The sequence below is a fragment of the Burkholderia thailandensis E264 genome (assembly GCF_000012365.1).
GTDB classification, from domain to species: domain Bacteria; phylum Pseudomonadota; class Gammaproteobacteria; order Burkholderiales; family Burkholderiaceae; genus Burkholderia; species Burkholderia thailandensis.
The window spans coordinates 1,775,238-2,005,923 of record NC_007650.1; the positions used below are offsets into that span (position 1 = coordinate 1,775,238).

The window sequence follows — 230,686 nt, forward strand, 5'->3', positions numbered from 1 at the left end:
CGGCCGCGCCCCCGCGCGGCGCTCGGCGGCGGGCCGCGCGCTCACCCAGCGAAACGTGAGGTTGATCCGCTCGCCCTGCACCGCAGGCTCCTTCGGCACACGGTGTCGCCACTCGCATTGCGTGCGCCCGCGCATCACGAGCAGGCTGCCCTTCGTCAGACGATACGCGTGTGCGACGCCCGTCTCGTTGTGCCGCAGATCGAACACGCGTGTCGCGCCGAGGCTCAGCGACGCGATCACCGGCTCGGGACCGAGCTCCGGCTCGTCGTCCGCGTGCCAGCCCATGCTGTCGAAGCCGTTGCGATAGCGGTTCAGCAACACGCTGTTGAAGCGCGCGCGGCTCGTCGCCTCGGCCATCCGCTTCAGCTCGAGCACGGCGGGCGTCCATGGCGCCGGCTCGTTGCGGATGCCCGAATACACGTAAACCGCATCCGGCTCGCCCTGCCACGCGGTCAGGCGCGGTAGCGGCAGCAAGCCGCGCGGCGTGCGCATCGTGTCCTGCCGCCAAGCAACCTCGTCGACGAGGCGCGCATGGAACCGGTCGGCATCGGCGGGCGCGAGCCAGTCCGGATGCCAGTCGACATCGGGTTTCGGCAGATCGTCGAACAAATCGAACATCGTCGGTCAAAATCTCCGCATCCGGCTATCATCGCGAAATGGCGCGAACCGCAACCCGCGATCCGCGCCCCCTGTTCAAATTCTAGCCGCGCGAACGCCGCACCGTTTGCGCGCTCATCCGGACCCCGACATGACTCTTTCCGATTCCGCTCTCGATCAGATTTTTCGCACCGCGCGCACGCACAACGCATGGCAGCCGAAGCCCGTCGACGACGCGCTGCTCCACCAACTGATCGATCTCGTCAAGTGCGGCCCGACGTCGGCGAACTCGAGCCCCGCGCGCTTCGTATTCGTGAAGTCGCCGCAGGCGAAGGCCAAGCTCAAGCCCGCGCTGTCCGAAGGCAATCTCGCGAAGACGATGGCCGCGCCCGTCACCGTGATCGTCGGGATGGACATGGCGTTCCACGACCATCTGCCGAAGCTCTTCCCGCATGCGGACGCGCGCAGCTGGTTCGCCGGCAACGACGCGCTGATCGAGGCGACCGCGTTCCGCAATTCGTCGCTGCAAGGTGCGTACCTGATCATCGCCGCGCGCGCGCTCGGCCTCGATGCCGGCCCGATGTCCGGCTTCGACCAGGCGGCCGTCGACGCCGCGTTCTTCGCCGGCACGTCGATCAAGTCGAACTTCCTCGTGAATCTCGGCTACGGCGACGCCGCCGGCCTGTTCCCGCGCAGCCCCCGCTTCTCGTTCGACGAAATCGCGCGCATCGAATAAGCGCGCAACGGCGGCGCGTTCGCGCGCCGCCGCTCTCTCGGCTCCCCCCGTTTCCGCCCATGCGACGCGTTTCATCGTTTCTGCTGCGCCTGACGATCATCGGCGTGCTGCTGCACGTGTATGTCGGCTTGCGCCTGCTGCCCGACCTCGCGCCCCCCGCCGCCCGCTACGCGGGCGCGCTGTGGCTCGTCGCGTCGTGCTTCCTGATTCCGCTCGGCATGCTGTCGCGCGTGTTCGAGCGGCAGCCGCTCGGCGATCGCGTCGCGTGGGCCGGGCTCCTCGCGATGGGCTTCTTCTCGTCGCTGCTCGTGCTGACGCTCGCACGCGACGTGCTGCTCGCCGCGCTCGCGGCCATCAACGCGCTCGCGCCCGGCGCGGTGCCGTTCTCGCACTGGCGCGCGCAGACATCGGCCGGCGTGCCGCTCGCCGCGCTCGCGGTGAGCGTCGTCGGTTTCGTCAATGCGCGACGCCGCGCACGCGTCGTCGACGTCGCCGTGCCGATCGACGACCTGCCCGCCGCGCTCGACGGCTTCACGATCGTGCAGATCAGCGACATCCACGTCGGCCCGACGATCAAGCGCGGCTACGTCGAGGCGATCGTCGACGCGGTCAACCGGCTGAAGCCGGATCTCGTCGCGGTGACGGGCGACGTCGTCGACGGCACGGTCGCGCAGCTCGCGGGCCACGCGGCGCCGCTCGGCCGGCTGCGCGCACGCCACGGCGCGTTCGTCGTGACGGGCAACCACGAGTACTACTCGGGCGCCGACGAATGGATCGCCGAGTTCCGCAGGATCGGCCTCGCGGTGCTGCTCAACGAGCACCGGACGATCGACCACGGCGACGGCCAGCTCGTGATCGCGGGCGTCACCGACTACTCGGCGGGCCACTTCGACCCCGCGCATCAAAGCGACCCGAGCGCGGCGCTCGCGGGCGCGCCCGTCGACGTGCGCATCCGCGTGCTGCTCGCGCACCAGCCGCGCAGCGCGAGCGCCGCGGCCGACGCGGGTTTCACGCTGCAACTGTCCGGGCACACGCACGGCGGCCAGTTTTTCCCGTGGAACTTCTTCGTGCGACTGCAGCAGCCGTTCACCGCGGGGCTCGCGCGGCTCAACGGCCTATGGGTCTATACGAGCCGCGGCACCGGTTACTGGGGACCGCCGAAGCGGCTGGGCGCGCCGTCGGAGATCACGCGCGTGCGGCTCGTGCGCGACGACGGGAACCGAGCGGGCGCGGGCGCGGGCGCGTCCGCCACGCTGAACGCTGAACGCTGAACGCGCAGCCGTCGAAGAAGCGCGCGATGCAGCCGCGCTCGTCTTCGCAAGCGCTGTAGATGCGTCCCGGGAAACGCTGACGATCGTCACACCCGCACTATCGGCCCGCTCGCCTTCACGCGCCCCCAAGACCCGGCGCGAACGAACCGCCGCCGCACATGCGCCCAAACCTCGGCACCCGCGCCTTCACCGCCGCCGCGGGTTGACTCGCGTAACCGGTCCCGCCTAGAATGCCCGCCATCCATTCTTTCAGGAACCGTCGTGGACAGTAGCAGCACAACGTCCGCACGCCGCTTCGCCTGAACGCCTGCCGGCCGATTGCCGCCACACGCGTTCGTCGGAACGCGTGCGATTTCCCGTTTCACACAATCGCATCGATTCGCGCGCTAAAGTGTCGCGCGAATCTGTAATGCACGCGCGCCCGCACGGCTCGCCCGCTCCGCCGCGTTCGCCGCGGGGCGCATTCGGCATGGCAGGACACCAATGACTTTCGAATTCGCACTTCGCCTCTTCACCGCGTTCGCCTGCGGGGTCGCGATCGGCCTCGAACGGCAGATCCGTCAGCGCACGGCCGGCTTGCGCACGATCACGCTCGTCGCGAGCGGCGCGTGTCTGTTCGTCACGCTTGGCGTCCTGACGGGCAACGGAATCCCCGGCGTCACGCAGATCGCCGCGTACGTCGTCTCCGGCGTCGGCTTTCTCGGCGGCGGCGTCATCATGCGCGACAAAGGCTCAATCCAGGGCATCAACACCGCCGCGACCCTCTGGTGCTCGGCCGCGGTCGGCGTGCTGTCGGGCGCCGGCCACTACCTGCCCGCGCTCGCGGGCACGGGCGTCGTGCTGCTCACGAACACGCTGCTGCGCGGCGTGAGCCAGGCGATCAACTCGACGCCCGTGTCGAACGCCGATCTCGTGCGCGAATATCAGATCACGGTGATCTGCCTCGCATCGGACGAAGTGCACATCCGGACGCTGCTGTCGAACTCGATGTATGCGAAGCCGCTGTCGTTCCAGAGCCTGACGAGCGAGGACGTGCCGCGCGAAGCCGATGCGCCCGAGCGCATCAAGGTCACGGCGACGCTGAAGCTGCACCCGAAGGATCAGCCGAAACTCGAGCAGATCGCGAGCCGGATGAGCATGGAGAAAAGCATCTCGAGCGTGAGCTGGACTGCGAAGGAAGCCGAGCCGCTGATGGAGTGACGCGCCGCGAGCCGCGCGGCGCCGTCGCTCACGGCGTATCGATGAGCCCCATCGCGATCGCCTTCACGACGGCCTGCACCTTGTTCGTCGCGCCGAGCTTGTCGAGGATGTTGTTGACGTGGAAGTTCACCGTGCGCTCGGAAATGCTGAGGATCTGGCCGATCTCGCACGCGGTCTTGCCCTCGCCCGTCCAGCACAGCACTTCCCGCTCGCGGTGCGTGAGCGCCACGCCCGATTCGGGCGCGAGCTTCGGCACGAGGAAGCGGCTCATCAACGAGTGCGACATGTTCGCGAGCCAGTTCGCCTGAAGCGTCAGATGGTTGATCTCGGCGGACGTCAGGCGGTCCGTGTGCCGCGCGATCGTCAGGAGGCCGAACACACCGCGCGATGCCCAGCTCGACTGCGCGACGCCGACTGCGAGCCCGTGATCGCGCGCGTCGCTCCACAGCGTCGTCGCATCGTTCGCGCTCGCCTCCGGCCAGACGATCATGTTCGAGCTGAGCGCGCCGTCGCGCACGGTCGGATCGACCTCCAGGTAGTTCATTTCCTGATAGCGCTCCATCCAGCCGTTCGGATAGGTGTCGAAGATCGCGACGACCGGCTTCGAGATCGGCAGCGGCACACGTATGCCATAGCAGCAATATTCGAAGCCGAGCCGCTTCGTATACGCTGCGATCTGTTGGAAGAGCTGCTGCTCGTTCTCCGCGGCGCTAAATTGAAGATAGGCGTCTTGCCAGCGCAGTTCCATTCGTTCTCCAGCAGCTTCACGCTGTCATACTTGCTAGGTTTCAGCACGCGCGCGGACTGATACATTCCGCGGCATGAATTCACCACTGCTCCACCGCTTTCGCGGCCCATCCACCGACGGCTACGTGCGCCTCCCGGTGCACGCGTTCGCCGAACTGCAGCTCGTTCACGTATCGTCCGGAATCGATTCCGGACTGCTCGGCGAGCTGCGCGCGAGCGACATCGACGCCCGCGTCGCCGGCTACACCGAATGGGAGCGGCCGTCGAGCACCGGCGCGGCGCACCTGACGGTGGGCTGGGACTGGTACATCGACGGCGCCACGGGCGCGTTCGTCATTGCATGGGGCGACGTGCGCAGCAACCTGATGGGCATCGACGGCAACGGGCTCGACATCGGCATGGACCCGACGTCGGCCGCGCTGTCGCGCCGGCTCGCCCAGTTGAACTGGCCGTCGGCCGTCGCTACCGCGATGCTTCGTCGCGGCGATTTTTCGCATGCGGGCCCCACCCTGCAGTGATGCGCGTCAGCGCAATCGGTGCACATTGTCCAATTTTCCTCGAACGTTGCGGATTGACAAGCAAATTATCGAATCTTTGCAGTCCGACGCCGACGAAATCCATTCCCGCTCCCCCTGGCCGCCTCGCTTTCCGACCCTGTAAGGGTTAACAGTTACCTGTCCTCGGAGCGCGCGATGTAATGCGCCCATTCCAAAGCACACGCACGAGGACGACACCATGCGAACTTTCGTTCATGGCGACGGGCGCCTGCCGAGCGACTTGGCGGCTGATCTGGGCCTTTATCGGCACCGCATTTTCGTCGAGCAGCTCGGCTGGAAACTGCCGTCGGCAAGCGAAGGCTTCGAACGGGATCAATACGATCGCGACGATACCGTCTACGTGTTCGCCCGCGACGACGGCGGTGAAATCTGCGGCTGCGCCCGGTTGTTGCCGACGACTCGCCCGTATCTATTGAAAGAACTGTTCCCGGCGCTGGTCGCACACGACATGCCGTTGCCGCAATCCGCAGCCGTCTGGGAACTGTCGCGCTTCGCCGCGAACGCCGAGGATCCGGCCGGAACCGGCAATCCGGCGTGGGCGGTACGGCCGATGCTCGCCGCCGTGGTCGAGTGCGCCGCGCGGCTCGGCGCGAGGCAACTGATTGGCGTGACGTTTCTGAGCATGGAGCGCCTGTTCCGCCGGATCGGCGTGCACGCGCACCGGGCCGGGCCCGCGCAGCAGATCGACGGACGCATGGTCGTCGCATGCTGGATCGACCTCGATGCCCAAACGCTCGCCGCGCTCGATCTCGATCCGCTGCTGTGCGCACCGCCCGCCGAAGCCGCCTGAGCGCGTCCGATCGACGGTCCTCGGAACCGTGCCGTTCGTCATTCAAGGAGACCTCTACACCGTGGACCACTCATCGGTATTTCGCGCGATGCTCCCTACGTTCGATGCCGGCGAAACCCGCATCGCCGTCGCGTTCCCATCATTCGCCAATCGCCTGCCGCTCGTGCGGCTCGGCCGGCAGGGGCTCGTATTTCGCGCGCGCGGCGCGATGCCGCCCGTCTGCGGGCTGCCGCGCTCCGCAACCCTGTATCTCGACGACAAGCCGCTCTGCACGCTGCGGCTCGTGATTCGCGAAGTCGAGCGCTGCGACGACGGCGCGCACGATCTGACAATGCAGCCGTCCGCGGCGAACGGCGACGCGCTGCTCTGGCACGCGCTGCGCACGCGATGCCGGCACGCGCACGCGCCGCTCGCGCAGCGCGCGCCGGGCGAGCGCGCGACAACGGCGACGCAGGCCGCGCCCCGCCGGCACGACTCCGCGAAGCGCGCCGAATCGGGCGCGCCGCATGCGGTCGGAACCGGCACCTGCGTGCGCATGACGCGCAGCGCGGCGTTCCGCCTCGCGGATCGCGGCGACGCGCTCTTTTTCGCCGATTGGCTCGAATACCACTTCGACGAGTTGCGCGCGCTCGCGCAAGGCCTGTCGCCGCGGCTGCATCTGAACGAGCTCGAGCGGAACCTGATGGGTGACGAAGTCGACGTTCGCTTCGTCTACGACATCGACGGCCACGCGGACCGCCGGATGCTCACCGATTGCGCGCGCCAGGCATGCGACTGGATTGCGGCGGAAGTGCGCCGCCGCTTCGATCTGCCGATCGCCGAGCAGCGCTTCGGCGCGCGCAAGCCGCGCCGCGCGACGCGCGCTATTCGTTTTCGTCGAAGTAATAGTGGCCGAACTTGAGCTGCTTCGTGCGGATATAGCGCTCGTTTTCCTCGCGCACCGGCACGGCGAGCGCGACGCGCTCGCAGACCGGGATGCCGTGCCGCGCAAGCGTGTCGAACTTCTTCGGATTGTTGCTCATCAGGCGCACGGACGTGACTTTCAGGATACGCAGGATCGCGGCGGCGGAATCGTATTCGCGCGCGTCGTCGGGCAGCCCGAGATCGAGGTTCGCCTCGACGGTGTCGCGCCCCTGCTCCTGCAGCGCATACGCGCGGATCTTGTTGCTCAGGCCGATCCCCCGCCCTTCATGCCCGCGCAGATACAGCAATACGCCGCGCCCCTCGGCCGCAATGTAGCGCAGCGCGAGATCGAGTTGCTCGCCGCAATCGCATCGATACGAGCCGAACACGTCACCCGTCAGACATTCGGAATGAAGCCGCGTCAGCACCGACGGCTGCTCGGCGACGTCCCCCATCACGAGCGCCAGGTGCTCAGCATCGCCGCCCGCGACGCGAAACGCATACGACGTGAAGGTGCCGTAGCGGGTAGGAAGCGTCGCGGTGGCGACGAGCGTCACACACTCGGACGCAGCGCCGTCGTCCGGTTGCGGCGATTCTGGATGCGAAGACTTCATGGAATGCATCAAACGAAAGAATTAAGGAATGTTCTGGATGGCGAGTGCACGGAGTTTACCGCTAATCTGCGAACTGGACGCGCCCGCCCGCAGACGCCGATCTATACTGGATTTTCCACCCGACGCAGCGGCCGCGCGCCGCTTTCCGTGAATCGCCCAGCCAAGGGAGACAGCGTATGAGCCTCACCGTCGCACAGATTCTCAAGTCGAAGCCCGATTCGGGGCGCACGATTCACATGGTCGAAAAGTCCGATTCCGTCTACAACGCGATCAAGCTGATGGCCGAAAAGAGCATCGGCGCACTGCTCGTGATGGACGGCGCGAACATTGCCGGCATCGTGACGGAACGCGATTACGCGCGCAAGGTGGTGCTCCTCGACCGTTCGTCGAAAGCGACGCGCGTCGAGGAAATCATGACGTCGAAGGTGCGTTACGTCGAACCAACGCAAACGAGCGACGAGTGCATGGCGCTGATGACGGAGCACCGGATGCGTCACTTGCCCGTCCTCGACGACGGTAAGCTCATCGGTCTCGTATCGATCGGCGACCTCGTGAAGAGCGTGATCGCCGATCAACAGTTCACGATCGATCAGTTGGAACATTACATCCACGGAATACCGGCCGCCGCCCACTCGTAGCAGGCGTGCGCCGCGACACGCGCATCAAAAAATGCCCAAACGCAGCGCGTCTGGGCAAAGCCGCCGGAATGCGGCGACGGAGGTTCGGCTCCCGCTCCACGAGCCCAGCGCATCGCGTGCGGGCTTGCGGTTTATAGAATCGACCTCTTCACGTTGGCTGGCGGACACCCGGCAACGCCGGGCGCCCATTCCGACTGACGGCCCGATTCGGTCAGTTGCCGAAGTAGACCGAATGGCCGAACGCCGGCGAAGTCGGCGACTTACTCGCGCGGCCGCCGGATTCCGACGCGCCGGCCGGCTGGACACCGTAGCCGCTCGTATCCGCGTGCGTGAGCGTCTGTTGCGCAGGCTGTATCCGTTGCGACGCCGCCTGTACGTTTGCCGGATACTGGGTCTCGCCCGATTCGGGCTTGTAGCCGTTCTGTTCAAGCCGCATAAGCTCGGACTTCACCTGTTCGCGGGTCAGCGGCGGCTGCTGGTCGGCCTGCGCGAACGACGCGAGCGGTGCGGCGAGGATTGAAGCGGCAACGGCTGCGTAGACGAACGATTTCATGATTGACCTCCGGAATGTTGTATTTGCGTCGCTCCAGGCATCCTGGCCGGAAGCGATTGATTCCAGTCTAGTCACCGGAACAGCAAGGGGAAACCCCTACTTTAGACATACAGCGTTGCGCCAATGATAAAAATGGCGGACTGTATTTCGACCGAAAGCCGGTTAATTTCGACCGAAAGCCGGTTAAAAGCGCCATAGCAGCAACAATGGAAAATCGATTCGCAGAACCGTCTGCCGGCTGTCTAAATGGTCGTTTTGTTGTATATTTGTAAAGTTTGCCCCGTCTTTTGCCTTTCGTTTCATCGCCTCGTTATGCGCACGCCGACCTTCCACGCCTTTCTTGCGCACCGCATGTGCGGTTCGCGTGCGGCCGTGGTCGCGGCGGCGACGCGCCCCCTCCTTCGAAGCCCGCTTGCAGCGCCGCTCGCCGCGGCCCGGCGCTTGATCTGACAGCAGCCTCCATCCTGGAGCCGAGTCAGTCAGGCTCCGGGCGATCCCGCAGGTTGGCCACGCCACCCAAGCCGATCATTTGGAGACTGTCATGAAGAACAGGATTTACCAACTTACCGAACTCGACGTCGCGCGCCTTGAAAAGCATGCGGAACGCAATCCGCACTATCAGGAAATGCTCGATACGCTGCTCGAGCGCGCCGATATCGTCGAACCCGACAAGATTCAGGCAAACGTCGTCACGATGAACTCGCAGATCAAGCTGCTCGACGAGACTGCCGGCCAGGACATGACCTGGACCATCGTCTACCCGGACGCGGCCAATTTCGAGCACGGCTGGTTAAACGTGTTTTCGCCGGTCGGCATGGCGCTTCTCGGAGCGCGCCGCGGCGAACGGGTGAAAGTCACGCTGCCGGGCGGCACGGACGCGACGCTGAAGATCGTCGAGATTGTCTATCAGCCGGAAGCGAGCGGAGATTACACGCACTGAATCCGAACGACGGATCGGCTGATGCGGCACGGCTGCCCACCGAATGACCATCGGCGCGCGGCCTAAACGGCCGACTAGGGCGTGTTCACACTACATTAGTTTGAGGTTATGCTTCGGAGATGGAAATCTCCGAAGCCCAATTCAAGCAGATCGAACATTGCCTGCCGCGACAGCGTGGCAATGTGAGCCTGTCGAACCTGCAAGTGCTCAACGCGATCCTTTATGTGGCCGAGCACGGATGTAAATGGCGCGGCCTGCCACCACGTTTCGGCCGCTGGCACACGATCTACACGCGCATGAACCGTTGGTCTCGCAACGGTGTACTGGACCGAGTGTTCACGGAGTTGCAGCGCGCGCAGATCATTCGCGTTCGGATTGAAGCGGTATCGCTGGATAGCACGATCGTGAAGGTTCATCCTGACGGCACCGGTGCGTTAAAAAAAATGGACCTCAAGCCATCGGCAAGTCTCGCGGAGGATGGACAACCAAGATTCATATGGTTGCCGCGGATGCTCGAACAGCCATAACGTTCGCACTGTCGCCCGGTCAAGCCGGCGATGCGCCGCAGGGACGTGCACTGCTCGAACGCCTGGGGCCGCCGAATCGGCCGCTGCACCTGCTGATGGACAAGGCGTACGAAGGTAACGAAACCCGACAACTCGCGCTCGATCTCGGCTTCATCCCGGTCGTCCCTCCGTTGAGTACGCGCGTCGAGCCTTGGGAATACGACCGGGAAATGTACAAGCGTCGTAACGAAGTCGAGCGGCTGTTCCGTCGATTGAAGGGTTTTCGTCGCATCTTCTCGCGCTTCGACAAACTCGACTTGATGTTCATTGCCTTTATCAACTTCGCCCTGATTATCGAAGCCCTTCGATAGTGTGAACACGCCCTAGCCGATATCGGCCCTCGCCGCTGGCCGCCCCAAAGAAGCGAGGATGCGAACGCAGGCCTCGCTTTTTTGTTTTCGCGAAACGCGCGTCGTTGGCGCGAGCGCATAAAAAAAGGCGCCCGAAGGCGCCTTTTCGAGACTGGACAAGCCAGCCGTCACGCTTAGAAGCGGTGACGCAGACCAACCGTCGCTGCGGTTTGGTTGATCGACGTGCTGAACGGCGTGCTGAGGTCGCCGTTGTAGATCGACGCATTCGCGTTCTTCGACGAACGCTGGTACACAGCTTGCGCGTACACGTCGGTGCGCTTCGACAGCGCGTAGTCGGCTTGGACGCCAACTTGGTTCCAGTGCGCGCTTTCGCCGTTCGCCTTCGCGTTCGTGTACGTGTAAGCAACGCCCAGACCCAGTGCCGGCGTCAGGTTGTACTTCACGTTCGCTTCGTAGTTGTCGGCACGGATGGTCGGCGCGCCGTTTGCCAGGTTGTCGAGACGCGATTGCGTCCAGAGCAGGCCGCCTTGCAGCGGGCCGTAAGCGTAGCTTGCGCCAGCGCCGTACACGCGCGAACGGCCTTGGATGCTTGCTGCGTTCGTGCCGCCGATGTTGAAGCCGGTCAGCGGATCCGTTGCGCCCGTGGTGTTCGCGCCTGCGTTGTTAGCTTGCGAGTACGCGGCACCGACCTTCAGGCCTTGGAACTGGTACGAAGCGCCCGCGCTGTACGCACGGTTGTTCGCGAATTGCGAGTTGTTCGAGAACGAGTACGTGCCGCCGAATTGCAGGCCGGCGTAGTTCGCGCTCGTGAACTTGACCGTGTTGTTCACCGCGACGTCGCCGTTCGTGTTCAGGCGGTCGTTGTTGAGCGGGTGCGCGAAGTACGTGCCACCCCAGGTGCCCGTTGCCGACAGCGGCGACAGGTAGTCTTGGGTCGCGTCGTACTGACGGCCCAGCGTGACGGTGCCGTAGTTGCTCGACAGGCCGACGAACGCTTGACGGTTGAACATGCCGCCACCGTTGTTGAAGCGGCCGTTACCGATGTTGAAGCCGCTTTCCAACGTGAAGATCGCCTTCAGGCCGCCGCCCAGGTCTTCCGAACCGCGCAAACCGAAACGGCTTTGGTCGACGCCGGCGCCGACCGACCACAGCGACTTACCCGAGCCCGACGGCGTCGCGACGTTGCTTTGGTACGTGATGCCCGCGTCGAGCACGCCGTACAGCGTGACGCTGCTTTGCGCGTGTGCGACGGTAGCGAACGATGCAGCAACTGCTGCAACAATCAGAGTCTTGTTCATGCGTGGAGCTCCCTTTTAAAAAAGGTAGGCCTTGCGACCTCGTTTCGATAAACGGTCTGCAACCGCCCGGAAGCGCCATATCGGCTTGCGATACTACCTGCATGGCCGCGCCCGGATGGTTGCCCGTTCTGGGAACCGTGAGTTTAGGGGTGTACCCTAGGGCCGCCATTCACGAATAAAGAAATAAGCTTTTCCAGAACTAGAAATAATAGAAATGCAGCCCTCTTATAAGTATTTGTTTTGACAGACGTTTTTGACCTCTTGACACACCCTTTTTGGCGGAGTCGCCACGAGCATTCTTCTGTGTCAGCGTATTGACGGTTGCGTATAAACAACAAGCAGCTTCGCGTAAGCGCGACGAAATCGGTATTTTTTACCTATTCACTCAAGGTCAGCGTCATACCAGCGAAAGGCTATCGGCGGACAGCCTTTATAGATTTCTACCATCTCCGCAGTCCGCCCGGCTTCCGGGCACAGTAACAGCCGTTACAGGATTCGTAACGATCGCCGGCACGCAACGCGTTAGCGTCGAGCCTGACGAGTCTTGTCGGCTCGCCCTTCCCGCGCGCCCCTTTGGAGCAATCATGAATCGACGCCATTTTCTTCGCTCACTGTCGCTTGCCGGCGCCTCGCTTGCCGGCGGCCTGGGCTTCGGTCACGACGCGGCCGCTCAGCAGCCGCCCGGCCCACCCCAATCACCGCCCGGCTATCGATCGCCCGACTACCGCCCGCCGATGCAGCCTCGGCCCGCCCGACCACCGTATCCCGGCCGCCCTGACCGCCCGCCTCCGCCGCTTCGGCGCGAGCGCCGCCCCGCACCGCCGCGTCCGCGCGGCTACGTCTGGACGGACGGCTACTGGGGCTGGCGCGGCGGCCGTTACGTCTGGATCTCCGGACGCTGGGTCGCGCAACGCCACGGCCACCGCTGGGTGCCCGGCTATTGGCAGCAGCGGGGAGGCATGTGGATCTACGTCGACGGGCGCTGGAATTGAGCGTGTTGCACAGCCGGCTCTGCTGCCCGAAGCGCGTCGGGACCTGAAGCGGCCGCGTGCCGTCGCCGGCAAACAGAGGGGGGTTGCCTTCGGCGCGACGGATTGTCGAGCAAGTGCGCCCCCGCACGTTTGCTGGCGGAGAGGAAGCCGGGGCGAGGCGGCCCGTCGCCCTCCCTTCGCGGAAGACGCTATCGCATCGATTGCCCGATTCAATCACCCCTAGTCAACAGAGTGTTGCTGCTTATATCGTCATTGATCGATTTAAGCTTCGGACATCAACGATTCGCGGTTGCACCGTGTCGCCCATGACCTTCGACGCCGACGCCATTCACAAAGCGCTTGCCAGCCCCGTCCGCCGCGCGATCCTCGCGTGGCTCAAGGAACCCGACAAGCACTTCCCCGCATCGCACGCGGGGCCGTTTCCGCAAGGCGTCTGCGCGGGCCAGATCGACGCGCTGTGCGGGTTGTCGCAATCGACCGTGTCCGCGCATCTCGCGACGCTCGAGCGCGCCGGGCTCGTCACGTCGACCCGCGTCGGCCAATGGGCATTCTTCAAGCGTAACGACGCGGTGATCCAAGCGTTTCTCGATTCATTGCAGCGCGGCCTTTGATTTCGCCCACTCGCCGCAAGGGCTTAGCCACTCTCGAAGAGGTCCACTCATGCCTTCTCTGTTCGATCCGCTGACCATCGGCGACCTGTCGCTTCCGAACCGCATCATCATGGCCCCGCTGACCCGCGCCCGCGCCGGCGCCACACGCACGCCCAACGCGCTGATGGCGAGGTACTACGCAGAGCGCGCGTCCGCCGGGCTCATCATCAGCGAGGCGACGTCGGTCACGCCGCAAGGCGTCGGCTATGCGGGCACGCCGGGCATCTGGTCGCAGGAGCAGGTCGACGGCTGGCGGCTCGTGACGGACGCCGTCCATGCAGTCGGCGGCCGCATCTTCCTGCAACTCTGGCACGTCGGCCGCGTATCGGACCCGGTGTTCCTCGACGGCGCGCTGCCGGTCGCGCCGAGCGCGATCGCACCCGGCGGCCACGTGAGCCTCGTACGTCCGCAACGGCCCTACGTGACGCCGCGCGCGCTCGATCTCGACGAGATTCCGGGCGTCGTCGCCGCGTTTCGCCGCGGCGCAGAAAACGCGCGCGCAGCCGGCTTCGACGGCGTCGAGGTGCACGGCGCAAACGGCTATCTGCTCGATCAGTTCCTGCAGGACAGTTCGAACCGCCGCGACGACGCGTACGGCGGCTCGATCGAGAATCGCGCGCGGCTCTTGCTCGAGGTGGTCGACGAGGCGATCGACGTGTGGGGCGCGGCGCGCGTCGGCGTGCATCTCGCGCCGCGCGGCGATGCGCACACGATGGGCGATTCGGCCCCCGCCGCGACGTTCGGCTACGTCGCACGCGAACTCGGCCGCCGCCGCATCGCGTTCCTGTTCGCGCGCGAATCGTTCGGCGATGATTCCATCGGCCCACAGTTGAAGGCAGCGTTCGGCGGACCGTTCATCGCGAACGAGAATTTCACGCTCGACAGCGCGCAGGCGGCGCTCGAGGCGGGACGGGCTGACGCGATCGCGTGGGGCAAGCTCTTTATCGCGAATCCGGACCTGCCGCGCCGCTTCGAGCTGAACGCGCCGCTCAACGAACCGAATTCCGCGACTTTCTACGCCGAAGGCGAAGCGGGATATACGGACTATCCGGCGCTGGAAAGCGCAGCGTGAAGGTTCGCGGGGCCGGGACGCTGCGGTTGAGGGCGACCTTGGTCCACGTCGCGCCTGCTTCGGCGTTCGGGCTCGCGCGCGTCCTGCCGTCCGCCCGGCAAGCAACGTCGGACCGTACCGCTATTCGCCGACCCCACGCATCATGAACACGCGCTGCGATTCGTCGAGCCCGTGCGCGACGTGTACCGCGCGTATCGCCGCCAGAGCGGGATCGAGCGTACCGTCGTCGAGATCGACGAAGCCGAGGCGGCGATAGTATGGCGCGTTCCACGGCACGTGCCGGAACGTCGACAGCACGACCTGCCGCGCACCCGCTGCGCGAGCGCGTGCCGCGACAGCCTCGATCAGCGCGGAGCCGATCCGCCGCCCTGCATGCCCGGGCGCGACGTCGACCTCCTCGATATACAGACGCGACGCATCGAGTATCCGGTATATCGCAAAGCCGACGATGCGCTCGCCGTCGGCATCGACCGCCACGAGCGCGCGATCGTCGTCGATGCGCTCGTGCAGATCGGCGAGATCGGTCGGCGGGCTCGATGCGATGTGCGGCATGCCGATGCCGTCGAAGCGGTGCGCGGCGGCGGCTTCGACGGCAGCCATGAGTGGCGCTTCGTCGGCGCGCGCGGCGCGGATGCGGATTGGGGATGGTCGCGTGGCGGAGTCTTGTGCGGTCACTGTCGAATGGCAATCTGCCGATCGGATGCGAGTGGCCGCTACTATACTCAATTCTTCACATCGATCGCCTCGCGCACCGCACGGGGAGATTCGGCATGTCGCGGTCCGGCCTCGCCATTTTTGCCGTCGCCCTGCCGATCGCGGCCGAATCGCCCGGCCCGAGCATCGCCGCGCCGGTCGCGCGCGTACCGACGAACGGATTCCGCGACGTACTGCCGTTCCTCGCGGCGATGTGGCTCGGCGAAGTAGTCTGGCTTACGTGTGCGGCAGCCGGGCTCGCGGTGATTGCGCACACGTTCGCGGTCGACTTTCTCGCGCTGAAGTTCGCCCGTATCGCCGATCTGCTGTTTCTCGCGTGGAAGATGTGGTCATGCCTGCCGATGCGCCATCCTGCGAGCTCCCGAGCGAGCAGTCGCCGATGCGCATGTTTCTCGCCGGCCTCGCGGTAACGCTCTGCAACCCGCGCGATACTGAAGTACAAATTGGACCGGCTGATCTGCCGCGCCAGGAATGCCTGTAGATTGAAAGGTCTACAGGCACCTCCGGTTCTCCGGCCCGAAACCAACCACTGGCTCCAGCGCCGATCGACAGCTTGAATACGCGGATCGTCGGGCCGCCGGACACGAAGCGCCATTCGACGCATCCCTTTCATTGCGGGGTGAAGGCCCTCTCTCTGCATTTCACCAAAATCACGTCAGGCAAGGCGCTCTTGGAACGCTCGTTCGCGCCGTCGAGGACATGCGCCTACCTCCGGGTTCCAAGCTGACCTTTTCGACGCTTGAGCGAGCATGGATCGAATCGCCGGCTTTCCTCGTTGGCCCAGATCCTTCCATCGCCATCCGAGAGATCGGTCATGCGAATGGCGGCTTCGAGCGACGTCGAGCGGCAACCATTGACCGAAAAGGCGATCGTCGCGTGAACGCTTCGGAGCCACCGGATGAAGGCGAGGTTTGAGCCATATCCACCGCTGGACCGCGTCGCCCCCACATCATTCCGTGCTCCATTTCGATCTCGTTCCACAGAGCGCGCGAAAGATTCGATGTTGGTGCCCATAAAGGCGGAGATGCGCCGCGTTCACGCGACGGCCATATCACGTACTCCAATGGAATAGTTCTCTGCCAGATACCGCGTCTGGTCGCAGTAAATCCCGCGCTGCTCGTAGAGCGCGCACGGCCACGACGTAAAAGCCGCCACCGAATCATGCACGTACTCGGCCAACAGTTGATCGACCACCGCGGTCGGCGCGCCTGGCGCATCCCATGCCGACAGGATCATTTGCTCGTAGGGCGTCAAAGAGCGCGGCATCGGCGGATAGCTCTGGGGGCCGACGCGGCGTTCAACCGGATGACGCAGGAATTCGATGTGCCGTATGAGTCGCTTCTGCTCGCGTAAAAGCTGCTTTGCTTGCTCTTCCAGGTCTTTCGGCACGTCGTAGACCCACTCGTCCGACTGGCAGGCTGGATGATCCAAGTCCGTTCCCGCTGGCACCGCCTTACAAAAGGAATCGCTGAATTTCGCGTACCTGTTCCCCAGCACGCGAGCATCCGCATTGTTATGAGCCAAGACGCCACGCCACCAAAAATTAAGGTGACGATGCGGCTGGATCAGCGCTTCGAGCGTGTCGCCGGATGCGGACGGCAGGGCAGCCAGGTAGTCGTTGTACAGTTCGCCGACTCTCGCATTGCTCGCGAGTTCAAAATCATCTTGGAGACGCGGGTCCATCTGATCAAGAGGCGTCAAAGGAACCCCGGCGCGCAACGCGTCGGCAAACATATGGCGCAGTGGACGTGTCAGGAATTTCGTGTGCTGAGGCCGGTTAAAGGTCTCAGTTGATGGCGGAGGTGAATCGCTCGCCGAACAGAATGGCGAACTGATTAACTGCTTGCCGCCAAGTGATAGGCGGCATCTTCCAATCCTTTTCGATGTTGCGCAAGGCCAGATACAGCAGTTTGCTGGCGGCTTCGTCGCTCGGGAAGTGGCCGCGGTTCTTGACGATCTTGCGCAACTGCATGTGCATGCTCTCGATAGCGTTTGTCGTATATACGATTCGACGCACCTCCGGCGGATAGGCAAAGAAGGGAATCACCTGTTCCCATTGGCGCTGCCACATGGCCGCGACGGTAGGGAATTTGCGGCCCCACTCGCTCTGCGCAAAGGCGTCGAGCGCCGCTGCCGCCGCCTCGGCCGTGGCGGCCTGGTAGATCGGCTTGATCGCGGCAGCCAGCGGCTTGCGATCCTTCCAGCTCGCCAGATTCAGCGAATTGCGGATCAGATGCACGATGCAGGTCTGGATTTGGGCGGCCGGATAGACCGCCTCGATCGCTTCGGGGAAGCCGCGCAACCCATCGACCACCGCGATCAGGATGTCGTGCAAGCCGCGGTTCTTCAGCTCGTTGAAGACCTTCAGCCAGAACTTGGCGCCTTCGGTTTGCTCGATCCACAAACCCAGTACTTCCTTGCGGCCGTCGGCGCGGATGCCCAGCGCCAGATAGACCGCCTTGTTCTTGACCGTGCCTTCGTCGCGGATCTTCAGCCGCAGCGCGTCGAAGTACACAATCGGATACATGGCCTCGAGCGGGCGCTGCTGCCACTGTTCGACGTCGGCCAGCACCTCGTCGGTGACCGTCGAAATCAGGTCGGGCGACACCTGCAACCCGTACAGTTCCAGCAGATGGCCCTGAATCTCGCGAACGCTCATGCCGCGCGCATACATGCTGATCACGTGGTCGTCGAAGCCTGGCAGCCGGCGTTGGTACTTGCCAACCAACTGCGGCTCAAACGTCGCCTGTCGATCGCGCAGAATATCCAGCTTCAGTTCGCCGTTGGGCGTCAGGACCGTCTTGGGGCTGGTGCCGTTGCGGTGGTTACCGGCCCTGCCTTGCTCGGTCTCGGCTGCCAGATGGTGGCTCAACTCGGCCGCGAGCATGCGCTCGGCCAGTTGCTTCTTGAGCTGGCCGGCCAGCCCCGATTCGCCCAGGATCGACTCGGCATCCTTGCCCTGAACCTGGGCAAGCAACTGATCGATCAGCTCATCGGGAAACAGCTTTGGTGCCTTCGGATTCTTGCTCTTCTTGCTCACTGTTGCATCGGTCATAGGACGTTAGTTCCGTTATCGTCTCATGACCTCAGCACACTAAAAATCTGACAGGCTCGGCGCAGTGGAATCAACGACAGATCTTGGTGCCGCCCCTGCTCATCTGGCCCATATCCGCCTCCGACATCGGAATGCACGCCGGGGTACACGACCTCCTCGCAATTATCGGGATAAGTCTTGTCGACGCGCACCGAATCGAGCGGAAACGCCTGCCGCACCTCGTGCGCGGCAACATAATGCACACAACGCTCGATCTCTGCCGGAACCGCCAACTCCGACGCCCAGTCAAGATGCAAGGCCGGACCACCCACCGAAGCGACCGTATCGAACAGCCCCATGAAGTTGATCCGCAACGGCACGCGCATGCCGTTCGGGGCGGTCCAATACAGCTTACCCCCGTCCTTCACGCATTTTTGTTCGACAAACCGGCGGGCAAATGCTCGCGCTTGCGTTGCGCCCCGAGAAAATCCGAAAATCGCCACGGTGATTTCGCGCATGTGCTTCCATGAGCCCGGTCCCCAGTCCACATCAAGGATTCGTGAAAATTCAGCCACGGCAAACTTGATGCGCAGATCTCCCCCGACACCCAGCCCAAGCCCAAGCGTCCCCCCTTCGTCATCTTTCAACTGGTCGGTGTAGCCGACGACCTTGGGAAATTGAAATGGCGTGCCAACGCCTGGCAAATATCGCCGATAGCATCCGGATTGCCTCGAGTCTATTGCGGCAAGAAACAGCTTTGCCACATTCGAGTGTTTACGGAGCGGCAAATCCCGATCCATGTTGTTGTTCGTACCATCGAAGAAGAACGAGAGACTTGGATAGAGTCGGCATGCAATCCTATCCCCCTTGTCAGGCGGACATTCTCGAAGGGCGCGTTTAAGGCCCCCATCGATCGCCACTTGTTTAAGCTCCTCGTTGCTAATTGGCTTTCCGCTTTGTCGGACCGTCATGGCTGATCTCGTGTCTCCGATGGAATCATTTGTCCCAGCATTTACTCGAACCGGGCGCGAACGCCAGTTCGACGGTTTCGAGATTTCGAAAGATCACACACAGGTATGCATCGGTCTTGTATGGATCTGGGTCTTGGCGTGGACCGCCCGGCGGGAAATGCACTTGGACACTGTGCTTTTCATCCAGCAACGTGACTGCTTTAGTTTTCGGGTCCCGCTCATACCCCCACTCCCATGTCACCGTCACGGGCTTGGTCCAGTCCTTTATTCGGGAAAGACAACATGCGGCGCTCCCTCCACCACCTTGACGACCCACATTTCCCGCCCAACTTTTGTCGACGTAGATGTTCACGGCATACCGATCCGTGTGATTGACCGGCGTAATCGACAGCGCCTGTCCTTCACCCGCTAAAGGATCGTCGGTCAGAACGTTGGAACCTGCACAGGCGGTCAGCGCGACGACAGCAAAGCCCGCCGCGAAAGCCATACGCCGGAATGTGGAAAAGGTCATCTTGTGCTTCCTTGCGGGTAAATGCCCTGATGATGCTTGCAACCGATCGTTCGCAGCCGCCAGCAACGGCTTCAACAACGCAGCACCTTGAGACGTTGCGTCAAACGCTTCTCCATGCCGTGCAGCCAGTGCGCAGTATTCCATCCATGCTCCCGTTCCCTCGATGCCATGTTGTCGAGCGCGATCGATCTGGCGACAAATAAACTCATATCGTTCACGCTCCGGCATGTCGGCAAGTAAACTCGGTGCACGTTCTGCAAAATGTTGCAGCAAGCCGTCCGGCACGCTCGCCTCGGTCAATGCATCCACCTGCCCCTGATCGAGCTTGAGCGGCGGCTTGAGCATCGCAGCGGAGGCCGGCATCCGATCCTGACGCCAGTCGATCTGACGCAGCGCGCCTTTGCGGTCCCAATACGCCCACCTCAGGATCGGCGCGAGAAACGCCTGACGCTGTTCACCGGACAGCACCGGCCCTTTCACGAACAGCGTCTCGTCTTCCGCCGAACCAACGAGCGTCGCGAGAATCGCCGGATCCCAATACGCGAGCACGATCGGCTCGCCATCCGGCAAGCACACGCGCAGAAACGACTTCAGATGCTCCGCGAGCGCCGCAAGCGGCAACGGCGATGCCAGAATCGTCGCGCACGGCGATGCCGGTCCATGTCGCTCCAGCCACCCACGCGCCGACTCAAAGTGACTCGGCGGAATGTAGATCAGGTGTGGCGATACCGCCTGCACGTCCGCCCCACCGTCCAGCATGCATGCAACATGGTCGCGACGAACCGACAACGCCCCCGGCAAGCTGCCGTTGTGCAACGGCGCCGCGAGTACGTATACATGCGCGCCCAACGCTTCGGCTTCGGCGAACCTGGCTTGGATGCCGATGTCTTGGCTATTCCGCTCGGTCATCACGCCCCCATCGCCACGAACGCGCCGCGCCCGGCCGCCTGCTTCATCATGCACGGCACGCACACCGCATCCGGCTGCGTCGGCATCGGATACGGCATGCTGGCCGGGCCCGAGAAGTTGTGCAGGCTCCCCTTGATGTCGATCTTGCCCGGCGCATGGATCTGAATGTCGCCGCCCTTCAGCCGGATATACGCCTGCCCCGACGTGATCAGTATCTCCTTGTCCGCCGCGATCTCGATGCGCTCCGTCGCCGACACGAGCCGCACCGTCTTCTGGCCGATCAGGTCGAGCGTCTCGCGATGCGACTCGATCTGAACCGCGTCCTTCGAGAACAGCTTGATCCCGCTCTGCGCGAACACGCTGACCTTCTCGCCCGCGCTCGCCACGAACGACTTCCCCGTCGCGACGAACGCGCTTTGACCCGCCACGACGTTCACGTGCCGATCCGCCGACGCGTGCAGCGACTGAAACGTCGTCAGCCCCATGCCGCCCGCGCTGCCGAGCAGCATCGCCGGCACCTTGAAGCCGTTCGCGCTGCCCGTCCCGCCGCCCGACGTGCGCCCCCCGCTCGCGCCCGGCTCGACCGGCTGCCGCGTCGCGTCGGTCAGTTCCGTCAGCGCGTCGTGCCCCGCCTTCAGACTCTCCGCCCGATGCTGCTCGCTCAGCGACGACTGCCGCGCGAGCACGTCCGCCGCGGCCTTCAGTTGATCGCGCGCCGCGTCCACGTCCAGTTGCTCGGCGTCGTGGCGAGTCGCGTGCGTGCCGATGTACAGGCCGCGATTGGCGCGAACCGCGCCGTATTGGTCCGCATGCAGCGTGAAGCCCGAGCCGAGATAGCGGCCGCGCGTGTTGCCCTGCTGTACGATCCCGTAGCCGAGCGTCAGATGGCTGTAGTCGCCCCGCGTCTTGCTCAGCACACGGGCGCGCACCTGCCCGGTCGCGTCGTCGAGCTGCATCTCGCTGTAACCGCCGCCGCCACCGTATTCGCGCGACTGGAAGCCCGACAGCAGCCCGTCCGAATGCCACATCGGCGGCGTCGCCCCGCCCGGCGCGCGCGATACGATGTACGGGCGGTCGCAGTCGCCGCCGACGAAATCCACATAGACGGTCTCGCCGCGTCGCGGCACGTGCACGCCGCCGTACTGCGGCCCGGTATCCGATTGCGCGACCAGCAGCGGCGGCGACGTCTCGAACGCGTCGGGCGGACTCTGCCGATCCCAATGGAAGCGCGCGCGCACGCGATTCAGCGGGTCCGTCCAGACATCCTCGCCGTTCGGCGTGACGATCGTCGCCATCTCGACCGACATCGCCGGCTTGCGATGCTCGAACGGGCTACGGTATTCGATATCGGTGCGCTGCGCCTCCACCTCGATGACGTACAGGCCCGTCGCGCCGTCCTGCGGATGCGGCGCGACCGCGAACGCCGAACCGAAGCCCGAACGCGCCCGCTCGATGTCCGCTTGCAGGCTGTACGGGAAATGCCGGCTCGAACGGGCGATCGACACGTTGTTCTCGATCGTCCAGCGGGCCGCCATGGCGACGAATTCCCGCGCCTTCGGATCGGATTCCGCATGCGCCGGATGATCGTTCAGCACGAAGCGGCCGCCCGCGTCGATCCAGCGCGAGCCGCCCACTCCCGCGTATCGCCTCGAGCGCGACTCGTATTCCTCCGCTCGAATGCGTGCCCACGCCGCGCCCCGGTCCGAGTCCGGATACCGGTACGCGCCCGCGCTGTAGTCTTCGAGCGGCGGATACGGAATCGCCTTCTGTTCCTGCGTGCGCCAGTTCGTCTGCTCGACGTAGCGCGTCGTTTGCACGGACTGCCGAACCTCGAACGGCGTCGACGGCCGCTTGTAGTCGCCGGAACGCGAGGCAACGTGCACGCTGTTCAACTGGCGCAGCGTTGCCCATTGCGTGAATCCGCCGATCTCGTCGCCGGCATTGCCTCGATAGAAGTCGATCGGCTTGGCTGCCGGCAGCGCCTCGACGCGATCGACGATCCTGAGCGTCGTCTTCTGCTCGCGTTCGTCGTGAATCCAATAGCCGTAGAGCCCTTCGTCTTCCATGATCCGGTTGACGAAGTGCCAGTCGGTTTCGCTCTGCCGGCAATACGAACGCTTCGCGAGCGCCCCGCTCAATTCGAACCGGAATGCGCCCTGAAGCGGCGGATAGCGATTGAACACCTCGGACAGGATTTCCTGCGCATCGCGGTCGAGCCAGAAATGCTCGTCGCGGCGATGCCGGAGAAAATGCAGCGCGGACGAAAAGCCGATTTGCCACGACGTCAGGCCGCCGTCGGCGCACGGTATGCACGTAGCCGTGGATCGGCCGGTAGTCGGCATTCAGGTCGAGCACGCCGCGCGGCGGCTGCATCCACAGCGTCACCGGCTGGGCGATCAGCGCGTCGGGATTCAGGTCGTCGCGCGTGGTCGCGGCGTCGATCGTCCATGTGTAATCGCGGCCGAGCTGGGCGCAGCCGAGCGCACGTAACGGAATCAGCGTGTTCGCGCCGAGCGGCGTGTCGAGCTTCAGCAGCCGCTCGCGCTGCAACAGCCCACGATGCATCGCCTCGAAGATCGGCGCAAACGCCGTCCCCTGCGGCTCGCGTGGCCCCAATGTCATTGTTCCAATCCTTTTTTTCTCTCAGGTTCGCCGGATTGGGGCATGTCGCGCCCCTTGTTCTCGGGCAATCTCGCGCGGTATCGGAACCGGCGAACCGCCTTCTTCTTTGCCGAATAAGGATGCCAAATCCGCTGAGCAATTCCTCAAATCGGCATGGCTTCCGGCCCGCCATGCCGGCGGTCATTCAATCGACATTGATTTCTGAAGGTAGTAGAAGCGTGCGGCACGGCTGGATATCGGCAAGGGTTTGCGAGACCGCGTGCTTCCGCCATCCAAATGCCTGTCTGCTTCTCAGCGCCCACCTGAACCGGCGCACGAACTCTTCGAGGTAATGCTGAACGACGCGACACAGGTTCACCAACGCCGGCTGGCACTAGGCACTCGCTCGATATGCGCATTTGCTCAATACGCAATCGCTCGCGACGACAATACGCCGAAATTACCGGCACTCGCCCTTCCGCGCGGTTCGCGCCGCAACGCCGTGAGGACGCGCTTTCCCGCCGAACAAACGATTCCGTGCCAGCGGCACGTCAGAAATCCACTTTCACCCCCGCCATCATCGCGAGTTGCCGGCCCGAATGGCTGTTCGCCAAGACGGGAATCTGCGCGTAGTTCACGGGATCGCCGTTCGCATCGCCGCCGAGCCCACGCCCCGACGCGATCTGTCCGATCGCGACCGCATACAGCGCCGTGCGTTTCGACAAACTATAGTTCGCACCGACGTTGAATTGATGAAAGCGCGTCGTCCCTCGGCTGTCGGCCTTCGCGTTGTTGAAGATGTATGCGATGCCGCCGCGCAGCATCGGTGTGAACGCGTATGTCGCATTCAGTTCGGCAATGTCGAACGCGATCGATGCACGCTGCGGATGCGCGGCGGTCACGAAGTACGCGCTGTCGTCGAGGCGAGTGTGCGTATAGGCGAGCGCAATGGTCGCGTCGCCGAGCGCAATCGAGCCGCCGACGCCGAATGCCTGCATCGACGCCGCATCCTGCAATTGGCAGTACATCGCGCCCGCGTTGCTGCACGCGAAATCGCCGATGTATCCGCTCGCGCCGCCGAGCGCGGCGTCGAGCGGCTGCCGCAAATTCAGATAGCCGATGCCGAACGAAATCGGCGCGCGGTTGTAGGCAGCGGCGACCGAATAGCCGCGGCGCGCGGAGAAATCTCCTGCCTGGCCGCCGAAGCTGAATGTGCCGCCGAACGTCAGTCCGTCGAAATCGGCGCTCGTGAACTTGATCTCGTTGTTGAAGTTGAACGCCGCATTCAGATTGTCGACATCGCCAAAATGCGCGCCGTACGGTGTCGCCCAGCTGTTGCTCGATGCGTACGCGCCGAGCGTATCGGTGTACGAATCGTATTGGCGTCCGACGCCGAGCGTGCCGTATGCGTCGTGCCGCAAGCCGACCCACGCCTGGCGGCTGAACGCCGCACCGCCCTGCAACGCCTGACCGCTCGCCGACAGGAATTGCTGCTCGAGCGTGAACACCGCCTTCAAGCCGCCGCCAAGCGCCTCCACGCCCTGCAACCCCCATCGCGAAGGCACCAGGTTTCCGCCGCCCATCTGCCACGCATGAGCGCCGCTCACGCTGCCGTCCGCGCGCGTGAACTGCTGATTCGTCGAATAGATGATGCCCGTGTCCACCGTGCCGTACAGCGTGACGCTGCTTTGCGCGCGAGCCGGCGCAACGGCGGCGACCGCGACGCCGGCCGCGATCCAGGTTCTGATTTTCATGCTCCACCCACTCCCTTCGTTGATCGGGATTGCAAACCAATCGACCGAATCGGCTCGATCGGCGGCAGTGGAGGAACTCTATCCAGCGAAAATTCGGGCCCTGTATCCCGAATCGGCAAATGCATCGGCGCGGCGTGCGACGCACTCCGGATCGCGAACGCGCCCATTGCCCCGCGCGCGCGACGCGCGACGCGAGGGCGTCACATCAGGAATGCGCGATGCCGAAACTCAGGACAGACGACGCGTCTGCGACGGCAACTCGCCGAACAGGCCGCGGTACTCGCGCGCGAAATAGCCGAGATGCGTGAAGCCCCAGCGCGCCGCGGCCTCGCCGACGCACAGCGCATCGGCGGACGTCGTGCGCAGCAGACGGCGCACGGCGTTCAGACGGATCGTGCGCAAGTACGTGACGGGCGTCACGTCGGCGACGCGCTGAAAGCTCGTCTGCAGCGTGCGCCGGCTGCAGCGCAGCGCACGGCATAGCTCGAGCACCGTCACGGGCTCCTCGGGACGCGCCCGAAGATAGCGCTCGCAGCGGCCGACGATATCGCTGTACGTCGCATGCGTGATGTCGCGCCGCTCCTCGCCGATCCCGCCCGCGAGCGCATCGAGGAACACGCCGAGCATCGCGTCGCGAAACATCTTGCGGGTCGCGTCGTATTCGAGCCACGTCGGATTGCGCTGCGCATCGTCGATATACGACGACAGGCGCGCGCCGAGCGCCGCGCCCTGATCGTCCCTCAACCGGGTCACGTGCCGCGGCGCACGGTTTTCGCGCGCGCCGAATTCGGCTTCGCACAGCTCGTCGATCATGTCCGGCGCGGCGCTGATGCCGACGAGCCGCATCCCTTCCGGCGTGTGGAACTCGAAGTCCTCGCCGGGGCGCAACGCGAGCAGCGCGTAGCCGTCGACATGTTGCCGCTGGAACGTCCCCGACAGCGGCACGAGCACGGGCACCGCAAGCGACGTGCGCCCCTCCGGCGACACGCCCGTCTGCGCGACGCGGCGGTTCGTCGTTTCGCGGAAGAAGTGGAAATCGTCGTACAAAACCTGCGTGACCGTGCCCTTGAAGCGGCCGGGCGTCATCTGCCGGTAGACCTGACGCCAGCCGGCGATGGCGAGCCCGTGATCGTGGACGTCTTCGAGCGAACGCGACTGGAACAACATGGATGCCTCCAGAGAATTCCGATGCAGCGTGACGGCGGGCCCCGCAGCGACGCGGCGCGGCCACCGGCCGCCAGCCGCCCGTCCGGCGTCAATCTCCCGGCAGGCGCGCAAGCGCGGCTTCGAAACCGGCGAACGCCGCATGCAGCGCATCGCGCTGCGTGTCGGCAAGACGCACGTAACGCCGGAACGACGGCATCCTGCCGACCACTTCGCTGCCGCCGAACGGCACGATGCGCAGCGTCCAGCGCCGGCCGCGCGCGGCGATCTCACAGTATGTCAGATCGAGTGCCGCCAGCGGCGCGTTGAGCGAGGGCACGGCGAGCAGCGCCCGAACGAGCGAGCCGAATCGCGCGTCCGCGTCGCGCGCGATCGTTGCGGCGGCCGGCCCGCGACGCACCCACCCGCTCGCGGCAATCGATGCCGAGCCGTGCGTGTCGGGGCCCGCGAGCGTCCTCTCCAGTTGCACGCTGACCGTATGCAGCAGAAATTGCCGATCGACACGCTCGGTCGCACGCAACGCGATGCCGTCGTCGAGCGCCATTCGCGCGGCGTCGCCGCCGCCGGCCGCGGCAAGCGCCGCGCCCAGATCCGCGGCGACGCGCGCGAGCGTCGCGCCGCGCCGATAGCCGGGTACGTCCCCCGGTGCAAACCGGCGCAGTCGGCCGGCCAGCAACGCCACGCGGCCGACGCCCGTCGATCGCCCGCTCACCGCACGTGCTCGTTGCGCAGCACCTCTTCGGCGGGCACCGGCCGAAACGGATGCTTGCGCTGCACGACGACTGTCCAGAACAGCGCATAGAGCGCGGTGAGACCGAGCATCGCGCCGAATGGCACGTAGATGTCGCGGCGATTCATTCCCGGCGGCGCGATGTACCAGATCGCGAGCACGATGCCGGCGCTGGACACGATCTGCGGCAGCGGAAACCAAGGCGACCGGTACGGCCGCGGCAGATCCGGGCGGCGGATCCGGAGCATCACGACCGACAGCGTGACGAGCAGATATGCGGTGCCCCACGCGCAGGTCGCGGCGAGCACGAGGTGCATGATGCTGTCGAGATCGCCGTGGATGATCCACGCATGCGCGATCGGCACGATGGCCGCGGCGACGATGCCGACGACCGGCGTGCGAAAGCGCGGATGCAGGTATGCGAAGCACTTCGGCAGCGCGCCATCGACAGCCATGCCGTACAGGATGCGCGGCAGCCCGGCCATCAGCGTGTTGATCGTCGCGGCACCGGCGAACAGGAACGCGACGCCGAACCACACGCGCCCGAACGGGCCGAGCACCCGCAGCGCGAACGCGGGAATCGCGCCGGGCGTGTCGAGCAGATGCGTGAGGCCGTCCGCCGTTACCGCGACGTTCGGCACCTGCCGCTTGATCGCCGCGCCGTAGACGAACATGCAGACCGCGACGCCCGCGAGCCCGAGCGCCATCGCACGCGGAATCGTCTTGCCGGGCGTCTTCATTTCCGGCGCGAGCGGCGTGACGAACTCGCAGCCGACGAACATGAACATCGCCATCCCGACGAGCGACAGCACCGCCGGCACCGACGCGCCGACCTCCGAGCGCCCGAACCAGCCGTCGAGCTGCACGGCGGGCGCGGCTGCGAGCCCGAGCGCGCCGAAGATCATCAGTGACAGCCACATGCCGATCGTCAACACGATCTCGAGCTTGCTGAACACCTTGATGCCGATGATGTTGGTGATCGCGAACGTCGCGACGAGACCGACGCCGACGAGCCACGCACTGTTGTGCCGCTCGAACGCCGCGTTCAGCGATTCGAAGTTCACGAGCGCCATGATGCCGCTCAGGATCGTCTCCGCCGTGCCGGCGAACACGTGGACGAGGAAATACGCGGAGATCGTACCGGTGATCGCCCAGAATCGGCCGAGCCCGCACGACAGGTAGTCGTAGACGGAGCCCGCCGTCGGCAGCATCGCCGCCGCCTCGGAAAACGTCGTCGCCTGCGCCTGCATCATCACGAACGCGATGACCATCGCAACCGCGAACGCCCAGCCGCCCATCCCGAAGCCGGACGTCGCGGTCAGGATCACCGGGCTCGCCATGATGAGGCCGACGGCGCTCGCGAGCGCCGTCGGAAAGCCCACCGCGCCGGCCGCCAGCGAGGGCTGCCCGTTCGCGTCGCCGGACGGCGTCGCGGCCCGCGCATTCGAATAATCCGATAAATCCGACATCCTCGTCTCCTTTGCGATGCGTCAATGTCGAGAAAATACGGAGGCCAAAATTCCCGCGTGTAGCGCAAATTGGCAAAACGGCCGGGGCCGCGCGCGCCGCCCCGGCCGTCAGCCGTTTTTCGGTCATCCGTCAGCCGTTTTTCAGCCGCGCGTCATCGGCCGCCCGAGAACGGCGTCGCGCGAAAGCCGGCTTCGAGGCCCGCGACGATCCGGTCGATCTGCTCGCGTTGAATCACGAGCGGCGGCGACAGAATGATCTTCGTGCCGACCGGGCGCACCAGCACGCCGTTTTCGCGCGCGACTTCGGCGACCGCGTTCGCGTAGCCCGACATCGGATCGATCGGCGCGCGCGTCGCCTTGTCCGCGACGAGGTCGAGCGCGACCATCAGCCCCTTGCCGCGCACTTCGCCGACCGCGTCGAAGCGCTCGACGAACGGCTGCAGCGCTTCGATCAGATGCGCGCCCTGCTTCGCCGCGTTCGCGGGCAGGTTCTCGCGCAGCACGATGTCGAGACTCGCGAGCGCCGCCGCGCATGCGACCGGATGCCCCGAGTACGTGTAGCCGTGCATGATCGCGCCGCCGAAGTCCGCGTTCGACGCGAACGCGTCCTCGATCCGCGCGTTCACCGCGGTCGCGCCGAGCGGCACGTAGCCGGACGAGATGCCCTTCGCGAGGCACATGATGTCGGGCTTCACGCCCCAGCCGCGGCTGCCGAACAGGCTGCCGCTGCGCCCGAAGCCCGTGACGACCTCGTCGGCAATCAGCAGCACGCCGTAGCGGTCGCAGACCTCGCGCACGAGCGGCCAGTAGTTCGCGGGCGGCACGATCACGCCGCCCGCGCCCTGAACCGGCTCGGCGATGAACGCGGCGACCGTGTCCGGGCTCTGGAACAGGATCTCGCGCTCGAGCAGTTCCGCGCAGATGCGGCCGAGCGCCTCGGGGTCCTGCGTGAACGGATTGCGATAGAGCCACGGCGTCTCGACATGGAAGCAGCCGGGCAAGTTCGGCTCGTAGTTGCGCCTGAAGACCGTGTTGCCGTTTACCGACGCGCCGCCGAAATGCGTTCCGTGGTAGCCCTGCTTCAGCGAGATGAACTTCGTGCGGTCGGCCTGCCCGCGCACTTTCCAGTACTGGCGCGCGATCTTGAGCGCGGTCTCGACCGAATCCGAGCCGCCCGAGCTGTACAGCACGCGGCGCATGCCTTCGGGCTCCATCATGTCGATCAGCTTCGTCGACAGTTCCTCGGCGCGCGGATGCGTGATGCCGTCAAATAGCTGGAAGTACTCGAGTTCGTCGAGCTGGCGCACGATCGCTTCCTTGACCTCGGCGCGGTTGTGGCCGACGTTGACGTTCCACAAGCCCGCGACGCCGTCGACGAGTTGGCGTCCGCGCTCGTCGTACACATGGCAGCCGTCGCCGCGCACGATGCGGATCGGTTCGCGGCGCTTCATGTCGTTCGGGTGCAGCATCGGGTGCCAGAAACGGGAATCGTTGTAGCTCATTGCATTGCTCCGGGGAAAAATCGAACAGCCCGCGCGTTCAGTGCGCGATGCAGACGGATTTGGTTTCGGTGAAGCCTTCGATCGCGTATTGGCCGAACTCGCGGCCGATGCCCGATTGCTTGTAGCCGCCGAACGGCATCGACGGGTCGAGCGGAATGTGGCAGTTGACCCAGACGGTGCCCGCCTCGATCTGCGGCACGAGATCCATCACCGCCTTCAGGTCGTTGCTCCACAGGCTCGCGGCGAGCCCGTACGGCGACGCGTTCGCGAGCCGCACCGCCTCGGCCGGATCGTCGAACGGCAGCACGACGACGACCGGCCCGAACACTTCGTCGCGCACGATCGCGCTGTCGTGCGCCGCATCGGCGATCACGGCCGGGCGCACGAAGTAGCCGGGCAGATCGTCCGCGCGCGTGCCGCCCGTGAGGAACGTCAGGCCCTCGCGGCGCGCTACTTCGATGTGCTGCACGACCTTGTCGCGATGATGCGCGGACACGAGCGGGTTGATCTGCGCGGCCGGATCGAGCCCCGGGCCGAGCCGCATGGCCGCGGCGACGTCGGCCAGCCCTTGCGCGAGCCGGCGGAACTTGCTGCGGTGCACGTAGATGCGCGACGCGGCCGCGCACACCTGCCCCTGATTGAAGAAAGCGCCCGCCGCGACGCCGCCGAGCGCCGCATCGACGTCGACATCGTCGAGCATCACGATCGGATTCTTGCCGCCGAGCTCGAGCGAGAAGCGCGTCATGTTCTGCACGGCGGCCGCGCCGACGAGCTTGCCCGTCGCGGTCGAGCCGGTGAACGAGATCTTGCGGACCGACGGATGGCCCGCGAGCGCCGCGCCGCATTCCCGCCCGCCCGTCACGACGTTGAACACCCCGGCCGGCACGCCCGCTTCGAGCGCGAGCTCGGCGAGCCTGAGCGCGGTGAGCGGCGTCTCGGGCGACGGCTTCAGCACGACCGTGCAGCCCGCCGCGAGCGCCGGCACGAGCTTCCACACAGCGATCATCAGCGGGAAGTTCCACGGCACGATCGCGGCGACGACGCCGACCGGTTCCTTGCGCGTGTACGCGGTGTAGCGGGCGCCGGGCGGAAACGGAATCGATACGTCGAGCGTCTGCCCGGTGATCTTCGTCGCCCAGCCCGCCATGTAGCGGACGTATTCGATCGTCGCGCCCACTTCCACGCCGCGCGACACGAGAATCGACTTGCCCTGGTTCAGCGTTTCGAGCTGCGCGAGCTCCTCCGCATGCGCTTCGAGCACGTCGGCGAGCTTCAGCAGGACCCGCTCGCGATCGGCGGGCCGCAGCCCGCTCCAGACGCGCGCGTCGAATGCGCGCTTCGCGCTCGCGACGGCGGCGTCGACGTCGTGCGCATCGGCGTCGGGCACGCGCGAAAGACGCTCGCCCGTGGCGGGGTCGTACACGTCGAGCCGGCGCGGCGAATGCGCGGCGCGCATCGCGCCGTCGATGAAGATGCCGAATTCGCGCTTGGTGAAAGCGCGCACCGTGTCGGCCACGGCGACGAGGTCGGTCTGTGTCATGTGCGTCTCGTGTTGGGGTTCGATCGGCCGGCCCGCGCCGGACATGGCGGCGCGGATCGGTCGGACCAATGTAACGACGCGGCTTCTCGGCGGGTTAGCGCAAATTGGCAGGTTGGGCGGGGCCGCGGGGACGCGGCCGGGTTGCGCGGGGCTGTACGGCGCGTCGCTTCTCGCGGATCGCGCGCTCGTCCGTCTTCGCGCCCGTCGCGTCCGCTTCACCCGGCGTCCGAGCCATGTCGCACGCGGCCGCGCCGCCGAACCGCAGCCAACGACCGGCCGCCCGTCACAGAAACAGCGCGCCAACGAGTTCGGTGCGGTTCGACACCCCCAGCTTGCGAAACATGCGCAGCAGATGCGTCTTGACGGTCGGCTGGCCGAGCGCGAGATCGCGCGCGATTGCCTTGTTCGATCGCCCGTCGCGCACGAGCCGCGCGATCTGTTCCTCGCGATGCGTGAGCCGCACATCGCACGCGATCCGGCGAATCCCGCGCACCGCGCGCAACGGCGGCAGCAGCGCGACCTCGACGACCGGCTGGACCGCGTGCAACGCCGCGATCTCGGCCGCCGAGTAGCGGCCGCCGCCGGCCAGACGCAACAGCGAGAACGCCGCGACCGGCGCGCCGCCGTCGCGCAGCAGCACCTCGACGACGTCGGCGACGCCATGCCGCCGCAGGAAGCCCGTCCAGTACGACGACGCATCGCGCCGCTCGTCGGGCAACTGCGACGCGAGCGTGACCACCGCGCCCGGCTGCGACGCGCAGCGCGCCGGGTGCAGCGGATCGAGCGGCCGGTAGCGGCTCACATACGCGCGATGCATCGCGGCCGTCATCCCGAACAGCTCGAAATCGACGGGCTCGCCGCTCGCGTCGATCCGGTAGAAGACCGTCGCCGTCGGTCGCGCGAGCGCCTGCAGCGAACCCACGCACGCTCGCAACGCATGCGCGTATGACGAAGCGGAATCGGATCTGGCGGGGTCGTGCGTCATGGCGGCGGACATATCGATCGCGAGCGGGCGGCCTCGGCAGCGTAGCCGCGCCGACGACCGCGCGATGAGCCCGAATCGGCAAATCGTGCGGGCGGCCATCGGGCATTCTTTCTGCCGAGCGGCCGATGCCGCGACGAACGCGCGGCCCGTACACGCGCTCCGCATCCGCGTGCCGGCGCCGATCGACGGCTTCGGCGCCGCGCCCGCCCGACAGGCCGGCACGAGGAATACGGGCGGATGCCGTGCGGCCTTTGCGCGGCATCCGCCCCCGAGCCGCCCCGGGCGGCTCGCCCGACGCGCCGGCGGCCATGCCGAGCGCGCTATCCGGTCGCCGCCGTCGTCTCCGGCAGCGTCGCGCCGCCGTCGACGACGATCGTTTGCCCTGTGATGTAGCCCGCGGCGTCGGACGCGAGGAACAGCATCGCGGCCGCGATCTCCTCGGGCTCGCCCAGGCGGCCGAGCGGCACGCCGCGCGCGATCCGCTCACCGTGCGCCGCATCGCCGAGATTGCCGGCGGCCGGCGTGCGGATCATCCCCGGCTCGACGCCGTTGACGGTCACGTTCCGCCGCGCAAGCTCGAGCGCCGCCGCGCGAATGAAGCCGTTCACGCCGGCTTTCGACGCCGCGTAGTGCGCGAGCCCCGGGTACGCGACGCGCGGCCCCGTCACCGACGACGTCGCGAGCACGCGCCCCCGCCCCGCGCGCTCGAACGCCGGCAATGCCGCCTGCGTGAGCCAGAACAACGCGGACAGATTGACGGCGAGCGTGCGCTCGAGCACGTCGGGCGCGATCGCATCGAACGGCGTCAGCGGAAAATATGCGGCGTTGTGAACGACGATGTCGAGCCGCCCGCTGTCCGCCTCGGCCTGTTCGACGAGCGCGAACAGTTCATCCCGCCGCGCGGCGTCGACACGGTACCCACGCACCGTCTGCCCGTCAGCGGTCCCGCGCGCGGCAAGCCGCGCGGCGAGCGCGGCGGCCGCGTCGCCCTGCAAGTCCGCGATCGCGACGCTCGCGCCGGCGGCGGCGAACGCACCGGCGATCGCCGCGCCGATGCCCTGCGCGCCGCCCGTCACGAGCGCCGCGCGGCCGCGAAAATCGGCGACGAGCCGGCCGCACGGCGTCGCGCGCTTCGAATCGGCGCCGTTCATCGCGCGAGCGGATGCGCGGTTTCGTTCAGTACCTGCGCATGGGCGCCGACCGGAAAATTCGACAGCGCGCCAAAGTCGCCTTCGCGATACCCGAAGATCTTGCCGTCCGTCTTGCACTGGTCGAGATCGATCAGCACGACGCCGAGCGTCGGCACGACCTTCTCGCGCCAGACGAACAGGTACAACGCGTCGGCAAGCTTGAAGTAATGGCAGCGGTCGACATCCGCGAGCCCGCGCTCGACGCCGGCCAGGCAATGCCACGCGTAGAAATCGTCATTCAGATAAATGTGCTCGTAGCATTCGGTCGGGCTGTAGCGGTACATCGTCCGCTTGCCGACGAGTTCCCGCGTCGGCGCATGCAGCGGGCCGGGCGCGGCCGCGCCCACGATCGCGCCGTGGCGGAACGTCGTGTCGACGCCCGTCAACGGCAACCCGCGCGCGACGCGCGAAAACGAATCGATGCGCACGTCGCGCTCGGCCGGCAGCACGCCTTCGACCGACGTCCAGACGCTCCGCGCCAAATCGAGCACGAGGCTGACCGATGTCGCGCGCCGGAGCGGATCGACGTAGTCGACGAAGTAAATGCCGTCGCGCAGTTGCGTCGCCCGGTACGCCGCCTCCCGGTCCGCGTCGCCCGGGTCGCCCGCGTGCCCCGCATCGCGCGACGCTTGGCGCGCGTGCCAGCGCAGCGTCGATCGATCGGCGAACGTGTATTCGCGCGTCGCGCCGTCCGTCGCGGCGAGCACGATCGTGCGTCCCGCGAGGTCGTCGACGGGCGCGAGTATGTGACTGTCGGGCGCGAAGCCTTCGGCCAGCGCGCCGACTTGAATGAAGACCGGGTCTGCTCCCATGCTTTCCTCCGATTGGGCGACGCGCGAACGTGCGCAATCGCGAAACAGGCGTTCATGGTGCCCGTGTGCGGGAGCGCGCGGTATCGACCGAATGGTTGAATGGCGCCGGCAAGATCGGGCGCGAACGTCCGCGCCGCGGGTGCCGCGTGGACGCAACGCGGAAAGAGGAGAGGACAAACGAAGCGCGTCAAGCGTCGAGCACGAGGCTTGCCCATCTGCGCCCGCGCCCGAGCTGTCGCGATTGCACATCACAGCCGCTGCGCGACGAAGAAAGGAACGCAACCGGCCGCTTGCGACGCTGCCGCATTCCGCGCGGCGATATTGCGCTGCGCGATCCGCCGCCCGAACGCAACCGGCACGGCGCCGAACCGCGCGCCGCCGCGACCGCGTCGAGCGCCGCGACAATCCGCACCGCGCACAAACGCACGCGTGCGGCGGACCTGCGGCGGGCCAGCCCGCTTACGGCGCGCTCGCGTCGTCGAGCTGCCGCATGTCGTCCGCGTCGAGGTGCAGCAGGATCGACGCGCCGAGCGCGTTCAACTGTTCGATCGACGTCGCGCTCGCGATCGGTGCGGTGACGCTCGGCCGCGCGATCTGCCATGCAAGCGCGACCGACGTTTGCGTCGAACCGTGCTTCGCCGCGACCGCATCGAGCGCCGCGAGAATCCGCAAGCCGCGCGGGTTCAGGTATTGCTCGACGCGCCCGCCGCGCGCGCTCTTCTTCAGGTCCGCCTCGGACCGGTACTTGCCCGACAGGAAGCCGCTCGCGAGCGCGTAATAGGTGACGACGCCGAGCTTCAGCTCGGTCGCCACCGGCTCGAGCTCGCGTTCGTACGCTTCGCGGTCGTACAGGTTGTATTCGGGCTGGATCACCTGATACGCGGGCAGGCCGGTGCGCCGGCTCAGTTCGGCCGCCTCGCGCAGCCGCGCGCCGCTGTAGTTCGACGCACCGATGATCCGCACCTTGCCCTGCTCGATCAGCGTCTGATACGCGCCGAGCGTTTCCTCGAGCGGCGCGGAATCGGCCAGGTCGCGGTGCGAGAAATAGAGATCGATGTAGTCGGTCTGCAAGCGCCGCAGCGAATCGTCGGCGGCCTTCAGGATGTTCTCGCGCGACAGGCCGGCCCGCGTCGCGAGCAACCCGACCTTCGTCGCGATCACGACCTGGTCGCGCTTGCCCGAGCGCTTGAGCCACTTGCCGATGATCGTCTCCGATTCGCCGCCCTGGTTGCCGGGCGCCCACGCCGAATAGACGTCGGCCGTGTCGATGAAATTGATGCCGGCGTCGGTGAGCGCGTCGAGCAGCGAAAACGAAGTGTTCTCGTCGGCGGTCCAGCCGAACACGTTGCCGCCGAACACGAGCGGCGAAACTTGAATCGTCGAGGTGCCGAGTGAGCGTAGTGCCATCTTTTCTCTCCGTTCGATGATGAGCGTCCGGCAAGCGCGCGGAGCGCGGATTCGCGTCATCCATGCTAACGCGCGGCCGGCGCGGGTCAAACGGATTAAACCCGATTTCGAAAGACCATGCGCCGACAAGCGATCGGCAAGCCGCCGGCGGCCGGCCGGCGGCGGGCCGCCGCGGCGAGCGCCACCGTGCGCCGCCGTGCAACGCGGACGGCGGGCGGACCCGCCGCCCGCGTTCGGCAGTGACTCGTCAGTCGCCAGACAACCAACCGGACAGGCAAACGATCGGCCGACTACCCGGGCTGACTACCCGAGCTGACTTCGCGGGCTGACTTCGCGGGCTGACTTCGCGGGCCGACTGCCCGCCCCCCACCGGCCGCCTCCGGCGTCAATCCTCCTGCAGCACGCGCTCGACCGCCGCGACGGCCGCATGCGCGCCGCCGTACAGGCTCGCGCCGTGCAGCACGTAGCCGCGCTCGCCGACCGTCACCAGCAGTTGCGGCACGCCCGACGCGCCGAGCCGCCGCATCGCACGCTGCGTGTGGGCGATGCGCTCGGCCGCCGCGCTCGCGAGCGCGGCGTCGCCGTCGATCCGGCGCGCGAGCGCGTCGGCGTCGATCATCGCCATGCCCGCCTTCGCCGCGACATCCGCCGCGACGCGGGCAAGCACGTCCGCACGCGCGGTATCGAGGCCGTCGACATAGCGCGCGAGCTGGATCGCCTCGAGCAGCGGCCGCTCCAGGCGCGCATCGACGTCATGCAGCGCGGTCAGCACGCGAGTCGCGGGCCCGGAATCGAAATGCACGCCGCCGCGCCGCAGCACCTGCTCGCGATACGCTTGCGTGAAGCGCTGGCCCGTCATCTGCTCGATGCGCTGATCGTTACGCCATGCGTACTCGCCCCATTCGGACGTCAGCTCGCGCGCGCCTTCGCCGGCGAAAAGCCCCGACGGCATCAGCTCGAGCACGCCCGGATGCGCGGCGTCGAGCCCGGCCAGCGCGGGCGCGCTCGCATAGCACCAGCCGCACAGCGGATCGAAGAAATATTGAAGCCGGAAGGGGTTCATCGCGGTCATGCGTTCGCTCAAGAAAATGAAAGTGAAGCGAGTCTATTTGATATCCAATCGATCAAATACAATGCACCGGTCGACAATTTGTTGCATGGATTGAGCGAATATGGATCGAATCACCGCGATGCAGGTGTTCGTGGAGACGGCCGAGCGCGGCAGCGTGTCGGCCGCCGCGCAGCATCTGGACATGTCGCGCGCGATGGCGTCGCGCTACGTTGCATTCATCGAGCAATGGACGGGGGCGCGGCTGTTGCACCGGACCACGCGGCGCCTGACGCTGACCGCGGCGGGCGCGCAGATGCTGCCGCTCTGCCGCGACATGCTCGGGCTCGCCGATCACGTCGCGACCGTAGTCGCGAAGCCGGACGACGCGCCGCGCGGCGCGCTGAGAATCACCGCGAGCGCGATCTTCGCGCAGACGCACGTGACCGACGCGGTGCTCGACTACCTGGCCCGCTACCCGGCCGTGTCGGTCGATTTGCTCGTCACCGACCGCACCGCCGATCTCGTCGACGAACGAATCGACCTGGCCATCCGGATCACGAACGAGGTCGACCCAAGCCTGATCGCGCGGCGGCTCGGCACGTGCCGCTCGGTGCTGTGCGCATCGCCCGGCTATCTGGCCGAGCACGGCGCGCCGCGGCAGCCGCACGATCTCGCGCGGCACAACTGCCTGACGTATGCCTATTTCGGGCAGAGCCTGTGGCACCTGACGCGCGACGGCGAGCCGGCGACGGTGCCCGTGCAGGGCAATCTGAGCGCGAACGACGCACTCGTGCTGCTGCGTGCGGCGATCGCGGGCGGCGGCATCGCGCTGCTGCCGACCTTCGCGGCGGCCGAGCCGATCCGCGCGGGCACGCTCGCGCGCGTGCTGCCCGACTGCGCGGCGCCCGATCTCGGCATCTATGCGGTCTACGCATCGCGCAAGCAGATGCCGCTCGCGATGCGCGCGATGATCGATTTCCTGGCCGAGCGTTTCGGCGACACCCCCGCATGGGACGCGTAGCCGCGCTGCACTCGCATCGACAGCGTTCCGCCGCGAAGCAACGGCACGGCGGCGCGGCGACGCGAAACGACGCGGGACGACGCGGGACGAATCATCGCGAACCGGCGAGCGCCCACGCATGGTTCGGCCGCGTTCGCGCGACGCGAGGATATCGATGAGACGACGACGCCCGCGTACATCGAAACGAAAAACGGCGCAAAAAACGGCGGCCACGCGCGTGGCCGCCGTCGAGACGAGGCGCCGAGGCTCGCGTCGCGCCCCCCGCCCCCCGCTTCGGCGCGCGCCGGGCAAGGCCCGGCGCGCCCGTTCGCGTCACTTGTTGTTCGCGAGCGCGCCCGAGCTGTTCGCGCCGCCGAACAGCTGTGTCAGATAGTTGGTGTTCTGCTGCATCCGCGCCATCAGCGCGTCGAGCGCGGTGAACTGCGCCTTGTACTGCGCGCTCAGTTGCGCGGCGTAGGTCTCGAGCCGCGCCTGCCGCTGCGCGACGCTCTTCATGTCGCGGTCGATCGCATTCGAGCGGACGTCGAACGAGCCGTCCTTGCGCAGATGCACGTCAAGCGCCTTCGTGACCTGCGTGCCGATGCCGTTGGTCTTGTTGAACAGCGCCTCCACCGCCTGCGGATTGCTCTGCAGCGCTTCGTTCAGCTTGGCCTTGTCGACGATCAGCGAGCCTTCCGGCTGCTTGTCGCCGGCGCGCGCGAACGTGATGCCGAGCGCCGCGAGCGACGCGCGCTTGTTGTCGCCGTGCGGCACGCCGCCGCCGACGATGTGCGCGAGCGAATTGCGAATGCCGTTGAGCATCGAATCGCCGATCATCGGCCCGCCCTGCTGCCCCGGCTTCGCCGTCTTGTCGAACGACGTGAGCTGCGCCATCGTGCCGATCATCGAGTTGTACAGGTCGACGAAGTTGGTCACCGCGCGCGCCTGGCCGTCGATGTCGCGGGCGATCGACAGCGTCTGCGGCGCGCCGATCGCCTCCTCGGTCACGTTGATCGTCACGCCGGCGATCACGCCCTTGACCGCGTTGTCCGCGCTGCGCGCGGTGATCACGCCGCCCACCGTGACGATCGCGTCCTGCGCGAAGTCGCTCTGCTTCCAGGCGTCGCCCGCCGACGTGATCGCCGACTTGCCGCCCTTGTCGTCGGCCGTCGACTTGACCGCGAGCCCCGACAGGCCCGCGTCGTCCTTCACGTTCGAAACGCTCACGTTGATCACGTTCGCGCTGCCCGGCGCGGTCGAGCGCAGCACGAGGTGCGCGCCGTCGGTGCCCGTCACGACCGTCGCGGTCACGCCGGGGTTGTTCTTCGCCGAGTTGATCGCGGCCGCGATGCCGGCCGGAGTGTTGTTCGTCGCGTCGATGTCGATCGACGTCGAGCGCTCGCCGATCTTGAGCGTCAGCGTGCCGGAACCGAGCTTCTGCTTCGGATCGAAGCCGGCCGACACGAGCGTCTGCGAGCGCGCGACCTGCTTGACCTCGACCTGATAGCTGCCGGCGACCGTGCCCGCGTCCACCGTCGTAGTGAGCCCCTTGCCGCTCGCCTTCGACGTGAACTTCTGCGCGAGCGTGCCGTCGGACAGCGGCTCGACGCCTGTCTTCAGGTTGCTGAGCGCGAGCTTGAGCGCACCGAGCGCCGAGATCTGCGTGTTGTTCCACGCCGCCTGGTTCTTGATCTCCGCGGCCTGGCCAGCCGTCTTCGCGTTGACGAGCACTGACACGAGCCCGCTCACGTCCATCGCCGGCTTGCCGGTGGCGCCGTTGATCAGCGACTGCGCGGCATCCTGTATTTGCGACCAGACGTCGCTTTGCGAATTGGCCGCGAGAAGCGCATTGGTCCCCGTTTGGGTGATCGCCATCGAATTACCCCCGTTCGTGTGGTTGGTTTATTTCATGGTCATTCGTAATATGAAAGCAAGCATATCGCAATTATTGGAATCGGTTTGTGAAGATTGTTGTCAACGGTGATTCGGACGCAACGAATGCCGGCGCGGCGACGCGTCCGGGCGCGGATCGGGCGGCGCGCAGAGAACGATGACGCGCGGATCGGCGGCGGCGGGCGGGTGCGGAACGGCCGCGACGAACCGGGGACTGGCCGCCAACAACGGGCTACGGCTGCGGGCGTTCAGGGCTCGGCGCTCGGCAGCCAACCGTTCGACGTGACAAGCGCCGCGAACGCGGCGCCCCGTTACTATCTTCCCGCCCCGATAATTGGGGCTTTGGCCAGCCAGGCTCGGCATGATTCTCGCCCCCAGTCGCAGTCATGATCCGGGGGGTGTTGTCACCGGGCCTGGTGGGTGGCTGGTGATCGCTGATAGGGGTTTGGCCGGGATATCCCGACGCCGTCCGTAACGTGGATGCCGAGACTTGCCACCGTTGTTGCAGGCCAATCCGTTCACTCTGCACAAACTGCGATGCAAGACACACAACAACGTGATGCCGTCGATGTCTTCGTCGGCGTCGATGTCGGTAAAGGCCAGCATCACGCCGTCGCACTCGATCGGAACGGCAAGCGTCTGTACAACAAGGCGCTACCCAACGACGAGGCCAAGCTGCGCGCCCTCATCGCCGAACTCAAGACTCACGGTCGACTCCTGTTCGTCGTCGACCAACCTTCCACCATCGGCGCGCTGCCGGTGGCCGTAGCCCGTGCTGAAGGCGTACTCGTCGCCTATCTGCCGGGACTGGCCATGCGCCGCATCGCCGATCTGCATGCAGGTGAAGCCAAGACCGATGCCCGCGATGCCGCGATCATTGCCGAAGCCGCCCGCTCGATGCCACATACGCTGCGCTCACTTCGATTGGCTGACGAGCAACTCGCCGAGCTCACCATGCTGTGCGGCTTCGACGATGATCTCGCCGCCCAGGTCACTCAAACCAGCAACCGCATTCGCGGCCTGCTTACTCAAATCCATCCGGCGCTCGAGCGCGTTCTCGGACCCCGCCTCGACCATCCGGCAGTGCTCGATCTGCTTGAGCGCTACCCGTCGCCCGCCGCGCTTGCCTCAACCAGCGAGAAGACGCTTGCTAACCGCCTGACCAAGCTCGCGCCCCGCATGGGCAAAAGCTTGGCGGCCGAGATCGTTCAGGCTCTGAGCGAACAAGCCGTGATCGTGCCCGGCACGCAAGCTGCCACCATCGTCATGCCTCGTTTGGCCCAGCAGCTTGCGGCCTTGCGTAAGCAGCGCGACGAGGTCGCGGCCGAAGTTGAGCAACTGGTGCTTGCTCACCCTCTTTGGCCGGTCCTGACCAGCATGCCGGGAGTCGGCGTCAGGACCGCCGCCAGACTCCTGACCGAAGTCGCCCATAAGGCCTTCGCTTCGGCTGCACACTTGGCGGCCTACGCTGGCCTTGCCCCGGTCACCCGGCGCTCAGGCTCGTCTATCCGAGGCGAACATCCATCCAGACGCGGCAACAAGGTGCTAAAGCGCGCCTTGTTCCTATCCGCCTTCGCTGCCTTACGAGACCCAGTCTCACGGGCCTATTACTCCCGCAAGATCCAGCAAGGCAAGCGCCACAACCAAGCCCTCATCGCACTGGCACGGCGACGCTGCGACGTCCTGTTCGCCATGCTGCGTGACGGCACCATTTACCAACCCAAGTCAGCCCCTACCGCTTGACGAAACACATAGGGGCACCCCTCCGCCGCCTACGCGTCGCGAGCGCTCGCGAGCACGGCGTGCAGCAGCACGTTCGCGCCCGCCTCCGCCCATTCCGCCGTGATCGCTTCCGCCTCGTTGTGGCTCAGCCCGCCCACGCACGGCACGAAGATCATCCCGGTCGGCGCGATCCGCGCGAGGTGGCAGGCGTCGTGCCCCGCGCCCGACACGATGTCCGCGTGCGGCAGGCCGAGCGCGGCCGCCGCGTCGCGCACGGCCGCCACGCATGCGGGCGCGAACGGCACCGGCGCGTAATCGGCGATCGGCTCGAGCTGCGCGTCGAGGCCCGACGATTCGGCGATTCGCGCGAGCGCCTCGCGCAGCGCCGTGTCCATGTCGGCGAGCGCCGAGGCATCCGGATGCCGGCATTCGATCGTGAACAAACATGCGCCCGGCACCGTGTTGCGCGAGTTCGGCCGCGCGTCGATCCTCCCGACCGTCGCGCGCCCGTGCGGCGCATGGCGCCGGCCGAGCGCGTCGACGAAATCGATCATTCTCGCCGCGCCGACGAGCGCATCGCGCCGCAGCGCCATCGGCGTCGTGCCCGCGTGCGCGTCGACGCCCGTGAGCGTCGCCTCGTACCAGCGCTGCCCCTGCCCCGCCGTCACGACGCCGATCGCATGGCCGCCGCGCTCGAGAATCGCGCCTTGCTCGATGTGTAGCTCGTACGCCGCATGCACCGGAGCGCCGCCGACGGGCGCATCGCCCGCGTAGCCGATTTGCGCGAGCGCATCGCCGAGCGTCACGCCGGACGCATCCGCGCGCGACAGCGCGTAGTCGAGCGAATAGACGCCCGCGAACACGCCGGACGCCATCATCGGCGGCGCGAAGCGGGAGCCCTCCTCGTTGGTCCAGACGACGACGTCGATCGGCCGCGCGGTCTCGACGCCCGCGTCGTTCAGCGCGCGCACGACCTCGAGACCGCCGAGCACGCCATAAATGCCGTCGTAGCGGCCGCCCGTCGGCTGCGTGTCGGCGTGCGAGCCCGTCAGCACGGGCGCCGCATGCGGATCGCGGCCCGCGCGACGCGCGAAGATGTTGCCGATCGCGTCGACGCGGACCACGCAGCCCGCGTCGCGCGCCCAGTCGACGAACCGATCGCGGGCGCGCCGGTCATCGTCCGTCAGCGCGAGCCGGCACACGCCGCCTTTCGGCGTCGCGCCGATTTCCGCCATCCGCTCGAGCGACGCCCACAGGCGCGCGCCGTCCACGCGCAGCCCGTCATCGCGCCGCATCGCTCGCCTCCGGGTTCCCGTGTGCGCCGGCGGGCGGCGATGCGGCGGCGTCACGATCGCGCGCGGCCGTGGATGACGGACGCGCGCCCGGCGCCTCGCCGGCCGCCCCGGATTCCGGCAACGATTGCCGTGAAGACTCCGCGCGCGCCCCCGGCGACGATGCCGGCCGCCCGGCCGACTCGCCCGCCTGCGTTTCGCGCGCACCCCCGGCAGCCTCGCCCTGCGCCGCGGTTGCGTCCGGCGCGCGCCCGGCGTCCTCCGCGCCGCTCGCGCGTTCGTCCGCGCCGCGCCGCGCCGGCTCCGCCAGCCGGTAGCGAAAATCGCAGTGCGTGCCGCCCTGCATCAGCGTGCGCGTGCGCGTGAGCTCGATGCGCGGGTCGTAGCCCTCGATGAACACGCTGTCGCGCGCGCAGCTCAGCAGGTGCCCGATCTCGGCCAGGCCCATCTCGCGATACATCTGCGCATACGCGCAACGGCGCACGTCGTAGTCGTAATGCGTGTCGTCCGCGCGGCGCACCTCGATGTCGAGCGCATCGTCCTTCTCCCACAGCACCTGCAGCGCGACGAACGACGCGATGCTCGTGCCGCCCGGTTCCTTCGCGGCGAACGTGCGCCCCGCGTCGAGCGCCGCGCCGCGCACCGCCTCCGCGATCACCGCCTGCGCGCGCTCGACGCCGAACTCGCGCTTCATGATCTCGTAGATCGGCTTGATGATCTCCGCTTCGATGCGCCGCCGCGCAAGGATGCCGAGCGGCTCGCCGTCCGCCGCGCCGCCCGCGGCCGGGTGGATCGGAATGATCGTCATCGGTGTGTCTCCTGGATTGTTGTCAGTTCGATGCGTTCGCGATTTTCATCGAGCCAGCCAAGCCCGATACGTTCGACTCGACGCCCGCGGCGGCGACGCCGTTCGCGCCGGCGCCGCCGAGCACGTCGACCGCCGCCCATTTGCCGCCGCCCGCACGGTAAATCGTGAACGCCGGGTTCCGCAGATTGCCCTCGGCGTCGAACGCGATCGCGCCCGTCACGCCTTGCCGCTTCAGCGCATGCAGCACCGCCGGCAGACGCGCCGCGTCGGTCGAGTCCGCGCGCTCGGCGGCCGCGATCAGCGTCGCCGCCTCGTCGTACGCGAACGGCGCATGCAGCTCGATCGGCGCGCGGTAGCGCGCGCGATAGCGGGCGTCGAACGCCGCGCCGCCCGGCATCCGCGCGAGCGGCAACCCCGGCTCGAGCGCGGTCACGCCGTCGCCGCCGGGCCCCGCGAGCGACAGGAACGTCTGCGTGACGAAGCCGCCCGCGCCGACGAGCGTCGCGTTCAGCGTCAGTTGGCGCATCCGCCGCGCGAGCGGCGCCGCCTGCGCGTCGAGGCCGCCGAAAAACACGACGTCCGCGCGCTTCGCCTTGATTGCCGTGAGCACCGCGCTGAAATCGGCCGTCTTGTCGTTCACGTACTGGCGATCGACGATCGCGCCGCCGTTCGCGTCGACGCCCTTCACGAACTGGTCCGCGAGCCCCGCGCCGAACGCGGTGCGGTCGTCGATCACGGCGATCCGTTTCGCGCCCAGCGTCTTCACGACATACGCGCCCGCATGCGCGCCGCTCGCGTCGTCATGACCGACGATCCGGAACGCGGTCGGATAGCCTTGCCGCGTGTACTGGCGCCCCGTCAACGCCGGCGCGATCTGCGCGATGCCGGCGTCGCGATAGATCCTCGACGCCGGCACGCTGCAGCCCGTGTTCCAGTGCCCGACGACGCCGATCACGCGCCGCTCGACGAGCCGCTGCGCGACCGTCACCGCGGCGCGTGGGTCGGATTGATCGTCGACGGCGACGAGCCGGTAGACGACCGGCTTGCCGCCGAGCGTCGGGCGGCGGCTGTTCGCGTCGTCGAGCGCGAGTTGCGCGCCGTTCTGCAGATCCTTGCCGATTCGCGCTAACGGGCCGGTCAGCGGCGCGGCGAGGCCGATCAGCACCGTCTGCGGCGCGGACCGGCCGGTTTCGCCGGACTCGGCGCCGCGAGCCGGCGTCGGCGCCTGCGCGGCGGATGCGAAAAACACGGCGGCGACCGAGAGCGCGACGCCGGGCAAGAACGTGGAGGGAAACTTCATCTGCGTGACGGACCTGGAGATCGAAGAGGAGCGCGAGCTCGCGCAAAACATGAAAAATATTAAATATTCGTGGCCAATCGCCGCAAATATTCAATTGTCCGATGCTTATGCCGGTGCGGCGGTCCCGCATTAATTCATTGTATTCAAGCCAATTTTTTTCCTTTCCGCAATGAAAGTCGTTTCGATAAAATTCGATACATGAAAAATATCGAACGATTGGCGAATGACCCTCCATTGCGCGCCGTGCGCGTGTTCGAGGCGTTCGCGCGTGTCGGCTCGGTCGCGGCCGCGGCGACCGAGCTCGACATCACGCCGTCCGCGGTCAGTCACCAGTTGCAGTTGCTTGAATCTTTCGTGCAGACGCCGCTCACGCTGCGCGACGGACGCACGCTCAAGCTCACCGACGAAGGGCGCGACTACTACCGATCGATCAGCACGGCGTTCTCGGTGCTGCGCAGCGCGACCGGCTCCGTTCGCGATCGCTCGTCGCTGCGGCAGATCACGATCAGCCTGATTCCGCTGTTCGGAATCGGCTGGTTCATCCCGCGCTTGCACGCATTCCTCGCGGAGAACCAGGACGTCGACGTGACGGTGCTGTACGCGCATCACCGCAACTATCTGAGCGATGCGGCGGACCTGTCGATCCGCTTCGGCGTCGGCGACTGGCGCGGCTACCGGTGCGAGCGGCTGCTGTCGGGCGCGGTCGTGCCCGTGTGCAGCCCCGCATTCGCGCGCCGCCACGGCCCGTTCAGGCGGCCGGCCGACCTCGCGGCCGCGCCGCTCGTGCACGACGAGGATCGCAATACGTGGGTCGACTGGTTCCAGCGAGCGGGCGTGAAACACGTCACGCGGGCGGTCGGCCCCTTGTTCGAGGACGGCCAGTTGACGCTCGCCGCGGCGCGCGCCGGGCTCGGCGCGGCGCTTTTGCGCGCGCCGCTGATCGAGCGGGAACTGATGAACGGCGAGCTCGTGACGCTGGCCGATAACGCGCTCGACGACGGCCGCGACTACTACCTGTGCACGCGTGCGGATGCGGACCTGCCGGACGGCGCGCAGCGGCTCGCCGACTGGTTGAGGCAGTCGATGGGAAAGCGCGGCGCGGGGTGACGCGCCCGGCAGTTCGAACGATGCCGCGCACGCGCCGCGACACATGCGACACATGCGACGCGCGCCCCGATCCGCACCAGCGCCCGCGCGCGGGCGCGCCGCTTGCCCCGCGCCCGCGATCGGCGCGAGCGCCGCGTCAGCTCAGCCGCCACCACCGGGGCAACAGCCGGCGCACCTCGCCGCGCCGGAAACGGTCGTCGATCAGATGCAGCACGCCCTCGTCGTGCTCGGTGCGAATCACCCGCCCCGCTGCCTGCACGACCTTGCGCAAACCCGGAAACAGGTAGATGTAGTCGTAGCCGCGGCCGAAGCGCGCCTCCATCGCGCGCCGCATCTCCTCGTTGACGTCGTTGACCTGCGGCAGTCCGAGCGTCGCGACGAATGCGCCGATCAGCCGGTCGCCGGCGAGATCGACCCCCTCCGAGAACGCGCCGCCCAGCACCGCGAAGCCTATGCCCCGCCCGTTCGGCTCGAAGCGCGCGAGAAACCCGTCGCGCGCGGCCTCGTCCATGCCCGGCGCCTGCGCCCAGACGGGCAGCGCCGGATGGCGCTCGCGCAGCCGGGCGACAACCTGCTGCAGATACTCGAAGCTGCTCAGGAATCCGAGATAGTTGCCCGGCCGCGCCGCGTACTGCGCGGCGATCAGCTCGACGATCGGATCGAGCGAGCGCGCTCGGTCACGCCAGCGCGTCGATACGTGCGACGCGACCTTCACTGTCAGTTGCTCCGCGCGAAACGGCCCTTCGACGTCGAGCGTGCCGGCGTCGTCCGGCAACCCGAGCGTGTCGCGGTAGAAATCGAACGGGCTGAGCGTGCCCGAGAACATCACGGTCGCGCGCGCGGCGCCATGGCGCGGCGCGAGGAAGTCGGCGGGAATCACGTTGCGCACGCAGAGGATCGACGCGCCGGCGCGGCGCGGCGCGCTCGCGCGCACGCGCGTCGCATCGAAGATCGAATGCGCGCCGAACTGCTCGGCGAGCGCGACGAAGTGAATCGCGTCGAAACAGAAGCGCTGCACCGCAGCGTCGAGCGCGAGCGGCGCTTGGGCTGCGAGCTCCGAGAAGCGCCCGATCAGGTTCTGCGCGGCCGACAGCACGCGCGGCGGCACATCCGGATGGACGACGTATGCGGCTGCCTGTTCGCGATTGAGCGCGTTCCATTCGCGATTCAGGCGCTCGAGCGCCTTCGCGAGCGGCGCGGGGGCGAGCTTGCGCACGCCGGCGAGCTCGCGCTGGTCGAGCGCCGCGCTGTACATCCCGCGCGCGCGGTCGAGCAGGTTGTGCGCCTCGTCGACGAGCACGCCGACGCGCCACTGGTTCTGCTGCGCGAGCGCGTGCAGCAGCGCGCTGCCGTCGTAGTAGTAGTTGTAGTCGCCGACGACGACGTCGCACCAGCGCGCGAGCTCCTGCGCGAGATAGTACGGGCAGACGCCGTGCGCGAGCGCGGCCGCGCGCACGGTCGCGCGATCGAGCCGGCCATGCTCGAGCGCGGCGGCGCGCGCGGCCGCGAGCCGATCGTAGAAGCCGCGCGCGAGCGGACACGATTCGCCGTGGCATGCGGCGTCCGGATGCTCGCACGCCTTGTCGCGCGCGACGAGCTCGAGCACGCGTAGCGGCAGCGCGCCGCCCGCGGCCGTGCGCAGCGTGTCGGCCGCGTCGAGCGCGAGCGCGCGGCCGGGCGTCTTCGCGGTCAGGAAGAAGATCCGGTCCAGATGCGCGTCTGCGCATGCCTTCAGCAACGGGAACAGCGTGCCGAGCGTCTTGCCGATGCCCGTCGGCGCCTGCGCGAGCAGCGCACGGCCGTCGCGCGCGGCGCGATAGGCCGCAACCGCGAGCTCGCGCTGGCCGCTGCGAAAGCGCGCGTGCGGAAACGCGAGCGCGCGCAGCGCCGTATCGCGCGCGACGCGATGCGCGCCTTCGCGCGCCGCCCAGTCGACGAAGCGCTCGCACTGCTCCGCGAAGCATGCCTTCAGCGTCGCGGCCGTGTGCGTTTCGGTCAGCACCGTCTCGCGCAGCGTCCCGACATCGAAATAGACGAGCGCGACGCTCAGTTGCGCGAGCCCGCGCGATTCGCACAGCAGATGCCCGTACACGCGCGCCTGCGCCCAATGCAGCGCGCGCTGATTGGCGGGCATCCTGTCGAGATCGCCGCGATGCGTCTTGATTTCCTCGACGCGGTTCAGCGCCGGATCGTAGCCGTCCGCGCGGCCGCGCACCGTGAGGCCGCGGTGCTCGCCCGAAAGCGCGACCTCCTTTTCGTAGCCGGCGCCGCGCCGCGACGCGACCGTCGCGTGCCCGGCGATGCCTTCGAGCGCGCTCGGCGCCGGCGTGAAGCGCAGATCGAGATCGCCCTCGCGCGCGGTGAATTCGCACATCGCGCGCACGGCGACGACATAGCTCACGCGAGCGCCCCCTCGTCTTGCGACGACGCTTGCGCGTCGCCGCTCCAGCGCACGTCGATCACGCGCACCGGCATTCGATGCCGCACGCAGTAGTCGAGCCAGCGAATCTGGTTGTCCTGCAAGCGATCGCCCGGCCCCTTCACCTCGATCAGCTCGTAGCGGCGTTCGGCGGGCCAGAAACGCACCAGATCGGGCAGCCCCGAGCGGTTGCCGCGCACGTCGTCGAGCAGCCGCTCGAACCACAGCCGCAAATGCTCGGCGGGCAGGCACGCGAGCGCGTGCTCGAGCAGCGTTTCGTCGAGCGCGCCCCAGAATACGAACGGCGACTGCACGCCCCTCTTCCGCGCATAGTGGCGGCGAATCGTGTCGCGGTATTGCGTGCCGTCGAGTTGCGCCAGGCAGGCGTCGAACTGCGCGGCGCGGCGCGCGCGAAAATCGGGCGCGTGCAGATCGGCCGGCCCGCGCTGGAACGGATGAAAGAACGCGCCCGGCACCGCGGCGAACACGGGCTCCCAGCACAACAGCCCGAACAGCGAGTTGATCAGCGCGTTCTCGACATAGAAGACGGGCGCGTCCGCGCGGCTCAGGTGATCGCGCGCGACGTATTCGACCGGATACGGCACGCCCGGATGCGCGAGCTCGAGGCTGTCGCGCGGAATCTCGCGCGCACGCGCCGCGCGCCCGGCCGGCAAGCCGACACGCCGCCGCAGCCTCGGCAGCATCCGCGCGATCTGCTGCGCCTCCGCCTCGTTTTCAGGCGCGCGCGCCGCTTCGTCGGCGAGCGCGAGCGCCGTGTCGAAACGTTCGCAGCGCTCGAGCACGCGCACGCGCCGCTGCCGGCTGCCGGGCCACGCGCTCGATGCATACGCGGCGAGCGCGCCGTCCCAGTCCGCGCGGCGCTCGCACGCCTGACCGATCGAGAACGTGAGCTTCGCGCGGCGCATCGCGAGCCACGCATTCCCGCAGTCGACCGCAGCCGCCGCTTCGACGAGCGGCGCGAGCGGTGCGTCAGCGGGCCAGACCTCGAGCAGCTCGCGGCATGCGTGCAGCCGCAGATACGCGTCGACGTCGTCGCGCCGCTGGAACGCGCGCGACGACGGCGCGAACGCGACCGTCTCGTACTGCAGCAGCCCGAGATCGGCGAGCACGAACTCCGACCAGTCCTGATGCAGGTTGCCGAAAAACATCAGCCGCAGCCGGCTGCAAAGCGCGTCGACCGCGGCCGTCACGCGCAGCACGCGATCGTCGATCGACGGCAGCCATTGCGCCCACGGCCGCTCGCCGTCGTGGCGCGCGCGCAGCGCGTCGAGCCAGTCGGCCTTGCGGACCGCGCCGCTCGCGGGCGCGTCGGGGAACGCGTCACGCAGCTCCGGCTTCGTCGCGAGCGCGAACAGCGCGTCGAGCGAAAGCGGCGGCTCCGGATCGATCCAGCCTAGCGCGACGAGCGGCGCCGCGGCCGCGAGCGGACAGCCGATCTCGTCGTAGGCGAGCTTGCTCGCGCGAAACATCGGCCCCTTGCGCATCAGCATCCGCACGAGCAGCGCGCGCGATGCGCGCGGCAGCGCGCCGAACGCGCCGACGAACGCATGCTCGCCGGCATCGAGCACATCGTCGTAGCGCTCGGCGAGCCACGCGAGCGCGCGCTCGAAGTTCGACAGGTAATAGAACGCGGGGGAAGACGACGGATCGGGCGGCACGGGCTTCGGCGGTCAGGATCGGGTGGCGCCGCCCCGATTACGGGGACGGACAACCATGGCCGGACAGATGATCCACAGATGATAGCGCACGGCCGCCCCCCGGCGCGCGCATGCGAGCGCGTGCGCCGCCCGGCCTCGCGACGCACGCCGCCGGCGCGAGCGCGAGGCGGCGCCCGCGAGGCAATGCCCGATGCGCTGCGCCGTTCAGAACCGCGTGCTGCACCCGATCGAATTGTCCGAGCCGCTCGCGCACGTGACGCCCGGCACCGGCTTCTCGATCGCGATGTCCGGCCGGACCGGCACGCCGGACGACACCGTCCGGCTCGGCCATCGGCCGCGCCCGTCGAGCCGCGCATCGCGCAATCGCTGCACGGCGCGGTCTTCCTCCGCCAGCCGTTGACGACGCTCGGCCGCATCGAGTTCGTCCGCGAAGCCCGCCGCGCCGCCCCGCTTCGCTTCGAACGAAGGCGGCGCGCCCTTCGCACCGTCGAACACCGACGCCACGGGCGACCCGTAGCTACGCGCATCGGCGGCCGATCGAGCGATCTCGTTCGCGGCGAACGCGTGCGGCGACGCGTCGGCCGCGTCGAGCCGGCGCGCCCCGCTCGCCCAACCGGCCGCCGCCTGCACGACGATCAGCGAGGCAACGGACCATTTGAACGCATGCGAAAACTTCTTCATACACTGACAACCACATCGGCAACGAAGGGCGCCACTATATCAGCGGCCGTGCCGAATGCCGCGATTGCCCCCGCTCCCGCCGCGCGAATGCAAAAACATCGGAAGCCGAAACGTCTTTCCGGCCCCGCGCATCGCCGGCATGCGAATGCGAGCGCCCGCATCGATCGCCGCGCAGTCCGTTTGCAATAACGATTGAGCGCGCGCCGTCGATGTGATTCCATGCGAATGCGAGCGCCGCGAGGCGTTCATCCGGCGCTCGTCCGCGCCCGGCAATCACGACATCCACTTCACTTCCGAGGACACAACAGATGGAGACGATCGCCGTCATCGGCAGCAACATGGTCGACCTCGTGACCTACGTCGCGCGAATGCCCGCCGACGGAGAAACGCTCGAGGCGCCGAACTTCGAGCTCGGCTGCGGCGGCAAGGGCGCGAACCAGGCGGTTGCCGCGTCGAAGCTGGGGGCGCGCGTCGCGATGGTGTCGAAGGTCGGCGACGATCTGTTCGCCGAGAACACGCTGCGCAACCTCGAGCGCTTCGGCATCGACATCGAGCACGTGCGCCGCGTGCCTGGCGTATCGAGCGGCGTCGCGCCGATCTTCGTGAGCCCCGATTCGCGCAACCGGATTCTGATCGTCAAGGGTGCGAACCGGCACCTGAAGCCGGCCGACATCGACGCGGCCGCCGCGAAGATCGCAGCGAGCCGCCTCGTCGTGCTGCAGCTCGAGATCGACATCGATACGGTCTACTACGCGATCGACTTCGCCGCCGCGCGCGGCATCCCGGTGCTGCTCAATCCCGCGCCGGGCGCGGCGGATCTCGACTTCTCGCGGCTGGCGAAGCTCGAGTTCCTCGTGCCGAACGAAACCGAGCTCGCGCTCGTGTCAGGGATGCCGACCGACACGCCCGACGCGATCGAACACGCGGCGCGCTCGCTCGTCGAGCGCGGAGTGAAGCACGTGATCGTCACGCTCGGCGACAAGGGGTCGCTCCTCGTGTCGCGCGCGGGTGTCGTGCGCGTGCCGCCCGTTGCCGTCGACGCGCGCGACACGACGGGCGCGGGCGACGCATACATCGGCTGCTTCGCGCGCCATTACGTCGCGACGCTCGACATACCCGCCGCGATGCGCCTCGCGTCCGCGTATGCCGCGCATTCGGTGACGGGCTTCGGCACGCAGAAGTCGTACGCGGACGCGGCGACGTTCGAGCGCTTCCTGCAGACGCCCCGTTCCGGCGCGTGACGCGCGGCGATTCGTGCGCCGTTCGTCAGCCGACGAGCGTCTTGCGATAGAGCGCGAGCATCGCGGCCGCGTCCACGCCGACGCACACGTCGCGCGGCGGCCGTCCGTCCCAGTCCGGAGCCGGCACGGTCATCGTCGCCGGCTTCTGGATCGTTTCGCCGGCCGCGATGCCGCTCGTCAGCACCCGCACCGGGCCCGTGCGCGTCTCGTACAACTGCGGCGCGACCACGTACGCGACCGCCGACGAATCGTGCACGTAGATCCCCGCGAGCCCCGCGCTCGCGCAATGAAACGCCTCGTAGTGGCGCGACACGTCCCACACGAAGCGGCCCGCATCGCCCGCGTCGTCGCGCAACGCGGCCAGATACTCCGTCGTCATGATCGTGGCCTGCGTGACGTCGAGCCCGACGATCGCGAGCGGCCACGCTGCCGACATCACAATGTCCGCCGCGTCGGGATCGCCGGCGATGTTCGCCTCGGCGGCGGGCGACACGTTGCCGAGCACGCCCGCCGTGCCGAACGCGCCGCCCATGATGACGACCTGCTTGACGAGCGTCGCGACTTCCGGGTCCTCAGCGAGCACGTGCGCGAGATTCGTCAACGGCCCGACCGCGAGCAGCGTGACTTCATGCGGGTGCGCGCGCACCGTGTCGATGATGAAGCGATGCGCGGGCCGCGCGTCGAGGTTCGGCGCATGCGCGACGTCGACGGACAGGGCGAGGCCCGTGTTGCCGAGCCCGTCGTCGCCGTGAATGCCGCCGAGCGGCTCGGGCGCCGGCCGCCGCAGCGGCGCCGCCGCGCCGCGCGCGACGGGCACGCCGGGCGCGAAGCGGCCCGCGAGATAGAGCGCGTTGCGCGTCGTCGTATCGATCGACGCGTTGCCGAACACGCTCGTCACGCCGATCAGTTCGATGTCCGGATGAAGCACCTGGAACACGAGCGCCATCGAATCGTCGACGCCCGGGTCCGTGTCGTAGATGATCTTGTGCAGACTCATGGATATCTCGTGGTGAGCGCGGCATGCGGCGGCCGCGCGATGGTGGGAAGCGTCGAATGATACCCGTGCTGCCGCCTCGCCGCGCGTTGCTTTTTTGAGTCGCGCTGCGCGCGAGCTGCGATCGCTGCGCGCGCTCGGAGATGCGAATGCACGTGGCGATCGGCACATGCGGACACGGTCAACGGCGAAAGAACGGCGAAGGGTCCGCGCCCCGCTCAGGCACGGCCCCATGCTGCAACGCGCAGGCGCCGATGGCGACCGCCCATCGCCACGCGCCGGCGTCGCCGCGAATTTATCCGCAGATCGAGATGCGCGGCGGCGCTAGGCAAGCGGCTGCGCGGCCGCCTGCAACGAACGGCGCGGCGCGACGCGCGGATTCGCCCGATTCGTGCGAATTCGCGAAGCGCGGCGCAATGTCGCGCGCCGCACCTCGCATGGCATGCTGCCGTGCCGCAACGCGATGCGTTGCGCGGCAACGTCGCTCCCGCACGGATGCGCGACATACGACGCCACGGCCGCGCGCCGACACGCGCGAGCGCTCGGCTTCGCGTACGCTCCGGGGACCGGCCGCCGCCGCCCGCCAATCGACAGGTTCGGTCTTCCGCCCCATTCATTACATCGAACACTGAATCAGTTGACAAAGATCAAATCCCGGCGTAGCGTTCGTTGCATAACGATCGTTATCAAAAAGAACCGCCGCGCTCCGTGAACGGGACGTGGACGGCTCTACCGCCCGTGTCCGTCCGCGATGCGCCGCATCGACGCGGACGCGCCGTCGATTCGTATTGATATGGAGAGACCCGATGCCTGCCATCGTCCGTCGTGACGTTCGCTTCGCCCTGCCGCCCGATCGCATCGGCGATTGGCATGTGAACGGCGTGGCCAACACGCACTACTTCAACGCGCTGTCGCTGATGTTCCCCGCGGGCGAGCGCTTCTTCATCGATTCGGTCCGTCACTATCGGGACCGCATTCAGGACCCCGAATTGCTCAAGCAGGTTCAGGGCTTCATCGGGCAGGAGGCAATGCACAGCCGCGAGCACGTCGAGTTCAACGACGTCGCCGAGGCTGCGGGCTATCCCGCGCATCGGCTCGACCGCGGCTTCTGGAAATTCACGGGCCTGATGCAGAAGATCTTGCCGCCGCCGCTGCGCCTCGCGCAAACGATCGCATTCGAGCACTACACGGCAATCATGACCGACATGCTGCTCGGCAACTTCGAGCATTTCCACGACTCGGCCGACGCATACGCGAACATGTGGCTGTGGCACTCGATGGAGGAAACGGAGCACAAGGCGGTGGCGTTCGACGTGTGGAACGCGGTGATGAAGCCCGGGCTCGCGCGCTATCTGATGCGCGCCGGCTCGATGCTGCTGACGAGCGTCGTGTTCTGGGGCACGAATTTCTATTTCCACATGGCGTTCATGAACGCGCATCGGCGGATGCACGGCAAGGTCACCGGAAAATGGGCGTTCGCGCGGTTCTTCGTGAAAGGCCTCATCCATCTGGCGCCGAGCACGCTCGCGTACTTCAAGCCGGGCTTTCATCCGTGGCATCACGACAACCGCAGGCACTTCGCGCAGCTCGACCGTCTGCTCGCGAACATCGATGCCAGCAACGCGCGATATGCGGCACAAGCGGCGCCGCGCCGCGTGCCGCTGCATCCGACCACCATCCAGGCGAGCTGAGCGCCGCGCGATCGCCTGCGCCGCATACGCATGCCGCGCGGGCGATCGCCGCATCTTTCGCAGTCGCGAGCGCGTCGGCCACGTGTCGGAACGCTCGCCCCGAACAATCTCTCACAAACTGTGCATTCCATGCGTTCGACTTCGCCTCAGCGGCACGACCGGCCGCAAACCTCCCCTTGGCTGTCACTGATCACCCGCCTGCTCGGCGTGAGCTTCGTGCTGTTCTTCAGCACGTTGATCGTCACGATCCTGCTCGGCATCGATCATCAGATCGCGGGGAACCCCATCGGCCTGCTGGCGCTTCGTCTCGTGCGCTGGGGCGGCGTGCACGGCGGCGGCGAGCACTACGAACTGATGATCTCGGCCGTCTATGTCGTCTGGGGCGTCTTTCTGTGGGAAGCGGCCAACGAACCGTTCGAGCACAAGCTGTTTCTCGACTTCACCGTCGCCGCGAACGCCGCCCACTTCGGACTGATGTTCGTGCAGGGCCTGGTGATGCCGGGCGAACGCATCCACCTGGTCGGCGACGTCGCGCTCGGCTGGTTCGTGCTCGTGCTATTCGCCGCGACATGGATTCCCGCGCGAAGCAAGGCGGCGAAGCAGCATGCGGAGGGTGTCGGCCGTTGATTCGGCCGTCGATCGCGGTCGTATGCACGTGGTCGCGCAACTTGCGCGAGCGAAGGCGCGGCATGCCGCCCGCGCCCTTCCATCGCATCGCCCGCGCGGCGGGCGCGCCGGCGGCGGCGACGCGCGCGGCGTGCGATCGCAGCCAGCGCGCTAATCGATCAGGAACCGCTCGCGGTCCTGCCCGGCGATCCATGCGGGTGCGCGGCCGCGCCCCGTCCATGTCGCCCCCGTGTCCGGATCGCGATAGCGCGGCCTCGGCAGCGCGTCGACCTTCTTCGGCCGGCCGAGACGAGGCGGGAACAGGTCTTTTTGCGTGAGACCGTACTCGACGATCTTCTTGCGCAGCTCGACGATCACGTCGGGCAACTCGACCGCGCGCGCAGTCTTCGCCTGCTGCTTCAAATCATCCAATTGGGCAAGCAATTCCTTGTATGTTGCCATTACCATTTCCCCGTATGATTCCACTGCCTCTTTTCGACCGACAATCGAAAACCATGTTGTTATGCTGATTAGTGCCGAAGTCAGTTTTCGGCTATCATAGCCCAATTAGGCCAAGGTGGACTATTTGGATTCAGCAGGGAGCATTCGCCCATGCTCCCTTCTATTCATCACCCTCGTTATGTCGTGCTGCGCACGCATTTGCGCGCGCTGAGAAGAGCGGCCGGCCTCACTCAGACGCAATTGGCCGAGCGCCTGAGCATCGACCAGTCCTACCTCTCCAAGATCGAGCGCGGAGAACGCTATGTCGATATTCTCCTTTATCTCGATTGGTGTCGTCATTGCGGCGTCGAGCCAAACCACGCCGTATCGGAATTAATCGACGCAGGCGTTTGAATGACGCATGCGGCCCGGTCTCGCCATTTGAAACGATTTGAATCCCGCGCGGCGTCCGCCGCTTCGTTTGCCCGAGCGTTCGTTCGGCCGCAGCTCATCCGCGGCTCGCCTATTGCTCGATGCATCTCATGTTGCGCAGCGCGATTTCCGCCGTGCGCCGTGCGACACGCCCGCACACGTATCCTATCGGGCGGCGTATCCGCCGGACGTTTTTCCGTCGCCGGCTTCGCCGCGCGCCCATTCGTTGCGTGCACACGGCATGTCGCATTGCGTGTGGTGCCGCAAGGGACGATCGCACGGATGCCCGCACGTACGGCACCTGCGCCGCACGGCCATGCCACACGCGCCGCTGCCGCACGAAAAGCGCGCCTGCCGAAAGCGCCGGCCGACGAATCGGCCGCCGCCCGGCCCCGCGCGTGCGCGGCCTTCGATGCGCGGGCACGCACCGCTTCGACAACGAACCCGCCCGGCCCGATCGAGGACGGCAGGCGCGCTGTCGCGCGCGTGTTGCCCCGCCCTCACGGCCGGGCGCGACGCGCCGCTCAGCCGTCCGTCGGCGCGCCCAGCGGCGCGCGCCGGCCCGCCTGGCTCAGGTGGTAGTACACGGTCAGCGCGGCAATCCAAAGCGGCCCGATCACGAGCGCGACGCGCGTGTCGGGCGAAAACGCCATCAGCACGACGACGAACGCGAGGAACGCGAGCGCGACGAACGACGACATCGGATAGAGCGGCACGCGCAGCGGCAGCCGCGCGAGACGCTCGGCCGATACGCGGCGCCGAAAGCGCAGTTGCGCGATGAGGATCACGCACCACGTCCAGATCGCGCCGAACGTCGATACCGACGTGAGCCACACGAATACCTTCTGCGGCGCATAGTAATTCAGCGCCACGCCGACGAACAGCAGCGCCACCGAGATCAGCACGCCGTGCACCGGCACGCCGCGCCGGTTCACCGACGCGAGCCGCTCGGGCGCCTGCCCTTGCTCGGCGAGATTGAACAGCATCCGCGCGGTGCTGAAGATGCCGCTATTGCACGACGACAGCGCGGCCGTCAGCACGACGAAGTTGATGATGCCGGCGGCGGCCGGGATACCGAGCCGCGAGAACGTCATCACGAACGGGCTGCCCTGCGTGCCGATCTGGCTCCACGGGTAGATCGACATGATCACGAACAGCGCGCCGACGTAGAAGATCACGACGCGCCAGAACACCGAATTCACCGCTTTCGCGAGCGATTTTTCCGGATTGCGCGCCTCGCCCGCCGTCAGCCCGAGCATTTCGACGCCGAGATACGCGAACATCACGATCGGCAACGCATCGACGACGCCCGCGAGTCCGTTCGGCAGAAACCCGCCGTGCGCCCACAGGTTCGACACGCCGGTCGGCACGCCGCCGTTGCCGACGCCCGCGACGATCATCAGCGCGCCGCCCGCGATCATCAGCACGATGGTCACGATCTTGATCAACGCGAACCAGAATTCGAATTCGCCGTACAGCTTGACCGCGATGAAATTCACCGCGCCCATCACGATCAGCGCGGCGAACGTCCAGATCCAGTTCGGCACGTCGGGAAACCACATGTGCATGTAGACGCCGACCGCGGTGATTTCGGCCATGCACGTGACGATCCACATGAACCAGTAGGTCCAGCCCGTCAGATAGCCGGCGAGCGGCCCGATGTAGTCGCGCGCGTAGCGGCTGAACGCGCCCGCGACCGGATTGTCGATCGCCATCTCGCCGAGCGCGCGCATGATCAGGAAGATCGCGATGCCGCCGAGCATGTAGGTGAGCAGGATCGCCGGGCCGGCCGCGCGAATCGCGGTGGCGGAGCCGAGAAAGAGGCCGACGCCGATCGTCGCGCCGAGCGCCATCAGATTGATGTGCCGCTCCTCCAGACCGCGGTGCAGCCGTTCGTCTCGTGAAGTCACAGATGTCTCCTGGCGGCGCGCGGGCGCGGGCCGCTGTATGTCGTATCGAAGGAAAACCGTTGCGCGCGCAACCGGCCGCCGCACGCTCGCCGCCGGGCTCGCCTCTCGCCCGCCGCGGCGAAGCGCACGCGCACCGTCGACGGCTCACGAGCCCGGACACGCACGCGGCGCATCGCGCGCATGCTCTGCGAGCGCACGGGACCATCTGCTCGGAAACCGGCGACGATCGAACCGGCGTCGAACCGTGCATCGCGGCGCCCGAATCGGCGCTCGCGCACCCGGCCGCCATGCAGCGGCAATTATATGAAGAATAGGGTGCGCGCCGCCAGTCGTTTGTGTGACGCGCGTGGGCATCGTCGAGCGAATCGCTGATCGTCAGCAACAGCACCTCGCCGCTACGCAGCCTCGGGAAGTGGAACCACCTGTGCGCGGGATTCGCGAGGATTGCCGAATAGGTGTCGCCGCCCCTGCCGCGACGGACGAGATCGCTCGCCGCCCGATCGTCTGGGCGCGATCGGGCGCGCGTCGCACGGCGCGAGCGGCGGACTTTTGACGGCGTCGAGCGGATGCCGGACGTTGACGATCGAGAAGCGGTTGCGCAAGCGCCCGGCGGCCTCGCTCTCGCGCAAAGGGCCGCGCACGCGGCGCGGCGCGCGTTCGCCGGTCACCCAAGGCGTGACGGGCGGCGGCCCGAACGGTTACGGCATCGTGCGCGCGACGCGCTTCGCCAGATGAGCGGCCTCTGCCTCGCGCTCGCCGCCATCCCGTAGCGGCCGCCGCTCCTCGCCGGGCGTGCCCATTGCGACTACTCCTCGTCAGAACGCTTCGTCGCATGGGCGCAGATCGAGCTCCTGTGTCCATGCACTGCGGTGCTGCACATGCAGTTGCCAGTAGCTGTCGGCGATCGCGTCGGGCGACAGCAGCCCGGCGGCGCCCGCCTGCGCGGCGCGCTCGGGCGCCGCGCCACGCAGCCGCTCGCCGTCGATGCCGCCGTCGATCACCGCGTGCGCGACGTGAATGCCGCGCGGGCCGAACTCGCGCGCGAGCGTCTGCGCGAGCGAGCGCAGGCCCGCCTTCGCCGATGCGAACGCGGCGAACGGCGGGCGGCCGCGCAGCGACGCGGTCGCGCCCGTGAACAGCAGGCTGCGGGGCGTTTCGTCGCCCGGCGCGCCATCGCCCGCGTCGAGCAGTTGCTCGAGCGCCGCCTTCGCGAACAGGAAGCCGCCGATCACGTTCGTGCGCCACGCGCTCTCGAACTGCGCGACGCTCAGCTCGAGCGTCGGCGCGCGAACCGCGTTGCCCGCGTTGAACACCGCGGCGCGCAGCGTGCCGAGCGTGCGCACCTCGATCGCGAGGCGCTCGACGTCGGCTTCGCTCGCGATGTCGCCGCTCGCGACGTATGCGACGCCGCCCTGCGCGCGAATCTCGTCGGCGGCCGCGGCGACGCGCTCGTGCGTGCGCCCGGTCAGCACGACGCCGTAGCCGGCGCGCGCGAAGCGCCGGCCGACGGCCGCGCCGAGCCCGGCGCTCGCGCCGACGCCCGCGATCCAAGCGAGCGGAATGGAACTGGATGAAACCGTATCGACCGTCATGTCGGCGAACCCTATATCGTCTGTCGCGCGTGCCAACCGAGGAAAACGAGATATGTTCATCGGGACGACTGCGAACGCGCTCGTTGATGGAGCGTCGAGCATAGTGCCTTCTTAAAACCCTGTCGGTCGCGCAGTCTTGCCGGTGTTTTTCAGGCGCTTTGCAGTGTCTTGCCGGCGATTGCCGACGCAAGCGAATGTGCCTGCGGCGACTTCCGTCCGACTTGCGCGCGACGGATGCGGCGGGCGGCGGGCGCTCAGGCCGCGAAGTCCTCCGAGAACGTCAGCGCGACGCGCGATCGCGCTGCCGATCATCCGCATCGACATTGCCGCGCGCCCGCCTTTATGCCGAGCGCGGCGCCCGGCGTCGAACGAATCCGCACATCGCGAGCGCGACGGCGGCGAGTGCCGCGCCGGTGAAGAACGTCGTCGGCGCGCCATGGTGCTCCCATAGCCAGCCGGCGAGCGCGCTCGCCGCGAGCATCGCGATTCCGCCCATGAGATTGAACACGCCGAACGCGGTGCCGCGCAGTTCCGTCGGCGCGGTTTCCGCGACGAGCGCGGCCAGCATCCCCTGCGTGAAGCCCATGTGCAGCCCCCACACGGCGACGCCCGCGAACAGCGCCGCCGGCGACGCGCTCGCGCCCAGCAGCAGATCGGCCGCGATCAGCAGCAACATGCCGGCCGCGAGCGGCGCGCGCGCGCCGAACGTGTCGGACACGATGCCAACCGGATACGCGGACGCCGCATACGCGACGCTCATCACGACCATCACGGCCGGAATCCACGCGACGTCGAGCCCCGCCTGCTGCGCGCGCAGCACGAGAAACGCCTCGCTAAAGCGCGCGAGCGTGAACGCGGTGCCGATCAGCACGACGAACCAGTAGCGTCCGGAAAACGCGCGCAGCGCGCGCCAGTGCAGCGGCGAGCGGAACGCCCGCGCGGCGGCGGGCGCGGATGCGGGCTCGTCGACGCCGAACAGGATCAGCGCGACCGCGATGAACGCCGGCACGACCGCGAACCACAGCACCGCGCGGATGTGATCGGCGAACGCGAGCATCAGCGCGATCGCGAGCAGCGGCCCCGCGAACGCGCCGACGGTATCCATCGACTGGCGCAGCCCGAAACACGCGCCCCGGATCTCGGGCGGCGCGACATCCGCGACGAGCGCATCGCGCGGCGCACCGCGGATACCCTTGCCGACCCGGTCGAGCAGCCGCGCGGCGGCGACCATCGCCGGCCCGGCCGCGAGCGGAAAAAGCGGCTTCGTCAGCGCGGCGAGCCCGTAGCCGAGCAGCAGCAGCGCCTTGCGCCGGCCGAGCCAGTCGCTCAACGCGCCGGAGAATATCTTGACGATCATCGCGGTCGCCTCGGCCGCGCCTTCGAGCACGCCGAGCGCCGCGACGCTCATGCCCATCGTCGTCACGAGATAGATCGGCAGCAGCGCATGGATCAGCTCGGACGATACGTCCATGCACAGGCTGACGAAGCCGAGCGCCCACACGGTGCGCGGAATCGGCGGACGACGGGAAGAAGCGGAACGCGCGGGCATGGGCAGGCTCTCGAGCGATGATCGAAACGGGAACGGACGACATGCGTGCGATACGCGAAGCCAATGCGCCGAAGCGGCGCGCCGAAGCGATGCGGCGGCCGCATCGCCCGGCGGCGCGGCCGGATCGATCCGCCATGCCGCGCCGCCCGACGCGCGGCTAGTCGGTCAAACCGGCTCGCATCGGATAGCCGCCGGCGTCTAGCTCGGCGGGCTCGGCGGGCTCGGCGAGCGGCGGCGCGACGTAGCGCGCGGCGTCGAAGTCAGCGGGCAGCGGCTCGACCGGATAACCCTGCTTCTCCCACGCGTCGAGGCCGCCCTTCAGCGCGAGCGCGTGGCGGATGCGCTTGCGATGAAGCTGGCTCACGATGCGCTTCGCGGTGGCTTCGTTCGGGCACACGCAATAGACGACGATCGGGCGCGTCGTCAGATCGGGATGCAGCGGATCCGGCGAATCGAGATCGAGCGGATACGCGCCCGCGATCCGGTACGCCTCCTTCTCGCGCACCGCGCGCGGCCGCGCGTCGAACACGACGGGCGGCGCGGCCGACTTCAGCATCGCGTCGAGCTGCTGCGGGCTGATGCGGATCTTCGCGAGCCAGCGGCGAAAGCGCATGCGCATCGCCCAGCGGTAGAGCAAGAACGTGACGAAGATCGCGGCGAACGCGTCGAACAGCGTGCCGCCGCTCGCGCTCACCCACTGCATCAGCCGCACGATCTCGTCGTGCAGCGCCGCGCCGCCGAACAGCCACACGCTCGCCCACAGCGACGCGCCCGCAACGTCCCAGAACAGGAACACCCACACGGCGACGGCCGTCGTGCCGAGCAGCGGCGCCGACACGAGCCCCAGGCCCGGCAGGAACTTCGCGAGCACGAGAAGCGGCGCGCCGTGCTTCTCGAACACCTTGCGCGCGACGCGCAGCGTCGTGTCGAGCGACAGCGAGAAGCGCACGAGCGCGTTGAGGAGCCTCCGGCCGCGCGCACGGCCGGCGAAGAACCACATCGAATCGGCCAGCACCGTCGCGGCGACGGCCGCGACGAGCATGCTCGCATAGGACGCCTGCCCCATCGCCGCCATCGTGCCGCCGACGATCAGCATCGGCACGGCGGGCACGGGCATGCCGAGCTGCGTGACGAGCACGCTGGCAAACACGGCCCACGGACCGAGCGACGCGGGAACAGCCTGGGGAAAATGCCACACGAAACGCACCTCGAACGCGACGAATGCCGAGCCGGGTGGCGCAGGCGCCCGCGGACAGCCGCGGCGCCCGCCGCGGCGCGTGCGCGGTATGGATCGGCATCCCGCATTCTAAACGCGTTTCGTGACGGACTCGCGCGAGCGCCCGCATCCGCGGGGCTTCCGGAAACCGGGCGGATCGAGGAGGCCGGCTCGTCGGCCGATCGGCCAGTCGATCGGCCGTTCAATCGCGGCCGGTTGACGGTCTGCTAACGGCCGGCTGACGGGGGGCGACCCGCGCAGCAGGCGACGCGCGGCGCGCTTGCTGCCCGAGCGTGCCTATTCGGAGATGTCGGACACTTCGACGATGACCTTCAGCGCACGCGTGTTCGCCGCATGGCCGAACGTCTCGTACGCCTGCTCGATGTCGGCGAGCGGAAAACGGTGCGTGATCAGCCGCCTCGGATCGAGCCGCCCCGCGCCGACGGTCTTCAGCAGCATCGGCGTGCTCGACGTATCGACGAGCCGGGTCGTGATCGTGATGTTGCGGTCCCACAGCGTCTCGAGATGCAGGTCCGCCTTCACGCCGTGCACGCCGACGTTCGCGATCACGCCGCCCGGCGCGATGATCTGCTGGCACAGCTCGAACGACGCGGGAATGCCGACCGCTTCGATCGCGCAGTCCACGCCGCCGCCCGTGAGCGCCTTCACCTCGGCCACCGCGTCGACCTGGCCGTTGTCGATGCACGCTGTCGCGCCGAAGCGCTGCGCGACGGCGAGCCGGTTCGGATCCGGATCGATCATCACGATCTGCGCGGGCGAGTAGAACTGCGCCGTCAAGAGCGCCGCGAGCCCGATCGGCCCCGCGCCGACGATCGCGACCGTGCCGCCCGGCTGCACGCGGCCGTTGAGCACGCCGCACTCGAAGCCCGTCGGCAGGATGTCGGACAGCATCACGAGCGCCTCCTCGTCGGCGCCGGGCGCAATCCGGTACAGACTCGTCTGCGCGTGCGGGATTCGCACGTATTCGGCCTGCGTGCCGTCGATCCGGTTGCCGAGAATCCAGCCGCCCGTCGTGCAGTGCGAATACATCCCGCGCCGGCAGTATTCGCATTGCCCGCACGACGAGATGCACGAGATCAGCACGCGGTCGCCCTCCTTCAGCGTGCTCACCGCGGCGCCCGCGCGATGCACGACGCCGACGCCCTCGTGGCCGATGATGCGCCCGGGCTCGCAGCTCGGCACGTCGCCTTTCAGGATATGCAGGTCGGTGCCGCAGATCGTCGTGCGCGTGACGCGCACGATCACGTCCGTCGGCGCGGCCAGCTCGGGCATCGGGCGCTCGTCCAGCGACTTGCGGCCAGGCCCGTGATACACCAGCGCTTTCATGTCGTGTTCTCCGCTCGCGGGGCGCGCAGTGCCCCTCGCACCTCACTCTAGGCGCGCCGCGCGCGCGCCGGTTGACGCGCATCAAGCGCCGCGGCTCGCGCGGATGCGACTCCCGCGCGCAGCAGGCGCGCCCGGCCGGGCGGCCCGACGGGCTTTGATCTGAGTCAAGCGCGCCGCCCGCGCGCTTCATAGACTGGGCACATACGCCCAAAACGACGGCGCGCGATGCGCCGGAACCTAGGAGAACGAGCGATGAGCTACAAGAGCATCCTGGTCCACCTCGACACGAGCGATCGCGCGCGCGCGCGGCTCGAAACCGCGCTGACGCTCGCGCGCCAGTTCGGCGCGTACCTGAGCGCGATCTTCGCGATCTACACGCCCGAGCCGACGTCGTTCTATGTGATGGCGGGCACCGCCGACTACTTCGCCGACCAGGAGAAGCGGCGCGGCGAGAAGCGCGCGGCGCTCGAGCGCCTGTTCCATGCGGAACTCAAGCGCGCGAACGTCGACGGCCAGTGGATCGTCGCCGACGCGCGCGCGAACGAAGCGGTGCCGCATTACGCACGCTACGCGGACCTCGTGATCGCGGGCCAGACCGATCCGGACGACCCGGAAACCTACGTCGACGACAGCTTCCCCGACACGCTCGTGCTATCGGCAGGCCGCCCGGTGCTGCTGTTGCCGTACGCGGGCATGCCGTCGGCGATCGGCACGCGCGTGCTCGTCGCGTGGGACGGCAGCCGCGAGGCGACGCGCGCCGTCCACGACGCGGCGCCGTTCCTCGCGCTCGCGACGAAGACGACGATCGTCACCGTCAACGGCGCCGCGCAGGAGCCGCCCGGCGCGCGGATTCCGGGCGCCGACATCGCGCTCACGCTCGCGCGGCATCACGCGAACATCGACGTGCGCGACCTCGAACGCTCGCGCGACGCGTCGATCGGCGACGTGCTGCTGTCTCACGCATACGAATCGGGCACCGACCTGCTCGTGATGGGCGCGTACGGCCATGCGCGCTGGCGGGAACTGATCCTCGGCGGCGTGACGCGCACGATCTTCGCGTCGATGACGGTGCCGGTCCTGATGTCGCACTGAGCGGCACGACGGCGCGCGCGTCCGATGCCGCCCGAAGAGGCGCGCGGACGGCGAGCCGAATCGCGCGAGCACGCGCCCGGGAAGAGCCGGGGCGCGCTCGGCGAAGGTCGGCCCGGCCGTGCGATGGACGGCGGGCAACGGCCGAACGAAACGGGTGTTGGGAGACAGACATGTATTCGATCATTCTTGTCGCGCTCGACGGCAGCGAAACTGCGTCGCATGCGCTCGACGCGGCGCTGCAACTCGCCGTCGATACGGGCGCGCGGCTCGTGCCCGTCTATGTCGTCGACATGCCGGTGTTCGCGTTCGACACGCCGGGCTACGACCCGTCGATCCTCATCGACGCGTTTCGCGAGGAAGGCCGGCGCGTGCTCGACGACGCGCAAGCCCGGATGACGCGGCGCGGCGTGGCCGGCGCGCCGCGGCTCGTCGAGGTCGAGCCGCCGGGCGAGGACATCGCCGAGCGCCTCGAGCGCGCGGCGCGCGAGATCGGCGCGAGTCTGATCGTGATGGGCACGCACGGCCGGCGCGGCGTTCGCCGGCTGATGCTCGGCAGCGTCGCCGAACGGCTGCTGCGGCACGCCCGCTGCCCGGTGCTGATGATTCCGGCACGCAGCGCGCCGGCCGCCGACGCGAACGCCACTCATCCGACGGAGACTGCGTGATGAAATTCAAGACTTTGCTCGTCCATGTCGACGACAGCCGCCAGAGCGATGCTCGCACCGAGTTCGCGCTCGATCTCGCGCGGCGCTGGGACGCACACGTGATCGGCCTGTACGTCGTATGCCAGGACCTGATGCGACCGCTCTTTCGCCGCGACGAGAGCCTGCGCCTCGCGGCCAACGAGGCGCAGCACGCCGAGAGGTGCAACGCCGCGCAGGCGCGCTTCACCGCCGCCGGCGGGCGCGCGGGCGTCAACTTCGAGTGGCGCGCGCCCGCCGGGCCGCCCATCGACGTCGCGACGCTGCACGCGCGCCATGCGGACCTCGTCGTGCTCGGCCAGCCCGATCCGGACGACGCCGCCGCGTACATCGAGCCGCATTTCGTCGACGACGTCGTGATGAGCGGCGGCGTGCCGGCGATCGTGCTGCCGTTCACGGGCGCGATGCGCACGTTCGGCGAAAACGTGCTCATCGCGTGGGACGGCAGCCGCGAGGCGGCGCGCGCGGTTACGGACGCGCTGCCGCTGCTCAAGCGCGCGCGCTTCGTGACCGTCGAAAGCGTGCTGCGCCGCCGCACGACGGGCGCCGATCTCGCGCCCGCGGGCATCGACATCGCCGCGTATCTCGGCCGGCACGGCATCCAGGCATCGTTCTCGACGTCGGCGCACGTGCCGGGCGTCGAGACGGGCGCCGCGCTTTTGAACCGCGCGGCCGACCTGCACACGGACCTGCTCGTGCTGGGCGCCTACGGCCATACCCGCGCGCGCGAACGCGTGCTGGGCGGCGTGACCCGGACGATGCTCGAAGCGATGACGGTGCCGGTGCTGCTGTCGCATTGAGCGGCGCCGCGGCGCCCGGAACCGGTGCCGGCATATTCGCTCCCCGAGCCTCGGGCCCGGCGCATTCGCACCCGTGCCGGCTCGGACCGCGTGTGCCCAACGCGAGTGCCCAACGCAAAAGGCGCTCGGAAACGAGCGCCTTTTCTTGGTTCCCGCGCGGTGAACCGTGCGCGCCGATTGCGCAACGGTCGCCCCGCCGGCCGGCCGGCGGCGATCGCGGCCGCGGCCTCGCGACGTCAGGGCTTGGCCGCCTCGCGTTCCCTGCACGTCGCCGATTACGATTGCCGCGCCGCTTGCTGCAATGCGGCATGCGCTCCCCCGTGCGCGTTACGCCGCATACCGAGTCAGGCCGCGGATTCGTCGTGGCGGCGCAACAGCACGGGCCGATCCGCGATCCGCAGCAGCGATTCCGCAACGCTGCCGAGCAATAGCCGGCGTATGCCGTGGCGCCCGCGGGTGCCCATCACGATCAGGTCGGCATCGCACTCGGCGGCCGTGCGCATCAGCACCGCCGCGACGTCCTCGCCATACGAATCGATCGCGCGCACCGAGCCCTCGATGCGATGCTCCGCGAGCCGCGCCTTTGCGTCGGCGAGCACGCGGGTCGCGATGTCGGTCGCCGTGCCGTCGTCGTCCTGCGGCTCGATGTACGCGGCGTCGACGTCGACGAGCTGCGGCTTGTGCTCGACGACGCACACGGCCGTCACCGTCGCGCCGAACGTCTCGGCGATCTTGATCGCTTCGTCGAGCGCGACGCTCGCGCTGCGGCTGCCGTCAAGCGCCGCGAAGACTCTCTTGTACATGGTCGACACCTCCGGAAAACACCGTTCGATCGCGTGCGAGCACGCCCTGCCGAGAGTCTCGCGCGACGCGCACGGCCCGCCGTTGACGAGGATCAAGCGTGCGCTCGGGCAGCGCGCCGCGGATGCGGCGCCGCCGCATGCGCCGCACGTCCCGCTTTCGATCCCATTAGCCAAAAACAGCCAAATCGAGCACAATTTCATCTCAATATTGATGATAAGAGGCTGCAGCCCGCTTGCGGGGCGTCCGTGCGTTCGGGGCGCCGCGCGGCCGCCCGCCTCGACCGGGGAGCAAAACCTTGACGAGCGCTCTGACGACGGTTCGCAACGAACGCGTGCACACCACGCCATGCGCCGGCGCGCCCGCGCGGGCGTGCACCGCCGCGGCCATGCCCGCCGGCACGCACGGCGCCGGTTCGCCCGGACGCGCGCCGGCCGCATCCGTCCGTCCGCACGGCTCGCGGCCGCGCAACGGCCCGGCGCGGTCCGCGACGCGCGACGCCCGCCGGTCGGCTCCCCCGATGCAATCGACTCGACAGGAAGATTCCCCCTCATGATCAAGGTTCTGATTGCCGACGACCACGCGCTCGTGCGCGACGGCCTACGCCATATCCTGCAGAATGCGGCCGGCTACGAAGTCGCCGGCGAAGCCTTCGACAGCGCGACGACGATCGCGCTCGTGCGCTCGACGCCCGCGCAAGTGCTCGTGCTCGACCTGTCGATGCCGGGCCGCAACGGCGTCGAGCTGATCAAGCAGATCAAGGAAGAGAAGCCCTCGCTGCGGATTCTGGTGCTGACGATGCACGCGGAGCAGCAGTACGCGGTGCGCGCGTTCCGCGCGGGCGCGTCCGGCTATCTGACGAAGGAAAGCGCGAGCTCGGAGCTCGTCGGCGCGGTGACGAAGGTCGCCTCGGGCGGCGTCTACGTCAGCCTCGCGATGGCCGAGCGCTTCGCGCAGAGCCTGAACGAGCCGGCGGAGACGCTGCCGCACCACCGGCTGTCGGATCGCGAGTTCGACGTGTTCCGCCGCATCGCGTCCGGCCAGACGCTCACGCAGATCGCCGACGAGCTGTGCGTCAGCGCGAAGACGGTCAGCACGTACAAGACGCGGATTCTCGAGAAGATGCAGATGCCGCACGAAGCGGCGCTCGTGCGCTACGCGTTGCGGCACAAGCTGATCGACGATCCGGACGAGGATTGACGCCCGCGACTTCCCGCTCGTGCTTCGATGCGCGATGCGGCCGGCGGGCCGCGCGGCGCTGCCGCGTTACAAGTTGAATGCTTTCGACATCTTCAGCTCGATCCAGGTCATGCCGGCGCGCAGCCCCTCGATCATCGCGTCGCGCTCGGCCGGATACGTGCCGCCATGCCGGAACGCATGCCTGAACGCGCCGCCCGGCGTGCCGTGCATCACCTTGATGTCGCACACGTAACCGCCCTGCACAGGCGACGTCGTGACCTCGACCGTCCAGTCGCCATCCTTGATGTTGCCTGACAACGTCATGTCGCTCTCCTGCCGGATCGGCCAACGCGGCGCCCTGCGACGCCGCCCGCCGCGCGGGCGCTACTCGTAAAGAAATCGAAAGAACCCGCTATGCAGCAGGACGGGCTTGCCGCCGATCTCGTCGAGCATCCGGCGCGCGGCATGCTCGATCTTGCCGCGATGCAGGTCGAACGCCGTGAGCAGATCGTCCTCCTTCAGCGAAGCCGCGCCGAAATGATCCTCGAGCGCCTCGGCCGTGATCGCGCATTGCACGTACTCGCCGTCGACGAGCGCCGGAAACGCGACGACGAGATCGCGCGCGCAATACTCGGGCGGCGGATCCTGGGGAAACGAAATCTTCATGACAGGCATGACAATCTCCTGTAGCCACTGCCGGCCCGCGCAGCGGGCCCATCGGTGCTTCAGCATAGAGCCGGACCGGGCCGCGCGCTTGACCCACGTCAACCGGCCGCGCGCGGCACGCGATTGATCTGCGTCAACGCGCCGGCAGGCGACCGGGCGATGATCGTTTCGTCGCGCGGCCCGGCACGCGCCCGTGCCGGCCATCGCGCGCATCGAACGATGGGCGAACCATGACACTGAAAGCGAATCTCGAAGGTGCGCGCGACACCTATCGCCTCTGCTTCGTACGCAATCCGTGGGCCTACTTCACGTGCCTGCCGCTCGACCGCCAGTGCGGCGACCGCTGGAGCGAGGCGCCTTACGAACTGTACGCCGGCCCGCCCTACGGCGACAGCCCGGACCAGATCCTGCGCGTCGCGTTCGACGGTCCGCTGCTGCCTCCCGAGGCCGGACGCGGGGGGCTCACGTGCAGCGTCGTCGACATCAACGAAGGTCTCGCACCGTGGCTTCGGACCGAAAGCTACTTCGGCGGCGAGCCGCTCGCGGTTGCCGCGGGCGCGACGCTCGGCACGTTCGTCGAGACGATCGAGAAAGCAGGCGGCATGGTGTTCATTCCGCTCACATGGGGCGCATTGCCGGACGCCGACAAGCGCGCGCATGCGGCCGCGATGGCGGCGGCGAGCTGAACGAGACGGGGGCGCATTCGGGACGTTCGGCACATCCGGCGCGGCCGGAATGCGCCGGGCAACGTCGCCGACGGAGCGTCAGCCCGCCATCGTGAGCCCGGACGACCGCGAATGGGCATGGCCATCGCGCCGCTTTTGCGGCGAAGCGTCGTGCGCGCACGCAACGCGGATGCCCGATCGGCCGCCCCGTCCGCGAGCGCGCTTGCCGACCGACGCGGCTCGCGCGCGGCGACGTCGTCAGCGCTCGTCCTTCGCCGTCGGATTGAGCAGCACGACGAACGCGGCGACGCCGACCGACAGCGCGATCACGCCATAGAGAAACTCGGCGTTGCTGTCGAACAGCAGGCCGCGAACGGCCTCCATCATCCCCGCGAGCGAAATGAACACGGCGATGGTCGCGAGAACGACCCGATATTTGCGCACCATGACGGTCTCCTGGCCTTCGTGTGTGCGGCCGCCATCCGATGTCGACGCCGCGCGCCGGCGTCGTCACGCGCGATCGACGCTCGTGCTTCCCGTCCAGCCTTTCGGTATGATCGCCCGTCGCGCGAGCGCGGCCTTGACCTGAGTCAAGCGCCGTCCGCCCGCGCGAACGCGCGGGCAAACGTACCGGCGCCACATGGAAGTGCGCTTGCGCACGCGCAAAAAGCCGAAAGCGCCGCTGTACAATGCTCGGGCATCATCGCCGCGCCGCGCCCGCGCAACGGGCACGGCCGACGCAATCGCAGGCGCCGCGCGCGTTGCGTCGAACGGCAACCGTAGCCTCGTGGGAGATTCATGGATTCGGACATCATGCATATCGGCGGACGCATCCGCCGCCTGCGCCGAGAGCTGAAAAAAACGCTGCTCGAGGTCGCCACCGAGGCACACCTGTCGGTCGGATTCCTGTCGCAAGTCGAGCGCAACCTGACCGGCATTTCGATTTCTTCGCTCGTCAACGTCGCCAAAGCGCTGCGCGCGCCGCTCAGCGCGCTCATCGACCAGCCCCGCCAGGATCAGCCGGATTCGCACGAGGGCAGCCGCGAGTCGTACTCGATTCGTCCGACGCAGCAGCGCTACGAGCGCCTGTCGACGACCTTCCCGGGCAGCCAGCTCAACGCGGTCAAGGTGTCGATGATGGAGGGCTATTCGTCCGAATGGGTCGCGCATGCCGGCGACGAATTCGTGTTCGTGCTGTCGGGGCAGGTTCGCTACACGGTCGGCAAGCAGGACTATCCGCTCGGCCCAGGCGATTCGCTGCACTTTAATGCGCACGAGCGGCATCGCGTCGTGAACGTGGGCAGCGAGCCCGTCGAGCTGATCGCGGTCGGCACGCTGCCGCTCTTCGGCGACGGGCAGCCCGCGTTTCCGTCGCTGCCGGGCGAGCAGAAGCCGCCGCGCACGCGCGCCGCGCGCAACCAGGCCGAGCTTCCCCCGGCGGAGCCGCCTTCGGCGCAAACGGCCGGGCGGCGCAAGAAAGCGCCCGTCGCGCGCGCGGCCGCGACGAACGACGCCGCGCGCCGAGCCGCGAAAAAACCCCCACGCTGAATGCCGCGCTAGCGATGCCGGCGCGTCGGCCTCCATCGCGTGCCCCGCATGCGGACGCCGGCCTGGCGATGACGCGACCGCGTCGTGCGACGCACGCGCCCCGCCACCGCGCATCCATTCAATCGGCGCACCCTCCAATCAAAAATAAATAAATAGATTGAATTTTCAATCATTCGAAACAAACAAATTCCCCATCGAAACGCCCTCCCAATTTATTTCCAATCATATTTATTTGCATATTTTTTGCATCTTTAATACGATTTCGGGCGCGGCCGGCGAGCGCCCCCTGACCATGCATGCCTTTCGCAACGCACGAGCGCGTGGCCGCCGCAGCATGCCGCCTCTCGCTCCCCAACGAGCATGACGCTCATCACGAATCGAATCGACAAAAGAGTCGCCAAAATTCGCGAAGCCCGATGATTTGGCGGCTCAAAATCCATGAATAAATCGACAGAAAAATCGAAGCGGCCATCCAACCCAATTCATAGACCAGCGTTGCAATTCGCCTGACCGGACCCATCCGGCGTCGGGACATGCCGTCGACGGCGATCACCGGAATAAAACGAACCCACTATGAAAAACAACCAAGTCGATGTACTGATCAACGGCAGCGGCATTGCGGGCGTCGCGCTCGCGCACCTGCTCGGCACGCGGGGCCACGGCGTCACGGTGGTCGAGCGCGCGGCGTGCCACCGCGCGCAGAACGGCGCCGATCTGCTGAAGCCTTCCGGCATCGGCGTCGTGCGCAAGATGGGGCTGCTCGACGATGTGATCGCTGCGGGCGGGCTCAGGCGCGACGCGATGAAGCTGTTCCACGACAAGGAGCTGATCGCCTCGCTCGACTACCGGACGTCGAGCGCGCTCGGCTTCTTCATCCTGATTCCGTGCGAGCAATTGCGCCGCTTGCTGCTCGCGAAGCTCGACGTCATGCCCAATGTGCGCTTGCGCTTCGAGACATCGATCGAGCGGATCGAACAGGACGCCGACGGCACGGTGACGTCCGTCGTGCTGAGCGACGGCGAGACCGTCGCGCCGAAAGCGCTCGTCGGCGCTGATGGCGCGCGCTCGATGATCCGCAGCGACGTGCTGCGCGTGCCTGCCGAGCGCGTGCCGTATGCAACGCCGATGGCGTTCGGCACGATCGCGCTCACCGACAGCGTGCGCGAGTGCAACAGGCTGTACGTCGATTCGAACCAGGGGCTCGCCTATTTCTATCCGATCGGCGACGAAGCAACGCGTCTCGTCGTCAGCTTTCCCGCCGACGACATGCAGGACTATCTCGCCGACGCGACGCGCGCGAAGCTGGTCGCGCGTCTGAGCGAATTCGTCGGCGACGAGAGCGCCGACGCGATGGCGGCGATCGGCGCGGGCACGGAATTTCCGTTGATTCCGCTTGGGCGAATGAATCTCGATCGCTATCACAAGCGCAACGTCGTGGTGCTCGGCGACGCCGCGCACAGCATCCACCCGATCACGGGCCAGGGCATGAACCTCGCGATCGAGGATGCGGGAGAACTCGGCGAGTGCCTCGACCAGCACCTGAGCGGCCGGATCGCGCTCGCCGACGCGCTGGACCGATTCGAGCGCATCCGGCATCCCGTCAACGAAGCCGTGATCTCGTACGGTCACGCGCTCGCGACGACGTATCACGATCGCGCCGCGCTCGTCGCCAACTTCCGGTCGCAGTTGCAGACGAGCGGGCGCGACGCCGCGTTGCTCGGCACCGCCGCCGAGGCGTGATCGCAATCGCTCCGTCAATCCGCGCGACTCGAAACGCGCGGCATTTCGCGACGCTGGCGGACGAAGCGGGAATCGGTTCCCGCCCCGCCACGCGTTTCGGATTCGGATCGACGCGCAGCCGGAAGGCAGCAGCAGCAACAACAGCAGCGATGAAGCTGAAACGAGTTGTATCGACGGCCCGCGCGGGCACGCACGGCGGAAACGGGGCGCGGCCCCGCGCCCGGCGCGCCACACGATCGCGGATCGCCGCATGCGCGCGCAGCGCGCCGCGCATGCCGTTCGCTCCTCGTTCCGCACACACATCGCAACATCCGATACGCGGCCGTTAACCCTCTCTTAAGCCGGATTTGCCAAGCTATAAAGACCGGCTGCGAGCACGTTCGCCCGCAGCGGAATCGACGGAGGTACGCATCATGAAGACCGCTCTGAAAATGGCCGCGCTTGCGCTGGCGCTCACCGTTCCGGCCCTGTCGTTCGCGCAGTCGTCAACCAACGGGCCGATGACGCGCGCGCAAGTACGCAACGAATTGATCCAGTACGAAAAGGCAGGCTACCAGCCTTCGAAGAACCAGTATCCGGCCGACGTCCAGGCGGCCGAGGCCCGTATCGCGCGGGCCAACGGCGGCGCCGACATGTCCGGCTACGGCGGCGCGGCCGGCGGCGCGACGCAGTCGGGCTATCGCGTATCGCCGACGTCGGGCGGCTGGGACACGCCGTATCGTCACCACTGACCGGCCGGCGCGCTGATCGCCGGCGCGCGCCGAAATCGTCGCACGTCGCGCGCACACGCGCCCGGCAACGCACGCGCTTGCGCGCACCGCCCGTCGGCGCGGCCGCCGGGTGTGGCCATATCGCCTCACGGCCGCGACCGCGGCAAGCGCCGCGGCCGGCCGACGATTGCGCAACACCAGCCCACGCCTTTCGCGTCGCGACCGTCCCGAGCGCGCGGCCGGCCGCGTCCGCTCAGCGCTGCGTCGGCAGCGGCGGCTCGCCCGCCGTCGTCGCGTTGCGCGCCCAGTCGACGAACTCGTTGTCGTAGCGGTTGCCGATGTACGCGACGTAGTTCGCGTAGCCGTCGTAATCGCCCGCCCGGAAGCGCGACACGATCGTGTCGACGTCCGCGCGGTGGCGCTCGAACATGAAGCGCGTCGCCATGTAGCCCCACCGGTATGCGCGCGCGACGTAGTCGCTCGACGAATACAGCGTGCCGAGCACGTCCGCGAACCGGTACGCGCCCGTGCGCGCCGCGTCGATCGACTCCTGGTTGCCGTTCTTTCTCGACAGATATTCGGCGACGCCTTCGATCCACCAGACGGTGGGCTTCGCGGTGCTCGCCGCGAAGTCGCCCGCCATGTCGTAGCGGCCGTCCAGATAGTGCGTGAACTCGTGCTCGAGGTTCCAGACCTTGAACTCGGGCCGCAGCCACGACGCCTCATGGGCAATGAAGCGCGCCTGGTTGCCGGGCGCGGACGGATCGCCTTCGAGGTACATGCCGCCGTTGTCGGTGCTGATGCCGTAGATCACCGAAGCGTATTTGCGATAGTTCGCGTAGTCGTCGAAGATGACGAGTTCGATCGTGTCGTTGCGATCGCCCGCGACCGGCTTGCGCCCGGTCTTCATCATCCGGTGGAAGTAATCGTCCTGCTGCGCGACCGCCGCGCAGACCGACTGCAACTGCGGCGCCGTCATGTCCTGCGCGAGAATGCGCACGCTCGCGTTGCATGCGTGACGATGCGTGAGCACCGCATCGGTCAGCCGCTTCTTGTAGTCGCACGTGCCGTAGTCCGCGCAGTTGCCCGCGTCGCCGTAGTCGACCGCTTCCGCCGCCGCGAGCCACAGATCGTTGTCCGCCCCCGTCAGGCTCGTCGATGCCAGGATGTCCTGGATCATCTTCTTCACGCGCGGCTTCTGCGTCGGATAACGGAGAAAGCGAAACGTCTCGCGTGCGGCGTCGGCAAGCTGATACGCGGCGCTCGTATTCGACAGGCTCGCTCGGTTCGCGGTGACGAAGCGGTTGAGCGTCTCCGGCAGCGTCGCGTCGCTGTCGAGCATCTGCCGCGCGCCGCTGCGCTGATGCGCGTAGAAGAACACCGTGAGCAAGCCGGTGAAGCCGCCCGCCGCGCTGCGCTGCAACAGCGGCGCCGCCGCCTGCGGATTCGTCGCGCTCGCCGTGTAGGACGCGATGCGGTTCTTCAGCGTCGGCAGATAGTACGCCTCGTCCTTCATGTTCGTGATGAGCTTCATCAGCTCGTTCGCCGTGCTCGGCGCGCGGTCGTTCTCGCGATAGAGCGCCTCGCCTTCGAGGCTTTGCTTGATATACGGACGCAGCCACACGGCGAGATCCGGAATCGGATCGGCAATGCCCGATACATCATATTGGTAATAAGCGGAACGCAGATAAATCAGCAAATTGACCAGAATCAAATTGCTCGCATCATAGCGATAGACTTCCTGCACAAAACGGCTCGCGACGGCATGCACGTTTTCGGCATTGAAAATCTGCTGAGCCAGCGTTTTATCGACTGAGAACAAGCCGTAATGGCATTCGTAATCGGGAAGATTCGCGATGTAATCGGCGAGTGCCGCGCCGCGATACCGCGTCATCGCCGACATGTCGCGGCAATCGGCGCCCGGCGCGCTGCGCTTGCTGCGCTTGGCCTGCTGCTTGAGCTGCGAAGGCTTGGTCAACGCCGCCCGGTCCTGCTCGCTGAGCGGCAGGTTGTACTCGGCCTGCTCGGGTGAAACCGGCAGATTCTGCGGCATGCGCGGCATGCGCGCCTGCTTTTGTTGCGCCGGCTGCACCGGCTGCGTATTGGCCGATACCGTGCCAATCAGCCCCGTGAATACCGACAAAGCCACGACGGCCGACCAGCGCCGGGGCTTGCGAGACACATCCGTTATTGGCATTTTATTTACCCTCGGTTATTTTGGAGCGCCGAAGATATAACGCCGTCCATTAGCAAGTCAATTCAATTAAATGAAATCAATCCAATTGACATTAATTGAATTATCGCTACATTAAAATCGATTATTTCAATAATTTGAGATGAATCGTTCGGCCGCGCGGCCGACGTGCCTTTCGGCCCAAAGCGCCTCGAGTACAACCAGAAGGTTGAGATCGAAACGCGTCAGATCCAGTGGCTTCATAGGCTCTTCATTCATGACTCGACGCACGGCGCGTTCGCACCGCCCTTTCCAGGCCGCTACCCTGCGCGATAAAGACAACGGGGCGCGTCAGGGATGCGGGCAGGCTCACCATGAGCGGACACGAGCGCTGCGCGACGTCTCGTGGCAGTGCCCGGCGCGATCGACGCCACGACAGCGCGAGCGCCTCGCGATTCGCAACTTCGCGACACGCCGGGTCCAAAACGACGGGAGACGAGCAGCCCGAAGCGCCAGCACGCCAATGCGGCTGGAGCAAGCTCCGGTTCCAGGCCAGGCGTTCTTTCCCTGATGCCTCAAGGCTGCCGCTCGCGAGCGGTTGCTTGCGGCCGGCAGCCCTCGATCCCGATCGGATTCTTCCGCCCCGAAGCCGCCCTTCGTGCCTGCGTATCCGAACGTCCGGCGCTCGACCGTGGCGGTCGGTCGTGGCGGTCAGTCGTGGCGGTCAGTCGTGGCGGTCGGCCGCAGACGTGTCGGAATGCCGACCAATCCCTGCCGTCGAGTATCGAGTCGGCCGTAAGCAAAGGCTCCAGCTATTCCAGCTATTGGCCGGCATCGAATCCAGCTCGGAAATGTCAAATATCGTCTGAAATATTTGGTAAGATTCGCGCGCCTTGCCTGTTAGAACGAACAACAAACCTTTCCGCGAGACTCCATGAAGAATCCAGCCACGACCGCAAGCCGCCTCCTGCGCGCCGGACGGCGCACGCTGTCCGCTGCCGCGCTGATGTCGCTTGCCACGCTCGCCTGCGCGGCCGGCGACGAGCCGGGCTCGAAAGACCATCCGCTGCTCACCCGCTTCGCGGGCGCGACCATCAACGGATATTCGCAGACCGCTTTCGACGAAGCGTTCTTGCCGAATCAGCCGGTCGACGACGAGAAGACCGCCAAAGGCCTGAATCTGGAAGGCAAGGTGACGCGGATCTCGTACACGATCGGCGGCAACAAGTCGACGCTCGAAGTCGAGCGCAATTATCTCGATGCGCTGCAAAAGGGCGGGTTCCAGATTCTGTTCCGCTGCACGCAGGAGCAATGCGGGAAAAGCGGCGGCAACCAGTTTCAGAGTCTCGTGATCAACTCGAACCGAGTCCGGCAGTCGGGCGTCGGCCAGGCGCAATTCGGCGACAAGCACCGCACGATTCTCGCGAAGCTGCCACGCGCGTCCGGCGACGCGTACGTGTTCCTGCACATCATGGACGATTCGGCGTCTAACAAGCGAACGCTCGTCTACGAGGAAGTCGTCGAAGTCAAGCCGATGCAGACCGGGCAGGTGAAGGTGGTCGATTCGAGCGCGATGCAGAAGGGGCTTGCCTCGACCGGCAAGGTCGCGCTCTATGGCCTCTACTTCGATACCGACAAGGCGCAGGTCAAGCCGGAGTCGAAGGCCCAGCTCGACGAGATGGCCAAGCTGCTGACGGCGAACCCGAACCTGAAGGTGTACATCGTCGGCCATACCGACAATCAGGGGCAGTTCGCGCACAATGTCGACCTGTCGCAAAAGCGCGCGGACGCGGTCGCGCAAACGCTCGCGACGACGTACCGGATCGCGCCGGGGCGCCTCGTCGCGAAGGGTGTCGCGTCGCTGTCGCCGGTCGCATCGAACGGCGACGAAGCGGGCCGTGCGCAGAACCGCCGCGTCGAGCTCGTGCAGCAGTAGCGCCGCGCCTCCCTGTCCAACCCGACGCGTGCGCGTTCTCCGCCTCCGATGCCTCCCGACCTCATGAAACTGCTGATCGCCGCAGGGCTTGCCGGCCTCGCCGTCTCGTCGTTCGCGCAGACCGTTTCTCCCGGCATGTGGCACGACGAAACCGCCTACACGCTGAACAGCAAGCCGCTGCCGCAGGGCGGCTCCGCGCCCGACCAATGCCTGAGCGGCGCAGACGCGAAGAACCTTCGCAAGACGATGGAAGCGCGGATGCGGCGCGACAACGTCAACTGTACGATCACGAATTGGGATTACGCGGGCACGACGCTGAAGGTCGCGCTATCGTGCGCGAACGAGCAGGGGCGCGGCAACGGAACCGTGACGGGCGCCGTCACGCCGACGAGCTACGACCTGAAGGGGCAACTGCACGGACAGCACGCGCAGGCCGGCCCGTACACGCTCGCCTGGACATGGCGCGGCAAGCGGGTCGGCGACTGCCGGTAAAGGATCGAAGCGGGCCGGGCTGCTGGAGCGGCGTCCCGGCGACGTTCCGGGGCAACGGCACGATTTGCTCCTGCCGTGCGCGCGGCCGTTCGGTGAGGACGGGACTCGATCGGCCGCGGATGACGGCTTCTGCCGAACCTCGGACGTATCGCGCCGATGTTCCGCCGCCTCGCCTGGCCGCACCGAGCCGTCCCTAAGAGGCGTGGCGACCAGCTTGTCTTGCCATGCATTCGGAGAAGACGCCCCTGATTTCGCTTTTCCGCGCGCTACCGGGGCTGCTTCTCAACCGGCCGGGACATTCGCGTGCCCGGCAGCTCCCGACCGGTTGCCGTCCAACGCCGCCGACCGTATCCGCTCCCCTCTCGTCCGGTCATTCGGCGTCGGGGCGGATGACCGACCATTCCCGGAATGCGCGAGACAACGAATTCAATGCGACGTTGCCGGAATAGCCGCGTATCCGCCCTTCTGTCGTTTGGACGCTCGGCATCCAGCAGCCCGGCCGCCGATCCGGCCTCAGGCCAGCCGAACGACCGTGTCGTGCATGGAACCTTCCGCCCAGATGTCCTGATACTTATCGAGCAACGCCGCGTAGTCGCGGTCCCCCATCAGTTTTTCGTTGACTTGCTCCATCCTGTCGAGGCTGTCCGAATCGAAGTGCCAGTGAATATTCGAGCATCCGAATTGTTCGGCACCAAAGGACATATTGAGCGCGTAACTTTTGTTGAGGTGGGTGGTGACCTCCGATGCGAAAGCCAAGGCCGACGGCAGCGCCGCCGCGTTCTTCACCGTAGCGGTGCGGATGAATCTGTACATGATTGCTCTCCTATCGAACTCCATGGAACTGGTGCGGTTCGTCCGCGGCAGAGCGTCATTCAGGTTTCGCGGACCCCGCCACGTCGATGCTAGGAGGCTGCTTTGCCGTTGCTTTGCGATGGCTCAAGGATTGCATTCGAGGTTGTCGCGGCGGTTTTGCCGGAATCCAATCGCCCGGCCTCCCGCACAGTCCCGGCCTTTCGGACAGGGTCTTCGGCACGCATCGCTCGCCGGGGTCGGAGCCGCCCGCAAACTCAGGCGACCAAAGTAACTTCGCGTCTGACTGGTGGCAACGCTGACACCCAATGCCTTCCGTGGCCATTCGCCGATGATGCATCCGACATTGCGCCGATACGCGGCCGTCTACGCCCGCTCGGCCCGGTCAGGTCCTGACTGACCGCGGCAACGCTGGAATCGATTGCAAGACTCGCGGCGCCGCGAGCGCAGTTGCATGCGTATCATGCATGGATGCGCACGCCGACACGCCGCGCGCGCCACGCACGGCCGAAATCGCCCGAGGCCCGTCCGACGTGTCGCGCCGTGCATCGCCGCACGCGCGCGACGATGGAGGCGATGCGCGAATTCCGCCGTCAAAGGCATGGTGCGCGGCGTCTCAACCGAAGTCGACGATCAGCGCGTGATATTCGCGCCCGCCGGACGTGAAACGGCGAGCGGGTCGATATCCGAGCTTCGCGACTGCATTGACGGAGCGCTCATTATCGACGGCAATGAAACTGATCGCATTTCCGAATTGCGTTTTCGCCGATGCGATCGCGAGTTCGATCATTTTTTCGAGAATGCCTTTTCCGCGCGCCACCTGGCTCAGGCACATCGGCCCGAACAGGCACATGGTTTCCGATATGTTTTTCGCCGCATATTCATCACTCTTTTCGAACGATTCGACCAGTGCGTCGATGATCGCGTTGCCGCGCCAAGAAGCGAGACGGGAAATGCAGAAAAAGCCGGCGAATTCAGCCTGCTCGTATGCAACGACGATGCCGGCGTCGGCCGCAAACGCGTCGATCCGCTCCTCGGGAATTTCGGCGGACAAAAAGCCGTTCTTGCGTTCGGCTTCCGTGAGATTGCCGATCTGATTCGCTTTTTGCAGGGAAATAATATTCGGATAATCGTCGGCACGCGCCATTCTGACCACGGTCGATTCAATCATGTCGTCCATTTTTTTAAAGAAAGACCGCGATTCTATAGACGATTTCATTCCGAAAGCTAGAATGTTCATACAAATTCAATGATTGCGGGTGCGTAATTTCGTCGATTGCCTTCCGTAGAAAAAAGCCCCCCAAACACCGGGCCTTTGATCTGATTGTCGTTTGTCGAAACCGCCTATGCGATACGCATCCGGCATGCGACCGCACTTGCGCGCGCGTGTAAAAGTGATTTTCAACCGGCGCGATAGGCATCGGCCGGCGATTCGAGGGAGGCACGCGCGTAGGCGCGTGCGAGCGCTTCTTGCCCGTTTGCGACACACACCGAACACGCCCAGGCCGATCCGCGCCCGGCATGCGCCGCGCCTCGCCCTTTCCACGCCTTTTCCATTGCCCCGGCTCGGTTAGAATTCCGTGCAATCAAACCGAAAGCTTCCCTCCGAGGGCAATCGAGCGATGAAGCACGACGACAAGCGGAACACGTCGAACAAACCGAATCCGTCGCTTCTGCGGCTGCTCTCGCGCGCCGGTGCCGTCGCGGCGCTGGGTGCGGCCGCCGCGCTGTCGCCGCCGGCCGACGCGGCGCGCACGACGAGCGTGTCGCCGCAAGGCACCGTCACCGAAGTGCGACAGACCGTCGTCAAGTTCGACGAGGCGATGGTCGCGTTCGGCTCGGCATCCGCGCCGGACCCCGCGCGCGTCGCGTGCGCCGATCCCGCCGCCGCGCGCGGCCACGGCCGCTGGCTCAACGACAAGACCTGGGCCTACGATTTCGAGAACGACTTGCCGCCCGGCGTGCGCTGCACGGTCGCGCTCAACGATACGCTGCGCTCGGTCGCCGGCAACGCGGTGACGGGCCCGCGCCGCTTCGCATTCCAGACGGGCGGCCCGTTCCCGGTGTCGGTGCGGCCGGGCGCGCGCGAGATCGAGGAGCGGCAGGTGTTCGTCGTCAAGCTGAACGGTCCGGCCGACGAGCGCTCGGCGCTCGCGAACATCTGGTGCGAGGCGGCCGGCATCGGCAACCGCATCCCGGTCGCGGCCGCGGACGCGCCGACGCGCACCGCGCTCCTCGATCACTTCCACTGGAAAAAAGACGCCGCGCGCGTGCTGACGCTCGCGTGCGCGCAGGCGCTGCCCGCGAGCGCGAAGATGCAGCTCGTATACGGCCGCGGCGTCGCGAGCCCGAGCGGCATCGCGAACGATACCGAGCGGCGCTACGACTTCACGGTCCGCGCGCCGTTCGCCGCGAGCTTCTCATGCGAGCGCGAGAACGCGAAGGCGCCATGCACGCCGCTCAGGCCGCTCACGCTGTCGTTCAACGCGCCGCTCGCGCGCAAGGACGCCGAGAAGATCAGACTGCGCGGCCCGGACGGCGCGCTCGAGCCGTTCTTCAAGCCCGACGACCGCTCCGAAGAAGTCACGCGCATCCAGTTCGCCGCGCCGCTGCCCGCGCAGGCCGCGCTGACGATCGAGCTGCCGCCGGCGCTGCGCGACGTGACGGGCCGCACGCTGTCGAACGCCGATCTGTTCCCGCTCGCGACGCGCACCGCGCCGATGCCGCCGCTCGCGAAGTTCTCGTCGGGCACGTTCGGCATCGTCGAGCGCTTCGCCGAGCCGGATTCGCCTGCGCTCGTGCCCGTCACGCTGCGCAACGTCGAGGCGGACCTTCACATCGCGGGGCTGAACGCGGGCGGCGCGCAGTTCTCGAACCTGAAGGTCGAGAACGACAACGAGATCCGCCGCTGGATGCGGCTCATCGAGCGTTTCGACGGCCGCGCGATGACCGTCGAATCGATCGACAAGCTGCGCCCCGGCCTCCTCGCGCGCGGCCAGCATCCCGTCTACGTGCCGCTCGCCGCAGGCGAGCGCGCGCCGAAGCCGCAGCACCGGCAGATCGACATCCGCTCGCTGTCGCTGCTCGCGGGCGAGCCCGGCGTGCAGACCCTCGCGCTGCCGAAAGCCGACCCGAAGGCGCTGCGCCCGTTCGAGGTCGTCGGCGTGCCGATCGACAAGCCGGGCTTTCACGTGCTCGAGCTCGCGTCGCCCGCGCTCGGCCGCTCGCTGCTCGCGAAGCCCGCGAAGATGTACGTGCGCACCGCGGTCCTCGTCACGAATCTCGGGGTGCATCTGAAGCAGGGCCGCGAAAACAGCGTCGTCTGGGTGACGACGCTCGATACGGGCAAGCCCGTGCCGAACGCGCGGGTGCGCGTGTCCGACTGCAACGGCGACGAGATCGCGGCCGGCAGGACGAACGCGCAAGGGCTTCTCACGATCGACGCGCCCTTCGAGCCGAAGCGCGAATGCGATTATTCGAAGGGCGACGGCGACTATTTCGTGTCGGCCCGCGTCGACGATCCGAAGACGGGCCCCGACATGGCGTTCGTGCGCTCGAGCTGGAACCGCGGCATCGAATCGTGGCGCTTCGACGTGCCCACCGACATGAGCGGCACGCCGACCGTGCGCGCGCATACCGTATTCGATCGCACGCTCGTTCGCGCGGGCGAGACAGTATCGATGAAGCACTTCGTGCGCGAGGAAACGCTGCGCGGCCTCGCGTTCCCGCCGCACTATCCGTCGCGCGTGACGATCCGTCATCTCGGCAGCGGCCAGACGTATCGCGTGCCGCTCTCGTGGGCCGCCGATCACACCGCCGACACGCGCTTCGCGCTGCCCGCCGCGGCGAAGCTCGGCGAATACGGCGTCGAACTCGAGGACGGCCCCGAGGACGCGCCGAGCGCGAGCTACTACGGCGGCAGCTTCCGCGTCGAGGCGTTCCGGCTGCCCGTCTTCAAAGGCTCGATCGGCGTGCGCGACGCGAAGACGAGCCCGCTCGTCGGCGCGAAGGACGCGCCGCTCGCGGCGCAGATCGATTATGTGTCGGGCGGCGGCGCGTCGAACCTGCCCGTGCAGGTGTCGGCGCTCGTGAAGGGCGCCGAGCCGCCGTTCGCCGGGCGCTACCCCGACTTCGGCTTCGCGCCGTACCGCCCGGAAACCGATGACGCGACGGCCGACGACGACGATGCGCAGGACGGCGAGAACGCATCGCGCGGCAACGATCCCGACGCGACGAAGCTCGTCGCCGACAAGATCGCGCTGACGCTCGATCGCACCGGCTCGGGCGCGCTGACGCTCAAGGGCCTGCCCGCCGTCGACGCGCCGAAGCGCGTCGCGCTCGAAGCGACGTTCGCCGATCCGAACGGCGAAGTGCAGACGATCCGCGGCGACGCGATGCTGTGGCCGGCCGCGGTCGTCGCCGGCATCAAGGCGGGCCGCTGGGTGTCGGTCGGCCAGCGCGTGCCGGTGCAGGCGCTCGTCGTCGATCTGCAGGGCAAGCCGCGCGCGTCGGCGGCCGTCGAGATCAGGGGCGTCGCGCGCGTGACGACGTCGTCGCGCAAGCGGATGGTCGGCGGCTTCTATGCGTACGACAACCGCGGCGACACGCGCGAGCTCGGCGTGCTGTGCTCGGGCAAGACCGACGCGCAAGGCCGGCTGTCGTGCGACGCGACGCTTGCGCAGGCCGGCAACGTGCAACTGATCGCAGTCGCGAAGGATGGCGACGGCCGCGCGTCAAACGCATCGACGTCGGTATGGGTCACGCGCGAGGACGAACTCTGGTTCGGCGGCGAGAACACCGACCGGATCGACGTGATCCCCGAAAAGACTGCGTACGAGCCGGGCGAGACCGCCCGCTTCCAGGTGCGCATGCCGTTCCGCTACGCGAGCGCGCTCGTCGCCGTTGAGCGCGGCGGCGTGATGGAGACGCACGTCGTCGAGCTGAACGGCAGGAATCCGACCGTCGAGCTGAAGGTCCGCGACACGTGGGGGCCGAACGTCTATGTATCGGTGCTCGCGCTGCGCGGGCGGCTGCGCGAGGTGCCCTGGTACTCGTTCTTCACGTGGGGCTGGAAGGCGCCGCTCGAATGGGCGCGCGCGTTCTGGCGCGAAGGCCGCCGCTACGAGGCGCCGACCGCGCTCGTCGACCTGTCGAAGCCCGCGTTCCGCTATGGCCTCGGCGAAATCAAGGTCGGCACGGGCGCGCACCGGCTCGGCGTCGCGGTGACGACCGACGCGGCCCGCTATCCGGTGCGCGGCACCGCGCACGTGCGCGTGAAGGTCACGCTGCCGGACGGCAGGCCCGCGCCGGCCGGCACGCAGATCGCGCTCGCCGCGGTCGACGAGGCGCTCCTCGAGCTGATGCCGAACCGCAGCTGGGACCTGCTCGACGCAATGCTGCAGCGGCGCGCGTACGGTGTCGAGACGGCCACCGCGCAAATGGAGATCGTCGGCCGCCGCCACTTCGGGCGCAAGGCGGTGCCCGCGGGCGGCGGCGGCGGGACGGCGCCGACCCGCGAGCTGTTCGACACGCTGCTGCTGTGGAACCCGCGCGTCGCGCTCGACGCGAACGGCGGCGCGAGCGTCGACGTGCCGCTCAACGACGCGCTCACGCGCTTTCGGATCGTCGCGATCGCGGCGACGGGCGCGGACCGCTTCGGCACCGGCAGCGCGACGATCCGCAGCACGCAGGACCTGCAGCTGATCTCGGGCCTGCCGCCGCTCCTGCGCGAAGGCGACGCATTCCGCGCGCAGGTGACGGTGCGCAACACGACCGAGCGCAAGATGGATGTCGTCGTGACGCCGCGCGTGCCGGGCGTCGACGTCGCGCCGCAACAGGTGTCGCTCGCGCCCGATTCCGCGCGCGAAATCGCGTGGACGGTCACGGTGCCCGAAGCGTCGATGGGCGGCGGCGCGGCGGCGGGCGCGCTGAACTGGCGCATCGAGGCGGCCGAACAAGGCGGCAAGCGCGCGGCCGACGCGCTCGCCGTCGCGCAGAAGGTCGTGCCGGCGCTGCCCGTGACGGTCCAGCAGGCAACGCTCGCGCAAGTCGACGGCACGCTGACCGTGCCCGTCGCGCCGCCCGCCGGCGCGACGCTCGACGCGCACGGCGCGCCGCGCGGCGGCGTCGCGGTATCGCTGCAATCCCAGCTCGCCGACGGGCTGCCCGGCGTGCGCCGCTGGTTCGAGCGCTATCCGTACCGCTGCCTCGAGCAGCAGGCGTCCCGCGCGATCGGCCTGCGCGATCCGGCGCAATGGCAGGCGCTCGCCGCGCGGATGCCGGTCTATCTCGATCGCGACGGGCTCGCGAGCTACTTCCCGCCGTCGTCCGACGATGCGCACGGCGGCAACCCGTCGCTGTCCGCGTACCTGCTCGTGCTCGCCGACGAGGCAAGCCGCGCCGACGCGCGCTTCGCGCTGCCCGAGGACGTGCGCACGCAGCTCGAATCCGGGCTCGCGCGCTTCGTCGAAGGGCGCATCGAGCGCGATACGTGGGCGCCGCGCCAGGATCGCGACCTGCGCAAGCTCGCGGCGATCGAGGCGCTGTCGCGCTACGGCGCCGCGCAAGGCCGGATGCTCGGCTCGATCGAGATCGCGCCGAACCAGTGGCCGACGTCGGCCGTGCTCGACTATCACGCGATCCTCACGCGCGTGCAGGACATCGCGCAGCGCGACGAGAAGCGCGCGCAGGCCGAGCAGATCCTGCGCGCGCGGCTGACCTACCAGGGCACGCAGCTCGTGTTCTCCAGCGCGCGCGACGACGACCTGTGGTGGCTGATGACGAGCAACGAGACGAACGCGGCGCGCCTCGCGCTCGAGTTCGCCGGCGATGCGGGCTGGAAGGACGAGATGCCGCGCGTCGCGGCCGGCCTGCTCGCGCTGCAGAGGAACGGGGCGTGGCGGACGACGACCGCGAACGCGCTCGGCCTGCTCGCCGTCGAGCGCTTCTCGCGCGCGTACGAGCGCGCGCCTGTTGCCGGGGCGACGAAGATCGCGCTCGGCGGCGAGGCGCTTTCGATCGCGTGGACGCAGCCGGCGGGTACGACGGGCACGATGAGCACGACGGGCACCGCGGGCGCAGCGGGGACGGCCGGCGCGTCGGCTGCGGCGACCGCGAAGCCGGCCGGCGCGAAATCGAGCGCGCCGTCGCCGTCGAGCGGCACGCCTTCGCCGAGCGCCGCGACGCGGGCCGCCGCCGCGCATGGCGTGACGCTGCCGTGGCCGCGCGGCGCACGCGCGCCGGGCACGTTGTCGATCGTGCACGAAGGCAGTGGGCGGCCGTGGGCGACGATCGAAAGCCTCGCCGCGGTGCCGCTGCGCGCGCCGTTCGCGGCCGGCTACCGGATCTCGAAAACGGTCACGCCGGTGTCGCCCGCGGTCAGCGGCGCGCTCACGCGCGGCGACGTGCTGCGCGTGCGCCTCGACATCGACGCGCACAGCGACATGACGTGGGTGGTCGTCAACGATCCGATCCCGGCCGGCGCGACGATCCTCGGCTCCGGCCTCGGCCGCGATTCCGAGGCCGCGACGCAGGGCGAGAAGTCGCCCGACGGCGCGTGGCCCGCGTTCGTCGAGCGCGACTTCGACGGCTATCGCGCGTACTACGACTATCTGCCGAAGGGCAAGCTCACGGTCGAGTACACGGTGCGCGTGAACAGCGTCGGCACGTTCGGGCTGCCGCCGACGCGCGTCGAGGCGCTCTACGCGCCGTCCGTGTACGGGCTGTGGCCGAACCCGCCGATGACGGTCAGGCCGGCCGTCGCGGGCAAGCCGTGAGCAGGCGATGAGCGGGTTCGCGTCGACGCTCGCGCGGCGGGTCGCGCAAGCGGCCGTGCCGCAGTGGGTTTGGCCGTTCGCCGGACCGGCCGGGTGGCCGTTCGGTTCGGCGTTCACGGCGCTCGCGCTCGGCCCCCTGCTCTTTGCGCCGCCCGTTCGGCCGCGCGCCCGGCAGAATCCGCGCCCGTGCGCCGCGCCGCGGCGCGCGGCGCTCCCGCGCGCGCGAACGGCCGCGCGCCGCGCGCTCGCCGCCGCGATGCTCGCCGCGCCGCTCGCCGCGCACGCGCTGCCGGCCTATGACGACGTGCGCCGCGACTGGCGCAGCTCCGACTGGGTGCTGCTCGCGCGCGACGGCACGCCGCTTCAGCGCACGCGCGTCGATCTCGCCGAGCGGCGCGGCGACTGGGTCGCGCTCGCCGACGTGTCACCCGCGTTTCGCGAGGCGATCGTCGTATCGGAGGACAAGCGCTTCTACGCGCACAGCGGCGTCGACTGGCGCGGCATCGCGGGCGCCGCGTGGGGCAATCTGTGGAACGAGCGCACGCGCGGCGCGTCGACGGTGACGATGCAACTGGCCGGCCTGCTGAGCGACACGCCGCGCCGCTCGGGCCAGCGCTCGCTGCCGCAGAAGGCCGTGCAGGCGATGGACGCGCTGCGGCTCGAGCGCGGCTGGCGCAAGGACCAGATCCTCGAGGCGTATCTGAATCTCGTGCCGTTTCGCGGCGAGACGGTCGGGCTCGACGCGATGTCGCACGCGCTGTTCGGCAAGGCCCCGTCGGGGCTCGACGTGCGCGAATCGGCCGTCGCCGCCGCGCTCGTGCGCGCGCCGAACGCGTCCGCCGCGAAGGTCGCCGAGCGCGCGTGCCGAATCCTGCGCGACATGCGCGCGGCGCAGCCGTGCGAAGCGCTCGACGGCTACGTGCGCTTCGTCACGTCCGCCCCGCCGAATGCCATGCGCGACGACGGCGAAGCGCTCGCGCCGCACTTCGCGCGGCGCGTCGCGGCCGAGGCGAAGCCCGGCGCGGGCGCGCGCGTGCGCTCGACGCTCGACGCGCCGCTGCAGCGCTTCGCGCGCGACACGCTCACGCGCGCACTCGCCGAGCTGAACGCGCCCGCCCATCGGCGCAACGTGCAGGACGGCGCGCTCGTCGTGATCGACAACGCGACGGGCGAGATCCGCGCCTGGGTGGGCTCGTCGGGCGCGCTGTCGGCCGCGCGCGACGTCGACGCGGTGCTCGCGCCGCGCCAGGCCGGCTCGACGCTCAAGCCGTTTCTGTACGCGCAGGCGATCGACGAGCGGCGGCTGACCGCCGCGTCGCTGCTCGACGACGCGCCGATCAACCTCGCCACGGGCGGCGGCCTGTACATTCCGCAAAACTACGACAGGCACTTCAAGGGCTGGGTCAGCGTGCGCACCGCGCTCGGCGGATCGCTGAACGTGCCCGCCGTGCGCACGCTCGTGCTCGTGAGCCCGCACCGCTTCGCGCGCACGCTGACGGCGCTCGGGCTGCCGCTCGCCGAAGAAGGCGACTACTACGGCTTCAGCCTCGCGCTCGGCAGCGCCGACGTCACGCTGCTGTCGCTCGCGAACGCGTATCGCGCGCTCGCGAACGGCGGCGTCGCGCGCGCGACGCGCGACATGCCGGGCGACAGCGGAAACGATGCGTTCGCGCCGCCGCGCGTCCCTTCGGGCGTTTCGAAATCGAAGATCGCCACGCCCGCGGCTTCCGCGCGAGCGGTTTCCACGGCGGCCGCTTCGAAGTCGGCGGGCTCCAGACAGACGGCGCGGCCCGCGCGCGCCGCGGCCGGCACGCGCGTATTCAGCGAAGCCGCGGCCTACATCGTCACCGACATCCTCGCCGACAACAACGCGCGCGTACGCACGTTCGGCTTCGACAGCCCGCTCGCGACGCGCTTCTTCTCCGCGGTCAAGACGGGCACCAGCAAGGACATGCGCGACAACTGGGCGCTCGGCTACACGTCGCGCTACACGGTCGGCGTGTGGGTCGGCAACGCGGACGGCTCGCCGATGTGGGACGTGTCCGGCGTCACGGGCGCGGCGCCCGTGTGGGCCGCGATCGTCGGCTACCTGCACCGCGATCTCGCGAGCCGCGCGCCGCGCCCGCCCGCGGGCGTCGAGCAGCGCCGCGTCGCGTTCGAGCGCGGCGTCGAGCCCGCGCGCCCCGAGTGGTTCGTCGCCGGCACCGCGCTCGACACGGTGCGGCTCGCCGCGCCCGCGACAGCCGGCACCGGCGGGCCGCTTGCGATCGGCGCGCCCACCGACGGCACGATCTTCGCGATCGATCCGGACATTCCGCCGAAGCATCAGCGGATCCGGTTCGAGCGCGCGCCGGGCCATGCGGAGCGCAGCTCGTGGCGGCTCGACGGCAAGGTGATCGGACACGGCGACAGGCTCGCGTGGATGCCGTGGCCGGGAACGCACCGGCTCGAACTCGTCGACGCGCGCGGCAACGTCGCGGACACGGTCGGCTTCGAGGTGCGCGGCGCGTTCGCGAGGACGGCGGCGAATTCGGGGCGGTGACGCGAACTGGGCGCCAGCGGCGCTTTGCTCGCACCGCGAGCGGCGCGCGTCATCGAGCCCGCGCGGCGCTTCGCGCCGACTCGTGCCGCGACCGCGAACGCGCTCCATCCGGGCGACGCCGATTGACGCCGATTGCGGGCATGCGCGAGGCCGCCAGTTGTCGCGCCGGCAACAGCGCGGCGGCCGCGAACACGCCCGGCATTCGCCGCCGACGCGCCGACGCTGCGCGTCGCGCATCCGGCAGTCGCGGTCATGCGCGTGCCGGCCGAAGCGGCCCCCGTTCACAGCGCATCGAGAAACTGCTCGAGCGCCGCCTTCATCTTGTGGATCGCCGCGTCCGGCAGCAGCATCACGAGCTTCGCGACAAAGCCGCCGTGCTCGAGCGTGAAATGCACTTCGAGCAACAGCGCGACATCCCAGCGGCCGAGACGCTCGTCGCCGAGCGCCGTCGCGAGCGAGCCGGGCGGCACGAACGTCGGGCGCAGGAACGTGAGCCGCCGGTCGAGCTGCTCGAACACGCTGTGCACGCACGCGCCGACGAGCAGGCTCGCGATGTCGGAGAGCACCTCGTCCTCGATGTCGTCCGTCGCGTCGTCGTAGCCCATCAGCTCCTTCAGCTCGCGCCGCCCGTCGCCGCCGAACAGCACGAGCGCCTCGCCGCAGATGTCGGACTGGAACGACTGCCGCACCGGCCGCGGCATGTCCGCGCGCCGCTCGCAGCGCTGCAGTTCGTCGAGCAGTTCACGCGCGCTGACAAGCTTGATGTCGGGCACCGAAAGCGTGACGAACGCGCCGAGCAGCTTCGCGAGCGCGGCGCCCGCGCGGCCCATGCCGATGTTCGAGATCTCCTGAAGAGCGTCGCGATGCTCTTCGGTCAGCGCGATGTCATTCATAGAGGCCATACCCCTTGAGGATCGGCACGATCCGCTCCGTGCTCACCGGCTTCGCGACGAAGCCGATCGCGCCGAACGCCATCACGCGCTCGACGGCGCCCGCCTGGATGTCGGCCGACACGACGATCACGAACGCGTCGAGTCCGTCCTCGCGGATGCGCTCGAGCACCTGAAAGCCGTCCATCACCGGCATCGTCAGGTCGAGAAAGATCACGGCCCCCTTGCCCGCGCGATAGTGCGACAACGCCTCCTCGCCGTTCGACGCCTGCGTGATCTCCACGTCCCAGTCGGGCGGCAGCGACTTGATCAACAGCTTGCGGGCCAACGTCGAATCGTCGACCACCAGCACGGGCAATGCCATGATGTCCTCCTCAGCGAGCGATGCCGGATGCGGCCGGCGTCGAATGGGAACCCGGTGCCGCGTCGGGCCGCTGCGCGCCAGCCTGCTCGACAGGCAGCGTCACGCGAAACGTCGTGCCCGCGCCGGGCGCGCTCGACACCGCGATCTCGCCGCCATGCGCGCTGACGATGCCGTAGGCGACCGACAGCCCGAGCCCCGTGCCCTTGCCGACCGGCTTCGTCGTGAAGAACGGATCGAAGATCCGCTTGAGGTTCTCGGGCGCGATCCCGCAACCCGCATCGACGACCTCGAACCAGATCCGCGCGGCTTCGTCCGCGTCCACGCCCGTACGGATCGTGATCGTGCCGCGCGGCGCGTCGCCGTGGCCGCCATGGCCGCCGTCCGCGCGCATGCTCGCATACGACTGCGCGGCGTTCACGACGAGGTTCAGCACGACCTGATTGACCTGCGACGGAATGCAGCGAACCATCGGCAGCGGCGCGTACTCGCGCACGAGATCGGCCGCGTATTTCACCTCGTTGCGCACGATGTTCAGCGTCGATTCGATGCAGTGATGGATGTCGACCCATTCCCACTGATGCACGCTGTCGACTCGGGAAAAATCGCGCAGATCGACGACGATCTTGCGCACGCGCGCGAGCCCTTCCTTCGATTCGTCGACGAGCGCCGGCGCGTCCTCGCACAGATAGTCGAGATCCGCCTCCCGCGCGAGCTCGGCGAGCGACGGCGCGAGCTGCGGCTGCCGCTCGGCGACGAGCCGCCCGACCGCGTGCGCATGCGCGATCAGCGCGGCGAGATAACCGCCGAGCGTGTTCACGTTCGACAGCACGAACCCGACCGGATTGTTGATCTCGTGCGCGATGCCGGCGGCGAGCTGGCCGATCGCGGCGAGCTTCTCCGACTGTAGCAGTTGCTGATGCGCGTGCGCGAGCTCGCGGTTCAGGTCCGACAGCTCCGCGTGGCGCGCGGTCAGCTCGGCGAGCGCTTCGGTCAGCCGCTTCTCGCGGTTTTGCAGCGCTTCGTGCGCGATGCAGACGTCGGTCGCGTCGACGATCGTCACGCCCACCGCGACAACGCCGCCGCGCCCGTCGTCGAGCGGCACGAAGCTGCAGTTCTGCCGCATCGCGTCGATCGTGCCGGTGATCGGCCGCGAATGGTCGAAGCGGAACAAATAGGGCCGATGCTCCCATGACGTGTACATCGCGACGCCGAGCACGAACACGCTCTCGAGCTTCTTGCGCAGCCAGCGCGCCGGCAGCTCGGGAAAGAGCCCGAACAGGTCCTGGCCGATCGCGTCGTCGCGCGAGCGGCCCGTGTGGTACTGCATGAAGCCGTTCCACGCGAGGATGCGCATGTCGCGACCGACCGAGAACACGCCGCAGTTGAGCTGCTCGACGATCGCTTCGGACATCTGCATACCGGTGGATTCAGACATGGCGCGGCTTCGGTTCGTGCGGAATCGGTCGAGAAACGGCCGGCGCCGCGCGCATCGCGCGAAACGGAGAACCGCTTCCAACAATCCGGATTACGGCCGAGGCGCGCGGCGGCCCCATCCGTGGAATCCCTGCCCGAATCGGCGGCGCGGCGCGCCGTGCCCCGGCGGGCGGGCCCGCCGTACGACGCCGCAACGCCCGCGGCCGCCTCGCCCATCCATCGGCGCACGGAAGACGCGACGCGTCACCGCCTCGACCAGCGCCGATCGCGCGTGACGTTCGGCGCGTCGGCGCGCCGAACGTCACTGAACCCGTTTCAGAAACGCGACATTGGGCTGCGCGCCGGGGATCTGGCCGCCCGGATAATAGCCGCACTTCGACGGATCGGACGAATATCCGACCGGCTGCCAGTTCGACGGCCACGAAAAACTCCAGCATGCGGAAATGGACGACCCCAACGGCATGTCGCGGAAATAGGTCATTTCCTGCCAATTGGGGCCCGGCAGCCCGCCCGGCGGAATGCAATCCGGGTTGTTGCGCTGATTCGTGATGATCCAGCCGGAAGCGATCTGGGTTGGAAAGCCGGCGATGACTTTCGTCCGGTAGTTATAGAAACAGGCCGACACCGTCGGCGCGCCGTTCTGCCCGATTCCCGGCGTGAGCCCCACCGCCGCGGGATCGGGAATGCCGGGCAGCGACTGCGCGCGCACGGCTCCCGACTGGACGCACAACGCGGCGGCGGCCGCGAAGAAAAGGCGGAGCATGCTGCGACTGCGTTTCATGTTTATCTCCTTTGATGGCTTGTTCGAATCAAGCGACTTCGCGCTTTTTATGTTCACACCAGCGCGCCGGTCATTTTAATGACGCACTCTTTCCAAACCATCCAATTTTTTCAATTAAAAAATTATTTTGATAATAGTTTCACCATTCCATCCGGCTTCGATCGCACCGCCCGGCCAATCGATATTAGGCGGCGAAATCTCCCATCCCCGATCGCCGTATGCGCCCTGCACGGCGGAATTTCGCCAACCGGAATACCCGCTCGGCAATCGCCCCAGCAGCTTCGAAATGTGCATGATGCCTTCCATCGCCGCACTTTTGCACACGCCCGCCGCGGTCCGATATCCCCTCATTCGAAAACATCATCGCCTCGATTTCAGCGGAAACCGAAACCGCGCATGAATCCATAAAAATATGGCAGCATGACGACACGCGTCCTCCGCGACAGAATGCACGCTTTCGTTGACCATCGACAATCAATAATCGAACGCTAATTTTCGTCGACATATCGAAAAACACATTCGATCGATAAAGCGATCATGTTCAAATCGTTCAACAAAGACGTCGTTGATGTGTTTGCCCGAAACAAACACAAGATGGCGAAAAACGGGGCCGGTCGCCAGGTGCAGGCGCTGCTCGACGAGATCGGCGCGGCGGCATTCAGGTTGCTGCCCCATCCGCTCCTGTTTCCCGCCGACGACTTCGAGAGGCTCGCCCGGCTCGCGCGCGACCTGCTGTCCGCCCAGAACAAGATCGTGCGCCATCTGTGCCGGCACGAGTCGCGGGCCGACATGCTCGCGCGGTTCTCGCTGAACGACGCGCTCGCGCGCTATGTCGACTGGGACGAACTGGAGGCGGGCCGCCGCCGGGTCGCCCGCGTCGACATCCTGCCCTTGCCGGACGGCTATGCGGTTTGCGAGCTGAATTTCTCGGCGGCGGTCGGTGGCGCCGAGTTGTACGACTGCTATCGCCGCTTCATGCAAACGTCGCGCTGGCCGGCGTGCGGGCGCGGCGGCTCGCCGTACGCGAATCTGCGCACGCTCTACGAAGACACGCTCCGATCGATGGAAATCGATCGAATCGTGCTGCTCGACTGGAGCTCGCACGCCGCCCGCGGCTATGCGTCGCCCGAGCTCGCCCGCCGATATCTCGCGGGCATCGCGAACGGCGTGCCCGTCGACGTTCACACCGAATTGACTTATCCGTCGAAGTGGCTGGGCGTCGGCAAAGGGAAAGGCATCCTGATTCACCGGAATTTCGTCTATGACGACATGACGGTGAACATCGATCTGTTCGACGCCATTCACCGCAGCGGCGCCCAGTTTTCGAACGGACTGGAAGCCGAGCTGCTGATGAACAAGGCGTGGCTCGCGCTGCTGTGCGACGAGCGTTTTCATCCGCTCCTCGACGAAGGCGAGATCGCCGCGATCAGGAACCATGTTCCGCATACGTTCCGTCTCGACGAAAGCACGCTCGCCGATGCGTTGGCCCGCAAGGACGATTGGGTATTCAAGCTGAACGTGTCCTACGGCGGCGTCGACGTGCTGATCGGCAAAGATCATTCGACCGGCGCGCTCGCCGAACGGCTGCGCCGGCAAGGCCTGACCAACTGGATTTGCCAGGCGTTCCGCGAAGTGGCGACGATGCGCCATCCGTTCGACGAAACCTTCGTCGCGGCCGAACACAAGCCCGTGCTGGGAATGTATCTGCATCGCGACGACGCGAGCGGCATGGTACTGCGCGCGAATCGCTTTTCGAGCGTGGTGAATGCGGGCAGCGGGGCCGGGGTTCACTGGGCGGCCGTCGTCACCGAAGCGGAGAAAGCGGCCGTGCTCGCCGCGATCGACGGCTGACGCAGCGGCGCGCGCGCCGGCTCCGCGCATGCGCCGCTCGAACGCGCGATGCGTTCGAGCATTGCGCGGCGGCGCGCTTCATAGGATATCGAAGCGATTTTTGCATATCGGATCTCGGACGAAAGCAATCGGGAGAAGCGCATGGAAACGATCGAACGGCATTTCCGCTGCAACGAGGGAAGCGCGGCGGACTACGCCGCGCAATTGAGGGAAGTGGGCACCGTGATGCTTCCCGCCTATGTGGCTTTCGACGCGCACGAACTGGCGCACATCGACGCGCTGCAGGCCCGGCTGCCCGAAGAGCCCGTGACCGCCGGCGACGCCGGCGACACGCACGACATCTATGTCCGCCGCATCATGGTGGACCGTGCGGGCGAACGGCCGCAGCTCGTCAACCGGCCGCACTCCGAGCCGATACTGGCGCTGCTGACCGACGCCCGGCGAACCCGATTTTTCGGCGACATGTTCGGCGCGAACGCCGAGTATTTCATTCGACGATGCCAGATCAACCGGATGCTGAAGGATTCGTTCATCGGCCTGCACCTCGACGCCGCGAGCAATCCGGACTACGAATTCTCCGTCGTCATCCAGTTGGGCCGCGAATTCGACGGCGGCGAATTCGTCGTCCATCCGGAAGGCCGGTTGCCGAACGTGTTCGCGCCGACGTACGGCACGGTCATCGTCACGAGCTGCATGCATCGGCACGAAGTCAGGTCGGTGCGCGCGAACGAACGCACGTCGCTCGTCTACTTCTACGCGCGGCACAACGGCGTCAACCGGCGCGCGAATTGAGCGCCCGAGCGGCGAGCCGGCAACGATCGTGAGGGATCGACCGGCTCGCCGCTCGGCGGTCGGCTACCTGCGCGCGAGCCGGCCGGTAACGACGGCCGCCGGCCGATCGCTCGGGCTCCGCGGGCCGGCGGCCGGCCGCTCGAAGACCCGCATCGGCTCGCCCTCGTATTCGGCGACGGCGGCTTCCCGATAGCCGAACTCCGCGGCCAGCTGGATCGAGCAACGATTGTCCGGGCCGATCAGGCAAGCGGTGCGCCGCGCCGCCAGATGCGCGTGTGCCCAATCGAGCACCGCTTGCAACGCCTCGCGCGCGATGCCCTGCCCCCACGCGGCCGGGGCGAGCGCGCCGCCCGTCACGACCGGATCGATGCGCCCCGCTCCTCGAGCAGCTCGCGCAGGACGCTGCGATGGCAGCGGGCTTCGTTCTCGCAATAGCAGCCGATCGCGAAGTTCGACGTCGTCGACAACACGGCGAGCACGTCGAGCACCTTGCTCGCGTCGCCGTGTTTCATCTCCGCGCGAAACTTGCGCGCGAACGCCTTCCATTCGGCGTCGGATTCCGCCGCCTGCGCTTCGGCGACGAGCTCGGGGCTCGGCGAAAGCGTCGGCAGCCAGACATCGTAATAGTCGCGCGACGCGAACTCGTCTTTCGGCACGCCTCGCGGCGGACGGCGCACGGTGCCGATCCGCACGCCCTCGTCGTCGGCACGCGGCGTGCCGAGCCGCACGATGCTGATGCTCATGCTGGACTCCTGTTCAGAGCGGCCGGCGCGCGGCGCGCCAACCGCCCGACGCGCACGATGCACGCCTCAGACGCCGCTCGCGATCACAGCGCCGATCGCTTCCGCGACGATCCCGACGTTCGCCTCGTTCAGGCCGGCCACGCACATGCGGCCCGAGCGCAGCACATAAACGCCGTGCTGCTCGCGCAGGCACTCGACCTGCGCCTCGGTGAGCCCCGTGTACGTGAACATCCCGCGCTGCTTCACGTAGCGCGACAGCGCCTCGCCCTGCACGTGCGCGCGCAGGCCATCGTGGATCGCGCCGCGCATCTTCGCGATGCGCCGGCACATCGCCGCGAGCTCTTCTTCCCATTGCGCGCGCAGCGCGGGCGTCGTCAGCACTTGCGCGACGATCTTCGCGCCGTACGTCGGCGGGTTGCTGTAGTTCGAGCGCACCGCGCCCGCGAGCTGGCCGAGCACGCGCGCGGCGGCCGCCGCGTCCTCGCAGATCACCGACAGCGCGCCGACGCGCTCGCCGTACAGCGAGAAATTCTTCGAGAACGAGTTCGCGACGAACGCCGGCATCCCGCGGCGCGCCAGCTCGCGGATCGCGAACGCGTCGGCCGCGAGCCCCGCGCCGAAGCCCTGATACGCCATGTCGACGAACGGCAGCAACTCGCGCGCCTGCAGCACGTCGATCAGCTTGAGCCACTGCGCGTCGTCGAGATCGACGCCCGTCGGGTTGTGGCAGCACGCATGCAGCAGCACGACGCTCCTTTTCGGCAGCGCGTCGATCGCGGCCAGCATCGCGTCGAACTTCAGGCCGCCCGTCGCCTCGTCGTAGTACGGGTACGTGTTGACCGTGAAGCCCGCGCGCTCGAAGATGAACCGGTGGTTCTCCCAGCTCGGATCGCTGATCCACACCTGCGCGTGCGGGAAATAGCGCTTGATGAAATCCGCGCCGACCTTCAGCGCGCCCGAACCGCCGAGCGTCTGAACCGTCGCGATGCGTCCGGCCGCGCGCGCGTCGCTGTTCTCGCCGAACACGACCGCCTGCACCGCGTCGCGATACGCCGCGAGCCCCGTCATCGGCAAATACGGCTTCGGGCCGGATTCGCGCTGCACGACGGCCTCGGCCTCGCGCACGGCGCCCATCACCGGAATCCTGCCGTCGTCGTCGAAATAGATGCCGATGCTCAGGTTGACCTTGCGTGTGCGCGGGTCCTGCTGGAAGTTCTCGTTCAGCGTGAGAATCGGATCGCCGGGGTATGCATCGATATGTTCAAACATGGCGGTTTCTACAGGTGGAGATAAATCGGGATCAACGGGCCGACACGCCTTCGCCGAGCGCATAGCCGGCGCCGCGCTGGCGGAAACGGTAGCCGAGCGCGAGCACGACGAGCCACACGGGGATCAGGTAGACGGACAGCCGCAGATCCGGCGTGCGGAACATGACGACGAGGATGGCCGCCATGAAGACGAGACAGAGATAGTTCGTCAGCGGGTAGCCGAGACTCTTGAAGCGCGTCGTCTCGCCCGACGCGCGTTTCGCCTGACGAAACCGCAGATGAATCACGCTGATCATTGCCCAGTTGATGATGATCGCCGATACGACGAGCCCCATCAACAGCTCGAACGCCTTGCCCGGCATGAAATAATTGATCACGACGCACAGCGCGGTCGCGAACGCCGACACGCCGAGCGCGGCGATCGGAATGCCGCGCCGGCTCACGCGCGCGAGCGCCCGCGGCGCGTTGCCCTGCTGCGCGAGGCCGTACAGCATCCGGCTGTTGCAGTACACGCAGCTGTTGTAGACGGACAGCGCGGCCGTCAGCACGACGACGTTCAGCACGTTCGCGGCGACGTCGCTCGACAGCGCATGGAAGATCAGCACGAACGGACTGCCGCCCGTCACGACCTTCTGCCACGGATACAGCGACAGCAGCACGCCAAGCGCGCCGATGTAGAAAATCAGAATCCGGTAGATCACCTGGTTCGTCGCGCGCGGGATGCTGTGTGACGGGTCGTCCGCCTCCGCGGCCGTGATGCCGACGAGCTCGAGGCCGCCGAACGAGAACATGATGACCGCCATCGCCATCGCGAGGCCGCCGATGCCGTTCGGGAAGAAGCCGCCGTGCCGCCACAGGTTCGCGACGCCGGCATCGGGGCCCGCGTGCCCCGACAGCAGCAGGTAGCCGCCGAAGCCGATCATCCCGACGATCGCGGCGACCTTGATGATCGAGAACCAGAACTCGGTCTCGCCGTACGACTTGACGCTCGCGAGATTGACCGCGTTGATCGCGACGAAGAACACGAGCGCGGAGATCCAGGTCGGCACGCCCGGCCACCAGTACTGTACGTAGATGCCGACCGCGGACAGCTCGGCCATGCTGACGAGCACGTACAGCACCCAGTAGTTCCAGCCTGACAGAAAGCCCGTGAAGTGCCCGCAGTATTTGTTCGCGAAATAGCTGAACGAGCCGGCGACGGGCTCGTCGACGACCATCTCCCCCAACTGCCGCATGATGAAGAACGCGACGACGCCGGCGATCGCATAGCCGAGCAGCACCGACGGCCCCGCCATCTGAATCGTCTGGGCAATGCCGAGGAAAAGCCCGGTGCCGATCGCGCCGCCGAGCGCGATCAGCTGGATGTGGCGATTCTTCAGCCCCCGCTTGAGGCTGTCGTTGTCCTGATCTGAAACCATGTCTTCTCCGTCTCATCCGCCCTTTTTGGAGGCGGCGCGCCTTCGGGTCGCCCCGGGCGCCGTGTACTTGTTTCCGGCCGCCGGCGCGGGTGTCGCGGCGAGCGGCCGGGCTGGGGATGCCGAGTTCCTGCGCGGCGTGCGGCGTCCTCGCGTCGAGCGGAAAGCACAGCCGCCCCGCGCCTGCCCGCGCGCTCCGATTTTTTTATTGATCTCGCGCAAAAAATCGGGGCTCAGTTTATCGCCGGCAGGATGAAATGGGGTTTCGTAAGCCCTTCATGCAAACCCTACATTATGAGATAAAATTGCATGCAGGAGACAGCCGAGGAAACAAAAATGCAAGAACCGCTTCTTGATCGCATCGATCGCCATCTGCTCGAGATCCTGCAGGAAAACGGCCGCATCTCCAATCTGGAGCTGGCCAAGGCCGTCGGGCTGTCGCCCGCGCAGACGCTGCGGCGCCACCGGCGCCTGGAGGAGATCGGCGCCATCAAGCGCTACGAAACCCGGCTCGACGCCGACACGCTCGGTTTCGGCGTCACCGCGTTCGTCCAGGTGACGATGGAGCGCGGGCACATCCGCGATCTGTCGACGTTCCAGAAGCTCGTCTCCGAGCTCGCGCAAATCCAGGAGTGTTTTTCGGTCACGGGCGACATCGACTACGTGCTGAAGGTCGTCGCCGCGGATCTGAAGGGCCTGTCGACTTTCCTGCTCGATACATTGATGCGCATTCCCGGCGTGAGCGGCGTGCATTCGAGCGTGTGCCTCGACGAGATCAAGTGCACGAGCGCGATGCCGCTGTAGCGCCGGCAAACGGCGGTCCGGGGCGGCCCGCCCGCGCGCGGCGGCCCAGCCGGCGCGCGACGAACGTCGCCAAGCGATCGCCGCCGCGCGCAACCGGCCGATCGGGAAGCTGGCCGATCGGGAAGCCGACAATACTCGCCGCGACTTACGCGCGCGGGACCGTTCGCGTTGCGCGACACGACTTCGGCGGCCGCAATGCGCGCCGCGCCCGCTCGACGATACTTGCCGCACCGTATCGGTCGCGCCGCGACGACGGTCAATCGAGGGCACATCATGGGCGGGACGATTTCAAAAAGCAGCGAAGCGGCGTCGAGCGCATCGATACTGGCCACTCAATCGAACTCCAGCACGGCCGCGACGCCGAAGGCGTCGTCGCAACCGACGCAGCGCAGGAACTCGACCGGGGCGCTCGAAGGGCTGATGCCGTTTGCGCAAAAAGGCAGCATCGGCGAGCTGCAGAATTTCGCGGCCCACGCGTTCTCCGTCACGACCGGCGCGTCGCCGGCGCTCGTCGACGCAGCTCACCACAATCCCGCGATGCAGGAATTGCGCGAGCAGCCGATCACGAGCGATAACGTCACCAAGCTATGCCAGATGGAAACCGAAGCCGCGAGAAAGGGCGACCCGTCCATTTGGCAAAACAGGCTGGCAGCGAGCACGCTCGCGGACGTGGGGCGCCATGCCATCGCGCAGACGGCGGCGCTCAACGCATCGCTCGGCCGCAACGGCCCGCTGAAAACGCAGGAGGAAGGCGGCTGGAACGTGCACGAGCACGTCATCGGCGTGCACGGCAGCTAAACCCACGGCGACGTCGCCCGGCACCGGAACGAACCGGCGCCGCGGCCCGCCGCCGCGCGTCACGCGACGTAGCCCGCCACGCTGACGAACTGGCACAGGCTGCCCGCCAGCACGAACAGGTGCCAGATGCCATGCCCGTGGCGGATGCGCTCGTCGTTGATGAAGAAGTAGATGCCGGCGCTGTAGATGACGCCGCCCGCCACGAGCCACGCCGTCCCCGCCGCGGGCAGCGCGTGGACGAGCGGGCGGATCGCGACGAGCGCGAGCCAGCCCATCAACACGTACAGCACCATCGACACGCTGCGCGTGCGCCGCCCGAGCGTGAGCTCCTGCACGATGCCGAACGCGGCGAGCCCCCAGCTCACGCCGAACAGCGACCACCCCCACGGCCCGCGCAGCGTGACGAGCGTGAACGGCGTGTAGCTGCCCGCGATCAGCAGGTAGATCGCCGAGTGATCGCATTTCTGCAGAACGGCTTTCAGCCGCGGGCCACGCACGCTGTGGTAAAGCGTCGAGATCGCGTAAAGCACGCACAGCATCGCGCCGTACACGCTGAAGCTCACCACCTTGTAAGCGTCGCCGTCGAGCGCGCCCATCGTCACGAGCGTGGCGAGGCCCGCCACCGACAGCACCGCGCCGACGAGATGGGAAATGCTGTTGAAACGCTCACCGACATGCACGACGCGACTCTCCCGCACGGTTTCATCAAGACAAATTATGCAGATGATACCGGTCCCGGGAAGAAAGCGGCGGCGGCTTTTCTGCGCCGGACGGGCGCCGGATCAAGCCGACGCGGCTCGAAGCCGGCGGCGCGCGCCGAGAGCGCGCCGCGCCACACGGCTTCGTCTCGGCGGCGCAACCTTCGCGGCCGGTCGCGCCGAACGAAAAACGGGCGGACGCCGCCCGGCGCCCGCCCGCTTGTCACGATCGGCCAGCCGGCGGCGAACGCCGCCGCGGCTTACATCGTCACCTGATCGAGGAAGGTCTTCTTGCCGCCCTTGTAGTCGTACAGCGAAATCACGCCGTGTTGCAGGTCGCCCTTCGAATCGAAGACCGTCGTGCCGATCACGCCCGTGTAGTGCGTCTTCGGCATCACCGCGAGAATCTTCGCCGGGTCCGTCGAGTTCGCGCGCTTCATCGCGTCGACGATGATGTACACCGCGTCGTACGTGAACGGCGCGTCGAAGCGGATCGGCTGATTGAAGCGCTTCTCGTACTTCGCCTGGAACGCCGCGCCGCCCGGCATCTTCTCGAGCGCCGCGCCCGCCTGCGAGCACACGACGTTGTCGGCCGCATTGCCGGCAAGCGCGGGCAACTGCTCGGTGCACACGCCGTCGCCCGAGAGGATCTTCGCGCGCAGGCCGAGCTGCTTCGCCTGCTTCGCGAACGGGCCGCCGGTGGCGTCCATCCCGCCGTACATGATCGCGTCCGGGTTCGTACCCTTGATCTTCGTCAGGATCGCGCGGAAATCGACCGCCTTGTCGTTCGTCGCGTCGTGCGACAGCACCTTCAGGCCGAGCGCCTTCGCCTTCTTCTCGAACTCGTTCGCGAGGCCCTGGCCGTAGGCCGTCGAATCGTCGACGACGGCGACCGTCTTGATCCCCTTTTGCTTCGCGTAGTTCGCGAGCGCCGGGCCCTGCTGCGCGTCGGTCGCGACGACGCGGTAGGTCGTCTTGAAGCCTTGCTGCGTGTAGGCCGGATTCGTCGCCGACGGCGAGATCTGCAGGATGCCCGCGTCGTTGTAGATCTTCGACGCGGGAATCGACGTGCCCGAGTTCAGGTGCCCGATGACCGCGACGACCTTGCCGTCGACGAGCTTCTGCGCGACCTGCGTCGCGGTGCGCGGGTCGGCCGCGTCGTCCTGCGCGTCGAGCTGGAGCGTGACCTTCTGGCCGCCGATCGTGAGTCCCTTCGCGTTGATTTCCTCGACCGCGAGGCGCGCGCCGTTCTCGTTGTCCTTGCCGAGGTGGGCGATGCCGCCCGTCAAGGGTTCGGCGCTGCCGATCTTCACGACCTGATCGGCCAGCGCATGCGTCGAGGCCGCGGCCATCACCATCGCGGCCGCGCTGATCGGCAACAATCTGTTGATTTTCATTTTCACTGCAGTCTCCTTGTTGGACGGGCGAAGATCATATGATCGGATGATACCCGTTCAAAATTCGTTGCAGCGAGCCGCGCGAGGCGGGCGCGGGCGGGCTCGCCGGCGGCGGCGCCCGGTCCGCGCGGGCGGGCTCAGGCCTTGACGTTCATCGTGATCCGCGCGGTGAACACGGTCTGGCCTTGCGCATCGGTAATCTCGACCGGCACGATCTTCTCGCCTTCGCTGCGCCAGTCGACGGCCGAGCCGTCGGCCACCGCCGTCACGTCGGTCTTCGCCTTCGCCAGATACTCGACCGTCATGCCGCTCGGAATCCAGCGCATGCCGTCCGGAATCGATACCTGCGTCAACAGCCCCGCGACCAGCTCGGCCGCGTTGCACAGCGCGATCGCGTGAACCGTGCCGATGTGATTGGTGATTTCGCGCCGAAAGCCGACTTTCGCCTCCGCGCGGCCCGGCTGCAGCCCGACGACCTCCGGCTCGATCGTGCCGAAGTACGGCGCCATCTGGCAAACCATCTTGCTGAATTGCGCGGACCCGGCCGCGTTGAACATATCGAGAACCTGACTCATGTCGTCTCCTGACTGGGCTGAAACAGAACAATATTCTGTTGCAGAAGATTATTCTGTTTGATCGGCGTCCGTCAAGGTACTATTGCGCGACCCTTGTTATTTCGTTCGCCATCCAGCTTGCCTACCCTCGACATCCTGACGCGGCAGTTTCCCGGCCATCGCGCGAGCCTGAAGCGCACGATCCTCGCGACCGCGCTCGCGTGCTTCAACGAGCACGGACTCGAACCGACGACGATCGACATGATCCGCGAGCGCTGCGACACCAGCGTCGGCAACATCTATCACCATTTCGGCAACAAGGACGGCCTGATCGCCGCGCTGTTCCTGTGCGCGCTCGAGGATCAGTCGCAACTGCTCGCCGACTACCTCGAACGGGCGACGACCGCGCGCGAAGGCGTCGCGGCGCTCGTTCACAGTTATGTCGACTGGGTCAGCGCGCAGCCCGAGTTCGCGCGGTTCCAGTTCATGGCGCGCACCGCGGTCGCGTCGGGGCCGCGCGCCGACGAGCTCGCGCAACGGAACCGCGCGCGCAACCGCCGCGTGCTCGCCTGGTTCGCGCATGCACCGCAACGCGACGAGATGGCGCAGTGGCCGGCGGAACTGCTGCCGTCGTTGATCGTCGGTCAATCGGAGAACTACTGCCGCGCGTGGCTGAGCGGCCGGGTCAAGGCGCCGCCCGCCAAGTATCGGGACGCGCTCGCGACGGCGGCGTGGCGGTCGGTTTCGAAAGCGTGAGGCGCGCCGCCGCGCGTCACTGCTTCGACAGATCGAAGATCCGCGCCATCGGCGTCCATTTGACGCCGGCGGGCGTCCACGGCGTCGGCCGCTGAAACGTGCTCATCAGCGCCTCCCATTCGACGATCTTCGCGTCGGCGCGCGCGTCGGCATCGAAACGCGCCGCGTCGAAGCGGGTGTCGTCGGTTTCCATCACCATTGTCATCCGCGTGCCGAGCCGGTAGATCTCCATCGCCACGACGCCGTGCGCGCGAAGATGCGCGGCGACCTCCGGCCAGATCCGCTCGTGATGCGCTTCGTAGCGCGCGATCGCATCCGGGTCGTCCTTCAGGTCCAAGGCCAGGCAGTAACGCATCGCGCGCTCCGTCGTCGATCGATCGTTCGTGAAGCCGCGTCAGGTCAGCGCGCGGTCGAGATGCGTATAGCCGCCGTCGACGAACAGCCACTGCCCCGTCGTGTGCGACGCGCGCTCGGACAGCAGGAACACCGTCGTCCACGCGATCTCGTCGGCGCTCGTCATCCGCTTGCCGAGCGGGATCTTGCGCGTGATCGACTGCAGCTTCGCGTCCGGATCGTCGAACTGCGCGAGCCAGTTCGCGTAGAGCGGCGTCATCACCTCGGCGGGAATCACCGCGTTCACGCGCACGCCGTCGTCCGCGAGCGACGCCGCCCATTCCCGCGTCAGCGAAAGCTGCGCGCCCTTCGACGCGCAATAGCCGCTCGTGCCGCCCTGCCCGGTGATCGCCGTCTTCGACGACACGTTGACGATCGCGCCGCGGCTCGCCTTCAGGTACGGCAGGCAATAGTGCGCGATCACGTAGTAGTGGATCAGGTTGTTTTCGAGCGACGCGACGAATGCGTCGCGGCCCGCGTCGAGTCCGACGCCGTCGTTTATGCCCGCGTTGTTGACGAGGCCGTCGATCCGGCCGAACGCCGCGGCCGTTTCCTCGACGGCCTCGCGGCAGCGCGCGTCGTCGACGAGTTCCACGCGCACGAAACGCGCGCGCGGTTGCAACGCGAGGATGCGCTCGGCGAACGCGTCGTCGAGCGGGTTGCGGCCGAACACGACCGGAATCGCGCCTTCCTCGGCCAGCGCGAGCGTGATCGCGCCGCCGATGCCCGAGCCTCCGCCCGTCACGATCACGACCTTGTCTTTCAGGTTCAGGTTCACTTGTGTGCTCCGATGTGTCGACGGGCGTCGCGTCCGAACGCGTCGGCGCGCCGCGCCCGCGCATCGCTTGCGACGGCAGGCGAAAGCGACGCCGGCATCGCGCGTGCCCGGCGCGCGATGCCGGCTCAATAGCCAGCTTAATCGCCCGATCGCCTTGCCGCCCCGTTGCCCACGCCGGGCCGCGCGCCTTCTCGCATCAACCCTGCACGACCCGCTGCCGCTGCTCGCCGAGCCCTTCGATGCCGACCGTCATCACCTGCCCCGCGCGCAGATAGACGGGCGGCTTCTGACCGAGCCCGACGCCGGGCGGCGTGCCCGTCGAGATTACGTCGCCCGGCTGCAGGCTCATGAAGCGGCTCAGGTAGCTGACGAGGAACGGCACGCGGAAGATCATCGTCGCGGTCGAGCCATTCTGATAGCGATGGCCGTCGACGTCGAGCCACAGTCTCAGCCGGTGCGGGTCCGGCACTTCGTCGGCCGTCACGAGCCAGGGCCCGAGCGGGCCGAACGTGTCGCATCCCTTGCCCTTGTCCCACGTGCCGCCGCGCTCGAGCTGGTACGCGCGCTCCGACACGTCGTTGACCACGCAATAGCCGGCCACGTGCGCGAGCGCGTCCGCCGGCTCGATGTAGCGCCCGCCCGTGCCGATCACGACGCCGAGCTCGACTTCCCAGTCGGTCTTCGCCGAGCCGCGCGGGATCTCGACGTCGTCGTCCGGGCCGCAGATCGCGCTTGTCCATTTGCCGAAGACGACGGGCTCGCTCGGCACGTCCATGCCGGATTCGGCCGCGTGATCCGAATAGTTGAGGCCGATGCAGATGAACTTGCCGACGCCGCCGACGCATGCGCCGAGCCGCGGCGCGCCTTCGACGAGCGGCAGGCTCGCCGGATCGATCGCCCGCAGCCGCGCGAGCGCGTCCGGGCCGAGCGCGCTGCCCGCGACGTCGTCGATGACGCCGGACAGATCGCGAATGCGCCCCTGCGCGTCGAGCAGGCCGGGTTTTTCGTGGGACTTCGCCCCGTATCGCAACAGTTTCATGAATGCGCCCAGTAAGTGAGTGGCAATGGATGGCGGACGCGGCCGCCTCGCGGCGGGCTTCAGTTCGACCAGCCGCCGTCGATCAGATGGATCGCGCCCGTCGTGAACGACGATTCGTCGGACGCGAGATATGCGACGAGCGCCGCGATTTCCTGCGGCTTGCCGATGCGCCCCATCGGCTGGCGCGCGACGAACGCCGCGCGCACCGCGTCGACCGATTCGCCGCGCGCGCGCGCCTGCTCGACGATGCGCGCATCGAGCGACGGCGATTCGACGGTGCCCGGGCAGATCGCATTGCAGCGAATCCCGTGCGTGACGAAATCGGCGGCGACCGACTTCGTCAGGCCGATCACGGCCGCCTTCGTCGCACCGTAGACGAACCGGTCCGGCACGCCCTTCACGCTCGACGCGGCGGACGCCATGTTGATGATCGAGCCGCGCTCGCGCGCGAGCATCGCGGGCAGGAACGCGCGGATCGTCCGGTACATCGACTTCACGTTCAGATCGAAGCCGAAGTCCCATTCGTCCTCGGTCGCGTCGAGCACCGAGCCCGCGTGGACGAAGCCCGCGCAGTTGAACAGCGCGTCGACGGGGCCGATCGCGTCGGCGAGCGCGCCGATCGCCGCGCCGTCGCGCACGTCGAGCACGCGCGCGTCGAACGGGCCGTCGCGCAACGCGTCGATGCGCAGATCCGTCGCGATCACGCGCGCGCCTTCGCGCGCGAGCCGCTCGGCCGCCGCGCGGCCGATGCCCTGCGCGGCGGCCGTGACGAGCGCCGTCTTGCCTGCCAGTCTGTCTCCCATGTTCAGCTCCCGGTGTAATGATTTCCGATGGATGAAACGTGTCGTCGGCGCGCCGTCTCGCCGGCCGCTCGCGTTCGCCGTTCACGGCCCGCGTGGCGCCGATTGCGAACGGCGCGCCGAAGCGCATCGCGTGTGCTCCGGATACGCGCGCCTTTCGCTCATGGCCGATAGAACGCGGCGGCGTTCGCGCCGAACACCGCATCGCACGCGCTTTCGCCGAAACGCGCGGCGGTCAGCGCGCGCGCGCATGCGTGCCAGCCCGCGTAGTCGCCGTTCAGGTTCAGCACCGGCCAGTCGCTGCCCCAGATCATCCGCGCCGCGCCGAACGCGTCGAACAGATGGCCGACATACGGCGCGATGGTTTCGGGACGCCAGCCATGCGCGGCCTCGGTCACGAGCCCGGACAGCTTGCAATGCACGTTCGGCAGCGCGGCGAGCGCCGCGATCCCGTCGGCCCACGGTTGCCATGCGGCGCGGCCTGCGCGGATCGGCGGCTTCGCGCCGTGATCGACGACGATGCGCAGCCGCGGGAAGCGGCGCGCGAACGTCGCGAGCGGCGCCAGATGCCGCGGCGTCACGAGCGCGTCGAACGCGAGGTCGAGCTCGACGAGCGCGTCGATCGCGGGCGCGAGCGCCGCGCTCGCGATCCATGCCGCGTCGGGCAAGTCCTGCAGCATCGGGCGCACCCCCTTGAGCGCCGGATCGCGCGCGAGCGCCGCGAGCGTGTCGCGCGCATCGGGCGCATCGAGCGGCACCCAGCCGACCACGCCCGCGATCGACGGATCGCGCCGCGCGAGGTCGAGCAGATAACGGGTCTCGTCGACGGTCGGCGCCGCCTGCACGGCGATCGTGCGGGCGACGCCCGCCGCCGCGCGCAGCGGCGCGAGATCGGCGGGACCGAACGGGCGATACAGCGGCGCGAGCGCGGGCGTGAGCCAGCCGTAGTCGCCGCGCGCGGGGTTCCAGTAATGCTGATGGGCGTCGATGATGTCGGTCACGTGCCGCTCCACCCGGCCGACGGCGTCGCCGCCGCGTCCGACGCCGCACCGATCGCGCCGCCGATCGCCTCGGCATCGGATCGCCGAGGCGCGGCCTCGCGCGCGCGCAGCGCGCAGCGCATGCCGCCTATGCCGCACATGCCGCGCGCATCGCGACGGCCGCGCGATCGCCAGCCCGCGCCGGCGCGGCACGCACGCATCGCCCATCGTCCGGCGACAACGCACCGCCTCACCGCCGCCGCCATCCGCCGCGCCGCCCCGCTCATGCCGGCCGCCGCGCGCGCAGCGGCCCCGCGACGGGCAGGCACGCGGGCCCGAGCGGCTCGAACGCCTTGTACGTCAGGATGAACTCCTGATGGCCGAGCGCCTCCGATTTCGACGTCGCGCCACTCGCAACCGCCAGCGTCTTCGCGAAAATCTCGCGCCCGACTTCGTCGAGCGTCGCGCGGCCTTCGAGGATGCGGCCTGCGTCGATGTCCATGTCGCCTTCGAGCTTGCGGTACGTCGCCGGGTTCGCGCACACCTTGACGACGGGCGCGAGCGCGGAGCCCACCACCGACCCCCGTCCCGTCGTGAACAGGATCACGTGCGCGCCGCATGCGATCAGCTCGGCGATCTCCGCGTTGTCGCTGATGTTCGGGAATCCGAAGCGCGGCTCGCCGTCCGGCACGACGTCGAGCAGATAGAGGCCCGGCGTCGGCGGCACGTCGCCCGGCTTCACGATGCCGACGATCGGCGACGCGCCGCTCTTCGCGTACGCGCCGAGCGATTTCTCCTCCTGCGTCGTGAGTCCGCCGTCCGCGTTGCCGACCGCGAAGCTGCCGTGCCCGAGGATCGAGTAATAGCGCTGCGCCTTCTGCACGCACGCGACGATCTCGCGGCCAAGCTCGGGCCGCGCGGCGCGGCTCTGCATGTGATATTCGCAGCCGACGAGCTCGCCCGTCTCCTCGAACAGGCACGCCGCGCCCTGCTCGACGAGCAGATCGAACGCGCGGCCGACGGCCGGATTCGCGGTGATGCCGCTCGTGCCGTCCGAGCCGCCGCAGATCGTGCCGACGATCAGCTCGTCGATGCCCATCGGCGCCTTGCGCTGCTTCGCGAGCGTCGCGCGAGCGCCGCGCACCCAGTCGACGCCCGCGCCGATCGTGCTCAACGTGCCGCCCGCGTCCTGGATCGTCAGCACGCCGGCCGGGCGGCCGCTCGCGCGCACCGCGCCGACGAGGTAGTGCTTGTTCATGCTCTCGCAGCCGAGCGACACGAACAGCACCGCGCCGACGTTCGGATGCGTCGCGAGCCGCTCGATCATCTTTTCCGCGTAGCCGTTCGGATAGCAGCCCGGAAAGCCGATCAGATGCACGCTCGGCTCGTCGGCCCCGGGCGCGGCGTCCCGGCCGAAGCGCAGCGGTGCGCGGAATTGCGCGACGATCTCGCGCGCGACGTGATGCGCGCACTCGACGAGATATGCGACCGCGACGACGTTGCGGATGCCCTTGCGCCCGTCGCCGCGCGGGTAGCCGGCGAGCACCGCGCGGCGCACGCCGTCGGGCGGCATGTGCCCGCCTTCGGCGGGAATCGCCGTGGAACCCGGCGTCGAAACTGTCATTGACATGAATGGTTCACCTGAATAAACGGTTGCGGCCGCGTCAACGCTCGACGAACGCGCGGCCCGAGTCGTGCGTGTACGTCGGCAGGTAATCGCTCACGAGGTTGTGCGTGTGCAGATGCTCGCCGCGCGCGACGTCGCGGATCACGTGGCCGATCGGCGCGCCGTAGCGCAGCACCTTGTCGCTCGCCGCGAGCGGCGCGCGCGCGATCTTGTGGCCGAGCTCGATCGTCTGCGCGAGCACGACGCACTCGCCGTCGATCGTCACGCGCTGCCCGGCGCACAGGCGCGTCGCCGCGATCAGGCAGTTGTCGCCGGGCGACAGCAGCAACAGCCGCGCATCGGTGGCGGGCGCACTCATGCCTGCCCCTCGCCGCCCGCGACGCGCGCGATCATCAGCGCGCCCAGGATGATCGCGCCGTAGATCGCCTGAATCCAGAACGACGGCACCTGCGCGAGCGTGAGCAGGTTCTGGACGACGCCGAGCAACAGCACGCCCGTCAGCGCGCCGAGCATCGTGCCCTTGCCGCCGTCGAGCGAGATCCCGCCAATCACCGCGGCCGCGAACACCGTGAAGATCATCCCGTTGCCCTGGTTCGCGTTGATCGCGCCGACGTAGCCCGTGACGACGAGGCCGCCGATCGACGCGAGCGTGCTGCCGAGCACGAACACGCCCCACGTGATCCGCTCGACGCGGATGCCCGCCGCGCGCGCGGCCTCGCCGTTGCCGCCGATCGCGTATAGCGCGCGGCCGAGCCGGTGGTAGCGCAGCATGAACGCCGCGCAGCCGAACACGGCCGCCGCGAGCCACACCGACAGCGGCAAGCCGAACACGATCGTCGTCGCGAGCGCGAAGAACGACGGCGGCATGTCGAACAGCGTGCCGCCCTTCGTCGCGCCGACGAGCATCCCGCGCAGCACGATCAGCATCGCGAGCGTGACGATGAACGCGTTCAGGCGCATGCGCACGACGAGAAAGCCGTTGACGAAGCCGATCAGCGCGCCGACCGCGACGATCGCGGCGAGCCCCGCCGCGGCGGGCCACTGCAGGCCGAAGCCCGCGGACGAGGCCGGCATCACGAGCATCGCGCCGACAGCGGGCGCGATGCCGACCGTCGATTCGAGCGACAGGTCGAACTTGCCCGTCAGCACGATCAGCGATTCGGCGAGCACGACGAGCGCGAGCGCCGCCGACGCGCCGAGCACGCTGATCAGGTTCGCCTTCGTGAGAAAGCTCGGGCTCACGAACGCGCCGATCGCCATCAGCAGCACGAGCGCGGGCAGCAGCGCGAGATCGCGCAGCCGCGCGATCTCGAACGGCTGGCGCGCGACGTCGCGCGCCGGCCCCGGCGGCAGCGCGGGACTCGTCAGACTAGACTTCATGAGCGTCGACTCCTTCGATGGATGCAATCAATTCGTTGTCCTGCCAGCCGGCCGGAAATTCGGCGACGATGCGCCCGCGAAACATCACGAGCACGCGGTCGCAGGTGCGCAGATCGTCGAGCTCGCCCGACGCGACGAGCACCGCCTTGCCGTCGTCGCGCACGCGCTCGACGACGGCGAGCAGCGCCTCCTTCGATTTCACGTCGACGCCCGCGGTCGGATCGATCAGCACGAGCACGCGCGGATCGTTCGCGAGCGCGCGCGCCATCACGACCTTCTGCTGATTGCCGCCCGACAGCCCCGATACCGGCTGCCGCGGCCCTTGCGCGACGATCCCCAGCGCGTCGATCATCCGCGCGCCGAACGCGTGCTTCTTCGCGGGCGGCGCGAGCCCGAAGCGCCCGAGCGCGCCCGCGATCGTCATCGACGCGTTCTCCGCCACCGATTCGCCGAGCACGAGCCCTTCGCGATGGCGGTCCTTCGGCACGCAGCCGACGCCGCGCGCGAGCGCGGCGCTCACGTCGCCGGGCGGCAGCGCGTCGCCGTCGATGCGAATCGCGCCCGCGCGCGGCGCGCGCAATCCGGCCACGGCCTCGGCGACGCTCGTGCGGCCGCTGCTCGTCGCGCCGGCGAGCCCCACGACCTCGCCGCGCCGCACGCTAAACGACACGCGCGCGTAATCGCCTCCCGCGAGGCCGTCCACTTCGAGCGCGCGCGGCGCATCGGCCGGCAGCGGCGGGCGGCGCGCCGCGTCGGCCACGGCGAGCCCGCCACGCTCGCCCGTCATCGCCTCGATCAGCGCGTCGCGCGGCAGCGCCGCCACGGGCGCGCTGACGATGCGCCGCGCATCGCGCAGCACCGTCACCGCCTGGCAGATGTCATACACCTCCTGCAGGTGATGCGAGATGAACAGGAACGTCACGCCGTCGCGCTGCAGCTCGCGAATTCGCGCGAACAACCGCTTGATCTCGTCGCCGTCGAGCTGCGCGGTCGGCTCGTCGAGGATGATGAAGCGCGCGCCGTACGACAGCGCCCGCGCGATCTCGACGAGCTGGCGCGCCTCGACGGTCAGGTCGCCCGCGCGCGTGCGCTCGCCGACGTCGATCCGCCAGTGATCGAGCAGCGCGCGCGCATCGCGCCGCAGCGCACGCCAGTCGATCGCACCGCGCCTCGTCGGCTGCCGGTTGATGAACAGGTTCTCCGCGACGGTGAGCTCGCGGATGATCGTCGAGTGCTGATAGACGCACGCGACGCGCGCGCGCCAGCCGTCGCGATCGGCGAGCGGCGGCGCATCCTCGCCGCCGAAGCGCACGACGCCCGCGTCCGGCTTGCGCAGCCCGGTGAGGATCGATACGAGCGTCGACTTGCCCGCGCCGTTGCGGCCGACGAGCGCGTGCGACTCGCCCGGCCGCACGCACAGGTCGACCTCCGCGAGCGCGACATGCGGGCCGAAGCGCTTCGTGACGGCGCGCGCCTCGACGACGGGCGCGCCGGCATCCGCGCCGACGGCGGCGATGATCGCGTTCATTTGATCGTGTTGCCCCACAGGCTCTTGTCGTCGACGTTCGCCTTCGTCACGAGCGGCGCCGGCAGTTGGTCCTCGAGAATGCCGGGCGCGCGCTGCACGATCACGCTGCCGTGATCGGTCGGCCCCGGCTTGAACGTCTGGCCGGCGAGCGCCGCCTTGATGTAGAAGAGCCCGTAGCGCGCGTACAGGTCGGCGGGCTGCGACACGGTCGCGTCGATATCGCCGCGGCGGATCGCTTCGTATTCCTGCGGGATGCCGTCGTTGCTCACGATCACCACGTGCTTCGCGCCGCCTGCCGGATACAGCATCTGCTTGCGGCGCAGCGTCTGCAGCGTCGGCGACAGATAGACGCCGCCCGCCTGCATGTAGATGCCCTTCACGTCCGGGTTCGCGGTCAGCAGGCTGTCGAGCGCGGTGGCCGCGACGTCGCCCTTCCACGCGGCCGGGATCTCGAGCACCTGCAGGTGCGGATAACCCTTCATGCACGCGCGGAACGCCTCGGAGCGATCGCGCCCGTTCACCGACGCGAGATCGCCCATGATCTGCACGACCTTGCCCTTTTGCACGTGCTCGCCGAGGTACTTGCACGCCTTCTCGCCGTACGCGCGATTATCGGCGCGCACGACCATCGCGACCTTGCCCTGCGTCGGCGCGACGTCGACGGCGACGACGGGCACGTTGCGCGCGGCCGCCGCGTCGAGCGCGCGGCCGATCGCCGCCGAATCGAGCGGCCCGACGACGATGCCCTTCGCGCCGAGATTCAACAGGTTGTTCATGTCCGTGATCTGCTGCGCGGGATCGCCATTCGAATTGACGGGCGCGAGCGCATCGATCTGCATGTCCTTCGCGTAATGCAGCAGATAGTTGTTGTACGACTGCCAGAACGGCGAAGTCAGCAAGGGCAGGTCGAGCCCGACCTTGCCCGTGTCCGCGCCCGCCGGCGCGGCGGCAAGCGCCCACGCCAGCGCGGCGCACCCGGCGAGTGCTCGCCCGCGATTGATCCACGTCATGCCTGCCTCCTGTTTCCTCTGATGTTTTTCGGCCCGCTACGCGGACCGTTGCCATATGTTTATTGGCGAAATTATTATTTATATACGGACTTTTTGAAGTCAAGGAGACCGTGGCGCAGAATGACTGCGTACTTTCCCTATCCTTGTTTCCATCCGACGCACCCGATCGACAACATGAACGCCAGGAAACCCCGACCGGCCGGCCCCGCCGACGAACCGCAGGATCTCGACGACGCGGATCGCTATCGCGCGCCGGCGCTCGACAAGGGGCTCGACATCCTCGAGCTGCTGTCCGAACGCAAGGACGGCTTGACGCGCACGGAAATCACGAAAGAGCTCGGCCGCAACGCGAGCGAGATCTACCGGATGCTGGAGCGGCTCGTCGCGCGCCAGTACGTGATCCGCTCGCCGGGCGGCGATCGTTATTCGCTGAGCCTGAAGCTGTATGCGCTCGCGCACCGGCACCCGCCGATGCACCGGCTGATCGCCGAGGCGCTGCCGCCGATGCAGCGCTTCGCGGACGCGGCCGAGCAGTCGTGCCACCTGTCCGTCTACGATCGGGGCAACCTGCTCGTGATCGCGCAGGTCGACGGGCCCGGCATCTGGGGGATGTCGGTGAAACTCGGCTCGCGCGTCGGGCTCGTCGACACCGCGTCGGGCCACGCGATGCTCGCGTTCCAGTCCGCCGAGCAACGCGCGCACATGCTCGCCGAGCATACGAAGGTGAAAGGCGAGCAGCCGCTCGCCGCGCGCAATCTCGACGCGCGCCTCGACGCGATCCGCGCGGCCGGGCACGTGCAGCAGGACAGCCGCCAGATGTTCGGCGTCACCGACGTCACGCATCCGATTCTCGGCCCGGCGGGCCACGCGATCGCCGTACTCACGTGCCCGTACATTCGCCGGATCGACGCATACGTCGCGCCGCCGCTCGACGCGGTCGTCGCGCTGCTGCACGACACGGCGGCGGGCTTGTCGATGGTCGGCGAGGCGGCCGTGTGACGATCGCGCCGGCGCGAGGCGAATCGCGAATCACGCGGCGCGTCTCGCGAACCAAGCGAGACGCGCGCAACGCGCGGCTTCGCCGGCCGCGCGTTGCGGCGAAGCCGCGCGTTCGGCCGGTCAAACCGCCGGCGGATCGCCGAGCCACCGCCGCGCGCCCGGGCCGCCGCGCGACGCGCGGTCGTCGGGATTCGTCAGCTTGCAGCGCTTGAGCGACAGGCATCCGCAGCCGATGCATTCGTCGAGATCGACGTAGAGCCGCTGCAATTCCTCGATCTTGTCCGCGACGCGCTTCTTCCACTCCCGCGACAGGCGCTGCCAGTCCCGGTTCGTCGGCAGCGTGTCGGCCGGCAGGCTCGCGAGTTGCACCGCGATCTCGTCGAGCGAATAGCCGATCCGCTGCGCGAACACGATGAACGCGATGCGGCGCAGCACCGAGCGCGGGTAGTAGCGATGGCTCGAGCCGCGCCGGTGCGACGCGATCAGCCCGCGCGACTCGTAGAACCGCAGCGCGGACGCGGCCACGCCGCTGCGCGCCGACACTTCGCCGATCGACAGCAGCGGGTCATTTTCACCACTTTTGCAACGCATTGCTTCGCCTCCGGAATCTCTACTTGAAGTTAACTTCAATTTGCAAGCTGTGCGGCCAAGTCTAATGCATGGCGAGGCAACATGCGCTTTCTCGCTCTACGCCGGGGGCCGTCCCGGCTCGCGGGCGGCGCGCTGCCGCTCGCGCTCGCCGGCTGCGGCTGCGGCAAAGGCAAAGGCAAAGGCAAAGGCGGCGATGCGGCGTCGGCCGCCCCGAAGGTCGGCGTGACGACGGTCGCGGCGCGCACGGTGCGCCTGGCCGACGTATTCAACGGCCGCCGTCGAAGCGGTCGATGCGGTCGAGCTGAAGCCGCGCGTGAGCGGCTACCTGCAGCGCGCCGCGTACGAGGAAGGCGATGCGCTCGCGCAAGGCGCGGTGCTGCTCGTCATCGATCCGCGCCCATACCGGATCGCGCTCGACAAGGCAAACGCGCAATTGCGGCGCGCCCGCGCGGCGGCGGGCCTCGCGCAGGCGCGGCTCGCGCGCGGGCGCGCGCGGACCTGCGCGCGGCCAAGGCCGCCGTCGCCGGAGCGTGCCGGCGCGTTGCGTCGACAAGCGGAAATCGGCGCGGCGGCCGGCCTCGCGAATCATCGGCGACCGCGCACGACGGCCGTTCGGCGCACGTCCCGCCGCCGGCTGCGAGACAGTTCACAAAAATTCATTTAGCCGTTAAAATTGCGCCCCTTGCCCAGGTGGCGAAATTGGTAGACGCACTATCTTGAGGGGGTAGCGCCGAAAGGCATGCGGGTTCAAATCCCGCCCTGGGCACCAAATACAGTTCCACGGAGTTCCTGGAACGTCCTGAAACCCGCGACAGCTCAAGGCTTCGCGGGTTTTTTGCTTTCATTGACCTGCCCGGACGACTGCCCGGGCGAGCGACGCCGCCCCCTGCACGCGGGCGGCATCGCCGCCATGTGCTCTGGGAAGGGTTGGTCCGGCGCAACCGCGCGCTTGGGACACCAACGCGTGGCGCGAACGTGAGCCGGCACGGGTTGGTCCCGGGCGTTCACGGCGCCGCTCGCGCTCGGGCCTGCTCGACGAGCAGATCGCGGAATATGCGTGCGCTCGGGCTGAGTGTTGCGCCCTTGTGCCAAATGATCGTGAGATCACGTTCGACGGTCATGTCCGTGACTCGCAACGGAACGAGGGCCCCCGCTTCCAGCTCCGCTTCAATCGTGAAGCGCGATACCCAAGCGATCGCATTGCCGCGCAGCAGCAGGCGGTTCATCGCTTCCGCACTACCAACCGACAGGCGCGGCGCAAACTCGAGCCCGTGCTCGGCGAACGCGGTCTCGACGGCGTTACGTGTTCCCGAGCCGGGTTCGCGGGACAGCACGTCGCAATCCGCAATATCCTGAACGCCTACCCTGTGCTTGCGCGCGAGCGGATGCGAAGACGCCGCGACGGCAAGCAGCGTATCCCGGCCGAACACCATCGAGTCGAACGCCGTGGTGTCATAGGCGCCCTCGACGAAGCCAAGCTGGCGTTCGTAAGTTAGCAGCGCGGCTTCGACAAGCTCCGTGTTCATTTCCGCGACGTCGATCGTCACGCCCGGATATCGATCGCAGAACACGTCAAGAACCGGCGGCAACAGGTAACTGCCGATCGTCCGGCTGGCGGCGAGTTTGAGGTTGCCCCGCACGAGCCCGGAAAATTCGTCGAGCGCGGCTTCGGCTTCGTCCGTCAGCGCGAATATGCGTTTCGCATAGCCGGCAAGCAGCCGGCCAGCCTCCGTCGGGCTCATGCCGCGCGGCCGCCGGTCGAACAACACGACCCCAAGCCGCTCCTCCAAATCGCGGATCTCGCGCGTCAGCGCGGGCTGACTGACGTGCAGGCGCGCCGACGCGCCAGTGACGCTACCGGCTTCGACCACGGCCAGAAAGGCAGAGAGATGCGTAAAGTTCATCGCGGCCCATCAATATAAAAAACATATGGATCACATAATCTTTATGTATTTTTAATATGTCAAGCCGAATTTTATTCTTGTCGACATCGGCAATCGATGGAGATCAAGATGGCCAGCTACGTTCCCGATACAGTCGCTTCACCCAGGCAGCCATTGGCTGACAAGGTCCGGCAGTTCACACCGAATTGGTTCGCGATGTCGATGGGCAACGGCATCGTTTCACTTGTCCTGGTTGCGTTGCCCGTTCGCTTCGCCGGCCAGCAGTCGATCGCCGCGACGCTCTGGAGCATCAACATCGTGCTCTACACGGTGTGTGTCGCGATGCTCCTGTTGCGTGTGTCGCGCCACCCGGAGACGATCCGGCCGATGCTGCATCATCCGTTGCAGTCGATGTTTCTCGGTGCGATTCCGATGGGGCTCGTGCCCATCATCAACGGTTGCGTGCTGTTCGCGGCGCCGCACGTCGGGCCGCTCGCGTATCAGGTCGCCTTCTATCTCTGGTGCTTCGATTCGCTGCTGGCGATCGCGATTGCAATCGGCGTGCCGTACCTGATGTTCGCCGAGCAGAACCATGCGTTCGAGCGCGTGAGCGCGGTGCTCCTGTTGCCGCTCGTCGCGCCGGAAGTGGCGGCGTCGAGCGCCGCCGTGATCGCGCCGTATCTGCCGATGCAGACCGCGCGCGCCGTCATCGGCATCGGCTATGCGCTTTGGGCGATTTCGCTGTCGCTTGCGTTTGCCGTCCTGACCATCGTCTTCTTCCGTCTTGTCATCCACAAGTTGCCGCATCGCGATCTCGCTCCGTCGAGCTGGCTGACGCTCGGGCCGATCGGAACCGGCGCGCTCGGGATTCTCGGCCTCGGTCGGGTTGCCGCGGATGCATTCCGGGACACCGCATTCGCGCAGCTTGGCGCAATGGCCAGCGAGCTGGGGTTGGCCTGCGCACTGCTGCTCTGGAGCGCGGGTGTCTGGTGGCTTGTGATTGCCGCGCTGTTCACGATGCGCTACCGCAAGGACGGAATGCAATTCAACCTTGGCTGGTGGGGCTTTACGTTTCCGCTTGGCGTCTATACCGCCGCGACGCTGGCGATTCATCGCGTGACCGGAATCGCCGCGTTCGGGGTCGCCGGAACGTTGCTCGCCGCGATGCTCGCCTGCTTCTGGGGCGTCGTGCTAACCAATACGTTGCGGCTGGTTTTGCAAGGTCGGTTGTTCCACGCGCCATGCCTCGAGACACGCGCCGCGGCCACCGCGTGATACGCCCGCATGCGACGGAACGGGCGGCTGCCGAACCGCCATGCGATGAATTCTTCCAGGAAAACGAGAGGTCGATATGAACACTGAAGCAAAGCGCATTGCCGTGTCGGGCGCGGCCGGACAGATTGCCTACTCTCTGCTGTTTCGAATCGCGCAGGGCGACCTGCTTGGAGAGGATCAGCCCGTGATCCTGCAACTGCTGGACCTGCCGCAAGCCTACGGCGCCGTCCAGGGTGTCGTGATGGAGCTTCAGGATTGCGCGTTTCCGTTGCTCAAGGAAATCCAGGTGGCCACCGATCCGCACGCGGCATTTCTCAACGCCGATTACGCCTTCCTGGTCGGCTCGAAGCCGCGCACGAAAGGAATGGAGCGGCGCGATCTGCTGGCGGAAAATGCCGCGATCTTCCGCACCCAGGGGCGCGCGCTCAACGAGGCCGCGAGCAGGGACGTAAAGGTGCTGGTCGTCGGCAATCCCGCGAACACCAACGCATCGATCCTGCGCCGATTCGCGCCCGATCTGCCGGACGACGCCATCTCGGCCATGATCCGCCTCGATCACAACCGCGCCGTGTCGATGCTGGCGCAGCGATGCAATGTCGATGTCGACTCGATCGCCGACATGGTCGTATGGGGAAATCACTCGCCCACGATGTTTCCCGACTATCGTCACGCGCGCATCGGGCGGCGTCTCGTGAAAGACCTGATCAACGATGAGAACTGGTACCGCGAGAGCTTCATCCCGAAGGTGGCGCAGCGCGGCACGGCGATCATCGAGGCGCGAGGCGCATCGTCGGCGGCTTCCGCCGCAAACGCCGCCATCGACCAGATGCGCGACTGGATTTTCGGAAGCGACGGGCGCTGGGTCTCGATGAGCGTGCCTTCGGACGGATCGTACGGCATTGCGCCGGGACTGATGTTCGGCGTTCCGGTGATTTGCGACGGTGGCCGATACGAGCGCGTGAAGGACATCGGAATCGATGCGTTCGCCAGACAGCGAATCGACCTGTCCGTTCGCGAGCTGCAGGAGGAGGCGGACGTGGTCAATCGCCTGTTTGCCGATCGCTGAGCCGGCACGCCTGCGCGACCAGCGTTTCGAAATCCTTCGGAAATGCGTGCGGGGCCGGTTCGCCCGGCGTCCGGCGGACGATCGGACAACGAACGAATCGTGAATCTGCCGCGGCTCCTCCCTTCTCGTGTTCAAGCGGCCGCATCCAATGGGTCGCGCGAAGCAACGTTGCGGTTTTCAGATTCAATCGCGACGCCCTTATCGGCAGTCATGCCTTAACAATAAAAAGGAGCACACATGTTGAACCGACATCATGAAGCGAATGCAGGCGCGTTCCGTGCGCGGCAAGCCCGGCATCGCATCGCCTTCGGGCTGGGCGCGGCCCTGGCCGCCGCGACGTTCGCCGCATCCGCGCACGCAACCCTCCCCCTGCCCGCTTTCAACACGGCCGTTTTCGCGAAAGCGTCGGCGGACATCCCGATCGTCGTGCCGATCTGCTGCCGGGGACGAGCGCGATAAGCGTGCCCATGAACGTGCGCGACGGGCCTTGCCGGCGGCGAGAACCGGCGCGCGCGATTCGTCTCAATGCAAGGGGGGATAACACATGAATTTCACTCTGGGCGTCCTGCTCAGTCTCTCGTTCGTCATCACGGTGCTCGGACTGTTCGTGTTCATCTGGGCTCAGTCGAACGGCCTCCTGAAGATGGGGCAGTCCGCCGCCGAGGTGATCTTCGCCCAAGGCGAAATCGGCCATGCGGAGACGTTTGCCGGCGTATCGGGACACGAGCGCGTTGGCGGGGCGGCATCCGCCGACGCAGCCGAGCTTCAGGATCGATTGCGCGCCGACCGATCGAGTAGCGCGGCGGCGCTCGCGTTCATCGCTTCGTCGGTTGGCTGGCTTTTGCTCGGCTCGGTGTTCGGCATGCTCGCATCGCTGAACTTCCAGGTGCCGGACTGGCTTTCGACGTCGCCGCTGATCACGTTTGGCCGCACGCGTGTCGTGCATCTGAACATCGTGACGTACGGTTGGGCGTCGATGGCCGGAATCGGCGTCGCGCTATGGCTGTTCCCTCGCCTGCTCAAAACCCGATTGGCGGGGGCGCGCTTCGCGATTGCGGGGGCCGTGCTCTGGAACCTCGGCGTCGCGGCGGGTTGCGCGGCGATTCTGTTCGGCTGGAGCGACGGCATGGAATGGCTCGAAATTCCGTGGCAGATCGGCATGCTGCTCGCGATCGCCGGCGCGCTGGCCGCTGTTCCGCTGCTGCTCACACTTCGCCGGCGAACGGTGGACCATCTCTATGTTTCCGTCTGGTACCTGGCCGCGGCGTTGCTCTGGTTCCCGATTCTCTACGCCGTCGCAAAAGTGCCGCACATGCACTTCGGCGTCGAATCGGCGATCGTCAACTGGTGGTTCGCGCACAACGTCCTCGGCCTCTGGCTGACGCCGCTCGGTCTCGGCGCCGCGTATTACCTGATCGCGAAGATCGTCGGCCGGCCGATTCATTCCTACAACCTGTCCCTCATCGGCTTCTGGGCGCTGGCGATGTTCTACAGCCAGGCAGGCATTCACCATCTGATCGGCGGGCCGGTTCCGGAATGGATCGTGACGGTGTCGGTCGTGCAGAGCGTGATGATGGTGGTGCCCGTCATCGCGGTGGCGATCAACCACATGATGACGCTCCGCGGACATGGCGCCGCGCTGAAGCAATCGTATCCGCTGCGCTTCATCGCGCTGGGGTCGGCGCTGTACACGCTCGTGTCGATGCAAGGTTCGCTCGAGGCGATCCGCTCGTTCAATCGCGTCGTTCACTTCACGCAATACACGATCGGCCACGCTCATCTGGGCGTCTATGGCTTCTATTCGCTGATCATGTTCGGCGCGATCTATTTTCTGATGCCGCGCGTCGCGGACCGGGAATGGCCGTTCCCGAAGCTGATCGCGTGGCACTTCTGGCTGGTCGTGGCGGGAATCGGCATCTACTTCGTGTCGCTGACCATCGGCGGCGTGCTTCAGGGGCTCGCGATGCTCGATCCGAAGCAACCGTTCATGGCATCGGTGACGGTAACGCTGCCGTACCTGGCTGCCCGCACGGTCGGCGGCGCGCTGATGACGCTCGGCCATTTCGTATTCGCCTTCCACTTCTGCAAGCTGCTTGCCATGCGTGCGGACCGGCAACCCGTATCGCCGGTCGCAGCCGATGCATGGCATTAGACGGGACACCACATGAAACGAATCACGACGGTAATGATCGGATCGCTGATCATGATCGCGATCTCGATGATCGTGCTGATCGCGATGCCCTATCGGGAACTCCAGAACGAAAAGGCGCCGCAAGCGCTTAGCCCTTACACGTTCGCGCAGCTGCGGGGGCGCGCGACCTACGTGTCGATGGGCTGCGCAGCCTGCCATTCGCAGCAGCCGCGCCCGGCTTCCGTGGGGCCGGACGCGCTCCGCGGGTGGGGGCGCGCTTCCGTGCCGAGCGATTACGCGTACGACTACCCGCATTTGCTCGGTACGTCGCGCACGGGGCCGGACCTGTTCAATATCGGCGCGCGGCAGCCGAGCGCCGATTGGCAGCTCGCGCATCTCTATCAACCGCGCGCCGTCGTGCCGGGGAGCGTGATGCCGGCCTTTCCGTATCTGTTCAAGGTTGTAGACGCGCCGTCGGATGGTGACAAGGTCGTGAAACTGCCGCCGTCGTTTGCGCCGAAGCGCGGCGCGGTGATCGCGACACAGGAAGCGCTCGACCTCGTCGACTATCTGATCGCACTCAATCACACGTATCCGGTCGAGAAACCGGCTCGGGAGAATGCACCGAAATGAGCACGCGCGATGTCGAAAACGAGGCCGCGCGGCGCGAAAACGCCGAGCCGACCGAAAACATGCGGCCGTTGCCCTGGCTCTTCGTCGGGATGATCGCCTGTCTGACCGTGTGGGGCGGCGTGACGCTGTTCCACGGCGCGAGCGTCGAGCCCGATCAGGCGACGAAGGCCGGCACGGGTCCCGTCGTGATCGACGGCGGCGTTTTGTATACGGCGCATTGTGCCGCTTGTCACCAGGCCGACGGAACCGGAGTCGCAGGCGCCTTCCCGCCGCTTGCCGGTTCGGAATGGGTAACGGGTGAGCCGGACACGATCGCACGCATCCTGCTGCTGGGCATCGACGGTCCGATCGAAGTGAAAGGCGCTCCGTACAGCGGGACGATGCCGGCGTTCGGCAACACGCTGTCCGATGCGGAACTGGCGGCGGTCGCGAATTACATTCGCACGAGCTTCGGCAATGCCGCGGCGAAGCCGGCAGACGAGCGGACACTGAAGGAGGCGCGGCAACGCCTGGATGGCCGGACCCAGCCGTGGGCCGGCGGCGCCGAGCTTCGGGGCAGCAAATGAATGCCGCCGACCTGCGCACGGACAGCGCGGCAGCGGAGCGCGACGGCAGCGCCGTGGTGGACGTGCGGGGGATGTGGTGCCCGAGTTGCGCAAACGCGGTGGAGCGCGTGCTCGCCAGGCAAGCGGGCGTGCTCGACGCAAGCGTGAGCTTTGCGGCCGAGGCCGCGCACGTCCAGTGGGATACGGCCGTGACGACGCTGCCGACCTTGCTCGAAGCGGTTGCACGCCTTGGGTACACGGCGACGCTGGAGGGATCGCAACGTGATCGCCGCGCCCATCTGGCGCGCGAAGCCGCGCTCATCCGGATGCGGCTGATCGTCGCCGTGGTGTTCGGCATGTGGGCGATGCCGGCGCAATGGACGGTGTACATGGACCTGCACGACGCGATACCCGCTTCCATCCGGCTCGGCCTCGCATGGTTCGCGGGCGTCACGACGTTGCCGATCCTGCTGTTCAGCGGATGGCCGTTTCTTCGCGCCGCATGGCGCACGTCGCGCGCGGGCGTGCCCGGGATGGACGCGCTGGTCGCGTGCGGCGCGACGGTGGCCTTCGTGCTCTCGGTATGGCGGCTGCTGCACGGCGATTCGGAGGTCTTTTTCGATTCGACGGCGATGATCGTGACCCTGCTGCTCGCCGGCCGCTTGATCGAGCACACGATGCGCGGCCGTGCGGCGGACGCGATGCAGGCGTTGCTCGCGCTGCCCGCGCAGTCCGTTCTGCTCGAAGAGGCGCACGGCGGCCAGCGCGAGGTGCTGGCCAAGCGCGTGACTGCCGGACAGCGTTTCCGGCTTCGCCCCGGTGAACGGGCGGCCCTGGACGGGGAGATCGAAAGCGGGATCTCGACACTCGATCGAGCGCTGCTGACCGGGGAATCGACGCCGGTGGCCGTACGTCGCGGAGATACCGTCGAAGCCGGCGTGCTCAACGGAACGGGCAGCCTGGTCGTGCGCGTGACGTCGGAAGTGGGCGCGCGGCGAGCCGATGCGATCGCGCGCACGTTACGCCGGATGCTCGCCAGAAAGACGGCGGCGGATGCGCTGGCGGAACGGTTCACGCGCCGCTTCGTGCCGGCGATCTTTCTGATCGCCGCGGCGACTGGCGCTTACGGCGTACTGACCGGCGCGGGCTGGAGCGCGGCGCTCGAACACGCGATCGCCGTGCTTGTCATCACCTGCCCTTGCGCTCTCGGGCTCGCGACGCCGCTCGCGCTGATGGCTGGCGCCGGCCGGGCGGCGCGCGCCGGCATTCTGTTTCAGGACGTCGAGGCGATCGAACGCGCCACCGGCATCGGCATCGTGTTTTTCGACAAGACCGGCACGCTCACGCGCGGCGAGCCGACCGTCGTCGGCGTGCATCCCGCCCCCGGCGTCGGCGAAGCGGAATTGCTCGCGGCTGCCGTGATGGCCGAGCGGGGCAGCGAGCACCCGTTGGCGCGCGCCATTCGTGCCTGTGGGCAGGCCTGTCCGATCTCGAACGAGCCCGGCGAGTGCGAGGCCGTGCCGGGAATGGGCGTCGTCTGGCGCGGCGAAGACGGCGCGCGGATCGTGGTCGGCTCGGCGGCGCTGCTCGGACGCGAGGGCATCGTCCTCGACGAATCCGCGCACTGCGACGAGACGACGGCCTACGTCGCGCGGAACGGGCGCCTGCTCGGCCACGTGCGCGTGGCGGATGCGGTGCGTCCGGAGTCCGAGGCGGCGGTGGCGGAGTTGCAGGCGCGCGGCATCGAGGTGTGGATGTTGACGGGTGATCGTCCCGAGCCCGCCTACTCGGTCGCCGAGGCGGTCGGCATCCCACGCGAGCACGTGACGGCGGGTGTGGGCCCCGAGGAGAAAGCGGCGATTGTGCTCGATGCGCGGCATCGGCATCGCGTCGTCGCATTCGTCGGGGATGGCTTGAACGACGGCCCGGCACTGGCCGCGGCGGATTACGGAATCGCTGTGCAGAGCGCGTGTGCGTCTTCCGCGGCGGCCTCCGCGGTCGTGCTGACGCGCGGCGACATCCGGCAGGTCGCCGATGCGATCGCGTTTGGCGCGCGCATCTCGCGCGTGATGCGGCAGAACCTCGGCTGGGCGGCAGCCTACAACCTCATCGCCCTGCCGGTGGCGATTGGCGGCCTGGCGTCGCCCGCGCTTGCCGCAGCGGCGATGGTCTGCAGTTCGATCTCGGTCACGCTCAATGCTTGCCGCCTCTCATTGCTGCCGTCGCCCGGCAGCCGCAGCCGCGCATCGAGCGCGGCACTGGCCGCATCGGCATCATTCTCCATTCTGGATTCCAAAAAATGAGCAAGGTTTTATCGAATGTATCGTTGAGCCGTCGCCGCGAGTTTCTCGAGCGGACGTTCGGGCTGGGACTTGCCGGTCTCGCGGGCGCCAACGCGTGGGGCGCCGTTGAACGTACGATCGCGCTGCCGTTCGGCAACGGGCGCCGCCCGCTCGCCGACCATTTTCCGCAAAAGGGCCCGCTGATTCTGCAGCGCACGCGCCCTCCGCTGCTGGAAACGCCGTTCGACGTGTTCGACCGGCATGTCTTCACGCCGAATGACCAGTTCTACGTGCGCTGGCATCTGGCAAACATCCCGTCGCACGTCGATCCGGCAACGTTTCGACTGGCAGTGCGCGGGCACGTTTGCCGGCCGGTCTCGCTGACGCTCGACGATCTCGTGAACGACTTCGCGCCCGTTGAAATCGCCGCAGTCAACCAGTGCTCGGGCAACTCGCGCGGCTTCTACACGCCGCGCGTGCCCGGCGCGCAATGGGGCCACGGCGCGATGGGCAATGCGCGCTGGACCGGCGTCCGGCTCAAGGACGTGCTCGAGCGCGTCGGTGTCCGGGCCGGTGCGGTGCAGGTGCGGATGAATGGCCTGGAAACGCCCGCGGCGCCACAGACGCCCGATTTCAAGAAGTCTCTCGAGATCGACCATGCGCTCGACGGCGAAGTGGTCATTGCGTACCTGATGAACGGCGAGCCCTTGCCGCTCCTGAACGGCTTCCCGATTCGGATGATCGTGCCGGGCTGGTACGCCACCTATTGGGTCAAAATGCTATGCGACCTCGAAGTGCTTGATCGTCCGGACGACAACTACTGGACCAAGAACGCCTACCTCATTCCCGACACGCCCGGCGCGAACGTCAAGCCGGGGCAGACCGGCATGAAAATGGTGCCGATCAACAAGATGGTGCCGCGCTCGTTCATCACGAGCGTGCGTGACGGCGGCATCTTGAAGCGCAACGTGCAAACGGAGATACGCGGTTTCGCGTTCGGGGGGGATTGCGGTCTTGCGCGCGTGCAACTGTCGGGGGACAGCGGCCGCACGTGGCTCGATGCGCAGCTCGACAAGGATTACGGCCGATACAGCTTTCGGCGCTGGGCGCTTCGCTTCACGCCGACGAACGCGGGGCCGCTCGTCTTGATGGTTCGGGCGGTCAATACGTCCGGGCTCGCCCAGCCGATGCAATCCAACTGGAACGGATCGGGTTTCATGCGTAACGGCGTCGAATCCGTCACACTGCGGGTCGTTTGACAGGGAGGAAGACCAGCATGAATCGTCAAGCGCTCCGTCTCTTTCTGATGTGGGGTATTCCGGTCGTCTTGGGCGTCGCGGCGGTGGCGGCCATGATGCCGTCCGACGGCCTCGACTCGCACCGCAATGCCAGCGTTGGCCGCCCAGTCAAGCTCCCCGTCGTCGATGCGAAGCTTCCGGTCAGTGCCGAGCGGTTTCCTCCCGGCCCCGGATCGGACATCGCCAATGCGCAATGCCTGATCTGCCATTCGACCGGCATGGTGACGCGCCAGCCGCCGTTGACCGAGCAAGAATGGGCGACCATCAGCAACAAGATGCGCGTGGCCTACGGCGCGCCGTTGCCCGAGAAGGATGTCGACGCGCTCGCCAGGTACTTGTACAGCATCAACGGGAAAAAGAGCGACCGGGCCGCGGCTGCCCCTTCGGTCGTCGACATGCAGGGCAGTTGAGGCGCCGTCGTCCGGCGATGGCTCGTTCGCAAGGCGGGATGCGATCCGTGAATCGATCCCGCGTATCGCCCTGCTCGCCCTCGCGACGGCCGTCGCTTCCGCGTGCCTTGCCGTCGATCGCGCCGCATGTGTTTGCCGGCGCGCGCCGCCGGGCGACCGTCGCGCGGAGACGCGCGAGATCGGGTATCGTGACGAACGCGCCGCCGCCGAGCCGTCGCCGCGAATGCGCCAGGCCCGCGCGGGCCGCCGCCATGCCGCCGGCCGCGCGAAAAGCCGGCACGCGGCCCCGGCGAGCAGTTCCGGCAGGACAGCCGCGCCGACATCCGAAAGCCATTCGAACGCCTCCGGAGGCCCCGATGAAAAACACCGATTCGCCCGAAAACCAGGCGGCCTCCGAGTTGATCGACCAGCGGATCGCCGAACTCGGCGATTGGCGCGGCGACACGCTGAGCCGGATGCGCCGGCTGATCCACGAAGCGGCCCCGGATGTCGTCGAGGAATGGAAGTGGAGAGGCACGCCCGTCTGGTCGCGCGACGGCATCGTCTGCACCGGCGAGTCGTACAAGTCGGTCGTCAAGCTGACTTTTGCGAAGGGCGCATCGGTCGACGATCCGGCCGGTCTCTTCAATTCGAGCCTCGACGGCAACGTCAGGCGCGCGATCGACATCCGCGAAGGCGAAACGCTCGACGCCGGCGCGTTCAAGGCGCTCGTGCGCGCCGCGATCGCGGTCAATCAGTCGAGCGGCAAGGCCAAGACAAGGGCGAAGCGCGCGAAGCCGGACGCGCCATGACGCAACGCGCGACACGCGCGGCAAACGCACCCGCGCGCGTGCCCCGCTTCGCGCGCCCGCGATCTCACCGCAACGCGCCCGCCAGCTTGCGGAACACCTTGTGGACGAAAAGCGCCGGCCCGGCGATGTGCGGCCGCAGGATCGCGTGCTTGCGCACGTACTTCGGCACGTGCCACTCGGCGCGGCTGCCGGCGTAGAACAGCGCGGCGTCGCCCGCGCGCAGCGTGCGCGGCGCGTCGCCGTCCGACGAGACGATCACTTCGCCCTCGATCACGTGGATGGTTTCGTCGCAGTCGAAGTGCCAGTTGAAGCGCCCCGCGGTGCAATCCCACACCCACATGGACGTCGTCGAATCGGGGCTGCACGACCACTGGCCGCTGCGCGCGACGGGCGCTCCCTCGATGATCCATTCCGGATCGATCGGGGAAGGTTGCAATACGACGTCGTCCAGCCGTACGGCCTCGAAAACGGAACGCGACATGGATCAGCCTCTGCTGCGGTTCAATCCGGAAATGACGGGGAAAACACGGCCATCGGAAACGACGGAACCTCCGCCGGAGCCGGCGAGCGTCCCGAACGAGCCAGAGCAATCATTTTGTAAGATTTGCGTCGGACGACACAAGCATGCCATCGGCGATTTGTAATAAATCGCACTTTCGCGCAAGCCGCGCGCCCATGATCGAATCGCCGTGGCTGCTGCGGCTGCTGCGGCTGCGGCGGCGGCCGTTGCGGCGGGCCGCCCGCGCACGCCCCTCGGCCGTGCCGCGCATGCCTGCCGCGCCGGAGGGACGAACACCGCGCCGCCGTCCGGCCCGCGCTTCACGCCGGCGTTCGCGCAGCCCGCTTCACGCGTTGCGCGCGAGCGCGAACCGCGATGTCGCGAGCCCCGCATGGCGCGTATCGGCGACGAACACGCCGCCCGCGCCCGGACTGCGCGCGAGCGCGCCGTCGTCTAGACCGACGCGCGCGCTCGTCACATACAGCCGCCCGCCGTCGTCGAGCGCCACGCAGCTCGGCTGCGGCGTCGGCACCGCGATGCGCTCGGTCTCGACGCCTTGCGCGTCATAGCGCACGATCCGCGCACCGCCCCACTGCGCGTTCCACACGCCGCCGTCGGCATCGACGGCCGAGCCGTCGGGCTCGCCGCAATCGTCGGCGAGCCGCACGAACGACCGGATGCGATCGACGTCGCCGCCCGGCCGGTAGTCGCACACCTGGATTTCCCGCGTCGGCGAATCGCAGAAGTACATCGCCGAGCCGTCCGGAGAAAACGTGATGCCGTTCGCGATCGCCGCGAGCGGCAGCGCAAGCCGCTGCAGGCTCAAATCCGGGTTCAGCCGGTAATAGCCGCCCACCGCGCGCGGCGAGCCGCCGCCCTCGTCCTTCATCCCGAACACGAACGCGCCCGCGCGGTCGCAGCGGCCGTCGTTCAGCCGTGTCGGCAGATCGGGCTCGACGTCGACGATCGGCGTGAACGCGCGCCGGCGCGCGTCGAAGAACGCAAGGCGCGACGCGAGGCCGACGAGCAGCACGTCCGGATCGTCGGTGAGCGCGAAGCATCCGATGCGCTCGGGCATCTCCCAACTGTCCGTCGCCGCGCCGCCTTGCGCGCCGGCCGCGCGCCATCGCCACAGGCGCGCGCCTTCGATGTCGACCCAATACAGCGCGCGCGTCGCGTCGCACCACGTCGCGCCCTCGCCCAGCGCGTTGCGGCAGTCGACCCGCAGCGTCGCGGCGGATGCCGCACCGGTTCGCGCCGGCCGATTCGATGATTCCATGCTGTCTCCCGATTTCGCGTGGATGCCGCGCGGCCGGAGGGCCGCGGGCGTCGCGCACGCGCGAAGCGCCGGCCGTCGCGCCCGCTCGCGCGGCTGCTGGTTCGGCGGCCTTGCCCGGCCGCTCGCGCGGCCATCCGGCCCCGCGAGCGCGATGCGGGGCCGCCCGCCGTCAGCCCCGCATCGCGCGCCGCCGATTGCGACGATACTGGTCGAACAGCACCGCGAGCAACAGAATGCCGCCGCGTATCAGATATTGGTAAAACGTCGGCACGTTGAGAAGGCTCATCGCGTCCTGCACCGAGCCCATGATCAGCACGCCGACGAGCACGCCCGAAATCGTCGCGACGCCGCCCGTGAGCGACACGCCGCCCAGCACGCACGCGGAAATCACGCCGAGCTCGAGGCCGACCGACGTCTTCGGGTCGCCGAGGCTCATCCGCGACGCGAGCATCACGCCGGCGAAGCCCGTCACGAGCCCCTGCAGCACGAACACGGTGATCTTGATCCGCGTGACGGGCAGGCCGGCGAGCAGCGCCGCCTCGCCGTTGCCGCCGACGGCGAGCACGTTCTTGCCGAACACCGTCTTGCGCAGCAGGAAGCCGAACGCGACGAAGCCGACGATGTTGCTCCAGATCGGATACGAGATGCCGAGGAACGATCCCGAGCCGAGCGCGAAGAAGCGCTCCTCGGAGATCATCACCGCGTCGCCGTTCGACGTGATGAACGCGAGCCCGCGCACGACCTCCATCATCGCGAGCGTGACGATCAGCGAGTTGATCCGCCAGCGCGCGATCAGCACGCCGTTGACGAGGCCGACCGCGCCGCCCGCGAGCACGCCCGCCGCGACGCCGAGCGCGATGCTGTGCGTCGCCGTGATGAGCGTCGATGCGACGACGCCCGAGAACGCGACGATCGACGCGACCGACAGGTCGACCTCGCCCAGCGCGAGCACGAACATCATCGTCACCGCGATCGAGCCGATCAGCGTGACCGACAGCAACAGGCCCTGGATGTTGCGGGCCGTCAGGAAGTCCGGCACGGCGATCGCGAGCGCCGCGAACAGCACGACGAACGCGACGACGATGCCGGAGCGGTTGAGGAGATCCCGCGCGGCCGCGCGCGGCGGCGCGACGCTAGCCCGGGTATCGGGAGAAGAAGAAGTGCCTTGGGGTTGCATGGCTTGACTCATGTCGTTCGCGTTTTCCGGTGTGCGCTGCCGCGCCGTTAGCGAGGCAGCGCGAGCTTGATCAATGCGTCGGGGCTCGCCTGCGCCTTCGCCACGCAGCCGGCGATCCGCCCTTGCTTCATCACGACGATGCGGTCCGACACGCCGATCACCTCGGCCAGATCGCTCGACACGATGAGCACCGTGCGGCCCGCGTCGGCGAGCTCGTAGAACAGGTTGTAGATTTCCGCGCGCGCGCCGACGTCGATGCCGCGCGTGGGCTCATCCATCAGGAACACGTCGATGCGCTCGGCGAGCCAGCGCGCGAGGATCACCTTCTGCTGGTTGCCGCCCGACAGCGCGCCGATCGGCGTATCGGCGTCGCGCGTCTTGATCGCGAGCCGCGCGATGTAGCGCGCGGCGAGCTCGCGCTCGCGCCGCGCGTCGAGCAGCAAGCGCGCGGGGCTGAAGTGGCGCCGCGCGCTCAGGTTCAGGTTGTCCGCCACCGACGCGATCGCGACGATCCCCTCCTGCTTGCGGTCCTCCGGGCACAGCGCGATGCCGGCGCGCACCGCGTCTCGCGGGCTCGCGAACGACACGCGCCGGCCGTTCAGCTCGACGTGGCCCGCGCTCGGGCGCGCGGCGCCGTACAGCAGCTTCATCAGCTCCGAGCGCCCGGCGCCGACGAGCCCGAAGAAGCCGACGATCTCGCCGCGCCGCGCGCTGAACGACACCGGCTCGGCGAGCCCCGGCCCGCGCAGACCCTTCGCCTCGATCGCCACGTCGCCCGGCTCGCGCGGCCGATAGCCGTACACGTCGGCGATCGGGCGGCCGACCATGCAGCCGATCAGCCGGTCGCGATCGAGATCGGCGACCGATTCGAACGTCTCGATGCGGCGGCCGTCGCGAAACACCGTCACGCGGTCGCAGAGCGCGTCGACTTCCTCCATCCGGTGCGTGACGTAGATGATCGCGCGGCCGTCCGCGCGCAGCGCGTGAATGATCCGGAACAGGCGCTCGGTCTCGCGCGCGGACAGCGAGCTCGTCGGCTCGTCGAACGCGATCACGCGCGCGTCGCGCATCAGCGCCTTGCCGATCTCGATCATCTGCCGCTGCCCGATCGACAGCAGCTTCACCGGCGTGTTCGGATCGATCCGCTCGCCGAGCCGCTCGAGCTCGGCCGTCGCGCGCGCGACGAGCGCGCGCTCGTCGAGCACGCCGGCGCGGTTCGGCAGTTGCCCGAGCATCAGGTTCTCGGCGACCGTCAGCTCGGGCACGAGATGCAGTTCCTGATAGATGATCGCGATGCCCGCCTCGAGCGCCGCGCGCGTCGAGCCGAAGCGCTGCGCGAGCCCGTTCAGCCGCAGCGTGCCCGCCTGCGGCTGGTTCACGCCCGAGAGCACCTTCAGGAGCGTCGACTTGCCCGCGCCGTTCTCGCCCATCAGCCCGTGCACCTCGCCCGCGCGCACCGACAGCGACACCGCGTCGAGCGCGCGCACGCCGGGAAACGTCACGGTGATGCCGTCGAGCTCGAGGCACGCGGCGCGCGGCGCGCCGTCCGGCGCGTCGAGGGGCCCCGCGCCCGCCGGCGAGCCGGCGGCCTGCGCGCCGCGCGCGCGTATCGTCGTATCAGTCATCGGTTCCTCGTCGACGTGCCGCTCAGATGCCCAGCTCGGCGCGCACCGCCTGCCAGTTCTCGCGCGTCATCAGCTTGCCGCTCGTCTGCGTATCGGCGGGCGGCGCCTTGCCGCTGCGAATCCAGTCGACGAGGTTCTGCGCGCTCTGCTTGCCGTGGTTCGTCGAGCTGACCGCGATCGTGCCGAAGAAGCCCGTCGGCTCCTTCTTCTGGAATTCGGCGAACGCCTCGCCCGCGCCGTTGATGCCCACGCCGATCACGTCCGCCGCCGGAATGTGCAACTGCTCGGTCGCGCGCACCGCGCCCAGCACCGTTTCCTCGTTCAGCGCGAAGATCACCCACTTCTTCACGTTCGGATGCCGCGCGAGCACGGGCGCCGCCGCGCTGAAGCCGCCTTCGTCGTCGGTCGTCTTCTGCGGCGCGTCGAAGATGTTCTCCTTCTTGAAGCCGCTCGCGAGCAGCGCCTGCGTCGCGCCGTCGGTGCGCAGCTTCGCGGTCGGCAGCTCGTAGTTCGTCACGCGCAGCGCGCCGACCTCCTCCGGCTTCCAGCCGCGCTTTTTCATCTCGTCGGCGATCGCCTGGCCAACCTGGTTGCCGATCTTCGTCGCCGACATGCCGAGGTGCGGCACGTTCGCGAGCGGCTTGCCCGACGAATCGACGAGCTGGTCGTCGACGGTCACGAACTTCATGTCGTAGCGTTTCGCGCGCGCGGCGATCGCCGGCCCGAGACGCACGTCCGGCGCGCAGATCACGAAGCCCTGCGCGCCCTGCGAGCCGAGGTTGTCGATCGCCGCGAGCACCTTCTCGCCGTCCGGCGTGCCGATGTTGACGACCGAGAAGCCTTCCTTCTGGCCGAGCGCCGTCGCGGCCTTCTGCTCGTTGATGAACCACGCCTGCTCGGGCATCTTCACGAGGAAACCGATCTTCAGCGGCGTGTCCGCGCGGGTCGCGGCGGGCATCGCGAGCGGCGCGATCACGAGCGCCGCGAACGCGGCGCGCAGGGTCAGTCGGCGAATCGTGCGGGTCATGGTGCGTCTCCTTGTCATGTTGCGTCTCCTTGATATGGGTCGTCTCCGACCGTCGTGCTCGTTGCCGGGCGCGTGCCGGCTTGCTGCCGATTCATCCCGGCTTGTCGCGGCTCGTTGCCGTGTTGCCGTGTTGCCGTGTTGCCGTGTTGTTACGTTGTTGCGTCGCCGCGTGCTCTCGTGCTTGCCGCGTGCCGCCATCCATCGCGTGCGCGAATCCGGCGCATGCGCCGCGCGCCCGCCGGCCGCCCGCGCCCGGCGGCGCCTCAGCGCTGAAACGGGTCGGCCGCGATGCGCCGGCCGATCATGAACGCATCGGCGACGAGTCGCAGCGGCCGATCGTCGACGTCGCTCGCGCCCTCGCCGATCAGCGCACGAAAGCGCGCGTACAGCGACGGATATTCGCGCTCGGGCGGCAGCGCGACGGGCTCGCCCGCGATCGACAGCCGCGCGCCGCCCGCGCCGATCGAGAGCACGCCGCCGTCGGTGTCGACCGCGATGTCCCATTGCTCGACCGGGCCGTGCCGCCAGTCGAACTCCGCGCGCACCGGCACGCCCGCCGTGTCGACGCAGTCGAGCTCGGCCGCGATCGGCGTATGCGCGTTGGCGGGCACGACGAGCGTCGCCGCGCGTAGCACGAGTTCGCGCGGCAAGATCCGCGTGACGATCGACAGCGCGTTGATGCCCGGATCGAACACGCCGAGCCCGCCTGGCTCCCAGATCCACTGCTGCCCCGGATGCCAGCGCCGCACGTCCTCCTTCCAGCGCGCCTGCACCGCGCGGATCGTGCGCGTCGCGAGCCATGCGCGCGCGGGCTCGACCGCGCTCGCGTGCCGCGAATGCCAGGCGGCGAACAGCGTGCGGCCGCGCTCGCGCGCGAGCGCGCGCAGCGCCGCGATTTCGCCGGCCGTCGCGCCCGGCGGCTTTTCGAGCATCACGTGCTTGCCGGCGCCGAGCGCGGCGCGCGCCTGCGCGTAGCGCACCTGCGGCGGCGCGGCGAGCGACACCGCGTCGAGCGCGGGCTCGGCGGCGAGCAGCGCGTCGATGTCCGGATAGTTGCGCACGCCGCGCACTTGCGCGTGGCGGCTCGCGCACGCGAGCAGGTCGAAGCCCGGCTCGGCCGCGATCGCGGGCAGGTGCTGATCGCGCGCGATCTTGCCGATGCCAACCAGGCCGAGCGTGTAGACGGAATTCATCGCGTAGTTCCTCCTTGCCGTGTTCGCCGTTCGTCAGCGCGCCCAGCGCAGCACGAGCGGATCGAGCCGGCGCGCGATCGCGATCAGCTCGGCGCGCGAGTCCGGATGGATCGGCGGCAGCGGATGCCGCGGCCGCTCGCACGCGATCACGCCGCCCTCGCGCATCAGCGCCTTCGCGGCGAGCAACCCGGTCTGCCGGTTTTCGTGATTGATGAGCGGCAGCCAGCGCTGATACAGCGCGAACGCGTCGTCGGCGCGCCCTTCGCGGTGCGCTTCGACGATCGGCCGGATGCCGTCCGGATACGCGCCGCCCGTCATCGCGCCCGTCGCGCCCGCATTCAGGTCCGCGAGCAGCGTGATCGCCTCCTCGCCGTCCCACGGCCCCTCGATCGCGTCGCCGCCGAGCCGGATCAGCTCGCGCAGCTTGTTCGCCGCACCCGGCGTCTCGATCTTGAAGTACGACACCTGCTCGATCTCGCGCGCCATTCGCGCGAGAAACGGCGCGGACAGCACGGTGCCGCTCGCGGGCGCGTCCTGGATCATGATCGGGATGTCGAGCGCGTCCGACAGGCGCGCGTAGAACGCGTGGATCTGCGTGTCGGGCACGCGAAACGTCGCGCCGTGATACGGCGGCATCGCCATCACCATCGCCGCGCCCAGTTCCTGTGCGCGGCGGCTGCGCGCCGCGCAGACCTGCGTGCTGTAGTGCGTCGTCGTCACGATCACCGGCACGCGGCCCGCGACGTGCTCGAGAATCGTGCGCGTGAGCACGTCGCGCTCGTCGTCGGCGAGCGCGAACTGCTCCGAGAAATTCGCGAGGATGCAAAGGCCCTCCGAGCCCGCATCGATCATGAAGTCGACCGCGCGCTTCTGGCTCGGCAGATCCAGCTCGCCCGCCTCGGCAAACGTCGTCGGCACGACGGGGAAGACGCCGCGGTAGCGCGGCGAACGGCTCGTATTCATCGTTCGTTTCCTGCGTCAGTGAAAGCGTTCATCGGTCGGCGCGCGCGACCGCGCAGATCCGCGCGAGAAACGGCTCCGGCTTGCGTGCGAGCAGGCGCACGATGCGGCGCTCGTCGGCGCGCTCGTCAGTGCGTCCTTCATTGCGCCGTTTATTGCGCCCTTCATTGCGCCGTTCGTCACGTTCGCGCACCCGCGCTCGCCTGGCGCGGCGCGGCGGCTTCCCGCCGGCCGCCGACCCGGCGCGGCACCCCGAGCGGATTGCCGTCGCGCAGCGCGTCGGGCAGCAGCGCGCCGTCGACGTTCTGGTAGCAGACGGGCCGCTGGAAGCGCTCGATCGCGGCGGTGCCGACCGACGTGCCGCGGCCGTCCGACGTCGCCGGAAACGGCCCGCCGTGGACGATCGCGTCGCACACTTCGACGCCCGTCGGAAAGCCGTTCGCGAGAATGCGTCCCGCGCGGCGCTCGACGATCGGCAACAGCGTGCGCGCGAGGTCGTGATCGTCGGCGCTCAGGTGCAGCGTCACGGTCAACTGCCCTTCGAGCCGCCGCATCGCCTCGCGCATCTCGTCGGCGCTCGCGCACTCGACGAGCACGCTCGACGGGCCGAACACTTCGTCGGCGAGCGTCGCGTCGGTCATCAGCGCGCGCGCGCTCACGCGCAGCAGCGCCGCCTGCGCGCGCCCGTCGCCCGCCGCGCCGCGCGCGACGACATCCACGGCCGGATGGCCCGCGAGCCGCGCGACGCCCGCCTCGTACGCGCGCAGGATGCCCGCGCTCAGCATCACACCCGCCGGCACGTCGCGCAGCGCGCGCGCGGCGGCGGCGGCGAACGCGTCGAAGCCCGCGCCCGCGATGCCGAGCGCGAGGCCCGGGTTCGTGCAGAACTGTCCGCAGCCAAGCGTGACCGACGCGACGAACTCGCGCGCGAGCGGCTCCGCGCGCGCCGCGAGCGCGCCCGGCAGCATCAGGTTCGGATTCACGCTGCTCATCTCCGCGTACACCGGGATCGGCACGGGCCGCGCCGCCGCGAGCGCGGCGAGCGCGAGGCCGCCCGCGCGCGAGCCGGTGAAGCCGACCGCGCGGATCGCCGGATGCGCGACGAGCGCACGGCCGACCTCGTGCCCCGCGTCGGCGACGAGCGCGAACACGCCGGCCGGCAGCGACGCCGCGCGCACGGCCGCCTGCACCGCGCGCCCGACGAGCTCGGACGTGCCGGGATGCGCGGGATGCGCCTTCACGACGACCGGGCAGCCGGCCGCGAGCGCCGCGGCCGTATCGCCGCCCGCGACCGAGAACGCGAGCGGAAAATTGCTCGCGCCGAACACCGCGACCGGCCCGACGCCGATGCGCAGGAAACGCAGATCGCTGCGCGGCGGCTGCCGCTCGGGCAGCGCGGGCTCGATGCGCACGTCGAGCGCGTCGCCGCCGCGCACGAGCGCCGCGAACATCCGCAACTGGTTCGCGGTGCGCGCGCGCTCGCCTTCGAGCCGCGCGCGCGGCAAGCCGGTCTCGGCCATCGCGCGCACGATCAGCGCATCGCCGAGCGCTTCGATCCGTGCGGCGATGTCGTCGAGAAAATCCGCGCGGCGCGCGGCGGCGAGCGCGCGATACGCATCGAACGCCGCGTCGGCGAGCGCGCACGCCGCCTCGACGTCCGCCGGCAGCGCGCCATGAAAAACCGGCTCTGCGATCGCGGCGCCCGTCGCCGCGTCGATCGCGTGAAACGCCGCGCCCCGGCCGCGCCGCGCGCCGCCGTCGATCAGGAGTTCGCCCGTGGGCCCGTTCATCGCCGCGCCTCCCGTCAGTGCGAATGCCGCGGCACCGCGGCGCCGCGCCGGCCGACCAGGAAGTCGAGGTCGCAGCCCTCGTCCGCCTGCAGCACGTGGTCGACGTAAAGACGCGCGTAGCCGCCGCCCGCCGCATGCTCGGCGACGCCCGGCGCGCTCGCCGGATCGTGATCCGACAGCCGGCGCGCGAGCTCGTCGTCGCTCACGTCGAGCGTGAGCGTGCCCGCCTCGCCATCGAGCTCGATCCAGTCGCCGTTGCGCACCGCCGCGAGCGGGCCGCCCGCCGCCGCTTCCGGCGCGACGTGCAGCACGACCGTGCCGTACGCGGTGCCGCTCATCCGCGCATCCGAGATCCGCACCATGTCCTTCACGCCCTGCCGCAACAGTTTCGGCGGCAGCCCCATGTTGCCGACCTCGGCCATGCCCGGATAGCCGCGCGGGCCGCAGTTCTTCAGCACGAGCACCGAGTTCGCGTCGACGTCGAGCGCCTCGTCGTCGATCGTCGCCTTGTAGTGCTCGAAGTTCTCGAACACGACCGCGCGGCCGCGGTGCTTCAGCAATTCCGGGCTCGCCGCGGACGGTTTCAGCACCGCGCCGCGCGGCGCGAGATTGCCGCGCAAGATCCGGATGCCGCCGTCGGCGATCAGCGGCCGATCGAGCGGACGGATCACCTCGTCGTCGTGGCTCGGCGCGTCGCGCACGTTGTCCCACAGCGATTGGCCGTTGACGGTCAGCGCGCCCGGATGCGGCAGCAGGTTCGCCTCGCCGAGCCGGCGCAGCACGGCGGGCAGCCCGCCCGCGTAATAGAACTCCTCCATCAGGAACCGGCCGGACGGCATCAGATCGACGATCGTCGGCGTGCCGCGGCCGAGGCGCAGCCAGTCCTCGAGCTCGAGCGGCACGCCGAGCCGCCCGGCGATCGCCTTCAGATGGATCACCGCGTTCGTCGAGCCGCCGATCGCCGCGTTCACGCGGATCGCGTTCTCGAACGCCGCGCGCGTGAGGATCTTCGACAGCACGAGCCCTTCGTGCGCCATCCCGACGATGCGCATGCCCGACATGTGCGCGAGCACGTAGCGGCGCGCGTCGACGGCCGGAATCGCCGCGTTGTGCGGCAGCGCGACGCCGAGCGCTTCGGCCAGGCACGCCATCGTCGACGCCGTGCCCATCGTGTTGCAGGTGCCCGCCGAGCGCGACATGCCGGCCTCCGCCGACAGGAAGCGGTGCAGGTCGATCTCGCCCGCCTTCAGCGCTTCGTGCAGTTGCCAGACGGCGGTGCCGGAGCCGATGTTCTTGCCGTCGAGCTTGCCGTTCAACATCGGGCCGCCGGACACGACGATCGCCGGCACGTCGCAGCTCGCCGCGCCCATCAGCAGCGCGGGGGTCGTCTTGTCGCAGCCGGCGAGCAGCACGACCGCGTCGATCGGGTTGCCGCGAATCGCCTCCTCGACGTCCATCGACGCGAGATTGCGCGTGAGCATCGCGGACGGCCGCAGGTTCGATTCGCCGTTCGAGAACACCGGGAACTCGACCGGAAAGCCGCCCGCCTCGTAGACGCCGCGCTTCACGTGCTCGGCGAGCTTGCGAAAGTGCGCGTTGCACGGCGTGAGCTCCGACCAGGTGTTGCAGATGCCGACGATCGGCCGGCCGTCGAATTCGTGATCGGGAATGCCCTGATTCTTCATCCAGCTCCGGTACATGAAGCCGTTCTTGTCATGGGTGCCGAACCATTGGGCCGAGCGCAGCTTGGGTTTCGATGCCGACATCGTCGCGTCCTGTGTGGCGGAATATGCGGCCCAGTCTAGGGAGAATTTTGATAACCTACCAATGATGTTTTGGTGCTTTCAGATATCTTTTTGAATATTGATATAAAAATGCCGACAACACGCGATACGCATCCTCGGACGATCCGAAGCCGCCTGAAGACGCGGCAATTGCTGCTGATCGTCGCGCTCGCCGACGAGGGCAACATCCATCGCGCGGCGGCCGCGCTGAACATGACGCAGCCCGCCGCATCGAAGCTGCTGCGCGAGCTGGAGGACACGATCGGCGCGATGCTGTTCGAGCGGATGCCGCGCGGCATGCGCCCGACGCTGTATGGCGACGCCCTCATCCGCCACGCGCGCGCGGCGCTCGGCAGCCTCGATCAGGCGCAGGACGAGCTGGCCGCGCTGAAGGCCGGGCGCCTCGGGCAAGTCGCGATCGGCGCGATCACGTCGCCTGGCCTGCGGCTGCTGCCGCCCGCCGTCGCGGCGGTGAAGGCGACGCACGCGAACGTGCGGATCTCGGTCGAGATCGACACGAGCAACGTGCTGCTCGAACGCCTCGCGCAGGACAAGCTCGACGTCGTCGTGGGCCGGCTGTCGGCCGAGCACGACAAGCTGCGACTGCGCTACGAGCCGCTCACGGGCGAGCCGGTGGCGGCCGTCGTGCGGGCCGGGCATCCGCTCCTCGAGCGCGCGCCGCTCGCGCTGGCCGACGTGCAGCGCGCCGCGTGGGTCGTGCCGCCCGCGGGCAGCGTGCTGCGCCATCGCTTCGAGCTGATGTTCCAGCGCGCGAGCCTCACGCCGCCCGCGAACGTCGTCGAGACCGCCGCGCTGCTGTTCGTCACGCGCGTGCTCGAGCGCAGCGACATGGTCGCGGTGCTCGCCGAGGACGTCGCGCGCTACTACGCGACGCACGGCATCGTCGCGATGCTGCCGCTCGAGATGGATTGCCGGATGGACGATTTCGGGATCATCACGCGCACGGACAAGGTGCATGCGCCCGCGGCAAGCGTGACGATCGAAGCGATTCGCGATGCCGCGCGGGAGATCTACGGGACGGCCCAATAGCTGCGCTCAGATTCGCTGCACCGCGGCCGCCCTCGCGCACGCGATCCGCTCGAACAACTCGCGGCCGCGCGGCGTCAGGAGCGCGCCGGGGACGATCGGCCGCCCGCCGGCCATCGCCGTCGCGAGCCCCATCTCGACGAGCGAAACGAATTCCGGATCGGCGATGTCGACATCGTCAGGCGAACGAGCGATGCACAACAACGTCGAGAGTTCATGCGGCGTGAGCATGGTCGTGTCTCCGTCACCGAGCGCCCCGCGAGCCTGCGCCGGCCGCGTCGCTCGCGCTTGGTTCGTGTTCGAAACGGCGCGCCCTCGCACTGTGCAGGCCAGGATCGCGAAAGAAAATCGGCAATTACGAGATAAGCGCATGGCCGCAATCCGCGGCCCTGTAGGAATTTGCCGATTCCACTGCGGATTCCATCGCCGCTTTTCGCCGGCGCCGCGCGGCGATTCGCCGGTCGCGCCCCCGTTTGCGCGGCGCACGCGCCGCGCAAAGCGTTTTCGCCGTGTCGGGCCGCCGGCCGGCATCGGCCGCCCGCCATGCGGACCGATCGGCACGGTTTCGCCTCGTGCGGCACGCATGCCGCCTACGGTATGAATGATTCGCCGGGCTGCGCCGCGCAACGTCATGCGCGCTTTCACCAATACGATTGCGTGCGCAACTATCAGGATCACGTAAGCATCGCAGCATAAGATTGAAACGTGACGCTCGGCTCGAGCGCCGCACGTCCGCTGCTCGGCGGACGACGAAACCGACGATGTGAACGACAACCCGCGCGGATGCGTCAGCGCCGCATCCGCCGAACACCGCCGGCGCCGCGCAGCTCGCAAGAAGCCGCGGCCTCGACGCTTTTCAAGCCGTGGCGACCTGTCGCAACGCGCGTGCCGGACTCGGGAAAACCCGATCGCAGCCCGGCGCGGCGCAACGGTCCGGGGAACGAGCGTCCGGAGTTCGGCCGGGCCGCCGCATGCGTTCGCGCGCCGCCGCGACGCGGCGCGCCCGCCGCGCTCCGGTACGCGATGGCCATAAGCAGGTAAGCGCTACGAGGCATCGCCGATGATCAGGCTGTTGATGGTGGACCGTCACGCGGTGCTGCGTGACGGCTTGCGACACATACTCGAGAAATCCGGCGAGTTCGAAATCGACGGCGAGGCGGGCGACGCCGCCGCCGCGTTCGAGCTCGTCAAGCATGGCCGCGCCGAGATCGCGCTCATCGATCAAACCACGCTCGGCCGCGAGTGCGCGGAGCTGATCCATCGCATCCGCGGAACGGCACCGTCGACACGCATCCTCGTGATGGCCGCGCGCGCGAGCCAGCGGCACGCGGCCGCGGCGTTCCAGGCCGGCGCGTCCGGATACCTGACGAAGCAAAGCGGCTGCGATGAACTGATCGCCGCGCTGCGCAAGATCGCGGCGGGCGGCGTGTACGTCAGCATGCATGTGGCCGAACAGCTCGCGGAAAACCTGCATTCGCCGTCGGACGCGGACGCGCCGCCGCACGAGCGGCTGTCGAAACGCGAATTCGAGGTGTTCCGTCATCTCGCGGCGGGCGACACGCCCGCCGAAATCGCGCAAGCGCTCGGGATCAGCGCGAAGACCGTCCGGATCTACAAGGCGCACGTGCTCGACAAGCTGGAATTGCCGAACGAAACGGCGCTCGTGCGGTACGCGGTCGCGCATCGGATCGGCGATCCGCTGTGATCGGCGCGGCGCCGGAAATCGGCGCCGCGCGTCTCGGCTTCGGTTGCGTCGCGCCGATTTGCCGGTTTATCGATTCGCCGGTTTATCGATTCGCCGGCCGGCGGCGAAGGGGCGCCGCATCATGCCGCACCGCGTATCCGGTAACATGGCGCGCTCGCGCCCGGCATTCCGGCGCACGCGAGCCGTCGCGAAATCCCGTTATCCCGACGACCGCGCAGACCGGTGATGCAGCGGGATCGCCGCGAGCGGCCCGCCTCCTCGCCGATGACGATCCGCGCCCCGACATCGGCAACCCCGCACGCTCGCCGCCAGGCGCGCGGAGCGGGCGCGACGCCGGGCCGGGCGGCGCACCTTCGACGTCGGCTGCGCGCTCGGCGAGCGCGACGGCGCCCGGCGGGCGCGCACGCGTGTTGCCCCGCGATGCCGACGCCGCGCGAGCGGCACCGCCTTCCGATTCCGATCCGGAGCCTTCGACATGGACTTCACCCGACGCAATCTGCTCGGCGCCGCGCTCGCCGGCGCGCTCGACACGATCACGCCGGCCGCGCATGCTCAGTCCTCCGCGCGCGGCATGCCGCAGCCGGACGACGCGCCGCACGCCGTTCCCGATGCAACGATTCCGCTGTGGCCAGGCCCCGCGCCCGATCCGATCGCGACGGGCGCGGGCGACGGCGAGCGAGCCGGCAAGCACAGCAGCGTGTCGCGCGTCGCGCGGCCGCGGCTCAACGTCTACCGGCCCGCGCTTGGCAACGGCGGCGCGGCGCTCGTGATCGCGGGCGGCGGCTATGAACACGTCGAGCTCGGCAACGAGAGCTCGCCGATGTGCGCCTGGCTGAAGTCGCTCGGCGTGACCGCGTTCGAGCTCGTGTACCGGCTGCCCGAGCAAGGCTGGTCGCGGCTCGCGCCGCTGCAGGACGGCCAGCGCGCGATGCGCGTGATCCGCGCGCGCGCGAAGCGCGACGGCATCGATCCCGCCCGGATCGCGATCGTCGGCTTTTCCGCGGGCGGACATCTCGCCGGGATGACGGCCGTCGAGCCCGACGCGCGGCGCTACGCGAGCGTCGACGATGCCGATCGCGAATCCGCGCGCCCCGATCTCGCCGCGCTGCTCTATCCGGTGCTCACGCTGATGCCGCCGTTCGATCGCACGCACACGCGGCTGCATGTCGTGGGCGCGCATCCGGCGCAGGCGGACAGCGAAGCGCTGTCGGCAAACCTGCACGTGAGCGCGCGCACGCCGCCGACGTTTCTCGCGCACGCGTTCGACGATCCGATCGCGCCGATCGACAACAGTCTGCTGATGGCGAGCGCGCTGCGCGCGGCGCAGGTGAGCGTCGAGCTGCACGCGTTCCAGGCGGGCGGCCACGGCTGGGGCATGGGCAAGCCCGGCAGCGCCGTGCGCGCGTGGCCCGCGCTTTTCGAGCAGTGGGCGCGGCTGAACCGGCTGCTGCCGTGACGCGAGCGGCGAGCGGCGAACGCTCATCGAACGCGAGGCCTCGCGCCGTGTCGAACGCCGCGCATCGCGCATCGCGCATCGCGCATCGCGCATCGCGCATCGCGCATCGCGCATCGCGCATCGCGCATCGCGCATCGCGCATCGCGCATCGCGCATCCACATCGCCGCCCGCCGCGCGCGTCGCGACGCAACACCACGCGAAACGGCCGGACGCAACGCGTCTTTCGCGTCACCGCCGGCCGGGCGCGCGACGCGCGCCCTACGATCGCCTTTCCGCCCGTAAAGTCGACGATACCTGCCTGTAACCCCGCCGAAGGCGCAGCGCCTCCATAACTTCATACCGAACTGGTCCAATGCTGCCGTTTCGTTTCCGGCGCACGGCGCGTCCCCGACGCCCGCTCTTGCCGTGCGGCCGGCTCCCGGCGCGCGATCCCTCGCGGATCGCCGTCAATCGAGCGATCTTTCATTGGAGTCCTGTCTGATGTTTCGTCGAGCCTTGATCGCCACCGCGTGCGCCGGATCGGCCATCGCCCTCTATGCATGCGGCGGCACCGACAGCAACACGCCCGTCACGTCACAAAACGCGTTGCAGACCGCGACGCCGATCAAGCACCTCGTCGTGATCTACGGCGAGAACGTGTCGTTCGACCACTACTTCGGCACCTATCCGAACGCGACGAACCCGCCGGGCGAGCCGGCGTTCAGCGCCGCATCGGGTACGCCCTCGGTCAACGGCCTGTCGGGCCTGCTGCTCACCACGAACCCGAACGCGACGAATCCGGCGAACGGCACGGGCGCGACCAATCCGTTCCGCCTCGACCGCACGCAGGCCGCGACGGCCGACCAGAACCACGCGTACACCGCCGAAGAGCAGGCGTACGACAACGGCCTCGCGGACCTCTTCCCGAAATACACGGGCAACGGATCGAGCGGCGGCGCCGGCGCATTCGGCACGACGGGCCAGGTGATGGGCTACTTCGACGGCAACACGGTGACCGCGCTGTGGAACTACGCGCAGCGCTTCGCGATGAGCGACAACGCGTATACGTCCACCTACGGCCCGTCGACGCCGGGCGCGCTCAACGTGATCGCCGGCCAGACCGACGGGATGCAGATCGTGAAGACGTCGAAGGCCGTGTCGACGCTCGCGAAGACGTCGTACTACATCAACGACGGCCAGGGCGGCCTCACGATGATCAACGACGTCGACCCCGGCTACGACGTGTGCTCGAGCACGACCGACCAGGCGATGATGTCGGGCAAGAACATCGGCGATCTGCTGAACGCGCGCAACGTCACGTGGGGCGGCTTCATGGGTGGCTTCAACCTGCAGACGACGAACGCGAACGGCACGACGGGCTGCAAGCGCAGCACGATCGCGACCGCGGTGAACGCGGCGACGTCCGACTACATCCCGCACCACAACTGGTTCCAGTACTACGCGTCGACGGCGAACCCGCAGCACACGCGCCCGAGCTCGATCGCGGCGATCGGCTCGAGCGTCGAGACGGACGGCAAGACCCCCGAGCCCGCGAACCACCAGTACGACTCGGACGATTTCTTCGCGGCCGTGAAGGCGGGCAACTTCCCGTCGGTCAGCTTCCTGAAGGCGCCCGCCGCGCAGGACGCGCACGCCGGCTACTCGGACCCGCTCGACGAGCAGCAGTTCGTGACGAAGGTCGTCAACTTCCTGCAGCAGCAGCCCGACTGGGCGAACACCGCGGTGATCATCACGTATGACGACTCGGACGGCTGGTACGACCACGCCTACACCGCGCCGACGCGCGCGTCGTTCGATGCGGTCGATCAACTGAACGGCAACGGCGTGTGCGGCTCCGGCACGGCGACGACCGGCGTCGGCGGCGCGCCCGTCAACGGCCGCTGCGGCCCGGGCACGCGGATTCCGTTCGTCGTCGTGTCGCCGTGGGCGAAGCAGAACTACGTGAGCCACACGCTGATCGACCAGGCGTCGGTCGTGCGCTTCATCGAGGACAACTGGCTCGGCGGCCAGCGGATCGGCGGCGGCTCGTTCGATGCGACCGCGGGCGACATGCGCGATCTGTTCGACTTCTCGGGCACGGTGAACAAGGCGCCGCTGTATCTCGATCCGGCGCTCGGCACGAAGCTCGCGACGGCGCCCTCGATCTGACGTCCTAGATCCGACGGCCGCGTCACGCACACGCGTCGCGCGGCGCCGCCGCGCGACACGCGATGCGCATCCGGCCGGCGTGCACCACGCCGGCCGTCGCTCCGGCGCGGCGCGCGCCGGATTTTTCTTTTGCACGATCACGACCGAACGCTCCAGCATGGCCGAACCGCTTGCCGCGCAATCCGCACCGCCCTCACGATCCGACGATTCCGTCCGGCCTCCCCGCTCGGCCCGAGTCGACGCATCCGCGTCGACGGCGCCTCCCGCCGCGCCCCCTGATTCGCCTCATTCGCCCCGCCGCCGCGCGCGCGCGGCGCGCCACGTGCTGAAGACCGCCGCATTCGGCGCGCTCGGCTTCGCCGCATTCGCGCTCGCGTTTCCCGAGCACGCGCCGAATGCGCTCGGCGCGATCGTCGAGGATCTGACGGGCGCGAATCCGCATCCGGTCGCGCTGCGCCGCCCGGCCGCCGAGCCGTTGAGCGCGGTCGCGCAGCTCGGCCGGGCGCTGTTCTTCGATCCGTCGCTGTCCGCGTCGGGCCGACAGTCATGCGCGTCGTGCCACAGCCCCGACCGGGCATACGGCCCGCCGAACGATCTCGACGTGCAGTTGGGCGGTGCCGCGCTGACGCGGCCCGGCTACCGGCCGCCGCCGTCGCTGATGTATCTGTACCGCCAGCCGAACTTCAGCATCGGCCCCGACTCGTCGGAGAACGACGATGCGGCGAGCGTCGCGCAGCAGGCGGCGTCGGCCGCGGGCGTCGTGCGCGCGCGGAAGACCGCCGGCGCGGCCGCCGCACCGCAGCTCGTGCCGCAAGGCGGAATGTTCTGGGACGGCCGCGCGGACACGCTGCAGCAGCAGGCGTTCGGCCCGCTGATGAATCCGGTCGAGATGGCGAACGCGAGCACGGCCGACGTCGCGCGCAAGCTCGAGAACGCGCGGTACGCGCCGCAGTTCCGGCAGTTGTTCGGCCCGCGCATCTTCGACGACGCGCGTCTTGCGGTGTCCGAAGCGATGTTCGCGATCGCGCGCTACCAGGTCGAGGACCCGTCGTTCCATCCGTATTCGAGCAAGTACGACCGCTGGCTCGAAGGCGACGCGCGGCTCACGCGGGCCGAGCTGCGCGGCATGCGGCTCTTCAACGATCCGGCGAAGGCGAATTGCGCGGGCTGCCATCTGTCGAAGCCGAGCCCGGACGGCCTGCCGCCGATGTTCACCGATTTCCAGTACGAAGCGCTCGGCGTGCCCCGCAACCGCGCGCTCGCGCAGAACCGCAATCCGGCGTTCCACGATCTCGGCATTTGCGGGCCGTTGCGCGACGACCTGAAAACGCAGACGCAATACTGCGGGATGTTCGCGACGCCGTCGCTGCGCAACGTCGCGACGCGTCACGTGTTCTTCCACAACGGCGTCTATCACTCGCTCGATCAGGTGCTCGCGTTCTACAACCTGCGCAGCGTCGATCCGGGCAAGATCTACCCGCGCGACGCGAGCGGCCGGGTGCGGCAGTACGACGACATCCCGAGCGCGTATCGCGCGAACGTCGACGTCGCCGACGCGCCGTTCGACCGCAAGCCGGGCGACGCGCCGGCGATGACCGCGCAGGACATGCGCGACATCGTCGCGTTCCTGAACACGCTGACCGACGAGAAGCGCTGAGCGTCGCGCGATGCGCGGCGGGCGTGATCGCGGACGAAGAATCTCGGATGCCCTCCCCGCCGGCACTCCCGGCCCCGACCGGCCGCCGCGAACGCGCGGCGCTCGCGCGCCTGCACGCCCGCCGCCTCGCCCGCGTTGTCACGAACGCTCCGCCGGTGGCGGCCGACGTCCGCAAGCTGCCACCTCTCCGAGGTGCGCGCACTGGAATGCGATTCCTATAACGCTCGTACGGCCGTCCGCCGTTGACGAGTCCGTGCATCGGCCCTCATCAACAATACGATGGAGAATTCGACATGACTCAAAAATTCGTCGGTACGCACGTCGTCGGTCCGCGCGAGAAACTGCCGTCCGGCAAGCCCTGGATCAATACGCCGCTGACCGTCAAGGTCCCGTTCCCGGCAGCGTTCAGCGCCATTCCCGTTGTCGTCGCGAGCGCGTTGCAGGACCCGAAACATACGTCCTCGTACCCGGACACGTTCGCCGTCACCGTGATCGGCGTCACCAAGACCGATTTCACGGTCAACATCTGCCGCACCGACTACGTGCGCGACAATTACACGACGAGCGGGTGGGGGCAGAATCTGCATCTGTCGTACATCGCCGAGACGCCCGCGTGACGCAGCGCCGGGCGTTGCATTCGCGTCGCGCGATGCGCGCCCGACATGCGTGCGGAAAACGGCGATGCCCGCCGAATCGCGGTTGCGACGGGCATCGCCGCCGATCGGCCTGTTCAGCCGGTCACGCCTTTGTCTCCTTCCCCCGCGCGCTGCGCTCGTTCCGCCCGCGACGCGCCCCTCCCCGCGCCTTCCTTGCCTCCTGCGCGCTCGAGCCCGAATGTCGCATCGAAGAACGCGGCGAGCGGTGGAAGCTGGGGCCCGGACCGCTCGCCGCCGTCATGCGTCAGCGCGCGGCCGGGTAGTCGATGCGCTCGGGCACGCGGCGCATGATCACGTCGCCGCCCCGAATCGACAGCAGCGCCTTCGCCTGCCGGCGCAACGCCTCGTAATCGTCGGATGCGTCGAGCACGACGAGATTCGCGGGGCGCCCCGGCTCGATTCCGTAGCGCTCGCCGAGATGCATCGCGCGCGCGCTATGGTCGGTGACGAAATCAAGAGCGCGTGCGAGATCCTGATAGCCCATCATGTGGCAAATGTGCAGCCCCGCGTCGAGCACGCGCAGGATGTTGCCGTTGCCGAGCGGATACCACGGGTCCCGAATCGAATCCTGGCCGAAGCACACGTTCATCCCGGCTCGATCGAGCTCGGCGACGCGCGTGAGCCCGCGGCGCTTCGGAAACGTGTCGAAGCGGCCTTGCAGATGGATGCTCTCGGTCGGACACGAGATGAAGTTGATCTCCGAGCGCTTCAGCAAGCGGAACAGCTTCGAGCAGTACGCATTGTCGTACGAGCCCATCGCGGTCGTGTGGCTCGCCGTCACGCGCGCGCCGACGCCGCGCACGCGCGCTTGCTCGGCGAGCACCTCGAGAAAACGCGAGTTCGGATCGTCGGTTTCGTCGCAATGCACGTCGACGAGGCAGCCGCTGCGATCGGCGAGATCCATCAGGAACTCGATCGAGCTCACGCCCTGCTCGCGCGTGTTCTCGAAGTGCGGAATGCCGCCGACGACGTCCGCGCCCATCGCGATCGCGCGCGCCATCAGCGCGCGGCCGCCGTCGAACGATTCGATCCCTTCCTGCGGAAACGCGACGATCTGCAGATCGATCAGCCCGCGCGCCTCGTCCTTCACTTCGAGCATCGCTTGCAGCGCCGCGAGCGAAGGATCGGTCACGTCGACGTGGGTGCGCACGTGCTGAATGCCGTGATCGCGCAGCATCCCGATCGCCGCATGCGCGCGCGCCTTCGTGTCCTCGTGCGTGATCGTCGCCTTGCGCTGCGCCCAGCGCTCGATTCCCTCGAACAGCGTGCCGCTCATGTTCCACTCGGGCTCGCCCGCCGTCAGCACCGCATCCAGGTGGATGTGCGGCTCGACGAGCGGCGGAATCACGAGCTTGCCGCCGACATCGATTTCATCCGCGCGCGGCGCGCCTTGCGCATCGATGCGCGCCGGCTGCGGCGTGACGCTCGCGATCGTCGCGCCGTCGAGCGCGATGCTGAAAAGGCCGCTGCGCTTGCGCAGCGTCGCGTTGATGAGCTTCATCAGAACTCCTGTCGTTGCGTATCCGACATCCGCCACGCGAGCAGCGCGACGGACGCGTTCAACCGAAAATACGGATCGGCGAGCGATTGCCCCGACTGCGTCTCGATCCTGCGCAGCCGGTGGTTAAGCGTATTGCGATGGATCGACAACTGCTCGGCCGCCTTGATCGCGTTGCCGTTTTCCTGAAGCAGCGCTTCGAGCGTTTCGATCAGCATCGTCGGATGCTTGCGGTTGCTGTCGAGCAGATTGCCGAGCGTTTCCTTCACGAAGCCGTCGATCAGCGTCGGATCGGGGATCGCCGCGAGCAGCTTCAGCACGCCGAGCTCGCTGTAATCGCACAGCCCCTGCCCCGCGCGCATGCCCTCGGCGACGCCGAGCGCCTGCCGCGCCTCGGCGAGGCCGCGGCAGTAATGGCGCGCGGCGCCGACCGTCGACGAGATCCCGACGAACAGCGTGAGCGCGCCGATCTGCGGGTTCAATGCGTCGCGCAGCGCGCCGAGCGCGAGCTTTTGCTTCCTGAAGCGCGGATCGTCGCACGGCAGCAGCAGCACGAACAGCTCGCCCTGCTCGACCACCGGCAGCGCGCCGTCCTCATCGCGCAGCCAGTCGTCCAGGCCGCGCTGAACCGTCCGTCGCGCATCCTGCAGCAGCGCCTCCGCCGTGGCCGGATCGCGGCCGTCGAAGAGCGCGGGCACGCCTGCGAGCCGCAGCGCGACGACGCGGCGCGGCCGATCGAGCGCGAGCTGCAGGTTGCGCGCGCGATGAGCCGCGATGTCGATGCTCGGATAATCGCCCGTCAGCAACTGGTTCACGATGTCGCGCTGCGAGCGCAGCGTGTTCTCGTGGCGCACGAGCGCGGTGCCGATCAGTTGCGTGACGATCACCATCTTCAGCAGATACGGCTGCTCGATCAGCGGGATGTCGAGCTGCTCGGCGAGCGCCGCGACCGAATCGGGAATGCGGCGAATGAACGCCTCGCCCGTCAGGATCACCATCCCGGCGATGCCGCTTCTCGCGCCCTCGCGAATCAACTGCAGCAGGTTCGCCTCGTCGCGCGGGTGATTGATCCCGGTGACGAACACGAGCTCGCCGCCCATCACCCAATCGGCGATGCCCTCGTTCTCCGCGACGTAGTACCAGCGCACCGGCCGTTGCACGCCGCGCTCGCCCGCGCGCAGTTCGAGCTCTTCGAGACCGGGCAGTTGCAGGATCTCGCTGATGGTCAGACTCATCGCTTCACTCTCCCTGGACCGACGGCGCGCGCACCGCGCGGCCCGCGATCTGCACGAACACGATGTAGCAGAGCGACGACGCGGCGATGCCGACGAGCGGCGCGATCCACGGCGACGCGTACGCGAGCGCCGCGCCGATCGCGTACGCGGCGAGCCCGGCGACATTGAAGCGCGGCAGCCGGGCCGTCGCGATCGCCGGATAGCGGCCGCGGTGGCGATACCAGAAGTCGGCCAGAATCACGCCGCCGACGGGCGGAATGATCGAGCCGAGCAGGATCAGGAACGGAATCAGCAGCTCGTACATGCCGCCGATCGCGAGCACGATGCCGACCGCCGCGCCGACGAGCGTCAGCGTGCGGCGGCGCTCGCTGCGCAGCAGATGGCAGGCGGCCGCGGACACGTTGTAGATCGTCGGCCCCTGGATCGTCCACAGGTTCAGGCACAGCATCACGACGGCCGCGATCGACAGCCCCTGCAGCATCATCACCTCGACGATGTCGGGCTGCTGATAGACGATCGCGCAATAGGCGCCCGCGACGATCATCAACCCGTTGCCGACGAAAAAGCCGATCATGCTCGCGATGACGGCCGCGCGGCCGCTCTTCGCGAGCCGCGTCCAGTTCGTCGCCTGCGTCGCGCCGCTCGCGAACGTGCCGAACACCATCGTGACCGCGGCGGCGAAGCTCATCGGCCGCGTCGGCACGATCTTCGCGAGGCCCGCCCAGCCGCCGACGTCGCGCGTCGCGATCCACATCGACACGACGAGCAGCACGAACATCAGCGGCACCGACACGCGCGACAGCGCGTCCATCCCGCGATAGCCGACGATCGCGGTGATCGAGAAGCCGAACCCGAACAGCACCATCAGCGGCGCCGTCACCGATGCGGGCCAGCCGAGCAGCTTGACGAGCACGATCGCCACCGTCGCGGTGCCCCACGCGTACCAGCCGAGCTCGGCGAAGCCGAGCAGGAAATCGGACAGCTTGCTGCCGACCTCACCGAAGCAGAAGCGCCCCATCAGCACCGAATTGAGCCCGCTGCGCGACGCGACGAACGCGAGCGCGGCCGCGTAGGCGGCGAGCAGCAGATTGCCGACGACCGCGACCCACAGCATGTCGACGACGCGAAACGCGACGCCGATCTTGCCGCCCGCGAACATCGTGCCCGTGAAAAACGTGAAGCTGAGCAGCACCATCGTGATCGACAGTGCGCCTTTGCGCTCGTGCGCCGGCACTTCGCTCAATGAAAATTCGCCCCGTGTCGCCATCGTCTTTTGGTCTCCAGCATTCCAGCGTGAACGGATGATGCGCGGCCGGCAAAGCCGCCGCATCCCGATTCGGACAATTAATACCGAAATCGAACTCGAGTATGGCAAAGCGGACAATTCCCGTCATTCACCTTGCACAAGCAGCGCGCATCACGCCGCCACCCGGGCGCCATTTTACTGTGCAAAGCGCTCAACACAATAATACGATTAAAGAGGAATAATTCGAGCGGAGAAAACCGCTTCGCGCCGGGATCGAAATAATTTCCGATTATGTCCGGATATTGGCGGACAAAATCCCGGGAAACCGGTTGGCAGGCGCTTGCAAAAACATGCGAAAAATGCGGCGGGAACGGCGTGCGCATTCGGCGATTCTCGCCGGCGGCCGATTTGCCGATTGCGCTGCGCCATGCAAAGCGCCGCCAAACGCACGCGCGACACGACGCGTTGGCGGCGTCGCGACGGCATCAACGGAAGCCGCCGCGGCAATACGACAACCCAGCGACGCGCCGTGCGAACCGCACGCCGCGTTGCGACGACGCGCTCACCGCCCGCCTTCGATCGAAAGCCCGCCGTGCCGCCCGGCGTCTTCGCGCGACACGCGGCGCACCGTCTGGCCGAACGTCCGGACGTGCCCCTCCGGGCCGCATGGGCAATACGTGCGGTCGCCATAGAACTGACCGGCGGGCGCCTGCAGGATCGCCGCGCCCGCGGCGCGGGCTGGTTCGCAATGCGCGTCGATGCCGGACCGGAGTTGCACGTGCACGCGTTGCGCGTTCCCGCCGCCGAGCGACTCGGGGCTGACCGCGAAGTCGCGCCAGCCGCTCGCGCCGATCATCACGATGCCGCCGCCGAACGCCATCTCGGCGTGCGCGATGCGCCCTTGCGCATCGCGCTGATGACAACGCCGCGCGCGAAACCGAATGCGCGCCCGAGCCATTCGAGCGCGGCGCGCGGATCGCGGTGTGCGAACCGTCAGAAGCGCGTGCGCAGGCCGACCGCCGCGACGACTTGATTGCCCGTCGACGACGCGCCACCCGCGGTGTTGATCATCGCGACGTAATTGCGGCCCGACGCATGCTGGTACATGCCTTCGAGGTAGACGTCGGTGCGCACCGACAAGCGGTACACCGCCATCAGGTCGACCTGATGCCACTTCGGATCGGAACCGTATTTGACGGTGTTCTCGACGTGGCCGTTCGTGTACGTGTACGCGCCGCCGACGCTGAACGCGGGCGTCAGTTGATACTTGCCGTTCAGCTCGTAGTTGTCGAAACGCACCGTGCCGCCCGTCGAGCCGAACGATGCGGTGTTCTCGTATTCGGCGCGCGTGTAGACGAAGCCGAGCGTCGCGGGGCCGAACGCGTAGTTCAGGCCGCCGCCGTACGAGCGCATCCGGTCCGCGCCGAGCGAGAAGCCGCCCTTGCCGTTCGCCGCCGATTCGACGATGTCGACCGCGCCCGGGCTGCCCGCGGTCGTGCCCTTCGAGCCATTGATCTGCAGATAGCCGGCCGCGACGTTCAGCGGCCCGCGCGTGTAGCTCGCGCCGAAGCTGTATGCGCGGTTCGTCGCGAAATCGGTGCTGTTCGACATCGCGTACATGCCGCCGAACTTCAGGCCCGCGTACGTGTTGCTCGTGTACTTGATCGCGTTGTTGATCCGCAGCGAGTGGTTCAGGTTGTCGTTGTCGAACGGATGCGCGAAGCTCGCGTCGCCGAACGTGCCCGCCGTCGCCGACAGCGGCGCGACGAAATCGACGAGCGAATCGTATTGCCGGCCGATCGTCAGGGTGCCGAAACGATCGTCGGACAGCCCCACATACGCGAACCGGCCGAACAGCCGGCCGTCCTGGCCCAGCTTGCCGTTCTCGACGTTGAAGCCGTTCTCCAGCACGAACAGCGCCTTCAGGCCGCCGCCGAGATCCTCGGTGCCCCGCAGGCCGAAGCGGGTGCCGTTCACGGCGCCCGTCGTCGCCTGCACGAGGCCGCCGTGCGAATTGCCGCTCGCGACGTTGTTCGTGTACATGATGCCCGCGTCGATCAGGCCGTACAGCGTGACCGAGCTCTGCGCGTGTGCGGCCGTCGCGGCCAGGACCCCTGCGGTTGCGCATGCAAACCGGATGTTTTTCACAACGAAACTCCTTGTTGATTGGAATGAAACGACTCGATCCGACGACGGTCGAGTTTAGGGATTCGTGCGCCGCGGATCTGCGGCCCGACGCGCAGCGCTTCTTTGCGCAGGCCGGAACGAACGGACACATTTCCGTCACGAAGCCGCCCCCCCGATCGGCCGCGCGACACGCGCGGCGCGCCCTTCAGTGTTGTGCAATCCGGAAGGCTGCTTGCCGGCGCGGCCGGTTTTTCCACGCGCGGCGGCTGCGTAGACTTGGTCTCGTCAGTCCGGATCGCCGATCGCGGACTGCATCGAATCGAATCACACTGGAGGTCATCTTGAAATCGATCGTCGTCACCGCCGCCGCCGCACTCGTGCTCGCCGCGCCGGCCGTCTCGTTTGCTCAATCGTCGAACGGCTCGCTCACGCGCGCGCAAGTCATTCAGGAGCTCGTCGATCTGGAATCGGTCGGCTACCAGCCGTCGCGCGGCAACGACAACACCTACCCCGACGACATCCAGAGCGCGCAGCGCCGCCTCGACGCGAAGCGTCTCGCCGCGCGCAAGGCGGCCGAGGCCGCGTACGGCCCGGCCGTCGCGGGCGCCGCGCAGGCGGGCAAGCCTGCGGCCGGCGCGCGGTAAGCGAGCGTCGTTCGACAGGCATCGTTCAGGGAGGCGTCGTCAGTGAAGAGGCAGGCGCGCGACGCGCCGCCTCTTTGCCGGTTGATGTTTGACGTTTGCTGTTTTGCCGCTTTGTTGCCTTGCTCTTACCGCTTGGCCCGCGCGCCTTGCCGAAGCTATCGCGCCGCTCCCGCACCAGCAAGCCGTCGCCGTGCGCATCGCTCCGGCATTCCGGCAGCCCGCGCCGAGGCTCACGCGGCGATCACGCGACGATCGCCGTGAAGGAGCGCCGCGCCGCATCCCGAGCCCGGTATGCGATTGCCTTTCACGACCGACGCGACAGGCACGGACAACACGGCACGGGCATCGCTCAATGCGATACGCGGACATACGGACATGCTGATATACGAACACGCGCGACACGCGATGCACGACACGCGATGCGCCGCCGCCCAACGCACGCGGGCACGCGGCGGCGCATCGCGCCGACATCGAAGAATGGATCGCTCAGTGGCTGAGCGCGTGCGCCGATTCGAGTCCGACGTCGAGCGCGCCGGCGATCGCGCTTTGCGTCGCGTCGGACGCTTGCGCGACGATCGCCGACAGCATCGCCTCGTCGCGCGCGATCATCTTCGGCATGTGAAAGCGCAGCGCTTCGACCCAGGTGCGCACTTTCGCATCGATGAAGCGGCGCGACGGATACAGCGCGTAGACGTTCATCTTCTGCAGCCGGTGCGCGGGCAGCACGCGCACGAGGTTGCCGCAGCGCAGGTCCTCGATCGCCGCGTAAAGCGGCAGCATGCCGATGCCGATGCCCGCGCGGATCGCGACCGCGAGCGACTCGGCGGTATTGGTCTGCACCGGGCCGTCGACCTTGATCTCCTCGGCGCCGTTCGGCCCTTCGAGCAGCCATTCGTTCGTCGGGAACGCCGGCGTGCGCAGCGTGAGGCACGCGTGCCGCGCGAGATCGCGCGGCGTGCGCGGCGCGCCGTGCGCGCGCAGATACGCGGGCGTCGCGCACAGAATGCTGAACGTCGAGCCGAGCAGATGCGACACCAGCTCGGAATCGGGCAGCGACGATGCGGTCACGACCGCCATGTCGCTCGATCCGTCGAACAGGTCCGGCATCCGCTGCGACAGCGTGAGCTCGATCGATACGTCCGGATGCTGGCTGCGGTACGCGGTGAGCGCGGGCAGCACATAGTGCTGGCCGATGCTCGCGAAGCTGTGCATCCGCAGCACGCCTGCCGGGCGCTCGTGCGCGCAGCTCGCCTCTTCTTCGGCCTGATCGACGTCGGCGAGAATCTGCCGGCAGCGCAGCAGATAGCGCTCGCCCGCGGGCGTCAACGCGAGGCGCCGCGTCGAGCGGTTCATCAGGCGCGTGCGCAGCCGCGCCTCGAGCTCCGACACAGCGCGCGACATCGCGCCCGTCGTCGAATTCAGCGATTGCGCGGCCGCCGTGAAGCTGCCCGCCTCCACCACGCGGGCGAACACCCGCATGTTCTGTAGCGTATCCATTCCCGTCCGAAACGTATGTAGAGACGATATTGTCCTCCAGCAGGGCCCGCACATTGTTGCCGCCACGGCAACTATGGTTTCCCCGCGCCCGCGTTAATGCGCGTGCGCGCGGCTCCTACAATCGGCGCCTCTCCGGTCGGCCTGGCAGCGTCGCGCGAGGCCGGAGGCCCTCGATTCGCGCCCGCCAGAAGCACCGCCCACCACCATGAAGCACGAGCCCGCGCTACAGCGATTCCTCATCGACCCGCAACGATGGCAGGAGCGGCTGCGAAGCGCCGGCAGGCTCGCGCGCGACTGGGCGGGCCGCGACGGCCTCGTCTGGCTGCATCTCGCGAAGACGGTGGCGGCCGCGCTGCTCGCGATGGGCATCGCGATGCTGCTCGATCTGTCGCAGCCGCGCATCGCGATGACGACCGTGTTCGTGCTGATGCAACCGATGAGCGGGATGGTGCTCGCGAAGAGCTTCTATCGCGTTATCGGCACGGGCGTCGGGCTCGTCGCGGCGCTCGCGCTCGGCGGCCTCTTCGCGCAGCAGCCGGAGCTGTACATGGCCGGCATCACGCTGTGGGTCGCGTGCTGCATCGCGGCCGCCGTGCGCAACCGGCACTTTCGCTGGTACGGCTACGTGCTCGCCGGCTACACCGCCGCGCTGATCGGCCTGCCCGCGGTGATGGCGCCGAACACGCTGTTCCTGTCGGCGCTTACGCGCGCGGCCGAAGTCGCGGTCGGGATCTTCTGCTCGGGTGCCGTCAGCGCGCTCGTGTTTCCGCTCAGTTCGAGCGATGCGCTGATGCGCACGCTGAACGCGCGGCACGCCGATTTCGTCGCGTTCGCGGCGAGCACGATGGCGGGCACGGTCGAGCGCCGCGATTTCGAGCGGCGCTTCGCCGACTTCGTCGACGGCATCGTCGGCTTCGAGGCGACGCGCGCGTTCGCGACGTTCGAGGACCCGCACATCCGCGCGCGCAGCCGCCGGCTCGCGCGGCTGAACAGCGAGTTCATGAACGCGTGCGCGCGGCTTCATGCGTTTCATCAGTTGCTCAAGCGGCTGCGCGCGAATCATGCGGCCGAGGTGCTCGCGGCGATCGCCCCGCACGTCGATGCGCTGTCGGGCGCGCTGTCCGCGCTGCGCCGCGATCTCGCGCAGCCGCGGGCGACGCCGTCGCCGTCGCTGTCACCCGCGCCCGCGCTCGTCGAGCTGAGCGCGTATCTGGCCGCGCTGGCCAAGCGCGCGCGCGCGTCGCGACGCGCGCTCGAGACGCTCGCGCCCGCCGGCGTGCTCGATTTCGACACCGCGATCGAGTTGCTCTACCGCTTCGTCGACGAATTCCTCGGCTATGCGCAAACGCACGCATCGCTCGCGCTCGACAGCCACGTGCTCGAACGCTCGATCACGCGCTACGCAGTAAAGACCAACCGCTACTTCGTCGGCTTCACGTTCCTGCGCACGCTCGTCGCGATGGGCGCGATGAGCGCGTTCTGGATCGCGTCCGAATGGCCGAGCGGCGCGCTCGCGGTGATCGGCACCGCGATCGCGTGCGCGCTCAGCTCGACCGCGCCGCGCGCGAGCCGCTTCGTCGCGCAGATGGCCGCCGGCGCGGCGCTCGCGACGCTCACGGGCTATCTGTACGTGTGCCACGTGTATCCGAACATCGACGGCTTCCCGCTGCTATGCGCGGCGCTCGCGCCCGCGCTCGCGGCGGGCGCGTATCTCGCGACGCGCCCGGGCAAGTCCGGCTACGGGATCGGCTTCGTCGTGTTCTTCTGCCTGCTCGCGGGGCCGGACAACGTGATCGTCTACGCGCCCGACGTGCTGATCAACAACGGGCTCGCGCTCGTCGTGTCGATGCTCGCGGCGTCGATCGCGTTCGCGGTGGTGTTTCCCGCCGAGATGCCGTGGCTCACCGGCCGGATCGCGCGCGACCTGCGCCGGCGGATCGCGCTCGCGTGCGACGGTCCGCTGCAAGGGCTCGACCAGCGCTTTCAGTCGAGCTCGCACGATCTGATGTCGCAACTGCGCAATCTGCTGATGAAGCGCTCGCGGCGGCATCGCGATGCGCTGCGCTGGATGCTCGCGACGCTCGAAGTCGGCCATGCGGTGATCGACCTGCGGCGCGAGATGCAGGCATTCACGGCCGCGCAGCCCGCGCAGGCGCTGCGCTGGAGCGCCCTGATCGACGCCGTGCGCGACGCGCTGCCGCGGCTTTTCGAGACGCCCGACGCGCATCGGCTCGCGCGGGCGCTGAAGTCGGTCAATCTCGCGATTCGCGCGGTCCAGCACACGCAGCACCTGTGGTACGCGGTGCCCGACGAGCGCCGCCGGATGCAGCGCATCGTCAGTTGCCTGCACTTCATCCGCAGCGCGCTGATCGACCAGGACGCGCCGTTCAACCGCGGCTCGCGCGCCCGCGAGCGCGTGCGCGCGAGGCGCATGTGACGCGCGAAACGATCGTTGTGCGAAATGGAAAGAAGCTCCCCAGGCCCGGCGATTAATCCGCACCGGTCCGAGTCCTATAGTTTCATCACCGTCGAGCAAGACGGAAAACCCTCAAGGAGAAATTCGAATGAAGTCGCTGCAAATCGCCGTCCTCGCGCTGTCGCTGTCCGCCGTCATGGCCGCCGCTCATGCGCAAACCGCCGCCGACGCGGGCCGGCAACCGGCGAGTCGCACCGAAGCCGTGCAATCCGCCGGCCGCGTCCCCGCCGCTCACCAAGACCGCCAGGACCCGAACGCATGCGTCGGCCCGGTCAGCTTCTGCAACATCTATTTCGGCAGCTAAGCGGCATGCGCGCCGCGCTCCCGGCTGAACGGAAAGCTCGCATCGAGCTTTCCGTTCGATGACTTCAAGCTGTCAAAAACCTTTGCGAGACTGCGCGCTCGATTCACCGTCCGCGCTTGCGTTCCGGCGAGCGGCGGTGCCCTCCAGCCGAACCATCCTCTCGCCCTCCGTTTCGATGAAACGCCGTCTCGCCCGCCGCGTCGCCCCGACCCTCTTGTGCCTCGCGCTCGCCGCCTGCGGCGCCGATGACGCGAACGACGCCGCGCCGCCGTCCGCCCAGCCAGCCCCGATTCCCGACGCGCCCGCGTCGACGCCCGCTCCCGCGCCCGCACCCACCTACTACCAGACGAAGACGCCGTATCGGCCGCAGCAGGACGCTTCGAGCTACGAAGCGCCGCCCGCGGGTTACGCGCCCGTCTACACCGAAATGGTCGCGCGCCACGGCTCGCGCGGCTTGTCCGGCTTCAAGTACGACGGCGCGATCTACGACATGCTGAGCAAGGCGGACGCCGAGGGCGTGCTGACGCCGCTCGGCCGGCAACTGAAGGCCGACACGTTCGCGATGATGAAGGCGAACGCACTGCTCGGCTACGGCGTCGCGGGCATCTCCACGCCCGGCTACGGCAATCTCACGCAGGCGGGCATCCGCGAACATCAGCAGCTCGCCGCGAGGCTGCTAGAGCGGCTGCCCGCGCTGTTCGACACGGTCGCGGGCGCGGCGGGCGGCGCAGCGCGCAGGATCGTCGTCGTCCACTCCGGGCAGGATCGCGCGGTCGACAGTTCGGCCTACTTCTCGGGCGCGCTCGTCGCCGCGCGCCCCGCGCTCGCGCCGGCGATCACGCTGCCGAGCGCGCCGGCCGGCTATCCGGAAGGCGCTCCCGTCGCGCAAGCGGCGGGCGTCGACCGATTTCTGCTGTACTTCCATGCGCTGAAGCCGTCGGTCGATCTCGTTGCGTCGACGGCCGATCCGCATTACGCGACTTACCGCGACAGCCTCGCGTATCAGGCGTACGGCGGCGACGCCGTCGTCGCGGCGAAGCTCGACGCGATCATGCAATCGCCGCAAACGTCACAGGTCGCGCAAACGGTGCTCGCCGGGCTCGTGACGCCGGATTTCGCGGCGAAGCTCGGCACGGCGGGCCATACGTTCTCGAACACGGGCACGTACACGTTCGCGTCGTCGGACGCGAGGTTCGCCAATACGCTCAAGGGCGACGGCAAGACCACGATCCACTCCGCCGCCGACGCCGCGAACGTGCTGTACAACCTGCTGCAGGCCGCGCCCGCGATGACGGCCGAGACGGGCGGCGTCACGATGGAGCGCTACATCGCCGCGCCGCAGGCCGAGTATCTCGCGTATCTTCAGGATGCCGAGGATTTCTACGAGAAAGGCCCGGGCGTGGCCGAAGCGAATCCCGTCACGTACCGCATGGCGCAGGCGCTCGTCGACGATTTCTTCGCCGAGATCGACGCGATCGCGCGCGGCGACCTGACGAACGCGGCGAAGCTGCGCTTCACGCATGCCGAGGTCGTGATTCCGTTCGCGTCGATCCTGAAGCTGAAGAACGTTTTCGCCCCCGTGCCGCAAGCGCAGACCTACACGTACGCGAACAATCCGTGGCGCGGCGAAGCGGTTTCGCCGATGGCCGCGAACCTGCAATGGGACGTGTACCGCAACGGCTCGCGGCTCATCGTGAAGATGCTGTACAACGAGCGCGAGACCGATTTCCAGCCCGCATGCGACGGCGCGCGGATCGCGCCCGGCAGCCGCTTCTACGACTACGCGGGCCTCAAGCGCTGCCACGGCTATCGCTGAGCATCGCCCGCGCGCGGCCGCCAGCCGGTCTCGCGCAGCGCATCGACGAGCCGCGCGGCGCCGAGCGCCTCGACGCGCACGCCGCGCGCCGCGAGATCGGTCGCCGCGACGAGCGCGTTGACGATCGCCTCCTCGACCGCTTCCGCCGCCGCGTCGAACAGTGCGGAGATGTGCGCGTCGGCGACCATCCGCACGCCGACCGTCGCCGGGCCCGGCCGGCCGTAGCTCGCGATCGGCAGCCCGGTATTGCCGGTCGCGAACGCGACAAAAATGTCGCCGCTCGAATTGTCGGTGCCGCCGCCGACGCGCGCGAGCCCGACGCTCGCGCGCTGCGCGAGCCGCGTGCATTGATGCGGCAGCAGCGGCGCGTCGGTCGCGAGCGTCACGACGATCGAGCCCATGCCGGCCTCGCCCGCCGCGCCGGCCTCGCCCGCCTCGCCGAACGGCGAGTGCGCGTCGCGCAGCACTTCGCCGACCGGGTAGCCCGCGACGCGCAGCGCCGCGCGCTGCCCGTAGTTCGCCTGCACGAGCGCGCCGACCGTCCAGCCGCCCGCCGCGTCGGCGACGACGCGCGACGCGGTGCCGATGCCGCCCTTGAACTCGTGGCAGATCATGCCGGTGCCGCCGCCGACGCAGCCTTCCTCGACCGGGCCCGAACGCGCGGCGGCGAGCGCCTGCGCGACGTGCCCGACGCGCACGTGCTGCCCCCAGATGTCGTTCAGGAGTCCGTCGAACGTCTCCATCACGACCGGCATGCACCAGTACACGTGCTCGCGGTCGCGCGCGCCGCCCTGCGCGCGCTCGGCGGCGACGAGCGCATCGCGCACGATGCCGACGCTGTGCGTGTTCGTGTACGCGATCGGCGTCGTCAGCAACCCCGCCTCGCGAATCCATTCGAGCCCGGTCGCGTCGCCGTTGCCGTTGAGCACGTGAACGCCCGCGAAGCACGGCTCGTCGCGCGCGCGCGCGGCGCGCGGCTCGATCACCGTCACGCCGGTATGCGCCGACGCGTCGCCCGCGTCGACGTGCACCGTGTGGTGCCCGACCCGCACGCCGGCGACGTCGGTGATGGCGTTCAAGCGCCCCGGCTTGCCGCGGCCGATGCGAATGCCCAGATCTCGTGTGCGCATGCTGATGGTCCTCTCTTTCGGTTCGTTGTCCGGTTCGCTGTTCAGATTCAGAGCGCGCGAAACGCCTCGCTGCGGCGCGCCCACATCGCGTAGGTCACGAGCGAGACGGCCGCGAGCCCGGCGATGATGTAAAGGTCGGTCGGCTTCGTCGCGGCGGCGATCGTCGTGTACAGCGTATACCCGGCGCCCGCGATCGCGACAATGGGCGGCAGCGGCCACCACGGCATCCGGTAATGATGATCGACGTCGCGCCGCGTCACGCGGCTCGCGAGCGCCGCGACGCCGACGGCGAGATAGATGAGCAGCAGCAGATCGACGGTGAACGCGGTCAGTTCGTCGAGGCTCGACACGAACACGAGCAGCGTCGACGGCACGGCGAGCGTGAGCGTCGCGACCCACGGCGATTCGAGGCGCGGATGGATGCGCGTGAACGCGCCGTTGCACGCGCGCGACCACAACGCATGGCGCCCGCTGCTGTACAGGAAGCGCCCGACCATGATGACGATCGCGATGATCGCGTTGAACACGGACAGGAAGATCCCGCCGCTCACGACGCGCGACACGCCCGGATTGCTGAGCGCGCGCACGACGTAGCCGATCGGATCGGCGCTCTTCGCGAGCTCGACGAACGACGGCGCGCCGAGCACGATCGCGGTGAGCGGCACGAGCTCGACGACGAGAATCACCGCGAGCGAGCAGATCACCGCCTTCGCGATGTCGCGATTGCCGCCTTCGAGATCCTCGGCGAGAAACACGGCCGCGCCGAAGCCGTTGTAGCAGAAGATCGCCGTGCCGACGGCCGGCATGATCGCAGCGAGCGTCGCGGGCACGAGCGCCGCGCCGTTCGCGACGACGGGATGCACGAGCGCGAGCGGCGAGCGATGCGGCTCGGAGAAGCCGAGATACGCGATCAGCGCGAGCACGAGGATCTCGATCACGAGAAACGCGCCGGTGATCCACGCATTCGTGCGAATGTTCAGGATACCCAACGCATAGCTCGCGAGCACGATCGCGAGCGCCACGGACTGATTGCGGAACTGCGTGCCGAGCGCCGCGTTCAGATAAGGCGCGGCGCCGCTCGCGAGCACGGCCGGAATGAACACGTTGACGGCGAGCACCGCGACGAACGTCAGATAGCCGGGCAGCGCGCCGAACACGCGCTTGACCATCACGTACTCGCCGCCCGCGCTGCGGTGCGCGGCGCTCAGCTCCGCATAGCAGAGCGCGAACGCGAGCGCGAGCAGCCCGCCCAGCACGAACGACACCACCGCGCCGCTGCCCGCCTGCTGGATCGCGAACGGCGCGATCACGAAGATCGAGCTCGCGGGCGTCACGCCCGACACCGTGATCATCACCACATCGCGCACGTTGAGCGAACGCGCGAGCGTGTCCGGCGCGCGCGCGCCGCCCGGTGCGGCCGCCGCCGCGCTCGAAGACTCCGATATCATCGCCATCTTGCACTCCTTTGCCGCAGGTTTTTGAACGCCCATACTCGGGCAACGCATGGCGCGCAGTCTAGGAAGCCAAATTGCGCGCCGCCATTCCCCCTTGGGGTTACGCCAAACCGGGGCGCACATGGATCGACTGTTCAGCGAAGTAGCGATGCATCAAGCGTTCGGACGCGCGCTCGATCATCTCGGCGAGCCGCGCTTCTGGCGCTTGCTGATTCTGTTTCTCAACGAGATCGTGCCGTTCGACAACGCGCTCGCGACCGCGCTCGGCCGCGACGGCGCGCCCGTCGTGCTCGACGAATACGACACGGGCGGCGCGAGCGGGCCGTCGCCCGTGCCGCTGTACCTGGACGGGCTCTACCTGCTCGATCCGTTCCTGCAGGCCGCGCACGACGGACTCGCGGACGGCTGCTACCGGCTCGAGGAAGTCGCGCCCGACCTGTTCCGGCAAAGCGAGTATTTCCTCAGCTATTTTCGCGACGCGGTCGGCGAGGACGAATTGCAGATCATCGTGCGCACGCGGCCGGACGAGATGCTGTCGTTGTCGCTCGGCGCGCACGCGCGCTTCGATACCGGCACGCTCGGCCGCCTCGCCGCCTGCTCGCCGTGGCTCTTCGCGGCGATCCGCCAGCAGCGCCGGCTGCAGGGCGACGCGTCGCGCGCGCTCGGAGACGACGATCTCGCCGAACGCGTCGAGCGCGCGCTCGCGCGCTTCGGCGCGCCATTGCTGACCGAGCGCGAGATGGCGATCGCGCGGCTCGTGCTGCGCGGCAACTCGTCGAAGGCGATCGCCGAGCGGCTCGCGATCTCGCCCGAGACCGTGAAGGTGCATCGGCGGCACTTGTATTCGAAGCTCGGGATCTCGTCGCAGCCGGAGCTGTTCTCGCTGTTCCTGCAGGCGCTCGGGCACGATGCGCCGCGCTGACGCCGCGCCGCCCGCGCGGCCGCGCTCCCGCCCGCGGGCGACGATCGCCTTTCCTCCATGCGCAAGACCGTCTATGGTTTGAAAGGGTGCGCAACGGGCGCGCGCCGCCGCGACGCGGCGCACGTGCCCTCCCCGATGCCCGTCGCGCCCGCCGAAACAAGGAGACAGCCATGAGAACCGCTTATGTCGCGTGCGCGCTCGCCGCCGGATTCGCGTCGGCCGCCGCGTTCGCCGATGCGCCCGCGATGCCGAGCGGCGGCATGCTGGTCGCCGCCAACGGCATGACGCTTTACACGTTCGACAAGGACGCCCCGAATGCGGGCAAGAGCCTCTGCAACGGCCCGTGCGCGGCGAACTGGCCGCCTTACAAGGCGAGCGCGACCGATCGGCCGACGGGCGGCTACACGATCATCAAGCGCGACGACGGCACGCTGCAATGGGCGTACCAGGGCAAGCCGCTCTACTTCTTCGCGAAGGACGCCGCGAAAGGCGACAAGAAAGGCGACGGCTTCAAGGACGTCTGGCACGCGGTGAAGGAATAGCCGAGCGGGCGGCGCGGCGAACACCGGCGGCGCCGTGCGGCGTCGTGCTCGCGTGCGTGCGCGTCTCCAACGTGCAGGCGGAGGCGCGTGCGGATGCCTCGCGCCCCCGCGCCGGTCCCCATCGGCGGCGGCATCGATGGCGACGGCCGCGCTATCGGCGCGCCGATCGTGCGCGGCGTATGCGTTTTAGATGGAACAATCGCCCGACGGATCGCGCCGTCGTCGTGCGAACCGCATACGCGCCGCGATCGCGGACGACGAACGTGTCTGCCCGCATCGCTCGCGCATGCCGGCAACCATCGCAAGCGATCGGCGGCGGCGCGCGAGACACGAGGCATGGGCGCGCGCCGTGAACGGAATCGGCCATGAGCGTCGTCACGCTCGCATCGTGTGCGAACGCTTCCGCATGCGACACGACGTACGACGCGCCATCGACGCCGGCATGTCGACCATGCCGGCGCACGCCATCGCGACGGCACGCGATGCCGATGCCGATGCCGATGCCGATGCGATGCCGAAGCGATGTCGCATCGCGATGCGCACTCGCGCGCCGACATTCCGGCCGGCGCGCCGCGGCACGATGGGCGCGGTGCCGTGCGGCGCGGCGCGCGACGCGGACGACGCAGGCCCGCGGCCGCGCAACCGCGCGCCGGCACGCTCACCGCGCCGGCAGATACTTCAGCGGATCGACCGCCACGCCCTTGCGACGAATCTCGAAATGCAGCATCACGCGATCGGCGTCGCTGTCGCCCATCTCGGCGATCACCTGCCCCTTCGCGACCGGGTCGCCTTCCTTGACCAGCAGCTTGCGATTGTGCGCGTATGCGCTGAGGTACGTGTCGTCGTGCTTGATGATCACGAAGTTGCCGTAGCCGCGCAAGCTGTCGCCCGCATACGCGACGACGCCTCTTTCAGCGGCCCTCACCGGCTCGCCCGCCGTGCCGCCGATGTTGATGCCGGCGTGCTTCGCGCCCGCGGCTTGCTTGAGGATCGGGCCGCGCGCGGGCCACGCGAAGCTCAGCGCAGCCGCGGCGGACGCCGCGGGCCGGTGCGCGGCCGCGCTCGTCGGGCCCCGCGGCGTCGTGCAGGCGGCGAGCATCGCAACGGCGGCCGCGGCGGCGCAGGCGGCGCGCGACGCGAATCCGAACGACCGGCGCGGCTCGCTCGAATGGAACGCGCGCGGCCGCCGGGAAGAATCGGTGGGCTTCGTAACGGACATGACGGACATCATCGGTATCGACTTCTCTGTTGCAAGGGATCGACGCATCGCGCGCGGGACAGCGCCCTAGCGCGATGCCGAGAAGAGATACCACGCGGCGTCCGATCGACGCATGCCCCTTACACACTCTTACATCGTGCGCCCGATGCGACGCGGCGCCGCCGCTTCCCTCCGATGCCGCGTCGGCAAACGCGCCGCGCGCGAATCGGCGAACGTTGCGGCGAGTGAACCGCACCGGATTGTGTGGAGGCTCGGATTCTTGCGTTTTGATCCGCTTGAGCAAGAAGGTCGGATAACGTCGATTGTCGATAATTCTGATACTGGTGTCGAATGCCCCGTCTTGGCCGCCCCCAGCCATTCGCCGTCCCCGGCGATCCGCGACGTGCTCCAACCCACCCAAATCCGCCCTTCATGCCAGGGAATAAAATCAATGGCGGCTCGCGGCCCCTTGCCGTCATTTGCGGCCGTTCCGCGCGAACTGAAAACGCACGGCCCCGGTCATTGGGCGGGGCGATCGCTGCGCGCGATCAGGTTCTTCTTCAGCGCCGCGCTCATCGGCATTTTGAGATTCGCGCCGCGCGGTGGAATCGGCGATTCGAACCACTTTGCGTAAAGGCGCGCGAACTCGCCGCTCTTCATCAGCCGGGTCAGCGTACCGTCGACGAGCCGTTTGAACGCCGGATCATCCTTCCGCACCATGCATGCGTACGGCTCGATCTGCAGCGCTTCGCCGACGACTTCCCACGTATCCGGGTCGCTCGTGTTCGCTCGCAGCCCGTAAAGCAGAACGTCGTCGAGCGCGAGCGCCGCCGCTCTGTCGTCCGCGACCTCCTTCAGAGCTTCGGCATAGTCCTTCGTCAGCACCACGCTTGCATCGATATGCTGCGCGTCGAGCTGGTGGCGTAAGGCTCTTTCATTGGTGCTGCCGCCGACGGTCGCGACGGCCTTGTGTGCGAGATCGGCGTAATCGCCGATGTGTGATCCACGTTTGGCCATTAGCCGCGTGCCGGCGTAGAAATAGTTGGTCGAGAATGTGACTTGCTTGCCGCGCGCCGATGTGTTTGTCGTCGATCCGCACTCCAGGTCAAGGGTGCCGTCGACGAGCAACGGAATACGGTTTTGCCCAGTAACAGGCATGTAGACGGTACGTAGGTCCGGTTTTCGAAGTGCCTTTCGGACGTCATCGACAATTGCTTCGGTCACGTCCACCGAAAAGCCAACCGCCTTGTGCGGCGTCAGCAGATAACTGAAGGGCACCGCAGATTCCCGATACGAAACGACGATCTGATTGGTTCGCGCAATCTTGTCCAACGTCTGCGCGTGAGCGGCCGTCAACGCAGCATGGCCGACAAACAATGCGGCAAGCGCCGCAAGGGGTCGATGGATCATGATGCCTCCAGGGTCGAGATATGCGCGCTCAGCGGTACGTTTTAGTACGAGTCGCGCCGGCACGGCAGGCGGGCCGAACGTTGTCCGCATCCCATCCAGCACCTGTCATCCATTCGGCTCCTGGTCCACCGTAAGATCGAATCGACGGCATCCGATTGATTCAGATCAACGACTTCGCTCCCGTTGAAAATCATCTCGCAATCCAAACTTGGCCGCTCCACCCTGCTTTCGGAAAACAGGGTTGCCCCGACCAGGGGCGTGGAATGCCGCGACCGACCGCACGCGGCCGCATGCGACCGCATACGACCGGTGATGCATCGTTCGATTTCCGTCACCCGTCACCCGTCACCCGACGACCGGCGGCCGAGCGGAACGGTCGTCCGACGGCCGAGCCACACGCCGGCGCATGGCGGCTGCCGGCCGATCACCGGCAAGCCGCCCCACGTTCCCCAGAATTCCGCGAAGCGCAAAGAAAAAGGTTCATCGTGGAATTCCGGGGAATGCGGCGCGGATCTTGAGGAAGAAGTACTCCTCGTCGCGGTACCCATAAGCCCTGCGCTTGATGACCTTGATGGTGTTGTTGATGCCTTCAACGACGCTGGTGTTGAGCGGATGACGACAGCGAGTCACGATTCCGTGCCAGTACCCCTGCAAGCGCTGGGCGAACTTTTGTAGGGCGGCAATCCCGCTTTGCTGAGCCTGCTCGAACCATTGCCCCCAGGCCTTTTCCGCCCAGGCTGGCTTTCGGTAGAACCAGAGCCGTTTGAGTTCGTCGCGCAGCACGTAGACGCATAACAGCGACTGATTGGCGGCCAGTAACTCCTTCAGGTGCACGGCCTGATCCGGCTTCAGATTGTGGCGGTTGCGCAGCAGCAGCCAACGACTGGACTTCAGGACCTTCCGCGCCGGCTTGTCATGTCGGAGTTGATTGGCCTGATCCACCCGTACCCGGTCGATCACTTCGCGCCCGTACTTGGCCACGACGTGGTACAGGTCGAAGACGATTTCCGCCTGCGGGCACTGCTCCTTGATCTCCAACTCGTAGGCCGTGGTCATGTCGATCGCAACCGCTTCGATACGCTCGGCCACGCCTTCAGGGAGTTGTTCGAAGAAGGCTCGCGCCGTTTCCCGTGAGCGTCCTGGTCCGACCCAGAGCACCTGCCGGCCGATCGGATCGACCACCACCGTGGCGTAGCGATGGCCTTTATGGAGCGCGAACTCGTCCATCGCCAGATAGCGGATCGTCGACCAGTCCGGCTCGGCCACGCGCGCTCGCAAGCGCATCTTGTCGATCGATTTCACCGTGTGCCAACCCAACTCGTAGAAGGCTGCGACCGCTTGCACGCTGGCCGCTTGTAGCAGCTTCTCGCAGGCCTTGGCGAACCGCTCCGTCACGCGCTGGTAGCGGCCCAGCCACGCCAGCTTCTCCAGTCGCGGGCCACCGCAGTGCTCACACCAGACCCGGCGACGAGGCACATGCAACACCACCCGGTATTCGAACAGCGGCAGATCGCGCACTCGACGAACGGTCGTCTCGTGGATCTGCTGGCAGCGCGCCCCGCATTGCTCGCAGTACATGACCTTGCTGACCGGCTTCAGATACAGCGATAGCGTGCGCTCTTCTCCTTGCGGCCACTCCACCCGTTCCAACCGGTAGCCGGTCCAGCAGCCCAGTGCCTGAAGTGCCTTTCGATCGAGCAATTGCTTCCTCCGACATCCTTAGAATCAGGTGTCAGATTATGCAATCACTCGAAAACCCTCCACGGTTTCCTGCGTTGAACCAAGAAAAAGCCCGCTCGCGCGGGCTTTGAAACAGGCCGTCGACGCAACTCGCCGCCGAACGGCCTGGATAGGCCAACAACAAACCTGTTGCTCAGCGGCTCGACGGGAAGCTGAACACCGTCCCCTCGCGCACACCGGCCGACGGCCAGCGCTGCGTGATTGTCTTGCGCTTCGTATAGAAGCGCACCGCGTCCGGGCCGTATGCATGCAGATCGCCGAACAGCGAGCGCTTCCAGCCGCCGAACGAGTGATACGCAACGGGCACGGGCAGCGGCACGTTGATGCCGACCATCCCGACCTGGATGTTGTCGCTGAAGTAGCGCGCGGCCTCGCCGTCGCGCGTGAAAAGGCACGTGCCGTTGCCGTACTCGTGCGCATCGACGAGCGCCATCGCCTCGGCGAGCGACGCGACGCGCACGACGCCGAGCACCGGCCCGAAAATCTCATGCTGATAGATCGGCATGCCGGGCTTCACGTGATCGAACAGGCACGGGCCGAGGTAGTAGCCGCCGTCGTGGCCGTCCACCTTCACGCCGCGCCCGTCGACGACGAGCGTCGCGCCCGCGGCCACGCCCGCCTCGACGAAGCCCGTCACCTTGTCGAAGTGCTGCCGCGTGACGAGCGGCCCCATGTCGACGCGCTCGCCCGTGCCCGGGCCAACCTTCATCTTCGCGATCTCGGCTTTCAGGCCCTCGACGACCTGGTCCGCCGCATCGTCGCCGATCGCGACGACGAGCGGAATCGCCATGCAGCGCTCGCCGCACGAGCCGTACGCGGCGCCCATCAGCGCGTTCACCGCGTTGCCGATGTCGGCGTCCGGCATCACGATCGCGAAGTTCTTCGCGCCGCCCAGCGCCTGCACGCGCTTGCCGTGCGCGCAACCCGTCGTGTAGATGTACTCGGCGATCGGCGTCGAGCCGACGAAGCTCACCGCCTTCACGCGCGAATCGGTCAGGATCGTGTCGACGGCTTCCTTGTCGCCGTTCACGACGTTCAGCACGCCGGGCGGCAGGCCCGCCTCGAGCGCGAGCTCGGCCATGCGCAGCGTCGACGACGGCGTGCGCTCGGACGGCTTCAGCACGAACGTGTTGCCGCACGCGACGGCCATCGGCCACATCCACAGCGGCACCATCACCGGGAAGTTGAACGGCGTGATGCCCGCGACCACGCCGAGCGCCTGGAACTCGCTCCACGAATCGATCGCCGGGCCGACGTTCTTGCTGTGCTCGCCCTTGAGCAGCTCGGGCGCATAGCTCGCGTACTCGACGTTCTCGATCCCGCGCTGCAGTTCGCCCATCGCGTCGGCGAGCACCTTGCCGTGCTCGGCCGTGACGAGCGCGCACAGCTCGTCCGCGTGCTCCTCGAGCAGCGTCTTGAAGCGGCTCATCACGCGCGCGCGCTTGAGCGGCGGCGTGTTGCGCCACGCCGGATACGCGGCCTGCGCGGCGGCGATCGCCGCCTCGACGGTCGGCCCGTCGGCAAGGCGCACGCGCTTCGTCGACGCGCCCGTCGCCGGGTCGAACACCGGCTGCACGCGCTCGCCGCCGTCGACGCGCTTGCCGTCGATCAGATGGCCGAGGGTGGAAGTGACGTTGCTGTCGTGTTTCATCGCGGTGTTTCCTGAATTCGTGTGTTGCGTGGATGCGGCGAATGCGCGGCGCGGCGGCCGCGCATCGTCAGTCGGTGGCGAGCAGCGCGTCGTTCAACGCGCCGATCAGGCTGTCGATCTCGTGCTTCTCGGCGACGAACGGCGGCGCGAGCTGGATCGTGTCGCCGCCGTAGCGCACGTAGAAGCCGTTCCTCCAGCAGTGCATCGCGATTTCGTACGGACGCCGGGCGGGCTCGCCCGGCGCGTGCTCGATCGTCAGGCCCGCGGCGAGCCCGCAGTTGCGGATGTCGGCGACGTGGCGCACGCCCTTCAGGCCATGCACGGCCGCCTCGAAATGCGGCGCGAGCTCGCGCACGCGGCCGAGCGCGTCTTCGGCCACGAGCAGATCGAGCGCCGCGACGCCCGCCGCGCACGCGACGGGATGCGCGGAATACGTGTAGCCGTGCGGGAACTCGAGCATGTAGTCGGGGCCGCCCGCCGCCATGAACGCGTCGTAGATGTCCTTGCTCGCGATCACCGCGCCGAGCGGCTGCGCGCCGTTCGTCACCTGCTTCGCGACGTTCATGAGGTCCGGCACGACGCCGAACGCGTCGGCGCCCGTCATCGCGCCCGTGCGGCCGAAGCCCGTGATGACTTCGTCGAAGATCAGCAGGATGTCGTGCGCGGTGCAGATCTCGCGCAGCCGCTGCAGATAGCCCTTCGGCGGCACGACGACGCCCGCCGAGCCGGAGAACGGCTCGACGATCACCGCCGCGATGTTCGACGCGTCGTGCAGCGCGATCAGATCGAGCAGGCGGTCGGCCAGCTCGGCGCCGTGCTCGGGCAGCCCGCGCGAGAACCGGTTTTCCGGCAGTTGCGTGTGCGGCAGGAAGTCGGCGTCGATGCCCTGGCCGAACAGCTTGCGGTTCGGCCCGATCCCGCCGACCGAGATGCCGCCGAAGTTCACGCCGTGGTAGCCCTTCTCGCGGCCGATCAGGCGCGTCTTCGTGCCCTTGCCTTTCGCGCGCCAGTACGCGCGCGCCATCTTGAGCGACGTGTCGGCCGCCTCCGAGCCCGAGCCGGTGAAGAACACATAGTCGAGGCCCGCGGGCGTCATCGCCTTGATCCGGTTCGCGAGCTCGAACGATTGCGGATGGCCGAACTGGAACGCGGGCGAATAGTCGAGCCGCGCGATCTGGCGCGCGACCGCCTCCGAGATCTCGGCGCGGCCGTGGCCGAGGCCGCAGCACCAGAGGCCGGACAGGCCGTCGAAGATCTTGCGGCCGTCGGCCGCCGTGTAATACGCGCCCTTGCCCTCGACGATGATCCGCGGGTCCCGCTTGAACTGGCGGTTCGCGGTAAACGGCATCCAGTGCGCGTCGAGCCATTCGGCGTCGGTGCGCACGGTCGTGTCGGGGGTGGTCGGTTCGGTCAGAGCGTTCATGTCGGTCGGCGTCGCAATGCGCGGATGAATGAAGATGTTGCGCATTGTCGAATCGACGAATAGTCTTTTAAATATCGCAATATCAATGTTTACTTGAGCATTTATGCAAGCAAGAAAACCGAAGAGCCGCGCGCTCCTCGGCCAGCTGACCGACATGGACCTGCGCCTGTTGCGCGTGTTCAGGAGCGTCGTCCAGTGCGGCGGGATGGCCGCGGCCGAGCTGGAGCTGAACATCGGCATCTCGACGATCAGCCGGCACGTGAAGGATCTCGAAACGCGCCTGGGCCTCGTGCTGTGCCGGCGCGGCCGCGCGGGCTTCACGCTGACGCCCGAGGGTCAGACCGTCTACGAGGAGACGCTGCGGCTGCTCGCGTCGGTCGAGGCGTTCAGGAGCCGCGTGGACGGCATTCACGACCGGATGGGCGGCGAGCTGCAGATCGCCGTGTTCGACAAGACCGCGACGAACCCGCGCGCGCGGCTCGGCGACGCGATCGGGCGCTTTCACGACGAGGCGCCGGACGTGGCGCTGAATCTGCACGTCGCGTCGATCAACGAGGTCGAGCGCGGGATCATCGACGGCAGTTATCAGGTCGGGATCATTCCCGCGCACCGCAGCTCGGGCAGCCTCGTCTACGCCGACCTGTTCGACGAGCGGATGCTGCTGTACTGCGGCGCGGGCCACGCGCTGTTCGACGCGCCGCACGCAAAGCTCACGTGGCGCCAAGTGCGCGGCTACGCGTTCGCCGGGCTCGGCTACCACTCGCCGAACATGGAGCTGAGCCATCGCGCGAAACTCACGCGCAGCGCGACCGCGTCGGATCAGGAATCGATCGCGACGCTGATCCTCTCGGGGCGGTATCTCGGCTTTCTGCCCGATCACTATGCGGAGAGCTTCGAGGCGAAGGGGCTGATGCGGGCCGTCGCGCCGCAGCGCTTTCATTATTCGTGCCGGTTCGTGAGCCTGCTGCGCCGCTCGCCCCGGCCGTCGCGCGCGGCGCTGCTGTTTCAGGAATGCCTCGAATTCGCGCATGCGGCGGCGCGCGCGAAAGCGTGACGCGCAATCCCGCGGGACGCGCCCGGCGCGCGCAACCGTGAGCGTGCGCCCGCCGCGCGGGCCCGGGCCTGCGGGCCCGCAGCCGTCCGCCGTCGGCGTGATGGAATGGCCGCCCGGCGGTCGCGGCCGGCCGAAGCCACGCGCGGCCGTCCCGGAAGACGCGGTGCGGCGCAACTCGCGCCCGCGCCCGCGCCAGTGCCAGTGCCAGTGCCAGTGCCAGTGCCAGTGCCAGTGCCAGTGCCAGTGCCAGTGCCAGTGCCCACGCCAGCACCCGCGCCCGCCGACGCCGATACGCCGCCCGGCCGCGCCGCCCGTTCGCATTCCCGGCGGCGGCTTCGCCTGCCGGGCGAAGCCGCGCGCCGCGTTGCCGAATACTGGAGACGGTCGGGCGGGCGTCGATCGATGCCGCACGGGCTGCGGCGGCGAGCGCGCCGTCGCGCATGCCGTGGCATCGCCGCCGCCGCACCGGGGCCGGCGCACGAACGCCCTCTCCCGGGCGACGCCCGCCCGAACGGGCTGCGCGCGCCGATCGGCGCGAATGCGATCGCGCGCGCCGCATGGAAGATCAACTCTTACGACAGGATGAGCCGCCGAAAGGCCGCGCCCGCGGGCGCCCGACACGGCGACGGGACGCAACGCGCGGCGCGCTCACGGATCTCCACGCGAGCGCGCCGACGCGCCGCGCTCGCCGGGGGCCGGCGCGCCCCGCATCGCGCGGACGGGAGATGCTCATAGCGACTGAATGAATCCCAAAGTCACCGGCGGCAGCGGCGTCGACCCAACCTACGCCGCGACGTCGACCACCGCCGAACCCCAAGCGGCGAGCCATGCATCGGGCACGTCGCGCACGATCCCTTCCGAGCTTCGCGAACTGCAGCGCACGAAATTCAGGCTCGGCGGCTCGCCGGTGTTTCAGCGCCCGGTCCAGCCGAACAGGGACGGCAGCGGCGTCGGGGTCGTCGTTCCGGAAAACAGCCTCGGCAGGATTCCTCGCGGCGGGGCGGCCAACCTCTGCTATCCGAACATCAGCTCCTGCGTGAGCGTCTCGGCGCTTTCCAGGAACGGCAGTCTCCGCGGCGTCCATCTGACCACGCCTGAAGGCTTCGAGCAAAAGGACATGCAGACGATGTTCGAGGCGATCGACGCGAAGAACTGCGCGAAGGTCGTGGTGGCGGGGCCGATCCAGGAGGCCAAGGGGCGCACCGAAAACTCGGAGTTCAATACCCGGGCGAACATCACGGCCCAAATGCACAAGCTCGCGCCCAACGCGGAGGTCGGGTTCGTCGAAACCGAAGCGACCGTTCGTCCGCATGACATTTATGTCCGGCACGATCCGCAAACCGCCGAAGGCAAGCTGGAGGTTCACGTCGCTCCGTCCGACGTATCGTCGGAAGACGGCGTGAAGACCGGGAAGATTCCGCAGGACGCATCGATACCGGGCAACGCGCACCGCGTCGCCGACGGCGACATCGTCCAGAGCAGGCAAGGCGGCCTGCGCCGGCTGTTCTCGTTCTCGAAGAACGGGTGAGCGACCGCGCGAAAGCGCATGGCCGGCCCGACGGGCGGCGGCCTTGACCGGTTCGGCGAACCTTGCGCGCGCCGTCCACCGCCGCCCGCTCTGCGATAATCGCGTTTTCCCGCGTCCCTGCGCGCCGCGAAGGCGCCGCGCCCCGCCATGAAATCACCGTTGCCGCCCGCCCCCGCCGCGTTCCTGCCGCCGATCTCGTGCCTGCAGGACGACGATCGCCCATGGCTGCCGATGGACGCGAGCCTGCCCGGGCTCGCGATCAAGTATCTGCACATCAACGTCGCCGACGACGAGATGACCGTGCTGCTGAAGATGCCGGTCGGGCTCGCGCTGCCGCGGCATCGGCACGACGGCGCGGTGTTCGTCTACACGTTGCAGGGGGAATGGCGCTACCGCGAATACGACTGGGTCGCGCGGCCGGGCAGCACGGTGCTGGAGCCGGCCGGCTCGCATCACACGCCGGAGGCGATCGCGTCGGAAACGGGCGCGGTCGTCACGTTCAACGTGATGCGCGGCGATCTCGTGTTGCTCGACGAAGCCGGCAACGAAACGGCGCGCGAGAACTGCCGCGTCGCGCTGCTGCGCGAGCGCCGGTTCGCGCGCGGCGCGCCGGACACCGCACCGCCGTTCGTCACGCGCTGAGCCGGCGGGCGCCGCGCATCGGGCGGCGCCCGGAAGGACGGTAGATTCGCGCGGCGGCGGGCGGGCCGATCGATGAATCGGCCAAGCAGCGGACAGGCGGACTCGCGGATCGGCGAATCAAAGGTCTGCCGTCACGGATCGATCGAATCGACGAATCGACGAATCGGCCGGCTGCAGGCGCGGCGAATCGGCGGCCTCGGCCATGCCGCGATCGGGCCTTTGCCTCGCTCGCTTTCCCGGTCGCGGCGCGCATCGGCCATCGCGCCACTCGCGCTGCCCGGCCCCGCATCGCCTCCCGCATCGCCCATATCGCCCGCAAGCACGTCACGCCGATTCCCGCTGCCCGCGCTCGAACACGATCGGCACGAACTTCGCCCGCCCGGTGCGCGCGCCTCTGTACCGCGCGAGCCATTCCCGCCGCTTCAGCGCGGCCTCGGCAATCGAACGCCGCTTGATCTCGCCGTACCCGCGAATCGTCTGCGGCAAGTCGAGCAGCATGAGCGCAATGTCGGCCGTCGCCGCCGTCACGCTCGGCAGCACTTCGTCGAGCAGCGCGTCGTATTCGGCGATCAGCCGGCGCTCGGCCCGGCGATGCGGCAGATAGCCGAACACGTCGAAAGGCGTGCCGCGCAGACGCCGCAGCCAAGCGAGCATCCGCAGCGCCGGCAGCATCCCCGCGCCCACGCGGATCGCACGCTGCGCGCCGCGCTCGCGCGACAGCCAGCCGGCGAGCGGCGCACGCAAGTGAAAGCTCACGCGCGCGCCGGGCCCGAACTCGGCCGCGATCCGGTCAAGGAACGCGGGCTCCGTGTGCAGCCGCGCGACTTCGTACTCGTCCTTGCAGGCCATCAGCCGGAACAGGTTGACGGCCACCGCGTCCGCGAGCCGCGCGTCGCCGATCCGCTCGCCCGCCGCGCGCGCCGCGTCCACGCGCGCCCGGTATCGGCTCGCATAGCGCGCGTCCTGGTACGCGGCCAGGTACGCGGCGCGCGATTCGACGCGATCGTCGACGCTCGGCGACGCCTGCCGCCCGCGCGCGCCGTCCTCTCCGCCGTCGCCTTCGGCGCCGTGCGCGCCGCCGGCGGCCTCGAGCCGGCCGTACGAGAACGCCCGGCGGTTCGACGGTGCATCGGCTCCCAGCATGTCGATCGCCCGCTCGAGCGCGCCGAGCGACACCGGAACGAGTCCGAGTTGCCACGCGTAACCGAGCAGGAACATGTTGCCGTAGAGCGCGCCGCCGATCGCCTGCACGCGCGCGTGCGCATCGACGGACGCGACGCGCGACGCGCCGGCGCACGCGCGCAGCAGCGCGTCGATCGCATCGACGTCGACGCTCGCATCCGGGTCCCGCAGCATCGCGCCCGTCTGCGCCTCGTGCAGGTTGGCGACGATCCGCGTATGCCCCGGGCGGATCATCTCCAGCGCCTCGCCCGCGCTCGCGACGACGAGATCCGCGGCGATCATCGCATCGGCGCGGCCCGTGTCGATGCGCGCCTGGTGCAGCGCCGCCGAAGGCCTCGCGATGCGCAAATGGCTCAGCACCGCGCCGCCCTTCTGCGCGAAGCCGGAGAAGTTCAGCGTGCTCGCCACGTTGCCTTCGAGGTGCGCGGCGAGCGCGACGACGCCCGCGACCGTCACGACGCCCGTCCCGCCGATGCCGCAGATCGCGAGCTCGTACGGCGCGTCGCCGAGCGCGGTCTCGGGCAGCGGCAGTTGCGCGACGCGCGCGAGCGCCGCGTCGGCGCGGGCGCGATCCCGCGACGGCGCGCCGCTTGCGCCGTCGATCGTCACGAAGCTCGGGCAGAAGCCCGCCAGGCACGACAGATCGCTGTTGCACGCCTGCTGGTCGATCTGGCGCTTGCGGCCGAACTCGGTGTCGACAGGCACGACCGCGAGGCAGTTCGACTGCCGCTGGCAGTCGCCGCACCCCTCGCAGACGCTTTCGTTGATGAAGACCTTCGGCCGCGCGCGCGCGGCCGCCGCCGCGCCCGCCTTCTTCCTGCGGCGGCGCTCCTCGGTCGCGCAGACCTGGTCGTAGATCAGCACCGACACGCCGCGCGCGTCGCGCAGCTCGCGCTGCACCGCGTCGAGGCGCTCGCGCGGCTCGACGCCGACGCCGTCGGCGAAACCGTCGGTTCGATAGGCGGCCGGCTCCGGCGTCACGACGACGATGCGCCGCACGCCCTCCGCCTGCATCAGCCGCGTGATCTGCGCGACGGTGAGGCGGCCGTCGATCGGCTGCCCGCCCGTCATCGCGACGGCGTCGTTGTAGAGGATCTTGTACGTGACGTTGACGCCCGCCGCCACGGCCTGCCGCACCGCGAGATGCCCGGAATGGAACAGCGTGCCGTCGCCGAGATTCTGGAAGATGTGCGGCTCGCGCACGAACGGCGACTGGCCGATCCAGTCGACGCCCTCGCCGCCCATCTGCACGCTGCCGCTCGTGTTGCGCTCCGGCATCTGCGCGGCGAGCGCGTGGCAGCCGATGCCGAGCTGCGCGCGGCTGCCGTCGGGCACGCGCGTCGACGCATTGTGCGGGCAGCCCGCGCAGAAGAACGGCTTGCGCTTGGGCAACGCGAGCGGCGGCACCGAAGGCGAGCGCGCGTGATCGGGCTCGCGCAGTGCGAGCCCGTACCGCCCGAGCCGCGACGCGAGCGCGGCGGCGAGCCGGGACGGCCGCAGCTCGGTCGCGCTCGGCAACAGCGGCCGCCCCGCCTCGTCGTGCTTGCCCACGATTCGCGGGCGCGCGTGCGCGGCGCCGTACAGATGCGCCTTGAGCAGCGGCTCGACCACCGCCGCCTTTTCCTCGACGACGAACACCTCGTCGACGCGCGCGGCGAGGGCCGCGAGCGCGGGCGACAGCGGCGACACGAGCCCGACCTTCATCAGCGCGACGCCCGCGCGCGCGAGCGCGTCGGGCGTGAGCCCGCCGATGCGCAGCGCCTCGAGCACGTCGAGGTAGGCCTTGCCGACCGCCGCGATCAGGCACTTCGGCGAAGCGCACGGCGCGGCGAGGCGCTCGAGCGGATTCGCGGCGGCGAACGCGGCGGCCGCGCGCGCCTTGTATTCGAGCCGCCGCTCGATCTGCGGCCCGGGCAGGTCGGGCCAGCGCCAGTGCAGGCCGTCCGGGCCCGCGTCGACGGGCGGCAGCACGAGCGCGTCGCTCCATGCGCGGCCGGCGTCGTCGTCGAGCGTGCGCACCGTCTCGACCGTTTCGGTCACCGCCTTGAAGCCGACCCAAAGGCCGCAGAAGCGCGACAGCGCCCAACCCCAGAGCCCGAACTCGACGTAGTCGGCGATGCTTGCCGGATGCACGACGGGCAGGCCCCACGCGATCAGCGCGAGATCCGACTGATGCGACATCGACGACGACGCGCAGCCGTGATCGTCGCCCGCAACGACGAGCACCCCGCCCGTCGGCGACGCGCCGTACGCATTGCCGTGCCGCAGCGCGTCACCCGAGCGGTCGACGCCCGGCCCCTTGCCGTACCACATCGCGAACACGCCGTCGCGCGCGCGCGTCGGATCGGTCTCGACCTTCTGCGAGCCGAGCACCGCGGTCGCGGCGAGCTCCTCGTTGACGGCCGGATGAAAGCGCACGTTCGCCGCATCGAGCAGCTTCGCGGCGCGCCACATCTCGAGGTCGACCGAGCCGAGCGGCGAGCCTCGGTAGCCGCTCACGAAGCCCGCGGTGTCGCGCCCCGCGCGGCGGTCGGCCTGCGCCTGCGCGAGCAGCATCCGCACGAGCGCCTGCGTGCCGGACAGCAGGATCGGCCCACGCGGCTCACTGATGCCGCGCGTGTAGCGCGAGAACTGCGCATAGTCGCGATCGATCATGCGTCGCTCCCGACCGGCGCGTCGTCGGTCGCCCGCCGGCGCGCGACGGCGGGCGAGCGGGCCGCCTCGGCCGCCTCGGTCGCCTCAACCGATTCAACCGATTCCGCCGCGCCGCCCGCTTCGGCCGCGCGCAGCGTCTCGTCGAGAAACGCGAGCACCGCCGGCTCGAACGCTTCGCCGTGCGTGAGGAACACCGCGTGCCCCGCGCCCGCGATCCGCGCGAGCCGCGCGTTCGGAATCAGCGACACGAGCTGCTCCGCGTGCGCCGGATCGCCGAAGTGATCGGCCGTGCCGGCGACGACGAGCGTCGGCATCCGCAGCGACGGCAGTTGCGCGGTCGCGTCGAAGCGCACGAGCGCATCGAGATAATCGATCGCCTGCGCGGCGTCGAGCGCGAGGCTGTCGCGCATCAGCGCCGCGCACGCGTCCTTGCGCGCGAGCGCGGCCGGCGGCGCGTCGCCGGCGAACACGAAATCGAGATCGGTCTGGTAGAGGCCGCCGAGGCCGCGCGGTTCGCCGTCACGCGACGCGCCCGGCGTCAGGAATTGCGGCGCGAGCGGCCGGTATGCGCCGAGCGTGTTGACGAGGACGAGCGCGCGCCACGCGCGCGGCCGCATCAGCGCCGCGCGCTGCGCGATCACGCCGCCGAACGACCAGCCGAGGAGCGCGGCCGCGCCGTCGCCGCCGCATGCGTCGAGCGTGCGGTACAGATGAGCGGCGGCGGCGTCGACGTCGATCGGCGCGACGGGATCGCTGCGGCCGAGCCCCGGATAGTGGTAGACGATCACCTCGTGGCGCCGCGTCAACGCGCGGCACAGATCGCGAAACACAGTGCCCGCCATCCCGAGCCCGGGAATCAGCACGACGCGCGGCCCGCGTCCGCCGCGCAGGATCTCGGCGCGCGCGCCGCCCGGCAGCTCGAGCAGCTCGGCCGTCATCGCGCCGCCCGGCTCGAGCAGCGACAGATAGGCGAGCTCGCGCGCCGGCGCGTCGCGCGAGCTGCCGCGCCCGCCCGCGACGGCTTCAGCCACCGCGCGCACGAGCGCGCCGAACGTCGCGTGCTCGAGCACGAAGCGGCTCGGCAGCGCGAGGTCGAGACGCTCGTTGATCGCCTCGGCGAGCATCACCGCCTGGATCGAGCCGATGCCGAGCGCGCGCAGATCGTCGGCGCGCTCGAGATCCGCGCGCCGCAGGCCGAGCGACGCCTCGAACGCATCCTCGACGCTGGCGGCAACGCTGGCGGCAACGCTGGCGGCGATGTCGGCGCGCGACGCGCGAGCGGCCGCATCCGATTTCACTTCCGATTTCGGGCCTGCTTTCGAGTCCGCTTTCACGCCAGCCGGCGCGCTCGCCTCGACGCCCCCGTCCACGCCCGCCTGCGCGCGCGCGGCCGGCGGTTGCGCGTCCGGGCTGCGCGGATACGGCGCGGGGCCGCGCGCGTGCATCGCCTTCAGCGCGTCCGGATACGCGACGCTCGCGCCGAACCGCTCGGCGTTCAGGCGCCGGCGCTCGGCCTCGCTCAAGCGGCTCGCCTTGCTCAGGCGCAGCAGGCAATAGCTGACCCAGCCCTTCTCGAGCGACACGCACGTGTTCGCGAAGTTGCGGAACGACGCCTGCGCGACGCCAGGCAGCGCGGCGATGTTCCGCTCGTGCTCGGGGTCGTGCAGGAAGTTCGCGATCTGCGGCGACACGTCGATCACCTCGTCGACCACGAGGCCGTGCGCCGCCGCGACGTCGATCCAGTCCTGCCGCGTGCCGATGTCGATATCGATCTCCGGCGAGCTGATGCGCCCGCGGCCGTTCGCGACGAAATCCATCAGCAGCACGTGCCCGTCGTCGTCGAGCGAGCGCGCGATGTTGCCGAACACGCCGTGCTTGTCCTGGATGTGGCAGATCACCTCGATGCCGATCACGAGATCGTATTTGCCCGGGAACGGGTCTTTCGCGCTGTCGCCGTGGCGGATCTCCGCGCGGCCTTGCAGGCCCTCGCGCGCGATGCGCCCGGCGCCCAGCTCGGCCTGCGCGCGCGTGATCGTGTAGCCCGTCGTGCGCAGATGCGCGAAGCGTTTCGCGAGCTGGATCACATCGGTGCCCATCCCGCAGCCGATGTCGAGCACGCGTGAGATCCGCTCGAAATGCTCGCGACCGAACAGCACCTGGCGCATTTCGATCTGGCGCGCCTGCATCAGCGCGAATTCGTTCGGGTACTTCTGCGGCTCGATGAACATGCGCGTCATCGAGAAGCCCGGAATGCGCTCGGGGAACGGGCACAGCGTCAGGTACTGCTCCTGAAAATCCTTCGACGCGTTCAGCGTGCTGAGCGAGTAGAACGCCTCCGCGTTGCTCGCGGGCGCCGGCTGCAGGCGGGCGTCGCCGGCGGCGGCGGGCGCGCCGGCTTCGGCGCTTTCGGCCACGGCTGCCGCGCCGGCTTCCGCGGCTTCCGCGGCTTCTGCCGCTTCCGTGGCTTCCCCGGCGCTCGCATGCCGCGTGCCGGGCGCGTGCGCGGACGTCCAGACGAGCCGCCGCTCGAACGGGTACGGCGGCAGCAGGCCCACTCGGCGCGGCGCGGGTTCGTCCGCGCCGTGCGCCGCGCCAAGCGCGTTGCCGAGCACCCAGAGCTTCGCGAGGCTCGCCGCGCCCTCGCGCCGCGCCGCTTGCACGAGCGCGTCCGAGAGCACCACGCGATGCTGCTTCACGTCGCCGTAGAACACCTGATCGCTCGCCGCGCCACTTGCCGCGCCACTCGCCGCGCCGCCCGCCGCCCAGCCCCGCAGCAGCGCCGCGAGCTCGCCGCGTCCGTGCGCGAGCACGGCGAGCCGGTGCGCCATCGGCTCGCGCGCCGTGCGCACGGTATGCGCGATCGCGTCGACATCGCAGTCGGGATGCGCCTCGAGGTAGCCGGCCCAGCGTTCGGCGTACGCGCCCAGTTGCTCGCGCGTGCGCGCGGACAGCACGAACAGGACTTCGTCGTCCGTGCCCGCGCCAGGGCGCGCGGCGCGCGGCGGCGCCACGTACTCCTCGAGCACGACGTGCGCGTTGACGCCGCCGCCGCCGATGCTCGTGACGCCCGCGCGCCGCGGCACCTCGCTGCCGTCGACGATCAGCCGCCGCCACGGCGCGGCCTGCTCCTGAACCTCGAACGGCAGCCGCTCGAACGCGATGTTCGGGTTGCGCGTGCCGTCGCGCAGCGTCGGCGCGAGCACGCCGTCGCGCATCGCCATCACGACCTTCGTCAACTGCGACATGCCCGATGCAGCCTCGCAGTGCCCGATGTTCGCCTTCACGGAGCCGATCGCGCGCGTACCCGATACGCCGTCGCACGCGGCGAACACCTTGCCGAGCCCCGTCATCTCGATCGCATCGCCCATCGCGTGGCCGTTGGCCGCCGCCTCGACATAGCCGATCGTGCGCGGATCGACGCCCGCGCGCGTGAGCGCGTCCCGCACGACGTCGGCCTGGCGCGCGGGATCGGATGCGGTGAAGCTCGTCGAGCGGCCGTTGTGATTGACCGCGCAGCCGCGGATCACCGCGTGGATCGGATCGCCGTCGCGCTCGGCGTCGGACAGGCGCTTGAGCACGATCGCGCCCGCGCCCTCGCCCGGCACGAACCCGTCGCCGCCTTCGCCGAACGCCTTGCACACCGGGCCGCTCGACGCGAAGCGAAAGCGCGACAGATGTGCGTACTGCTGCGGATCGAGATAGAGATTGACGCCGCCGACGACCGCGAGCCGCCCGTCGCGCTGCAGGTATTCCCATGCCTCGTTCACGGCGACGAGCGACGACGAGCACATCGTATCGATCGCGAGGCTCTTGCCCCCGAAGTCGAGCGCATGCGACACGCGATTCGCGAGCGACGCGAACGACGTCGGCGGAAACGCGTAGTGCTTCGTGATCGCGGCGAACACGCCCGCGCGGCGGCGCACGTCGCCCGGCAACAGCGCGGGCGTCTGCCCCGCGTCCTGCAGCGCGTGCCAGCACATCTCGAGGAACAGGAGCTCCTGCGGATCGGTGTGCTGCGCGTCCTGCGGCGTCATGCCGAAGAACGCCGGATCGAAGCGGCCGACGTCGTCGACGAATCCGCCCCACTTGCTGTAGCTCTTGCCCTCGCGCGCCGCCTCGGCGGCATCGGCCCGGTAATGCGCCCGCCAGTCCCAGCGCTCGGCGGGCACCTCCGTGATCGCGCACGCACCCGCGAGGAGGTTGCGCCAGAACGCCGGCACGTCGTACGCGCCGGGATAGCGGCCGCTGATGCCGATGATCGCGACCGGCTCCGCGGCGGCGTCCGGATGCGGCGCGCGCGGCGCATATCGCGTATCGCTCGCGCGCGCTTCGCCGCGATGCCCGGCGCTCGCGGCGGGCGGCGGCGTGTCGGCGCGCGGCGCGGGTTGGGCGGGTTGCGCGGGCGGCCCGCTCGGTGCGGGCTGATCCGGCCGCGCCGGCGCGCTCGACGGCGCGCTCGACGGCGTGTCGGACCGCGCGTCGGCGTGCGGCGCGGCCGGCGGCGCGGCGCGCCCCTCGCCTGACGCTTGCGCTGCCTGCGCGCGCGCGCCGACGCCGCGGGCGGGCGCGCCGCCCGCGGGCGGCAAGAGCCTCGCGAGCGCGTCGGCATGCGCGGCGAGCAGATGGTCGAGCAACGCGTTGATCGTCTTGTGCTCGAACAGCAGCGCGCCGTCGAATCCGTCGAACGCCTCGGCGAGCTGCGCGGCGAACTGGGACGCAAGAATCGAATCGAGCCCGTATGCATGCAGCCCTTCGTCCGGATCGATCGCGCCCGCCGGCATGCCGAGCAGTTCCGCGGCGCGCGCGCGCAGATACGCGCGGCCTTCGCGGCGCAGCGCGGCGGCGGCGTGAGCGCTGTCGTGAGCGCTGTCGTGAGCGCTGTCGTGAGCGCTGTCGTGTGCGCTGTCGTGCGCGCTGTCGTGCGCGTCTGCTTGCGTGTCGCCGCTCGCGTCTTGCTGCGCGTCGTGCGCCGCCTCATGGCGCGCGCCGTGTTGCGCGTCGCCGTTCGACGCGCGCGCGTCGCGGCGCGCGCTCCCCGCCCGCCGCGCGTCGTTCTGCGCGATGACGATCTGCTGCCCCTGCCCGTGCGCATCGCGCGCGGGAAAAATCACGGACGAGAAGCCCTCCTCGCGCAGCACCCGGTCCCACGTCTGCGGCGCGACGGCCGGGCATCCCGCGACGCGCAGCGCGTCGTCCGTGAAGCGCCACCAGCCTTCGAGCATGCCGAACGTCAGATGCAGGTACGGCACGCTGCCCGTCATCTCGTTGATGAAGAGCAGTCCGTTGTGCTTGAGGAGCGCCTTGCAGTGGCGCAGCGTCGTGCGGATGTCGCGCGTCGCGTGCAGCACGTTCGTCGCGACGAGCGCGTCGTACGCGCCCGGCTCGAAGCCCTGCGCGTCGATCGGCTGCTCGATGTCGAGCACGCGCGCGCCGAAGAACGGCGCGCCTTCGCCGAAGCGGCGTTGCGCGTGATTCAGGAACGCCTTCGAGATATCGGTGAAGCAGTACTCGCCGACGTGCCGCGCGTGCGGCGCGAGCGCCGCCAGCAGGCCCTCGGTGGTGCCGCCCGTGCCCGCGCCCACCTCGATGAAGCGCAGCTTCGCGTCGGCACGCCGCGCGGCGCAGCCGGCGACGTAGCGCACCGCGTGATCGACAAGCACGCGGTTGAAGTGGTCGGACACGTGGTTGCCCGTGTAGACGCCCTGCACGCGCGCCATCGAGCCGTTCGGAAACAGCACGTCGGTCGCGCGCCGGCGGCCCGTGAGGATCGCCGGCAGTTGCGCGAGCACCGCTTCGATCAGCACGACGTAGACCGCGCGTTCGCGGTCGGCGAGCCACGCGTCGCGCGACGCGTCCCAGTGGCGCTGCGCGTCGCGCGCGTCGATCGGCGCGCGCTCGGCCGCGCGCCAGCCTTGCGCGTCGTCGCGCACGAGGCCCGCGTCGCGCAGCAGGCGCAGGCTCTCCTCGAGCCAGCGGCGGTAGAGCGGCTGCACCCGGCCGGCGAGCGCGTCGAATGCGTGCGCGCGGCCGTCGGCGAGGATGCCCGTCGCCTGCAACTGCGCGAGCAGCCAGCGCTGCATCAGATCGTCCATCGAGTGCCCGGCGAAGCCGTTCGGCGTGATCGGGAAAATGCTTTCTTGCACGTTCATATCGATTCCAGAAGTGGCAGTCAATGGAGCGCGGCGAAGCGGAGCTGCCGCGCCAATTCGGTCAGGCTTCCCGCCGTCGCGCATTGCGCGGCGCACACGCGGCGCCGGCCGGCGCGCGGGCGCAACGTCGCATTCAGCGTCTGCGCGAAAAGCGCGAGGGACACCGCGTCGAAGCCGTAATCGCGCAGCGGCGCGTCGGGCTCGATCAGCTCCGGCACGACGCCGAGCGTTTGCGCGGCCACGTCGCGCAGATGCGCGACGTCGACGTCGTCGTCCGCGTCGTCCGCGTTGGCGTCCGGCTCGCCGAAAAGCTCGGCAAGCGACGGCAGGTCGTCGTCGCGGGTCGCGCCGGTTTCGGCGAATGCGGCCAATTCGGCGAAGACGTCGGCCGCGGCGATTTCAATTGCCGTGTCGATGTCGGTGTCGATGTCGGCGAGGTCGGTGTCGGCGGCGGCTTCGGCGGTTGCAAAGGCCTCGCCGGTTCCAGCCGCGGCGGCCGCCGCGTTCGCGCCCGCGCCCGCCGCCGCGAGGCGCGCCGGCGCATCGCCCGAGGCCGCCGGGCTCAGCCAGAAACGCTCGCCGGCGAACGGATACGCGGGCAGGTTGATGCGCCCGGGCGTGTGCGCCGCGTGGAGCGCCGTCCAGTCCGGGTTGCCGCCGTCCGCCCAGTACCGCGCGATGTCGTCCGGCACGCCGCGCGCGAGCACGGCGCGCGCGGCCGCGTCGGTTGCGTGCGCGGCCGCGACGTGCACGACCGACGCGCCCGGCGGCACCGGCCGCCCGCGATGCACGCCCGCCGCGCGTTCGTCGCCCGCGACGAACGCATCGAGCCTGTCGGCGAGCTCGGACAGCGAGCCCGCGACGATCGCGACGCGCGCGGCCATCGGCACGCGCCCCACCTGCAGCGTGAACGCGATCCGCGCGAGCGTGTCGCCGTCGTCGGGCGCGTCGCGCAGGAACGCGAGCAACTGGCGCGCGCGCGCGGCGAGCCGGTCGTCGTCGCGCGCCGACAGCACGACGATCGCCTGCGCCGACGCCGCGCCTGCGCGCGGCACGCGCGCGTCGCTCACGTGCTCGCGCGCGACGACGACGGCATTCGCGCCGCCCGCGCCGAACGACGACACGCTCGCGATGCGCGGCCACGCGGCGTGCGCGGGCAGCGCCCAAGGCTCGTCGCGCCGCTGCAACCGGAACGGCGTGCGCGAGAAGTCGATGTCGGGATTCGGCGTGTCCGCGTTCAGCGAAGGCACGAGCCGGCGATGCCGCATCTGCAGCAGCACCTTCGTCAACCCGGCGATGCCGGCCGCGCTCTCGGCGTGGCCGATGTTGGTCTTCACCGAGCCGATCGCGCAGCCGCCGCGCATGGCCGCGTCCCGCTCGAACGCGCGCGCGAGGCCGCGAATCTCGATCGGGTCGCCGAGCGCCGTGCCGGTGCCGTGCGCTTCCACGTAGCCGAGCATGTGCGGCTCGACGCCCGCGGCGCGATACGCGCCCGCCACCGCGTCGGCTTGCGCGTGCGGGCTCGGCACCGTGTAGCCGTGCGTGCGCCCGCCCGCGTTGATCGCGCTGCCGAGCAGCACGCCGTAGATCGCGTCGCCGTCCGCCTGCGCCCGCGCGAGCGGCTTGAGCAGCAGCGCGCCCACGCCCTCGCCGTCGACGAAGCCGTCCGCGTCGGCGCCGAACGCGCTCACCTTGCCGCGCGTCGACAGCATGTTCATCGCCGACAGGCGCGCCAGATGCTCGGGCGCGACGATGAGGTTCACGCCGCCGACGAGCGCGCAATCGATCGAGCCGCCGCGCAGCGCGTCGAGCGCGAAATGCACGGCCGTGAGCGACGACGAGCACGCGCTGTCCACCGCCACGCTCGGGCCGTGCAGGTCGAACAGATACGACACGCGGTTGGCGATCGACCAGTAGCGCGTGCCGCCCGCATAGTTGCCGTTCATCACGCCGACGTAGACGCCGACGCGCTTCGTCGCGCTCAGCGTGGCGGGCGTGTAGCCGGCGTCCTCGACGCATGCGTACGCCTGCTCGATGAACAGGCGCTCCTGCGGGTCCATGCTCTGCGCCTCGCGCATCGAGATCTGGAAGAACAGCGGATCGAAGCGGTCGATGTCGTCGATGAAGCCGCCGATCGGCGCGCCTTGCGCGCCGCCGCTGCTTCGCCAGTCGCCGCGCGGCGCCGGCAGCGGGCCGATGCAGTCGCGGCCGTCGCGCAGGTTGCGCCAGAACGCGTCGAGCGACGCGGCCTTCGGATAGCGGCCCGCGATGCCGATCACGGCGACCGGCTCGGCCTCGCGCGCGTGCGGCGGATAGGGGGGCGTCGAGTCGGTCTTGGAGTCGGCCTTGGAGTCGGCGATAGGTGCGGCCGTGGTGACGGTTGCGGGGGCGGTCGCGCGCCCGGCGTCGGTCGCGATGCGAATGTCGTCGCCGCAGCGCGCGCCGCTCGCGTATGCACCGTCGACACTCGCGCACGCGGCCCCACTGACCGCGTGCGCCGACGCCGCATCGCTCGCCGCGCGGCCGCTTTCGCGGCCGTCGCGCGCCGCGCCGGCAACCGCCTCGCCTGCGTCCTTCGCGAGCGCGGCGCGCAGCGCGTCGGGCTGCGTCGCGAGCCAGTGGTCGACGAGCGCATCGACGGTGTTGTATTCGAACAGCAACGTATTCGGCACGTCGTCGAACGCATCGCGCAAGCGCTTGGTCAGTTGCAGCACGGTGATCGAATCGATCCCGTACCGTTCGAGCGTTTCGCGCGAATCGATGTCGTCCGCGCGAATGTCGAGCGCCGCGCCGATCCGCGCGCGCAGCCATGCCGACGCCGCGTCGCGCAGCCGCGCGTCGGCGTCGGCGTCGGTGTCGGCGTCAGGCTCGGCGTCGGCGACTGCGGCAACCGAGCCCCGCCCGCCGTCCCGATGCGCGGCAAGCGGTGCGGCGGCGAGCTCGTGCGCGCCGCTAGCATCGCCGCGTGCATCCGCATCATCCGCACCCGTCGCATCCGCCGCATCGAGCCGCACGACACCGTCGCTCGACGCGCAGACGATCGTCTGCCCGTGTCCGGCCGCATCGGCGGCCGGGAATGCGATCGAATGGAATCCGGCCGACGCGAGCAGCGCCCGCCATTGCGCGCCGGCGAGCGCCGGCCCGCCCGGCAGGCGCAGGAATCCGTCGTCGAAGCGCCACCATCCGTCGAGCAGGCCGAACGTCAGGTGCGTGAACAGCGTGTTCGCGCTCAGCTCGTTGACGAGCAGCAGCCCGTCGCGCTTGAGCAGCGACTTCACCGACGCGACGGTGCGCTGCATGTCGCGCGTCGCGTGCAGGACGTTCGCCGCGATGACGACGTCGTAGCGGCCGTATTCGAGCCCTTGCGCGCGCGCGTCGCGCTCGACGTCGAACTTCGCGAACGCGAGGTACGGCCGGCCTTCGGCGAACGTCGCGCGGCCATGCGCAAGAAAGCCGGCCGACACGTCCGTGTAGCGGTATTCGACGAGTTGCGGCGCGAACCGGTCTGCGCATTCGAGCGCCCGCGCCGACGTGCCGCCCGAGCCCGCGCCGATTTCGAGGATGCGCAGCGGCTCGCCCGGCGCGGTGCGCGCGCGGTGCGACAGATAGGCGTCGAGCGCGGCCGCCAGCACGTCGTTGAAGTAGTCGGACACCGCGTTGCCGCGATAAACCGATTCGACCTGATTGATCGAGCCGCTCGCGAACATCACGTCGGTCGCGCGCTTCGCGCCGCGCAGGATGTCGGGCAGCGCGTCGGTCATCGTGCGCAGCAGCGCGAGCTGCGCCGATTGCCCGTGCGCGCCGTCCGTGCCCGGCGCGCTCGTCGGCGCGCCGGACGCCGCGTCCGCATTCGTTTCAGGTCGCGCGGCGGCGGCGGCGAGCGTCACCGTGCCGTCGGCCGCCTCGCTCGCGAGACCCGCGCGCTTCAGGATGTCGATGCTCGCGTCGAGCCATGCGGCATGCGCGGGAGCGACGCCGAGCCGCGCCGCGCACGACGCGCGCGGCAAGCCTTGCTCGGGCCAGCCGAGCGCGGCGAGGCGCGCGGCGAGCGTCCCGGCGAGCGCGGCGTCGAGCGCCGCGGCCGCGCTCGCGTCGAACGCGGGCGCGGGCGGCCACGCCGGCGCGCACGCGCGCCACGCGGCCGCCTGTTCCGGCGCGGCGGCGAGCCAGCGCCGAGCGCCGTCCTGCATCGTCGGCCGGATCGCGTGAATCATCGCAAGCTGGCCGTGCGGCCCGGCGAGCAGACGCTCGAGCACGCGCATCGCCTGCGGCGCCTCGATCGAGCCGATCCCCGCCTCGGCCATGCGCGCGCGGAAATACGGCGTGGCCACCGCGCCGGCGCTGCCCCAGAACCCCCAGTCGACGACCTTCACCGCGCACGCGGCCTGCGCGCGCAACGCGTGCGCGAATGCGTCGACGAACGTGCAGCCGGCCGCGTAGTTGCCCTGCCCCGGCTGCGTCGTGAACGCGTTCATCGACGAGAAGAACAGCATGAAATCGAGATCGGCGGCGGGCAGCAGCACGGCCGCCATGCTGCGCGCGACGTCGATCTTCGGCACGAGCGCCGCGCGCAGCGTCTGTTGCGTCATCCGCGCGAGGCTGCGGTCCGCGAGCACCATCGCCGCATGCACGACGCCGTGAAGCGCGCCGAACCGCGCGCGCGCGTCGTCGCACACCGCGCGCAGCGCGGCGGGATCGGCCGCGTCGGCACGCCGGTAGACGGGCGCGGGGCCAAGCGCCGCGAGCCGGGCGACGGCGGCGTCGATGTCGGCGTCCCGCTCGCGCCGGCCGACCCAGATCACCTGCGCGCCGTAGCGCCGGATCAGGTACTCGCTGTAGACGACGCCGAGCCCGCCCGCGCCGCCGATCAGCAGATAGACGCCGCCCGCGCGGTGCGCGGCCGGCTCGCCCATCGTCTCCCGCGCGACGGGCAACAGCCGCCTGCGCAGCCACTGCCCGTCGCGGTACGCGAGCGCGTCGCCCTGCGGGTCGGGCGACAGCCGCAGCAGCGCGTCGACGGGCGCCGGCTCGGCCGACGCGTGATCCGCGATCCGCACCCGCCAGCGCGGGTGCTCTTTCGCGAGCGCGCCGACGAGCCCGGCGATGGCCGCGTGCGCGGGGTCGCCCGGATCGTCGGCGGCGATCGCGCGGCAGCCGCTCGTGACGAACAGCGCGTCGATCGCGCGGTTCGCCGCGCCCGCGGCGAGCAGCGCCGCGATCCATTCGAAGCAGTTCGCCGCGCAGTCGAGCGCGGGCGAATCGGCGAGCGCGCCGCCGCGCGCGGCGCGCGGCGCGATCCAGACGAACGCGTCGACGGCGCCGAGCGCCGCCGCGACCTCGCGCGCGGCGAACGCATCCGCGCCGACGATGCGCGCGTGCGGACAGCGCTCGGCCCAGCGCGCGCGCTCGGCCGCATCGTCGGCGACGACGATGCCGGGCGAGAACGGCGTGCCGGCCGCCGCGTCGACGATCTCCCAGACGGGCGCGAGCACGATGTCGCCTGTCGCGTCCGGCGCGCGCCATGCTTCGGCGTTGGCTTCGATGTTGGCTTCGATGTCGACCTCGGCGTTCGCGTCGGCTTCGACGTTGCCTTCGAAGGCGACCTCGGCGTTCGCGCCGGCCGGCTGCGCGGCGATGCCCGCAGCCATGTTCGCGGCCGCGACGTGCGTCGCGCGGCGGCTCACCAGATTGCGCACGGCGACGCAGCGCTCGCCCGAGTCCGCGTAAAGATCGATGTCGACGGCGTCGCGCTTGCCGTCGCGCATCCGCACGTGCGCCCACATCCGCGCGGCGCACCGAGCATGCAGCTCGACCGCGTCCGCGCAAAACGGCAGCGGCGCGGGACCGTCTTCGCCCGCGTCGCCGTTCGCCGCGCGCGCGATCGCGAACGCCGCCGCGGCCTGAAACGCGGCGTCGAGCAGCGACGGCGGCATCGCGCACGTGTCGAGCGACGAAGCGGCGGCCTCGGGCAGCGCAAGCCGCGCGAACGCGCCGCCCTCGCCCACCTGCACGTCGACGAGCGCGCGATACGCCGGCCCGTATTCGATGCCGAGCGACGCGAACGCGCGGTACAGCGTGTCGGCATCGATCGCGCGCCCCGCGCATCGAGCGCGCAGCGCCGCGAGGTCCGCGCGCTCGGCCGGCGCGGCCGCGTCGACGCGGCGAATGTCGCCCTGGCTGCAAAGCTGCCAGTCGCCGCCGTGCGCCGACGCATGGACCCGCCAGCTCGCGGCTCCGCCGTGCGCCGTCTCGCCGGGCGGGGCGACGTCCACGCGCACGTGCGCGTGCGGCGCGACGACGAGCGGGCGCACCCACGCGACATCGGCAAGCCGCACGACGCCGCGCGGCGCGTCCGCGCCCTCGGGCTGCAGCCGCGCGAACGCCGCGCACGCGAGCTCGAGCTGCGCGACGCCCGGCACGACCGCGCGGCCCTGCACGCGGTGGTCCCGCACGAGCGGATCGCTGTCGCGCCAGTGCGATTCGAACCGGTACGCGCCGAACGTCGATCGGTTGCGATGCAGCAGCGGATGCGACGGCGCGCCGTCGCGCGGCGCGGCGGGCGACGCGGGCGCGTCCGGAATCCGGCAGCGCACGCGCGCGAACGGATAGGTGGGCGCGCTCACGCGGCGGCATGCGCGCGCACCGCGCCACGGCGACCAGTCGACCTCGCGCCCCGACGCCCACACGGCGGCCGCGTCGTCGAGCGACGCGCACGGCTCGGGCGCGCGCCGGCTCGCGCCGCCGACGCGGCACGCGCCGAGCCAGTGGCGCGCGCCCACCGGCCGCCCGGCGACGAAATCGTCGAGCGCCGCGTGCAGTTCGTCGAACGACTCGACGCGCATCGCGATGCGCCGCTCCCAGTGGTCGCGCCCGCTTTGCAGCGTGAACGCGAGATCGTGCAGCGCGTGCGGCGCGAAGCGCCCCGCCGCCACCGCGTCGCGCAACCGCTGCGCGAGCGCGCGCAGGCGCGCGTCGTCGCGCGCGGACAGCACGACGGCGGCGGGCGACGCGGCCGCCTGCGCGCCGTCGTGCGCGTGCGCGGCGGCGGCCCGGTACTCCTCCACGACGACGTGCGCGTTGGTGCCGCCCGCGCCGAACGACGAAATGCCCGCGATGCGCGTGCCGCCGTCCGGCGCGGGCCACGGCGCGAGCGTGCGCTGGAGCACGAACGGGCTCGCGTCGAAATCGATGTGCGGATTGGGCGTGCGCGCATGCAGCGACGGCGCGAGGCGGCCGTGCTTCATCTGCAGCAGCACCTTCGTGAGCGCGCTGATGCCGGCCGCGCTCTCGCAGTGTCCGATCGTCGACTTCACCGAGCCGATCGCGCAGAACTGCCGCGCGTCGGTGAACGCGCGAAACGCGCTGACGAGGCCCGCGATCTCGATCGGATCGCCGAGCGCCGTGCCCGTGCCGTGCGCCTCGAGATACGACACGTCGCGCGGCGAGATGCCGGCGCGCCGGTACGCCGCCTCGATCACGCCCGCCTGCGCATCGGGATTCGGCACCGTGTACGCGTTCGACTTGCCGCCGTGGTTGATCGCGATGCCCTGGATGAGCCCGTACACGTGATCGCCGTCCGCGAGCGCGTGCGCGAGCGGCTTGAGCACCACCGCGCCGACGCCCTCCGACGGCACATAACCGTCGCCGCCCTCGCCGAAGCTGCGGCAGCGCCCGTCGCTCGCGGCGAATCCGCCCTGCGCGAGCGCGATGAACTTGTTCGGGTGCAGCGACAGATTCACGCCGCCCGCAATCGCCATCCGGCACTGGCCGGACAGCAGGCTTTCGCACGCGAGATGGAGCGCCGTGAACGACGACGAGCACATCGTGTCGACGGCCATGCTCGGCCCGTGCAGGTCGAGCAGATAGGACACGCGGTTGGCGATCGACGACGGATTGCCCGACAGCGCCATCGGCCGCCCGTTCAGCGTGTGCTCGACGCCGAAGTACGGATACTCCTCGTACATCACGCCGACGTAGACGCCGATGTTGCGCTCGGCGCCGTGCGGCCGCTCGCCGCCGAGCGCGACGCGCCCGTAGCCCGCGTCCTCGAGCGCCTCGTACGCGCACTGGACGAACAGCCGCTCCTGCGGGTCCATCACGCTCGCCTCCTTCGGCGAGATGTTGAAGAAGAGCGGATCGAACTCGTCGACGCCGTCGACAAAGCCGCCCCACTTCGCATAAGTCTTGCCGGTGGCGTCGCGATCGCTGTCGTAGTAGCGCGCGTGATCCCAGCGCTCGGCGGGAATCTCCTCGATGCAGTCGACGCCGCCCGCGAGATTCGCCCAGAACGCGTCGAGATCGCGCGCCTTCGGATAGCGGCCCGCGAGCCCGACGACGGCGATGTTCATGCGCGCGCCCGTCGCCGCGTGCGGCGGCCGCGCGCGCGGCGGCGACGCATCCGGCGAAGCGGCGGCGCGGCGCGCGCACGCCTCGTCGCTCTCATGACACTCGCGGCTCGCGCGGATCGCGCCGCTCATGCGATCGCCGCCGTCGGCGGCGCTCCCGTCCGCCGCCGCCCGGCCTCGCAAGTCGAACGCGCCGGCATCCGATCCGGCCGCGACGGCACCGGGCGCGTGCGCGGCGGCATCTGCATCTGCGCTGCCGTTCGCGCCGTTCGCGTGATCCGCCCGCGCGCCGCCCGCCCGAGCGGCATCGGCGCGCGCTCCGATCCACGCCGCGCACGCCGCCTCGTACGCGCGCACGAAGTAGTCGGCCAGATCGTCGAGCCGGCGCTGCTCGAACAGCAGCGTCTTCGACAGCGGGCCGAAGTGCTTTTCGAGTTGCCGCGTCATCCGCAGCACGACGATCGAATCGATCCCGTAATCCGCGAACTCCGCCGTCTCGAGCACGTCGTCCGGCGACATCTTGAACGCGTCGGCGAACATCGCCTTCAACCGCGCGAGCACCGGCGCGCGCAGGCCGGCATCGCCGCCGCCCGCGCCGCGTCCGCCCGCCGGCGCGTCGCCCGCCGCCCCGGCTTCGTCCGGCGCATCGGCCATTTCGGCCGCGGCAAGCCGCGCCGCGATCGTCCGCGCGTCGCCGTACAGCACGGCGAGCGCGTCGTGCGGCGCGTCGAGCGCCGCATGCAGCATGCGCCATCCGTGCGACGGCGGCATCGGCGCGAGCCCCGCGCGCGCGATCTCGGCGAGCGTGTCGGCGTCGGGCGTCATGCCGGCCGCGTCCCACAGCGGCCATCCGATCGCGCGCGTGACGCCGCGCCGCTCGCCGCGCGCCGCGCGCGCGTTGCGATACTGCGCGAAGCCGTCGAGAAAGCCGTTCGCGGCCGCATAGTCGGCCTGGCCGACGTTGCCGAGCGCGCCCGCGATCGACGAGAACAGCACGAAGAACTCGAGCGGCTGCCCGCGCGTGGCCGCGTCGATGTTGAGCACCCCGCGCACCTTCGGCGCGAGCACCGCTTCGACGTCCTCGCGGGTCTTGGCGATCAGCAGCCCGTCGCGCCGGACGCCCGCCGCGTGCACGACGCCCGCGAGTGGACCGTGGCGCGCGGTGATCTCGCGCACCGTCCGGACGACGGCGTCGCGGTCGGCGACGTCGAGCTCGCGATAATCGATCGCCACGCCGCGCTCGCGCCACGCGCGCAACGTTTCGGCGGCCTCGCCGGCCAGCGGCGAGCGCCCGCTCAGCACGATGCGCGCGGCGGGCGCGTGCTCGACGATCTGCGCCGCGAGCAGCATGCCGAGCGCGCCCGCGCCGCCCGTGATCCAGTAAAGCTTGCCGTCGCGCCACGGCGCGCCGCCGCCGCGCAGCTCGGCGGGCGTCCACGTACGGCGCCACGCGCCGTCCTCGCGCCACTGCCATTCGCCTTCGGCATGCTCCTGCACGGCGCGCAGCGCATCGACGACCGCGTGCGCACCCGCCGCGCATTCGACGAGCGCGACGCGCAGCCGCGGCATCTCCTGCCGCGCCGTCCTGAGAAGGCTCGCGAGCCCGCGGTGGCCGTGAAACGCCGCGTCGCCCGGGATCACGACGTCGACGCGCGCGCCCGCCGCATGGTCGCGCGCGATCGCCTGCAGTGTCTCGACGAGCGTGAGCACGCACGACGCATAGTGCTCGCCCGCCTCGTCGGCGTCGCCCGGCAGCGCGGCGACGCGCGCGGGCGACAGCGCCTGTTCGACGCGCGCCGCGTGCGCGGCGAGCGGCCCCGCCAGACAGATCCAGCGCGGCGCCGCGTCGCTCGCGCGCGGCGCGGCCGGCCGCGCGCGGCGCCACGCGCCGACGAGCGGCACCGCGCGGTGTTGCGGCGGCTTCGGCGCGAACGTGATGTCGCGCATCGCCGCCCGCACGAGGCCGTCGGCGTTCGCGAGCGTGAGCGTCACGTCGCCGTCCGCCCGCGCGCGCTCGACGCTCACCCACACGACGTCGGCGCACGGGCCGTAAAGCTCGAGCCGCCCGATGCCGAGCGGCAGCGCGGCGTCGGACGGGCCTTCGCCGCCGTCGCCGAGCGCGAGCCCCAGCACGCTTTGCAGCGCGGCGTCGAGCCGGCCGATCGGCAGCGCGTCGGCGGCCTCGCCCGCGCACGCGTCATCGCCGTGCGCGCGCAGCCGCGCGAGCGCGCGCTGCGCGTCGCCGCTCAGCGTCTCGATCAGCCGATGCGACGCGCCGTATTCGATGCCGAGCGACGCGAAGCGGCGATAGCACGCGTTCGCGTCGACGGCCGTGGCCGACGCGACGCGCGCGCGCAACGCATCGATGTCGACGCGCGCGCCGGCGAGCGCTTCCCATTGCGCGGAGCCGCTGCAATAGACGATCGCGCCGTCATCGGCGGACACGACCTTCCATGCGGCCGGCGCGCCGCGCGCGGACAGCACGACGCGCAGCCGCACGCCGCCGCCGGCCTGCAGCGTGCGCCGCCAGCGCACGTCGGACAACACGAGACACCCGCTCGCCGGCTCGCGCCGCGCGTCGGCGAGCGCGGCGCGAACCAGTTCGAGATAGGCCGAGCCGGGCAGCACGCGCTCGCCGTCGATCACGTGATCGACGAAGCACGGTGCGTCCGCCGGAATGCTTGCGCGCTGCTCGAACGGCGTGGCGGCGGCGGCATCGTCCGCGGCCGCGACAACGGCGGCGGTGACGGCGGTGACGGCCGCGGCGTCCGGCGGCGTGGCGGGCGCTGCCTGGAACCAGTGGCGCGCCGGCGCGAAGCGGTAAGTCGGCAAATGCGCGCGCGTCGGGCGCGCGTGCGGGTAGAGCGCGGCCCAGTCGACGGTCTGGCCGTTCGCCCAGCATTCGCCGAGCGTATCGAGATCGCGCGCGCGCAGCGCGGCGTCGATCTTCTCGGCCGGTTCGCGATGCGCGCCGCGCCCGCGCCACACGCCGTCCGGGCACGCGAGCGCGCGCACCTGCTCGAGCACGTCGGCGAGCGCCGCGAGCGACGACGCGCGCACGGCCAAGCGGCACGCCATCGCGTCGCGCCCCGTTTGCAGCGTGTAGGCGACCGACTCCGGCGCGACGCGCGTGCGCCGCAGGAACGCGACGTACGTATCGAGCAGCGCGTCGAGCTGCGGCTCGGTGCGCGCGGAAAACACGAACAGGTGCGGCGCGCCGCCGGCTGGCGCGCCCGGCGCCGCGGCGCCCGCGCTCGGCGGCTCGTCCGCCTGCAACACCATGTGCGCGTTGGTGCCGCTGAAGCCGAACGCGCTCACGCACGCGCGCCTCGGCCCGTGCTCGGGCGTCGGCCACGGCGCGAGCGCGGTGCTCACGTAAAACGGCGACGCCGCGAAATCGAAATGCTCGTTCGGCTCGCGAAAATGCAGCGACGGCGCGATCTGGCCGTGCCGCATCGACAGCAGCACCTTCTGCACGCTCGCGACGCCCGCCGCCGCCGACGTATGGCCGACGTTCGTCTTGACGGAGCCGATCGCGCAGAAGCCGCGCCGCCCGGTATACGCGCGGAACGCGTCGGCGAGCGCGGCGAGCTCGATCGGATCGCCGAGCTTCGTGCCCGTGCCGTGCAGCTCCGCGTACTGGAAGCTGTCCGGGTCCACGCCGTAGCGCTCGTAGACCGCGCGCTCGAGCGCGGTCTGGCTCGCGCCGTTGGGCGCCGTCATGCCGTTGCTGCGCCCGTCCTGGTTGACGCCCGAGCCGACGATCACGCCGTGGATCGGATCGCCGTGCGCGCGCGCGTCGGCGAGGCGCTTGAGCACGAGCGCGCCGACGCCCTCGCCCGGGACGAAGCCGTTCGCGCGCTGGTCGAACGTCTTGCACCGGCCGTCGGGCGACAGCATGCCCGCCGCGCACATGCCGATGTACGCGTCGGGGCTCAGATAGAGCGTGACGCCGCCGACCAGCGCGACGTCGATCTCGCCCGCGCGCAGCGCCTGGCACGCAAGGTGCGCGGCCACGAGCGACGACGAGCAGGCCGTGTCGACCGGAATCGCCGGCCCTTTCAGGTCGAGGTGGTACGCGATGCGCGCGGCGCCGATCGAGAAATGATTGGCGACCGCGTGGCCGCTGTCGGGCGCGTTGCGCGCGAGCAGCAGGTTGTATTCGTTGCTCATGATGCCGAGATAGACGCCGCATGCGCGCCCGCCGAGCCGCCCCGGCGCGATGCCCGCATCCTCGAACGCGCGGTACGCCTCTTCGAGGAAGAGCCGGTGCTGCGGATCGATGAACTCGGCCTCGGACGGCGGAATCCGGAAGAACAGCGAATCGAACGAATCGACGTCGTCGAGCGCGCCGAGCCACTTGCAGTACATCGCGCCAGGCTTGCCGGGCTCGGCGTCGAAGTACTCGCCCACGTTCCAGCGCGCGGGCGGGATCTCCTTCACCGCATCCTCGCCGCGCGCGAGCAGCGACCAGTACGCGTCGAGATCGGGGCTGCCCGGATAGCGGCCCGACATGCCGACGACGGCGATCGGCTCGGCGTCGCGCGGCGCGGCGGCGGCCGGCCCGGGTTGCGGCTTGTCCGCGGCGTCGCCCGCGCGCGCGGCGGACAGCATCCGCTTCGCCTCGTCCGGGCCGATCGCCGCCGCTTTCAGTCGTTCCAGCACATTCCGCAGATTCTGGCGTTCCATGCTTGTTGCGTCCTTTTCGTCTTTTCGTCTTTCGTTCGGATGTCTCGTGGCTTTCGCCCGCCGCGCGAGCCGCGCGCTCAACCGAGCGCGCCCGCCAGCAGCGCCTCGGCCGCCTCGACGCTCAGCTCGCCGCGATGCACGCGCGCGAGCACGTCGTCGAGCGGGACGCCGCCGCCCGGCGCGGGGTTTGCGAGAGTGGCGGGGTTTGCGGGGTTTGCGGCCCGCGCGGCATGTACCGCGCCCGCCGCGTTTTCCGCGGGCGCGGGAGTCGCCGCGCGCGCCCCGGCTGCGTTCGGCGCATGCGCGTCGCCTGCTGCGTTCGGCGCGTGCGCGGTGCCCGACGCGCTTGCCGTCGTCGCCGTCGTCGCTGATGCCGCCTCGGCGTCGGGCAGCGGCGCGCCGCCCGCGCGACGGCGAGCGAGCGCCAGCTCGGACGCGACGAGGCCGCCAAACGCACGCAGCGTCGGATACTGATAGATCTGCGGCGCCGGGATCGACGTGCCGTAGCGGCGGTTGATCGCCTGCACCCATTCGACGCCGATGATCGAATCCACGCCGAGGTCCTGGAACGTCGCGTCGGGCTCGATGTCGTGCGCGTCGGCGAACAGCGCGTCGGCGAGCGTCTCGCGCAGCGCCGCTTCGAGCGCGGCGGGCGCCGGATCGCCCGCGTCGTCCGCCCCGTGCGCGGCGGCGCGCGCGCGCGCCGCCTGCTCGCGCTCGAACGGCGCGGACGCCTCCGCCGCAGCCTCGGGCGCGGCCGTGTCCGCCCGCGCGCCGGACGCAGGCGCGGACGGCGACGCCGCCGCGGCCATCGACGCCTGCGCCGATGCCGCCGCCGACGCCAGATGCCGGGCGAAGCTCGACAGCGTCGGATGGTCGTAGATCGTCGTCGCCGACAGCGCGACGCCGAACCGCCGGTTCACCGCGTCGATCCACTCGACGCCGATGATCGAATCCACGCCGAGCGACACGAATTCGGCGTTGGCGTCGATCGTCTGCGCATCGACGTACAGCGCATCGGCGAGCAGCGCGCGCAGCGCCGGCACGACCGCCTCCGGCGAGACGGCGGGCGCGGCGCTAACCGCATCCGCGCGGCGCGCCTGCGTCGCGACGACGCGCGGTGCGGATTCCTCCGGACGAGATGCCGGCGGCAGGGCTTCGTGCGCGCGGCCGGCGGGCTGCGCGAACGTCACCGTCGGCTTCGCGGCCGGTGCGCGCGCCGACAGATCGAATGCGGCCGCCTCGGCGGGCGGCGACAACGTCACGCCGCCGCGACGGCGCGCGGCCGGTTCGGCCGGTTCGGCCGGTTGAGCCGTGTTCGCCGGGGCCGCCGCGTCGATCGAAGGCCCCGCCACGCGCTTGCGCGCATCGCCCGGTCCCGCGTCGTTCGACCCGGCCGACCCGGCCGACCCGTTCGACCCAGCCGCCCCGTTCGACTCGGCCGGCCCGGCCGCCTCAGCCGAAGCGCCCGAACTTCCCGACGCCACCGAACCCTGCGCCACGCCCGCGATCCCCTTCGCTTGCGTTGCGTCCGCGTGCACACCGGCCGCCTTCGCCAGTTGCTCCGCGTCGGGCACCCAGTAGCGCGTCGGCGCGAACGCGTAGCCCGGCAGCGACACGCGCGCCGGCCGAACGTCGCCGTAACACGGCGTCCAGTCGTCGAAGCGGCCCGCGACCCAGGCGGCGGCGAGCTCGGCGAGCCGCGCGCCGGCGCGCCATTGCGCGAGCTCGCCGGGCGCGAGCGGCTCGCCGAGCGGATCGACGCGGCCGCGCGACACGCCGTCGAGCCCTTCACCGCCGTCGACGAGCGCCGCGAGCTTCTCGCGCAGATCGTCGAGCGACGCCGCGATCACCGCGAGTCGCGCCGGCATCGCCTCGCGGCCGACCTGCAGCGTGTACGCGATCGACGCGAGCGTCGCACCGCCGTCGCGGTCGAGCTCGCCGTCGCGATGCGGCTCGCGCGACAGATGCGCGAGCAGGTTGCGCGCCTGCGCGGCGAGCCGCTCGTCGGTGCGAGCCGACAGCACGACGACGGCCGGACCGTCTTCGTGCGCGCCCCGCTCCGCGCCCGCGACGTCGTACGCCTCGACGACGACGTGCGCGTTCGCGCCGCCCGCGCCGAACGACGACAGGCCGGCGCGCAGCGGCAGCTCGGCCGGCCGGCCCGCCTCGTCGGGCAGGATCGCGCCGCGCCACGGCGCCAACGTCGTCTGCACGACGAACGGCGTATCGGCGAAATCGATGTTCGGATTCGGCGTGTCGGCATGCAGCGACGGCACGAGCCGACGGTGCCGCATCTGCAGCACGATCTTCGTGAGGCCCGCCATGCCGGCCGCGCTCTCGCCGTGGCCGATGTTCGACTTCACCGAGCCGATCGCGCAGAAGCCCTTGTCCGGCGTGTGGCGGCCGAACGCCTGCGCGAGCCCCGCGATCTCGATCGGATCGCCGAGCGACGTGCCGGTGCCGTGCGCCTCGACATAGCCGATGCTGCGCGCGTCGATGCCCGCGCGCGCGAGCGCGTCGCCGATCACGTCGGCCTGCGCGTTCGGGTTCGGCACCGTGTAGCCGTTCGTCTTGCCGCCGTGGTTGAGCGCGGTCGCCTTGATGACCGCGTGAATCCGGTCGCCGTCCGCGATCGCGCGCGCGAGCGGCTTGAGCAGCACCGCGCCCACGCCCTCGCTCGGCACGTAGCCGTCGCCGCCCGCGCCGAAGCTCTCGCAGCGGCCGTTGCTCGACGCGAAGCGGCCCTGCGACAGCATCTGATACTTGTTCGGATGAATCGACACGTTGACGCCGCCCGCCACCGCGACCTCGCATTCGCCGAGCATGAGGCTCTGGCACGCGAGATGGATCGCGCTCAGCGACGACGAGCACATCGTGTCGATCGCCATGCTCGGGCCGTGGAAATCGCAGAAGTACGACACGCGGTTCGCGATCGCGGCGGGATTGCCCGCGAGCGCGACGGGCGTGCCTTCCAGCATGCGCTCGACGCCGTACAGCTGATACTCCTCGTACATCACGCCGACGAACACGCCGACCCGGCGGCTGCGGCTCACGTTGCGGCGCGTGTAGCCCGCATCCTCGAGCGTGTGATACACGCATTCGAGGAACAGCCGCTCCTGCGGGTCCATGATCTGCGCCTCGCGCGCGGAGATGTTGAAGAACGCCGCGTCGAAGCGCGCGACATCGGACAGGAAGCCGCCCCACTTGCTGTAGCTCTTGCCGAGCCGGCCCTTCTGCGGATCGTAGAAGCGCCGGTAATCCCAGCGGTCGGCGGGAATCTCCGTCACGCTGTCGACGCCGCGCGCGAGGTTCCGCCAGAACTGCGCGAGATCGTCCGCCTGCGGATAGCGGCCCGCGATGCCGACGATCGCGATGTCGCCCGCCGCGAACGCGGCCGCGCCGGGCGGCTGCTGCGCAGGCGGCCGCGCGTCGCGATCGCCGCGCGACGCGTGCGGCGCGGCGTTCTCAGTCGTGTTGGTGGTCGCGGTCGCGGTCGCGGTCGCGGTCGCGGTCGCGGTCGCGGTCGTGGTCGTGGTCGTGGTCGTGTTCGTGTTCGCGGTCGCGCTTGCCCGCGAGACCTCCGCCGACGACCTCGCGGCAACGGCGCGCGGTGCCCCGCGAACGCTCGCCGCGTCGGCGTCGGCGCGCCGCTCGTGCGCGGGCCTCGCGCCGTGCGGCGCAGCCGGGTGCGATGCGACGGATGCCGCCGATGCCGCCTGCGTGCCTGCGGCGCGCCGCTCGACGAGCGCGCGGACCCGCTCGCGATGCGTGTGCGCGACGCGCGCCGCGATCGCGCGCAGCGTGCCGTATTCGAAGAACAGCGTCTTCGACAATGGCCCGAGCTGCTTTTCGAGTTGCGTCGTCACCTGCATCACGACGACCGAATCGATGCCGTACGTCGTGAGCTCGGCATCGGGATCGATGCGCGGCGCGGGCAGCTTGATCACGTCGGCAAGCCGCTCGGTCAGCAGCGCGAGCGATGCGTCGACGAGCTCGGACGCGCGCGGCTCGGCCAACGGCGGCACTTCATGCGCGCCGTGCGCTTCGTATGCTTGCGGCGCTTCCTGCGCCTCGCCCGCTTCGCCGCGCGGCGAAGCGGCGTGCGCCGCGTGCGCGTCGCCGCGCGTCGCGGCGGCAAGACGCGACGCGATCTCGTCGAGCGTGAGCCGCGTATCGAGCAGTTCCGCCCGACGCACCGCGCCGCCGGGCTCGACCTGCTCGACAAGCGCGTCGAGCACCTGCCGGTCGACGCCGAATTCGCCGACGGGCACGTGCGCGTCGAGCGCGTCGCGCGCGACGCCGAGCGCCGCGGCAAGCGCATCGCGAAGACGCGCGATCAGCACGGCGCCGGCCATCCCGCGCGCGTCGCCGGCATCCGCGTACGCGCTGCCCGCGTCGCTCGCGCCGGCCGCATCGGCGGCCGAACCCGCGTCGTCGCGCGCGGCGGGCGCAAGCGCGTCACGCAGACGCGCCGGATTCCCGTACAGCGGCATCACCTGCGCCACGCCCGCGCGCACCGCGCGATGGAAGAACGCGAGCCCCGCGTCGCCCGGCATCGCCGACATCCCCGTCTGCGTTTCGAGCAGGCGCTGCGCGTCGGCGCCGATGCGCATCCCGCCGTCGCGCCACAGCGGCCAGTCGATGCTCGTCGTCGCGCCGTGCCGCTCGCCGAGCGCGACGAGCGCGCGGCGATACTGCGCGAAGCCGTCCATGAAACCGTTCGCGGCCGCATAGTCGGCCTGCCCCGGATTGCCGGCCTGCGCGGCGGCCGACGAGAACAGCACGAAGAACGCGAGGCGAACGTCGCGCGTCGCGCGGTCGAGCGCGAGCGTGCCGTCGACCTTCGGGCGCAGCACCGCCGCGACGCCGTCCGCCGTCTTGCGCCGGATGAATTCGTCGCGCAGCACGCCCGCCGCGTGCACCACGCCGTCGAGCCGGCCGTGGCGCTCGAGCACGGACGCGACCGCCGCGGCGATCGCGTCGGCGTCGGCGCAATCGGCCTCGACGTATTCGATGCGCGCGCGCAGCGCATCGAGCGACGATGCGGCGCGCGCGTCGAGCGGCCGCCGCCCGACAAGCACCATGCGCGCGCCCGGGGCGCGCCGGGCCATGTCCTGCGCGAGCAGCCACGCGAGCCCGCCCGCGCCGCCCGTCACCAGATACACGCCGTCGTCGCGCCAGACGGGCGCCGCATGCGCGTCGGCCGTCTGGCCGGCATCGGCCGGCGGCATCGCGTCCGCCCACTCGCGCCACTGCAGCACGTCGCGCGCCGGCCCCTGCCCGTAGCGCACCACCGTTTCGTGCGCGCGCGCCGCGCATTCGGCCAGCCTCGCGCGCAGCGCGGCGCCCGTGTCGTGCGCCGGAACCAGCAGCAATTGGCCGCACATGTGCGGCGCCTCGTGCGACAGCGTGCGCAGAAAGCCCGCCAGCCCGATCATCGGCGCGAACGCCGGCGTATCCGGCACGACCACCTGCAACAGCGCGGGCGCGTCCGGCCGGTCGCGCAGCAGCGCCTGCGTCTCGGCGATCAGCGCCTGCAGCGTCTGTGCGAAGCGCTCGCCGATCGGCGTCGCATCGTTCGCGACAGTCACGACGCGGATGCGATCCGCGCTGCCGCCGGCGTCTAGACGCTGCGCGCCGCAGAGCACGACGAGCGTGTCGGCGAATGCGGGCGCGGCGGCGGCCGCGACGGGCGTCGCGTCCGCCCGCCGCCATTGCGGCGCGAGCGCGACGAGCCCGCGCTCGGCGGCGGGCGCGCTTTCGTAGCGGCGCAGCACGAGGCCGCGCAGCGCGATCCACGGCTCGCCCTGCGGGCCGCACAGCGTGACGTCGACGCGCGCGTCTTCGGTGCGCCGCACGACGCACCACGGCTCGTCGGGCCGCTCGCCGTAAAGCTCGCACGCGTCGAGCGCGAACGGCAGCAGCGGCCGCTCGGCGTCCGATGCGGGCGCGAGGCCCAGCACCGCCTGCAGCGCGCCGTCGAGCAGGCCGCAGTCGAGCGAATCGACGACGTCGGCCGCCGCGTGCGGCGCGGCCGGCGGCGACGCGGCGCGCAGCTTCGCGACGGCGACGCCGTCGCCGCGCCAGAGGGTGTCGAGCGTGCGGAACGCCGGGCCGTACGCCAGGCCGACGCGTTCGAACACGCGATAGCAGTCATCCGCCGTCATTGCGGCGCCGCACTGCGCGCGCCAGCGCGCGAGCGGCAGCGCGGCCGGCGCGGCGACGCGCACGCGACGCGCGCGAGCGCGCGCGAACACCGTCGCGAAGCCCGGTTGCCCGCGCCCGGACGGCGCGGCCGCGCCGATCGTCAGCGCGAGCGTGTCGCCCGCCGCATCGGACGTATCGGACGTATCGGACGTATCGGAAGCTTCGGAAGCTTCGGAAGCTTCGGAAGCGAGCTCGACGCGCACGTGGAGCGGCTCGCCTTCGACGATTGCGGGCCGCATCCACACGAGATCGGTCAAGCGCACCGCGTCGCCCGGCACGCCCGCCTCGCGCAGCGCGCGATACGCGATTTCGATGTAGGCGACGGCGGGCAGCACGGGCCGGCCCGACACGCGATGATCGCGCAGGAACGCTTCGTCGCCGCCGAACACCGACGCGAAGCTCACCCGCTCGAGCGTCGACGTGTTCCGCTGCAGCAGCGGATGCAGCGCGTGCGCCGCGACGGGCTGCGCCGCATCGGGCAACGCGTGCCGCTCGCCCGCGAACGGATAGGCCGGCAGGCTCGCGCGGCGCGGCGTGCGATCGCCGTGCAGCAACGTCCAGTCGATGTCGACGCCGCTCGCCCACGCCTGCGCGACGAGATCGAGCTTGCCCTTCGCGAGCCACGCGCGCACGGTGTCCGCGAGATCGTCGTCGGCCAGGAACGACAGCGGCGTCTTGCGCGTCACGCCGCTGCCGCGATGCACGCGCGCCGCCGCCGCGCCGGCCGCCGGATTCGGCGCGCCGCCCGCCGTGTCGAGCGTGTCGAGCGTGTCGAGCGTGTCGACGAGCGCGTCGAGCGAGTCCGCGACGAACGCGATCCGCTCGGCCATCGCCTCACGGCCGGCTTGCAGCGTGTAGGCGATCTCGGCGAGCGAGTACGGCACGCCCTCGCGCAGACGGCCGCGCAACTGCGCGATGCGTGCGGCGAGCCGGTCGGCGTCGCGCGCCGACAGCACGATCACCTCGGGGCGGTCGGGCCGCGCGTCGCGCTCGCGGCGCGGCGCTTCCTCGACGACCGCGAACGCGTTCGCGCCGCCCGCGCCGAACGACGATACCGTCGCGATCCGCGACTGCGCGGCGTCGCCGTGCGCGTGCGGCCAGTCGTCGCGCTCGCGCTGCAGCACGAACGGCGTGCGCGCGAACGGAATCTTCTCGTTCGGAATCCGCGCGTGCAGCGTCGGCGCGCGCATGCCGTGCGTCATCTGCAGGACGACCTTCGTCAATCCGGCGATGCCGGCCGCGGCCTCCAGGTGGCCGATGTTCGACTTCACCGAGCCGAGCGCGCAGTAGCCCGTGTCGCGATCGCCGCCGCTCGCGGCGAACGCCTGCGCGAGCGCGGCGACTTCGATCGGATCGCCGAGATCGGTGCCGGTGCCGTGCGCCTCGACGTAGCTCACGCGGCGCGCGCGCACGCCCGCGCGTTCGAGCGTCGCGCGGATCAGCTCGCGCTGCGCGTTCGGGTTCGGCACCGTGAAGCCGTTCACCTTGCCGCCGTGGTTGATGCCCGTCGCGCGAATGACGGCGTGCACGTGATCGCCGTCGGCAAGCGCGCGCGACAGCGGCTTGAGCAGCACCGCGCCCACGCCCTCGCCCGGCACGAAGCCGTCCGCGCCCTGCCCGAAGCTCTTGCAGCGCCCGTCGGCCGACAGCATCTGCACGCCCGCCAGCTCGAGAAAATTCGACGGATGCAGGTACAGGTTGACGCCGCCCGCGAGCGCGAGCGCGCACGCGCCCGAGCGGATGTGCTCGCACGCCTCGTGCACGGCGGTGAGCGACGACGAGCACATCGTGTCGATCGGCACGCTCGGGCCGTGCAGGTCGAGCACGTACGACACGCGGTTCACGAGCGCGCTGAACGACGTCTGCGGGTTGTAGCTCTGCCTGAGCGGCCACACGCGCGGGCCGTGCAGCGCGTAGCCCGTCTTCGTGATGCCCGCGAACACGCCGACGCGCTTGCCGTGGCGCTCCGCGAGCAGGCGGCGCGTGTAGCCCGCGTCCTCGAGCGCCGCCCAGCAGGTCTCGATGAACAGCCGGATCTGCGGATCAAGGTTGATCGCCTCGAGCGGCGACATCTGAAAGAACGGCGCATCGAAGCGCTCGTGATCGTCGAGGAACGCGCCCCACTTGCCGTAGCTCTTGCCCGCTTCGAGCGCGCGCGCCCGGTCCGGCTCGAAGAAGCCTTCGAGCGGCCAGCGGCCCGGCGGGATCGTCGTCACGCTGTCGACGCCGCCCGCGAGGTTGCGCCAGAACTGGTCGAGATCGCTCGCCTGCGGGTAGCGGCCCGCGATGCCGATGATCGCGATCGGCTCGTCGCGGCCGGCCGGGGCCGCGGCCGCGCCGGCCGCCCCGACGAATGCATCGGACGACGCACCGGGCGCGCGCGCTCCCGCGCGGCCGACGGCCGTCGCGTCGCCGTCCTCGGCGGGCTGCCGTTCGGCGTCGGCGATGCGCTGCGCGTCGATGTCGCGCGTGTCGCGGGCCAGCATGTCGGAGGCCTGCGCGCTGGAGGCCTGTGCGTCGGAGTCCCGCATGTCGGATACCCGCTCGTCGAAGCCCCGCGCGTCGGATACCCGGAGGTCCGGGGTCCGCACGTCCGGGCGAGACATGTCGACGGCGAGCGTATCGCGCACGCGCACGTCGGCGGCGCGCGCGCCCGGCCGCGCGGCCGCGGCGACGCCGCACCAGTCGCGGCACGCCGCTTCGTGCGCGTGCGCGAGGTGGCCCGCGAGCGCGCCGAGCGTGCCGTATTCGTAGAGCAGCGTCTGCGACAGCGCGTCGAACACGTCGTCGAGCGCGCGGTTGACGGTCATCACGACGACCGAATCGACGCCGTACGCGTCGAACGGCTCGTCGGCGTCAAGGCGCGACACGGCGATCCCGGTCGCCTCGCTCAGCACGTGCTTGAGCCGCTCGGCGACGGCCGCCGCAAGCGACGCGTCACCCGAAGCGGCGTGCGTCCCGGCAACGTCGTCGCCCGGCGCGGATTCGCCGGCCGCCCGTGCGCCCGCCTGACCTTCGGCGAGCGCCGTCGCGCCGGGCGCGTCCGGCCCGACCGTGTTCATGCCGGCCCGATCGCCGCCTGCCGCATCGGCAACGGCCGCATTCGCGCCGGCCGGGCTCGCCGCGCGCGCGTCCGCATCGGCCGCTTCCGCATCGGCCGAATCCGCAGCATGCCCGCCGGCCGCGCCGGCATCGACGCGCAGCAGCCGGCGCAACGTCGTCAAGTGTCCAGCCGCGACGATCACGTGCGGCGCATCGAGCGCAAGGCAGTCTTGCATGGTTCGCATTCCTTCGTCGATCGCGAGCGGCAGCATCCCCGCGCGCGCTTCGAGCGCCGCGAGCGTCGCGTCATCGACGCGCATGCCGCCGTCGCGCCAGATCGGCCAGCCGATCGAGCACGTGCGCCCGCGCCGCTGTCCGCGCGCGACGAGCGTGTTGCGGTGAGCGGCGAACGCGTCCATGAACGCGTTCGCCATCGCATAGTCACTTTGGCCGACGTTGCCGAGCGCGCCGGCCGCCGACGAGAAGCACAGCAGGAAATCGAGCGGCAGCCGCCGCGTCGCCGCGTCCAGATGGACGACGCCCGCCACCTTCGGCGCGCATACCGCCGCGAGGTCTTCGGCGCGCTTGCGCACGATGAAGCCGTCGCGGATCACGCCCGCGCAGTGAACGACGCCGTGCAGCGCGCCGTACTCGGCGACGCAGCCGGCGATCAGCGCGTCGCAATCGGCATGCGACGCGACGTCGGCCTGCCGGTACTGCGCACGCGCGCCCGCCGAGCGCAGCGCGTCGAGCAGCGCGGTCTGCGCCGCGCCTTCGGCCGAGCGGCCCGCGATCACGATCGTCGGGCGCACCGCGCCGCGCGCGATCGTCGCGGCCACGTGCGCGCCGAGCCCGCCCGCGCCGCCCGTGATCAGGAACACGCCGTTCGCGCGCCAGCCGAACGCGCGGTCGGCCGCCCGCGTCTGCGCCCAGCGCAGCGTGTGGCGGCGGCCGTCGAGATAGCGGATGTCGACGTCGCCCGCCGCCGATGCGTTCTCGCGCAGCCGCGCGGCGGCGCCGCCGGCATCGGGCCACGCGTCGAACGCGATCCACTGCGCGACGAGACGCGGATTCTCTTGCGCCGCCGTCTTCAGCAGCGCGGCGAGCGCCGCGCAGTCCCACGCATCGTCGCTCGCGGGCGCGACGACCTGCAGCAGCGCGCGCGCGAGCGGACGCTTCGCGAGCGCCTGCAGTTCGTCCTTGACGAGCGCGAAGAGGCGCGCCGCATGCGACGCGAAGCGGGCGGCGGGATCGCGCTCGTCCGAGCGCAGCGCGACGATCCGCGCGCCGTCCGCGAGCGCGGGCGCCAGCGCCGCGCCGAACGAAGCCGGCGTCTCGCAGAGCACGAGCACGCGCGCATCGAACGCGGGCGCGGCGCTCGCGCTCGGCGAGCATTCGGCCGGCCGCCATTGCGGCGCGAGCACGAGCACGCCCGTGCCCGGCGTTTCCTGCGCGCGGCCGGCCGGCGGACAAACCGGCGCGTCGGCGCGCGGCGCGCCGTGCTCGCCGTGCGCGTCAACGGCCCGGCTCGCGCGGCCGGCGGCCGGCGCAAGCGCCGACTGCGGCGCGACGCCGGGCACCCAGTACGATTCGCGCGCGAACGGATAGGTCGGCAGCGACATGCGTCGCACCGACGGCGCGCGGCGCAGCCGCATCCAGTCGATCGCCGCGCCCCGCACCCACGCGGAGGCGATCGCGCGCGCCGCGTCGGCCGCCGGCCAGCGCGCGAGCGTCGCCTCGTCGACGGCGGGCGCGTGCTGCGCGTCCGCCGCGCGCACGTCGCCGCGCAGCACGCCGGACGCCTGCGCGCCGGACGCTTCGTCTCCGCGCGCGATCGCGTGCAGCAGATCGATCGCGTCGCGCACGCGGCTGACGACGAACGCCGCGCGCCGGTTCATCGGCTCGCGCCCGACTTGAAGCGTGAACGCGACGTCGGCGAGGTCCGCGTCGCCGAGACGCGCGTCGCTCAGATGCGCGGCGAGCCGGGCCGCCATCTCGCGCAGGCGCGCGTCGTCCTTCGCCGACAGCACGCACAGCGCGGGCGCGTCGTCCGTGCCGCTGTCCGCGCCCGCGCGCGGCTCGGGCGCGTTGCGGTACGCGTCGACGATCAGGTGCGCGTTCGCGCCGCCCGCGCCGAAGCTGCTCACGCCCGCGCGGCGCACGCCGCCGTCGCCGGCCGCCCACGGCTCGTTGTCGCGCACGACGCGAAACGGCGAGCGTTCGAGCGCGAGGTTCGGGTTCGGCGCGCCGCCGTGCGACAGGTTGCGCACGAGCGTCGCGTGCTTCATCTGCAGCAGCACCTTCGTCAACTGCGCGATGCCGGCCGCCGCCTCGCTGTGGCCGATCATCGTCTTCACCGACGCGATCGCGCAGAACCCGACGTCGTCGGTGCCCGCGCGGAACACGTCCTCCAGCCCCGCGATCTCGACGGGATCGCCAAGCGCGGTGCCCGTGCCGTGCGCCTCGACGTAGCCGACGCTGCGCGGCGCGACGCCCGCCTGCGCGACCGCCCGCCGGATCGCGAGCGCCTGCGCGTCGGGGCTCGGCACCGCGAAGCCGTTGGTCCGGCCGCCGTGGCTCACGCCGCTGCCGCGGATCACGCCGTGGATCGCATCGCCGTCGCGCTCGGCGTCGGCGAGCGGCTTGAGCAGCACCGCGCCCACCGCCTCGCCCGGCACGTAGCCCGTGCCGCCTTCGTCGAAGGCGCGGCACCGGCCGTCGGCGGCGAGAAAGCGCCCGAGCGACAGCGACACGTACTTGCTCGGGTGCAGCGAAAGATTGACGCCGCCCGCGAGCGCGACGCTCGATTCGCCGCGCCGCAGGCTTTCGCATGCGAGATGGATCGCATAGAGCGACGACGAGCACGCGGTGTCGACGGTCAGGCTCGGCCCCGTGAAGTTCATCACGTACGACACGCGGTTCGAGATCGAGAAGATCTGGCTCGGCGCCGCGAACTGCCGCGCGCCGCGCCGCTGCGCCGCGTCGCTCACGATGAGCTGATACTGGTTGAAGCTCGCGCCGACGAACACGCCGACGCCCGGGCCGTCGCGCAGCGCGGCGAGCGACGCGCGCGTGTAGCCGGCGTCCTCGACGCACGCCCACGCGGTTTCGAGAAAGAGCCGCTCGTGCGGATCGGTGAGCCGCGCTTCGTTCGGCGTGATGCCGAAGAAAAGCGGGTCGAACTGGTCGACATCGGACAGGAACGCGCCCCACTTGCTCGCGCTCTTGCCCTCGGCCGCCGCGCGCGCGGGGTCGGCCTCGTAGAAGCCGTCGAGCGGCCAGCGCTGCGGCGGGATCTCGTCGACGCAGTCGCGGCCCGCGACGAGGTTGCGCCAGAACGCGTCAAGCGTCGGCGCATGCGGATAGCGGCCCGCGAGGCCGATGATCGCGATGTCGAGCGGCGCGGCGGCGGCCGTCTCGCGCGGCGCCGGCCGCGCGGCGCGCGATGCGAGGGCCGCGGGCGGCGATCCGGCTTGCGCCGGCGCGGGCGCGGGCGTCGATGCGGCGGACGACGCGCGCTGCGCCCCATCCGCCCGCCACGCAGCCGGATGACGATGCGCGAGATGCGCGGCGAGCGCGGTCAAGTCGCGGAACCGGAACAGCAGCGTCGTGTCGCGCTCGCCCGTCATCGCCTCGATGCGGCGCGTGAACTCGCCGATCATCAGCGAATCGAGACCGAGCGCATCGAACGTCGTATCGTCGCGCCATTCGTCCGGCCCCAGCCCGGTGACCGATTGCAGGATGTCCGCGACCGCGGCTGCGGCTGCGGCCGCCGCACCGGCGTCGACGTGCGCGCCGGCTTGCGCATCGGCCCTTGCATTAGCCCTTGCATCGGCTTTTACATCGGCTTTCGCGTCGGCGTCCGGCGCAGTCGCGCCGTCGGCCGTCGCGCGCACGGCGGACTGGGCATCCGCTGCGCGAACCCAATAGCGCCGCCGCTCGAACGGATAGGTCGGCAGGCTCACGCGGCGCGGCGCGCCGCTCGAATACGCCGCCGCCCAGTCGATCGCCCGGCCCTCGACCCACGCGGCGGCGAGCCGGTGCGGGTCCGCGTGTTGCGGCGAAAGCGGCTCGGCCGGCTGTTCGTCGGCGCGGGCTCGCCCGCGATGGCCGTCCGGTCGCGGCGCGTCGCCCGTCGCGGCGAACGTGTCGAGCAGCCGCGCCAGATGCGCGACGTCGCGCGCGACGAACGCGGCGCGCTCGGGCAGCGCCTTGCGGCCCACTTGCAGCGTATGCGCGATCGCGCGCAGCGACAGCGCGGCCGCGCCGTCGTTGCGCGCCGCGCCCAGGTCCGTCGCGCCGGCGAGCGCCGCATCGACGGCGCGCGCGTGCTCACGCCGCAACTGCCGCGCGAGCCCGGCGACCGAATCGAGCGCCGCGCGCTCGGGCAGCGCGTCGTCGATGTCGAGCCATGCCTCGAGCGCGCGCGCGAGGCGCCGCCGCTGCGCGGCGTCGACGCCGAACTCGCGCCAGTCCGCGTCGGGATCGATCATGTCGGCTGTGACGCCGAGCTGCTCGGCGAGCAGCTCGGCGATGCGCGCGACGAGCGGCTCGGCCGCCGGCGCCGCGCGCATCGCGTCGCGCAGCGCGCGCGCATACTGCCGCAGCGCCGGCTCGCTCATCGCGGAGAGCACGACGACGGACGGCCCCGCGTCGTCGTGCGTCGCGACGCGCGCGTCCGCGTACGCGTCGACGATCACGTGCGCGTTCGTGCCCGACGCGCCGAACGAGCTCACCGCCGCGCGCAGCGGCGCGCGGCCGCCGCCGGCAAGCGCGCGCGGCTCCCACCGCATCGCCCGCGCCGGCACGAAGAACGGCGACGCCGCGAGATCGATGTGGGGATTGGGCGGCTGCGCGTGCAGCGAGGGCGCGATCGTCCGATGGCGCATCTGCAGCAGCACCTTCGTGAGTCCGGCGACGCCCGCCGCCGCCTCCGCGTGCCCCACCGCCGATTTGATCGAGCCGAGCGCGCAATACTGCGTGTCGCGCGTGTGCGCGCGATACGCGCGCGTCAACCCGTCGATCTCGATCGGATCGCCGAGCGCGGTGCCCGTGCCGTGCGCCTCGACATAGCCGATCGTGCGCGCGTCGACGTTCGCGCGACGCAGGCACTCGCCGATCAGCGCGGCCTGCGCGGCGGGGCTCGGCGCCATGATGCCGGCGACCGCGCCGACGTGGTTCGTCGCGCTCGCGCGAATCACGCCGTGGATCGCGTCGCCGTCCGCGAGCGCGGCCGAAAGCGGCTTGAGCACGAGCGCGCCGCAGCCCTCGGCCGACACGTAGCCGTCGCCGCCCGCGCCGAAACTGCGGCAGCGGCCGTCCGACGCGTGCATGTCCATCAGCGCGCACGACACATACTTCGCCGGATGCAGCGACAGGTTCACGCCGCCCGCGATCGCAACCGCGCATTCACCGGCCGCGAGGCTCTGCGCCGCGAGGTGCACGGCGACGAGCGACGACGAGCACGCGGTGTCGATCGCGACGCTCGGCCCGTGGAAATCGCAGACGTACGACACGCGGTTCGCGACGGGCGCGCGGTTGACGGCGAGCGGCGTCGGCGCGCCCGCGAGCGCGTCGCGCTGGATCAGCGCGTATTCGCTCTGCATCACGCCGACGAACACGCCGACGGGCGCGCCCGCGTCGCCGCCGCCCGGCGCGCGGCGCGCGAGCGTGTCGGGCGTGTGGCCCGCGTCCTCGATCGCCGCCCACGCCGTTTCCAGGAACACGCGTTCCTGCGGGTCCATCACTTCCGCCTCGCGCGGCGTGATCCGGAAAAAGCGCGCGTCAAAGCAATCGGGCGCGTCGATGAAGCCGCCCCATCGCGACACGGGCTTGCCCGACGGCGAACGCACGTGCGCGACGTCGTCGGCGCGCCAGCGCTCGGCGGGCACCTCGGTCACGCAGTCGCGCCCGTCGCGCAGGTTCGCCCACAATTCGTCCAGATCGCGCGCGCCGGGGTAGCGCCCGGCCATGCCGACGACGGCGATGTCGAGCGAGCCGCAGCGCACGGACGCAGGCGGGCGGGCGACGGGATTCGAGCCGTTCGAGCTGTTCGCGTTGCCGGCGTCGTTCGCGTCGGTCCCCGCGCGCGCACCGTCGCGCGCACCGTTCGCATCGCCCGCGCCGGCTCGCGGCGCTGCATGCCGGGCCGCGTCTTCGGTCTCGCGATGCGGCGGCGTCGCGCGCGCCGCGAACGCGGCGCCGTGCTCGGCGTCGAGCCATGCGCCGAGCTCGCGCGCGTTCGCGTGCTCGAACAGCAGCGTCGGCGCCAACGACGCGCCGATCGCCGCGCCGATCGTCTCCGCCAGTTCGAGCAGCATGCCCGAGTCGAGGCCCAGATCGTAAAAGCCCGCGTCCGCATCGATCGCGGCCGGCGCGACGCCGAGCCGCGCGGCGATCGCGTCGCGCACGAATCGCTCGGCCCGCGCGCCGGGCGGCGGTGATGCGTCGTCCGGCAGCGCGCGTTCCGTTCGCGCGCCGTCGGTTCGTCCGTCAACGGTTCGCGCCGCGGCGGGCGCCGCACAGGAACACGCGCCGGAACACGCGCTGCCGGACGCCGCATCCGTGCGCGCCCGCGCCGGCGCGCCGTCGCGCGCGTCGCGCACCGCCTTGCAGGTCACGTCGGTCAGCTCGGCGATCTGCTCGCCGGTCGCGGGATCGAAGAATTCGAACGTCACCGTAACGAGCTCGCGGCGCCGGCGCACCGACGCCCGGCGCACGCGCGCGAGCACGTGCGCGCGAATCGGCCGCGTCGCCCGGAATGCGCCGATATGCAGCGGCAGGTAGAGGCGCGGCGCATCGGCGTCGTCGAACAGATGCGCGAAGAACGCAGCCGAGCCGATGCCGCTGCCGTCGATCAACGCGGGATCGAACAGATACGGACCGGCGTCGCCGTCCGCATTGCCGTCCGTATTGCGCTCCGTATCGCCTTCCGCCTGTCGCGAGGCCGTCGCCGGCCGCACGTCGACGAGCACCTGCTCGGCCGTCAGCCGCGCGGTGCCCCGCGCCTGCATCGCCGCGCCGTGCACGAGCCCGAGCGAGCGGCAGCGTGCGTACAGCGACGCGAGATCGACGACGGTCGCTTCGCCGTTGCCGTGAACGATGTCGCCGGCTGTGCCGACGTTGCCGTCATGCGTCGCGCCGAGTACGGCCGGCGCGTCCATGTCGCCGTCACGCATCGCGCCGAAGGCGGCCGGCGCGGCCTCGCGCAGCCGGACGGTGACGAGCCGGCGCGGCGCCGCGCCCTCGCCGCCGTCGAGCGGCGCGCCTTCGATCGTCAGATGCCAGCCGTCGGCGCGTTCGTCGCGCCACCGCAGCGTCAGCACGACCGCCTCGCCATCGGCGACGGCAAGCGGCGCATGCAGCGTGAGGTCGTGCAGCGCGTGACGCTCGAACGCGATGCCGCGCGCCTCGCCGAGCTGATAGACGAGGTCGAGATAGGCGAGCCCCGGCAGCCAGGGTTCGCCGTCGATCCGGTGGGCGTCGAGCAGCGGATGTTGCGAAGTCAGTACGACTTGGTCTTCCATAAGTTCTCCGGGCGCGATGCGCGAATCAGCGCGCGACGTAACGCGGCCATGCCGCCGCCGTCCGCGCGCTCGCATGTGACGTGCGGGCGTCGAGCCTCCGGCGCGCGAACACGGGCGCGGCGAGCGGCGTGCGCGACGGCCGCGTCGGGCCCTCCCACGCCTGCAGCACCGCGTGCACGTTCGTGCCGCCGTCGGCGAAGCAATTGAGTGCGACCGCGGGGGCCGCGACGTCGAACGGGATCGTTTCCCTGACGAAGCGCAGCCGCGAGCGCTCGATCGGGCTGTGCTGCATCGGCTGCTGCCCCGACAGGAACGGCGGCACGCTGCGGTGATGCAGCATCAGCACGCTCTTGATGAACGCCGCGATGCCCTGCGCGCACAGCGTGTGGCCGATGCTCGGCTTCACGGAGCCGAGCGCGCACCAGGCGGCGTCCCGCGACTGGCCGCCGTACACGGCGCGGATGCTCTTGAGCTCGAGCAGATCGGTCACGCGCGAGCCCGAGCCGTTCGCCTCGACGTGCCGCACGTCGTCGGCGCGCAGCCCGCTTTGCGCGAGCGCGCGGCGCATCACCGCCTGCTGGGCGGCGAAATTCGGGCTCGACGGGCCGGCCGTGCGGCCGTCGTTGTTGACCGCGAGCCCCTTGAGCACCGCGTAGATCGTGTCGCCGTGCGCGCGCGCGGCGGCAAGCGGCTTGAGCATCACGAGGCCCGCGCCCTCGCTCAGCACCGTGCCGTTCGCGCGCTCGTCGAACAGATGGAACGCGCCGTCCGGCGCGAGCAGGCCGCGCTGCTCGAAAAGGCGATGGCCGGCGTCCGACGACAGCAGGCTCACGCCGCCCACGACGGCCGCGTCGATCTCGCCCGCCGCGAGCGCGAGCACGGCCGAGTGCATCGCGACGAGCGCCGACGAGCACGCGGTGTCGACGAGCGCGCACGCGCCGTTCAGGTCGAAGTGCCGCGACAGGTTCGCGGCCAGATAGTTTTGTCCGACCGCGACGATCGGGTGATGCGCGTGCGCAAGCAGCGCGGCGTCGGGCGCGTGCTGGCTGCGGCCGCCGAGAAACACGCCGACGGCCCCGCCCCTGAGCTCTTCCGGACGGTAGCCCGCGTGATGAAACAGCTCGACGCCGAGCTCGAGCAGCAAGAGCGCCTGCGGGTCCATCGCGCGCGCGTCGCCGGGCGCGATGCCGAAATGGTCGGGGTCGAACCGGCCGACGGCGTCGAGAAAGCCGCCGCAAAAGCGATCGGCTTGCGCGAAGCGCTCGCGCGGCGCGGGGCCGATGCCGCGCGCGCCGTCGCGCAGCAGCGCCCAGTACGCGTCGACCGACGGCGCGCCGGGAAAGCGGCAGGCCAGCCCGACGACCGCGATGTCGCACGGGCGCGCCTGCGAATCCCGCATCGGGGATGGCGGGGCGGCGGGTGTCGCCGCTGTTGCCGCTGTCGCCGCTGTTGCCGATGTTGCCGCTGTTGCCGATGTTGCCGGGACTGTCGGCGCTGCCGGACTCGCAGGCGGCGCGGGCGTCTCGATTGCCGCCGATGTCGCGGCCGTCCCGCGCATCGCGCAAGTCGTCTCCACCCGCGCCGCGTCGGCGTGCGTCGCGGCGGCCGGCGAAAGCGCCCGCGGGTCCGGCGCGGCGATCCCAGCCGGCCGCGCGTCGGCCGGCGCGCGCGCGCCTTCGGCCGCGAGCGCTTGCCGCATCAGCTCCGCGCGATGCGCGACGAGCCAATCGGCCAGTTGCGCGACGTCGCCGTACTCGAACAGCAACGACGGATCGAGCGGCGCATCGGCTAGCCGGTTCAGCGGACGCAGCAGTTGCGTCAGCATGATCGAATCGACGCCGTACTCGCGAAACGGCTTCGCCGGATCGAGCGTCCCGCTCGGCAGCGCCAGCTCCCGCGCGAACGTCGACGCGAGCCATGCGCGCACGGCGGCGACGAAAGCGCCCTCGCCTTCGCCCTCGCCATTGCCCTCGCCATTGCCCTCGCCTTCGCCGTCGCCGTCGCGGGCGGCCTCGCCAATGCGGTGGCCATCGCCACCGCCGTCGACGGACGCCGCCCCGCTCGCGATGCCGCTTGCGCCGCCGGACAGGCGGTCGCGGCCGGCTTCCCCCTCCGCCGCGACCACCGAGGCCCGCGCCGCGGCCGGGCCTGCGTCGGACTCGGCGTCAAATGCCGCTCGGTGCGCCGTCCGCGCTCCCAGCCAGTCCAGCCACGGGCGTTCGCCGTCGCGCACGAAGGCGGGCAACACCACCGGCGCGGGCATCCGCTCGAGCGCCCAGTCGAACAGCGCAAGCCCTTGCGCGTCGTCGAGCGCCGACAGCCCGCTTTGCGCATACGCGCGGCTGCGCACCTCGCCCATTCCCGCGCCCCGCCAGTTCGGCCATTGCACGCTGACGACGGGCAGCGCGCGCGCATAGGCGCGCGCGAAGTAGTCAAGCCACGCGTTCGCCGTCGCGTAGTCGGCCTGGCCCGCGCCGAGCGCGGGGATCGCCGCCGCAACCGACGAAAACAGCACGATCCGCTTGACGGGCGCGCCCGCGAGCGCGTCGACGACGGTCGCGAGCCCGGCCGTTTTCGGCTGCAGCACCGCGCGCATCGATTCGCGCGACTTCGCGAAAAACGCCGGCTCGGACCAGTCGACCGCGCCCGCGCAATGAACGAGCGCCGTCACCGCGCCGAGCGTCGGACGCACGCGCGCGAGCTCGGCCGCGACGGCGCGCGCGTCATCGAGCGCGACGGCCGAATATTCGATCCGCGCGCCCATCGCCTCGAGCGCGCGCAGCCCGGCCGCCCGCCGCGCGAAATCCGCGTCGCGCGCGCCGAGCGCGTCCCATTCCGAACGCGGCGGCAGCGCGGTCCTGCCCGTCAGCAGCAGCCGGCGCACCCCGTGGCGCGACACGAGGTGCCGCGCGCACGTCAGGCCGAGTCCGCGCGTGCCGCCCGTGATCCATACGCAATCGTCGGGGCCGAGCACGCTCGCGCGCGGCGCGCGCCCGGGCGCGTCGACGTCGGCATCGATGTCGAGCGGACGCACGATCGCGCGCTCGCGCACGCCGTCGCGATAGCGGCAATGCACATCGGCCGACGCGCCGTCGTATTCGGCCGCCACGAGCGCCGCGAGCGCCGACGGCTCGCCGCCTTCGGGCAAATCGACGACGCGCGACGCGACGCTCGGATATTCGGCGGCCAGCGCGAGATACAGCCCCGCCTGCCAGGCGCCCGCGAGGCCGGCCGCGCCGCGCGCGGGCGTCTCGAGCCCTGCCGTGACGGCGTACAGCGCGCGCGGCCGGCTCGCGACCACCCGCTGCACGAGCGCGAGCCACCGCATCTCGTCGATCGGCTCGCGCGCGCAGCCTGTCAGGTCGACGACGCCCGCCGCCGCGGGCAGGCGGTCGAACGAGGCGTCGTCGCACACGTCGATCAGCGCCGCATCCGGCAGCATCGGCGCGAGCGCGTCGGCGAGCGCGCGGTTCGCCGCGCAGCGGCCGACCATCAGGATGCGCGTCGCCACAGGCCGCGCGCCGGACACGGCCGGCGCGCCGAGCGGCGCGGACGTCCAGTCCCTCACGAGCGCGACGCGCCGGCGCGCGCCAGCCTCGTCCGCGGGCGGCCGCGGCAGCCAATAGCGCTCGCGCGCGAACGGATACGTCGGCGCGTTCACGCGCACGCGCTCGGCGAGCGCCGCGCCATGCGCGGCGGGCCAGTCGATCTCCGCGCCCGCCACCCATGCGCGCGCGAGCGCGTCCCAGGCGTGCGCATGCGTGAGCGCTTCGCGCGCCGCCCCCGTACCGGCGCCGCCCTGCGCCGCGCCTGCGACGAGCGCCGGATGCGGCCGGCCGTCGACGAACGCGCTCAACGCGTCGCGCAGCGTATCGACGGCATCCGCGGCGATCGCGAGCCGATGCGGCATCGCCGCGCGCCCCGTCTGCAGCGTGTACGCGAGGTCCGGCAACGATACCGGCGACGTGTCGCTCACGTGGCGCAGCAGACGCCGCGCATAGTCGCGCAGGCGCTCGGCGTCGCGCGCGGACAGGACGACGAGCGCGTCCGTCGCCGGGTGCCGCGCGCTCGGGGTTTCCGGGGCTTCCGGGACTTCCGGTCGGCGCGGTGCGTTCGCGGCGTTCGACGCCGGCAGCGCGTCCCGCACGCCGGAGACGTTTGACGCATCCGGTACGCCCGACGCGTGCGCCGCGCCCGACGCATGCGAGGCGGCGCCGCGCGCCCGGCCGCGATATTCGTCGACGATCACGTGCGCGTTCGTCCCGCTCAGCCCGAACGAGCTGATCGCGGCGCGGCGCGGGCGATCCGCGCGCCGCGGCCACGGCTGCGCGTGCGTGACGACGCGAAACGGCGAGGCGGCGAAATCGAAATGCTCGTTCGGCGCGTCGAAATGCAGGCTCGGCGCGAGCGCGCCGTGCTCGAGCGCGAGCATGACCTTGTGCAGGCTCGCGACGCCCGCCGCCGCCGACGTGTGACCGATGTTCGTCTTCACCGAGCCGATCGCGCACGCGCCGGCGGCCGCGCCCGCTTCGCGATAGACGTCGGCGAGCGCGCGCAGCTCGATCGGATCGCCGAGCTTCGTGCCCGTGCCGTGCATCTCGCAGTAGTCGACGCTCGTCGCGTCGATCCCGAAACGCGCGTACACGTCGCGCACGAGCGCGCTCTGGCTCGCCGCGCTCGGCGCGGTGATGCCGTTCGTCTTGCCGTCCTGGTTGATGCCGCTCGCCGCGATCGTCGCGAGAATCCGGTCGCCGTCGCGCTCGGCCGCGTCGAGCCGCTTGAGCAGCACCGCGCCCGCGCCCTCGCCCGGCACGAAGCCGTCGGCGTCGTTGTCGAACGCGCGGCACGCGCCGCGCGCCGACAGCATGTTCGCGCCGCACATCGCGACGTACGACTCGGCCGTCAGATACAGCGACACGCCGCATGCGAGCGCCATCTCCACCTCGCCCGCGCGCAGCGCCTGGCACGCGAGATGGACGGCGACGAGCGACGACGAGCACGCGGTGTCGAGCGCGAGCGCGGGCCCCTTGAGGTCGAGCCAGTACGCGATGCGCGCGGCCGCGATCGAGAACGCGTTGCCGGTCGCGTTCACGATCGGCGCGCGCTCGCGCGCGAGCATCATCGCGTATTCGTTGCTCATGATGCCGAGATAGACGCCGCACGCGCGGCCGCCGAGCCGCTGCGGCGTGTAGCCGGCATCCTCGAACGCGCGGTACGCCTCCTCGAGCACGATGCGGTGCTGCGGATCGATGTACTGCGCCTCGGCGGGCGAGATGTGGAAAAACAGCGGATCGAAGCAATCGATGTCGTCCAGCGCGCCGAGCGCGCGGCAATAGATCCTGCCCGGCTCGCCGCGCCGCGCGTCGAACCATGCGTCCGTGTCCCAGCGCGACGGCGCGATCGGGCGCACCGAGTCGCGCCCCGCCGCCAGATTGCGCCAGTACGCGGCGAGATCCGGCGCGTCCGGATAGCGCCCCGAGCGGCCGATGATCGCGATCGGCATGGCGTCGGCCGCGGCCGCCGATTCGGCCGTCTTCGCCGCATGCGCGGCACGCTCGCCGTTCGCCGCGCTCGCCCCGCTTGCCGCATCGCCCGCATCGGCCGCATCGGCCGCGCCGTTCGCACCCGCCGCATCCGCCGCCGCCCGCGCGCTGCGCAGCGCCGCATGCGCCTCTTCGCGCGACAGCCGCCCGTCGCGCAGCGCCTCGAAGATCTCCTTGCTGGATCGCATGGCGTGCTCCCTCACTGGCCGAACCTCGATTCGATGCGGGCCTTCACATCGTCGTTGTGGAATGTCGCGTCGTGCATCGCCACTTCGTCCGCGACGATCGACGGCAGTTGCTCGCGCAGCCCGCGCACCATGTGCGACTTGAGCGTGACGAGCGCGCCGCGCGGCTTCTGCGCGACCTGCGCGGCAAGCGACAGCGCGTGCGGCAGCACCTCGTGCCGCGGCAGCACGGCAAACGGCACGCCGCGCCGCTCGAGATCCGCGCCGCGATAGGTCTGCGCGCCGAGCAGCATCTCGTGCGCGAGCGCGAAGCCGAGCTTGTGCGGCACGACGGCCGTCGCGCCCATGCCCGGCGTGAAGCCGTACTTCATGAAGTTGGTCGTGTAGACGCTCTCGCGGCTCAGGATCACGAAGTCGCAATACATGCCCATCACGAAGCCGCCGCCGATGCCGTGCCCCTGCATCGCCGCGATCACGGGCACCGGGCAGTCGAGCGCGAGGCTGTACATGTTGACGTCGGTGAACGCGAGCTCGCCGCGCTGGATCGCGAGCAGCCCTTGCTGCGTGCCGCCGCACGCGAAGTAGCTGTCGTAGCCCGTCATCACGACGCACCGGCACGCGGGCGAAGCGGCCGCGCGCGCGAACGCATCGATGAGCCCGCCGACGAGCGCCTCGGAAAACGTGTTCTTCGATTCGCGGTCGTGCATCGTGAAGAGCAGCGTGCCGTCCTGCGGCTCGCTGACCGTGACTGCGTGATTCATGCGTGTCCTCCGTGCGGCGGGGTCGATTCCCACGGCATGCGCCCGTGCTCGACGAACGAGCGGATCGCGGCCAGATTGCGCGCGTCGGCGAACGCCTCGCGGTTCAGCGCGAGCGCCGCGTCGCGCGCGCGCTCGACGAGGCCGTCGAGCTGCGACGCGTAGCGCTTGTAGCGCTCGACGCCCGCGCGCGGCAGCCGGCGCAGCCGCGCGAGGTGCGCGCGCAGCAGGCGCTCGGGATGCTCGTCGCGCGCGTCGACGAGCCCCCACTCGCACGCCTGCGCCGCGTCGAACGGGCGCGTCATCAGCGTCATGTAGTGGGCCCGCTGCCAGCCCACCTTGCGGATCAGGAACGGCAGCACGCACGCGGGCAGCAGCCCGAACAGCAGCTCGGAGAGCCCGAATTGCGCGCGCGGGCCCGCGAGCGCGATGTCGCACGCGCTCACGAACCCGAGCCCGCCCGCGTTCGCGCGCCCCTCGACGTACGCGATCGACACGAACGGGCCGCGCAGCAGTTGCGTCCACAGCGCGTAGAGCGGCGCGGGATCGAATTCGGCGGGCCCCGCCGCGGGCTCGTCGGCCGCGGCGGCGGCGAGCGCGCCGAAGTCCGCGCCGTTGCAGAACGTCTGGGCGTCGCCGCGCAGCACGACGACGCTCGCGTCGCGTGCGAGCCGCTCGAGCGCGTGCGCGCATTCGGCGACGAGCGTCGCGTCGATCGCGTTGCCCGCGCCCGGCCGATGCAGCGTCAGATAGCCGACGTTCGCGTCGATCTCAACTTCGATCGTCGAATAGCCGCTCATGACCAGACGTACTCGCGGTGGAATTCGCGGATGCGCGCGAGCACGAGACGGTTCTTGCCGGCGAGCATCGCGCGCGGGCCGGGCAGCAGCGACGCGCCGAGCTCGACGTTGCGCGTGCCGAACCGGACCGCCCCGCTGCCGAGCAGCAGCGCGTCGTACTCGGCGAGCGAGAGGCGGTAGCGCGCGTCGAGCTGCTGCCCGATGCGCATCGCGGCGAGCCGGCGCTGCCCTTCCTGCGTGACCACGCCGCTGAAGAACTCCGAGCAGCAGCCGGAGCCGTACGAGAAGAGCCCGATGCGCCTGGGCGTCGAAAAATCGCCGTGGTCGATCGTGCTCGCGAGCGACAGAAACACGGTCGCGCCCATCACGTTCGCGACGCGCTGGCAATACGCGAGCCCCGGCTCGACGCGCGCGACGAAATCGGCTTCGGCCTCGTCGGCGCGCGCGCGCACGACCTTGCGCATCATGCTGCGATGCGCGCCCTTGACCATTCCGCCGAACGGCGTATGGAACGCGAGGTACTGGAACGTGTTCCGATAGTCGGCGCCCGTGACGCGGCTCGCATACTCGCCCCACGCGCGCTCGCAGCATTCGAGATACGACATCAGCGACAGGTCCGAATCGCCCGCCTCGCTGTCCGGCACCGGCCGGCACGTGTCCATCACCTCGTAGCCGTAATAGCCGTGCGCGCCGACGTCGAGCTGGAACACGGCGGGCGCGTCGCTCACGAGCATCGCGACGGCGCCCGCGCCCGCGCTCGGCTCGGCGAACGACCAGTCCTCGGAGATCGCGTCGCCGCCTTCGACGACCATGAAGCGCGAGATGTCGGTGGCGACGACGAGCGCCTTCGCGCCCGGCGAGGTCTGCGACAGGATGAAGTTCACGGCCGTCTGGAAGCCGGCCGTGCCCGAATAGCACGCCTGCTTGACCTCGAACAGCCGGCAGTTGCGGTTCAGGCCGAGATGGTGATGCAGGTAGGTGCTGATCGACTTGCCGAAATCGATGCCCGATTCGGTGCACGTGATCAGCATCTCGATGCGCTCGCGCTCGGCGTCCGACAGCGCGTCGACGATCGGCTTCGCCGCGTTGACGCCGAACGTGATCGGGTCCTCGAACGGCAGCGCCACCGCCTTCTCGCGCATCAGCAGATTCGCGAAACGCGACATGTCGAGCTTGCGGTGGCGCGCGAGCTCGCTCACGTCGAGCGCGGCCGATCCGCCGTAGACGTTCATGGCCTCAATACCGACCGGCATGGGATACCTCCTCGCGTGGAATTCGTTGGGAAACGTGTTCGAGGCACAAGGCGGCGTTGATGCCGCCGAAGCCGTAGGAAAGCTTCAGCGCGCGGCCGACGCGCGCCGGCTGCGGCGCGCCGCGCACCCATCGCGCGGGCGCGATCGGATCGTCGAGATTGCGCGTCGGGTGCAGCCGCGACGCCTGCATCTGCAGCACCGTCGCCAGCGTCTCGACCGCGCCCGCCGCGCTCAGCGCGTGCCCCGTCAGCGACTTCGTCGCGTTCAGCCACGCATGGCCGAGCCCGGCGGCCGCGAGCGCGGCGAGCTCGATTTCGTCGCCGCTCACGGAGCCGCTGCCGTGCGGGTTCACGTAGTCGACGTCGGCCGCGCGCCAGCCCGCGTGCGCGAGCGCGCGGCCGATCGCGTCGGCTTCCGCGTCGAGCGTCGCGTTCGGGCCGCGATTCGCGCCGCTCACGACGCTCCAGCCGGCGAGCGCCGCGCGCGCCCGCGCGCCGCGGCGGCCCGCCGACTCGGGCGACTCGACGACGAGCGCCGCGCACGCTTCGCCGTAGATGAACCCGTCGCGCGCGCGATCGAACGGGCGGCACGCCGCGCCGGGATCGTCGGCGAAGCGCTCGGAGCCCATCGCGCCGAGCGAGCGAAACGCCTGGCATTCGAGATGCGACAGATCCGCGAGACCGCCGACGGCGACGCACGCGTCGAGCTCGCCCGCCTGCACGAGCCGCGCGGCCTCGACGACGGCGAGCAGCCCGCTCGCGGACGCGCCGCCCACCGTGCAGGCCGCGCCGCGCACGCCGAACGCTTGCGCGCACGCGCCCGCGAGGTCGGTGTCCATGTACGACACCGCGTGATTCGGCCGCACGTAGAGCGGCCGCTCGCGGAACGCCTCGTGCACGCGCGCGAGCTCGCGCTGCTGCAGGTTGGAGCCGCCGATGACGAGACCGACGCGCGCGGGATCGAGCTCGCGAAGCGCCGCATCGGCCCACGCCTCGCCGAGCGCGGCGAGCGCGGCCCGCGCGGGCAGCGAAAGCCGCTGCGCGCCCGCGAACGCCGAGGCCGGCAGCTCGAACGCCGGCAGCTCCGCGCCGAGGAATGCCGACGCCGCGTGCTGGCGGCCTTCGCGGCGCATCACGCCGAACGCCGCGCCGCCCGCGAACAGCGCGGCCTCGAACGCCGGCACCCCGATGCCGATCGGGCTCACGACGCCGAGCCCCGTGACGACCGCTCTAGCCATGGCGCGCCTTTTGCGCGAGCAGCGCGGCGAGCTCGCCGATGTTGGCCGGCCCGGCGAGCTCGGTGAGCGAGCAGCGGATCGACAGCGCCTCCATCGTCATCATCAGGATGTCCGCGCGGTCCATCGAATTCGCGCCGAGCGTCTTGAAGCTCTCGGAAGGCTGGAACGGATGCTGCGCGAGATGCGGCACGACCTCGCGCGCGTGGGAGACGAGCAGTTGAAAGACGGCTTCTTGGTTCATGGCTGGGTTCCTTCCGGCTGAATGAAAAAAGGCTTCACGGCTGCGCGAGCGGCTCGGGCCGCGCCGCGCGCGACTGCATGCGCCGCCAGATCGCGTCGGCGTCGCCGGCGTCGAGCTCGCCGCGCTCGATCGCGCGCAGCAATGCGTCGGTATCGGTGTGGGCAGCGGCGTCGGTGTGCGCGGGCGGCGCGGCGGCGCGGGCGGCAGCGGGCAGCGCGCGCGCGTCGGGCTCGCCGGGCTCGACGCCGGCGAACGCGCCCGCGCGCGCCGCCTGCGCGGCCGGCAGGCGCGCGCCGAGCTGCGTGCCGACGAATCGCGCGAGCGCCACGACGCTCGGGTGGTCATAGATCGCGACGGCCGGCAGCGCGGTGCCGAAACGCCGGTTCACCGCGGTGATCCACTCGACGCCCACGATCGAATCGAGCCCGAGCTCGGCGAACGGCTGGTCGACGCCGATCTCGGCGGGCTCGACGTAAAGGGCCTGCGCGAGGCTGTCGACGAGATGCGCGCGGATCGCGTCGAGGCTCGTCGCGCCGGCTGCGTCAAGCGCGCCGTCCGCGCGCGCGGGCGACGCAGGCGGCTCAGGCGGCGCGGCGGACGCGAAGGGCGCCGGCGAAACCGCCCCCGACGCAGACGAAGCCGCCGCTGCGAACGCCGACGGCGCAGCCTGCGGCGCGGATGCGTCGCCGCGCGCGACGCCGGCCACACCGGGCGTCGCGTTCGACGACACGTGGCGCGCCATCGCGCGCACGCTCGGATGGTCGTAGATGACGGTGGCGGGCAGCGCGGTGCCGTAGCGATCGTTGATCGCGCGGACCCACTCGACGCCGACGATCGAATCGACGCCGAGCGCGTTGAACGTCTGCTCCCGGTCGATCTCGTCCGTCGTCGCCATCAGCGCGGCGGCGAGCGAGCCGGCCAGGAACGCCTCAATGTCGAGCAGCGCCGCGCGCGGGTCCGGCGCGGCGGCCGGCGACGCGTGCTGCCGCGACGACATCCGCGGCGGCGACGAAGGCAATGGAGACGGCGACGACGGTGACGGTGACGACGCGGCCCCAGGCCGCGCGCGCGCCGCCGCGGCGGCGTCGGTGTCGAGCATGACGGTCGGCTTCGGTCGCGGCGTCGCGACGTAGCCGGCCGCCGTCGCCGGCGCGAGCACGACTCCCGGCTTCGCGCCGGCTGTCGCGAACGCGTCATGACTGGCCGGCGCGGCGACAGTCTCACCCGTCGAGGCCGCGACGGCAGGGCTCGGCGTGCCGGCCCTACTCGCCGTGCTCGCCGTGCTCGCGGCACTTGCAGCGCCCGCCGCACTGGCGACACTCGCCGCGCCCGCGCCGCTCGCGGCATGCTCGACGCCCGCCGGACCCGCCGCCCCGGCGACGCCCGCGACGTTCGCGACGCCCGCCGCGCCCGGCAGCCCCGCCAGGTTCGGCACGCCCCAATGCCGGTCGCGCTTGAACGGATAGGTCGGCAGGCTGATCCGCGCGGGCGGGCTGCGATGCAGCAGCGTCCAGTCGAGATCCACGCCGCGCACCCACAGTTGCGCGAGCCGCGCGAGCTGACCTTCGGCAACCCATCGGCCGACCGCGTCGCGAAACGCGTCGTCGCGCGCGAGCGACACGAGCGTTTCGTCGCGCTCCGCCCGCCGGGCGAAGCCGTCGGCATCGCCCGGCAGCGCCTGTCCGTCGAACAGCGCGTCGTTCGCGAGCGCATCGAGCCGCGCGGCGAGCGCATCGCGCGTCGCGACGATCGTCGCGAAACGATAGGCCATCGCCTCGCGCCCAACCTGCAGCGTGTAGGCGAGCGCATCGAGCGGCGTGCCGCCCGCGTCGGCGAGCAGCCGCGCGCGCAACCGGCGCGCCCGTTCCCGAAGCTGCTCGGGCGAGCGCGCGGACAGCACGACGAGCTGGTCGGACGCGGAGCGCACGGCCCGCTCGCCGTCGCTCGCGACGTATTCCTCGACGATCAGGTGCGCGTTCGAGCCGCCCGCGCCGAACGACGAAACGGCGCACACGCGCGGCCGGCGGCGCGCGACGCCGCCGGCTTCGCCCGCGTCGACGGCGGGCGGCCAGTCGGCGCGCTCGCGCTGCACGTAGAACGGCGTCGCCGCGAAATCGATGTTCGGGTTGAGCACGTCCGCGTGCAGCGACGGCGCGAGCGTGTCGTGCTTGAGCTGCATCAGCACCTTCGTGAGCGCGGCGACGCCGGCCGCGCTTTCCGCGTGCCCGATGTTCGACTTGACCGAGCCGATCGGGCAGAACTGCTTGTCCTGCGTGAACTCGGCGAACGCGCGGCTGAGCGCGTCGATCTCGATCGGGTCTCCGAGCGACGTGCCGGTGCCGTGCGCCTCGACGTAGCCGAGCCGCCGCGGATCGACGCCCGCCTCGCGCAGCGCGCGCAGGATCACGCGCCGCTGCGACGCCGGATTCGGCACCGTGAAGCCGTTGGTGCGCCCGCCGTGATTGAGCGCGGAACCCTTGATGACGCCGTAGACGTGATCGCCGTCCGCGCGCGCTCGCGCGAGCGGCTTGAGGACGACCGCGCCGACGCCCTCGGCGGGCACGTAGCCGTCGCCGCCCGCGCCGAAGCTCTCGCAGCGCCCCTTGCTCGACGCGAAGCGCCCGAACGACAGCAGCAGATACTTGTTCGGATGCAGCGTGAGGTTCACGCCGCCCGCGACGGCCGCCGCGCATTCGCCGGAGCGCAGGCTCTGGCACGCGAGATGGATCGCCGTCAGCGACGACGAGCACATCGTGTCGACGGCGATGCTCGGCCCGTCGAAATCGCAGAAGAACGACACGCGGTTCGCGATCGACGACGGGCTGCTCGGCAGCGCGCACGGCTCGCCGAGCGCGCTCGCCTGCGCGCCGTAGAGCTGATACTCCTGATACATCACGCCGACGTACACGCCGACCGCCGCGTCACGGCCCGCGCCGCCCGCGAGCGTGCGGGGCGTGTAGCCGGCGTCCTCGATCGCCTCGTAGACCGTTTCGAGGAACAGCCGCTCCTGCGGATCGACGATCGCCGCCTCGCGCGGCGACATGTTGAAGAAGGCCGCGTCGAAGCGGTCGACGCCGTCGACGAAGCCGCCCCACTTCGCGTAGGTCGTGCCCGGGTGCGCCTTGTCCGGATGGAAGTAGCGCGCGTGATCCCAGCGCTCGGCGGGCACCTCCGTCACGCAGTCGCGGCCGTCGCGCAGGTTCGCCCAGAACGCGTCGACCGAATCCGCGCCCGGATAGCGTCCGGCCAGGCCGACGATCGCGATGTCGAACGCGTCGCGGGCGGCGTCGGGCGCGCTCGCTTGCGCCGGCGCGTGCGCCTGTGCCGGTGCCTGCGTTCGCGTTTCCGGTGCCGCGCGCTCGCGCCGCGCATGCGCGCTCGCTTGCGCCGGCGCGCGCGCGGATTCCGATGCGGCTGCGGTTTGGGATGCTGGCTCCGGCTCCTGCCCCTGCCCCTGCCCCTGCCCCTGCTCCGGCTCCAGCGAACGCGCGGCGTCGCGCGCCGGCTCGGCGGACGGCGCGCGCGGCGCAAGCGGCTGCGCCGGCGCTGGCGCGAGGCGCGCGCCGTGCCCGGCGGGCAGCAGCCGCGCAAGCCGCTCGCGATGATGCGCGACGAAATAGCAGGCGAGCTCGTGCAGCGTCCGGTATTCGAAGAACAGCGTCTTCGACAGCGAGCCGAACGCCTTCTCGAGCTCGCCGTTCATGCTGACGACGACGATCGAATCGATCCCGTAGCGCTCGAGCGGCGCGTGCGCGTCGAGCCGCGACGCGGGCGTGTGCAGCGCCGTCGACAGCAGCCGCTTCAGGAGCGCGAGCGCGTGCTCGGTCAGCCGCGCGTCGTCGGCCGGCGCGGCATCGGCCGGGCGCGCATCGGGCGCATCGGACGCATCGGGCGCGGCATGTGCGACTGCGGCGGCGGGCGCGTCGTCGCGCGGGCGGGCGCCGGCGTCGGCCGGCGCGGTCGCTTGGACGTTCATCTCGGGAAGCTCCGTGGAGGAAGCCGCCGGCTCGATCGAGGCGGCGGCGGGGTCGTCTTGCGTCGGCGCGCTCGCGGCGAGCCATGCGGCGCGGCGCAGCGGCGCCGGATCGCCGTGAAACAGCACGACGTGGCTCTCGCCGCACGCGAGCGCCGCGTAGAGCGCGCCGATCGCCGCGGGCGTCGGCATCGGCCGCATCCCGAGGCTGCGCTCGAGCGCGGCGAGCGAAGCATCGTCGATCCGCATGCCGCCTTCCGCCCAGAGCGGCCAGCCGATCGACACCGTGCGCCCGCGCCGCTCGCCGGCCGCAACGCGCGCGCGGCGCCAGTGCGCGAACGCATCCATGAACGCGTTCGCGCCGCTGTAGTCGACCTGCCCGGCATTGCCGAGCGCGCCCGCCACCGACGAGAACAGCACGAAGCAATCGAGATCGAGCGACGCGGTGGCGGCATCGAGATGCCACGCGCCCTGCGCCTTCGGCGCGATGACCGCATGCAGCGCACGGGCGTCCTTGTTCAGGATGAAGTCGTCGTCGAGCACGCCCGCGCCATGCAGCACGCCGTCGAGCCGGCCGTGCCGGCTCACGATGCTTCGCACGGCGTCGCGCACGCGCGCGCCGTCCGTCACGTCCAGCGCGATGCGATCGACGGTGACGCCCGGGGCGTGCGGCGTGTCGGAGGCGTCCGTTGCGTGCCGCGCATCGGCGCGCGCCGCGCCTGGCTGCGTGCGGCTCGCGACGACGACGGTCGCATTCGCCGCGTGCGCGGCGATCGCGTCGATCAACCGGCGCGCGATGCGCCCGCCGCCGCCCGTCACGAGATAGACGCCGCCCGCCTTCCACGGCGGCGCGGCCTGCTCGGGCCACGCGTCGAGCTCGGCGAACGTCTCGACCTCGAGCGCGCCGTCGGCGTCGGCGTCGGCGTCGTTCGCGCCGAATCGCAGCCGGCGCGCGTCGGGCATCGCCGCGCAGTCGGCGAGCGCCGCCGCGATGCGCGCGGGCGAAAGACGCGACGGCAGCGCGATCTGCTGCCCGAGAACGCACGGCTGCTCCAGCGCGGCCGTCTTCAGCATCGCCGCGAGCGCGGCGGCGAACCACGGCGCGTCGTCGAGCGACACGAGCTGCAGCAGCCGCGGCGACGTCGGCCGCGCCCGCACCGCCGCCTGCAGCCGTTCGAGCACGCGCGCCGCAAGCGCGGCGAACTGTCCGGCCGGGTCGGCATCGGCGGGAATCGGCCAGACTTCGCATGCGACGCCGCTCGCGCCGAGCGCCGCCCGGATCGGCTCGGCCGCACGCGCGTCGACGCCGACGAGCACGACCTCGCGCGGCACGCCGCCCGACGCGCCCGGCACGCCCGAGGCCCGCGCGCCACGCCATCGCGCGCGCACGGCGAGCGTGCGCGACGGCGCGCGCGCCGGCTCCCGCACGAAGCGGCGCGCGGCCAGATCCCGCACGCGCACGCAGACGTTGCCCGCGTCGTCGACCAGATCGATGTCGATTTTCGCGAGCAGCGCGTCGTCCGACGCGGTGCGGCCGCCGTCCGCGTGAGCGCCGCCGATGCGCCGCACGCGAATCGACGCCCACATCTGCGGCGCGCACGGCGCGAGCACGTCGAGGCGGCCGAGCGCGAACGGCACGGGCGCGGCGTCGAGCCGTTCGAGCTCGTCGGGCGTCTCGGCGACCGCGGCGAGCGTCGCCTGGAACGCCGAATCGACGAGGCCCGCATGCATCGGGCGCGCGTCGGCGTCGGGCAGGCCGGCCAGCACGATGCGCGCGAGCAGGTGCTCGCGCTCGCCGCGCACGTCGACGACGCCGCGATGCGACGGCCCGTAGTCGAGCCCGAGCCGCGCATAGGTTTCGTAGCAGCGCGCCGCGCTCAGCCGCGGCGCCGCGCACCGCTCGCGCAGCGCATGCAGATCGATCTGCCCGGGCGCCGGCTCGGCGATCCGCTGCACGTGCCCCCGGCAGTGCAGCGCGCCGCCGCCGCCGGCGGTCTCGCTGCGGATCTCGAACGCGACGAGGCCGTCGTCGTCCGCCGGCGCG

Annotated in this window: 160 protein-coding genes, 1 tRNA gene and 11 pseudogenes (2 of these 172 only partly in view); 66 read left to right on the plus strand and 106 right to left on the minus strand. The window is 69.5% G+C overall.

Annotation, left to right across the window (positions count from 1 at the left end; genetic code table 11):
- A protein-coding gene (locus BTH_RS07705; protein ID WP_009897342.1) for an alpha-ketoglutarate-dependent dioxygenase AlkB family protein crosses the window boundary here: on the minus strand, positions 1–618 show its 5' portion. It extends 9 nt beyond the left edge of the window; 618 of the gene's 627 nt are visible here — the first part of the coding sequence; its start codon is at positions 616–618; its stop codon lies off the left edge, out of view.
- Between the two features lie 130 nt (positions 619–748).
- Here BTH_RS07705 and BTH_RS07710 point away from each other — a divergent pair, with 130 nt between their 5' ends.
- The 3 genes from BTH_RS07710 (at position 749) to BTH_RS07720 (ending at position 3,804) form a co-directional block, all read left to right on the plus strand.
- Positions 749–1,333, plus strand: coding sequence for a malonic semialdehyde reductase (locus tag BTH_RS07710; RefSeq protein ID WP_009897344.1), 585 nt, complete (start codon positions 749–751; stop codon positions 1,331–1,333).
- A gap of 59 nt (positions 1,334–1,392) precedes the next feature.
- Positions 1,393–2,604 (plus strand): metallophosphoesterase, encoded by a 1,212-nt coding sequence (locus BTH_RS07715; RefSeq protein ID WP_009897346.1) that lies wholly within the window; start codon positions 1,393–1,395, stop codon positions 2,602–2,604.
- Between the two features lie 483 nt (positions 2,605–3,087).
- Positions 3,088–3,804, plus strand: a complete 717-nt coding sequence (locus tag BTH_RS07720) for an MgtC/SapB family protein (RefSeq protein ID WP_009897347.1) — start codon at positions 3,088–3,090, stop codon at positions 3,802–3,804.
- A 28-nt stretch (positions 3,805–3,832) separates the two neighbouring features.
- Here the strand turns inward: BTH_RS07720 and bpsR are convergent, their stop codons facing one another.
- Positions 3,833–4,552, minus strand: coding sequence for an autoinducer-binding transcriptional regulator BpsR (gene bpsR / locus BTH_RS07725; protein WP_009897349.1), 720 nt, complete (start codon positions 4,550–4,552; stop codon positions 3,833–3,835).
- 77 nt (positions 4,553–4,629) lie between these two features.
- Here bpsR and BTH_RS35855 point away from each other — a divergent pair.
- The 4 genes and pseudogenes from BTH_RS35855 to BTH_RS07740 all read left to right on the plus strand — a co-directional run.
- A pseudogene (locus tag BTH_RS35855) lies at positions 4,630–4,737 on the plus strand (PAN domain-containing protein); the annotation flags it as partial.
- The gene (locus BTH_RS07730; RefSeq protein ID WP_395948321.1) at positions 4,689–5,069 is read left to right on the plus strand and encodes a DUF4902 domain-containing protein; all 381 of its coding nucleotides are present in this window, start codon (positions 4,689–4,691) and stop codon (positions 5,067–5,069) included. The pseudogene BTH_RS35855 and the gene BTH_RS07730, both read left to right, overlap by 49 nt.
- Positions 5,070–5,286: 217 nt before the next feature.
- A complete protein-coding gene (gene bspI1 / locus BTH_RS07735) occupies positions 5,287–5,898 on the plus strand; it encodes an N-acylhomoserine lactone synthase BspI1 (protein WP_009900398.1) in 612 nt (203 codons plus the stop codon).
- Between the two features lie 88 nt (positions 5,899–5,986).
- The gene (locus tag BTH_RS07740; RefSeq protein ID WP_009897354.1) at positions 5,987–6,799 is read left to right on the plus strand and encodes a hypothetical protein; all 813 of its coding nucleotides are present in this window, start codon (positions 5,987–5,989) and stop codon (positions 6,797–6,799) included.
- Here the strand turns inward: BTH_RS07740 and ribA are convergent.
- Entirely contained in the window at positions 6,762–7,415 is a 654-nt protein-coding gene (gene ribA, locus BTH_RS07745) for a GTP cyclohydrolase II (protein ID WP_009897356.1), read from the minus strand. The two genes, BTH_RS07740 and ribA, sit on opposite strands and share 38 nt — an antisense overlap.
- Before the next feature lie 176 nt (positions 7,416–7,591).
- On the opposite strand from ribA, the gene BTH_RS07750 reads away from it, so the two are divergent.
- The gene (locus tag BTH_RS07750; protein WP_009897358.1) at positions 7,592–8,053 is read left to right on the plus strand and encodes a CBS domain-containing protein; all 462 of its coding nucleotides are present in this window, start codon (positions 7,592–7,594) and stop codon (positions 8,051–8,053) included.
- Between the two features lie 211 nt (positions 8,054–8,264).
- Here the strand turns inward: BTH_RS07750 and BTH_RS07755 are convergent, their stop codons facing one another.
- Positions 8,265–8,606, minus strand: coding sequence for a DUF4148 domain-containing protein (locus tag BTH_RS07755; protein ID WP_009897360.1), 342 nt, complete (start codon positions 8,604–8,606; stop codon positions 8,265–8,267).
- A 541-nt stretch (positions 8,607–9,147) separates the two neighbouring features.
- Here BTH_RS07755 and BTH_RS07760 point away from each other — a divergent pair.
- Positions 9,148–9,546 carry a GreA/GreB family elongation factor gene (locus BTH_RS07760; protein WP_009897362.1) on the plus strand — a complete coding sequence of 133 codons (399 nt, stop codon included), beginning with the start codon at positions 9,148–9,150 and terminating at the stop codon, positions 9,544–9,546.
- A gap of 119 nt (positions 9,547–9,665) precedes the next feature.
- Positions 9,666–10,423, plus strand: a protein-coding gene (locus tag BTH_RS33335; RefSeq protein WP_099005207.1) for an IS5 family transposase whose coding sequence is annotated in 2 segments (ribosomal slippage) — positions 9,666–9,981 and positions 9,981–10,423 — 759 coding nt in all. Because the reading frame shifts where the segments join, the coding sequence is not laid out codon by codon here.
- A gap of 173 nt (positions 10,424–10,596) precedes the next feature.
- On the opposite strand, the gene omp38 is transcribed toward BTH_RS33335, so the two are convergent.
- Positions 10,597–11,721 (minus strand): porin Omp38, encoded by a 1,125-nt coding sequence (gene omp38 / locus BTH_RS07770; RefSeq protein WP_004540806.1) that lies wholly within the window; start codon positions 11,719–11,721, stop codon positions 10,597–10,599.
- 584 nt (positions 11,722–12,305) lie between these two features.
- Between omp38 and BTH_RS30210 the strand changes: the two genes are divergently transcribed.
- The 3 genes from BTH_RS30210 to BTH_RS07780 all read left to right on the plus strand — a co-directional run bounded on the left by BTH_RS30210 (position 12,306) and on the right by BTH_RS07780 (position 14,435).
- Entirely contained in the window at positions 12,306–12,713 is a 408-nt protein-coding gene (locus BTH_RS30210; RefSeq protein ID WP_009907751.1) for a twin-arginine translocation signal domain-containing protein, read from the plus strand.
- A 305-nt stretch (positions 12,714–13,018) separates the two neighbouring features.
- Positions 13,019–13,324: an ArsR/SmtB family transcription factor gene (locus BTH_RS07775; RefSeq protein WP_009897368.1), complete on the plus strand. Its 306-nt coding sequence runs from the start codon at positions 13,019–13,021 to the stop codon at positions 13,322–13,324.
- Positions 13,325–13,373: 49 nt separating this feature from the next.
- Positions 13,374–14,435: an alkene reductase gene (locus tag BTH_RS07780; RefSeq protein WP_009897370.1), complete on the plus strand. Its 1,062-nt coding sequence runs from the start codon at positions 13,374–13,376 to the stop codon at positions 14,433–14,435.
- 120 nt (positions 14,436–14,555) lie between these two features.
- Here BTH_RS07780 and BTH_RS07785 read toward each other — a convergent pair whose 3' ends face one another.
- Positions 14,556–15,110, minus strand: a complete 555-nt coding sequence (locus BTH_RS07785) for a GNAT family N-acetyltransferase (protein ID WP_025988606.1) — start codon at positions 15,108–15,110, stop codon at positions 14,556–14,558.
- A gap of 95 nt (positions 15,111–15,205) precedes the next feature.
- On the opposite strand from BTH_RS07785, the pseudogene BTH_RS07790 reads away from it, so the two are divergent.
- Positions 15,206–15,576, plus strand: a pseudogene (locus tag BTH_RS07790) (LysE family translocator); the annotation flags it as partial.
- Between the two features lie 608 nt (positions 15,577–16,184).
- Here BTH_RS07790 and BTH_RS07795 read toward each other — a convergent pair.
- The 19 genes and pseudogenes from BTH_RS07795 to BTH_RS07875 all read right to left on the minus strand — a co-directional run bounded on the left by BTH_RS07795 (position 16,185) and on the right by BTH_RS07875 (position 36,800).
- The gene (locus BTH_RS07795) at positions 16,185–16,883 is read right to left on the minus strand and encodes a hypothetical protein (RefSeq protein ID WP_009897373.1); all 699 of its coding nucleotides are present in this window, start codon (positions 16,881–16,883) and stop codon (positions 16,185–16,187) included.
- A gap of 52 nt (positions 16,884–16,935) precedes the next feature.
- Complete coding sequence (locus tag BTH_RS07800; RefSeq protein WP_009897374.1) at positions 16,936–18,204, minus strand: IS256 family transposase; 1,269 nt, start codon at positions 18,202–18,204, stop codon at positions 16,936–16,938.
- A 59-nt stretch (positions 18,205–18,263) separates the two neighbouring features.
- A pseudogene (locus tag BTH_RS07805) lies at positions 18,264–19,154 on the minus strand (T6SS phospholipase effector Tle1-like catalytic domain-containing protein); the annotation flags it as partial.
- A 25-nt stretch (positions 19,155–19,179) separates the two neighbouring features.
- Entirely contained in the window at positions 19,180–19,665 is a 486-nt protein-coding gene (locus BTH_RS07810; protein WP_025404211.1) for a DUF3304 domain-containing protein, read from the minus strand.
- Positions 19,666–19,698: 33 nt separating this feature from the next.
- A pseudogene (locus tag BTH_RS07815) lies at positions 19,699–20,574 on the minus strand (DUF4123 domain-containing protein); the annotation flags it as partial.
- Positions 20,574–21,530: a DUF2345 domain-containing protein gene (locus BTH_RS35860; protein WP_366557527.1), complete on the minus strand. Its 957-nt coding sequence runs from the start codon at positions 21,528–21,530 to the stop codon at positions 20,574–20,576. The pseudogene BTH_RS07815 and the gene BTH_RS35860, both read right to left, overlap by 1 nt.
- Before the next feature lie 18 nt (positions 21,531–21,548).
- A pseudogene (locus BTH_RS35865) lies at positions 21,549–23,196 on the minus strand (type VI secretion system Vgr family protein); the annotation flags it as partial.
- Positions 23,197–23,391: 195 nt separating this feature from the next.
- Positions 23,392–23,557: pseudogene (locus BTH_RS33340) on the minus strand (DNA adenine methylase); the annotation flags it as partial.
- A gap of 169 nt (positions 23,558–23,726) precedes the next feature.
- Complete coding sequence (locus BTH_RS07825; RefSeq protein WP_009897379.1) at positions 23,727–24,929, minus strand: porin; 1,203 nt, start codon at positions 24,927–24,929, stop codon at positions 23,727–23,729.
- A 228-nt stretch (positions 24,930–25,157) separates the two neighbouring features.
- A complete protein-coding gene (locus BTH_RS07830; RefSeq protein WP_009897380.1) occupies positions 25,158–26,096 on the minus strand; it encodes a helix-turn-helix domain-containing protein in 939 nt (312 codons plus the stop codon).
- A gap of 88 nt (positions 26,097–26,184) precedes the next feature.
- Positions 26,185–26,805, minus strand: coding sequence for a DUF3156 family protein (locus BTH_RS07835; RefSeq protein WP_009907753.1), 621 nt, complete (start codon positions 26,803–26,805; stop codon positions 26,185–26,187).
- Positions 26,802–28,292 (minus strand): APC family permease, encoded by a 1,491-nt coding sequence (locus BTH_RS07840; protein WP_009897382.1) that lies wholly within the window; start codon positions 28,290–28,292, stop codon positions 26,802–26,804. The genes BTH_RS07835 and BTH_RS07840 overlap by 4 nt, the downstream gene beginning before the upstream one ends.
- A 152-nt stretch (positions 28,293–28,444) precedes the next feature.
- A complete protein-coding gene (locus BTH_RS07845) occupies positions 28,445–29,794 on the minus strand; it encodes an aspartate aminotransferase family protein (RefSeq protein ID WP_009897385.1) in 1,350 nt (449 codons plus the stop codon).
- 37 nt (positions 29,795–29,831) lie between these two features.
- A complete protein-coding gene (locus tag BTH_RS07850) occupies positions 29,832–31,334 on the minus strand; it encodes an aldehyde dehydrogenase family protein (protein WP_009907754.1) in 1,503 nt (500 codons plus the stop codon).
- Positions 31,335–31,617: 283 nt separating this feature from the next.
- Positions 31,618–32,319, minus strand: coding sequence for a helix-turn-helix transcriptional regulator (locus BTH_RS07855; protein ID WP_025369855.1), 702 nt, complete (start codon positions 32,317–32,319; stop codon positions 31,618–31,620).
- Positions 32,320–32,639: 320 nt separating this feature from the next.
- Positions 32,640–33,470, minus strand: coding sequence for an SDR family oxidoreductase (locus tag BTH_RS07860; RefSeq protein ID WP_009897389.1), 831 nt, complete (start codon positions 33,468–33,470; stop codon positions 32,640–32,642).
- Complete coding sequence (locus BTH_RS07865; RefSeq protein ID WP_009897391.1) at positions 33,467–34,321, minus strand: molybdenum cofactor biosynthesis F family protein; 855 nt, start codon at positions 34,319–34,321, stop codon at positions 33,467–33,469. Before BTH_RS07865 ends, BTH_RS07860 begins: the two co-directional genes overlap by 4 nt.
- 459 nt (positions 34,322–34,780) lie before the next feature.
- Complete coding sequence (locus BTH_RS07870) at positions 34,781–35,728, minus strand: aldo/keto reductase (protein ID WP_009897395.1); 948 nt, start codon at positions 35,726–35,728, stop codon at positions 34,781–34,783.
- Positions 35,729–36,113: 385 nt separating this feature from the next.
- Entirely contained in the window at positions 36,114–36,800 is a 687-nt protein-coding gene (locus BTH_RS07875; protein WP_009897398.1) for a DsbA family protein, read from the minus strand.
- Positions 36,801–36,900: 100 nt separating this feature from the next.
- Between BTH_RS07875 and BTH_RS07880 the strand changes: the two genes are divergently transcribed.
- A complete protein-coding gene (locus BTH_RS07880) occupies positions 36,901–37,800 on the plus strand; it encodes a LysR family transcriptional regulator (protein WP_009897399.1) in 900 nt (299 codons plus the stop codon).
- Between the two features lie 312 nt (positions 37,801–38,112).
- Here the strand turns inward: BTH_RS07880 and fliD are convergent, their stop codons facing one another.
- Positions 38,113–39,654, minus strand: coding sequence for a flagellar filament capping protein FliD (gene fliD, locus BTH_RS07885; protein ID WP_009897401.1), 1,542 nt, complete (start codon positions 39,652–39,654; stop codon positions 38,113–38,115).
- Between the two features lie 555 nt (positions 39,655–40,209).
- On the opposite strand from fliD, the gene BTH_RS07890 reads away from it, so the two are divergent.
- Positions 40,210–41,415 carry an IS110-like element ISBma3 family transposase gene (locus tag BTH_RS07890; RefSeq protein WP_009892020.1) on the plus strand — a complete coding sequence of 402 codons (1,206 nt, stop codon included), beginning with the start codon at positions 40,210–40,212 and terminating at the stop codon, positions 41,413–41,415.
- 29 nt (positions 41,416–41,444) lie between these two features.
- Here BTH_RS07890 and BTH_RS07895 read toward each other — a convergent pair whose 3' ends face one another.
- Genes BTH_RS07895 through BTH_RS35015 form a run of 3 tightly spaced genes read right to left on the minus strand, consistent with a single transcriptional unit; the run spans position 41,445 to position 44,794 of the window.
- Positions 41,445–42,689, minus strand: coding sequence for a Zn-dependent hydrolase (locus tag BTH_RS07895; protein WP_009897404.1), 1,245 nt, complete (start codon positions 42,687–42,689; stop codon positions 41,445–41,447).
- On the minus strand, positions 42,676–43,494 hold the full coding sequence (locus BTH_RS07900) for an L-2-amino-thiazoline-4-carboxylic acid hydrolase (RefSeq protein WP_009897406.1): 819 nt from the start codon (positions 43,492–43,494) through the stop codon (positions 42,676–42,678). The genes BTH_RS07895 and BTH_RS07900 overlap by 14 nt, the downstream gene beginning before the upstream one ends.
- A 22-nt stretch (positions 43,495–43,516) precedes the next feature.
- Entirely contained in the window at positions 43,517–44,794 is a 1,278-nt protein-coding gene (locus BTH_RS35015; protein ID WP_009897408.1) for a branched-chain amino acid ABC transporter substrate-binding protein, read from the minus strand.
- 198 nt (positions 44,795–44,992) lie between these two features.
- Here BTH_RS35015 and BTH_RS07905 point away from each other — a divergent pair, with 198 nt between their 5' ends.
- The gene (locus BTH_RS07905; protein ID WP_025369859.1) at positions 44,993–45,901 is read left to right on the plus strand and encodes a LysR substrate-binding domain-containing protein; all 909 of its coding nucleotides are present in this window, start codon (positions 44,993–44,995) and stop codon (positions 45,899–45,901) included.
- 136 nt (positions 45,902–46,037) lie between these two features.
- On the opposite strand, the gene BTH_RS07910 is transcribed toward BTH_RS07905, so the two are convergent.
- From BTH_RS07910 to BTH_RS07925, 4 genes are all read right to left on the minus strand, one after another.
- Positions 46,038–48,302, minus strand: coding sequence for an ATP-dependent DNA helicase (locus tag BTH_RS07910; protein ID WP_009897411.1), 2,265 nt, complete (start codon positions 48,300–48,302; stop codon positions 46,038–46,040).
- Positions 48,299–49,999, minus strand: a complete 1,701-nt coding sequence (locus tag BTH_RS07915) for a VRR-NUC domain-containing protein (protein ID WP_009897412.1) — start codon at positions 49,997–49,999, stop codon at positions 48,299–48,301. Before BTH_RS07915 ends, BTH_RS07910 begins: the two co-directional genes overlap by 4 nt.
- A gap of 204 nt (positions 50,000–50,203) precedes the next feature.
- On the minus strand, positions 50,204–50,680 hold the full coding sequence (locus tag BTH_RS07920; protein ID WP_009907770.1) for a hypothetical protein: 477 nt from the start codon (positions 50,678–50,680) through the stop codon (positions 50,204–50,206).
- A gap of 34 nt (positions 50,681–50,714) precedes the next feature.
- Entirely contained in the window at positions 50,715–51,020 is a 306-nt protein-coding gene (locus BTH_RS07925; RefSeq protein ID WP_154660034.1) for a hypothetical protein, read from the minus strand.
- Here BTH_RS07925 and rbsK point away from each other — a divergent pair.
- On the plus strand, positions 50,989–51,921 hold the full coding sequence (gene rbsK, locus BTH_RS07930; protein ID WP_009897418.1) for a ribokinase: 933 nt from the start codon (positions 50,989–50,991) through the stop codon (positions 51,919–51,921). The two genes, BTH_RS07925 and rbsK, sit on opposite strands and share 32 nt — an antisense overlap.
- A 25-nt stretch (positions 51,922–51,946) precedes the next feature.
- On the opposite strand, the gene BTH_RS07935 is transcribed toward rbsK, so the two are convergent.
- Complete coding sequence (locus tag BTH_RS07935) at positions 51,947–52,918, minus strand: nucleoside hydrolase (protein WP_009897419.1); 972 nt, start codon at positions 52,916–52,918, stop codon at positions 51,947–51,949.
- Positions 52,919–53,721: 803 nt separating this feature from the next.
- Here BTH_RS07935 and BTH_RS07945 point away from each other — a divergent pair.
- The gene (locus BTH_RS07945) at positions 53,722–54,606 is read left to right on the plus strand and encodes a metal-dependent hydrolase (RefSeq protein WP_009897423.1); all 885 of its coding nucleotides are present in this window, start codon (positions 53,722–53,724) and stop codon (positions 54,604–54,606) included.
- Positions 54,607–54,735: 129 nt separating this feature from the next.
- Entirely contained in the window at positions 54,736–55,233 is a 498-nt protein-coding gene (locus BTH_RS07950; protein ID WP_025404194.1) for a DUF6632 domain-containing protein, read from the plus strand.
- 150 nt (positions 55,234–55,383) lie between these two features.
- On the opposite strand, the gene BTH_RS07955 is transcribed toward BTH_RS07950, so the two are convergent.
- Complete coding sequence (locus tag BTH_RS07955; protein ID WP_025369862.1) at positions 55,384–55,674, minus strand: H-NS histone family protein; 291 nt, start codon at positions 55,672–55,674, stop codon at positions 55,384–55,386.
- A gap of 150 nt (positions 55,675–55,824) precedes the next feature.
- Here BTH_RS07955 and BTH_RS07960 point away from each other — a divergent pair, with 150 nt between their 5' ends.
- A complete protein-coding gene (locus BTH_RS07960; protein WP_004523951.1) occupies positions 55,825–56,067 on the plus strand; it encodes a helix-turn-helix domain-containing protein in 243 nt (80 codons plus the stop codon).
- 542 nt (positions 56,068–56,609) lie between these two features.
- On the opposite strand, the gene BTH_RS07965 is transcribed toward BTH_RS07960, so the two are convergent.
- From BTH_RS07965 to BTH_RS07990, 5 genes are all read right to left on the minus strand, one after another.
- Positions 56,610–57,938, minus strand: a complete 1,329-nt coding sequence (locus BTH_RS07965; RefSeq protein WP_009897430.1) for an amino acid permease — start codon at positions 57,936–57,938, stop codon at positions 56,610–56,612.
- A gap of 872 nt (positions 57,939–58,810) precedes the next feature.
- Positions 58,811–59,587 (minus strand): SDR family NAD(P)-dependent oxidoreductase, encoded by a 777-nt coding sequence (locus BTH_RS07975; protein WP_009897435.1) that lies wholly within the window; start codon positions 59,585–59,587, stop codon positions 58,811–58,813.
- 340 nt (positions 59,588–59,927) lie between these two features.
- Positions 59,928–61,136, minus strand: a complete 1,209-nt coding sequence (locus tag BTH_RS07980; RefSeq protein ID WP_009897437.1) for an MFS transporter — start codon at positions 61,134–61,136, stop codon at positions 59,928–59,930.
- A gap of 157 nt (positions 61,137–61,293) precedes the next feature.
- Positions 61,294–62,334, minus strand: coding sequence for a VTT domain-containing protein (locus BTH_RS07985; protein WP_011401320.1), 1,041 nt, complete (start codon positions 62,332–62,334; stop codon positions 61,294–61,296).
- Between the two features lie 315 nt (positions 62,335–62,649).
- The gene (locus tag BTH_RS07990) at positions 62,650–63,699 is read right to left on the minus strand and encodes a zinc-dependent alcohol dehydrogenase family protein (protein ID WP_009897442.1); all 1,050 of its coding nucleotides are present in this window, start codon (positions 63,697–63,699) and stop codon (positions 62,650–62,652) included.
- A 252-nt stretch (positions 63,700–63,951) separates the two neighbouring features.
- On the opposite strand from BTH_RS07990, the gene BTH_RS07995 reads away from it, so the two are divergent.
- From BTH_RS07995 to BTH_RS08005, 3 genes are all read left to right on the plus strand, one after another.
- Positions 63,952–64,791 (plus strand): universal stress protein, encoded by an 840-nt coding sequence (locus tag BTH_RS07995; protein WP_009897444.1) that lies wholly within the window; start codon positions 63,952–63,954, stop codon positions 64,789–64,791.
- Between the two features lie 170 nt (positions 64,792–64,961).
- On the plus strand, positions 64,962–65,456 hold the full coding sequence (locus BTH_RS08000; RefSeq protein ID WP_009897446.1) for a universal stress protein: 495 nt from the start codon (positions 64,962–64,964) through the stop codon (positions 65,454–65,456).
- Positions 65,456–66,292, plus strand: coding sequence for a universal stress protein (locus BTH_RS08005; protein ID WP_009897447.1), 837 nt, complete (start codon positions 65,456–65,458; stop codon positions 66,290–66,292). Before BTH_RS08000 ends, BTH_RS08005 begins: the two co-directional genes overlap by 1 nt.
- A 344-nt stretch (positions 66,293–66,636) precedes the next feature.
- On the opposite strand, the gene BTH_RS08010 is transcribed toward BTH_RS08005, so the two are convergent.
- Positions 66,637–67,095, minus strand: a complete 459-nt coding sequence (locus BTH_RS08010) for a universal stress protein (protein ID WP_009897448.1) — start codon at positions 67,093–67,095, stop codon at positions 66,637–66,639.
- Between the two features lie 550 nt (positions 67,096–67,645).
- Between BTH_RS08010 and BTH_RS08015 the strand changes: the two genes are divergently transcribed.
- A complete protein-coding gene (locus BTH_RS08015) occupies positions 67,646–68,293 on the plus strand; it encodes a response regulator (RefSeq protein WP_009897449.1) in 648 nt (215 codons plus the stop codon).
- 66 nt (positions 68,294–68,359) lie between these two features.
- Here BTH_RS08015 and BTH_RS08020 read toward each other — a convergent pair whose 3' ends face one another.
- Positions 68,360–68,596, minus strand: coding sequence for a hypothetical protein (locus tag BTH_RS08020; RefSeq protein ID WP_009897451.1), 237 nt, complete (start codon positions 68,594–68,596; stop codon positions 68,360–68,362).
- Between the two features lie 60 nt (positions 68,597–68,656).
- Positions 68,657–68,947, minus strand: a complete 291-nt coding sequence (locus tag BTH_RS08025; protein WP_009900459.1) for a DUF1488 domain-containing protein — start codon at positions 68,945–68,947, stop codon at positions 68,657–68,659.
- A 221-nt stretch (positions 68,948–69,168) separates the two neighbouring features.
- Here BTH_RS08025 and BTH_RS08030 point away from each other — a divergent pair, with 221 nt between their 5' ends.
- Positions 69,169–69,624 carry a hypothetical protein gene (locus BTH_RS08030; protein ID WP_009897460.1) on the plus strand — a complete coding sequence of 152 codons (456 nt, stop codon included), beginning with the start codon at positions 69,169–69,171 and terminating at the stop codon, positions 69,622–69,624.
- A 237-nt stretch (positions 69,625–69,861) separates the two neighbouring features.
- Here the strand turns inward: BTH_RS08030 and BTH_RS08035 are convergent, their stop codons facing one another.
- Positions 69,862–70,050 (minus strand): DUF2964 family protein, encoded by a 189-nt coding sequence (locus tag BTH_RS08035; protein WP_009897461.1) that lies wholly within the window; start codon positions 70,048–70,050, stop codon positions 69,862–69,864.
- A 351-nt stretch (positions 70,051–70,401) separates the two neighbouring features.
- Between BTH_RS08035 and BTH_RS08045 the strand changes: the two genes are divergently transcribed.
- The 3 genes from BTH_RS08045 (at position 70,402) to BTH_RS08055 (ending at position 73,622) form a co-directional block, all read left to right on the plus strand.
- Positions 70,402–71,151 carry a helix-turn-helix domain-containing protein gene (locus BTH_RS08045; RefSeq protein WP_009897464.1) on the plus strand — a complete coding sequence of 250 codons (750 nt, stop codon included), beginning with the start codon at positions 70,402–70,404 and terminating at the stop codon, positions 71,149–71,151.
- A 573-nt stretch (positions 71,152–71,724) separates the two neighbouring features.
- Entirely contained in the window at positions 71,725–72,891 is a 1,167-nt protein-coding gene (locus BTH_RS08050; protein WP_009897466.1) for an FAD-dependent monooxygenase, read from the plus strand.
- 413 nt (positions 72,892–73,304) lie between these two features.
- The gene (locus tag BTH_RS08055) at positions 73,305–73,622 is read left to right on the plus strand and encodes a DUF4148 domain-containing protein (RefSeq protein WP_009897468.1); all 318 of its coding nucleotides are present in this window, start codon (positions 73,305–73,307) and stop codon (positions 73,620–73,622) included.
- A 232-nt stretch (positions 73,623–73,854) separates the two neighbouring features.
- Here the strand turns inward: BTH_RS08055 and BTH_RS08060 are convergent, their stop codons facing one another.
- The gene (locus BTH_RS08060; protein WP_038707739.1) at positions 73,855–75,798 is read right to left on the minus strand and encodes a collagenase; all 1,944 of its coding nucleotides are present in this window, start codon (positions 75,796–75,798) and stop codon (positions 73,855–73,857) included.
- Positions 75,799–76,708: 910 nt separating this feature from the next.
- Here BTH_RS08060 and BTH_RS08065 point away from each other — a divergent pair.
- Together BTH_RS08065 and BTH_RS08070 are read left to right on the plus strand one after the other, a co-directional pair.
- A complete protein-coding gene (locus tag BTH_RS08065; RefSeq protein ID WP_009897472.1) occupies positions 76,709–77,710 on the plus strand; it encodes an OmpA family protein in 1,002 nt (333 codons plus the stop codon).
- Positions 77,711–77,773: 63 nt separating this feature from the next.
- The gene (locus BTH_RS08070; RefSeq protein WP_009897473.1) at positions 77,774–78,202 is read left to right on the plus strand and encodes a DUF3617 domain-containing protein; all 429 of its coding nucleotides are present in this window, start codon (positions 77,774–77,776) and stop codon (positions 78,200–78,202) included.
- Between the two features lie 513 nt (positions 78,203–78,715).
- Here the strand turns inward: BTH_RS08070 and BTH_RS08075 are convergent.
- Together BTH_RS08075 and BTH_RS08080 are read right to left on the minus strand one after the other, a co-directional pair.
- Complete coding sequence (locus BTH_RS08075) at positions 78,716–79,015, minus strand: hypothetical protein (RefSeq protein WP_009897474.1); 300 nt, start codon at positions 79,013–79,015, stop codon at positions 78,716–78,718.
- A 613-nt stretch (positions 79,016–79,628) separates the two neighbouring features.
- Positions 79,629–80,183 carry a hypothetical protein gene (locus BTH_RS08080; protein ID WP_025369868.1) on the minus strand — a complete coding sequence of 185 codons (555 nt, stop codon included), beginning with the start codon at positions 80,181–80,183 and terminating at the stop codon, positions 79,629–79,631.
- Positions 80,184–80,634: 451 nt separating this feature from the next.
- Here BTH_RS08080 and BTH_RS08085 point away from each other — a divergent pair, with 451 nt between their 5' ends.
- Positions 80,635–86,787: an Ig-like domain-containing alpha-2-macroglobulin family protein gene (locus BTH_RS08085; RefSeq protein WP_009897476.1), complete on the plus strand. Its 6,153-nt coding sequence runs from the start codon at positions 80,635–80,637 to the stop codon at positions 86,785–86,787.
- A gap of 7 nt (positions 86,788–86,794) precedes the next feature.
- Entirely contained in the window at positions 86,795–89,329 is a 2,535-nt protein-coding gene (locus tag BTH_RS08090) for a transglycosylase domain-containing protein (RefSeq protein WP_009897478.1), read from the plus strand.
- Positions 89,330–89,610: 281 nt separating this feature from the next.
- Here BTH_RS08090 and BTH_RS08095 read toward each other — a convergent pair whose 3' ends face one another.
- The 5 genes from BTH_RS08095 to BTH_RS33360 all read right to left on the minus strand — a co-directional run bounded on the left by BTH_RS08095 (position 89,611) and on the right by BTH_RS33360 (position 93,092).
- The gene (locus BTH_RS08095) at positions 89,611–90,222 is read right to left on the minus strand and encodes a chemotaxis protein CheC (protein WP_009897484.1); all 612 of its coding nucleotides are present in this window, start codon (positions 90,220–90,222) and stop codon (positions 89,611–89,613) included.
- Entirely contained in the window at positions 90,215–90,583 is a 369-nt protein-coding gene (locus BTH_RS08100) for a response regulator (RefSeq protein ID WP_009897486.1), read from the minus strand. The genes BTH_RS08095 and BTH_RS08100 overlap by 8 nt, the downstream gene beginning before the upstream one ends.
- 10 nt (positions 90,584–90,593) lie before the next feature.
- On the minus strand, positions 90,594–92,018 hold the full coding sequence (locus BTH_RS08105; RefSeq protein WP_025369871.1) for an ATP-binding protein: 1,425 nt from the start codon (positions 92,016–92,018) through the stop codon (positions 90,594–90,596).
- A 300-nt stretch (positions 92,019–92,318) separates the two neighbouring features.
- A complete protein-coding gene (locus tag BTH_RS08110; protein WP_009897490.1) occupies positions 92,319–92,798 on the minus strand; it encodes a hypothetical protein in 480 nt (159 codons plus the stop codon).
- A 114-nt stretch (positions 92,799–92,912) separates the two neighbouring features.
- A complete protein-coding gene (locus BTH_RS33360) occupies positions 92,913–93,092 on the minus strand; it encodes a hypothetical protein (RefSeq protein WP_127446373.1) in 180 nt (59 codons plus the stop codon).
- A gap of 243 nt (positions 93,093–93,335) precedes the next feature.
- Here BTH_RS33360 and BTH_RS08115 point away from each other — a divergent pair, with 243 nt between their 5' ends.
- A complete protein-coding gene (locus BTH_RS08115) occupies positions 93,336–94,649 on the plus strand; it encodes a hypothetical protein (protein WP_009897492.1) in 1,314 nt (437 codons plus the stop codon).
- Positions 94,650–94,790: 141 nt separating this feature from the next.
- Positions 94,791–95,441: a 2OG-Fe(II) oxygenase gene (locus BTH_RS08120; protein WP_009897494.1), complete on the plus strand. Its 651-nt coding sequence runs from the start codon at positions 94,791–94,793 to the stop codon at positions 95,439–95,441.
- Between the two features lie 63 nt (positions 95,442–95,504).
- On the opposite strand, the pseudogene BTH_RS08125 reads toward BTH_RS08120, so the two are convergent.
- The 4 genes and pseudogenes from BTH_RS08125 to BTH_RS08140 all read right to left on the minus strand — a co-directional run.
- Positions 95,505–95,792 (minus strand): annotated as a pseudogene (locus tag BTH_RS08125) (GNAT family N-acetyltransferase); the annotation flags it as partial.
- A gap of 2 nt (positions 95,793–95,794) precedes the next feature.
- A complete protein-coding gene (locus BTH_RS08130) occupies positions 95,795–96,184 on the minus strand; it encodes a DUF488 domain-containing protein (protein WP_009897497.1) in 390 nt (129 codons plus the stop codon).
- A 66-nt stretch (positions 96,185–96,250) separates the two neighbouring features.
- On the minus strand, positions 96,251–97,453 hold the full coding sequence (locus BTH_RS08135) for an amino acid aminotransferase (protein WP_009897500.1): 1,203 nt from the start codon (positions 97,451–97,453) through the stop codon (positions 96,251–96,253).
- A 31-nt stretch (positions 97,454–97,484) separates the two neighbouring features.
- A complete protein-coding gene (locus BTH_RS08140; protein WP_009897502.1) occupies positions 97,485–98,870 on the minus strand; it encodes an amino acid permease in 1,386 nt (461 codons plus the stop codon).
- A 333-nt stretch (positions 98,871–99,203) separates the two neighbouring features.
- Between BTH_RS08140 and BTH_RS08145 the strand changes: the two genes are divergently transcribed.
- Both BTH_RS08145 and BTH_RS08150 read left to right on the plus strand, forming a co-directional pair.
- Entirely contained in the window at positions 99,204–99,671 is a 468-nt protein-coding gene (locus tag BTH_RS08145) for an Lrp/AsnC family transcriptional regulator (RefSeq protein ID WP_006027524.1), read from the plus strand.
- Positions 99,672–99,944: 273 nt separating this feature from the next.
- Positions 99,945–100,469 (plus strand): hypothetical protein, encoded by a 525-nt coding sequence (locus tag BTH_RS08150; RefSeq protein ID WP_009897504.1) that lies wholly within the window; start codon positions 99,945–99,947, stop codon positions 100,467–100,469.
- Positions 100,470–100,528: 59 nt separating this feature from the next.
- Here BTH_RS08150 and BTH_RS08155 read toward each other — a convergent pair whose 3' ends face one another.
- The 3 genes from BTH_RS08155 to BTH_RS08165 all read right to left on the minus strand — a co-directional run bounded on the left by BTH_RS08155 (position 100,529) and on the right by BTH_RS08165 (position 103,139).
- Positions 100,529–101,149, minus strand: a complete 621-nt coding sequence (locus BTH_RS08155; protein ID WP_009897506.1) for a PAQR family membrane homeostasis protein TrhA — start codon at positions 101,147–101,149, stop codon at positions 100,529–100,531.
- A gap of 278 nt (positions 101,150–101,427) precedes the next feature.
- Positions 101,428–102,564 (minus strand): branched-chain amino acid ABC transporter substrate-binding protein, encoded by a 1,137-nt coding sequence (locus tag BTH_RS08160; protein ID WP_011401330.1) that lies wholly within the window; start codon positions 102,562–102,564, stop codon positions 101,428–101,430.
- Positions 102,565–102,701: 137 nt separating this feature from the next.
- Positions 102,702–103,139, minus strand: coding sequence for a hotdog fold domain-containing protein (locus BTH_RS08165; RefSeq protein WP_009897508.1), 438 nt, complete (start codon positions 103,137–103,139; stop codon positions 102,702–102,704).
- 117 nt (positions 103,140–103,256) lie between these two features.
- On the opposite strand from BTH_RS08165, the gene BTH_RS08170 reads away from it, so the two are divergent.
- Positions 103,257–103,874, plus strand: a complete 618-nt coding sequence (locus tag BTH_RS08170) for a TetR/AcrR family transcriptional regulator (RefSeq protein WP_009897509.1) — start codon at positions 103,257–103,259, stop codon at positions 103,872–103,874.
- 16 nt (positions 103,875–103,890) lie between these two features.
- Here the strand turns inward: BTH_RS08170 and BTH_RS08175 are convergent, their stop codons facing one another.
- The 10 genes from BTH_RS08175 to BTH_RS08225 form a co-directional block, all read right to left on the minus strand.
- The gene (locus BTH_RS08175; RefSeq protein WP_009897510.1) at positions 103,891–104,229 is read right to left on the minus strand and encodes an L-rhamnose mutarotase; all 339 of its coding nucleotides are present in this window, start codon (positions 104,227–104,229) and stop codon (positions 103,891–103,893) included.
- Between the two features lie 39 nt (positions 104,230–104,268).
- The gene (locus BTH_RS08180; protein WP_009897511.1) at positions 104,269–105,045 is read right to left on the minus strand and encodes an SDR family oxidoreductase; all 777 of its coding nucleotides are present in this window, start codon (positions 105,043–105,045) and stop codon (positions 104,269–104,271) included.
- A gap of 196 nt (positions 105,046–105,241) precedes the next feature.
- Positions 105,242–106,084: an ureidoglycolate lyase gene (locus tag BTH_RS08185; protein ID WP_009897513.1), complete on the minus strand. Its 843-nt coding sequence runs from the start codon at positions 106,082–106,084 to the stop codon at positions 105,242–105,244.
- A gap of 59 nt (positions 106,085–106,143) precedes the next feature.
- Positions 106,144–106,887: an SDR family oxidoreductase gene (locus BTH_RS08190; RefSeq protein ID WP_009897514.1), complete on the minus strand. Its 744-nt coding sequence runs from the start codon at positions 106,885–106,887 to the stop codon at positions 106,144–106,146.
- Between the two features lie 158 nt (positions 106,888–107,045).
- Complete coding sequence (locus BTH_RS08195; protein WP_009897515.1) at positions 107,046–107,885, minus strand: amidohydrolase family protein; 840 nt, start codon at positions 107,883–107,885, stop codon at positions 107,046–107,048.
- Positions 107,886–108,147: 262 nt separating this feature from the next.
- Entirely contained in the window at positions 108,148–109,494 is a 1,347-nt protein-coding gene (locus BTH_RS08205; RefSeq protein ID WP_009907795.1) for a UxaA family hydrolase, read from the minus strand.
- A gap of 34 nt (positions 109,495–109,528) precedes the next feature.
- Positions 109,529–109,849 (minus strand): UxaA family hydrolase, encoded by a 321-nt coding sequence (locus BTH_RS08210; protein WP_009897519.1) that lies wholly within the window; start codon positions 109,847–109,849, stop codon positions 109,529–109,531.
- Positions 109,846–110,871: an ABC transporter permease gene (locus tag BTH_RS08215; protein WP_009897520.1), complete on the minus strand. Its 1,026-nt coding sequence runs from the start codon at positions 110,869–110,871 to the stop codon at positions 109,846–109,848. The genes BTH_RS08210 and BTH_RS08215 overlap by 4 nt, the downstream gene beginning before the upstream one ends.
- The gene (locus BTH_RS08220) at positions 110,861–112,399 is read right to left on the minus strand and encodes a sugar ABC transporter ATP-binding protein (protein WP_009897521.1); all 1,539 of its coding nucleotides are present in this window, start codon (positions 112,397–112,399) and stop codon (positions 110,861–110,863) included. Before BTH_RS08220 ends, BTH_RS08215 begins: the two co-directional genes overlap by 11 nt.
- On the minus strand, positions 112,396–113,409 hold the full coding sequence (locus BTH_RS08225) for a sugar ABC transporter substrate-binding protein (protein WP_009897522.1): 1,014 nt from the start codon (positions 113,407–113,409) through the stop codon (positions 112,396–112,398). Before BTH_RS08225 ends, BTH_RS08220 begins: the two co-directional genes overlap by 4 nt.
- Positions 113,410–113,583: 174 nt before the next feature.
- Here BTH_RS08225 and BTH_RS08230 point away from each other — a divergent pair, with 174 nt between their 5' ends.
- Positions 113,584–114,408, plus strand: coding sequence for an IclR family transcriptional regulator (locus BTH_RS08230; protein ID WP_009897523.1), 825 nt, complete (start codon positions 113,584–113,586; stop codon positions 114,406–114,408).
- Positions 114,409–114,528: 120 nt separating this feature from the next.
- On the opposite strand, the gene soxR is transcribed toward BTH_RS08230, so the two are convergent.
- Positions 114,529–114,999, minus strand: a complete 471-nt coding sequence (soxR, locus tag BTH_RS08235) for a redox-sensitive transcriptional activator SoxR (protein ID WP_009897525.1) — start codon at positions 114,997–114,999, stop codon at positions 114,529–114,531.
- 313 nt (positions 115,000–115,312) lie between these two features.
- On the opposite strand from soxR, the gene BTH_RS35870 reads away from it, so the two are divergent.
- Positions 115,313–115,663 (plus strand): biotin/lipoyl-binding protein, encoded by a 351-nt coding sequence (locus BTH_RS35870; RefSeq protein WP_009897527.1) that lies wholly within the window; start codon positions 115,313–115,315, stop codon positions 115,661–115,663.
- A gap of 20 nt (positions 115,664–115,683) precedes the next feature.
- Positions 115,684–115,768: transfer RNA gene (locus BTH_RS08245), tRNA-Leu, on the plus strand.
- Positions 115,769–116,003: 235 nt separating this feature from the next.
- Here BTH_RS08245 and BTH_RS08250 read toward each other — a convergent pair.
- On the minus strand, positions 116,004–116,903 hold the full coding sequence (locus tag BTH_RS08250; protein ID WP_009897529.1) for a LysR family transcriptional regulator: 900 nt from the start codon (positions 116,901–116,903) through the stop codon (positions 116,004–116,006).
- A 108-nt stretch (positions 116,904–117,011) separates the two neighbouring features.
- On the opposite strand from BTH_RS08250, the gene BTH_RS08255 reads away from it, so the two are divergent.
- The 9 genes from BTH_RS08255 to BTH_RS08300 all read left to right on the plus strand — a co-directional run bounded on the left by BTH_RS08255 (position 117,012) and on the right by BTH_RS08300 (position 127,313).
- Complete coding sequence (locus BTH_RS08255) at positions 117,012–118,157, plus strand: TDT family transporter (RefSeq protein ID WP_011401334.1); 1,146 nt, start codon at positions 117,012–117,014, stop codon at positions 118,155–118,157.
- A gap of 76 nt (positions 118,158–118,233) precedes the next feature.
- Positions 118,234–119,223, plus strand: a complete 990-nt coding sequence (locus tag BTH_RS08260; protein ID WP_009897532.1) for a malate dehydrogenase — start codon at positions 118,234–118,236, stop codon at positions 119,221–119,223.
- A 544-nt stretch (positions 119,224–119,767) separates the two neighbouring features.
- Positions 119,768–121,375, plus strand: a complete 1,608-nt coding sequence (locus BTH_RS08270) for a cbb3-type cytochrome c oxidase subunit I (RefSeq protein ID WP_009897534.1) — start codon at positions 119,768–119,770, stop codon at positions 121,373–121,375.
- A 33-nt stretch (positions 121,376–121,408) separates the two neighbouring features.
- Entirely contained in the window at positions 121,409–121,987 is a 579-nt protein-coding gene (locus BTH_RS08275) for a cbb3-type cytochrome c oxidase subunit II (RefSeq protein WP_009897536.1), read from the plus strand.
- Positions 121,984–122,553 carry a c-type cytochrome gene (locus BTH_RS08280; protein ID WP_009897538.1) on the plus strand — a complete coding sequence of 190 codons (570 nt, stop codon included), beginning with the start codon at positions 121,984–121,986 and terminating at the stop codon, positions 122,551–122,553. Before BTH_RS08275 ends, BTH_RS08280 begins: the two co-directional genes overlap by 4 nt.
- The gene (locus tag BTH_RS08285) at positions 122,550–124,835 is read left to right on the plus strand and encodes a heavy metal translocating P-type ATPase (RefSeq protein ID WP_009897543.1); all 2,286 of its coding nucleotides are present in this window, start codon (positions 122,550–122,552) and stop codon (positions 124,833–124,835) included. Before BTH_RS08280 ends, BTH_RS08285 begins: the two co-directional genes overlap by 4 nt.
- Positions 124,832–126,073 carry a molybdopterin-dependent oxidoreductase gene (locus tag BTH_RS08290; RefSeq protein WP_041223544.1) on the plus strand — a complete coding sequence of 414 codons (1,242 nt, stop codon included), beginning with the start codon at positions 124,832–124,834 and terminating at the stop codon, positions 126,071–126,073. Before BTH_RS08285 ends, BTH_RS08290 begins: the two co-directional genes overlap by 4 nt.
- 17 nt (positions 126,074–126,090) lie before the next feature.
- Complete coding sequence (locus BTH_RS08295) at positions 126,091–126,522, plus strand: c-type cytochrome (RefSeq protein WP_038707740.1); 432 nt, start codon at positions 126,091–126,093, stop codon at positions 126,520–126,522.
- A 356-nt stretch (positions 126,523–126,878) separates the two neighbouring features.
- Positions 126,879–127,313, plus strand: a complete 435-nt coding sequence (locus BTH_RS08300) for a DUF1801 domain-containing protein (RefSeq protein ID WP_009897546.1) — start codon at positions 126,879–126,881, stop codon at positions 127,311–127,313.
- A 64-nt stretch (positions 127,314–127,377) separates the two neighbouring features.
- On the opposite strand, the gene BTH_RS08305 is transcribed toward BTH_RS08300, so the two are convergent.
- The 10 genes from BTH_RS08305 to BTH_RS08345 form a co-directional block, all read right to left on the minus strand.
- Complete coding sequence (locus BTH_RS08305) at positions 127,378–127,794, minus strand: cupin domain-containing protein (RefSeq protein WP_009897550.1); 417 nt, start codon at positions 127,792–127,794, stop codon at positions 127,378–127,380.
- A gap of 364 nt (positions 127,795–128,158) precedes the next feature.
- Positions 128,159–129,091 carry an SMP-30/gluconolactonase/LRE family protein gene (locus BTH_RS08310; protein WP_009897551.1) on the minus strand — a complete coding sequence of 311 codons (933 nt, stop codon included), beginning with the start codon at positions 129,089–129,091 and terminating at the stop codon, positions 128,159–128,161.
- 169 nt (positions 129,092–129,260) lie between these two features.
- Positions 129,261–130,280, minus strand: a complete 1,020-nt coding sequence (gene araH / locus BTH_RS08315; RefSeq protein WP_009897553.1) for an L-arabinose ABC transporter permease AraH — start codon at positions 130,278–130,280, stop codon at positions 129,261–129,263.
- A gap of 35 nt (positions 130,281–130,315) precedes the next feature.
- Positions 130,316–131,893: an L-arabinose ABC transporter ATP-binding protein AraG gene (gene araG / locus BTH_RS08320; RefSeq protein ID WP_009897554.1), complete on the minus strand. Its 1,578-nt coding sequence runs from the start codon at positions 131,891–131,893 to the stop codon at positions 130,316–130,318.
- A gap of 22 nt (positions 131,894–131,915) precedes the next feature.
- On the minus strand, positions 131,916–132,920 hold the full coding sequence (locus BTH_RS08325; protein ID WP_009897555.1) for an arabinose ABC transporter substrate-binding protein: 1,005 nt from the start codon (positions 132,918–132,920) through the stop codon (positions 131,916–131,918).
- 263 nt (positions 132,921–133,183) lie between these two features.
- A complete protein-coding gene (locus BTH_RS08330) occupies positions 133,184–134,113 on the minus strand; it encodes a Gfo/Idh/MocA family protein (RefSeq protein WP_009897556.1) in 930 nt (309 codons plus the stop codon).
- Positions 134,114–134,146: 33 nt separating this feature from the next.
- Complete coding sequence (locus BTH_RS08335) at positions 134,147–135,076, minus strand: dihydrodipicolinate synthase family protein (protein WP_009897558.1); 930 nt, start codon at positions 135,074–135,076, stop codon at positions 134,147–134,149.
- A gap of 28 nt (positions 135,077–135,104) precedes the next feature.
- Positions 135,105–135,266, minus strand: a complete 162-nt coding sequence (locus tag BTH_RS34370; protein ID WP_009897560.1) for a hypothetical protein — start codon at positions 135,264–135,266, stop codon at positions 135,105–135,107.
- Positions 135,253–136,863 carry an aldehyde dehydrogenase (NADP(+)) gene (locus tag BTH_RS08340; RefSeq protein ID WP_009897562.1) on the minus strand — a complete coding sequence of 537 codons (1,611 nt, stop codon included), beginning with the start codon at positions 136,861–136,863 and terminating at the stop codon, positions 135,253–135,255. The genes BTH_RS34370 and BTH_RS08340 overlap by 14 nt, the downstream gene beginning before the upstream one ends.
- Positions 136,864–136,877: 14 nt before the next feature.
- Positions 136,878–138,629, minus strand: coding sequence for an IlvD/Edd family dehydratase (locus BTH_RS08345; protein ID WP_009897564.1), 1,752 nt, complete (start codon positions 138,627–138,629; stop codon positions 136,878–136,880).
- Between the two features lie 108 nt (positions 138,630–138,737).
- On the opposite strand from BTH_RS08345, the gene BTH_RS08350 reads away from it, so the two are divergent.
- On the plus strand, positions 138,738–139,697 hold the full coding sequence (locus tag BTH_RS08350; RefSeq protein ID WP_009897566.1) for a LysR substrate-binding domain-containing protein: 960 nt from the start codon (positions 138,738–138,740) through the stop codon (positions 139,695–139,697).
- Positions 139,698–139,703: 6 nt separating this feature from the next.
- Here BTH_RS08350 and BTH_RS08355 read toward each other — a convergent pair whose 3' ends face one another.
- Positions 139,704–139,925 carry a hypothetical protein gene (locus BTH_RS08355; protein WP_009897567.1) on the minus strand — a complete coding sequence of 74 codons (222 nt, stop codon included), beginning with the start codon at positions 139,923–139,925 and terminating at the stop codon, positions 139,704–139,706.
- 829 nt (positions 139,926–140,754) lie between these two features.
- On the opposite strand from BTH_RS08355, the gene BTH_RS08360 reads away from it, so the two are divergent.
- From BTH_RS08360 to BTH_RS08385, 5 genes are all read left to right on the plus strand, one after another.
- The gene (locus BTH_RS08360) at positions 140,755–141,399 is read left to right on the plus strand and encodes a LuxR C-terminal-related transcriptional regulator (protein WP_009897569.1); all 645 of its coding nucleotides are present in this window, start codon (positions 140,755–140,757) and stop codon (positions 141,397–141,399) included.
- A gap of 475 nt (positions 141,400–141,874) precedes the next feature.
- A complete protein-coding gene (locus BTH_RS08365; RefSeq protein WP_009897570.1) occupies positions 141,875–142,855 on the plus strand; it encodes an alpha/beta hydrolase in 981 nt (326 codons plus the stop codon).
- 481 nt (positions 142,856–143,336) lie between these two features.
- Positions 143,337–145,004: a phospholipase C gene (locus BTH_RS08375; protein WP_009897572.1), complete on the plus strand. Its 1,668-nt coding sequence runs from the start codon at positions 143,337–143,339 to the stop codon at positions 145,002–145,004.
- The gene (locus tag BTH_RS08380) at positions 144,961–146,661 is read left to right on the plus strand and encodes a cytochrome-c peroxidase (protein ID WP_373365269.1); all 1,701 of its coding nucleotides are present in this window, start codon (positions 144,961–144,963) and stop codon (positions 146,659–146,661) included. The genes BTH_RS08375 and BTH_RS08380 overlap by 44 nt, the downstream gene beginning before the upstream one ends.
- Positions 146,662–146,954: 293 nt before the next feature.
- Positions 146,955–147,278, plus strand: a complete 324-nt coding sequence (locus tag BTH_RS08385) for a hypothetical protein (RefSeq protein WP_009897575.1) — start codon at positions 146,955–146,957, stop codon at positions 147,276–147,278.
- A 283-nt stretch (positions 147,279–147,561) separates the two neighbouring features.
- On the opposite strand, the gene codA is transcribed toward BTH_RS08385, so the two are convergent.
- From codA to BTH_RS08410, 5 genes and pseudogenes are all read right to left on the minus strand, one after another.
- Positions 147,562–148,818, minus strand: a complete 1,257-nt coding sequence (gene codA, locus BTH_RS08390) for a cytosine deaminase (RefSeq protein ID WP_009897577.1) — start codon at positions 148,816–148,818, stop codon at positions 147,562–147,564.
- A complete protein-coding gene (locus BTH_RS08395) occupies positions 148,818–150,050 on the minus strand; it encodes a PucR family transcriptional regulator (RefSeq protein ID WP_009897579.1) in 1,233 nt (410 codons plus the stop codon). The genes codA and BTH_RS08395 overlap by 1 nt, the downstream gene beginning before the upstream one ends.
- A 4-nt stretch (positions 150,051–150,054) precedes the next feature.
- A complete protein-coding gene (codB, locus tag BTH_RS08400; RefSeq protein ID WP_009907814.1) occupies positions 150,055–151,317 on the minus strand; it encodes a cytosine permease in 1,263 nt (420 codons plus the stop codon).
- Positions 151,318–151,858: 541 nt separating this feature from the next.
- Positions 151,859–152,280, minus strand: a pseudogene (locus tag BTH_RS35020) (VOC family protein); the annotation flags it as partial.
- 9 nt (positions 152,281–152,289) lie between these two features.
- On the minus strand, positions 152,290–153,444 hold the full coding sequence (locus BTH_RS08410; RefSeq protein ID WP_009897584.1) for a porin: 1,155 nt from the start codon (positions 153,442–153,444) through the stop codon (positions 152,290–152,292).
- Positions 153,445–153,461: 17 nt separating this feature from the next.
- On the opposite strand from BTH_RS08410, the pseudogene BTH_RS35600 reads away from it, so the two are divergent.
- Positions 153,462–153,697 (plus strand): annotated as a pseudogene (locus BTH_RS35600) (hypothetical protein).
- 67 nt (positions 153,698–153,764) lie between these two features.
- A complete protein-coding gene (locus BTH_RS08415; protein WP_009897586.1) occupies positions 153,765–154,067 on the plus strand; it encodes a DUF4148 domain-containing protein in 303 nt (100 codons plus the stop codon).
- Positions 154,068–154,553: 486 nt separating this feature from the next.
- Here BTH_RS08415 and BTH_RS08425 read toward each other — a convergent pair whose 3' ends face one another.
- A complete protein-coding gene (locus tag BTH_RS08425) occupies positions 154,554–155,564 on the minus strand; it encodes a LysR family transcriptional regulator (RefSeq protein WP_009897589.1) in 1,011 nt (336 codons plus the stop codon).
- A gap of 205 nt (positions 155,565–155,769) precedes the next feature.
- Between BTH_RS08425 and BTH_RS08430 the strand changes: the two genes are divergently transcribed.
- The 3 genes from BTH_RS08430 to BTH_RS08440 all read left to right on the plus strand — a co-directional run bounded on the left by BTH_RS08430 (position 155,770) and on the right by BTH_RS08440 (position 160,160).
- Complete coding sequence (locus tag BTH_RS08430; RefSeq protein WP_009897591.1) at positions 155,770–158,001, plus strand: FUSC family protein; 2,232 nt, start codon at positions 155,770–155,772, stop codon at positions 157,999–158,001.
- 127 nt (positions 158,002–158,128) lie between these two features.
- Positions 158,129–158,344 (plus strand): hypothetical protein, encoded by a 216-nt coding sequence (locus BTH_RS08435; protein ID WP_009897593.1) that lies wholly within the window; start codon positions 158,129–158,131, stop codon positions 158,342–158,344.
- A 175-nt stretch (positions 158,345–158,519) separates the two neighbouring features.
- Positions 158,520–160,160, plus strand: a complete 1,641-nt coding sequence (locus BTH_RS08440) for a histidine-type phosphatase (protein ID WP_025404196.1) — start codon at positions 158,520–158,522, stop codon at positions 160,158–160,160.
- Here BTH_RS08440 and BTH_RS08445 read toward each other — a convergent pair.
- A complete protein-coding gene (locus BTH_RS08445; protein WP_009897596.1) occupies positions 160,151–161,290 on the minus strand; it encodes a P1 family peptidase in 1,140 nt (379 codons plus the stop codon). The genes BTH_RS08440 and BTH_RS08445 overlap by 10 nt on opposite strands.
- Positions 161,291–161,337: 47 nt before the next feature.
- Positions 161,338–162,744: an APC family permease gene (locus BTH_RS08450; protein ID WP_009897598.1), complete on the minus strand. Its 1,407-nt coding sequence runs from the start codon at positions 162,742–162,744 to the stop codon at positions 161,338–161,340.
- A 148-nt stretch (positions 162,745–162,892) separates the two neighbouring features.
- Between BTH_RS08450 and BTH_RS08455 the strand changes: the two genes are divergently transcribed.
- Both BTH_RS08455 and BTH_RS08460 read left to right on the plus strand, forming a co-directional pair.
- Positions 162,893–163,666 (plus strand): helix-turn-helix transcriptional regulator, encoded by a 774-nt coding sequence (locus tag BTH_RS08455; RefSeq protein ID WP_009907818.1) that lies wholly within the window; start codon positions 162,893–162,895, stop codon positions 163,664–163,666.
- A 170-nt stretch (positions 163,667–163,836) separates the two neighbouring features.
- Complete coding sequence (locus BTH_RS08460; protein WP_009897601.1) at positions 163,837–164,208, plus strand: COG4315 family predicted lipoprotein; 372 nt, start codon at positions 163,837–163,839, stop codon at positions 164,206–164,208.
- A gap of 658 nt (positions 164,209–164,866) precedes the next feature.
- Here the strand turns inward: BTH_RS08460 and BTH_RS35025 are convergent.
- The 5 genes and pseudogenes from BTH_RS35025 to BTH_RS08490 form a co-directional block, all read right to left on the minus strand.
- Positions 164,867–165,226 (minus strand): annotated as a pseudogene (locus tag BTH_RS35025) (murein hydrolase activator EnvC family protein); the annotation flags it as partial.
- Between the two features lie 699 nt (positions 165,227–165,925).
- Positions 165,926–166,816 (minus strand): transporter substrate-binding domain-containing protein, encoded by an 891-nt coding sequence (locus BTH_RS08475; RefSeq protein WP_025369879.1) that lies wholly within the window; start codon positions 166,814–166,816, stop codon positions 165,926–165,928.
- A 480-nt stretch (positions 166,817–167,296) separates the two neighbouring features.
- Positions 167,297–168,517: an ISL3 family transposase gene (locus tag BTH_RS08480; protein ID WP_025404069.1), complete on the minus strand. Its 1,221-nt coding sequence runs from the start codon at positions 168,515–168,517 to the stop codon at positions 167,297–167,299.
- Positions 168,518–168,689: 172 nt separating this feature from the next.
- A complete protein-coding gene (locus BTH_RS08485; protein ID WP_009897611.1) occupies positions 168,690–170,207 on the minus strand; it encodes a CoA-acylating methylmalonate-semialdehyde dehydrogenase in 1,518 nt (505 codons plus the stop codon).
- Positions 170,208–170,274: 67 nt separating this feature from the next.
- Positions 170,275–171,675: an aspartate aminotransferase family protein gene (locus tag BTH_RS08490; RefSeq protein WP_009897612.1), complete on the minus strand. Its 1,401-nt coding sequence runs from the start codon at positions 171,673–171,675 to the stop codon at positions 170,275–170,277.
- Positions 171,676–171,733: 58 nt separating this feature from the next.
- Between BTH_RS08490 and BTH_RS08495 the strand changes: the two genes are divergently transcribed.
- From BTH_RS08495 to BTH_RS08505, 3 genes are all read left to right on the plus strand, one after another.
- Positions 171,734–172,684, plus strand: a complete 951-nt coding sequence (locus BTH_RS08495; RefSeq protein ID WP_009897613.1) for a LysR family transcriptional regulator — start codon at positions 171,734–171,736, stop codon at positions 172,682–172,684.
- A 742-nt stretch (positions 172,685–173,426) separates the two neighbouring features.
- Positions 173,427–174,212, plus strand: a complete 786-nt coding sequence (locus BTH_RS08500; protein WP_009897614.1) for a hypothetical protein — start codon at positions 173,427–173,429, stop codon at positions 174,210–174,212.
- A gap of 147 nt (positions 174,213–174,359) precedes the next feature.
- Complete coding sequence (locus tag BTH_RS08505; RefSeq protein WP_011401351.1) at positions 174,360–174,854, plus strand: 2,4'-dihydroxyacetophenone dioxygenase family protein; 495 nt, start codon at positions 174,360–174,362, stop codon at positions 174,852–174,854.
- A 324-nt stretch (positions 174,855–175,178) separates the two neighbouring features.
- Here BTH_RS08505 and BTH_RS08515 read toward each other — a convergent pair whose 3' ends face one another.
- The 11 genes and pseudogenes from BTH_RS08515 to BTH_RS30280 form a co-directional block, all read right to left on the minus strand.
- Entirely contained in the window at positions 175,179–178,691 is a 3,513-nt protein-coding gene (locus tag BTH_RS08515) for an indolepyruvate ferredoxin oxidoreductase family protein (RefSeq protein WP_009897618.1), read from the minus strand.
- Positions 178,688–184,840 (minus strand): alpha/beta fold hydrolase, encoded by a 6,153-nt coding sequence (locus BTH_RS08520; RefSeq protein WP_025404197.1) that lies wholly within the window; start codon positions 184,838–184,840, stop codon positions 178,688–178,690. Before BTH_RS08520 ends, BTH_RS08515 begins: the two co-directional genes overlap by 4 nt.
- A 20-nt stretch (positions 184,841–184,860) precedes the next feature.
- Positions 184,861–198,405 carry an SDR family NAD(P)-dependent oxidoreductase gene (locus BTH_RS30275; protein ID WP_407637788.1) on the minus strand — a complete coding sequence of 4,515 codons (13,545 nt, stop codon included), beginning with the start codon at positions 198,403–198,405 and terminating at the stop codon, positions 184,861–184,863.
- Positions 198,378–214,727, minus strand: a pseudogene (locus BTH_RS08525) (SDR family NAD(P)-dependent oxidoreductase); the annotation flags it as partial. The pseudogene BTH_RS08525 and the gene BTH_RS30275, both read right to left, overlap by 28 nt.
- Complete coding sequence (locus BTH_RS35605; protein WP_009897624.1) at positions 214,678–220,383, minus strand: beta-ketoacyl synthase N-terminal-like domain-containing protein; 5,706 nt, start codon at positions 220,381–220,383, stop codon at positions 214,678–214,680. The gene BTH_RS35605 and the pseudogene BTH_RS08525, both read right to left, overlap by 50 nt.
- Before the next feature lie 11 nt (positions 220,384–220,394).
- Positions 220,395–221,141 carry a polyketide synthase gene (locus BTH_RS08535; protein ID WP_009897626.1) on the minus strand — a complete coding sequence of 249 codons (747 nt, stop codon included), beginning with the start codon at positions 221,139–221,141 and terminating at the stop codon, positions 220,395–220,397.
- Entirely contained in the window at positions 221,138–221,938 is an 801-nt protein-coding gene (locus BTH_RS08540; protein ID WP_009897627.1) for an enoyl-CoA hydratase/isomerase, read from the minus strand. Before BTH_RS08540 ends, BTH_RS08535 begins: the two co-directional genes overlap by 4 nt.
- A complete protein-coding gene (locus BTH_RS08545; protein ID WP_011401355.1) occupies positions 221,935–223,191 on the minus strand; it encodes a hydroxymethylglutaryl-CoA synthase family protein in 1,257 nt (418 codons plus the stop codon). Before BTH_RS08545 ends, BTH_RS08540 begins: the two co-directional genes overlap by 4 nt.
- Complete coding sequence (locus BTH_RS08550; RefSeq protein WP_009897630.1) at positions 223,175–224,428, minus strand: beta-ketoacyl synthase N-terminal-like domain-containing protein; 1,254 nt, start codon at positions 224,426–224,428, stop codon at positions 223,175–223,177. Before BTH_RS08550 ends, BTH_RS08545 begins: the two co-directional genes overlap by 17 nt.
- A complete protein-coding gene (locus BTH_RS08555) occupies positions 224,421–224,669 on the minus strand; it encodes an acyl carrier protein (protein ID WP_009897631.1) in 249 nt (82 codons plus the stop codon). Before BTH_RS08555 ends, BTH_RS08550 begins: the two co-directional genes overlap by 8 nt.
- A 34-nt stretch (positions 224,670–224,703) precedes the next feature.
- On the minus strand, positions 224,704–230,686 hold the 3' portion of the coding sequence (locus BTH_RS30280) for a non-ribosomal peptide synthetase (RefSeq protein WP_119027190.1). 5,576 nt of this gene lie beyond the right edge of the window; only the last 5,983 of its 11,559 coding nucleotides appear in the window; the start codon falls outside the window, past its right edge; it ends in the stop codon at positions 224,704–224,706.

Bases quoted from the DNA above. Each gene is read 5' to 3' on its own strand.
- BTH_RS07825 (WP_009897379.1), bottom strand. From the start codon at position 24,929: ATGAAAATCAGAACCTGGATCGCGGCCGGCGTCGCGGTCGCCGCCGTT.
- BTH_RS08050 (WP_009897466.1), top strand. From the start codon at position 71,725: ATGAAAAACAACCAAGTCGATGTACTGATCAACGGCAGCGGCATTGCG.
- BTH_RS07715 (WP_009897346.1), top strand. From the start codon at position 1,393: ATGCGACGCGTTTCATCGTTTCTGCTGCGCCTGACGATCATCGGCGTG.
- BTH_RS35015 (WP_009897408.1), bottom strand. From the start codon at position 44,794: ATGAAGTTTCCCTCCACGTTCTTGCCCGGCGTCGCGCTCTCGGTCGCC.
- BTH_RS07955 (WP_025369862.1), bottom strand. From the start codon at position 55,674: ATGGCAACATACAAGGAATTGCTTGCCCAATTGGATGATTTGAAGCAG.
- BTH_RS07925 (WP_154660034.1), bottom strand. From the start codon at position 51,020: ATGTTGCTGCCGATGACGGCGATCGTCTCCATCTGTTGTGTCCTCGGA.
- BTH_RS08110 (WP_009897490.1), bottom strand. From the start codon at position 92,798: ATGAAACGCAGTCGCAGCATGCTCCGCCTTTTCTTCGCGGCCGCCGCC.
- BTH_RS08175 (WP_009897510.1), bottom strand. From the start codon at position 104,229: ATGCGTTACTGCCTGGCCTTGGACCTGAAGGACGACCCGGATGCGATC.
- BTH_RS08215 (WP_009897520.1), bottom strand. From the start codon at position 110,871: ATGAAGTCTAGTCTGACGAGTCCCGCGCTGCCGCCGGGGCCGGCGCGC.
- BTH_RS08385 (WP_009897575.1), top strand. From the start codon at position 146,955: ATGACTCAAAAATTCGTCGGTACGCACGTCGTCGGTCCGCGCGAGAAA.
- BTH_RS08335 (WP_009897558.1), bottom strand. From the start codon at position 135,076: ATGAATACGAGCCGTTCGCCGCGCTACCGCGGCGTCTTCCCCGTCGTG.
- BTH_RS08535 (WP_009897626.1), bottom strand. From the start codon at position 221,141: ATGAATCACGCAGTCACGGTCAGCGAGCCGCAGGACGGCACGCTGCTC.
- BTH_RS07905 (WP_025369859.1), top strand. From the start codon at position 44,993: ATGAAAAATATCGAACGATTGGCGAATGACCCTCCATTGCGCGCCGTG.
- BTH_RS07830 (WP_009897380.1), bottom strand. From the start codon at position 26,096: ATGTTGTTCCAGTCGCGTTCGCTCGAAGACGTCCACGATCACGGGCTC.
- BTH_RS08135 (WP_009897500.1), bottom strand. From the start codon at position 97,453: ATGTTTGAACATATCGATGCATACCCCGGCGATCCGATTCTCACGCTG.
- BTH_RS08295 (WP_038707740.1), top strand. From the start codon at position 126,091: ATGAATCGTCAAGCGCTCCGTCTCTTTCTGATGTGGGGTATTCCGGTC.
- codA (WP_009897577.1), bottom strand. From the start codon at position 148,818: ATGAAGCTCATCAACGCGACGCTGCGCAAGCGCAGCGGCCTTTTCAGC.
- BTH_RS08455 (WP_009907818.1), top strand. From the start codon at position 162,893: ATGCATCAAGCGTTCGGACGCGCGCTCGATCATCTCGGCGAGCCGCGC.
- codB (WP_009907814.1), bottom strand. From the start codon at position 151,317: ATGGCGACACGGGGCGAATTTTCATTGAGCGAAGTGCCGGCGCACGAG.
- araG (WP_009897554.1), bottom strand. From the start codon at position 131,893: ATGACTGATACGACGATACGCGCGCGCGGCGCGCAGGCCGCCGGCTCG.
- araH (WP_009897553.1), bottom strand. From the start codon at position 130,280: ATGAGTCAAGCCATGCAACCCCAAGGCACTTCTTCTTCTCCCGATACC.
- BTH_RS08000 (WP_009897446.1), top strand. From the start codon at position 64,962: ATGTATTCGATCATTCTTGTCGCGCTCGACGGCAGCGAAACTGCGTCG.
- BTH_RS08520 (WP_025404197.1), bottom strand. From the start codon at position 184,840: ATGAACGTGCAAGAAAGCATTTTCCCGATCACGCCGAACGGCTTCGCC.
- BTH_RS08120 (WP_009897494.1), top strand. From the start codon at position 94,791: ATGGAAACGATCGAACGGCATTTCCGCTGCAACGAGGGAAGCGCGGCG.
- BTH_RS08485 (WP_009897611.1), bottom strand. From the start codon at position 170,207: ATGAAACACGACAGCAACGTCACTTCCACCCTCGGCCATCTGATCGAC.
- BTH_RS08305 (WP_009897550.1), bottom strand. From the start codon at position 127,794: ATGTCGCGTTCCGTTTTCGAGGCCGTACGGCTGGACGACGTCGTATTG.
- BTH_RS08290 (WP_041223544.1), top strand. From the start codon at position 124,832: ATGAGCAAGGTTTTATCGAATGTATCGTTGAGCCGTCGCCGCGAGTTT.
- fliD (WP_009897401.1), bottom strand. From the start codon at position 39,654: ATGGCGATCACCCAAACGGGGACCAATGCGCTTCTCGCGGCCAATTCG.
- BTH_RS08100 (WP_009897486.1), bottom strand. From the start codon at position 90,583: ATGGCATTGCCCGTGCTGGTGGTCGACGATTCGACGTTGGCCCGCAAG.
- BTH_RS08375 (WP_009897572.1), top strand. From the start codon at position 143,337: ATGTTTCGTCGAGCCTTGATCGCCACCGCGTGCGCCGGATCGGCCATC.
- BTH_RS08360 (WP_009897569.1), top strand. From the start codon at position 140,755: ATGATCAGGCTGTTGATGGTGGACCGTCACGCGGTGCTGCGTGACGGC.
- BTH_RS08055 (WP_009897468.1), top strand. From the start codon at position 73,305: ATGAAGACCGCTCTGAAAATGGCCGCGCTTGCGCTGGCGCTCACCGTT.
- BTH_RS08010 (WP_009897448.1), bottom strand. From the start codon at position 67,095: ATGTACAAGAGAGTCTTCGCGGCGCTTGACGGCAGCCGCAGCGCGAGC.
- BTH_RS07945 (WP_009897423.1), top strand. From the start codon at position 53,722: ATGCCTGCCATCGTCCGTCGTGACGTTCGCTTCGCCCTGCCGCCCGAT.
- BTH_RS08340 (WP_009897562.1), bottom strand. From the start codon at position 136,863: ATGAACGGGCCCACGGGCGAACTCCTGATCGACGGCGGCGCGCGGCGC.
- BTH_RS08550 (WP_009897630.1), bottom strand. From the start codon at position 224,428: ATGGCTAGAGCGGTCGTCACGGGGCTCGGCGTCGTGAGCCCGATCGGC.
- BTH_RS08475 (WP_025369879.1), bottom strand. From the start codon at position 166,816: ATGATCCATCGACCCCTTGCGGCGCTTGCCGCATTGTTTGTCGGCCAT.
- BTH_RS07920 (WP_009907770.1), bottom strand. From the start codon at position 50,680: ATGAAGAAGTTTTCGCATGCGTTCAAATGGTCCGTTGCCTCGCTGATC.
- BTH_RS07875 (WP_009897398.1), bottom strand. From the start codon at position 36,800: ATGACCGCGATGAACCCCTTCCGGCTTCAATATTTCTTCGATCCGCTG.
- BTH_RS08365 (WP_009897570.1), top strand. From the start codon at position 141,875: ATGGACTTCACCCGACGCAATCTGCTCGGCGCCGCGCTCGCCGGCGCG.
- BTH_RS08330 (WP_009897556.1), bottom strand. From the start codon at position 134,113: ATGAATTCCGTCTACACGCTCGGCCTGGTTGGCATCGGCAAGATCGCG.
- BTH_RS08270 (WP_009897534.1), top strand. From the start codon at position 119,768: ATGAATTTCACTCTGGGCGTCCTGCTCAGTCTCTCGTTCGTCATCACG.
- BTH_RS30275 (WP_407637788.1), bottom strand. From the start codon at position 198,405: ATGGGTGCAGGCGATCAACCGCCGCTACGGCACGTCGATCCCGGCGCC.
- BTH_RS08300 (WP_009897546.1), top strand. From the start codon at position 126,879: ATGAAAAACACCGATTCGCCCGAAAACCAGGCGGCCTCCGAGTTGATC.
- BTH_RS08190 (WP_009897514.1), bottom strand. From the start codon at position 106,887: ATGGGAGACAGACTGGCAGGCAAGACGGCGCTCGTCACGGCCGCCGCG.
- BTH_RS08025 (WP_009900459.1), bottom strand. From the start codon at position 68,947: ATGCCTGTCATGAAGATTTCGTTTCCCCAGGATCCGCCGCCCGAGTAT.
- BTH_RS08280 (WP_009897538.1), top strand. From the start codon at position 121,984: ATGAGCACGCGCGATGTCGAAAACGAGGCCGCGCGGCGCGAAAACGCC.
- BTH_RS08325 (WP_009897555.1), bottom strand. From the start codon at position 132,920: ATGACCCGCACGATTCGCCGACTGACCCTGCGCGCCGCGTTCGCGGCG.
- BTH_RS08085 (WP_009897476.1), top strand. From the start codon at position 80,635: ATGAAGCACGACGACAAGCGGAACACGTCGAACAAACCGAATCCGTCG.
- BTH_RS08440 (WP_025404196.1), top strand. From the start codon at position 158,520: ATGAAACGCCGTCTCGCCCGCCGCGTCGCCCCGACCCTCTTGTGCCTC.
- BTH_RS07845 (WP_009897385.1), bottom strand. From the start codon at position 29,794: ATGAGCTACAACGATTCCCGTTTCTGGCACCCGATGCTGCACCCGAAC.
- BTH_RS07855 (WP_025369855.1), bottom strand. From the start codon at position 32,319: ATGACGCACGACCCCGCCAGATCCGATTCCGCTTCGTCATACGCGCAT.
- BTH_RS07900 (WP_009897406.1), bottom strand. From the start codon at position 43,494: ATGACGATCATTCCGATCCACCCGGCCGCGGGCGGCGCGGCGGACGGC.
- BTH_RS08450 (WP_009897598.1), bottom strand. From the start codon at position 162,744: ATGGCGATGATATCGGAGTCTTCGAGCGCGGCGGCGGCCGCACCGGGC.
- BTH_RS07980 (WP_009897437.1), bottom strand. From the start codon at position 61,136: ATGCCCGCGCGTTCCGCTTCTTCCCGTCGTCCGCCGATTCCGCGCACC.
- BTH_RS08555 (WP_009897631.1), bottom strand. From the start codon at position 224,669: ATGAACCAAGAAGCCGTCTTTCAACTGCTCGTCTCCCACGCGCGCGAG.
- BTH_RS08445 (WP_009897596.1), bottom strand. From the start codon at position 161,290: ATGCGCACACGAGATCTGGGCATTCGCATCGGCCGCGGCAAGCCGGGG.
- BTH_RS08310 (WP_009897551.1), bottom strand. From the start codon at position 129,091: ATGGAATCATCGAATCGGCCGGCGCGAACCGGTGCGGCATCCGCCGCG.
- BTH_RS07965 (WP_009897430.1), bottom strand. From the start codon at position 57,938: ATGGCGCTCGGCGCGACGATCGGCGTCGGCCTCTTTCTCGGCTCCGCC.
- BTH_RS08225 (WP_009897522.1), bottom strand. From the start codon at position 113,409: ATGACGTGGATCAATCGCGGGCGAGCACTCGCCGGGTGCGCCGCGCTG.
- BTH_RS08395 (WP_009897579.1), bottom strand. From the start codon at position 150,050: ATGAGTCTGACCATCAGCGAGATCCTGCAACTGCCCGGTCTCGAAGAG.
- BTH_RS08345 (WP_009897564.1), bottom strand. From the start codon at position 138,629: ATGTCGGCATCGAAACCCAAGCTGCGCTCGGCCCAATGGTTCGGCACC.
- BTH_RS07755 (WP_009897360.1), bottom strand. From the start codon at position 8,606: ATGAAATCGTTCGTCTACGCAGCCGTTGCCGCTTCAATCCTCGCCGCA.
- BTH_RS08185 (WP_009897513.1), bottom strand. From the start codon at position 106,084: ATGAAACTGTTGCGATACGGGGCGAAGTCCCACGAAAAACCCGGCCTG.
- BTH_RS08350 (WP_009897566.1), top strand. From the start codon at position 138,738: ATGCCGACAACACGCGATACGCATCCTCGGACGATCCGAAGCCGCCTG.
- BTH_RS08035 (WP_009897461.1), bottom strand. From the start codon at position 70,050: ATGGTGCGCAAATATCGGGTCGTTCTCGCGACCATCGCCGTGTTCATT.
- BTH_RS08490 (WP_009897612.1), bottom strand. From the start codon at position 171,675: ATGCGCAACATCTTCATTCATCCGCGCATTGCGACGCCGACCGACATG.
- BTH_RS08115 (WP_009897492.1), top strand. From the start codon at position 93,336: ATGTTCAAATCGTTCAACAAAGACGTCGTTGATGTGTTTGCCCGAAAC.
- BTH_RS08275 (WP_009897536.1), top strand. From the start codon at position 121,409: ATGATCGGATCGCTGATCATGATCGCGATCTCGATGATCGTGCTGATC.
- BTH_RS08030 (WP_009897460.1), top strand. From the start codon at position 69,169: ATGACACTGAAAGCGAATCTCGAAGGTGCGCGCGACACCTATCGCCTC.
- BTH_RS08250 (WP_009897529.1), bottom strand. From the start codon at position 116,903: ATGAACTTTACGCATCTCTCTGCCTTTCTGGCCGTGGTCGAAGCCGGT.
- BTH_RS08540 (WP_009897627.1), bottom strand. From the start codon at position 221,938: ATGAGCGGCTATTCGACGATCGAAGTTGAGATCGACGCGAACGTCGGC.
- BTH_RS07720 (WP_009897347.1), top strand. From the start codon at position 3,088: ATGACTTTCGAATTCGCACTTCGCCTCTTCACCGCGTTCGCCTGCGGG.
- BTH_RS08060 (WP_038707739.1), bottom strand. From the start codon at position 75,798: ATGCCAATAACGGATGTGTCTCGCAAGCCCCGGCGCTGGTCGGCCGTC.
- BTH_RS07710 (WP_009897344.1), top strand. From the start codon at position 749: ATGACTCTTTCCGATTCCGCTCTCGATCAGATTTTTCGCACCGCGCGC.
- BTH_RS08095 (WP_009897484.1), bottom strand. From the start codon at position 90,222: ATGAATGACATCGCGCTGACCGAAGAGCATCGCGACGCTCTTCAGGAG.
- BTH_RS08070 (WP_009897473.1), top strand. From the start codon at position 77,774: ATGAAACTGCTGATCGCCGCAGGGCTTGCCGGCCTCGCCGTCTCGTCG.
- BTH_RS07895 (WP_009897404.1), bottom strand. From the start codon at position 42,689: ATGCGGCGCGATGACGGGCTGCGCGTGGACGGCGCGCGCCTGTGGGCG.
- BTH_RS08045 (WP_009897464.1), top strand. From the start codon at position 70,402: ATGGATTCGGACATCATGCATATCGGCGGACGCATCCGCCGCCTGCGC.
- BTH_RS08210 (WP_009897519.1), bottom strand. From the start codon at position 109,849: ATGAGTGCGCCCGCCACCGATGCGCGGCTGTTGCTGCTGTCGCCCGGC.
- BTH_RS35860 (WP_366557527.1), bottom strand. From the start codon at position 21,530: ATGCAGCTCGACGACGCGACCGGGCAGGTGCGCGCCCGTGTGCTGAGC.
- BTH_RS07890 (WP_009892020.1), top strand. From the start codon at position 40,210: ATGCAAGACACACAACAACGTGATGCCGTCGATGTCTTCGTCGGCGTC.
- BTH_RS07775 (WP_009897368.1), top strand. From the start codon at position 13,019: ATGACCTTCGACGCCGACGCCATTCACAAAGCGCTTGCCAGCCCCGTC.
- BTH_RS08495 (WP_009897613.1), top strand. From the start codon at position 171,734: ATGCAAGCAAGAAAACCGAAGAGCCGCGCGCTCCTCGGCCAGCTGACC.
- soxR (WP_009897525.1), bottom strand. From the start codon at position 114,999: ATGCGTTGCAAAAGTGGTGAAAATGACCCGCTGCTGTCGATCGGCGAA.
- BTH_RS08435 (WP_009897593.1), top strand. From the start codon at position 158,129: ATGAAGTCGCTGCAAATCGCCGTCCTCGCGCTGTCGCTGTCCGCCGTC.
- rbsK (WP_009897418.1), top strand. From the start codon at position 50,989: ATGGAGACGATCGCCGTCATCGGCAGCAACATGGTCGACCTCGTGACC.
- BTH_RS08015 (WP_009897449.1), top strand. From the start codon at position 67,646: ATGATCAAGGTTCTGATTGCCGACGACCACGCGCTCGTGCGCGACGGC.
- ribA (WP_009897356.1), bottom strand. From the start codon at position 7,415: ATGAAGTCTTCGCATCCAGAATCGCCGCAACCGGACGACGGCGCTGCG.
- BTH_RS07975 (WP_009897435.1), bottom strand. From the start codon at position 59,587: ATGACGGTCGATACGGTTTCATCCAGTTCCATTCCGCTCGCTTGGATC.
- BTH_RS08145 (WP_006027524.1), top strand. From the start codon at position 99,204: ATGCAAGAACCGCTTCTTGATCGCATCGATCGCCATCTGCTCGAGATC.
- BTH_RS08075 (WP_009897474.1), bottom strand. From the start codon at position 79,015: ATGTACAGATTCATCCGCACCGCTACGGTGAAGAACGCGGCGGCGCTG.
- BTH_RS08500 (WP_009897614.1), top strand. From the start codon at position 173,427: ATGAATCCCAAAGTCACCGGCGGCAGCGGCGTCGACCCAACCTACGCC.
- BTH_RS07840 (WP_009897382.1), bottom strand. From the start codon at position 28,292: ATGTCGGATTTATCGGATTATTCGAATGCGCGGGCCGCGACGCCGTCC.
- BTH_RS07750 (WP_009897358.1), top strand. From the start codon at position 7,592: ATGAGCCTCACCGTCGCACAGATTCTCAAGTCGAAGCCCGATTCGGGG.
- BTH_RS08105 (WP_025369871.1), bottom strand. From the start codon at position 92,018: ATGTCTGAATCCACCGGTATGCAGATGTCCGAAGCGATCGTCGAGCAG.
- BTH_RS08090 (WP_009897478.1), top strand. From the start codon at position 86,795: ATGAGCGGGTTCGCGTCGACGCTCGCGCGGCGGGTCGCGCAAGCGGCC.
- BTH_RS08285 (WP_009897543.1), top strand. From the start codon at position 122,550: ATGAATGCCGCCGACCTGCGCACGGACAGCGCGGCAGCGGAGCGCGAC.
- BTH_RS35605 (WP_009897624.1), bottom strand. From the start codon at position 220,383: ATGCGATCCAGCAAGGAGATCTTCGAGGCGCTGCGCGACGGGCGGCTG.
- BTH_RS07800 (WP_009897374.1), bottom strand. From the start codon at position 18,204: ATGACCGATGCAACAGTGAGCAAGAAGAGCAAGAATCCGAAGGCACCA.
- BTH_RS07860 (WP_009897389.1), bottom strand. From the start codon at position 33,470: ATGAACGGCGCCGATTCGAAGCGCGCGACGCCGTGCGGCCGGCTCGTC.
- BTH_RS08005 (WP_009897447.1), top strand. From the start codon at position 65,456: ATGAAATTCAAGACTTTGCTCGTCCATGTCGACGACAGCCGCCAGAGC.
- BTH_RS07760 (WP_009897362.1), top strand. From the start codon at position 9,148: ATGAAGAACAGGATTTACCAACTTACCGAACTCGACGTCGCGCGCCTT.
- BTH_RS30210 (WP_009907751.1), top strand. From the start codon at position 12,306: ATGAATCGACGCCATTTTCTTCGCTCACTGTCGCTTGCCGGCGCCTCG.
- BTH_RS08150 (WP_009897504.1), top strand. From the start codon at position 99,945: ATGGGCGGGACGATTTCAAAAAGCAGCGAAGCGGCGTCGAGCGCATCG.
- BTH_RS07810 (WP_025404211.1), bottom strand. From the start codon at position 19,665: ATGACCTTTTCCACATTCCGGCGTATGGCTTTCGCGGCGGGCTTTGCT.
- BTH_RS08205 (WP_009907795.1), bottom strand. From the start codon at position 109,494: ATGTCAATGACAGTTTCGACGCCGGGTTCCACGGCGATTCCCGCCGAA.
- BTH_RS07950 (WP_025404194.1), top strand. From the start codon at position 54,736: ATGCGTTCGACTTCGCCTCAGCGGCACGACCGGCCGCAAACCTCCCCT.
- BTH_RS08460 (WP_009897601.1), top strand. From the start codon at position 163,837: ATGAGAACCGCTTATGTCGCGTGCGCGCTCGCCGCCGGATTCGCGTCG.
- BTH_RS08425 (WP_009897589.1), bottom strand. From the start codon at position 155,564: ATGGATACGCTACAGAACATGCGGGTGTTCGCCCGCGTGGTGGAGGCG.
- BTH_RS07935 (WP_009897419.1), bottom strand. From the start codon at position 52,918: ATGAGTCTGCACAAGATCATCTACGACACGGACCCGGGCGTCGACGAT.
- BTH_RS07865 (WP_009897391.1), bottom strand. From the start codon at position 34,321: ATGGGAGCAGACCCGGTCTTCATTCAAGTCGGCGCGCTGGCCGAAGGC.
- BTH_RS07850 (WP_009907754.1), bottom strand. From the start codon at position 31,334: ATGACACAGACCGACCTCGTCGCCGTGGCCGACACGGTGCGCGCTTTC.
- BTH_RS07780 (WP_009897370.1), top strand. From the start codon at position 13,374: ATGCCTTCTCTGTTCGATCCGCTGACCATCGGCGACCTGTCGCTTCCG.
- BTH_RS07990 (WP_009897442.1), bottom strand. From the start codon at position 63,699: ATGAAAGCGCTGGTGTATCACGGGCCTGGCCGCAAGTCGCTGGACGAG.
- BTH_RS07795 (WP_009897373.1), bottom strand. From the start codon at position 16,883: ATGTTTGCCGACGCGTTGCGCGCCGGGGTTCCTTTGACGCCTCTTGAT.
- BTH_RS08065 (WP_009897472.1), top strand. From the start codon at position 76,709: ATGAAGAATCCAGCCACGACCGCAAGCCGCCTCCTGCGCGCCGGACGG.
- BTH_RS07880 (WP_009897399.1), top strand. From the start codon at position 36,901: ATGGATCGAATCACCGCGATGCAGGTGTTCGTGGAGACGGCCGAGCGC.
- BTH_RS08020 (WP_009897451.1), bottom strand. From the start codon at position 68,596: ATGACGTTGTCAGGCAACATCAAGGATGGCGACTGGACGGTCGAGGTC.
- bpsR (WP_009897349.1), bottom strand. From the start codon at position 4,552: ATGGAACTGCGCTGGCAAGACGCCTATCTTCAATTTAGCGCCGCGGAG.
- BTH_RS08505 (WP_011401351.1), top strand. From the start codon at position 174,360: ATGAAATCACCGTTGCCGCCCGCCCCCGCCGCGTTCCTGCCGCCGATC.
- BTH_RS08430 (WP_009897591.1), top strand. From the start codon at position 155,770: ATGAAGCACGAGCCCGCGCTACAGCGATTCCTCATCGACCCGCAACGA.
- bspI1 (WP_009900398.1), top strand. From the start codon at position 5,287: ATGCGAACTTTCGTTCATGGCGACGGGCGCCTGCCGAGCGACTTGGCG.
- BTH_RS08130 (WP_009897497.1), bottom strand. From the start codon at position 96,184: ATGAGCATCAGCATCGTGCGGCTCGGCACGCCGCGTGCCGACGACGAG.
- BTH_RS33360 (WP_127446373.1), bottom strand. From the start codon at position 93,092: ATGCACATTTCGAAGCTGCTGGGGCGATTGCCGAGCGGGTATTCCGGT.
- BTH_RS08255 (WP_011401334.1), top strand. From the start codon at position 117,012: ATGGCCAGCTACGTTCCCGATACAGTCGCTTCACCCAGGCAGCCATTG.
- omp38 (WP_004540806.1), bottom strand. From the start codon at position 11,721: ATGAACAAGACTCTGATTGTTGCAGCAGTTGCTGCATCGTTCGCTACC.
- BTH_RS07870 (WP_009897395.1), bottom strand. From the start codon at position 35,728: ATGGCACTACGCTCACTCGGCACCTCGACGATTCAAGTTTCGCCGCTC.
- BTH_RS08260 (WP_009897532.1), top strand. From the start codon at position 118,234: ATGAACACTGAAGCAAAGCGCATTGCCGTGTCGGGCGCGGCCGGACAG.
- BTH_RS07960 (WP_004523951.1), top strand. From the start codon at position 55,825: ATGCTCCCTTCTATTCATCACCCTCGTTATGTCGTGCTGCGCACGCAT.
- BTH_RS08140 (WP_009897502.1), bottom strand. From the start codon at position 98,870: ATGGTTTCAGATCAGGACAACGACAGCCTCAAGCGGGGGCTGAAGAAT.
- BTH_RS08545 (WP_011401355.1), bottom strand. From the start codon at position 223,191: ATGCCGGTCGGTATTGAGGCCATGAACGTCTACGGCGGATCGGCCGCG.
- BTH_RS07740 (WP_009897354.1), top strand. From the start codon at position 5,987: ATGCTCCCTACGTTCGATGCCGGCGAAACCCGCATCGCCGTCGCGTTC.
- BTH_RS08355 (WP_009897567.1), bottom strand. From the start codon at position 139,925: ATGCTCACGCCGCATGAACTCTCGACGTTGTTGTGCATCGCTCGTTCG.
- BTH_RS08160 (WP_011401330.1), bottom strand. From the start codon at position 102,564: ATGAAAATCAACAGATTGTTGCCGATCAGCGCGGCCGCGATGGTGATG.
- BTH_RS08080 (WP_025369868.1), bottom strand. From the start codon at position 80,183: ATGATTGAATCGACCGTGGTCAGAATGGCGCGTGCCGACGATTATCCG.
- BTH_RS08165 (WP_009897508.1), bottom strand. From the start codon at position 103,139: ATGAGTCAGGTTCTCGATATGTTCAACGCGGCCGGGTCCGCGCAATTC.
- BTH_RS07995 (WP_009897444.1), top strand. From the start codon at position 63,952: ATGAGCTACAAGAGCATCCTGGTCCACCTCGACACGAGCGATCGCGCG.
- BTH_RS08220 (WP_009897521.1), bottom strand. From the start codon at position 112,399: ATGAACGCGATCATCGCCGCCGTCGGCGCGGATGCCGGCGCGCCCGTC.
- BTH_RS08230 (WP_009897523.1), top strand. From the start codon at position 113,584: ATGAACGCCAGGAAACCCCGACCGGCCGGCCCCGCCGACGAACCGCAG.
- BTH_RS08515 (WP_009897618.1), bottom strand. From the start codon at position 178,691: ATGATCGATCGCGACTATGCGCAGTTCTCGCGCTACACGCGCGGCATC.